This is a genomic window from Bacillus cereus group sp. RP32 (assembly GCF_040459735.1).
In the GTDB taxonomy this organism is placed as follows: domain Bacteria; phylum Bacillota; class Bacilli; order Bacillales; family Bacillaceae_G; genus Bacillus_A; species Bacillus_A wiedmannii.
Window position 1 is genome coordinate 4,150,910 of sequence record NZ_JARVHO010000001.1, and the last position, 230,686, is coordinate 4,381,595.

Genomic DNA, 230,686 nt, shown 5'->3' on the forward strand with positions numbered 1-230,686 from the left:
TATTTACACCGAGTTCTTCTAATAAATCTGCACTTCCTGTTTTACTAGAAACAGCTCGATTACCATGTTTTGCAACCTTTACGCCAGCTCCTGCCAGTACAAATGCCGATGTTGTACTAATATTAAACGTTTGGGCACCGTCACCACCCGTCCCACAATTGTCCATCGCTCCTTGTATATGGTTCGAAAACGGTAATGCCTTTTCACGAAGAGCTCGAACAAGGCCGTATATTTCTTCTGCTGTTTCACCTTTCGCTTTCAGTAATACTAAGAAAGCTGCAATTTCACTCTCCAATATGTTTTCATTTAATAAAAGAAGCCCTGCTCTATACATCTCCTCTTCTGTTAAATGTTGTCCCTCCACTAATTTACGAAGATAGTTATTCATACTCTTTCCTCCTCCTTCACCTCTGTTAAAAAGGCATGTATTAACTTTCCACCTTCTTCTGTCGCGATTGATTCCGGATGAAACTGTAATCCGAATAGCGGATAATAATTGTGACGAACTGCCATAATTTCTCCATCGTCCATCGCTGTCGCTAGTATGTCAAAACACTCTGGCAAACTCGTTTGCGCTGCAACAAGGGAATGGTAGCGCATCGCCGTTAATGGCTGTGTTACATATGAAAAGATTGAAGTTCCATTATGTTTTACACGTGATGTTTTACCGTGTTTAATGCGTCCTGCTCTTACAATGTCTCCTCCAAATGCTGATATAATTGCTTGATGACCAAGGCAAATACCTAATATGGGAACGTTCTTATAAAAATGACGAATCACTTCGATACAAATGCCAGCATCCTCTGGTTTTCCTGGTCCTGGTGATAGCACAATTCCTGTTGGATCCATCCCTTCTAACTGTTCTATCGTTATTTGATCATTTCTTACGACAACAATTTCTTGTTCGCATTCACCTAACAGTTGATACAAGTTATATGTGAATGAATCGTAATTATCAATTAGTACAATCATTTCATTACCTCCAAAAGCGCTCTCGCTTTATTTAACGTTTCTTCATATTCAGCTACTGGGTCTGAATCATAAACAATTCCCGCTCCTGCCTGAACGTATGCTTTTTCATCCTTTACGACCATCGTTCGAATGGCGAGCGCCATATCAAGGTTCCCTGAAAAACTAACGTATCCAACTGCACCCGCGTATACATTTCTTTTTTCATTCTCTAGCTCATTTATAATTTCCATCGCTCTAATTTTCGGAGCTCCTGACACTGTTCCTGCCGGTAGGCAATACGCTAATGCATCAAATCCACTCATTTGTTTTCGCAATGTTCCGTAAACTTCAGATACAATGTGCATAACGTGAGAGTATTTTTCTACTTTCATATATTTATCTATCGTCACGGATCCAATTTCACTTACTCTGCCAATATCATTCCGACCAAGATCTACAAGCATCATATGCTCCGCTCGTTCTTTCTCATTTTCTAACAGTTCTTTTTCAATTTCCGCATCTTGCTCCTTCGTTTTCCCTCTCAGCCTCGTACCCGCAATTGGATTCGTCATCACCTTATCTTCTCTAACTGATAACAAGCTTTCCGGCGAAGAACCGAGTACAACATAATCTTGGAAATCGATATAGAACATATATGGTGACGGATTGGCAATTCGAAGTTTTCGGTATAACGCGAATGGATCCCCAATACATTCACTTTGCAAACGCTGTGACAGTACGACTTGGAATATGTCCCCGGCTCTTATATGTTCTTTCGCCGTTTCTACCATCACGTGAAATTCTTTTTCAGTTATTGAAGAAGTAAATGATAATGTTGATCTTATTTCAGTTACTTCAGATTCTTCTCCCTGTAATACTTCCTCTTTGTATACTCGCAATCTTTCATATACTTCTTCATAAGAAGCTGAATCGTCTTCCCTACATACATATACAAATGATAATTTTTGGCGTAAGTGGTCATACACGATAAACTCACGGTACAGTAAAAGGTGTACTTCCGGAATATTCAATGGATCGTGTAAATCTGCTCCAATGTGTTCATACTGCCGAATGACGTCATAACCAATATAACCAACTGCTCCTCCGCAAAACGGGAATGGACAGTCTACTTGAGCTGACGCGATTTCTTCTTCTAACACTTGTAGTACGTTACCTTGCAGCTTTTCTGCCCTGCCGTAAATCGTTCGTTCCACTTCCGTACCAATGCTTTTCACTTCACCATACGGATTACATCCTAAGTAAGAATAGCGTCCTTTATCTTGATGAAGCTGGGAGCTTTCTAATAAAAACTTTTTCTTTCCCTTCATACGTCTATATAAAGAAATTGGCGTAACGCTATCTCCTTCTTCTTCAGCGATTACTAAAAATGCTCTTCCCTGTTCTTTTTGCTTCATAAATTCCTCTTTTGTCATCATGCCTTTCACCTCAATCTGAAAAATAAAAAAGTCCCCTACATATCGAAAATATGTAGAGGACGATAAATTTACCGTGGTACCACCTCATGTTGGACGCAAAAGCATCCCGCTTTGTTCAGGTACAAAATATATACCTTATCCTTGTAACGGCGGAACCCGGGTTGCCTACTGAAAATAATTGTTCAGCATACCTCTCGTAAGCCCATTCCGTATATGGCACCGCACCGGGCTCCCACCTATCCCCGGCTCTCTGTAACGTCTCCAATATACGTACTCTTCTTACTTCAACGATTTCATTTATTTAATTTTTTGTACACAAAAAGGGAGTACTCATCCTATAGAAAGGACGGGTACTCCCGTGGTGCCACCTTAATTCGTTACGAATGTAACGCACTTTACCGTATCAAAAACAATACGTGTCTCTTGTATCGATGAGATCATGTCGCCAAAGCCTACTTCTTTCGTTTCGGTTTGGAAGCTCCGAAGCCCATTCCACATCAATCCCATACTGATTCGCACCAACCATCAGCTCTCTGACATGTTCATCATGTGTACTCTTCTTCATCAACGCTTGCACTTTTTAAGTTGCACTCATTATAGACCTAACTTTTTTCACAAGTCAATACTTTTTTAAAAAATTTATTTTTCGCTCCTTTCAATATTATATTGACAAAACAACCTCTTTTTATGTAAATATAATAAATACTCTATTAAAAATAAGGTTTTTTGCATGAATATTATATATTAAAAAAGTAAAATGATGTCAAAAAACGCTTACATTTCTGAAAATTCATATTTCTGTATGGATTTTTCAGAATAATCATGATAGATTATAAATATGCATAACGCATCAAAAGACATGACAAAAGAAAGGGGAACTACATGAGTACGCAGATGTTAATTTTAACTTCTATCTCTATTTACATGCTCGGGATGCTAATTATCGGCTATTTCGCTTATAAGCAAACATCCAACTTAACAGATTATATGCTTGGCGGGCGTACACTAGGCCCCGCAGTAACAGCATTAAGTGCTGGAGCAGCTGATATGAGTGGTTGGCTTTTAATGGGCTTACCCGGTGCAATGTTTAGCGTTGGATTAAGTAGTAGTTGGATTGCGATCGGCCTAACATTAGGCGCATACGCAAACTGGATCTACGTCGCTCCTCGCTTACGTACCTACTCTGAAATTGCAAACAACTCTATTACTATCCCAGAATTTTTGGAACACCGTTTCCACGACAAATCCCATATGCTACGCCTAGTATCTGGACTTGTTATTATGATATTTTTCACGTTTTATGTAGCTTCAGGATTTGTCTCTGGCGCTATATTATTCGAAAATTCATTTGGACTCAATTACCATGTTGGTCTTCTTATCGTTGGTGGAGTTGTCGTAGCTTACACGTTATTTGGTGGATTTTTAGCTGTAAGTTGGACAGACTTCGTGCAAGGAATCATTATGGTAGTCGCTCTTATTCTTGTTCCAGTCGTAACAATTATGCACGTAAATGGACTTGGTCCAGCATTTGAAACAATTAAATCTATCGATCCGGCATTATTAGATATTTTTAAAGGTACTTCTGTATTAGGAATTATTTCATTATTCGCATGGGGCCTTGGTTATGTTGGACAACCACATATTATCGTACGCTTTATGGCGATTTCTTCTGTAAAAGAAATTAAAAGTGCACGACGTATTGGTATGAGCTGGATGATTTTCTCTGTTGTCGGAGCTATGTTTACTGGCCTTATCGGTATTGCATACTATTCAAAAGCAGGTTTAAAACTTTCTGATCCAGAAACGATTTTCGTTGAACTTGGCACTATTTTATTCCATCCACTTATTACTGGATTTTTATTAGCAGCTATTTTAGCAGCTATTATGAGTACAATTTCTTCTCAACTTCTCGTTACTTCGAGTGCAGTAACAGAAGACTTATATAGAACATTCTTTAAGCGTGATGCTTCTGATAAAGAACTTGTATTTGTCGGTCGTATGGCTGTTCTTGTTATTGCTTTAATTGGATGTGCATTAGCACTTAAACAAAATGATACGATTTTAGCTCTTGTTGGATATGCTTGGGCTGGGTTCGGTTCTTCATTCGGACCTGCTATTTTATTAAGCTTATATTGGAAACGTATGACGAAATGGGGCGCGCTTGCTGGTATGATTTCTGGCGCCGCTACTGTTATCATATGGACTCAGTTTAAATTCTTAACAAACTTCTTATATGAAATGATTCCTGGTTTTTCTATTAGTTTAATAGCAATCATAATTGTTAGTTTACTAACACAACCTTCAAAAGAAGTTGAAGAGCAATTTGAGAATTTCGAAAAACAACATAGTCATAATCTATAAAGGAAAAGCTCTGCTGTTATCGTATCAGCAGAGCTTTCTTTTTATGAAAGTTCGACAATCTTCTACTCGAATTTAACAATTTCTTTATGTTTCGTTAAATTAAACATAACACTACTCCTTTATAGTAGTACTATCAGCACTTATACAGGAAGGGGACTCCAGCATGTTAGCAGCTTTCCAGCAACAACAAACACGAAAATTTTCACCTATTACAAATACTTCTGCGTCTCGTTTGAACATACAACCTAATCCACCTAAAATTTCAATCGCTCCTTCTGTTATTTCAGTCATTGGTGTTCATATGGAAAAAAATAAGTTGAAAGTAAGAACTGGACAAAGCACTGAGTTATCAGCCTCCGTTTTGCCAGTGCAAGCAACGAATAAAGAACTTATTTGGACAAATATGAATGCTGATGTTATCACAATGTATCCAAAAGGTGATACGGTAACGATTACTGGAAAAAGTGCCGGAAGAGCAGTCGTAATTGTCACAACTACTGAAGGAAAGTTCCGTGACCTATGTATTATTCATGTACAACCTTATATGACAAATCCAAAGTAAAAGAGTGGCTTCCTAGCCACTCTTTTACTTGATTTCAATGTGTGAATTTTTACTTGTAACAAGATTGATGAATTGGTCTTTATCTTTAGGAGAAATAACTTCTGTTTTATGTGCGCCGTAAACAATTTCAAGTCGATCCAATGACAATGCATGAGCAGCTATTGGATTTTTCGTATTTGAAATTTGTTTTATATCTCGTATAAATATGCTTTTTTTAACGAGACCTGATCTAATTGTAATTGTTTCTTCTCCGACGATGTATTTTGTCGAAAACCAACTCACATAAAGAATATTGCTAACGGAATTGTAAAAAATAAAAGAAAATACTCTTTTCCTGCAAATAGAGGCGCAAAACACGCTCCAATGACAACGAAAAAAATCGGATATAACCATATATCTTTTTTTGATGGAAATTCCATTAAACTTCCCTTCCTCCCCTATATTTCTGTAAAACAAAAAGAGAAGTATCACAACTTCTCTTTTCTCCTCTAACATTATAATTCCTGTGTATACGCCGGCTCATTTACTACACTTTTTGCTGTTCGTTTTTGTTGCTGTAGTAAGAAAACAGATACACCAAACAATACGAGCATGCTACCGATAATTTGCATGACATTTAGTCTTTCACCGAGTAAGAAGAACGCTAATATAGATGCTCCAACTGGTTCACCTAAAATACTCATTGAAATTGTTGTTGCATTTACGTAGTTTAATAACCAATTATTAATGACGTGTGACACTGTCGGCACAACCGCAAGTAAAAGAAAAACGGTCCAATCCCACTTCGTATAACCTGTAAAAGGCACTTGCAATACTATATTATAAATCCCCATAAAAATACCTGCGAATGCAAAAACTGTAAAGCTATAAATCCAGTGTGATACTTTCTTTACTGTTGTTTGCCCGATAAATAAATAACCGACAACCGCTATGACACTTAAAAAGGATAATATATCTCCATAAATCGCTTGTTCACTTAACCCTAAATCTCCCCACCCAATACACATTACGCCTAGTATCGCTATTCCCATTGTCGCAATGGCTGAGTATGTTGTTCTTTCTTTAAATAAGAAAAAACCTCCAACTAAAGATACGATTGGTTGAAGCGCTAAAATAATCGTCGAACTGGCAACTGTCGTATGCTTTAAAGATTCAAACCACAAAAGAAAATGAAGCGCTAAAAAGAAACCAGATCCAATTAAAAATCCCCAATCTTTTATTTGAATCTTACTAAACTCTTCCCGTTTTTTCCAAACGATAGGCAGCATAATAAGTACGATAATCCATAATCGATACATACTTAATATTGAAGATGGTGCTGAGGACATCTTTACAAAAACTGCTGCGAATGAAATGGCTATAATGGAAATTGCTAATGGTAGCGCGATTGATCTTTCTTGTTTCAAATTCCGTCTCCCCTCTCACCTGTCAAAAATCCCACTTCATTATATCCGTTTTCTTTCACAACTTAAATACTAATTTTTTAGATTCTTCGTACCATTATGGTAAAATAGAAACGAAAGCACCTATTAGTGAATATTTCTTTCTTTTTCACTACAAGCGTCGCTCTTACAATCATTACAGTAAATTTTTATTTAGGGGGATCTACATGAATCAAACAATAGGGAGAATTGAAGAAATTTCATTTTATAGCGCATCACTTCAAGAAGATGTTACACTTCTCGTTTACTTACCGGTAAATTACACACCACTGCACAAACATACAGTTGTAATTGCACAAGATGGTAGAGATTATTTTCAGCTTGGTAAAGCGCACCGTGTAATTGAGCGCCTTCGTGAAACTGAAGAAATTGACCGTACAATTATTGTCGGTATTCCATATAAAAATGTACACGATCGTAAAGAAAAATATTTCCCAAATGAAGTGAAAAACGCTGCGTATATTCGTTTCCTTGCTCATGAACTGGCACCATATATCGATGAAAATTATCCAACGTACCAAATGGGAAAAGGTCGTGTGTTAATTGGTGATTCTCTTGGTGGGACAGTTTCCTTCATGACTGCACTTATGTATCCGCATACATTCGGTAAAGTCGTTATGCAATCACCATTTGTGGATGAAACAGTGATGAACTTAGCAAAAGACTTTAAAAATCCGGAAGCGCTAGACCTTTATCACGTCATTGGGACAGAAGAAACAGCTGTAAAACGCACTGATGGACAAGTATCCGATTTCGTTGGGCCGAACCGTGAGCTCAATACGATTCTGACAGATAGAAATTTCATCACACATTACGAAGAATTTGAAGGTAACCACACGTGGAAATATTGGCAAACTGACTTACCGAAAGCTTTCTCTCATATTCTATCAATGAAATAATAGAGAGCAGTATTCAGAATAATTTGATATAATAGATTAAGAGAGTTATTTTCTCAAAATCTAACTAGACTTACAAAGGGAGGAATTGGAACATGAAATTAGGCATTGTAATTTTTCCATCTAAAATGATTCAGGATAAAGCGAACGGATTGCGTAAACGTTATGATCCGCACTACGCATTAGTTCCGCCACATATTACATTGAAAACACCCTTTGAGACGCAAGATGAACAATTAGAATCGATTGTAAAAGAGTTACATACAATCGCAAGTAAAACGAACCCTTTCACCCTTCATGTCGGAAAAGTTGGTTCATTCGCACCTGTTAATAATGTTCTTTATTTTAAAGTAGAAAAAACACCTGAACTTACTTTCTTAAATGAGGAAATGCATAGCGAATTCTTTATACAAGAACGCGAGTACGCTTTCGTACCTCATTTGACAATCGGACAAGGCTTATCAGATGCAGAGCATGCTGATGTATTAGGTCGATTACGTATGAAAGATTTCTATTATGAACAACCAATTGATCGCTTCCATCTTCTATATCAATTAGAAAACGGAACGTGGACTGTATACGAAACATTCCACCTTGGAAAGGGGAATAACTAATTTGCACGCACAGATCGTACAAACGGACGAACAACTAAGAGATGCATTCTCTGTACGTAAGCAAGTATTTGTGAATGAGCAACAAGTTTCTGCTGACGAAGAGTATGATGAGTTTGAAGAAACTTCAACACACGTTGTTATATATGATAATGATGTTCCAGTTGGTGCTGGTCGTTTTCGCATACTGGATGGAATAGGAAAAATGGAACGCATTTGCGTACTAGCTTCCCATCGTAAAAAAGGCATTGGAAAAATTGTTATGGATGCACTTGAAGCGTATGCGAATGAAAACTCGCTACCAAAATTAAAGCTGCATGCCCAAACACATGCTGAAGATTTCTATAAGAAGCTTGGATATGTAACGCATTCTGATGTATTCATGGAAGCAAATATTCCTCACATCGTTATGATAAAAGAATTGTAATTTGAAAACAGGAGGTATCCCCTCCTGTTTTTTACATTGCTATTTTCTTTTTCTTCCGCTAAAGTTAAATGTTGATGCTATAGTTTTGAAGGTGAATATATGACACAAGAAAAATTTTCACAAAAATCATTAACGCACGCTGACATTCCGCGTGCAACATATCATATTCCGAAAACATCTACCCATTTAATTATGGAAGAAGATGCAGATGCGGCGTATTTTCGCGCTCTCGAACAACAAAATGTTTTTTTAAATGAAAAACAATTAGAGGCTGTGCGAACGACAGAAGGCCCTGTTCTTACATTAGCTGGTGCCGGAAGCGGGAAAACATCTGTTTTAACAACCCGCGTAGGTTATTTAGTAAATGTAAAACAAGTTCATCCACGAAATATTTTATTGCTTACATTTACACAAAAAGCAGCTGAAGAAATCCGAAACCGTGTAGCAAATTTACCAGGTATGAATCGTGCTGCAAGTAGCTACGTTGTTGCTGGTACATTCCACTCTGTCTTTTTAAAATTGCTTCGTAGTCAAGGATATAATCAGCAAATTTTAGCAAACGAAAAACATAAACAAATTATGATAAAGAAAATCTTGAAAGAATTGCGTCTAAAAGACGATTATGATGCTGAAACAATGCTCGCTATGATTTCACTTGAGAAAAACAAATTGAATCGTCCGAAAGATGTAAAAGCAAAAACACCCGTTGAACAAGAATTTAAAGAAGTATACGAGCGTTTTGAAGAAGTAAAACAACGATATAATTATATTGATTTCGATGACATCTTATTAGAAACATATTATATGTTAGAAAATAACGTTCCTTTGCTTACCCAATTACAACAACGTTTCCACTATATTGAAGTAGATGAGTTCCAAGATACATCGTATGCACAATATGAAATTGTAAAATTGTTAGCCACGCCAAGAAATAATTTATTTATCGCAGGTGATGACGATCAGGCGATATATGGCTGGCGAGGAGCAAGTCACCAAATTATTTTATCTTTTCCAAAAGAATTTGATAACACTACGATTATCGCACTTAATACGAATTATCGATCCAATCCTTTTATCGTCGGACTTGGAAATGAAGTTATCAAACTAAATCAAGAGCGTTTTGATAAAGAGCTATATTCTGTGCGTGAAGAAGGTGTACAACCTTTTTACGCAAGACCTGCTACGACTCTTGATGAAGCAAATCAAATTTTGCAGCTCATTCAAGAAAAAGTAGACAGCGGCGAACGCAACTTTAAAGATTTTTGTTTACTGTATCGCACACATTCTGTAAGCCGTTCGTTACTTGATCAGCTTACAATTCACAAAATCCCGTTTATTAAGCACGGGGCGAGTCAATCATTTTATGAACATTCTTTAATTAAGCCTGTATTAGATCATTTAAGACTGGTGATTGAACCGTTTCGACTAGAATCACTTTCAAATATATTGCCAACTATGTATATCGGGCGTGATGATTGTATTTCATTTATTGAACGCGAACAATGGAAATATGGTGAGGGGCGGTTCCCTTCTCTTCTTCATTTCTTATTATTAAATCCGAGCTTAAAACCTTTTCAAGTAAAAAAGGTAAATGAGCGTATCGATTTTATTAAATTTATAAAAGAATTAGAACCGAAAAAAGCATTAAAAGAAATTATTCATGGTAAAGGAAAGTATTTAGAGTACTTACAAAGTAACGATCGTTCTTCCTTTACGATGCATAAAGATATACAAGAAGAAATGTTAGAAGAATTAATGGAGTCAGCAACTCGTTTCACCGATATTACAGCTTATTTACAATTTATTGACGAAGCAATTCAAGGTCAAAAAGAAATGGAAGCATTAAAAACAATGCCGGAAAAAAATGCTGTTTCGCTTATGTCTATTCATAACGCAAAAGGCCTTGAATTTCCATGCGTCTTTTTACTTGGAGCGAGCGATGGTATTCTTCCCCATACTTCTTCTTTAAAAGATGCAAATGATCGTGTTACAGAGACTTCTGAAGCTTTAGAAGAAGAACGTCGACTACTTTATGTCGCAATTACACGTGCAAAAGAAGAACTTTACATTTCCTCTCCGCAATTTTTTAGAGGAAAAAAATTAGATATATCTCGTTTTTTATATACTGCGCGAAAAGATTTACCTGAAAAGACATCCACTAAATAAGGATGTCTTTTTTTTATATTGCATTATGTACATCCCTACTATATAAATTCCCTGTTTTTATCATGATAATTAACGTAATATCAGCCATATCCGATTCATATTGTAATAGTGTATGTCAGAACTCACGATAAGGAGTGAACATAATGAGCTGCAATTGTAACGAAGACCATCATCACCATGATTTTGATTTCAACTGTGTATCTAATGTTGTTCGTTTTATACATGAACTGCAAGACTGTGCAACGACAACATGTGGATCTGGTTGCGAAGTTCCATTTTTAGGAGCACATAACAATGCATCAGTAGCAAATACACGCCCTTTTATTTTATACACAAAAGCCGGAACACCTTTTGAAGCATTTGCACCATCTGCAAGCCTTACTAGCTGCCGATCTCCAATTTTCCGTGTAGAGAGTATAGATGATGATGACTGTGCTGTACTCCGTGTATTGACTGTAGTTTTAGGTGATGGTACCTCTGTACCACCTACTGACGATCCAATCTGTACGTTTTTAGCTGTACCAAATGCAAGGTTAGTGTCGACATCTACTTGTATTACTGTTGATTTAAGTTGTTTCTGCGCTATTCAATGCTTACGTGATGTTTCTATATAAAACTAAATATTAATTTAAGCATGGATTGGGTGGCAGAGTTTTCTGCCACCCAATCCATGCTTAAAAGGTATTATTATGTATTTTTCATAAAATTGGGAACTTGTCTAGAACATAGAACCTGTCCTTTTCATTAACTGAAAGTAGAAACAGATAAAGGAGTGAAAAACATGTTCTCTTCTGATTGCGAATTTACTAAAATCGATTGCGAGGCGAAACCAGCTAGTACACTACCTGCCTTTGGTTTTGCTTTCAACGCTTCTGCACCTCAGTTCGCTTCACTATTTACACCATTACTATTACCTAGCGTAAGTCCAAACCCAAACATTACTGTTCCTGTAATAAATGATACAGTAAGTGTTGGAGATGGCATTCGAATTCTACGAGCTGGTATTTATCAAATCAGTTATACATTAACAATTAGTCTTGATAACTCACCTGTTGCACCAGAAGCTGGTCGTTTCTTCTTATCATTAAATACACCAGCTAACATTATTCCTGGATCAGGTACAGCAGTTCGTTCTAACGTTATTGGTACTGGTGAAGTAGACGTATCCAGTGGTGTTATTCTTATTAACTTAAATCCTGGCGATTTAATTCAAATTGTACCAGTTGAGTTAATTGGAACCGTAGACATCCGTGCTGCAGCATTAACAGTTGCACAAATTAGCTAGTAAAAAGCGGTATTTCTTCATTAGAAATACCGCTTTTTATATGTATAATAAAAAACACTCACAGTAACATGAGTGTTTCATTCTTCATAGTGTTTTATTGTGTTCTTCTTTTTCCCACAATTACATCCCTTTTTCTTCACAAATCCTTGTTGTTGCAATTGTTCTTGATATGCCTGTTGTTGCAATTGGTGTTGTTGCTGTATATGATACCATTGCTGCAGATCATATGAATTTTGCCTTGGATTATTGCTCACAGCAAACATCTCCTCTACTTTAAAATCTGTCAATTTACTATATGAACAACTTCTTATTTCCGTTCCCTCATTCTTTTAAACTCCGCTTTTTCTCGTATTATGAAAATATATTATTCTCCTATAAAATATCCTGTAATTGTTTCAATTATTGCCGCTGCACCTGCAATGGCTAATAATGCAAGTAACGGCTCTGCAACGATAGGAATCCAATTATATACACCTAATAAAAAAGCACTAACCCATACACCTGTACACCAATAACAGCTTAATAATTCACCAACCCACTTTCTTAATCCTTTACCTTTTACTTTTGTAAAGGTTGATACACTTCCATCAGGCTCCGTAATCTCTAGCTCATCAATAAACGGTCTTCGCAAAAAGGCTGTAATTTTATCATAAACAATTAAACGAGTGAGCCTAAAAGCAGCTAACGCGAAAATAAAAAATAAAAGCCAGCTTGTAAACAGCATGATTCCACCTTCCCTTATCTTCTTTCGCCTATTTAAAAAAAAAGGTCTTGAGATTGTGACCAAATCTCTCCGACTCCAATATCTTATTAATGTAAATACAAACAAGAAGATAAGGAGTGACATTAATGAGTTGTAACGAAAATAAACACCATAGCTCTTCTCATTGTGTAGTTGACGTTGTAAAATTCATCAATGAATTACAAGATTGCTCTACAACAACGTGTGGATCTGGTTGTGAAATTCCATTTTTAGGAGCACACAATACTGCAGCAGTAGCGAATACACGCCCTATTATTATATACACAAAAGTTGGATCACCTTTTGAAGCATTTGCACCATCTGGAAGCCTTACTAGCTGTACTTCTCCGATTTTCCGTGTTGAGAGTGTAGATGATGGTAGCTGTGCTGTGCTACGTGTGTTAACTGTAGTATTAGGTGATGGATCCCCTGTACCACCTAATGATGACCCAATTTGTACGTTTTTAGCTGTACCAAATGCAAGACTAGTATCGACATCTACTTGTATCACTGTAGATTTAAGCTGTTTCTGTGCGATTCAGTGCTTACGCGACGTTTCTATCTAATAAGTTAAGTAAACTAAAAAACTATTGGGGTGGTAGAAGATTTTCTACCACCTTTACATATTTAAAAACCTGCCATACTAATCGATTGGATATCATCTATAGATAACCGAATATCTCTCATACTATTTGGCGGCATAATGGATACAATGCCATTACGATACGATATGATCGATCCAACATATGAGACTGTAGCTGTTTTTATTCTGCACCTTACTTTCGGAATGTAATGAGGGCGGTTTAATAAAAAATGAATTTTCTCTTCATTATTCATATCCTTAAATGATTTATTATACGGGACAGTTCTCACTGGCTCTTGCTGTTCTTTCTGTTCTTGTTGCTCTTGTACTTGTTCCTCTTCTTCTATTGTTTCTTCTACTTGTTGCTCTTCTTGCTCTTCTTGCTGTTCTATTACCTCTTCCACAGCACTACTTACAACATTTTCGTTTCTATTACTTTCCTCTTTTCGATCCTCATTCTCAAAGTTTGTTAAGATAATTCTTTTTATTTTCGGTGCAGCAAGTTCCAAATTTACTTGCGCAATATATAACAACGGTTTTCCAACTGTTGAACTTTTATTTTTATTCTTCACACTCGTCCCTCCCACTTCCATACGTAGCTGAATAAATCGTGTACTATTATAGTTATATTCATAACGTGGTAAGAACTTTCGTTAAAAATCGTTCTTTCTAAGAACAAATAAAAAGGACAATCTCAACATGTAGAGATTGTCCTTTAAAAATTAATATTATATTTATCCTAGGATATGATACCCTGAATCAACGTGAATGTTTTCTCCTGTTACGCCGCGTGCTAAATCACTGAATAAGAATACTGCTGTATCCCCAACTTCTTCTGGAGTTGTTGTACGACGAAGTGGTGCGCGCTCCTCAATTTCTCTTAAAATTGAGTTAAAGTCGCCTACGCCTTTTGCAGATAACGTACGAATTGGTCCTGCAGAAATAGCGTTAACGCGAATGCCATGTTGGCCTAAATCGTTAGCTAAATATTTTACGCTCGCTTCTAATGAAGCTTTCGCAACACCCATAACGTTATAGTTTTTCACAACGCGCTCGCCGCCAAGGTATGTTAACGTTAAAATATTTCCGCCTTCTGTCATTACTTTCTTCGCTTCTCTTGCTACAGCTGTTAAAGAGAATGCACTAATATTTTGTGCAAGTAAAAATCCATCGCGAGAAGTATCTACAAATTCACCTTTTAAATCATCACGATTTGCAAAAGCAATACAGTGTGCAACACCGTGAATTGTACCAACCTCTTGCTTGATTGTTTCAAAGCAAGCTGTAAGTTCTTCATCATTCGTTACATCACAAGGTAATACAAGTGATTCTTGTCCTTCTAATGTGTCCGCTAATTCACGAACGTTTCTCTCTAAACGTTCTCCTGCATATGTGAAGATTAATTTTGCACCTGCATTATGCAAAGAGCGAGCAATTCCCCACGCAATACTTCTTTGGTTCGCAACGCCCATAACAACAAATGTTTTCCCTTGTAATAGTTCCATGATATATCCTCCCAGAAATACTTATACTTGTTATTAGTACCTGATACTATAATTATAGTAACATAAAACCTCTTAAAGGCAAACAAAAAAGTCATTAACTTAAAATTGTTAATGACTCTTTGTTTCTATAAAAAACCGCTCTAATCCTTCTTCCCAAGAAGGCATTTGTGAAAAACCATTTAACCGTAGCATGTTATGTTGAAAAACAGAATATTTCGGTCTCGCTGCTGCCGCCCCAAATTCTTCGGTTGAAACAGGTAATGCATTCACTTTCATATTTGCATACGAAAATATTTTTTGGGCAAATTCAAACCAAGAACATGAGCCTTTATTTGATACATGATACGTACCGTATAAAGAAGTATGAATGAGCTTATTAATCATCACATTTAAATCCGCCACATAAGTAGGAGAACCAATTTGATCCGCTACAACAGATACTTCTGCTCTTTCTTTCCCTAATCGTATCATCGTTTTCACAAAATTGTTTCCATACTTACCATATAACCACGATGTTCGAACGATAAAATATTTATTATGTAACTCTTTGACAAACTGCTCTCCCGCATACTTAGAAGCCCCGTATACATTTATCGGTGATGGATTATGAAACTCATGATAACCATCTGGTCTGTCACCTTGAAATACATAATCGGTACTAATATAAACTAACTTTGCCCCTACTAATTGTGAAGCAACCGCTACATTGCGAGCTCCTATTGCATTTATTACATAAGCAAGGTCTTGTTCTTTCTCAGCATGATCAACCTTCGTATACGCTGCACAATGAATAATTATATGTGGCCTTATCTCTTGTACCACTTGCTGTATTTGGGATATATTTGTTATATCTAGTAACTTTTTATCAAGTGGATATATGTCATATTCTTCAGGATTTAACTCTTCTTGTAGTTGCTTTCCCAATTGACCATTTGCTCCCGTTATGATAATCCGTTCTTTCATTTATATGCCCCTTATTTTTCTTTTAATGGTTTCCACCATTCTATATGATGTTCATACCATTCCACCGTTTCTTTTAGCCCCTGTTCAAACGTATACTGCGGTTCCCACCCGAGCTCATTCTTCATCTTTTGTGCATCAATCGCATAACGACGATCATGCCCTAAACGGTCTGTAACATACGCGATATCTTCTTTCGTTTTTCCTAAGAGAGAAATAATTTGTTCCACAACATCTACATTGGTTTTTTCATTATTTCCACCTATATTATATACTTCTCCTATACGTCCCTTATGCAGAACAACATCAATCGCACTACAATGATCCGTTACATGTAACCAATCTCTTACATTTAATCCATCGCCATATAACGGTAGTTTTTTTCCTTCCAGCGCATTCGTAACCATTAACGGAATTAACTTTTCAGGATATTGATACGGCCCATAGTTATTGGAGCAACGCGTTACTATAACTGGTAATTGATATGTTTTATAATAAGATAAAGCTATCATGTCGGCGCTCGCCTTGCTTGAAGAGTATGGACTATTTGGAGCTAACGAGGTTTCCTCGGTAAATCGCCCTGTTTTCCCTAAAGAGCCGTACACCTCATCTGTTGATACTTGCACGAGTTTAATATGTGGATATTTTTTTACTAATTCTAATAATGTGACTGTCCCAATTACATTTGTATCATAAAAAGGGATCGGATTTTCAATACTACGGTCCACATGTGATTCAGCTGCGAAATTTACAATCACATGGACGTCTCGCCCTTTTATGACATGCTCTAGCAGCTCTCCATTTTGAATTTCCCCTTTTACAAAAGAGTAATTAGGATGCCCTTGAAGAGACTTCACGTTATTTAAATTCCCGCTATATGTTAATGCATCGAAATTAATAATTTTATATGTTTCATATCTTTGTAACATGTAATGAACAAAGTTACTTCCAATAAATCCGGCCCCACCTGTTACTAATATATTCATATAACAACTCTCCTACTCAAAAGCTATCTTCGCATTCCTGAAGTAACGGTAATATTCGATCTTTATCAGACAAAATAGGACTTGTTACCGGCCATGGAATTGCTAATTCTTTATCGCTCCAAAGTAACCCTGAGTCATGCTCGGCGCTATAATATTCATCTACTTTATACATAACAATCGTATGCGGAACAAGTGTACAAAAACCATGTGCAAATCCTTTTGGCACTAATAATTGCCGGTGATTATCTGCACTTAAAATATATCCTCTCCACTGTTGAAACGTTGAGGAATCTTTTCGTAAATCGACGATAACGTCATAGATTGCTCCTTGCATAACTTGAATAAGTTTCGTTTGTGCTTTCGGATTTTTTTGAAAGTGTAATCCCCGAATCGTTCCCGCCTGCGCTGAATAAGATACGTTATCCTGTACAAATGAATAAGTAATCCCTAATGTTTCTAGCACCTTCTTATTATAACTTTCTGTAAAAAAGCCACGCTCATCTCCAAATAACCTCGGTTCTAACAATTTTGCGTCGGTAAAGTTTGTTTCTATAACTTTCATATTCTCACCTATTCTCCGTTAAACTGTTTCCCAAAGTTTATATCCCGCGCTAACGTATTCGCCTTTTGAAGAGAAATATGAGTTCCCGCATCAGTCCACCAACCGCTCATTTCATTATAAGTAAGTACCCCTCGTTTTAAATACCAATTATTAATATCTGTAATTTCAAGTTCCCCCCTTGCGGAAGGTTTTAATTCTTTTATATAAGAAAAGACTTTCGAATCATACAAATAAATTCCTGTAACTGCATAGGAACTTTTCGGCTCTTTCGGTTTTTCTTCAATTTCAATTATTTTTCGGTTTTGAATATGCGCTACACCAAATCTCTCCGGATCATCTACAGATTGCAGCAGTACTTTCGCGCCTTCTTTTTGATTTGCAAACTCTTCAACATACGGACGAATATCATCAGAAAAGATATTATCTCCTAATATAACTACCATACGATCGTTCCCGACGAAACTCTCACAAAGTCCTAATGCTTGCGCAATTCCGCCAGCCTTATCTTGCACACGATACGTAAAGGACACGCCAAACTCTTGACCGCTTCCTAAAAAACTAACAACATCTCCCATATGCTCTTTACCTGTAATAATCATAATATCTGTAATTTCGCATTGTTTTAGCTTATATACCGCATGATATATCATTGGATATCGTCCAACAGGAAGCAAATGTTTATTCGTTACTTTCGTTATTGGATATAATCTCGATCCAGTTCCACCTGCTAAAATAATTCCTTTCACCCTGCATCTCTCCCTTATGATGGAGATAATATATCTTTGTAATGTTCTACAAACACTTTCCGATATTTCTCATATGTATCCGCATCAAACTCATCCCCGTTGTAGTGAATACACCATAAATTCGCTTGATTAGGGATACCAATTAAATAACCCGCCTTTTGAAACTCTAAAGACTGCGACACATCATAAAAGTGAAACCCTTGAAACAAGTCTTCTCGCCACGGAATATCATATTGTGTGGCCATTAATAACCCATCAATTGCCTGAACTGACATAAATGATTGATTCCCATAAAACAGCTGATCTAAATTTAATAATTGATAATTCTGTCTTCTATACTCAATCACTTTCCCTACTAAATTTTTCCCTTCCCACCATATCCCATTGCTCGGTAAAAACTGAGCACCAGCTACTCCAATTAAACCAAGTTTTTCGTTATCTTTAAAAAGAGAAATGAGTGTATAAAACATCTCACGATTAATAAGATAAGTATCTTGATGTATATAAACCTTATACTTCGCGGGATATGAAAGTGCTCGGTTATATGCACTTGCCATACTTTTCGCATCTCGTATCGGAAAAATTTGTACAACATAACCAGGGGGAACAAAAAGGTTTCTTATTTGTCTCTCGCATTGTTCAAATAGCTCTTCATTATTTATACAAACAACGACTAATATTGTATGATCTTTCATTTTGTAGCCCTCTATTCGTCTTGATTTACATCTGACATATAGTGCTCCACAAATATCTTCCTATACTTTTCATAGTTGGTCATATTCACATCAATATGATAGTGAATACACCACGCATCACGCTGCGCAGGAACCCCAACTGTATATCCAGCTTTTCTAAATTCAAATGATTGAGACACATCATAATAGTCAAACCCATCAAACAAGTCTTCACGCCACGGAATATCGTATTGTGTGGCCATTAATAACCCATCAATACATTCTACAGGCATAAATGTTTTTGACTCATGGTACGGCTTTTCTTGACTTGCCATATAAAATAAATCATTCATATAACCAATTACTTTTCCAACAACTCCTCTACCTACATTCCATATTCCATTCGGAGGAACATATTGGGCTCCAACCATACCAATCATTCCAAGATGTTCATGATCCTGAAATAATTGCAGTAACCCGTATAAAAATCCCATATTTACAATGAAAACATCTTGATGTATATACACTTTATATTTCGCCGGATGCGAAATTGCTTGATTATATCCGCTTGTCATACTTTTCGCATTCCGAATCGGCATAAATTGTACAATATATCCTGGAGGCACTGCCAATCTTAATATATGTCTCACGCACTGTGCATACATTTTTCGATCATTTATACATGTAACAAATAATATTGTTTTATCTGCCGCACTCATAATTGTGATTTTTCTGCTTCAATTATATATTGAAATACAACCGTCTCAGCCATGAAGCCACTTCCAAGACGATATTTTTTACAAATCCCATATAACTCCTCAATTAACGGTTCATACATTTTGTGATCAATATATACACGATCTACTTTACTAATTGAATAACCCGCTTTTAGAAACATTCGCAGCATTTCATTAAATGTAAAGAAGCGAATATGCGTTTTATCTAATAAGCCATATTCTGTATACGTCCAATTTCCAGCAAGTAAGGGAGCTAATACTGAAATGTGAGCAACGTTTGGTATACTAGCTAAAATCACACCATTTTCTTTTATATATGGCTTTACTTTTTTTATTACAGACCACGGATCAAATAAATGCTCTAGTACGTCCCCAAATATAATGCAATCAAATTGTCCCTCTTCATAAGGAAGATCTACTTTTTCTATATCCCCTAAAATAACATGATCTAGTCTTTCTTTCGCTTTTTCGGCCGCCTCTGGGAATGCCTCAATTCCTGATACACGTGTACCATTTTCTTTAATTGCCGCTCCCAATGCACCGCTCGAGCAACCAATATCAAGAACTTCTTTCCATTCCTTCTTTATATGCTTTAATAAATTCGGATTCGCTGCATTAAAATAATGCTCGGACTTTTCTTCATATAAAGAACTTTTTTCACGATTCATTTCACACACTCCTTATGCAAATTGAATTTGAAATATAAATCTCATATAAATTCTATAAAGTGGAACTTTCATCAGTGATTGTTTTGTTCCCCCACTGATTATTAACTTTTACCAATCGAACGTTTACGAGCAGCGGAGATCCCTACCTAACTACTTTGCTCCAACCTAATTTTTTGATGGAGTTCTTACTGCTCACAAATAGCAAGCTAAAAGATGTTACCTGTATTGGTTACATGACTGATACTCTAATATATAACCAATCTATGAGAGTTAGAATAACGATAAACCATTTCTAAAAACACGAAATCTATTACTCTTTATATTGTTTATCAAAAACATCCCGAAAATATTTACGGTTATATTCAATTGCAGCATTATTCGGAACATAAGAAGCTGCTAATTCATTGTAATAATAAGCTTTCTCTTGCTCTCCTAACTTGCTATAACAAATGCACATTTGTAAATATGGAAGCCATGTGTAGCTAGCTGGACTGTGAAAAGGACTCTCTGTCGCCATTGGTACTTCCGTTGCAAGTTTAAACCAAAATATTGCTTCATTATATTTTTGGTGTTCCATATATATATATCCTATTCTTGTACAATTCTCTCCTCTAGGAACATCATACCGAAACGATTTCACACAAGATTCAATTGCCTTTTCCCATAATCCAAGCTTCGCATAGCAATCTCCTAACTTACCGCATGCATAAATTTTCTCTTCATACCATCCTTCGTCTTGATCAAGAAATGTTTCATAAAGAAGAACTGCATCATCATATTTTTGGTTATCCATAGATTCATTTGCGTAATAAAATAAATCTCTCGCACTTAATTCTTCTCCTGCAGCTACGGCATTTTGAAAAATTTTCAAATTACGATTTGTTACCTTTTTTTCTTTTTTATGTGTAATAGCAACATTACTATTAAAAGTCTCACCAGAAATAGCTAAATACTCATGAACCTTTCCAAACCATTGAAATTGTTTTTCACGCTTTACAAGTCGATTTCTTTTTGTACAATATAAAGGTTTCCCGTTAGAATCCATTGCAAGATGATAAGGCATCGAAACTGCATCAATTTTAGGATCTAGCTCTCTTTTTAAGGTTTTCAATGCTTCTTGTGCATCTTCTAATAATATGTCATCTGCATCTAGCCATAATATATATTCTTGCGTCGCTTTTGAAAAAGAAAAATTTCTCGCTGCCGCAAAATCATCCATCCATGGAAAGTCATATATGTTAGAGGTATATTGAGCTACAATTTCTTTCGTTCGATCAATGGAACCTGTATCAACTATAATAATTTCATCAACAATTTTTTCTACTGTTTCCAAACAACGGGCTATCGTCTCTTCCTCATCTCGAACAATCATGCATAAACTAATTGTAATTCCTTGCTTGTTCAACATAATCACCCTCTTCCAAATCAATCATATGTTATACACATGCTAAACTTTCCATTTTTTTAAATTATTCAAGCTGTTTAAGATTTCTTTTCAATAATTCAAATGTCCGTGTCATTTTCTTCCGGTTTTGCATCTACTATATAATGAACGCTTTATGGAGGTGAATTTATGTCAAATAATAATTATTCAGATGGATTAAATCCCGATGAATCTTTATCAGCTAGTGCATTTGACCCTAATCTTGTAGGACCAACATTACCACCGATACCACCGTTTACCCTTCCTACCGGACCAACTGGGCCGACTGGACCGACTGGGCCGACTGGGCCAACTGTACCAACTGGACCAACTGGACCAACTGGACCGACTGGACCGACTGGACCGACTGGACCGACTGGACCAACTGGAGACACTGGTGCTACTGGACCGACTGGGCCAACTGGAGACACTGGTGCTACTGGACCGACCGGGCCAACTGGAGATACTGGTGCTACTGGACCAACCGGGCCAACTGGAGACACTGGTGCTACTGGACCGACTGGGCCAACTGGAGATACTGGTGCTACTGGACCAACTGGGCCAACTGGGCCAACTGGTGCTACCGGACTGACTGGACCGACTGGGCCAACTGGGCCATCCGGACTAGGACTTCCAGCAGGATTGTATGCATTTAACTCCGGTGGGATTTCTTTAGATCTAGGAATTAATGATCCATTACCATTTAATACCGTTGGATCTCAATTTGGTACAGCAATTTCTCAATTAGATGACGATACTTTCGTAATTAGTGAAACTGGATTCTATAAAATTACTGTTATCGCTAATACTGCAACAGTAAGTCTATTAGGAGGTCTTACAATTCAAGTGAACGGAATACCTGTACCAGGTACTGGATCAAGTTTAATCTCACTTGGAGCACCTATCGTTATTCAAGCGATTACACAAATTACAACAACTCCATCATTAGTTGAAGTAATTGTTACAGGGCTTGGATTATCATTAGCTCTTGGTACGAGTGCATCCATTATTATTGAAAAAATCGCTTAATTTTTTATTTAGCAGTAAAACTGGTATCAGTTTTACTGCTTTTTCATTGGTAAATTCAATCATTAAATCCTTCTTTTCTACATAGTCATAATGTTGTATGACATTCCGTGGGAGGCACTTATATGGAAAATAAATCGGCTGTCCAGCTTTATCTTGAGTTATTAAAGAAAACAATTTTATTTGAAATATGGTTAGAATACGAACCATACTTACCTGCTTCGTTACATATATCTAAAGAGTTATCATATGAACCAGTTACGGTTCCACTTCCTTTATTTCTTAAGCAGTACGTAGAAAATCACAATTTAAAAATCGTTAATCCTAACATTTCAAACAATGAACGTGAAGGTGGCAAGGATTGGCCAAGAGCTGCACACAGTATGGTTGGCCGAAAACGTATGAATCAATTACAGGAGGCTATGGAAACTGTTGTCCGAGAAAATATAGAAGGGGATTTTATTGAAACCGGTGTATGGCGCGGAGGATCATGCATTTTTATGAATGGTTTTTTACAAGCAAACAACATTAAGGATCGTACTGTGTGGGTTGCCGATTCGTTTGAAGGTCTGCCCGCACCAAACTTAGAACAATATCCGAAAGATTACGGTGATTATTTGCACACATTCGATTACTTACGAGTTTCTTTAGAAACAGTGCAAGAAAACTTTAGAAAATACGATTTATTAAATGACCAGGTGAAATTTTTAAAGGGTTGGTTTAAAGATACATTGCCTTCAGCACCGATAGAAAAAATTGCAATTGCTCGCCTCGATGGTGATATGTATGAATCAACGATGGATAGTCTTGTAAACTTATACGACAAAGTTTCAACAGGTGGCTTTATTATTATTGATGACTACGGATTAGTAACATGTGCAGAAGCTGTAACAGATTTCAGAAATGAAAGAAATTTAAAAGCTCCTATTACTAAAATTGATGATTTCGGTATTTATTGGCGAAAAGAATAGAATACAATTTATTCTTGTGAGGGGTTCTATCACACTACTTATTAATCATGTAAAGTTCCCCTCACTATGAATGATTAACTTATATAGACAATAGAAATCCTCTACTTTACTACAAGGACGGAGTGAATGTATGAACGAAAATGAGAAAAAAATCACATTAATCCCCCCCCCAGAACTCGTTCAATATGTAGGTGGTGACTTTGAAGAAGTTGGAAAAGAATTTATGCAGTATTTTATTGAAATTGGCAACTTAAAATCAAATGAAACAGTGTTAGATGTAGGCTGCGGCATTGGCCGAATGGCGGTTCCATTAATGAACTATTTAAGCGATGAAGGTAATTATTATGGATTTGACTTATTCAATGAGGGAATTACATGGTGCAAAAATAACATTTCAACACGCCGTAACAATTTTCATTTTGAACATGTCGATATATATAATCAATTTTACAATCCTGCAGGAAAAGAAGATGCCTCCCAATACAAATTTCCCTATGAAGATGAATCATTCGATTTTATTTTTTTAACCTCTGTCTTTACCCATCTCCTTCCGAAAGAATTAGAACATTACATACGTGAGATCTCACGAGTTCTGAAAACAGATGGGAGATGTTTTATTACTTTCTTTTTAATTAACCCTGAATCTTCCTATTACTTAAATGCAGGACTAAGTACGTTAGGTTTTTATCATCAAATTGACAATTGTTATGTTCTAAATAAAGATATCCCTAATTTCGCAGTTGCCTATCCTGAGGAAGATATTCGTACCCTATTAAATAAGTATGGGCTAGAAGTACAGACTCCCCCCCATTATGGTTCATGGTGTAGTAGAACTGAACACACAAGTTATCAAGATATTATTCTTACACAAAAAATTTCTGAAAGGTAGTTGTATATGAATAATATAAAAAATCCACCCCTTGTTTCCATCCTTATTCCCACCTATAATCGACCATATTATTTTAAAATCGCTCTAGAAAGTGCACTAGCGCAAACGTATTCAAATATTGAAATTATTGTAGGAGACGATAGCACAAATAATGAAACAGAAAAATTAATATACAGACATTATTTACATAAGCATAAACATATAACGTACATGCGAAATGCCTCTACTCTAGGACAATTTCATAACGCCCTTATGCTCTTAGAAAAATCAAATGGAGAGTACATAAATTTCTTAATGGACGATGATATATTTTATAATAATAAAATCGAAAAAATGATGTCTCATTTCCAACAAGACCTAAATAAAGATCTCGCACTTATCACATCCTATCGCACTTGGATTGATGATAATGGAGATATAATTGAACAACATCCCTCCATGAAAAAATTATATGATGAAGATACTCTACTAAATGGGAAAGATTTTGGAAACCGTATGCTTATGGCAGGACAAAATATTATCGGTGAGCCTACAATCGTACTCTTTAGAAAAAGCCTATTAACGGAACCTTTCGGCACTTTAAATGGCAGAAAATATGGTTGTAGTGTTGATATGGCCTCTTGGATAAGTTTACTTTCAAAAGGTGATGCGATGTATATAACTGAGCCCTTAAGTTCATTCCGTCTTCATACTGGACAGCAAGTACGTCACAAATTCCTTGAGGGCTGTGAAGATTTTTCTCAGCTCGTTTTAACCTCGAAAAAGTATGGTTTCTTACAAGACGCCAAATATTATAAAAAAGGTTTGATAAGAGCTTACGGATGGTATAAAAATGCGGTCAAATTTTACGATTTATTTCCAAACCTCATTCCAGATAAAAATACACATGCACGACTTTCTTATTGTTTAAATATCATTACAAAAGAGCTCCGTGCAATATAGTCCATCACAAGGGAGGAGCTATTCCTTCCTCGTGATGTATGACTTCCCACAAATAGTGGAATAAATGTATGCATAGTCTGCTTGTATATTATTTTTATCATGACATGATCCATATACTTACTAGGCGATAGAAAGGAATACATACATTGAAAGATCCAAATTCTCAATATCAAATAGACTACGTATTACTATTCATCTTATTTGCCATTGGGACTGTTAGTTGCTTTGCAATTGCAAGTGCACAAGCCTCTTTACCACCATTTTTGCAAAGCGTAAATTTTGTATTAAAGCAAATCCAATGGTACTTCATTGGATTTATAGCCATCGGTTTTATTATGATTATCGATTTCGATCGTTATCAAAAAATTGCTTGGTATTTATATAGCTTTGCATTGGTACTACTAATTGGACTAGAACTTCAAGTACCAGGTGCCGTTACAATAAAAGGTGCGACCGCTTGGTACAGGCTTCCAGGCATCGGAAATTTCCAGCCTTCTGAAATTATGAAATTGTTTTTAATTATCGTCACCGGACGAATTATAGCAAATCACAATGAGAAATATTTTTTCCGAACAATACACTGCGATTTTTTATTACTCGGAAAAATATGTGCAACAAGTTTGCCACCCCTACTACTTATTGCAAAGGAACCTGATTTAGGAAACACAATGGTAATTTCAGCTATGCTCGCAGCAATGATACTAGTTTCTGGTATACGTTGGCGATTTATTTTCGGATTAGTTTCCAGTATTTTTGCAGCTGGCGTTACATTAACGTATATTTTTTTCACTCATACAAAATTCTTTAAAGCACACATTTTACAAGAATATCAACTAAATCGTTTCTACGGCTGGTTAGCTCCATACAAATATGATGCGCAAGGCTATCAATTAAGGCAAGCTTTCTTAGCTACTGGATCAGGAGAAATGCAAGGAAAAGGTTGGGAAAATGGACAAGTATACTTTCCAGAACCACATACAGATTTTATTTTCACCAATGTCGCTGAGCAATTCGGCTTTTTAGGTGCAAGTGTCATTATTTCACTTTTTTTCCTACTTATTTTCCGCATGATTCATATCGCTTTAGAAAGTAATGATCCTTTCGGTAGTTACATCTGTGCTGGTACAATCGGAATGTTTACCTTTCAAGTATTTCAAAATATCGGGATGACCATCGGATTACTACCTATTACAGGAATTACATTACCCCTTATGAGCTACGGAGGAAGTTCCTTACTCACATACATGATAGCGATTGGATTTGTTTTAAACGTTCGCTCCAGAACAAAAATCTTTATGTTTAACTGAAACATAGAAACGATATATTTTTATCTCTATCCTTTTTTAGATATACTAATAAAAAATATGATGGAGGTTTAAATATGAAATATGACATTATAGGGGATATTCATGGATGCTTTCAAGAGTTTCAAGATTTAACGACGAAACTCGGATACAACTGGAATAGTGACCTGCCGTTTCACCCTGACCAACGTAAGCTTGCTTTTGTTGGTGATATTACAGATCGCGGCCCTCATTCATTACGTATGATTGAAATTGTATGGGAACTTGTCATAAATAAAAAAGTAGCTTATTACGCTCCGGGAAATCACTGTAATAAACTATACCGATTTTTCCTTGGGCGTAATGTAACAATTTCTCATGGACTCGAAACAACTGTTGCCGAATATGAAGCACTGCCTTCTCATAAACAAAACATTATAAAAGAAAAATTCATCACACTTTATGAGCAATCCCCTTTATATCACGTACTCGATGAGAAAAGGTTAATTGTATGTCACGCTGGAATTCGGCAAGATTACATAGGAAGACAAGATAAAAAAGTACAAACCTTTGTATTATATGGCGATATTACAGGGGAAAAACATGCTGACGGCTCTCCTGTCCGTCGCGACTGGGCGAAGGAGTATAAAGGAACAGCTTGGATTGTATATGGACATACACCCGTAAAAGAACCTCGCTTTGTAAACCATACAGTCAATATTGACACTGGCGCTGTATTTGGTGGCAAACTAACCGGACTACGTTATCCTGAGATGGAGACCGTTTCCGTCCCTTCTTCCCTGTCTTTTGTCCCTGAGAAATTTCGCCCAATTTCATAACTACCCTTATTTAGATACCATTCACAAATTACGAGGATTACCGTATCATTTAGGCGGCTCTCCTATAAAAACTGGGTAAAGTAATTAAAAAAAGATGCAATAAAGTGCATCTTTTTTTAATTACACGGCATATACTGTCGCAGGAGGTGACAGAATGAAGAAAAAATCTTCTAAACAAAAAAGAAAATGCCCGCCTTTTTATCTGCCCATGTACGGAATTAACAACTGGTGCAGCATTCGAGCTGCAGCTTTAGAAGAACCGGACGGACAAGGGGCTCCCCCCAAAAACAAAACTAAACCAAAATATGTCTCTTTAGAAAATGCTGTAATGAGCCGCATAATTGATAATAGAAAAACAAAGATGCAGCAAAAAAATAAACCTCTCTCTACTCACACTGAACAGATTGTGCCTTCTGAGCAAACAGAGAAAAATACAGAAGAAGACATCCCTGTAGCAATAAATAAAAAAGCAGAATCAGAAATTCCAGCTGCTATTATAAATCAAGTGAAAAAAATAAGAGAAGCATTAGCACCATCCAATGATATACAAACAGAAAAAACGATCATAATTCAAACTCCTACACCTGAAAATACAAAAGTAAAAAAAGGGGGACGATATGCACATGCAGAGGGGCTTCACTCTAATGCAGAGGGTACAGCTTCACATGCAGAAGGACTTCTTACACACGCAAAAGCTTCTTTCTCTCATGCGGAAGGATCAAAAACGAAAGCAACTGGACATAGTTCCCATAGTGAAGGAAGTGAAACGACAGCAGGTGGCCCTTATTCTCATGCGGAAGGTAAACATACAATCGCTTTAGGCGAAGCAGCACATGCAGAAGGAACCGCGACTATCGCTAACGGATTCTCTTCTCATGCGGAAGGTAATCATACATCAACAGCTCATTTTGCAGGTAGCCATATTATGGGGCGCTTCGGCACAGCAGAAGAATCTTATTCTTGGTTTATTGCAAACGGCACAAATGAAACCGATCATAATATCGGTGCAAAGTGGCTTGCTCATAATGGGGAAATGTATATTGATGGCGCTTCTTACAATGCAAGTGGAACTGATTTTGCACAAATGTTTGAAACAACAGACAATAATTTTATTGATGTAGGTTATTTCGTTACATTTAGTAGCGAAGAAAAAATTCGGATCGCTACTTCAAACGATTCATTCATTTTAGGAATATCTAGTGCAACCCCCGCCCTTATAGGAAATAGCGGTGCTTTAAGTTGGCAAAAACGCTATAAAACAGATAACTTTGGAAAACGCCAATATGTACGTACGGAATCGCAAGACATACAACCTCTTTTAAATACAGAATGGGATCCAACTTGCAAATATATATCAAGAAAAGATCGTACCGAGTGGCTTCCTGTCGGATTAATTGGACAAATGTTAGTACGCGATGACGGCACTTGCGAAACGCATGGATATTGTCGTCCAAATAACGATGGCATTGCTACAAAATCCGAAAGTGGCTTTTTCGTTATAAAGCGCACGGGTAAAAATCAAATTTTAATATTATTCCGCTAAGAAAAAAGGGAACAAAATTCTTCGTTACATAAGAATTTTGTTCCCTTTTTAAGTATGCCTTAATACCTCTTCCATATCGCTTGGAATCGTTGTAGTGAAAGACATTTCCTTCTCTAAAATAGGATGATAAAACGTCAAAGATGTACTATGAAGTGCTTGACGTTTTATCACATCTCTTCGTCCTCCATATAAATCATCACCAAGTAACGGGTGCCCTATATGAGCCATATGTACACGAATTTGATGCGTTCTTCCGGTCTCAAGCTCAAGTGATACATGCGTCTTATGATTGGCGCTATCCATCACTCTAAAATGAGTAACTGCTCTTTGCCCATTTTCACAAACGGTTCGCTCAATAATGCTATCCGATTTTCGTCCAATCGGTGCATCAATCGTTCCTTCTCGTTCTATCATCTCACCGTGAACAATTGCTTCATATGTTCTTTTCACAGCTTTTTGTTGATGCTGTTTCGATAAAAGATGATGCACGAAACGATTTTTTGCAATAAGCATAAGCCCTGAAGTATCACGATCTAATCTTGTTACGATATGCACCGTACTTGCAAGATGCTGCTTATCATAATGAGATAAGAGCGCATTCGCAACACTACCTGCCGGATGTTCTCTAGACGGAATCGTTGACATGTTCGCCTCTTTGTTTATGACAAGAACCGCATCATCTTCATATACAATACATAAAGGGATATCTTCTTTAATCATCCCTTCACTTCTTTCTTCCACTGGAAAAAAGACACGTAATTCTTCACCAGCTTGCAACTGATGACGAACACTGGCATGTTGATTATTTACTTCAATAGCTCCGCCGCGAAATTTTATATCCGTTAAGGCGGCTTTAGAAATCCCTTTTGTTTTTAAAAATTCTCTAACTAAAGTTCCCTCTTCAGCCAATTCTATATCCCATTTCAATGTAAATCTGTTCAAATATATAAACCCTTTCTATTTATCTGCAACAAACGAGTCACGAACTCGTTTCCAAAACGGGAACGGACGGAAACGAACAAATCGTACTTTCTCGTTTGCAACGCGATACTGGATTGATTTCACATCTTGATGAACCATCGTTAAATGGTCCACCGTAATTTGTAAGTTCATTCCTGCAGCCGGCTTCAACACACATGTATGATGCTTCGGCAATACGAGTGGCGAGCCTACAGTACGAAACACACGGTTATTAATAGATGCCATTTCTGCAATTTGAATCGCTTCAATAGAAGGGTGAATAATAGCTCCGCCAAGCGCCTTATTATACGCAGTACTTCCCGAAGGAGTAGAAATACAAAGGCCATCCCCGCGGAACGTTTCAAAGTACTCTCCGCGTATTTCCACTTCTGTTACTAATGTACCTTCCGCACTTTTAACAGTTGCTTCATTCATCGCCAAATACTGTGACTCTTTACTCCCATTCACATAGCGAATAATCACTTCTAAAAGCGGATATTCCACCACTTGGAATGGTGTTTTAGCAATTGCAATTACTAATTTCTCTACTTCTGTCGGTAACCAATCTGCATAGAAACCTAAATGCCCTGTATGTACACCAACAAATGCTGTTTCATCCAATCGATTATAATAACGATGAAATGCATATAAAAGCGTTCCATCTCCCCCAACAGAAATTACAATATCGGGTTCCTTTTCATCCATTATAAATCCAAAATCTAGCAAGTATTCTTTCATCGTGCTTGCCAGTGTATCTGATGATTGATCTCCCTTTGACATAATTGTAAATTTCATCGCCCAACACCCTTTAGTTTATGATTCGGAATCTTTCGTTTCTTGTTTTCTTGAAAAAGCTTTCTGCGCTTCTTGAATCTCAAGACGAATAGAAGACATTTCTTCATCTAATAAAAACGCCGCTTCCGCTGCGCGTTGCAAGCGTATTTTAATATCTTCAGGAAAACGCCCACTATATTTATAATTTAAAGAATGCTCAATTGTTGCCCAAAAATTCATTGCTAACGTGCGTATTTGGATTTCTACCAATACTTTTTTTTCTCCTTGAATCGTTTGAACGGGGTAACTAATGACAACGTGATAAGAGCGATAGCCGCTATCTTTCTTTTGCGTGACATAATCACGTTCTTCCACGATTTCAAAGTCATTTCGTTTTCGAAGATATTCTACAACAGGCTTAATCTCATCAACAAATTGACACATCATTCGAAGGCCCGCGATGTCTTGCATATCTTCTCTCAGCCGATCTAGCGGTACATTTCTCTTCTCCGCTTTATCAATAATACTAGCAACCGACTTTACCCTTCCTGTTACAAACTCAATTGGAGAATGCTCTGTTAACATTGCAAATTGAGTACGCATTCCTTTTAGTTTCACTTTCAGCTCTGCCACCGCTTGATGGTAAGGTGCTAAAAATTCTTCCCAATTTCGATTCATTTCAACCACCACCAAAATCAATCCATTTGCTTATAGAAATACTTTTTCTACAGCAGTTACTAGTTCTTCTCCGTAATTTGCATTACCTTCAATATTTTCAACTAAATATTCTACTTCTTCTTTTAAATTTTCTAATTCCATTTCAACGTCATTCACACGAACGAACATTACTATATCGTTATTCATCGCTTCATGCATTGCTTCCCAGCATGTGTGCGGAATACTTACATAAATGAAAGATGATTCGTTTTCTAAAATATATAAAAATGATAAATTGTCTGAGTCTACAAGTACGTGATTACGCGCACTTAACTCCTTTACCTCTATTTCATTATTTTCCGCACAAAAAACAAGCGCATTCTCTCTCTTTTCTACGCTCTTAACTTGAATTTTATTTTGCATGCTCTAACTCCTCCATCTCAACTTCCTGTCTTACTTAACAGTATTATTGTATCATAACATGGACGCAAACAAATAAAACATTGAACCAAATTTATGAAAAAGCGATAATGTGTAAAGAATTATTTTTTAAAAGGAGCGCGCATACAATGACACAAGAAATTGAAATTGAATTTAAAAATATTGTTACAGAAGAAGAATTCGATACATTATGTAAATCATTCTCTATTGAGGTATTTACGAAACAGGTGAATCACTACTTTGAAACACCGGGCTTGTCGTTAAAAGAAGCTGGCTCTGCACTTCGTATTCGTCATAAAGGAGAAACTTATACATTAACATTGAAACAACCTGCAGAAATCGGCTTGTTAGAAACGCATCAAGTCGTAACAGAAGACGAAGCAAGAATGATGATGGAAACAAACGTAATCATTCCAGGGGCTGTAATGGATCAACTACACAAATTACAAATTCCTGTTTCCACTTTAACTTATATGGGTAGTTTAACAACTGAAAGAGCCGAAACACTATTTGAAGGCGGAACGCTTGTCTTTGATCATAGTTTCTATTACAATCACGATGATTATGAAATTGAATTTGAAGTGCAAGATGAAGAAACAGGAAAAGCTGCATTTATTCATTTATTAAAACAGCACGACATACCAATCCGTCATACAAATAATAAAGTAAAACGCTTTTTCCTTGCCAAACAAAACAAAGCACGCTAAAGTGAAAATTCCACTAGTGAATACGTTCTACTAGTGGATATATCTCACTTTTTAAAAGGAAAAGATTCTTTTACATTTGAAAAATAAGCAAAGAACGTTATGAAGGCTGTTTATTTGCCCTCTAGAACATTCCATTGCTACAATAGATATACATTTCATGGAAAAAGGAGTTTATAAAGGATGAGCAAGCAACCGATGACACCATTTGAAGCAATTGGCGGTGAACAATGCATTGCAAAATTAGTAGACACGTTTTATTCCTATGTCAGTAAACACCCTGACCTATCTCCCATCTTCCCGGATGATTTAACAGAAACCGCTAGGAAGCAGAAACAATTTTTAACGCAATATTTAGGTGGTCCTAATTTGTACACTGAAGAACATGGTCATCCTATGTTAAGAGCACGCCATCTTCCGTTTGAGATTACTCCAAAACGAGCAGAGGCTTGGCTATCATGTATGGAGCAAGCAATGGATGACACAGGAGTGCACGGTCATATAAGAGAGTTCGTTTTTGAACGTTTAGCGTTAACTGCTCAGCATATGGTTAATACTCCAAACGAAACAGGTGAAGTGTAATGGATAAGCAGGAAGCAACGCATATAAATATGCCATCTCCTTCCGCATGTGAGCGTAAGTCTGTAGAAGCATATTTATTTATTGATCCACTTTGTAAAGATTGCTGGGAAATTGAGCCCTTTATTATTAAACTATGGCTTGAATACGGGAAATATTTCTCTATTCGTCATATCGTAACTGGAAAAGTGGACGGAACGAACGCTTCCTCACACAAATGGAATAAACCTGCTAATATTCGATTTGTGTGGGAAAAGACAACAAGTTTACAAGGTTTTTCATGTGATGGAAAGGTACATATGCAAGAAGCATCGTCAACACCATATTTAGTTTCGATGGCAATTAAGGCTGCGGAGTTACAGGGCCGAAAAGCAGGTTCGAAGTTTTTGCGAAAACTCCAAGAATACATTTTCCTTGAAAATGTATCAAACCCTGACTGCGAATTATTACTTGCATGTGCAAGAGATAGCGATATTGATGTAGAAGAATTTAAAAAAGACCTACATTCCGCTAGCGCAAAAAAAGCTTTCCAATGTGACTTAAAATTTACAAATGAGATGCATATTACAGAAATACCTTCTCTCGTATTCTTTCATGCAAATTCAGATGAAGAAGGTATTAAAATCGCTGGAACTTATTCCTACGACGTATACGTACAATTATTGAAAGAACTTGTAAAATGTGAAATCGAATCAGAACCATTACCACCTTTAGAAGTGTTACTAGAAGCAACGCAATTTATATCTTCAAAAGAAGTAGCATTTATATATGACTGCTCGCAGCAAGAGATCGAGCGTGAACTGAAAAAATTACAACTGAAACGAAAAGTACAAATGATTGACGTAAAATGTGAGCGTTATTGGAAATGGATAGCAAAAGAAAAAGACCTGGTGTAAAACACCAGGTCTTTTTCTTTACGGCTTATAAAAATATTAAAGGGGATGGGAGAAATTTTCACGTTCAAACAAAGGGGTATATGTTTGTATGTGAATTCGTTCACGCTTATTATATTACAAGATTCGACGTCAGATGACAACCCCTTTTGTCGAATTTCACACTTTTGTCACATTCTAAACGTTTTCATTTCTGAATAAGCTATAAAAAAGCTATTTTGGAGGTGTTCTGTATGAAAAAAACGTATATTTTACTTATCTTACTAGCTGTCATCGTTTCTTTTTTCTTGTACATCCTCTCTCTACTACAAGCTTTCCCTAAAATTATTGCCTTCCCTCTTTTATTTGGAGTCATTGTCATCGCTCTCTCTTATTTCAACCATAAAAAACGATTTAAAGGTTTTTAACTACAAAAATCACCTGTAAAACTGCCTTCTAATTTAGAAAAAGAAAGAAATTCACCTTATTTTTTCGACAAATATCGACAAAAATATTTAAAACAAAAAAAGACGAGGTAAATTCCTCGTCTTTACAATTACTTCTCTTCAAATAATAATGCTTCTAATTCATTTAATTTCTCTTCAAATACTTGTAGCGCTTCTTTTACCGGTTCTGGAGATGCCATATCTACTCCAGCTTTTTTCAGCACTTCAATTGGATAATCTGAGCTTCCTGCTTTTAAGAACTCATTAATGTAACGTTCTACTGCTGGTTGCCCCTCTTCTAAAATTTGTTTAGATAAAGCCGTTGCTGCACTAAATCCTGTTGCGTATTGGTATACGTAATAGTTGTAGTAGAAGTGCGGAATACGAGACCACTCTAAACCAATTTCTTCATCGATTACTAAAGCATCACCGAAATATTTCTTATTTAAATCATAGTAGATCTCCGTTAACATGTCTGGCGTAACCGCATGTCCTTCTTGTACTTTCTTATGAATAATATGCTCAAACTCTGCGAACATCGTTTGACGGAATACAGTACCACGGAATCCTTCTAAATAATGATTTAATAAGTATAGACGCTCTTTCTTATCTTCTGTCGTTTTTAATAAATAATCGTTTAGAAGTGCTTCATTACAAGTTGATGCTACTTCCGCAACGAAGATTGAATAATCACCGTATACGTGCGGCTGCGTCTTTCTTGTATAGTAGCTATGCACGGAATGACCGAACTCATGAGCAAGTGTAAATAAATTATTTACATTATCATGCCAGTTCATTAAAATATACGGATTTGTTCCATATGCACCAGATGAATATGCTCCGCTTCGCTTTCCTTTATTCTCATACACATCTACCCAGCGATTTTCATATGCTTCTTTTAAAATGTCAACATACTCATCACCAAGTACGTTTAAAGACTTTAATAACATGCCTTGTGCTTCTTCATACTTCACGTTCATTTTCACTTCTGGTACAAGTGGTGTATATAAATCATACATATGAAGCTCATCAAGTCCTAGTGCACGCTTACGAATATCAATGTAACGATGTAGCAAGTGTAAATTATCATTTACAGATTCAACAAGTTGATCATACACCGCTTCAGGAATATTATTATTACTTAATGCCGCTTGACGTGCAGAATCGTATTTACGAACACGCGCATTGAAATTATTACGTTTCACAGCTCCGCTTAACGTGCTTGCAAATGTGTTCTTATATTTCCCGTACGTTTCATATACAGCTTTGAATGCATCTTCGCGCACACGACGATCATCACTTTCTAAAAACTGAATGTAACGACCATGTGTAATTTCCACTTCTTCTCCATCCTCACCTTTAATAGATGGGAATTTCAAATCCGCATTATTCAACATACCAAATGTATTACTTGACGCACTCATTACTTCAGATGCTTCTGCTAATAGAGCCTCTTCCGCTTCAGATAATACGTGCGGGCGTTGACGTGTAATTTCTTCTAATGCATGTTCATATACACTTAAGTCTCTATTTTCTGTCAAGAATGTTTGCAGTGTATCTTCTGAAATCGATAAAATCTCAGGCACAATATATGCTGTGCTACTAGATACTTGTGAATATAAATTTGTTGCGCGGTCATTTAATGCTTGATACACAGAGTTTGTTGTATCTTGATCGTAACGCATATGTGCATATGTATATAGCTTACCTAATCGCATTGAAATTTCGTCTTCATATTGCAATGCCTCAAGCAAATTATCCGCAGAGTCACCAAGTTTCCCTTTAAATTCAGTTAACTTCGGTAATAGCCCTTTAATAGCTTGGAATTCTTTTTCCCATTCTGCATCTGTTTGGAAAATATCTTCTAATCGCCATGTGTTTGCTTCTTCAATCTCACTGCGATTTGGTAATGTTTTTGTTGTGTTTTGTTCAGACATCCTTTAAGCCCTCCTTTAAATATCTCTACTTACATACAATTCGATTCTTCTTATGTAATTCCTTCACGATCAGTCTTTATTATATCCCCTTTTCCTTCTCTCATGTTGTACTTTGCCTCAAATAAAGATAAGGCATACGCTAAGCAAATTTCATCATATTTTATAACTTCCTCTTCTGTTTTTAACATAACTACTTCTCTTTTTTTCCGGTACTTATAAGTCCCTACTTTCTGCAATACACCTGCATAACATAAAAATGTCATATATTCAGCAACTGCTACTTTCCATATATGCCGTGAAAAGTACGGGAGCATGCGCCTTTTCGTATACGTTTTCACATAACTACATACATATTGAAGGGAAATACAATCCCCTACCGTAAGCTCACCTACACACTTTATATATAGAAAAGCTTGCCATATAAATGGATTTATTTGAAAAGCAAATGAGGACGGGAGTGGCACACCGATTTCAGAAGGAAAATTTGCTGGGGTACATTTACATTGATATAAGAGGCGTAATAGTGACTTATGATTGTAATTCCAAATCGGCAGAGCATTTTGCCGAAAATAGCTCTTTCGCTTTTTCCATTCCTCACCTAATGTTTCTTTTCGGAAAGAGACGGGAGAAAAGAGCATTTCAAAAGTAGTCGTTTCAGTTGGTAAATAGATAATATGTGAGAAAGAGACGCTTGTAGAAAATAAAGTGAGAAACGCGCATTTCATAAATGATTTTTGTTTCGAACAGAAGAAAATAAGAAATGGCTGAGGATAAGATTGTAAGGAGAAAGCCATAAGTGAGGAGAATTTCATCCAATATGCTGATTGCCTTTTCAGTTGATTTCCACCAATGATCCAAATGACCTGTATACCAGCTCGCCAATACGAATAGGTTCGTTTGTACAGCTGCTCTATAGAGAGATTGGCGCATTGGTATTCAATCGCAATTGTTCTCCCTGCTCTCTCTATGAAAATATCTGGTCGTTGCTGAATTTCTGGAAGATAGTGCTCTATATACACAGGAAAGTTTTGACGTTTGAACCACCTATATAACAATTCTTTACCGTGCATATGATACATAGATTCTGCTTCATAAAAGGCAAGACACGCGTCCATTTTCTTATGAGCAAAATGCCAACTTTTTTGTTTCCCTAATTTCATTTGCACTTCCTTCCCGCAAGCTATGCAAAAGAAGCTTTCCATTTTACGCATACGATGTAAAAACTCTTCATCATGATGATAGAGTAGATGAATTTTTTCTCCGTTTTCTCTTTTGGCGATAAACATCGGAATCACACCCTTTCAGCTCCTTATATTCTACAATTTATTACAAATTCCTTTTAAAAAAGAGATGTCCCAATTTCGGACATCTCTTTTTATAATAAAGGTGATAATAATCGATACGTCGATTCAACAATTCGTCTATGAAGACGCCTTTTATGAAAACGATCGACATGAATTTCACTTGATTCTTCTATATCCTCTTTATAATCTTGAACAAGTTTTCGAATGCTGTCTGTATCATATAAAAAGGCATTTACTTCAAAGTTCAAATGAAAACTTCTCATATCCATATTAGCAGTCCCAATTGAAGCTAAATCAGAATCGACAATGACAACTTTACTATGGAGAAAGCCTTTTTCGTATTCATATATCTTTACCCCTGCATCTAAAAGCTCTGGGAAGTACGATCTCGATGCGTAAAAGACGGTGCGCTTATCAGGCTTACTCGGCATTAACAAACGGACATCAATACCAGCAAGTGCAGCTACCTTTAATGCGGATAAAATATCATCATCTGGAATGAAATACGGCGTCGCAATCCAAATTGATTTCCGTGCAGAAGAAATCATGGCAAAATATAAATGTTTAATTGTTTCCCATTTATTATCCGGTCCACCTGCAACGAGCTGTACGCCTCCCCAATGATCACCCTCAACTGCTTTCGCTTGTAAATATTCAGGGGCCAGCACAGCCTCACCAGTCATATAAAACCAATCTTGAAGGAAAATAAGTTGCAAGCTTTGAACAGCTTCACCACGCAAATATAAATGCGTGTCTCGCCAAAAACCGAAATATTTATCCTTCCCTAAATATTCATCACCAATATTTAATCCACCGACAAATCCTTCATTTCCATCAATAATAACGATTTTCCGGTGGTTTCGATAATTAATCTTATCGTTTAAAATCGGAAAGCGCACAGGGAAAAACGGAATCATTTCTACTCCTGCATCATTCAATTCTTCAATATATGAATTCGATAATCTAAAACTTCCAACCGCATCATATAAAAAACGAACGACAACACCTTCTTTTGATTTCTGTATTAAAATATCTTTAATTTCTGTTCCAAGCTTATCATCACGCACAATGTAATATTCCATATGAATGTGGTGTTTCGCTCGTTTTAATCCATCTAAAATAGCCTGAAACGTTTCATCTCCATTTGTTAATGTTCTCGTTTCAGTTTGAAATGAAATATTTAAAGCGCCTAAGCGGTCCGCTAAACGAAATAACAGCTCTTGGTGCTTATGATTGCGCAAAATCCGTTCTTCGTAATCTTCATGCCCTTTATATTGTAAAAATGCTTGTTCATCGAGCAACGCCTTCTTTTGGAACATTCTCTTCCTCCGAAAGTTCTGTCCAAATAATAAATAAGCGAAGAATCCAAATACCGGAAAAATACCTAACACAATGAGCCATGTAAGTGTTTTAGACGGATGACGGTTCTCTAAGAAAATAACGCAGCCAATTAAAAATGCAGATACCGTAAATAAAATACTAATAATACCTAAAATCGAAACATCTTTTATACCAATTACATCCGAATAAAATGCTACATCAATAAACATACGTAATGAAACAAATAACGCGAACAATAGTAAAACAAAGAAAATCAACTTTAACGTATTTTTCATCTCTTACCTCCTTACTAAGAAAGCTTTCCTATTCTTCATATAAAAAGCCGATTTCATACTACAGAAATCGGCCTACGTTTTAGCAGGAAAATTATTGCGAATTGTTTCAAGCGCATGCTCTTTCACAATTTGTTTTCCATACTCACTTACACGATGAATTGTTAAAGTTGATTCTTCTCCGTATTCTAAAACAATACTTAAAATACGATCAATTTCTTCTTCATCATGTAGCACTTCATCGAATTCCACATATACATAATAGCGGTTCTCAAATGAATACAGCTCATCTTTTATATCTTCAAAGATAAGACGGTGGCTTAATGAAATGACATCTTCAAAATCATTAAATTTAATTAAAAATCCAAACGTACCATCTTCGTTAAAGTTTGTTCCTGCTTGTTCCTCTACCTCTTCCACTAATTCTTGCTGGAATAATGATTCAATGCCTTCATCTAGAGGAATGTCTATAATTTTATCTACACCTATTGGTAGTTCTAGCTTTTGTCCATCCTTTGAAAGCTCTGCTTTCGTTACAAGTACTTCAATCCCTTTATCGACTGCTTGCACTTGAATCCATAACGGTCCATCAATAAAGAAATCATCATGATCACGAGCTTCGTCCATCATCTCCCAAAAGAGCTCTTCACTTCGTTCGCGGTCATACCAAATTTCTTCACGATTAAACCCTCTATCCTCTATATCAATGTACGTAATAAAAAATTTCATCGTATGGTCATTAATTCTTTCAATATCCAAAATACAACTCTCCCTTCCTGCTTAGAATTGTTATGAAGGGATTCCCCACTCATATGACAAATCAATAGATTCTTGTACTCTCATTTTATGATAAGATTCTCCAGAATGGAAATAAAATCGATTTATTTTACAAAAATAGTTATATGCCTATCTTTATTCGACCATCTACGCAAATATATCATTATAGCGATTTCTCACTCATGAAAAATTTGGACATACATTTCCACCCTCCCCCGTACACTGTAATAAAGTGAAACTTTTATTAGAGAAGGTGATTTAGTCTCTCTCTTCACCACATACATACAGTTCGCTTATTAAAACATCATAAATGGAGGCAGACGAATGGACTTAGAGTTTTTAACATCTGTACTAATGATTGTCGGTATCGATGTTGTATTAGGTGGTGACAACGCAATCGTCATCGCACTAGCTAGCCGAAATTTACCTGAATCGAAACGAAATAAAGCCATTTTGATTGGTACTCTTTTAGCAATCGTTCTAAGAATTATCCTTACTATACTAGCTGTCTATTTACTCGACATTCCATTTCTACAACTTATCGGGGGCGTTTTACTTACATTAATTGCAGTAAATTTACTAACTGATAATAGCAACGATCTTTCTACTATTCAGGGGAAAACAACTTTATTTCAAGCTGTGCGTACAATTGTATTCGCGGATCTCGTTATGGGGTTTGACAACGTTATTGCCATTGCAGGTGCAGCTCACGGAAGATTTTTACTCGTAATAATCGGCTTACTCATTTCTATCCCGATTATTATTTGGGGCAGCAAACTTATTTTAATACTTATGGAACGCTTTCCATTCCTCATTTATTGCGGAGCAGCGATTCTCGCCTATACAGCAGGAAAAATGGTTACACATGAAGACAGGCTTGCAACGTTCTTTCATAATAATCCAAATTTCACCACAAGCATGCCTTTCTTATTCATTTTCACTGTTCTATGCATCGGTATTATCGTGCAACAAGTTCGATTACGAAATGTGAAACATTAAAAAAAACCTTCTACTATATAATAGGTAGAAGGTTTTTATATTATTATAATTAATTTACAAGACGCTGTGCTTCACGTAATTGAAACGTTCTTACTGTACGTGGTAAGAAACGGCGGATTTCGTCTTCATTGTAACCTACTTGAAGGCGCTTCTCGTCAATCATAATTGGACGACGTAAAATCCCTGGATAGTCACGAATCATCTTATATAAATCTTGAAGTGGTAAAGACTCTAAGTTTACATTTAATTCTTGGAAAACTTTCGAACGAGTAGAAATAATCTCATCCGTTCCGCTTTCTGTCATACGTAAAATCTCTTTAATTTCCTCAATCGTTAATGGATCTGAGAAAATATTACGTTCTGTATAAGGAATATGATTTTCCTCTAGCCATAATTTCGCCTTTCTACAAGACGTACAGCTTGGAGAACTATATAATGTTACCATACAAAGCTCACTCTCCTTAAAGAGTACAAATTCTGTACTAATTACAGTTTAAATTTCTAAATTCAGCAATTTTTTACGATACCTTGTCTTATAACAAAGTGCAAAAAATCTCATTTCATGTAAGCAACAACTTTGAGCAAACAACAATTACTTTTAATAAGTAACTTCTATAATCATTATACAATAGATTTTGCAAGAAATATACAGTAAATTTCCTTCTAATTGAGAAAACTCTTCCGTGTATTCCACTGCTATGTAACATGATCACACTCACTTCAGCTGTAATTTAACAATAACCTTCAACCCTCTTAATACTGGCTTGTCATAGATTTTTCATGTGATATACAGTTATTTCCCCATAATCTTCTCTATGAAAAAGAGAACGTTTTCTTACCTTTTCTTCATAAATCAATTAAGAAATGTAAGACTATACAAGTGAGAATTAAAAGGAACATTTGTTCTCATTTTAACAAACATCCTCATCCATGTCTATACGATTTCTAAAATAAATCAATTATTTTTCTGACATTTCTTTCTTTTTTATCTTTTATCTCATACAATAAACATACAGACAGGCAAAGGGGGAATTTGCAAATGATTGCTTTTTTTATTGATTTTGTCACTGTTGCTGCCCTCATCATCGGAATCACAGCATTGATTGGTGTCATTACAAATAGCATTGGTGAAAAACTCTTTGGCGGAAAAGAAAAGATGAAGTTTGTTAATAAAAGTTTGGATGTACAATCCGGCTGGAACCAAGTTGGCGGGAAAGGTATTTATAAGAAACGTACGTATTAAAAAAAAGCAGGCAATCACCTGCTTTTTTCTTATTTCTCTACTGACGCCCATTTAAAGCTTAAATCACCGCCATATTTATGGTTGTACATATTTTTAATTGATTCTCTTTGTATATATGCTCTACCACGTTGATATACTGGAACAATCGCAGCGTCATCAAGTAACATTTTCTCTGCTTCTAGTAAGTTTTTCCAACGGGCATTTACATCACTTCCATCTTTCTTCGCTTTCATGATAATTTCATCATATTTCGGATTAGAGTATTTCATTTTATTTTGCGATCCGTCCGTCACAAACATATCAAGGTATGTAACTGGATCTGGGAAGTCTGCACTCCATCCAGAGAATGACATGACAAAATCGCCTGCATCTTCTAGTTTTAGTTTTTGCGCAAATGGTTGTTGTTTAATTTTCACTGTTAAACCTGGTAAATTCTTTTCTAACTCACCTTTTAAATATTCACCTGTTTTCTTCGATAATTCAACATCTTCATTTAATAGCTCTAATTCAATTTCATTTTTGCCAAGCTCTTTTTTACCAGCTTCCCAATATTTCTTCGCTTCTTTCACGTTTGGTTTTACAATATCTCCATTTACAGCACGGAAGTCTTTTTTATCCGGCCCTTTAATGAAATTATCAGGAATTAATCCTGTCGCTGGCTTAGAACCGTTATTTAATAATGTATCAACGAACGGTTTACGTTCAAAAGCAAGTGAAATTGCTTTACGAATATTTTTATTTGCTAACGCTGGATCTTTTTGATTTAAACGAAGGAAGAATACAGATGTATCTTCTACTGTTTGGAAATCTGGTTTTCCTTTATATTTATCGATGAACTCCGCTAATAACGTCGCTCGATCGACTGCGTTTGTTTCATATAAATTAATTGGTGTAGACGTATCTTTAACAATATTAAAGTTTACTTCCTCAATCTTCACTTCTTTATTGTCCCAATATGACGCGCTCTTTGTCATTTTAAAGCTACGTTCATGTTGCCAATCACTTAATGTAAATGGTCCGTTATAAAGTGTTGTATTCGCTTCCAAACCAAACTTCGTACCTTGTTCTTTTACAAACTTTTCATTCACAGGATAGAAGATTGGATATACCATTAAATCTACAAGGTATGGAATTGAATTGTCTAATTCCACTTCTAATGTATGATCATCAATCGCTTTTACGCCTAATTGATCTGGGCTCATCTCTTTTTTATTAATTTTCTCTGCATTTTTTATATCATACATAATGTACGCTGATTTCGCAGCTGTATCTGGGTTAATTGCTCTTTGCCATGCGTATACGAAATCTTTCGCCGTCACAGGCTCACCATTTGACCATTTTGCGTCTTCACGTAATGTAAATGTATATTTTTTACCGTCTTCTGACTTTTGGAATTCCTTCGCTACACCAGGAACTAGCTTATCATCTTTTCCTAAACTGTATAAGCCTTCCATCGTATTAGTCATTACTCTTGAAGAAACCGCATCAGCTGATAACGCTGGATCCATCGTTGGAATTTCTTGCGTTTCAATTAGATTAATAACTTGCTTCGCACCGCTTTTCCCGCTATCCCCTTTTGCGTTCGCTTGCGGTTCATCTTTTTGGTAGCTACATGCCCCTAACATCATGCTCATCGCTACTGTTGATACTACAAAAACTGGCATCTTTTTTTTCATATTTCCACCCTCCACAAAATGTTAGCCCTTTCATTTTCAAACAAATAGAAAAATATATATGTTCTAATAATTCATATTATACACACAAATATATTTTTTGTATATTTATATTTCTATTTTATTAAAATTTTCTGTTAAAAAATAAACCTTTGTAAACGTTTCATATTGCTATTTTTCCTTACTAAAGCGTTGAAAATAGTTATTTTTTATATTTTTCTAAATTATCAGAGAAAAACAAAATTTATATCTCATAATACTTTTCGCATAATTACCCTTCTCTTTTTATCATAAAATAGCGCTCCCTTCATAATAAAGATATGTAGGTTAAAATGAGTGCAAAGGATAAGAAAGTATGTTACGATACACTTTGCTAAAAATAGATATCGGTAAAGAGGGGACGGACATGACAGCAATTCAGGCAAAAAACGGGCCTACTGAGAAACTAAGTTTATTCTTATTAACATGGCCTATTTTTCTAGAAGTTTTTCTATTTATGTTAATGGGGATCGCTGATACTTTCATGTTAAGTGCATTATCAGACGATGCTGTATCTGGGGTTGGTGCAGCGAATCAATATCTCCATATCGCTATTTTGGTACTAGAAGTCATCGGGAACGGCGCAGCTATCGTCGTATCTCAATACCTCGGTTCCAAACGTTTTATGGAAGCATCTAAAATATCAGCTTTAGCCGTCACATTAAATTTAGTGGTCGGACTCGTTATAAGCGCTGGTTTTCTTTTATTTTCAAAACATATGATGATGGCAATGAACTTACAAGGCGATGTACTCATGTATGCACAAAGCTATTTATCTATCGTCGGAGGAGCTATTTTCCTTCAAGCTATTATTAATTCATTAGCCGCAATTATCCGCGTACATGGCTTCACAAAGCAAGCGATGTTTATTTCACTTGGAATGAATATAATTCATATCGCTGGAAACTACGTACTCATTTTCGGGAAATTCGGTTTCCCAGAACTCGGTGTACAAGGGGCTGCCATTTCTTCTGCTGTCAGCCGACTTATCGCACTTATCGTTTTCTTCTGGTTACTGTACCGCGTTATGGAATACCGTGTGAAATTACAATATTACTTCACCTTATCAAAGGAATACATCGGAAAAATTTTAAAAATCGGGATTCCATCTGCATTTGAGCAGGTTATGTATCAAGCTTGCCAAATTGTCTTCTTATACTATGCAACATACTTAGGAACAGAATCATTAGCGGCTAGACAATACGCTACTAACATCTCTATGTTTACTTATTTATTCGCTATTGCAATCGGTATGGGAACAGCAATTATTATCGGGCGCCTCGTTGGCGGTGGTGAAAAAGATGAAGCGTATGAACGTGTATGGAAAAGTGTAAAATGGGCAATTGGAGTCACTTTATGTATGGTTGCTCTCGTTATTACATTCCGCACACAATTAATGGGACTATTTACAGATAATCCGCACATTATTACATTAGGTGCGTCAGTTCTTTTACTAAGTGTACTACTTGAAACGGGACGTACGATGAACATCGTTATCATCAATTCACTTCGTGCAGCTGGTGATGCAAAGTACCCAGTTTTAATCGGTGCATTCTCTATGGTGTTAATGAGTTTACCACTCGGTTACTTTTTCGCCTTCCATTTAGATATGGGGCTCATTGGTATTTGGCTAGCGATTGCTATTGACGAATGGACGCGTGCCATTATTATGTTCTTCCGCTGGAAAAGCAGAGCGTGGGAGCGTTATGCACTCGTTACACCTGAAGAAAAAGAAGAGACTGTTTCTGTTCAGGTGCAATAACACTCGTTTAATCAAGATGAATTCATTGGTAAATAACATTTATATTCACTTACCAACAAATGTTAACAATACAACTGTTTATATAGTAGAAAAAGAGCCATCCTTCTGTAACGGAAGAATGGCTCTTTTGATTATTGATAAATCTCTTTATATTTCTTATATTCCGCTTCAGAACATAACACGAAATGTCCTGGGCGAATTTCACGCATTGTCGGTGCTTCACTACCATAATCATGCTGTGACGGATCGTATACAATACGTTTACGATTACGCTCATAATCTGGATCTGGAAGCGGAATTGCTGATAATAGTGATTTCGTATATGGATGAATTGGATTCGCATATAACTCTTCACTTGTTGTTAGCTCAACGATTTGACCACGGTACATTACGCCGATGCGATCACTAATGTATTTTACCATTGATAAATCATGGGCAATGAATAAGTATGTTAAACCTTTTTCCTTTTGTAACTTTTTCAGTAAGTTTACAACTTGCGCCTGGATTGATACGTCAAGTGCTGAGATTGGCTCATCGGCAATGATAAATTCAGGCTCTACAGCAAGTGCGCGAGCGATACCGATACGTTGACGTTGTCCACCTGAGAATTCATGCGGGAAACGGTTTGCGTGCTCTTTATTTAAACCAACTGTGATTAATAATTCATGAACACGGTCCATACGCTCTTTTTTGCCTTTTGCTAGTCCGTGAATATCAATACCTTCTGCAATAATATCCCCTACTGTCATACGAGGGTTTAATGATGCATATGGATCTTGGAAAATCATTTGCATTTTACGGTTGAATTTCTTCAGCTCTGCACGTGATTTTTTACCATGTACATTTTCACCATCGAACAACACTTCACCAGCAGTTGCATCATATAAACGAATAATCGTTCTTCCAGTTGTCGATTTACCACAACCTGATTCTCCTACAAGACCAAATGTTTCTCCGCGGTAAATATCAAATGAAATATCATTAACCGCTTTGACAACACCACCACTCACGTCGAAGTGCTGTTTTACATTTTTTACTTCAATTAATTTCTCACGTTGTTTAGTCATGTTGTTCACCTGCTTTCATTTGAAGAATGCGTTTTTCAACGACTGCCGGTGGTTTTACTTCTGGAGCTTGCTCGTGAAGTAACCAAGTTGCCGCATAGTGTGTATCACTTACTTTAAATAAAGGTGGGTCCATTTCAAAATCAATTTTCAATGCCTGTGGATTACGTGGTGCAAAAGCATCTCCCTTTGGCGGCTTTAATAAATCTGGAGGCGTTCCAGGGATTGCGTATAACTCTTCTTCTGAACCATCTAAACTTGGCATAGATGCGATTAAGCCCCAAGTGTATGGATGTTTTGGATTGTAGAAAATTTCATCAACCGTTCCAATTTCAACAACTTTACCTGCGTACATAACTGCTACGCGGTCCGCAACGTTTGCCACTACACCTAAGTCATGTGTAATGAAAATGATTGCCGCTTCTGTTTTTTGCTGAATGTCCTTCATAAGCTCTAAAATTTGCGCCTGAATTGTAACGTCTAGCGCTGTTGTCGGCTCATCGGCAATTAATAATTTCGGGTTACAAGCTAACGCCATCGCAATAACTACACGCTGTCTCATACCACCTGAGAATTGGTGAGGATATTGTTTTAAACGCGCTTCTGGATTCGGAATACCTACAAGGTCGATTAATTCTAACGCAACTTTACGTGCGTCTGCTTTACTCATCCCTTGGTGTTTAATAAGACCTTCCATAATTTGATTCCCAATTGTCATCGTTGGATTTAATGATGTCATTGGATCTTGGAAAATCATCGCGATATCTTTCCCGCGCACTTGCTGCATTTCTTTTTCTGTCAGTTTCGTTAAGTCACGACCTTCAAATACGATTTCACCGTTTTTAATACGCCCTGGAGGATTCGGAATTAATCCCATTAACGCTTTAGAAGTAACTGATTTACCAGAACCAGATTCTCCTACAATCGCTAATGTTTCTCCTTTTTTTAAATCAAAAGTAACACCGCGTACAGCTTGTACTTCACCTGCATGTGTATCAAAGGAGACTTGCAAATCTTTTACCTCTAGCAATGTTTTCATTTTTACTTCTCCCCTCTTTTACTTACGCATTTTTGGATCTAACGCGTCGCGTAATCCGTCTGCCATTAAGTTGAATGCTAAGATTAACATACTGATGACAACCGCTGGGATGAACATCATATGTGGATACGTTTGAATTGATTTATAACCGTCATTTACAAGAGAACCAAGTGATGCGAATGGTGGCTGAATACCTAAACCGATGAAGCTTAAGAACGCCTCACCAAACACTGCTGTTGGAATTGTAAACATTGTCATTACGATAATTGGTCCCATTACGTTCGGGATTAAGTGTTTTACAATTAATTGTGTATTTGTTGCACCTAATGTACGCGATGCTAATACATATTCTTGATTTTTTAATTTCAGGATTTGTCCACGAACGATACGTGACATCCCTATCCAACCTGTAATCGCCATTGCTAGTGTAATTGACCATATACCAGATCCCATAATGATTACCATTAAAATAACGATGATTAAGTATGGAATACCGTTAATAATCTCCATAACACGTTGCATAATATTATCTACTCTACCGCCATAGAACGCCGAAATACCTCCATAAGCAACCCCAATTACTAAGTCAATCGCCGCTGCTAAAAGAGCGATATATAATGATACACGCGTACCTTCCCATGTTCTTGTCCATAAATCGCGGCCAAGATCATCTGTACCAAACCAGAAATACTCCTTAATATCACGTTTTTCATATTGGTCAACACCATATTGATCCGTACCGTCAAATGGTAGCCAATGAACATTTTCAATAACAGGAATTTTCGGTGGTAATTTCGCACGACCTAAGTCTTGCTCTTTATAAGAATGCTTACTTACCATCGGTCCTAAGATTGCTAGTACTATAATAAACGCTAATAAAACGAAACCGAACATTGCTCCTTTATGTTGGAACAAACGTCTTCTTACATCTTGCCAAAACGTTAAGCTTGGACGGGCAATGACTTCATTATCAACATTATTTTGATTGGCTTGTTGAAATAAATCTGGAGATAATTTTTGTACATCTTTCATCATTTTTTCCCTCCCGCTAAACGAATACGAGGATCAATAATTCCGTATAAAATATCGACAATGAAAATAACTAAGATGAAAATCGCACTATAGAAAATTGTAGTTCCCATAATAACCGTATAGTCATTCACTGTAATAGATTTAACGAACTGTTCCCCTAGTCCTGGTACAGCATAAATTTGCTCAATAACTAATGTCCCTGTAATTAAACCTGCAACCATTGGTCCTAAAATTGTTACTACTGGAATTAACGCGTTACGAAGTGCGTGTTTAATAATGATAACGCCTTGGCTAATTCCTTTCGCTTTCGCTGTTAAAATGTAATCAGCTTGCATAACTTCAATTAACTCTGCACGAGCAAAACGTGCGATTGTTGCGATAACTGCCATCGATAAAGCGATTGTAGGCATTACGGTAAACTCTGGTCCTTTCCAGAATGCTACTGGGAACCACCCAAGTTTTACCCCTACGAAATATTGTAGTAATGCGGCGAATACGAACGATGGTACCGACATCCCGAGTACGGAAATAATTGTCGCCCCATAATCGACCCACGTATTGTTACGAAGTGCCGCAACGATTCCTAAAATTAAACCGATAAATGTTCCTAATATAATCGCTTGTAAACCAAGTTGTGCTGATGGTCCAATGCGATCCACAATCATATCTGTTACTGGACGGTTATCATATTGGAATGATACCCCTAAATCACCTTTTGCTAAGTTACCTAAGTAACGTGCATATTGAACTGGTACTGGATCATTTAAGCCATATTTTTCAAGAATGATTTCTTTTTGTGCCGGTGATAGTTTCTCCTGGTTTTTAAGCGGAGAACCCGGAAGTAATTTCATCAAAAAGAAAGTCAGTGTAGTAATTAAAAATAATGTCAAAGCCATGTACACGAAACGTTTTAATACATAACGTCCCATAGTCAAGCACCTCCCCGTTTTTCTCAAAAGCAATAAGATAGTTTAAAATATTCTTACTTTTATTTTTTTAAAATAAGAGCACATGCCCATCATAGGCATATACCCTTATTCATGATGGAAACCATTTTTAGTTTTTGAGTTCAACCCACTTATAGCTAAATTCCCCGCCATATTTATGTTCTAATAGGCCAGTAATTGAACCTCGTTGTAAATAAGCTTTTCCTGGTTGATATACTGGAGCAATCGCTGCATCTTCAAGCAGTTGTTTTTCTGCTTGTAATAATGCATCCCAGCGAGCTTGTACATCAACTTCTGTTTTCGCTTTTTTAATTAAATCATCATACGCTGCATTTGCGTAATTTACTTTGTTTTGCGCATTACCTGTCGTATACATTTCAAGGAATGACATTGGATCCATATAATCTGGACTCCATCCCGCGTATGACATTGCGTAATCTCCACTTGCTTCAAGTTTTAATTTTTGTGCAAATGGCTGCATTTTTGTTGAAACTGTTAAACCTGGTAAGTTCTTTTCAAATTGGCCTTTTAAATACTCTCCGATTTTTTTAGCATCATCAGTATCAAAGTTTAATAGCTCTAACTCTACTTTGTCTACACCAAGTTCTTTTTTACCAGTTTCCCAGTATTTTTGAGCTTCTTTAATATCCTCTTTTATAAGCTTTCCGTTTTCTTCACGGAAGTCTTTTCCATTCGGACCTTTTGCTAAGCCTTTCGGAACAAAACCATATATCCCCTCTGAACCATCGTTTAAGATAACTTTCCCGATATTTTCACGCTCAAAGGACATTGCAATTGCTTTTCGGATATTTTTATTTGCTAAAAATTTATTCTTTTCATTTAAGCGAATAAATTGTGTAGATGGTCTCTTAATCGTTTTAAAGTCAGCATCTGATTTGTATTTGTCTACAAACTCTGATGTTAAGACTACACGATCAATTGCTTTCGTTTCATATAAATTTATAGCAGTTGAACGATCCTTAACAATATTGAAGTTTATTTCCTCAAGTTTTACTTCTTTATTTTCCCAATACGTTTGATTTTTCTTAAGTTGGAAACTTTGTTCATGCTTCCATTCATTTAATACGAATGGACCATTATAAAGTGTCGTATTGGATTCTAATCCAAATTTTGCTCCTTGTTCTGTTACAAACTTCTCATTCAAAGGATACAATGTTGGATAGACTGTTAAACTTACAAAATAAGGAACAGGGTTATCTAATTCCACTTCAAGTGTATGATCATCAATTGCCTTTACACCAAGTTCTTCAACTGGTAATTCTTTTTTGTTAACTTTCTCCGCATTTTTAACATCAAATAGTATGTAAGCAAACTTGGCACCCGTGTTTGAATCTACAGCTCTTCGCCAAGAATAAACGAAGTCTTTCGCTGTTACAGGTTCACCATTAGACCATTTCGCATCTTCACGTAACTTAAATACATACTTTTTGCCATCTTCTGATTTCTCATAAGATTTAGCGACACCTGGAACAAGCTTATCGTCTTTCCCCAGACGATATAATCCTTCCATTGTGTTATTCATGATGTTAGAAGATGCTGCATCTGTTGATAACGTCGTATCCATAGTTGGGATTTCAGCTGTCTCGGTTAGATTTAACACTTGCTTGTTTGAGGATTTTTCTTTTGCGCCTGCTTTATTATCCTCTTTTTGGTAACTACAAGCTCCTAACATACTGACAGTCAACGTCGATGCAAGTAATAACGGTATCTTTTTCTTCATGTTGTGTTGCCTCCCCTAATTGCACTTCCTGTACCCTCACTTGTAAAAATGTAGAATTGAAAGAATAATCTCCAAGTTTCTACAATTTTCATTATACATATAATATAACAATTGTGAATATAGTTTTTTGTTTTTTTGTTAAAATTTTTAATAAAATGTTTATTTTTTTATTTTTTTGTAAAGGGATACGTTAACATTGCTACCATCATCTTAAAATCAGACCTTTAATTGCGTATAATTTTCAAAAAATTAATTCTAGTACATATTATAGCTTTTATAGTATAATAATTCTAGTAATATTTTGACGGAGGGGAACATTTTGAATAAAGTTTTTTTTCATACTTGTATACTAATTTTCATAGCGATAATCGCTTCTAGTATTGGCGCATTCCTCGTTTCATCGCAATTTTTGTTGAATTTTGTCAATATATCGTTTTATGTCGCACTATTTTTTATTCTTATAGGCGGTTTTTTATTCATATTTCAAAATGGATTTTTTAACGTAACAATTTACGCCTTCCAAAGAGTATTTGGTACGAACAAAAAAATTGAGTCTTTAATTGAAGAAGTAGAGGAACCTGTCGATAAGAAAGAACGTATTTATAAAACATATTCATTCAAATGGACGTATCCAATTTGCATTACCGGTATCGTTCTTGGGTTGTTCTCGACCCTCATTAGTTTTACTATTTTGATGTAGTTTGCAAACACTATCCCATATGATATAATAATCAGCAAAACATTTTGTTATAAAACTTTAGTTCTTTCATATTAAAAGAGCTTAGGTAACAATAAATAAATTTATATGTATGCGATGATAAAGAAGAGTACATATTGAGGCAATTTCAGAGAGCTTGTGGCTGGTGTGAACAAGTAATTGCGTAGTATGGAATGGGCTTTTGAGCACCAAACCGAACCGAAAGTAGTAGGCTTTGGCGTTATATCCAAACGTTATTATGGATTAGAGAGATTTCACAGTAGTGAAATAATTAGGGTGGTACCGCGGTCCATTCGTCCCTATAGTTTTTGGGATGAATGGGCTTTTTTGTTTGCCTTCTCTTCCCCATCACGCATTCAAATTTAGGAGGAATTACTTATGTCAGTTATCTTTTCTGGTATTCAGCCGAGTGGAACGATTACACTTGGAAACTATTTAGGAGCTATGAAGCAATTTACAGAGCTTCAAAATGAACACGACTGTTATTTCTGTATTGTAAACCAACATGCGATTACAGTACCTCAAGATCCCGTACAACTTCGTAAAAACATTCGCAGTCTTGCTGCACTTTATGTAGCATGCGGCATCGATCCTGAAAAAGCTACTTTATTTGTACAATCAGAAGTACCAGCACACGCTCAACTAGGATGGATTATGCAATCAGTTGCTTACGTTGGAGAATTAGAGCGTATGACGCAATATAAAGATAAATCTTCTGGTAGAGATTCAGTTCCAGCTGGATTACTAACGTATCCACCATTAATGGCGGCTGATATTTTACTTTACAACACTGAAATCGTACCTGTTGGTGATGATCAAAAACAACATATGGAATTAACACGCGACCTAGCAGAGCGTTTCAACAAACGCTTCCGTGAAGTGTTCACTGTTCCTGAAATTCGTATTCCAAAAGTAGGAGCTCGCGTTATGTCATTAACAGAACCTACGAAAAAAATGAGTAAATCTGATCCGAATCCAAAAGCAATGATCAGTATGCTTGATGAACCAAAAACAATTGAAAAGAAAATTAAAAGTGCTGTAACTGATTCTGAAGGTATCGTGAAATTTGATAAAGAAAACAAACCTGGAATCTCTAACTTATTAACAATCTACTCTTCATTCTCTGGAAAAACAGTTGAAGAAATAGAAGCAATGTACGAAGGAAACGGATACGGAGACTTCAAAGGCGACCTAGCAGCAGTAGTCGTAGAAGCAATTCGTCCAATCCAAGACAAATATAACGAACTAATCAACTCAACAGAACTAGACGAAATTCTAGACAAAGGTGCAGAAAAAGCAAACCGCGTTGCATTCAAACAACTACGCAAAGTAGAAAACGCAATGGGACTAAGTAGAAAACGTAGGTAATGTATAAAGCGGAGGCAGCTCGTTCAGCTCTGACTGGCTAAGGTTCTTTCGCATAGAAGACGCTTTTTGTCTTCTTATGCGGAAGGTTCTTAGACACGAAGAGCTTGCTGCCGGAGCTAAGTTACAACAAATTAAAAAAACCGCCAATTGACGGTTTTTTTAATTTACCTTTTGCTCGTTTTCCATTTCCCATAACTTTTCAAAAAATGGCTGTCCTTTTACGAGACGCTCGCATAATTGTTCGTGCTTCTCAGACCAGCCTGTTTTCGCTTCATCATACAGTTTAACCCAAATATCTTCAAATTCCATATGTTGAACCATTCCGTATGCTGATGGATCCCACTCTGTGAACCAATAGCGAATTTCTGCTGTGTTTTTCGTTGTATGTAATTGATCTAACGCCATAAATAATAATTGTTTAAGCTGTCTTTCTTTACGAGTTAAGCCATTCATAATGAAAGGTGATGGTGATAAAATATGATGTTCTTTTTCCATTTCTTCTACTTGGAACTCATACTTTTCTGCTTGTACGTTTTCTACCATCTCATATACCATCTGCTCTTGGCGCGGTATAAGTCTGCTTTTTCGAATTGGTACATTGTAACCAATTGTGTCAATCGCAATAATTCCTTTTCCATCTGTAACAACAAAGCAATACTCTTGCTGCAAACGTTCATGATTTTTACGAATATATGCCTTATGATGTACGTCTTCCAACAATTTTTGCGGAAGCTCTAACAATTCGTCCTCGATGTAATGATATAATGTGGCATCTACTTTTAATAATGGCACTTGATCTAATAGCTCAATCGTATCATCTTTCCGCCATTCGTAAAAATGACAAACGTTATACCCATTCTCTTCACCTTCAAACCAATTTACCCATACATCATGTAGATATAACATTCACTACCCCTCACTTCACTACTGTTTGTATCAATCATTATGTTCAATTTTTCTTAACTTTATTCCACCTAAGGAAATATATTCTAATTATTATTTTTTCTTCTATTAATACTAAAAAAAACAGGAAATAGAGCTCCTGTTTTTTATATATGAAATGTATTTGCTTTATTCAATATTTCTTTTGCATCTATAGATAATAAAGAAAGTGTATCTTCTCCTTCCAATGTTACACAATCTTTGACAATATGAAATCCAAGCGCATAGCCCAGCATCTTTGGATAAGAGTGAAATCCATTTAATAAGATGTCGTGCTCCCTTGTTCCTCGTTTTATACTTATTCTTTCATGTACAACATTTTTCCAATAATAAATAGCCTCTTCTTTTGAAAGATACATCGTCCACGGTGCATTGTTTTTTTCTGAATATCTTTCCGTTACCGCTTGCTCAGCTAGCCCTTCCATAATCATCGTATCAAGTAATGTATATTCTGTTTCTTTCGTCTCAATTTGATGTAACCTGCATATGTGATGATATTCATGCGCCAATAACACCTTTAATTCTTCCACCGAATTCCGTCCACATACGAATAAGAAAATAACGTGACGCATAGATAATCCCGCCCTACCGTTATACTCTTCTTGTACAGTTCGATTATAGGAATCTGATAATAAAATAAAGACAGGGACATCTGGACCTTTTAACCAGGTTTTCAGTTTCTCATACTCCGTACGTAACTCTTTCCAAACTTCCTTTTTCTCTAACTCTTTTACTTCTTGTTCTCCTCGTATAACTGGGCGGTACATACCTTTAGAAATTAAAAAGCGATACAACCTTTCTTTTGGCAGCGGGATATACTTCGTAAACTTTTCACACAGCTTTTCTGGCCGTCCATAATATAGATGTAACCACTCAGCAGTTTCAACAATCCCCATCTTTATCCCTCCTTTTTCTTATGTATATGCAAAAGGAGAAAAAGGCGTAAAAATAAATAAGGAGTTTTTTCGCAATATAGTGCGAAAAAACTCCTTATCTCATCTATTATTTATACGATTTAAATACTAATACTGCGTTATGACCACCGAATCCTAGTGAGTTACTTAATACTGCATTTACTTCTTGTTGTCTCGCTTTATTCGGTACGTAATCTAAGTCACATTCTGGATCTGGTGTTTCATAGTTAATTGTTGGAGGGATTACTCCGTCTGTAATTGATTTAATTGAGAAGATCGCTTCAACAGCACCAGCTGCTCCTAATAAGTGACCTGTCATTGATTTCGTTGAGCTAATTGCTACTTTGTACGCATGCTCACCGAACGTTTCTTTAATTGCCATCGTTTCATACTTTTCATTCGCATCCGTACTTGTACCGTGCGCATTAATGTAATCAATATCTTCTGGCTGTAGACCTGCATCTGCTAAAGCTTGACGCATTGCACGCACGCCGCCTTCACCGCCAGGAGCCGGCATTGTAATATGGAATGCATCACCAGTTGCACCGTAACCAGCGATTTCCGCATAAATGTGAGCACCACGAGCTAATGCGTGCTCTAATTCTTCGAGAATTAAAATACCTGAACCTTCACCCATTACGAAACCACTACGGTTTTTATCAAATGGACGGCAAGCTGTTGCTGGATCTTCATTAAATGTTAATGCTTTCGCTGAACTAAATCCTGCAAATGCCATACTTGTTAAAGGCGCTTCTGCTCCGCCTGTTATCATTGCATCAGCATCACCGCGTTGAATTGCTTTAAATGCATCACCAATTGAGTTTGCACCAGATGCACAAGCCGTTACAGAACAAGTGTTAATTCCTTTTGCTCCTGTTGCGATCGATACTTGACCTGCTGCCATATCTGGGATCATCATTGGTACGAAGAATGGGCTCACGCGGCGCGGACCTTTCTCAGTAAAAATCTTAAATTGTTCTTCGTATGTTTCCATACCGCCAATACCAGAACCAATCCATACACCAATTCGAGGTCCGTTTTCTTCTGTAATTTCAAGCTTTGCATCTGCAACTGCCATTTTCGCTGCTGCTACTGCATATTGTGTAAAGCGATCCATACGGCGCGCTTCTTTTTTATCAATATATTTCTCGACTTCAAAGTCGTTAATTTCTGCTGCTACTTTTGCTGGAAACAGTTCCGGATCAATTCTTGTAAGTCGTCCGATTCCAGATACACCCTTTTTAATGTTTTCCCACGCTGTTTCAACATCTGTTCCGATCGGTGTAACAGCTCCTAGTCCTGTAATTACGACCCTCTTTTTCTCCATACAAAATACACTCCTTTTTTTCTCTCAGTCCTTATTTACCCCAACGAAGAGCAACTGCTCCCCATGTTAATCCGCCGCCGAAACCAACAAGTATAATTAAATCACCATCTTGAATACGTCCATTTTGCAATTCCTCTACCATTGCAATTGGAATTGAAGAAGCTGATGTATTACCAAACTTTTCAATTGTCATACTCATTTTTTCTTGTGGTAAATTTAATCTCTCTCTTGCAGATTCCATAATACGAATATTCGCTTGATGTGGTACTAAAAAATCCACATCCTCTTTCGTAAGTCCCGCTTTTTCTAACACGCGAAGACAGGAATCACCAAGTTGGCGAACAGCAAATTTAAAGACTTCTCTGCCGTTCATCATAACATACTCGTCTTGATAAAGATGCTTACCGCCGCTTCCGTCTGCTCCTAATTCGAAAGATAGAACGCCTCTTCCTTCTGAAACAGCCCCCATTACGATAGCACCGGCTCCGTCTCCAAATAGTACTGCTGTATTTCGATCATTCCAGTCTACAATTTTAGATAGTTTATCACTACCAACTACTAATACATTTTTATAAGTTCCCGTTTGAATAAATTGCTGCGCTGTAATCATTCCGTACATAAAACCAGCACACGCTGCACTTAAATCCATTGCGGCTGCGTGTTTTGCGCCAATGGCTTCTTGAATGACACAAGCTACTGCTGGGAATGCTCGATCTGGTGTTACTGTTGCCACTAAAATCAGGTCGATATCCTCTCCGCTAACCCCGGCATCTTCAAGTGCTTTTTTAGAAGCCTCTACCGCCATATATGAAGTATCTATTGTATCATCGGCAATGCGTCTTTCTGCAATTCCCGTTCTCGTACGAATCCATTCATCAGATGTATCTACGATTTTCTCTAAATCGTGATTTGTGACTACTTTTTCTGGCACATATCTTCCGATCCCTAAAATGCCCACGTTCACATCGCAGCCCTCCGTTTTATATCAATTATTATGACTTGGTACTAATTTTAAAACATAAATGTATTTTTGTCTAGAATATATTTCAGCTAAAACATAAATCCAGCATTATTCACTTTATTGTTTATTAAAAGAAACAGAAACATACCTTTCCTGTTTCTTTTGAAATATGAAAAGGCCCGAACCGCTTCTATCCACGGTTCGAGCCTCTCTTCCCTGCCAAAAAAGAAGGTTTTATTCTTTATCTGCTTTCCCAAGCTCATATGCTTCGTTCATAACTTTCATCAATAACTCTAATACTGGTTGTGCTTTCTCCATATCAAGCGCAATTCCATTCGAATCTAAGATGGCCTTTGCTTCTGGTAAATGCTTCATTGCGATTTGTAAAAATTGCATGCTTTTCTCATTCATATTATGTTCTTCCTCTCCATTAAAACTTTCACATACATAGTGTAACACGCTCGCTATCCTTCGTATAACTCTTTATATTTTTTCATATGTGCCAATTGTTTATTTAAACCGTATTCTAACGGGGTATTTCTTTTTATCGAAATAACCTCGACAGCATCATTTCGTTCTTCCTCATTCTTTTTATTCACTTTATCCGCTGCACGTAAAAGGTTCATACCTTTTTTCCATAATGACTTTTTACCACTAAGTAAATTGTATATGCCGAGATGCTCCGCGTTCATTCCATTTTCCCATAAGTATTCACATACATCTTCCACGTACAATAGATCACTTCCATTTTCCTCGCTCGCATAATGGCACTCTTTCTCATCCAGTTCTGATAAAATGAGCTGATGATACATCATAAAAGATGGTTGCCATGGCCCATATAATGTAGGAACTCGAAATACACTATATGGTGCCTCTCCTTTTTTCAATCCTTCTTCCACTTTCAAAAATAAACGTTTATTTTCAGATTCATCTGCGTTTCCTACTTCAATAGAAGAAATTAGATTTAACTTCACTTTCTGCTCTGCACACAGTCTTATAATCCGCTTTAAATACTGTAATATAACTCTTTCATTCCGAAAACCACTTTGTTGATTTGGCTCATACAAGCAAAAGTAAACCGTATCGAACTTCTCTCCTTCTACTGATCTCCATCCATCTTCATCTCTTATCGAATAATACGTAAATAACGCATTTCGTCCAATCAACAATAACTTCTCTTCATTAATTTTTTTCATATTCTCGAATTCATCAAAATCAAGACCGTACACTTCTACTTCTTCTGCAATCATTTTATTCACAAGGTGATAACCTACAAACGTAAGTGCACCTATAATTAGCACGCGCTCCATACCACCAACCCTTTCTCCTTGAAACAAATAGCTCCTCATTTATGTATATGGGAGCTTCACAATTCTTCTTCATATTTTTTAAAGAAATCAGTCGTTTGCCTAACCATTTTATATTTCACATCTTGCAGATGGAATAAGACAGAAGTATCGCATTGATTGAATTGCCTCATTTTCTCATATTTACGTAACAACTGTTTTCTTCCTCTTTTTTCTTGTGTTGATACGAAAACTTTCACAGGTACACAAGACGGAAGAAGCGTAAATGATTTCTTATTTATTTTGGATTCTAATTCTTCTTCTTTGGAATCATACGCCAAACTTAATTCCTTCACTAATCTTTTGTAAAAAAACTTATGCTCTTTTTCAAACTCCACATATTCTGGTAAATCTAAACACGGATTTAACATAATGACAGAGCGTATACATTCAGGGTATTTGTTCATCATTTCAAGTGCTACAAGTGCACCCATACCATCTGCCATAATGTGCATTTTCGCATTTAATGTCTCTTTTCTCAAAACAACGTCATATAAACGTTTTGCTAGACGAACAGATTGGTCGTTTCCCCAATGTCTTCCGTATAAATTAGAGGAAAAGACCGTGTAGCCTTCCTCAATAAGGCCATGTAAAAAATAAGATCTACCTGCATGCTGTGTCCATAAACTTGTACCATTCTCAATAAAGTAGTTATAATCACCGAGAAGCATAACAGAAAATCCATTTGGCTTCTCCGGTAAATAAATGACACATGGTTCTTTTTCTAAATAAAAAAAACGTTCCGTAATACTCATTTTTCCCCCGCCTTATTTTCTAAACGTATAAAAGTACTCTTCTATAATGTATGAACGGAATGCAAATTTGCGTTGAAAAATCTACAAATATTTTTCTATATTCTTTTTTCAATTGTGTTACAATAAGGACAGATTGAACGAATAGAGGTGTAAAATATGCGTTTCATTTGGGCATTAATTTGGTCGTTCGCGCTTGTACATATGATGAGCTACGTAATCGGCTCTATGACTGGCGGTACATACGATTTTAACCAAGCGTCTATTTTCTCAGTTGTTCTTGCGGTATTAGTACTAGCAATTTCAGCTACAATTCCAAACGAGCCAGTAGAACAACACTAAAAAAAGAGTCCGGATTTTATCCGAACTCTTTTTTATTTTACTTTACATGAACGACTAATTCGTTATTTTCTACATCAACAACTACGTGACTGTTATCAGTAATTGTTCCTGCAATTAATTCTCTCGCTAATTTCGTCTCAACTTGACGCTGTACATATCGTTTTAATGGACGAGCTCCGTACATCGGATCAAAGCCAGCTTCTACAACAAATTCTCTCGCTGCGTCTGTTAATTCTACTGTAATATGACGGTCAGCTAAACGACCTTGTAATTCTTTTACAATTTTATCAACAATACCTTTAATTTCATTCGTTGTAAGAGGTTTGAATAAAATAATTTCATCGACACGGTTTAAAAACTCTGGTCGGAAATGTCCTCTTAATTGCCCCATTACAAGTTCTCTTGATTCCTCTTTAATTGAGCCATCTGCTTCTAATCCATCTAACAAATGAGCAGATCCAATATTTGAAGTCATAATAATAACCGTGTTTTTAAAGTCTACTGTACGTCCTTGAGAATCTGTAATGCGTCCATCATCTAACATTTGTAATAAAATGTTGAATACTTCTGGATGTGCTTTTTCGATTTCGTCTAACAAAATAACTGAATACGGTTTACGTCTTACCGCTTCTGTTAATTGACCGCCCTCTTCATATCCAACATATCCAGGAGGCGCACCAATTAAGCGTGACACAGCATGTTTCTCCATATACTCAGACATGTCGATACGAATCATTTGCTCTTCACTATCGAATAAAGACTGTGCTAACGTTTTTGCAAGTTCTGTTTTACCAACACCTGTCGGTCCTAAAAAGATGAAGGAACCAATTGGACGGTTCGGGTCTTTAATACCAGCGCGTGCACGAAGAACTGCGTCTGATACTAAGCTTACCGCTTCCTCTTGTCCGATGACACGCTCTGATAAAATTTGCTCTAAGCGTAGTAATTTCTCGCGTTCACCTTCAACGAGTTTTGCGACAGGAATACCAGTCCAGCGTGAAACAATATCAGCAATCTCTTCTTCACTTACTTCCTCACGTAATAAGCGATTCTCTTGTTTATTATGTGCACCCATTTCTTCCGCTTCTTTTAACTCTTTTTCGATAGCTGGAATTTTCCCGTGACGAAGTTCAGCTGCTTTATTTAAATCGTAATTTCCTTCTGCTTCTTCTAACTCACGGCGCAAGCGCTCTAAATGTTCACGTAAGTCACGCACTTTATGAATGTCTTCTTTTTCTTTCTCCCATTTCGCTCTCATACCACTTGCAACTTCTTTTAAATCCGATAATTCACGTTGCAACGTTTTCAGGCGTTCTTGGCTACCAAAGTCCTTCTCTTTTCCAAGAGCCGCTTCTTCAATTTCCAGCTGCATAATACGACGCGTTACTTCATCTAATTCTGTTGGCATAGAATCAATCTCTGTTCGAATTGTTGCACACGCTTCGTCAACAAGATCGATCGCTTTATCTGGTAAGAAACGATCCGAAATATATCGATCTGATAAAACGGATGCTGCTACAATCGCGCGGTCATGAATATTTACACCATGATAAATTTCAAAGCGCTCTTTTAAACCACGTAAAATGGAAATTGTATCTTCAACAGTTGGTTCTTCTGCTAATACTTGTTGGAAGCGTCTTTCTAGCGCTGGATCTTTCTCAATATATTTACGATACTCATCTAACGTTGTCGCCCCGATACAATGCAGTTCACCACGCGCAAGCATCGGTTTTAACATATTTCCTGCGTCCATCGCACCTTCTGTTTTACCAGCGCCGACGATTGTGTGAAGTTCATCAATGAATAATAAAATGCGACCTTCACTCTTTTTAATTTCATTTAATACAGCTTGCAGACGCTCTTCAAACTCACCACGGAATTTCGCTCCAGCTACAAGCGCACTCATATCTAATGCGAAGATTGTTCTATCTTTTAATCCTTCTGGTACATCCTTCTTCACAATACGCTGTGCTAATCCTTCAACGATTGCTGTTTTACCAACACCGGGTTCACCAATTAAAACCGGGTTGTTTTTCGTTTTACGTGAAAGAATGCGGATTACACGTCGAATTTCACTATCGCGACCGATAACAGGATCAATTTTCCCTGCTCTCACTTCCGCCACTAAATCACGACCATATTTTTCTAACGCTTCATAAGTTGCTTCTGGATTTTGACTAGTCACTCTTTGATTCCCCCGAACTGTCATTAAAGACTGTAATAAGTTATCTTTTGTAATGTGAAATCTTGTAAGTAATTGATTTATATCGCCTTTTTCTTCTGAAAAAGCAAGCAATACATGTTCAACTGAAATGTAGTCATCTTGCAATTTCTCTGCTTCTTTTCCTGCTCTTACAAGTAGTTGTTGCAGAGCACCTGTTATATATAATTTTCCTACTTCTGCACCGCTTCCCGTTACAGAAGGTTTTTTCTTAATTAAACTTTCGGCGCCTTGCTTTAACGCTTCTATATCGACATTCATTTTTTGAAAAATACGCACTGCTAATCCATCTTGCTCTTCTAATAATGTAAACAAGAGATGAACAGTATCTACTTCTTGATGATGATGAGATACCGCTAAAGATTGGGCACTCATAATCGCCTCTTGTGTTTTTGTTGTCATTTGATTTAAGTCCATCTTTACAGTCCTCCAAATGTTTGACTTTCTTTGACCTTTGATTTGATTATACGCCAACTGACTTTTTTATACAATAATTTTGCTTATGTATTTTCAAACTTATTATTGGAAAAAGAAAAAGGGAACATTCATTATACAACTGAAAAAATATACGCAATGCGTAACGACAAAAAAGCCGCAATAATGATTGCGGCTCCTGTTACGGTTTTCTTTTATATGTCCACTGACGGTTATGATTCGCGTTATCTGGAAACTTTTCACCCGCAGTTAATTTCACCATTTGCGGATCTTTTACCATACTTCCTGTTTCACCAATTTCTACGTAAATACCATCGTTTGGCGCTTTTTGTCCAGAACGAAACCTGCGATTTTGTCCCATTTCCATTCTCCTTCCATGACGTCTTTTCCTCATTAGTATATCCATTTTAAAAGAAAGCTTTTCTGTCATGTTTAGGAAACAAGTACTACATTTCGTTCTTGTACATATACATGAATGACACAAGCTTAGGAAGGGATTTCTTTCCTATTTGTAGAAAAAAAGAAACCAACCTACTATAGGCTAGCTTCAAAGGAGAGTCAAACATATACGAGAAGATTACATGTTCATTATAAGCCTCATCATACGAACAATGTAACCCTTTTCACAATTTGTACATAATGAAAGAAACATTGTTTGAACTTTCTAAAAAGACGTTGACTTTTCTTAATTTCCAGCGAGAAATAGTAGACACCGCAGCACTTTGCGACGTAAGATGGATATATAGTGAACTTTCCATCTTTGGTGTTCTCACCCAGTTTAACCTCTTATTTCTGCATATTAAAAACGGAAATACAGATAGAAACAAAAAAATATTATAAGAGGTGAAATTATGAATAAACAGCATTTAATCGCATTAGACTTAGACGGCACTTTATTAACAGACAACAAAATAATTTCCACTCGAACAAAACATACAATTGCAAAAGCAAAGGAGCAAGGACATATTGTCGTTATTTCAACGGGACGTCCATTCCGTGCTAGTTTTGATTACTACAAAGAACTCAGTCTTAATACACCAATCGTAAACTTTAATGGTGCTTACGTACATCATCCTCTTGATTCAAAGTGGGGAACACATCACTCTCCTCTTGAGCTAGCAACAGCCCAAAAAATTGTCCGAGCTTGCTTTGATTTTGGTGTAAAAAATATATACGCTGAAGTAATGGACGATGTGTATGTTCGTGAAATTGATGAAGATAAAAAACATATTTTCGAATTCGGTTCTCCAAAGATTTTTACAGGAGACTTATTAAATATTTTAAACGATCATCCAACCTGCTTATTAATTGACGCACATGACGAGCATTCCAGTGCAATTCGTCAACATTTAACTGATATGCATGCTGAAGTAATCGACCATAGAAAATGGGGCGCACCTTGGCCGATTATTGAAATCGTGAAAAGCGGGTTAAATAAAGCTGTCGGATTACAAAAAATTTCTAGTCATTACAACATTCCACAAGAGCGAATTATCGCTTTCGGTGATGAAGATAACGACTTTGAAATGATTGAATTTGCTGGTCACGGCATCGCAATGGGTAATGCAATTCCTGAATTAAAATCACTCGCAAATCATACGACATTAACGAATGAAGAAGATGGTATTGCGCTATATTTAGAAGAGGTTCTTGGATTATAATCTAAAAATTCCCTGCTTATAGTTTCTCGCCAAACGCTCATACTATTATTAGACGCAAAAGTCAGCGCGTCGATTGTTTTCAGCTAAATAAAGGGGGTTTTTCGAATGGGTAAAAAGAACAAATCAAAACGTTTTATCCAACAAGGAGCCGATGCTGTTATGAAGCATGATGCAAGATTCCCGTACCGTGGTACATTAGCTGAGGCAGAAAAAGCGAGAAGTAACTCTTCTTTTGGAGGGGTTTAAATGGGGAACTTACTATTCCAACAAGCTAGAGATGCCGTTGCAAATGCCGTCACTTGTTCAAGCGGTACTGAGCAACAAGATCTCGTATATAGAGCAAAAAACGCTTTGCACTCTGCTTATGCAAACTCTTCAACAGCTGAAAAAGTTCAGCTACGTGAAATGCAGGAGCAGTTGCAAAATATTACGAATTTACATTAAAAAAGAGGACCATCTTTGGTCCTCTTTAATCTTTTCGAAACAAACCAAACACTCCGACCGTCTGTAATACGTTTGTAAATGCACCTGGGTCCACTTGCCTAATAACCCTTTCTAATTCATATAACTCATAACGCGTAATAACAATCATTAACATTTCCTTATTTTCATTTGTATAAGCGCCTGTTGCTGGTATAGTTGTAATGCCCCTCACTAAGCGTGAATGAATCGCCTTTCGTACATCTGTCCCATTCTTCGTAACAATTAGTGCTGTAATTTTCACATGACGCGTATGAATCGCATCAATAATTCGCGTTGACACATACAAAGTCACCAAAGTATATAATGCTTTTTCCCATCCATACACATAGCCAGCCGCAATAATGATAAGTGCATTAAAGAAGAAAAAATACGTACCGACAGGCTTATCTTTAATCTTTGATAAAATCATGGCGATAATATCTAAACCACCTGTAGAAGCCCCCCACTTCAACGCAATCCCTACCCCAATCGCTGAAATAATCCCACCAAAAATCGCATTTAATATAATATCGTTCGAAACCGCTCTAACCGGGATAATTTCTAGAAACAAAGTCATAAATATCACGCAAAGAAAACTAAAGAAAGTAAAGGCCTTTCCAACCTTTTTCCATGCTAAAATAACGACGGGAATATTAAACAAACTAAACAATACCCCCGTTGATATGTGAATAGATAAAAAGTCCCCTAATATTTGTGATAACAATTGAGACAATCCAGCAAAGCCACTCGCGTACACTTTCGCTGGCGTTAAAAATAAATTCATTCCAATCGCGTTTAACAAACCTGCGACAATTACAACGATTAACTTCTTTATAAGTTCGGTATAATTCAACTTCAAATCCATTTCTAATCCACCTTTATTATTCATGAATGCACTGCTATACATAGTCTTTACGAAAAAGGAAATGATAAACGTACAACGGTTAGAAATGGAGTTGATACATATGCCACATACGAGTGATAACGACAAAAAAGCACGCGATAATAATGCAAAGCGTACACAAAAAAATGAGCAAGAACAAAAAAATATTCAGCAAGGTAAGCGTGCCTATTCTAAAAAGACTGATCACCTTTGATCCCATCGTACATCAACAATATTGTTGATGTACTTTTTTTACATTTTACAGGGAAAAAACATTAAAAATTCACTTCATGTTCACTTCTATATTCTACAATAGCGATAACATATTCGGATGAGGTGTTGGCATGAGAGGGAAACACATTTTCATTATTACTGCACTAATAAGTATATTAATGCTAGCTGCTTGTGGACAAAAAAACAGCTCAGCTACAGTCGCTACAGCAACAGATTCAACCATTAAGAAGAGCGACTTCGAAAAACAGTTGAAAGATCGTTACGGAAAAGACATGCTATACGAAATGATGGCACAAGACGTTATCACGAAAAAATATAAAGTATCTGACGATGATGTAGATAAAGAAGTACAAAAAGCGAAAAATCAATATGGAGATCAATTCACAGCAGTACTCGAAAACAATCGTTTAAAAGATGAAGCTGATTTCAAAAATCAAATTAAGTTCAAACTTGCTATGAATGAAGCAATTAAGAAAAGTGTTACAGAAAAAGACGTGAAAGACCACTATAAACCAGAACTTAAAGCGAGTCATATTTTAGTAAGTGACGAAAATGAAGCGAAAGAAATAAAGAAAAAATTAGATGCTGGCGCTTCATTTGAAGAATTAGCAAAACAAGAATCGCAAGACCTACTATCAAAAGATAAAGGTGGAGACCTTGGATACTTCAATTCAGGCAGAATGGCGCCTGAATTTGAAACAGCTGCCTATAAACTAAAAGTCGGACAAATTAGCAATCCCGTTAAATCACCAAACGGTTATCATATTATTAAATTAACTGATAAAAAAGATTTACAACCTTACGATGAAGTGAAAGACTCCATCCGTAAAAACTTAGAAGCAGAACGTATTGCCGACCCTACATTCAGTCATAAGTTAATACAAAAGGAATTAAAAAAGGCAAATATTAAAATAAATGATAGTGACTTGGAAGATACGTTTACTCTTGCGCATGAGCAAGGGAATTAAAAAAGCACGATCTTATTTAATTAAATAAGATCGTGCTTTTTAATCTTTCATCAATATTTTCAACTTTGTCTTCACGCCTTTATAATTCATCTTCCACATAAAATGCTACATTTTGAAAACTGTTTTTAAATTTGTCTATATTATAGTCATCATCACTTGCAAACATTAAAATTGATGTATCAAAAAAACCAAACTCCATTACTGATCCTGGCAACGTTAAATTGTACTCATCTTTCCAATACTCTCTGTTTTCTAAAATAATTGGAGTGTCTGGAATATTTTCAAGGAGTTTTTCATTTCCTTTCTCCACAGCAATCACCACTCCAAATATAAGTAAAACTTTATACTCTTTCAAAAAGCTATAAAGATCTTCACCTGAAATATAAAATTTTTCTTGCTCAAATATGGTATCCATCACTTCTACTTCGCCTTTATATACATGCGGCACCATATCTGCAAATATCCAATCATACTTGCTCATGTCCTCAAATATAAATGAAAGCATTTCGTTTATATAACCTATATCTTCTGCTAAATAAAATCTCATAGTATCACCATTTCTTTTTTAATGGATACCACGCGCTATGTGGTTTTTTCTTTTTCCAATTCCAATAATGTTTATGAGGCACTACAGGATGTGCTTTAGGATTATCATGATCAGTATAATCTATATCTTTCCATGCTTTTCCTTTATGATCATAATACCGCTTTTGATATAGTTTTCCACCTTTAATATTATACGTTATACTATTTTTTCTTGCGCCTTTTGTCGGTAAACTTCTTTGATCAAATACTACCTTTCTCTTCGGCACCCCAATTTTCCCTTTATATTTCACTGTTTGCTTTACAGCACGCTTAGCCAATTGTTTACCAACAAAACGTCCTACATGCGGAGCAACTATTCTCGCCCCATGTATAGCTACTGGAATAAACCACGCTAAATGCCCATCCGGATCCGTCATCATAACCGGATTATTATCCGCATACGTGTATCCGTTCATCGTAATCGGATCATCCTCATCACCCGGATCAGGATCCACCGATAAGAACACACCATGCTCTGGTTGATAGTATCTTGCAATCAAGTAATACATACCAATCTCTTTATCATACATGTATCCCGCATATCCAAATGGATTATCTGCTGCGATACCTTTTGTGTCGCTCTTTAATACGTTACCCCACGAATCATATTCATACGTCGCTACAACTTCCTTGTCTTGATTCGTCATCGCAACGACATCACCACGAGGGTTGTAGTGGTAATATAACGTTTGTCCTTTTGACTTCATTGCTAGGCGCGTACCATTTGTAGCATATACATATTGGCGCAGTACAGTTCCACTTCCATCTGTTTCATACAATGGGTTAATACTATCTCCATCATAGAAATAACGTGTTACTTGACCATTTACACTCTTTTCAATACGACGATTATCTTCATCATACTTATACGTTGCAAATGCATTACTCTCACCTTGTTTTGTGATAGCTACAATTTGATCGTCTTCATTCCATGTATACTTGTACTTTCCATCAGATGTACGATTTCCATTCGCATCATACGTTAACGTTTCGTTTCCGAATTTTACAAGTTGATTTCCTTCATTGAATGTTGCCGCTATAGACTTTGTTTCTTTGCCATTTTCTACAACTTTCACACTCGTACGGTTTCCAAATCCATCATACGTGTAAGATTTACTTGTTCCGTTTGGTAATGCTTCGTTTAATAATTGGTTAATCGGGTCATATACAAAGTTTGTTTCTGTTACTTTTCCGCCCGCACCTTCATGCTTAATCTTTGTACGATTACCTGCTTGGTCATATTCATATCGTTCAGAAAGAAGAATACTGTTTGATGTACCTACTACTAAATCTTTAATTTTATTCGCATGGTCATAGTTAAACGTCGACCCTGAACCATTTCCAGCTGTATACGTACGAACATTTCCTTGATCATCATAATCAAATCGATACGTTTGAGAACCATCTGTCACACGAATGTTTTGATCTAACGTGTTGTAATCATACGATACTTTATTTGTATATCCACCTTGTGTTACCGTTTGTTCTTTTAATTTTTCTGTCTTACTGTTTGCTTTGTCGTGATATATCCAGTCAATTTTTCCGCCTCGGCTATCTGTTGCAGTTGTGACACGGTCAGCCTTATCGTATGTTTTCGTGCGTTCTACACCGTTGACATGGTCTGTTACTTTCGTAACTTGTCCATTTTGATCACGTTCAAATGTAAATGAATCTTTTCCGTTACGCTTTTCACCAACGACGCGATCTGCTGTATCATATACAGATTCTAAAATAGAGCCGTTTGGCATTGTTGTTTTAATCTTGTTTGCATTTTCATCGTACGTATTTTCAATACGACGGTTTAATGCATCGATATACACTGTATTTTTATTATCTACATCATATTCATATTTGTGTGTTTGCGTTTTCCCACCAAACATGACAGATTTCTCTGTTGTATTTCCATTATGATCATACAGATAATTTACAGAAGTACCATTTTTCAGGGTAACCTTTGTTAATAGATTATCTTTATTGTAATCATATAATTTTGTATTTCCTTTTTCATCTGTTTCGCTCTTTTTATTTCCTGACGCGTCGTATGTGAAGCTGTTCTTCTGTCCTTCTTCATCATACATCGCAACAACATTTCCGTCGTTGTCGTACTCGTTTTTAATAAGAGCGTTACCTTCTAGTAAACGAATATCATCAAACCAAACTTTTCCTTTGTTGTTCTTTCTAAAGAGAAGGTAGATTTCCATTCGTTTAATTGGTTTCGTTGCCGGAATGACAACCGCACTACGATTCCAATCATTTGTACCACTTGGGAATTTCGCTTGATAATTCATGCCACTACCGTCTTGATAATACACATCTGCCCATATAGAGTAATCTCGAGAAAGTTTATCTGGCGCATCATTTTCTACATTTTCAGACTTAGACATCCCTGTTAACGTGATTGGTTCTGCCTTTTTCTGATTTAAACTTACATGTTTACCATATCCTACATCTGAACCGCCATATTGGCTACGTTCTAATACAATAGACGAATCTCCTGTAAAGCTTTGCTCACGGGAAGTATCTTTTGCATCACAACTTGATCCATTGCCTCGAATCCACCCTGGAATACAACCATTCTCCATCATATTCTCTACACTGCTATTCTCAATTGGATTAAAGCTAGAAGAAACGAGTAGATCTCCATCATAATTAAAGGTAAGGGTCTTGTTATCTGGACCGATTACTCTTGCTGCTTTTTTATTATTACCATCATATTGTACGACTAATTCTTTACTTTCGATAAACGGAATTCACCATCATACTCATACGTCGTCGTGTTTCCATATTTATCTTTTGTATACTCAATACGCCCCTGTGCATCCCCAGATTTATAGAAAGTAACAGTTTGATCTTTATCTTTTATTTCATACCCGCCTGATACTTGCTTAATTTCCAAATATACACCGGTAGGGGCTTGGTACGTATTATCTCCTGTTCTAGTAAATGTGATGTTCGCTCCGTCAGCAGAAATTAATAGTAAGTTTCCATTTCCATCGGTCCAAATTCTTTCCTCTAAGCCACTAGACCAACCCGTACCAAATAAACCTACCTTTTTACTTTGGCTATTGTACGTTCTTTCTACTGATACGTCCGGTCCGCGCCCTGATAATGTAATGTCTTTCTCACTCATGATAAAGTTACCATTTGTAGCATTCACTTTACCATTTAATACCGGAACTGATGCCCAGTAATCAAACATCCCCATAAATCCAAAGTCTTGAGAGAATTTAGGTACAAATTCATGAGAAATTTCACTTTCAGCATGCCCCGCTGTACTATACGCTGTTACGCGGAACCAATAGTTTTGCGCACCTGCATAGATTCCACCAGAATTCTTATACACAGGTGATGGATCTACCGCTAATTCTGTTCCTTTTTTATCATGATGAAGTAAATATTGACCTTTTGCGATTTCATCTTTCGTTGGCCAAATTTTTTCATTTTGCGTTGTCCAATTCGTTTTATTTCCTACGTCAAAAGCCTCATAATCTTTTCCGTTATAAATCCAAACTTTATAACCTGATGCCGCCGTGACTGCATCTCACTTTAATGTGACATACCCTGTTTCCTTATCGACCGCATTAATGTAAGCTGAACCATCTGGCTTTTTCACTTGCTCTAATGGAATAAATGGAACGACTCCATCCGAAAGCGGACTTTCACCAAATGGATACTCTGCCACAATACGAATCCAGTAGCTACTTCTGCCACTGTAATCTCCGTACGGACCGCCTGCCTGATAAGCATTTTTATATATTTGTCCTGGGTTCGTAGGTGCTTCTGTTCCTTTTCCATCATCATGTATCCAGTAACGACCTTGTGCAATCTCTTCTGGCGTCGGGAATAGCTTTTTATCTTTCGTTGTCCAGCTTGTCACATTACCAACTGAAATATATTCATAGTCATATCCGTTAAAAATAGCGATTTTATACTCTGTTGCTCCTGGAACTGGATCCCATTGTACATTAAAGTGACCTGAACCACTTCCGCTCCCATTCGAGTAAGCTTGTACTCTCGGTGTATTCGGCTTTGCGTAAGAATACTTTACTTCTAAATATGGTGCATTTGCTCCGTTTTCAGCTGCAATGAATTTCTTCCAATGGCTTTGCCCGTTTCCGTTTGCATGTAGCTTAAAACCGTTGTTTGGTCTCGCGCCCTCTACCCATGCTTTCACCGTATTCGTTACATTGAACTGAGCCCATTTTCCGCGTCCCACATCAGTTTGTGCAATGTTGTTAGAACCTGGCTTGTTATTCCAGTTCACACCGCCAACATTCCAGCCCCCTGTTACTTCATCTAACCAAACACCATTCGGTTGATTTCCATAATAATGCCAAACGGCATAGGCATGGAATGTTGCACTTTCAATCTTGGCACCTTTTAAATTTGAAACATTTGGTTTAACAAATGCAAAGTTTGTTCCAGATGATCCGTCATAATACCCAACTTTTAACGTGTAAGCATTTTGACCTGAATCCCAAAGCTTTCCTCCTGAATAATTGACAGTTGGATAGGCACTTGCAGCGTATGCATTTTCAAAGTTACCTAGTTCAACAGAAGGATCAACATATACTGGATATTTTCGCTCTGGCGCTTGTAACCACTGCGGATCTGCGGTAACAGTTAATGTATATGTTTTTTCATCTTTCTTCTCAATATTGTAACGAACCGCATCTGTCGTTACAGCCTCACCTGCTTGTTGATCCACATTTGAATCGTTCATATACGGTTTCGGTAATGTGAAGACTTTTTCTTTTTTCTCATTTTGGAAGTCGATTGAACCATCTTCCTGTATAGTTGGTGTTAAATCTGTTTCTAATGCAAATGTAAAAATATGATGTCCTGTATATTCACGTAATACAAAATCTTCTTTTACATTTTCATTAAACGTCGTACTCTTTAAATCAATATTTGGGAAAATCCCTTTATACCATACTGTATTATTTTCATGTGTTGCAGTGACCGGTGACGGCTTCACTTCACCTTTTTCACCATTTGCACTCATTAATTTGTACTGAATCGTATGATCTTTCACTTTAAATTGAACATACTTTCCATCTTGCGCTGACTTTTCAAATTCTGGTTCTAATTTTGTGTTTTCCGTCACAATTTTTTCATTTGGTGCTTCTACTAATTTTGTTGAAACCTCTTCTAACTTTCCATCTTTCTCAACATGAATCGGTTCTGTATATACCTTTTTCGTATACGTACCATCATTATTGTCGAAAACTTTTTCTGTTTCCGTTCTTTCTTCTATAATCTCAATCGGATTCTTCTGTACTCTAGTCTTATCCTTCTTTAACTGATCTGGATGTGGATCTGGTAACTCCTTCTCTTCTTTCTTTTCCACTTCCGGACTCTGTTCTGAATTTGGAGATGGTGTAAACGGTGGTGCTGTTTCCGCCAATCCATTCAGTGGTATAGAAGTAACAATTAATGCAACTACCATCAGTTGTATTAAGTACCTATACCATCGTTTTTTTACTTTTTTCTTCCCCATATATTCACCCCTTCAAAAAATAATCCCCTAACATTTTAAATATTAACAATAATAGTTCGAATATTCAATTAATTTGTCATATCTTGCAGAAAATAGAAAAACAAAAAGACCTATTCCCTAACCAACTAGAGAAAATAGGTCTTTTCCATTTATCTTTATTTCTTAAAGTACGTCCAACCTTCTTCTTGGTAAATCTTTTCTTCTTTCATCAACTTACCAAGCGCACGCTTAAACGCAGCTTTACTCATGTTGAAACGTTCTTTAATATCTTCTGGGTGGCTCTTATCCCAAAACGGCATTGCTCCGCCTCGTTCTTCCATATATGCATAAATTACAGTAGCATCATCTTCCATTCCTTCTTCTTTACGAGGAAGAAGTGAAATGTTAATTGTACCGTCATCTTTCACGTCAATAATACGGCCCGTTACACGTTCACCGATGCGGACTTGTTCTTTTCTTTCAGTATGGTGTAAGAAAGCACGGAAATGCTCATCAGTTAGTATGAATGAACCAACTTGAAGTGAACGATACACACGTCCATTTACGTTTTTATTACGCATAGATGGCGTCGCATCTACGATAATTTCTTGCATATCACTGTCTCTTGCCGGAAGAGCGATAAGGCGATCACGATTCGTTAATTTTAACGTACAATATAATTCGTCTCCAACCTCTGGCCATACTGGCATATAAATCGGGAACTCATCAGCTGGGATTAGTATATCTTTTGATACACCAATATTAACAAACACACCTAAACTAGGAATAACTTCTACAACCTTTACCCAGTTCCAATCAAAAGTTGTAATAAGCGGCTCCTTCATTGTTGCTGAAATACGATTTTGGTGATCAAGGTATAAGAATACATCAATCGTATCGCCTTCTGCAATTTCTCCAACTAATTCGTTTTTATGTAAGAAGATTTCTTCTTCTTCATTCCCAACCATATAGCCGATTTCCGTTTCGCGTAAAACAGTTACCTGTTCAATCGATCCTAATTGTAAATACATATTTTTTAATTCCCTTCTATATATATAAAATTAACTTTTTTATATTTTTTATCATTCCAAACAAAAGTTAATTATAACACGATTTTTCCTTTATTTGTCCAACTGCCCAAAATTCACTATAATAAAATGAGGTTACATAAATATAAGTATGAAAACACTTAAGTCTAGGCTCGTTTTCAGCTATACTTTAGTATGTACAGTACATAAAAAGATTAGAAATTTATTTGGAGGTGCTAACTATGGCAAAAGATAGTTCTTTTGACATCGTTTCGAAAGTAGAATTACCTGAAGTAACAAACGCAATTAACATCGCATTAAAAGAAATCCAAAACCGATATGACTTTAAAGGAAGTAAAAGTGATATTAAATTAGAAAAAGAAGTACTTGTTTTAACTTCTGATGATGAGTTCAAATTAGACCAAGTAAAAGACGTTCTAATTTCTAAACTTGTAAAACGTAACGTTCCAATTAAAAACTTGGATTACGGAAAAGTTGAAGCTGCGACTGGTAACACTGTTCGCCAACGCGCAACACTTCAACAAGGTATCGATAAAGATAACGCGAAAAAAATTAACAACATCATTAAAGAAATGAAATTAAAAGTAAAAACACAAGTACAAGATGACCAAGTACGTGTTACAGCGAAAAGCCGTGATGACTTACAAGCAGTTATCGCAGCAGTTCGCAGTGCTGACTTACCGATTGACGTACAATTTATTAACTACCGCTAAAAAGAAAAACATCCTCTATGTAGAGGGTGTTTTTCTTTTTAGCGTGTAGAGAAAATATTACAAAGTCTAAGATTACGAGCAATCGGATAGTTAGAATAAGTATTTAATTATTATGCATAAATGAAGAAAGTCCTTTTAATAATCGGCGCAAAACCTCCCTCCCTACTCAAATGTAACAAATTATGAGTATAAGAATATTTTCCACCCTTTCATGTAATGTAAAATTAGTAAGGAATTTATTTTATGAAAAAATGTTAATTAAACAAGAGTTAGAAGTGGTTATTTGAAGAAATTAATACTATGTTTTTTATTAACTACATTCTGTCTATATATTGCAGGGTGTTCTAATAATATAACTACACCCGAGGATACACCTAAAACTTCAACACCTGCGAAGTGTAAATACATCAACAAAGCTTGGTATAAGAAACCTATAAAATGTAATAATTGATGATATAAGTTATAAAAAAGACACCGTAAGGTGCCTTTTTTTATAGAAATTAATAAGATATTCATCAGAAATTATGAATCATTTTTTATTTTGTTTTTCAAAATATTTTTCTTTAACCATTTTTATTAGATTTTCTTTTTCTGTTAGTTCAAAGATAAATAATGCTTTTTTCATGTTGTCAGCCACATCTTCTTCATTATATTGTTCTAACTTTAGCAAGTTCCAAGATTTCCCATAATATAATTCACCTAATAAATATAAAGTATTTAGATTAATAGCTAATTTAATCCCCATATCATTGTATTTTATTGCCTCTTCATGTTGATTTGCAAGACCTAAAATTTTCGCCAAATTAAAAATGATTTTTAATTTAATCTCTTTATCTCTAGGAAAATCTAACTTATTAAAATTAGTTAAACACCTTCTTAATATAGTAATACTCTTTTCATACTCTTTATTTGCCCAATGAAATATAGCCATCGACTGCATAATATCTATTTCTCTTTCTGATAAAAAATCAACATTCGTTACAGTTAGTTTTAGTGCACTATTTAAAAGATTTAAAGCAGTTTTTATTGATTTATTTACATGAAATATAGCAATGGCTTCATGCCATATTAGAAATTGTTTATCTTCTTTTAACTGGAAATTATTTTCGTTTTTCTCTTGTTTCACTATTTCGTAAAGTTCATTATATTGTTTTTGCTTTGTACAATCTCTCATTACATATTTTACATTTTCTACATATTTTAGTTTTTTATTTTGCGTTAGTGCGAAAATATTATTTGGATCAATACCAAGTCTTTCAGATAACTGATATAACAATATACTAGATGGATAAATCATACCTTTTTCTATTTTGCTAATTTGACTTTGCGAACATATTCCATGACACAATTCAGATTGTGATATATTCTTTTTCATTCTAAGTTCTTTAATGGTAATACCCAAATCGTAAAATTCCATTTTTCCTCCTCAAATATAGCCCTCAATGAGTAACAGAATATTTTTCACCCTTTAATGTAATGTAAAATTAGTATATTTGCAATTATTGTTTTTTCTATCGGTCTTTTCACTTCCTTGCTCAGCTGCATTTTGAGGCGAGAGTCTTACTTCACAGAAAAACAGACTAGGGAGAAAGTTTTCTCCTTAGCCTGTCCCACCGAGATTTCGCATTTATTAAGAGCAACACCATATTGCTTTATCAAATGATTTTTTAGGTATGTATACTTTATCATTTTCGATTTTGTATTTTATATCGTTTCTCTTCAGAACTGCCGTATCAACAGAATGAACACTATCGCCCCACCGAACAAATTCCCCATCATCACGCTTTTCCCAAAAATAAAAACTTACGAATACGATAAAAACACATAAGCATAGAGCGAACCACTTCTTTTTCCGCAAATACCTCACCACCTTAAACTGAAGAACTACTAAAAAAAACGCTACTCATTTCCGTCTCTTTTTAACCGCAATTAAAAAAGCAATAAACAATACGTTCACACCGACGATTAAAGAGATAAATAGCCAATTCACACTTGTTTCCCCGTTAACTTTATATACATTTGATTCCTCACGCTTTAAAACAAGATAAAACTTTCCGTTTTCTTCTCTTATAATTTCATCTTCTAACAATCCTCGTAACTCTTGTTTTTCGCCAATTGCACTTACAGGTAAAGCAACTTTTTGTGTTTCTTTCGTATTATTAATCGCTACTAATGTTACTTCATCTTTATACTTTCGTTTCAGTACACTCATTCCATCTTTATCGTATAAAAGCTCAAACGTTCCATGGCGTAAAGATGGTCTCGCTTGTCTAAGCTCACCGAGTTTCGTTATGTGCTGCACAAATTTTTCATCTGATTTGAAATCCATTAATCGTCTATTATCCGGGGTATCCCCTCCATCTAATGCAATTTCAGTCCCGTAATAAAAATTCGGAATACCTGGTGATGTTAATAAATATGTAAGGGCTAGTTTCAAACGAGATGGTGGATAATTCATATTCTCTTTTGCAATACGGGCAAACCTTTTTGTATCTTGATTATCTAAAAATGTAACGAATTCCCCTTCTTTTTTACTCACATCATATAAAGATTTCACCGATACATCCGCTTTGGAAAACGATTCTACTATTTTTTCATTGTATTCACTATCTTCTTTTGTCATAATACGAAAATCTTTCTTTATCACTTGCATATCTTTTTGCACGTCATCCCAGAAAGAACGCGACTTTTTTTCACTATGTATCACATAACTTCCATCTAAATCGACTTCTTTGATCCACCATTTCATCACGTCGATAACTTGTTGTTCGTTTTCTCCAAGCGGAAATTGTAATATAACTTTCATCCCTTTTGCATGCGCTTCTTGTACAAGTTCTTTCACATCATTTTCTGTTCCGAAATGTTCATTTACCTTTTGAAAATTTTGCACATCTAACCCATCGTACTTTCCACTTTCAAAAAACGGTGAAAGCATAACAGTGGTAAAACCCATTTCTTTTATGTAATCCAGTCTTTTTATAATCCCTCTTATATCTCCACCCTGATATCCTTCTAAATTGCCAACTTCTAACTGTTTGTCATTTTTCGGTTCTCCATTATTGAAGCGATCAATCATAATGAAATATACGACTTCGTCTCGCCACTCTCTTTTTTCATCTGCAAACGTATGTATTGGCACAAACAAAACGACAGCTAAACAAAAACAAATAAATAGTTTCCTAGTCCGTATTTTCCTCACACGCATCCCCCATGTTTTTTAATTGTAAGAATATTATACCAATTTTTAGAACGAATCACATACGTTGATTTCATTCCCTCAAAATATTTCGTGTTAGATTTTCTAACATGAAATATAAAGTTTTCTGAATTTTTAGTTGATTTTTCATTTCATTTCGAATATGATATGAAACATAACAAATGGATGTTATTTTTTCTAACATCATAGGAGGAGAGAGAATGAATACAGGAGATACGGTTTTTATGTTTGTAACGACAGTAATGGTCATGTTAATGACACCAGGATTGGCACTTTTTTATGGGGGCATGGTTCGCAGTAAAAACGTACTCAGTACGACAATGCATAGTTATAGTGCAATGGCTATCGTTTCGATTCAGTGGATTGTGATCGGCTATTCTTTATCATTCGGACCAGATTGGCACGGACTTATCGGTACACTCGATTGGTTCGGTTTAAACGGAGTTACCTACGCACCAAATCCAGACTACTCATCTACTATTCCTCACAATTTATTTATGATGTTCCAACTCATGTTCGCCATTTTAACTCCCGCTTTAATTTCAGGTGCATTCGCCGAAAGAATGCGATTTTCTGCTTTCCTTATTTTCATCCTTCTATGGACAACAATCGTTTACAATCCTGTCGCTCATTGGGTATGGGGCGTTGGCGGATGGCTAAGAGAACTCGGCGCGTTAGACTTCGCTGGCGGTAACGTCGTTCATATTACATCTGGGGTCGCCGGCCTTGTATTAGCTATTTTCCTTGGAAAACGAAAAAACATAAACGGTACTTCTCCTCACCATTTACCATTCACAATGTTAGGCGCAGGCTTACTATGGTTCGGCTGGTTCGGTTTTAACGCCGGAAGTGCATTATCTTTAAACGACGTAGCTTTAACTGCATTTATTAATACAAATATAGCCGCTGCTGCCTCTGCATTAACTTGGATGCTTTCAGAATGGTTCTTCCAATCAAAACCGACTGCGATGGGAGCTGCTTGTGGTGTAGTTTCCGGTCTAGTCGCTATTACACCAGCTTGCGGGTTCGTTACACCTTTCTCCGCCCTTCTTATCGGAGCAATTGGCGGCGTATTATGTTTCGGTGCTGTCTTCTTCTTAAAAACGAAATTTGGGTACGACGATACACTTGATGCATTCGGATGTCACGGCATCGGAGGAACTTGGGGCGGTATTGCAACAGGACTCTTTGCAACTACTACTGTAAATGCTGATGGCGCTAACGGATTATTTTACGGAAACGCTGCTTTACTATTTAAACAACTGGTAGCAATCGGCGCAACATATGCATTCACGATCATCATGACATACGCCATTATTAAAGCGATCAACTACTTCCTCCCTGTTCGGGTAGATGAACACGAAGAACATATGGGACTTGATATTTCGATGCACGGAGAGAAGGCTTATGAGTATACTGAGCGAGTGAATTAAAAAAGAGATGCAATCTATTAGTAGTAGATTGCATCTCTTTTTATTGTAGTTATTGGCGTTACATACCCCACTTGGTATTCTGGCAGATATATCAGCGATTATTCGGATATATCGACGTTTCGACACGACATATCGATTTACCAACAAATTTCGACATAACGAATCTAAAGAATACCCCGGTATAACTTACGAATCACCATACTTACTTTTATTCAAGCTTAATATAATAAGAAACGCAATTGCTATTACAGCCAAAAAACGAACCGGATTAAACGGCGTCCCTACCGTTTCATTAAAACGATGATAAATAAACGGGATCATCTCAAGCACCATTAGCCCCATCGCTATTTTAAACGTCTCAGCCATCGCTTTATTTTTTATAAACGTAGCACGCTCATCGCCTTGTTTCCCAATTGCAATAAACATTTTTATAATCGCAAACACTACAAATAAAAAGACACTTAACGCAATAATAAAAATCAAAACATCCATCAAAATACACCTCGCATATGTAAAACTTATTTGACAAGAGTATAACATCTTTTACCACTCATATAAAACATCTTTTACACACAAAAAAAAAGACGACCGTTTAACAGTCGTCTTTTCCTACTTATTTCGGAGCATTTCCTACATATTGCGTAATATCAACATTTAAAGCTTGCGCTAAACGCATTCCGTAATCGTGATCTGCACGGAAGAAGTTACAAATAGCTAGTAATTTCGTGCGCTCATTTACGTCTTTTAAGTCATTTGTTAAGTTTGCAATTAAGTTGTCTTGCTCTTCTTTAGAGAATGAACGGTAACGCTCACCTGCTTGTTTGAAATCATTTGGTTTGTCAATTTTTTCACGAGATACATAGCCTTCTACTTTCATAGTTGAATCGCGGTAAGTTGAGTCTTCAACTGGATTTTCAGCATGACGACTCGGTTCATAGTTGATTGTAGATGGGTTTTGATTCATTTGCATCGCACCATCACGTTGTTGGTTATGAACAGCTGCGTACGGGCAGTTTACAGGAATTTGTAAGTAATTTGCACCAAGACGATAACGCTGTGTATCTGGGTAAGAGAATAAACGACCTTGTAATAATTTATCTTCAGATGGTTCAATACCATTTACAGTTGCACTTGGAGAGAACGCCACTTGTTCTACTTCAGCGAAGAAGTTTTTCGGGTTACGATTTAACGTCATCGTCCCTACTTCAATTAACGGGAAGCGATCTTCTGGCCATACTTTCGTTGGGTCTAGTGGATCAAAGTCTAAAGAATCCGTTTCATCTAGTTGCATCACTTGCACGTGTAAATCCCACTTCGGATAATTTCCTTTTTCGATTGCATCGAACAAGTCACGAGTTGCATGGTTGAAGTCTTTTCCTTGTACTTCTTGCACCTCTTTTGCACTTAAGTTACGTACACTTTGCTGTGGTTTCCAGTGATATTTAATGTAGACGATTTTACCTTCTGCATTAATCCATTTAAATGAATGGACACCGAAACCTTCCATTTCACGATAGCTTGCTGGTGTACCGTAATCAGAAAATACCCACGTCATCATATGTGTAGATTCCGGACTTAACGTCATGAAATCCCAGTAACGATCTGGTGTTTGAACATTTGTATCAGGTGCTGGTTTTAAAGAATGCACCATATCAGGGAATTTAATTGCATCACGAATGAAGAAGACTGGTAAGTGGTTACCTACGATATCGTAATTTCCTTCTTCTGTATAAAATTTAACAGCGAACCCACGTGGATCACGAGCTGTTTCCGGAGAACCTTGACCATGAATAACCGTTGAGAAACGAACAAATACAGGCGTTTCAGTTCCTTCATTTTGTAAAAATGCTGCTTTCGTATATTGCTTCATGCTGTTTTTCGTTACGAACACACCGTGAGCACCTGCACCACGTGCATGCACAACACGCTCTGGAATACGTTCACGATCAAAGTGCGCAAGTTTTTCTACTAAATGATAGTCTTCTAATAATACCGGTCCACGGCGACCAGCTGTACGAGAATTTTGGTTGTCTCCAACTGGAGCACCTTGGTTTGTTGTTAAGCGATTATTTGGATTCATCTAGGGGGATCCTCCTCTTTCTTTCATGGTAATTATTATTTATTTAAAATTATTATAAACTAATTATTATTCAAAACTAAATTCTTGTCAACTATTTCCTTCATTTTTTTGGAAACAATTTCAGCTAAGCAATCGATAAATACAGATTGTGAATTTGGCATATTTGGTCTAAAATATGCCACGTTTAATTCATCAGTTACAACTTTACATTCGTAATCATTGTCATATAAAACTTCTAAATGCTCTGCTACAAACCCAACCGGACAGTATACGAAAGATTCATAACCATGCTTTTCAAATAAATCTCTCGTTAAATCTTGCACATCCGGACCAATCCATGGGTCAGGCGTATTTCCAGCACTTTGCCAACCCGTTGTATAGTTTCGAATATCGGCAGCCTTCGCAATTAAATCTGCCGTATGCTGCAATTGCTCCACATAAGGGTCCCCTGCTGCAATAATTTTCTCTGGCAAACTATGTGCTGAAAAAATTACGACTGCTTTCTCTTTATCTTCAATCTTTGTAAATGTTTCTTTTAGTTGCTCTGCCCAATACGAAATAAACTTCGGTTCATCGTACCATTGTTCAATCGGTTCAATAACAGGACCACCGATTTCTTTTGAAAGACGAATAGCACGATCATTATACGCTTTAATGCTAAATGTAGAATAGTGCGGTGCTAATACGATACTAATCGCTTGCTCAATTCCATCGCGCTTCATCTCTTCTACTGCATCTTCTATAAATGGAGCAATATGTTTTAAGCCTAAGTAACAAGTAAATTCATACTCTGTAAATATATTATTCATAGAATCTGTTAATTTATGCGTTTGCTCTTTCGTAATTTTTGCAAGTGGTGAAATTCCGCCAATCGCTTTATAGCGTCTGATTAAGTCTTGGAGTGCTTCTTCTGAAGGTTTATGCCCGTGGCGAATATGTGTATAGTACGCTTCTACATCATCTAATGATTCTGGCGTTCCATACGCCATTACGAGTAAACCTATTTTTTTCTTTGTCATCTATATAACACCTCAATTTTATAAATGAGAATCTTTTTCAAGAACATTTGTTTCAAATTATAACAACTAATAATAAGTACGTCAAAATAATTATTCTAAATAAGTATTATTTCTAATATGATTTTGAATTTTATATGACAATTTATTTAATAGAAAAGCGACTTACTTTTATGCAAGTCGCTTTTCTTCTATTCTTTAATATTTACCCCATACTCTTTAAACCAAACATGAATTTGCGCTAAATGAGCTAAAAGCTGCGGACCAGTCATTAATTGACCGAACCAAGGGGATTGAAATGCACTGCCACCTGACTCAATTAATCCACTCAGCTGTTCTTTATCAAATAGTTCGTGCAAAATTGAGCCTTTATCTGTTAATAAATCTTGTAGCCATACTGTTACCGCTTTTGTATAATGCGGATTATGGGTTTTCGGATACGGGCTCTTCTTTCTATATAAGATGTCATTTGGAAGTAATCCTTCTAACACCTTACGCAATAGACCTTTTTCGCGGTTTTTATACATTTTCATTTCCCAAGGAATATTCCACGCATATTCGACAAGTCGGTGATCCGCAAATGGAACACGTACTTCTAAGCTTGCCCCCATACTCATACGGTCTTTTCTGTCTAATAATGTTGTCATAAACCATACCATGTTCAAGTAAAATAGTTGTCGTCTCTTTGCTTCAATTGGGCTTTCTCCCTCTAAAACAGGAACTTCTTGAATGGATTCTTCATAACGCTGCTGTACATATTGTTGTAAGTTTAATTTATTTCTCCATTCTTTCTTTAGCAGTTGTTCACGCGCTTCTGTAGAGCGCATCCACGGAAATGCACTCGATTGTAAATCATCTTCTCTATAAAACCACGGATAACCACCAAATATTTCGTCTGCACATTCCCCAGATAAACCGACGACAAAATCTTGTTTAATTTCGCGGCAAAACCATAATAATGAGGAATCGATATCTGCCATACCAGGCAAATCACGAACGAGTACCGCTTCTGTTAAATACTGTGCTAATTGTTCATTTGAAATGACGCAGCGATGATGGTTTGTTTGAAACGTCTCAGTCATCAAATGAATAAATGGCGCATCTGAATTCGGCTGAAACGCATTCGCTTTAAAGTATTTTTCATTATCTTCATAATCAACAGAGTATGTGTGTAATTGCCCTTTTCCTGACCTTGCGTATTCTTTCGCAGCAATCGCTGTAATGGCGCTCGAATCTACACCACCTGATAGAAAAGTACATAGTGGTACATCAGAAACGAGCTGCCTTGTAATCGCATCTTGTAATAAAAAGCGTGTTTTCTCTACTGTTTCTTCAAAGGAGTCTTCATGTTTTTTGCTTTCTACATTCCAATATCTCCATATACATAAACCGTTCTTTGAAAATGTCATCGCATGCCCTGGACGTAATTCTTTTATACCAGCATAAATGCCATGACCAGGTGTTCTAGACGGTCCAAGACCGAATATTTCGGATAACCCTTCTAACGTTACTTCTGCCTTCACATCTGGATGCGCTAATATCGCTTTTAACTCTGAACCAAATAGTAATCGCCCACTATCATATTTATAAAATAGCGGTTTTACACCTAGTCGATCTCGTGCAATAAATACTTGTTCCTTCTGTTCATCCCATACAGCAAACGCATATATACCGTTTAAATGATCGACACATTCTTCTTTCCATTCAATATACGACGCTAATAGCACCTCTGTATCAGAATGACCTTTGAACGTATATCCTCTTCTTAATAATTCCTTTCGAATATCTTCTGTATTATACAATTCACCGTTATAGCAAATTGCATAATTCGTTTCATCTTTTAAACAAGTCATCGGTTGTTTACCACCCTCAGGATCAACAACGATTAACCGTTTATGCCCAAATGCGACATTGCCTTTAATCCAAACTTTATTATCATCCGGGCCACGCTTTGCTAGCGTCTCAGCCATCTTCGTAACGACGTCCCGTTCTCCTTCTAATGAGCGTTTATAATCCACCCATCCTGTAATCCCGCACATACGAATCATCCTTCCATCTTATTTCTTTTCCTAAACGAGCAGTAATCCACACCTTAGAGGTGCGGATCAAAAAAATGAAAAACTTGAAGATAACGTACTATCCGCATACGGAATAGCATTTTCACTCAGTAAAACGTGTGTTATTGTATGCCCACCTATGTCTAGGTGTGTCTAGTTATAAAGAATGCCCGAACTGTCTATAACAGAAATAACTACTTTTTATAAAGGAGAAATCATATATGATACAACGTAACCATATTTTATATAACCAGCCACGCGCTCATACAGTCGGTAATGTAGAATATATAAACAATGAATGGGTATTCTTTGATGATGAAAATGATGAAGCTTTTTTATTAGAAGATATTGCCGAAGATGGATTTGAGATTTTATATAACAACAACTGGCTACCAGCTCGTTTCTATGAACAAGATGTACTACAAATCGCCAACGAACAGCACCATTTGCAAAACGGAGAAATGATACGAATTCGAAAAAAATTACTTCTTAGCTATACGGAATGGCTTGAGGAATTACCTGACTCTGTCTTTACATTATTAACCGAATCATTGCAATCCCTTCATTACTCTTTATATGATTGCATGTATTGTCATAATTATTTATCTTTCCTACCGAAAGAGGAAGCATGCGAAGGAGTAAATATTCTTTTATTTGATAACGAAGAGATGATTTGTACATTGCAGCACCATTTTGTTCGTCACGCTACGTCAAATAAAAACATGTTTCGTTTTACGAAAGTAAACGGAGAAGAGTTGCATATCGATGCAACATAAAGTAAAAAAAACCACCTTATCTCCCAAGTCTTTGAGATTATAAGGTGGTTTTATTTTTTATTAGAATACTTGCCAGCCAATCGGTAATTTCAGTCCAAGGTAAAATACTGCTACTAATGCAACAATAAATAGTCCCCAAACTGCCCCTGTTGCTTTGTTCTTGCTCATTTTTACAAGAACCATTTCCATTCCACCGATAACTAAAATACCAGCTACCATTTTTAAACCATACCACATGTGCATGTTACTTGTTGCAGTCTTCATAATACCCATGTACAACATGAAACCTGTCACAATAATGATAATGTACATAAGACGAAGCCCCATATGTACACCTTTACCTTTTCTTCCTGCTGAATAAAGTGAATACGCAACGAAGAATAAAATTAAACCTAACGCCCATGCTGTAATATGCATATGTACCATCGTATCCCCTACCTCCTCTTTTCACACTTTTTCACTCTATATGATAACATGTTCATTTATTTTCAGGAAATGTTTCGCTTTTTTACATTTAAATGATATAATATTTAGAGTATTTACAAACTTCTTGTAATAACAAAAGGGGGAACAATCATGATTCAAACTAAGGATATTATCGAACTTACAGACACATACGGAGCAAATAACTATCACCCACTTCCGATCGTTATCTCTAAAGCAGAAGGCGTTTGGGTAGAAGACCCTGAAGGAAATCGCTATATGGACTTATTAAGTGCATATTCTGCAGTAAACCAAGGTCATCGTCACCCAAAAATTATTAACGCTTTAATTGACCAAGCTAATCGTGTTACGTTAACTTCTCGTGCTTTCCATAGCGATCAATTAGGTCCTTGGTACGAAAAAGTTGCGAAACTAACTAATAAAGAAATGGTACTTCCAATGAATACAGGTGCAGAAGCTGTTGAAACTGCAATTAAAACAGCTCGCCGCTGGGCTTATGATGTGAAGAAAGTAGAAGCAAACCGTGCTGAAATTATCGTTTGTGAAGATAACTTCCACGGACGTACAATGGGTGCTGTTTCTATGTCTTCAAACGAAGAGTACAAGCGTGGATTCGGTCCAATGCTTCCTGGCATCGTTGTAATTCCTTACGGTGATTTAGAAGCGTTAAAAGCTGCTATTACACCAAACACAGCTGCATTCATTTTAGAGCCTATCCAAGGTGAGGCAGGAATTAACATCCCACCAGCTGGTTTCTTAAAAGAAGCTCTTGAAGTATGTAAAAAAGAAAACGTTTTATTCGTAGCAGATGAAATCCAAACTGGCTTAGGCCGTACTGGTAAAGTATTTGCTTGTGATTGGGACAATGTAACTCCTGACATGTACATACTTGGTAAAGCACTTGGCGGCGGCGTATTCCCAATCTCTTGTGTAGCAGCAAACCGCGACATTTTAGGCGTATTCGAGCCAGGTTCTCACGGTTCTACATTCGGTGGTAATCCACTTGCATGTGCTGTTTCTATCGCAGCTCTTGAAGTGTTAGAAGAAGAAAAATTAACAGAGCGTTCTCTTCAATTAGGTGAAAAATTAGTTGGGCAATTAAAAGAAATTGATAACCCAATGATTACTGACATTCGTGGTAAAGGCTTATTCATCGGTATCGAATTAAACGAGCCAGCTCGTCCTTACTGTGAACAATTAAAAGCAGCTGGGCTATTATGTAAAGAAACACACGAAAATGTAATTCGTATCGCACCACCTCTAGTAATCTCTGAAGAAGATTTGGAGTGGGCGTTCCAAAAAATTAAAGCGGTATTATCATAATAATAGAGAGGTTGTCCTACATGTTGGGACAACCTCTTTCTTTTTTTAGTAGTTTACTGTAGAGTTAGATTGAATATTCGGTTTATTTTACAGGGGGTAATTGTATGCTTTTGAAATACGGCAAACATATTAACTATTTAGCTACTATTCTCATTTCCATTACATTCATCGGATTCCTATTATCTATAACGTTACTCAGGTACTACTCAACACCTCATACATTCATGCTACTTAAAATCTCATTTTGGGCTGCTGTTTTCCTTACAGCTATCGGTTTTGGCCGCGAAAGAAGTTCTCTTGCCGTTATGCTAATCGGGATTTGTACGTTAATACTCATCGGATTATATATTTTTGCTATTTTAGATTTTTTCAATAACCCATGGCCATAAAAAAGAGCTATCTATTAATAAGATAGCCCTTTTCTTCATTTCACTACATTTCGCAAAGTACCAATTCCTTCTACTGTAATGACCACTTCATCACCAGCATGCAAAAACTTCGGTGGTGTGAAACCTTTTCCGACACCATCTGGCGTTCCTGTTGCGATAATATCGCCTGGCTCTAACGTCATTCCTTTACTTATCGTTGAAATGATTTCTTCTATTGAAAAAATCATTTTATTTGTATTTGAAGTTTGTCTTACTTCCCCATTTACTATTGTTTCAATGTGTAACGCATTTGGCGTTTCAACCATTGATTTATGAATTAGATACGGTCCCATCGGACAAAATGTATCGAAACTTTTTCCAAGAAAAAATTGTTTATGTTTCCTTTGAATGTCGCGAGCAGTTATATCATTTATAATGGTGTAACCAAAAACATGCTCAAGCGCTTTTTCTTTTTTTATTTGTTTCCCTCGCTTACCGATGATGATAGCTAGTTCTCCTTCATAGTCTAGTTCATTCGTTGCGTGGGGATGACTATTAATTTTTTCATCCATTCCAATAACTGTCGTCGGCGCTTTCGTAAAGATCATTATATTTTCTGGAATTGACTCTACTCCGCCCATTTCTATCGCATGCTCACGATAATTTTTCCCAACGCAAAGAATATTCTTCCTTGGCCTTGGAATTGGCGCTAATATTTTCACCTCAGTTAACGGATAATACGCTGCCCCTTCATTTTCCTTCGCCCAATTTACAATATCACATATTTTTTCAAAGCATTCGGTTCCTCTTTCAATACACTCTAACATTGTAATCGGAATCGTAACCTTTTCCCCTTTTTGTCTTTGCGCTTCTCTTACATGCAATACCTTTTCTTCCTCTTCATCCACAATACCTACAAATACCTTTTCATCTTTTTTCGCCGTTACCAAACGCAATATTTCCACTCTCCATCCTAAAACTCATGACCTTTAATTGTATTCGCATCCGTAAGAAAAAAACCTTCTCATGCACGCTAATTTTTACAATATTCTTCTCATATTCTATTCGTTACTCCTTTATATTTGGCATAAAATGTAGAAATTTTACTTTTTTTAGCGAAGGTGTTTCTTTTTTATTGGTTTTTTGTATAATATGTACTACATATATACTAAAAATTTCATTTAGAGATGGAGCCGATTTCAATGTTTGAGCAAGCGATTGAAAAAAAACGTGAAAAAATGATTTATTTTGCTGAACGCTACGGAATGACTTCTCAAAAAACAGTGGATTGTAGCCAAGAACTGGACAGGCTCTTAAATGTAATTTGGCATGTACATACGGATTTTCACCCTAATCAAACACTCAATACACACACGCAATAACGTGTGTGTTTCTTTTATAAAAAAAAAACACATTTTATTGAAAACGCCCATACAATAGTAGAAAAGAAAATTTTAAAAACGAAAGGTGTTTTGTATGCCAGCTATGGTCGGACATATTCGTATCGTCAATATTGGATCAAGTGGTATTTTTCATATTGGAGATGTATTTGCGATTAGGCCTATTAGTTATTCACGCGCTTTTGCTGGGGCCGGCTCTTTTAATGTTGGAGATAACGTTTCTGTCTACAATTATCAAAGCGCAACGACTGTCAATGATTCAGATGTAATTGATCAAGCGATAATTGGTTCAACTTAGAGGAGGCGATTACATTGAATTTTTATGTAAACCAAAGCATCATCATTAATAACATTAAAATTGATAGCATTACAACCTCTTCTGTATTCCAAATTGGTACTGCAGGAAGTATTAAAGCTCTATCTAAATTCTCAAATAGCGGTGGATTTACAGAGCCCCTTCGCCCATTGCAGGCGAAAGGACAAATTATTTCTATCAAACCATCAACTAGTTCTTCTTAAGACATCCTTGTCATAAATATATAGCAGGAATATTTTTACCCTCCCTACTGAAAAGGAGGTTTCACAAAATGAATCAAGATATATATACTTACTTACACCAACTTCAACAAGCTCTTCAAGCACAACAAGCAACCATCCTTAACCTAGAAGATCAAGTTCGCCAACTCCAAGAAGAGCTTAACGAATTAAAAAATCGCCCCTCCTCTTCTGTAGGAAAAGTGGAATACAAATTCGATCAATTAAAAGTAGAAAATTTAAATGGTACTTTAAATATCGGTTTAAATCCGTTTTCAGCAAAAGGACAGCAAATTGAAGATTTCCAAGTGGATACCGAAACATTAAAAGTAAATCCTGAAACAGATACAAACCCAGATTTTTACCAAGGCATCCTTCAGGAAATGCATCGTTACTTAGATGAAGAAGCATATAATCGAATTCTCCATTTTGAACAAGAAGAGAGAACGCCGCTTGATGAAATGTATCGACAAATGATGGTTGATGACATAAAAAAACAGATGGAGCATAGACTTCCTTATTATTTATCACAAACGCAATCCTATGAAGGAATTTCAACAGATCCAGATTATTTACGAGATATCATTATTCAAGCGATGAAACATGATATCGACAAAGCTTTCCTCTCTTTTATTCAACACATACCGGGCAATTTCCGAAAGGAGTAAGTATGTATGAATCTTAACGTTGTAAATCGCGAATTAAAAGTTGGCCAGATTAAAATGAACGGCGTATCGTCGTCCGCACTCTTTTTAATTGGGGATGCAAATTTCCTCATACTATCTTCTATTCTTGATACACCATTTGAAACTGTTACAGAGGGTCCATTTGTACCATTAGTCACAGATGTCCCTCCTACTCCAGGTTAAGGAGACTGAGAAACTATGTTACATCATGTGTCTGTTGTCCAAAATGTTTCTATTATTTCTTTAGGGATTAGTGCCGTATTTCAAGTTGGAGATGCCAATCAAATGGAATTAAAAAGTAGAGCTCTTGCCGTCCATAGGGAAATTCCTTGTTATATAAAAGGCGAAGGTCGCTTAGATGCATTTGAAATCTTTACAGATGAACACATCACAATCCCAAAACGAACGACAGATGTAAAATTAAACATTGTAAATGAATGCCCTTTTATTGAAGTAAACAATGTTGAATTGCGAACACTTTTAAATTCTGGTTGCTTTCAAATTGGAAATGTTGATTATGTTTTTAATAACTCTCGTATTATGCAAATCCGCCAATATATTACGGATGAACCTTCCGCACAATAATTCATATAGTAATTAAAAAGCTTAGAAAAGTAGGTGGATGGTATGCCTTCTGTTGTTGGAAACCTTGTCGTTCAAAACAGTAATGGATCTTTCAATTTAGGAGATTTTTATAACGTATCTCCGAAAGAAAACACGAAAGCGTATAATGGATCTGGAGCTTCCAATGTTGGATTTGTCGTGAACACTTTTAGCGGCGTTAGCGCAACAAATACGTTTGATTCTGATGTGGCCGATCAAGATCAGATCGGAACAGCGTAAAAAAAGTAGGAGATATTCTCCTACTTTTTTCTTTTATCTCATTCAAGATTATCAAAAAACTCCACTGTTTACTGTTTCATTTTATTTAAATGATAATCCGCTCTCCTCCAAAGCCTTTCTAAGCTTCGGCAAAGATGCTGGACCCATACCATGTAGTTTTAAAATCTCTTTTTCACTGTATTTTGAGAGTTCTTCTATAGTGTGAATTCCATGATGTTGTAACGCATTTCGTGCTGGTGATGACAGAAGGGAAAGTAATCCTGTTTTAGGTTTCTTTTCTTTCTCACAATCTGGGCAAGTTGGACAATCGCTACTTTTATAATACTCATGTCCCTGTTCACAAGTTCTTAACGTTTTTTCCATTGCCATTTTCAAGTCCCTCTATTCCTCAACTTTGACAACATGATTGCCATCAAAGAAGTATAAGCATTTCTCTTTCACAGGATGTTGCAAGCTTTTTTCAAGCGCCTTTGCATATAACGAAAGCTGTACTTTATATCGATCTTCTAAAATCGGTTTCGCTTGATCGAATCCGCCTGGGAACTTCCCTTCAATCGTATCCGTTTTGAAGTCGATTAAAGTGATACCATCTTCCTCTTCAATCATGCAGTCGATAACCCCTTGGACAAGAATTGTTTCATCACTCTTACCTTGCCAATCTTGATACGCCTCTTCTGCTGCAAGCATCATCGTAAATGGTACTTCACGCTCAACACTTTTCGCCGCTAATACCCTTTTACCTAGGTCACTGTCAAAGAATGAAATCACTTTTTCAATTGCTATTTCTTCTGCTTGTTCGAATGTTAATAGTTCCTTATTTACCATTCCGGCAATTTGCTCTTGAAGAACTTCAATCGTAATTGGTTTCTTCAAATCTACATGTTGCATAACAGCATGGACTGCTGTCCCACGCTCTGCGTACGTCAACCCTTTTTTCTCCATAAAACGAGGACGCGTTTTAATTGGTGCACGCAGTTTTTTAATAAAGGCATTATCGCTACCTTCTTCTGATTGGTAGTTTCTCTTTATTTCTGTAACAGACTGTTTCGCACGGTGAGATGTTGCTTCCTCATATCCGTACTTCCACATTAATCTGTCGTACACTTCTTCTTTCCGTTCACTTTGTAAGGGAACAGCTTTTTTCTCACGAAGTGCTTCTAACAATTCTTGTTTCTCTTCTTGAACCGGTTCCGGTGCAAGTAACGTTTTGCCGTCAACAACTTCCACTTTCCAGTTCGTGTCATATTCATAAATTTCATCTGGAATGCTTCCTTGTCCTAATTCAAGAAGCATTTCACTATCACGATGTCTATATAATGAAGGTGCAATCCAGTCTAAATAACAAGACGCTCCGGCACGTATATGGTCTGGTAATAACCATTCACTATGCTCCCTTGCATCGAGCCATTTTTCCATTTCTTTATTGGCATCTTTAACCGTTCCAATTAAAATTAACTTCTCTTTCGCACGCGTTAACGCTACGTATAACACGCGCATTTCTTCCGCGATTAATTCCATTTTCATTTTACGCTTAATTGCTAGTTGCGATAATGTCGTATATTTAATTCGTTTACGAGGATCGATAAATTGTGAACCGAAACCGAAGTCTTTATGCAGTAAGAAACGTTTCATTAAATCTTGTGTATTAAAACGACGACCTAGTCCCGCTACAAATACGACTGGGAACTCAAGTCCTTTACTTTTATGAATCGTCATAATACGAACGACATCTTCTTGTTCACCTAAAGCTCTCGCAGTTCCCATATCATCACCGCGTTCTAAAATACGCTCAATAAAGCGTAAGAAGCGGAATAATCCTCTAAACGATGTTGCTTCATATTGTCTTGCACGGTCATAAAGTACACGCAGGTTTGCTTGCCTTTGCTTTCCGGCTGGTAAACCGCCAACAAAGTCGTAATAACCTGTCTCACCGTACACTTTCCAAATTAAATCAGAAAGTGACTGTTGACGCGCGAATTCACGCCATCCTTGAAGTAAGTTATAGAACCACTGTAATTTATCATGTAGTTCTTGCTCTTCTTCAAGTGGTGCCCCTTTTAAGAATGTGCTCATCACTTCATAAAACGAACCTTTCTTCCCGTGAGCACGAAGCGTCGCAAGTTCCTCATCATTTAACCCAACGATTGGTGAACGAAGTACTGCGGCAAGCGGAATATCTTGCATCGGATTATCGATCACGCGGAAGACGTTCATCATAATATTTACTTCTGTCGCTTCAAAGTAACCAGTCGCAAGATCAGCGTATACTGGAATTCCTTGCAGCTTTAACTCTTCCATAATTTGCGGCGCCCATGGCATGGAGCGAAGTAAAATAACGAAGTCGCGGTATTGTACTTGTCGCATTTCATTCGTTTTGCGATCATAGACGGTATATCCTGAATCAACCATAGCCTTTATTCGCTGCGCCATAAGGCGAGCTTCAAGCTGTGCTTTTTCGACTTCTGCACCTTCTTCTCCGTCTATTAACTCTTCTTCCGTTTGCTGAATGCATAGTAGTTCTGCCGCTACATCTTCACCTTCTGGATAGGTAGCACCTAACTTTAATTCAGCGTCAGCATCGTAATCAATTTCTCCGACTTCTTCACCCATAATTTGTTTGAAAATAAAGTTCGTACCTGCTAACACTTCATGACGACTACGGAAGTTTTTCGCTAAATCGATTTTCATTCCGCCGTCTAATCCTTCTTGCGTAAAGCGTTTATACTTTCCTAGGAACAGGCCTGGTTCTGCTAGTCGGAAACGATAGATCGACTGCTTCACGTCACCTACCATGAACAAGTTCCCTTCACTCTCAGAATCTTTCGTTACGAATTTAATAATGGATTCCTGCACAAAGTTCGTATCTTGATATTCATCAACTAGTACTTCAGCAAATTTATTACGATATTGAAGTGCTACTGCTGATGGCTTCATTTCACCACTTTCACTTTGTTCACTTAAAATTTGTAAGCAGAAATGCTCTAAATCTGTGAAATCGACCATTCCTTTATCCCGCTTCATCGCTTGGAAACGCTCTGTAAATACTTTTACAAGCTGTACGAGTTTTTCTAATACAGGATGCATGTCTTGAAAATCTCGTAAGAAACTTTCAGGTCTGCGGCTAAATAACTCTTCTTGTAATTTCTTCACTTCATCTTTCGCTTTATTACGAAGAGAGTCTACTTGTTTTACAACATCCTCGTTGTAATCACTTTTCTTAATGCGCTTTAACGTTTGCCACGATACATTTTGCATCGCTTCATACACACTTGTCCATGACTCACGAGCAGCTGATGACAACGTTCCAAGTAAAACTGCATCAGCTTGCAGTGTTTCAACGCGGGGCGCCGGACCGTCAGGAAGCATTGCGAGTTCAGTCGCTTTACGAATATGTGTCTCTGCTGTTTCAAGCTGGAATTTCACATCTTCTAATAAGTAAGAAGCGTACACTAAATCTTCAATTGTCTTTCCTTCCACGTCGTATGCTTCTACTAATTTATCGAGCCATTTTTCCGGATTTGGATGCGCTCTTGATTCTGTATGAAGCGCTAAAATCATACGCTGTAAGTCATCATCACTACGGTCACTCGTATAACGGTCAACGAGTTCAAAGAAAATACTATTATCTTCGATTCCATACTCTTCTTCTAATATGTCATCTAACACTTCTTCTTTTAATAATTCGTTTTCTGTTTGATTCGCAATGCGGAAACGAGGATCAACATCAAGCATGTAGTAGTATCCTCTAATTACTTGTAAACAAAATGAATGGATCGTTGAAATAGAAGCTTTATTTAATAAGCTAAGCTGCTTTCTTACGTGCTGCGATCCTGGCTCATCAATTAATACCTTTTCTAACGCTTCCCCAATTCTGTTTTTCATCTCTTGCGCCGCTGCATTCGTAAATGTTACAACGAGCAGGCGGTCGACATCGACTGGATTTTCTTCATTTATAATCTTTTTAATAATACGTTCAACTAATACTGCTGTTTTCCCTGATCCAGCTGCTGCCGCGACTAATATATCACGTCCGTTCGCTACAACCGCTTTCCACTGGTCATCCGTCCACTGACTACCTTCTGGTTTTTTAGGCCAATTTTCAATCATTCTCCGCCAACCTCCTCTCTAATTTTCTCCATCGCTTCGCTATCTTTCATATCTTTTAGCGTACGGAACTGGTTATCTTCGAGTGATTCATCGAACTGACAAACAGATTTGAAGTTACAGAACGTACACGCCGCTTTATTCCCCTTCTTATAAGGAGCAATATCAATAACGCCTTCTGTAATGTCTTTTCCAATATTTTCAAACGTATGGTGTACGTATTTTTGAAGTACGTTAAACTCTTGTTCACTTGCAATACTCGAACGCGCACTAAAGCTACCGTCTTTTTTCAAACCAGCAGAAATAATATCAGAGCTTCCTGTTGAAAGTTTGTTATCCATTAAACGAACAACATCAGCATCTCCTAGTACGAGTCCTTTCATTTTAAATTTCTTTAAAATCTCTTTCTCAATTTCTGCTTCAGATGCGTCACCCTTCATCTCAACGATCGGGTTATGAATATGGAAGTACAGTACACCAGCCGGTGATGCAGTACCTCCCTTTTTCATCCACGTATGTGCATTTGAAGTAACAACATCTAAATACGTTAACATTTGAAGTGCTAATCCGTAATACACTTCTGTTAAGTCTAACGCTTTTGAGCTTGATTTATAGTCAATAATACGTAGGAACGTCCCGTTTTCATCTTCTGCCTTATCAACACGGTCAATACGGCCAACTACTTCCATCTTCACGCCATTTGGTAATGAGAATTCCATCGGCGGAAGCGATCCTGTACCGCCCATACCGAATGGCACTTCTAAATCAACTGGTACGAAACCACTTGACTTCGCATGTTCACGAAGAATGATTGATGTACGGAAAATGATTTGTTGTAGTTTTTGTTTTAAATAGAAATGACGATTTGAACTTAATAAAATTTGTCTTTGTAATAACGGTGCAATCTCTTCTATTACTACAGCAGAAAGATACTCACACTCTTTTATTGATAAATCCGCCCAAGTACGGTTTTCACGTAATAGCCTGTCCGCAATTCTCTTCAGCGCTGCATGGAATAGTTCCCCGATATCGGGTGCATCCAGTTTGAAAATGTCACGCTCTCTTAACGATAAACCGTGCTGCGCGAAATGAGCATATGCGCAACGGTTAAATAGTTCCATACGAGATACGCTTCCTTTTATTTTATCTCCATATAAATCTCTACTTACAACTGTACTTAGCTTTTGCGCACGATTTCGGTAGAATAAACTTGATAATACGCGGCTACTTTTTTGTTTCCATTCATCTGAAGTTACGTAGAAGTTATATACATCCCACCAAAAATCTAAATTCCCTTCAAATCCATATCGCTTCCACGTTTGAAGTTGCTGCATAACATATGACAACGTTACTTCTGGCGTTGCTACGTATGAAATTTGTTCCGAACGTGATAAATCATTTACGTCATTTGTAATAAATGTATCTTTCACATCAGGGAACATTCTTTTTATTTTCTTAATAAAGCTAGACGCAAGTAACGTCTTCCCTTCCTCATCTGCAAGCGGGCATGAAATATATAATTTCTCAGTTGCTCTCGTTACCATTTGGTACATAACGAACTGTTCTTCTAATAAGGTTTGTCTCGTCGTTGGTGCTAATTCGATACCTGCAACGCTAAGAACATCTCTTTCCTCATCAGAAAGCATCCCTTCATCCATCGGTGCTGCCGGAATAACTCCTTCATTCACGCCAATGACAAATGTTGCTTTCACATTTGATAATCTTGAACGATCAATATTAGCAATTAACACTTGGTCTAATGATGGCGGAATGTTTGCGAATTGAAGCGCCTCAAGACCTGTCGACATAACATCTGTGAACATAGAAAGTGACATTTTCTCTTCGCCAAGCATCTCAACGAACGTATCAAGAAGACTCATTACTTCTTCCCATACTTGCTCATGATCTGTCGCAAATAAAAAATCTCCGCTCTCTTCTGCACGAATACGTAATGCTTCTAGTTTTTTCGGAACGTCTAGCTCTTCTAAAAATAAATAAACAGCTTCGCACATTTGCATAACTGTTCCCGCTCGCTTCAGCCTTTTTTGCATACGAATAACAGGCGTTCTTACAACGTCGCGCAGTCGATTTATTCTCTCTTCCATTTCACGTTCACTGTCTGTAATCATCTCGTCCGTATCGTCAAGAGAACGATAGCGGCGATACATCCACGGATCCTCAGAAGTCCATCTCTTCCCTTGTACACCGTACGCTAAACAGTAGTTTTCAAACTCATCCATCTCTTCGCGCATCGTTTCTTTTCTTACGTCTAATGGATATAAAAGCTCTGTTTTCACGCAGCGGAACACTGCATCATAACGCCAATTCCCGCTAATAATCTCGAGTGCAGAACGAATGCATTCTACTAGCGGATGATGTGACATCGGGCGTTTTTCATCGATGAAATGCGGGATATTATAATCTGTAAATAGCGTTCGCATCACATCGTAATAACTTTCTCCGTTACGAAGAAGGACTGCAATATCTCGGTAACGATAGTCTTCATCCGCCACAAGTCTACGAATTTCACGCGCAACACCTTCTACTTCAGCTCGTAAATTCGCTGCTGTACTAATCGTTACACTTGCTTCTCCGTGAAACTTTTCATTTGGACGTGCTTCGTAATGCGTTTCTAAATGCGCTAATGCTTGCGAATGAAAACGCGGTTGTTCCATAAGTGGAATCGTTTTTTCAATTTCTATCTTCTCTTCACGCGCCACTTGCTTTATTTTTTCATACGTTAACGTCGTTTCATAAAATAAATCTAGTTCATTTACTGGCTGCGCTAACGTTTTTTCATCTATCGTTAACGTGATCGTAACTCTCGCACCGCAAATCATAAGCTGTCTTAAAATTTCTAGTTCTTGCGGTGAAAATGAATGAAATCCATCTATATAAATTTCAGCCCCATTTACATATTCAGAATGTGGAAGCTTTTCGACTAGCAATTGTAGGTAGTCTTCTGAATCCAAATATTTTCCGATTAAAGCACGTTCAAAATCATCATATAATAGTTGTAAATCATACACTTTATTCGCTAATAGCTTTTGTTCTGCACTGCTACTATGTGCGTCTAATTGTTGCCACATTTCATATACGTTAGATGGCGTCACATTGTAACGTTTAAACTCCGCAATCATACTACCAAGATGTTCAAAGAAACCGTTTTGCTCCGCTGCTTTTTGGAACACCGATAATCCATCTTTACGAGACTCTACAATTTTACGAAGTAACATATGTACGCCCGCTTCATCAATGTGAAGACGACTCGCTCCACCAACTTCTTGCAGTACCTTCCACGCTAATCGTGAAAAACTAAAAACTTGTGCCCGAATAGAACCTCTTACATCCTCACTCCCGATTAACGCCTGCTGCGTTTGGAATGTCATCTGTTCTGGCACAAGATATAATATTGTTTTCCCTCTTGGGCGTTGCTTTAGCTCTTCCTGCACTTCGTGTAAACAAAGTGTACTTTTTCCACTTCCCGCTCTACCAATCACAAATCGAAGTGACATGTAACCCCACCTTTCACTTACATAACGAACGTTAGTTTGCTACTATAATTGTATTATAGGACACGAAAAAAGACAAACATGTATAATGACGATACCCCATCTCAAAACATAAAAATACAACCGCTAAAGTATTTAATTACATAGAAAAAGCTGCTCATATAAGCAGCTTTTTCTATGTAATATTTCTTACTCCACTTTAGACAATATCTTTTTTTGAAAAGCTCTTTCTTCCTCATCTTTATATCCACTTGATATAACTTCTTGAATATCGTCATGGTTAAATAAATAAGTAAAATCAGGACTAATATAGCCCTCTGGGTAAAAACATCCCATATAGTCAAATTTTTTCACTTTATCTGTTTCTACTTGTTGTTTACGCCCATAAATCATGAGTTTCTTGGTTCCTTCTTTTAAGATTACGATAGAGCCTATAGGTAGAAGATGTGAATTCATTTCCTTCTCCTTTCCTTTCTTGTAAGATTAGATTTTTGTTGAACCTGTTTCATTTTTGAATGCCCTGTAATAAGATGTTTTTTAAAATCAAAATAAAAATACACATGGACACTCGCAAACAAGAAAATAACCGAGAAAAATGACAGTAAGATAATTAGCAAAATCGCTAGAGAATCTTGACTTAAAATTCCTATACTAATTTGACCAACAATGTAGCCTACACCTGAAAAAACACCGACTTTTGAAAATTTCACCTTCTGATCATTTATACCCATTAAACGAGCTGTAAAATATTTAATCCACAATTGTCCGGATTTATAAACAACCAAACAGTATACTATAAATGATAGAATAAAAAATAAAGGTGATTCCAATCCTATTAACTCGTAAGCTATTTTTTGAACACCTATAAAACTACAAAATGAAATGCTAGTTCCAACAAATCCAGAATATAGTAAATGTTGTAATTGAGGCTGCTTAGGTTTGTTAATAAAAATCCAAATTCCCCACAAGTTACATACTATAAAAAATGGAAGCGCCAAGTAAAAATACACATTATATATTGGTGGAAATACAAAAATTATAATCAATAACAAAAAATTCATAATAAACCATACAAAGGCTCCGACAATATTTCTTATATCAAATGGTAGTAATATTCGTATGCCATCATCTATATTTTTAAAGTTATATTTATCCATTATGCACCTCATAGAAAATTAAAAGATTTCATCTAAAGCAGAGCCTATTCCAGATTTAATTCGGTCTTTTATAGAGTCTTTTTCACCATCATTATTCCAGTCCCCTTTATCGAACTTAATTCCATCCGTTATTATGCTAGATACTACAGAAGCGGTAAAACCTACACCAGCCCCAATCACAGTTCCAATGGGTCCTCCAATTGCTGTACCGACTGCAGCACCCGCCCAAGTACTAGCAGCAGTAGAACCTACTCCAACCGCTACATCACCAACAATGTCTCCTACAATTTTACTACTGCTTGCATTACTTTCCAAATTTTCTTTCGTATCTTTAAAGACATCTAAACCGGTACTTATATATCCTAATGCGTTATTTTTTAACGATAATGATTCTTTTAATAATGCACCTGGTTTTAACACATAACGTTTTACTTCATCAATTGTTTTAGCTTCCTCTAATGGTAGCTTTGTTCTTCTAATAACGTTATTACCATCTTTTCCTTTAATAAGTGTACGATTTTCAAATCGCACCATAGGTTTTCCTTGATTATTTGTATATGGTGTCGCGCGAAAACCTTGGTTATGCCTTTGAGCAATTTGGTATGCCTCTTGACCATCTTTAAAGGTTCCAAATGCGGTTAATCCGGCTCCCATGGGGTTTTCTTTCCATTCATCAATGCCTCCCCCAAAAGGACTTAATAAGTCAACACTATCTATTTTCCAATCTCCTAATGAAACTTCTTGTTGATCAGTTTTCTCAAAACGATCAGCAATACTTCTTAATGATTTGCTATGTGTTTTTAAATCATTCGTTACGCCCTCTAACATTGAACCTGCATATAAAGCCTGATTCAATACAGCATCCCTTCCAGATACTTGAAAGGGTAAATCCATTAATTGCTGACTCAAACGTTTATGTGTTTCAAATACTTCATGAGCTGCACGCTCTATATTAGAAGCTAACCCCCTTAAAAGGGCAGGAGTAACTTTAATTTCTTTACTCATTTTGATTCACCACCTATTGATTTAAGGTACAGAACCATTTTTTTGATTTCTTCGATAATTGCAAAAATATCTAGACAAATAACATTCGTTTGCTTCTCTCCCCTTTCTAGTATTTTTTGGATAAGCCAATATTGGTTTTGACTATACATATACTGAATACTATCGGTATACCATGCATCCTTTATATAATAATGAGTTTTAACTGTATTTAACTCTTCACGATCACATATAATATTCACTAATTCTTTAACATCATTATCCGAATAATATCCGAATAATTCCGATAAATCCTTTTCTGATTGATTTAAAAAATCTTTTTCATATACGGCGCAAGGAAGTTTAAATGTATGATTCGAATGTGGAAAAGTATTTTTAGACTGCAACGCTTGATATATAAATTGCCATGCTACCTCAGGTATTCCACACTCTCTAAATATACATTGTTTTTCACCGTTAACATCTGTTATTCTGTTATGTATAACTTTTTTATCAGTAAAATAAAAGACGTTCTTTTCTTTAATGTCGTTTTTGTTTATCTGTACTTCAATAACAAAACCTGTAGTTAGACAAATACTAAAATATTCTACAAGTTGTTGTTCACAAAATACTTCGTCTTCTTTTATTATGAGTAATTCTTTTCCCCTCCAGTGGTCATACATTATATCTAATTCTTTATCTATTTCTTCGTCTAACCAATTTTCAAATGGATTCTCAATTCCAATCATTGTTTCATGATCAAATATACCCGTTAATACATATACTTCTTTGCTCGATAACGTAAGAGGCTCAATATTCAAACATCCCCACTCCCTAGCTTAATATACGGTCCCTAAAAATTATAATACAATAAAAAAATAATTGTATCTAGTAATCATTAATTCATAAAAAGTATCTTACTCGCTAATTACAAATTACGATTTTATTGAAATTCATTCCAAAGTAAGTCTACCTTATAGTAAAAAGGTTAACCAACAAATAGTAGAAACGTTCAAAGAAGTACAGATTAAACATGAAAATTTCAGAAGTTATCATTACCAATTATATAACGATATAAAAATTGTTTTTATCCTTGGTCATGATACCAGCTAAACATTCTCATTAGCAATAGATTGAAAAAATATAAAGTAAAAAAAGACAAACATAATTGTTTGTCTTTTTCTATACTTCTACCTATTATATCAACCTTTTGAAAAATTCGTTTGCACCTCTTGAATTGGCCAATATCGTAAATCAACTTTACCGACAACTGTATCAGCTTTTACAAACCCAAAGTGTCTACTATCCCAACTCCCGAGGCGATTATCACCTACTACAAAAATATATCCCGGTGGCACCGATTCTTCTTTCGTTAACTCTTCTAGTTTAAAATCACCTGTTAGTTGTCGTCCATCTATCTCTTTCTTATACGTTTCTAAATAAGGTTCATCCACGAATTGTCCGTTTATATATAGTTTATCATGCTTATATTCAATTTGATCCCCAGGTAAGCCGATAATTCGTTTTACGTAATCCTCTTTTTTATTCGCATGAAACACAACAACATCAAACCTATTCAAGTCCCCCACTTGATAACTCACCTTATTTACAACGAGCATATTGCCATCTTGTAATGTCGGCATCATTGACTTCCCCTCTACAACGTACGTTGAAAAGAAAAACGTTCGAAAAAATACAGCTAATAATACACCAATTAAAATTGTTCGTATCCACTCTATGCCTTCTTTTTTCAAAGTTTTCTTCATCCGCTTCTCCCCTTATCCTTTAATCATGAAGCTTTCCTTTACAAAGAAGACTATTCTTAATGTAGTTCTAACTTTACTTCAATTTTCTTACCGACATACCACAAAATAAAAATACCAATTGCTACAATGACTGATTTCACCGGATTATGAATAAATGACATTAAATCATGACCGATATACGTTAAAATAAAAATCATCACAAGCTTTCCGAATGCAAGCGCGAGGCCAAACTGCTTTACACTTATGCGAGATAAACCAGCGACAACATTTATAAGCGCAGACGGTGTAAACGGAAAACAAAATATGACGAAAATTGGCGCAAACCCTTTCCTTTCAATCCACCCCATTGCCTTTCGTACTCTCTCATGCTTATTTACAAAAGAAAAGAAACGACTTCGACCAAAATGGCGGATAATGAAAAAGACAAGTAAGGCGCCCATTACTGATCCAAGCCAAGAATAAAGAAAACCGAGCCAAAATCCAAATGCAACAGCATTCGCCAGTACAAATACGATGAGTGGCAATGCCGGAATCAACGCTTCTATCATCGGTAAACCAATACCAAGAAGTGGTCCGAACGCTTTATAGCTTTCAACAATATGATCCATATTTTCTGGTGAAAAATACTCTTTGATTGTCTGAAAATCCATTCTACACTTTACCCCTTTACTCTAAGTACTACCTCTACTGTATCATTGCTTATATGAAAGAGGAAATGGTAGATACGACATATGGAGATGTAATTATTAAGTTTCCATATCTTTCATTAGAATTCCTTCATTATTACGCTATGATAATCTATCAATATTCGACAGGACGTTTCGCAGTTTTAGAAGTGACACTTTTGTTTTGTTGACAAATTCCTCAGTAGGTGAAATTATATCGGGGATTTCTCAAATATATCGACTTACCGATAAAAACTGACAAATAAAAAAGATGGGGATTTTTCCCCATCCTCTTAAACTTCCTCTTCTTTCACAAAATATACTTTCTCGTATGCTGGTTTTAATCGAGATTCTTGAGTTTTATCAATCTCTTTAAAACAAGGATTTCCTTGTTTTTTTCTACGATCTTCATATTCAGTACGCAATTTCGCTGTACGATTTAGTTGATTTTCAAAACTGCTTTTTGATATTTCTAATTTCACAGCAAAGCCATTTATAAATCTAACAATAACATTTCCATCTTTTAACTCTTTATTACTTTCAATATAAAAATGAGACAACCAAGCGCACTCTTTTCTAGAGTAAGAATAAGTAGGAAAAAAATAAAGTTGATCTGCTGGACTAATCGCAATCGGTGCTTTATGTGTAATATGAGTTAACTCTTTCGTTCCTTCTTTTCTGCCTAAGAAACTAGAGCCATGCTTGCGGCAACTTCTTTCTATAATATCTAGGGGCTTTTGAAATACGAAAAAAGAATCTTCCATCTCAACAACTCGTGTAACGATTTTCTTTTCACTTAGAATAACAGGAAGTAAGGCCATTGTATTTTTATTTACCACATAGTTTTCGACATAGCGTTCTACTTTACTTTCCATATTCTACTGTCTCCTTTTTTCTATTTATATTAGCAGCTGCATATATAATTTTAGCATCTATGAAAAGGAAATGGCTTACAGATTCCGCTTTTTTACAATACTTTATCATTTATCAAACATCTTTTAAATTATAAAATAACAATATAGTGTTTTTGTAATAAAAACCTATATAAAATGTATTTATACTACCAATAAATATTTACAACTGCTTCCTCATTTCGCATCATTACGACAATTAACTTTGCTATAATTAAAAGGAAAATCCAATATATGGAGGTCCACTATGGAAGAAAAAGAAATGCAACCAACGATTCAAATGAAAAATAGTAGCATTGTGATCGTGAAAAATTCAGCTAGTATTATATTCGGTTTGTTTTTCATTCTACTATTCTTCGCAAAGCCTTTTCGTAAATCGAAATGCTCTGAATGTAAGAAACGTGAGAAGAAAAAGATTGGAAAAGAAGAGTAAAAGGCCTTCCATTTTGGAAAGCCTTTTACTCTTCTTCGTCCTCAAAAAAACCGACTATTTTTTCTTATTCATCTAAAACGGGCGAATGAGATTTCTTCAATCGTATTGTGTAGATCTTCTTTATTCCCACTACGAACATCGAGTATGACTTCATTTGTATACTTTTCCCCCAAATATACTCATTATGCTCGTATATTACAGCAAAAAAAGGATGGCAGCAGCCATCCTCTTTCCATAATGAACTATAAAATTATAGTTTGATTACGTTTTTAGCTTGAGGTCCACGGTTACCATCTTCGATTTCGAAGCTAACTTTTTGACCTTCTTCTAGAGATTTGAAACCTTCAGTTTCGATTGCAGAGAAATGTACGAATACATCGTTTTCGCCTGGAACTTCGATGAAACCGAATCCTTTTTCGTTGTTAAACCATTTTACTTGTCCTGTTACTGCCATAATTATTTCCTCCTAAAGAAAACACAATTTATTTTAGTCTTCCTGTATAAAAAAAGAATCCACACATTATCAAACACGAAACATAAACTAGTTCTCACATACTTTTTCTCGTTCGTTTTTCGGCACTTGATAATATATGGATTGCTTAATTTAACTATTCAACTGACTTCATCATAGCATACTTAAAATGAAATGTACAATCTTTTTTGAAAATAACTGACAAATTAAATTGATTGTACATTCGTAAATAATTGATTTTAGTATGTGCGGATTTCACTATGAAGTGAACACAAACATCATTTGAATACGATTACATCCCTTGTTCTGAAGTGTTACAATATAATCGTACAGTCGTTATATTGGAGGGGATTATATGTCAAACTACACCAACGAAGAAAAGCTTACAGGGGGAAATGTATCAAATGTGTATCGTTCTGAAAATACTGTTCGGCGAGAATTAAAGCCAGGTAGTGCAAAAATTCATACATTATTACAGCACTTAGAAAACAAAGGGTTTCATCATGCTCCAAAGTTTTTAGGTGTAGATGAAAAAGATAGAGAGATTTTATCCTTTATTGAAGGAGACGCTGGGAATTATCCTTTAAAAGAATATATGCGATCTAATGATGTTTTAAAGGAAATAGCAAAGATGCTCCGCCTTTATCATGATGCGGTAAGTGACTTTCCCTTATCAGATGAATGGCAACCGATGGATCTTACTTCAAATAACATTGAGGTTATTTGCCATAACGATTTTGCTATATATAACATTATTTTTCATGATGAGAAACCAGTAGGTATTATTGATTTCGATGTTGCTGCTCCTGGTCCGAGAATTTGGGATATCGCTTATACGCTTTATACTTGTGTACCTTTAAGTAGAGTGTATTATACAGAATCGGGTGAGGCAGTTCATTATGAATCGGCACAACATGCTAGCCGTATGAAAGAAAGAGTGAAATTGTTTGTCCAGTCCTACGGTAAAAGTATGGACGAAGATTACTTAGGAATAGTGTTACTACGATTAGAAGCATTATGTACATATATGAAAAGAAAAGCACAAGAAGGCGACTTAAATTTCCAAAGAATGATTGATGAAGGACATTTAGAGCATTATAAGAAAGATATGAAGTTTATTCGCGATCATAGAGCTGAGTGGATTTGATAATATCGTCTTTTTTGTCGGTAAGTCGATATATTTGAAAAACCGTTGATGTATTTCCATTTACTCTCGAATCGTTCCGAAAATAACAAGGGCACCCTTTAAAAAGGTGCCCCTTCCTTTTATTTCGTAAACTGTGCTTCCTCTGTAGAACCTTTTAACGCTGTCGTTGATGAAGTACCGCCTGTAATAACTTGTGCTACTTCATCAAAGTAACCTGTTCCTACTTCGCGTTGATGACGAGTTGCAGAGTAGCCGTGTTTTTCTGCTGCGAATTCTGCTTGTTGCAGTTCAGAGTACGCTGCCATGCCGCGCTCTTTATAGCCACGTGCTAATTCAAACATGCCGTAGTTTAACGAGTGGAATCCAGCTAGTGTTACGAACTGGAACTTATAACCGTAAGATGCGATTTCTTTTTGGAAGCTTGCAATTGTTTTTTCATCTAATTTTTGTTTCCAGTTAAATGAAGGTGAACAGTTATATGCAAGCAATTTCCCTGGATGCTCTTTATGAATTGCATCCGCAAATCGTTTTGCATCTTCTAAATTTGGTTCAGATGTTTCGCACCAAACGAGATCTGCATAAGGAGCGTATGCTAAACCACGTGCAATTGCTTGATCAAGACCTGCTTTCGTACGGTAAAATCCTTCTGGAGTTCTTTCACCTGTAATAAATGCTTTATCAACTGGATCGATATCGCTCGTAATTAAATCTGCTGCATCCGCGTCTGTTCTTGCAACAATAATTGTCGGCACTCCCATTACGTCTGCTGCAAGGCGTGCCGAGATTAAATTACGCACCGCTGTTTGCGTTGGTAATAATACTTTTCCGCCTAAATGGCCGCATTTTTTCTCTGAAGATAATTGATCTTCAAAGTGCACACCTGATGCACCCGCTTCAATCATACCTTTCATCAGTTCAAATACGTTTAGTTGTCCGCCAAATCCTGCTTCTGCATCTGCTACAATCGGTACGAAATAATCTGTATCATCGCTTCCTTCCATATGCTGAATTTGATCCGCACGTTGAAGTGTTTGATTAATTCGTTTCACTACAGCAGGTACGCTGTTCGCTGGATATAGACTTTGGTCTGGATACATATGTCCAGAAAGGTTCGCATCCGCAGCGACTTGCCATCCACTTAAATAAATTGCTTTTAGCCCAGCTTTCACTTGTTGCATCGCTTGGTTTCCTGTTAATGCGCCAAGTGCGTTAATATAATCTTCCGTATGAAGCGATGACCAAAGCTTTTCAGCACCGCGGCGCGCTAATGTATGTTCAATATCAATTGACCCACGCAAGCGAATTACATCTTCTGCCGAATACGGACGTGTAATCCCTTTCCAACGCTTATCTAGTTCCCAGCTCTCTTGTAATTTCTCAATTCTTTCGTTTTTCATTTGTTCCATCCCCTTTTCACTTTATAAAATTTCATAACCTGGTAATGTTAAAAATGGTACGAATTCATCATTTCGAACGAGATTTGTAAACAACGTTGTCGCCTCTTGGAATCTCCCTTTCTTAAAGGCTTCCTTACCAATCTCTCTTTCTATTTTTGCTAATTCTTCTTCTTTTAGCTCTTCCATCAATTCAAGCGTAATATTACGGCCATCATTTAGTTCTCCACTTTCATGGCGAATCCATTGCCATACTTGTGCCCTAGAAATTTCCGCTGTTGCCGCATCTTCCATTAAGTTATAAATTGGTGCTGCTCCCCGTCCGCTTAACCAAGATGCAATATATTGAATGCCTACGCTAACATTTAGGCGAAGCCCCTCTTCTGTAATCGTTCCCACTGGTACTTCTAATAAATCCTTTTCTGTAACATGTATTTCTTCACGTTTTCTAAAAATTTGATTCGGTGTTTTCATAATGTGATTAAATACTTCCATCGCGACTGGTACAAGTCCCGGGTGGGCAACCCAAGTCCCGTCATGACCGTCTAAAGCTTCGCGCTCCTTATCTGCACGCACTTTTTCAAAAGCTGCTTCATTCGCTTCTGGATTGTTTTTAATCGGAATTTGTGCTGCCATTCCTCCAATAGCTGGTGCATTACGACGATGACACGTTTGAATGACCTTCAAAGAATACGCGCGCATAAATGGCGCCGTCATCGTGACTTGCGCTCTATCTGGAAGCAAAAATTCATTATGATTACGGAAACTCTTTAGAAAGCTGAAAATATAATCCCATCTTCCGCAATTTAACCCAGCAGAATGATCTTTAAGCTCATACAAAATTTCATCCATTTCAAACGAAGCGTGAATCGTTTCCAGTAATACCGTCGCTTTAATCGTTCCGTTTGGAATACCGATATATTTTTGTGCAAATACGAAAACATCATTCCATAACCTTGCTTCTAAATGGCTTTCCATTTTCGGTAAGTAAAAGTATGGACCGCTTCCTTTTGCTAAAAGAGCTTTCGCATTATGGAAAAAATAAAGTCCGAAATCTACTAAGCTACCAGACATATTCTTCCCATCAACTTGCATATGTTTTTCTTCTAAATGCCATCCTCTTGGACGCACAATTAATACTGCTGTTTTACTATTTAAACGATATTCTTTTCCATTTTCATTTTTATGCGAAATCGTTCCCTGCACTGCATCTCGTAAATTTATTTGACCTTCAATCGCATTTTCCCAAGTTGGTGAATTCGAATCTTCGAAATCTGCCATAAAAAGATGCGCTCCTGAATTTAAAGCGTTAATAACCATCTTTCTATCCACTGATCCAGTAATCTCTACGCGGCGATCCTCTAAATCTTTTGGCAATTGAGCAATTGTCCAATCCGCTTCACGTATGCGCTTTGTTTCTTCTAAAAACTTCGGAAACTCTCCTGCATCAATTCTCTTTTGTTTCTCCGCACGCTTTTGTAAAAGTTCTATGCGGCGCTTATTAAAATTTTCATGTAGTTCCTTTAAAAAACTAAGCGCCTCAGGTGTCAATATTTCGTTGTACGCTGGTAACATTTCTCCGGGCAATGTAACCCGTGAAGTTTGCGTCGACATATTAGCATCCCCTTCTTAAACTGTTTTATAACAGATTTGATTTTATGTTTTATATTATATAACAAATCTTCAGAAAAGGAAGTTTTTTTTGAAAATTTAATTGCTTTTTTTACAAAACTGTATTCTTCCACCGGCATTACATATAAAAAAAGAAGCCAGTGTTATACAACACCGGCTCCTTCTTTATTATTTATTTAAACATTGAATTAAATAAGAACTGAGCATATTGTTCACGTGTTACTTTCATGTTCGGAGCGAAGTTACCCTTTCCATCTCCTACTGAAATACCATTTGAACCTACTGCATTAATCGCATTTTCTGCCCAATGTCCCTTTGGTACATCTTTAAATTTTGCTGTTCCTTGTACTTGTAATCCAAATGCTCTTGTAAGAACTTGCGCCATTTCTGCACGTGTTAACGTAGCTTTTGGTCTGAAGTTTCCATTCTCGTCACCTGTAAAAATACCTAATTCTGTTACTGCTAAAACTTCAAAAGGAAACATCGTTGAGTTATCATCAACAATATCATTATATGGGCTTTCTAATACCTCATCTTCACCAAATTCTTCATCAAGATCTAGTGCGCGATAAATTAAAGCGGCTACTTGTTCACGATTTACGTTATGTCCAAAACCGAACACACCATTTCCGTAACCAAGCATAATTTCATGTTCTGCTAAAGTTTGAATTGCTTCATAAGACCAATGTCCTGCTGGTACATCTTTAAAGATAACTGGACTTGCTTGTTGTGGCTTTGCAGCTAATTCAGCTTTTGCTGTAGTCCCCTCAGCACTAAATGCTACTCCACCCATAATTGTTAAAGCTGTTGCTACTTTTAAAATTTTTTTCTTCAAAGTATTCTCTCCCTAAAAACATATTTTTTTCTAATATAAAGAATTAACGAAAGCGTAACAATACAATTCCCATGTGATTTTTGTCTAATTTATGAACTATATTTCATATACTTTTATTTACACTCTATTAATAATAAAGTTACTAAATCGCATATTTAAACAAGAAAAAGTTACTTTATTCAATCTCTTCTTATCCACTAAATGCCAACAAATAAATTATGAACAGAAAATCGATATACTTATAAATAATATAAAACAAGAAAAAAGCGTGGGATTCCCGCGCTTTTTTCTTGTTTAGTATTATATTGATATAATTTAAATGTCCTTATATTTTAACTTTTATTCATAATCTTCATCTTTTACAGGAAAATAAAAAACAGCTCTATTTAAAAACGTTGCATATTGCTCACGTGTTACAACTGTATTCGGTTCAAATTTCCCATTTCCTGTTCCTACTATGACATGATTAGACTGCAGTGCACTAATCGCATTTTTTGCCCAATGATTATTTGGTACATCTTTAAATGTATGGTTTTTCTTTACCTCAAATGTAAATGCCTTTGTAAGAATTTGCGCCATTTCTGCACGTGTCACAGGTGCGGCTGTTCTAAAGTTTCCTTTTTCATCACCTTCAAAAATACCATGCTTTGTTAATACTAAAATTTCATCTAAAAACATTGTTGCCCTCTCAGAAATATCTTTGTATGGATTTTTTAAAGGTCCTTCTTTTTTCAAATTCAATGTACGATAAAGTACTGCAGCTACTTGTTCTCGTGTTACATTATCTCCTACACCAAACTTACCATTTCCATAGCCTAACATTACTTTATTGTATACTACGTCCATTATATCGTCATATGCCCAGTGGTTTACTGGAACATCATCAAAAACAATCATTTCTGGATATTCTTCTGCTTTTACGTTTGGAACATTTGTACTTACAAACAAGCTGCCCATAATAGTTACCGTTGCCATTATACGTAACATGTTCTTCTTCATTGCCCTCTCCCCTTTATCTCCATTTGAAAAAACGGAAAATAATAGACTGAAATCCTTTCCAATATTACATATGTTGCCTTCACACCCATTATGCAATATATTACATTTAAAAAATCTATTATTGTGAAAATCACTACTAAAGGAGAGCCAATTCGCTCTCAATTTCAATTTTTATACCGAATTGTACGCAAATCATTTCCCTTTCCTATGGTTATTTAAAGGTGTTTCTATACATTAAATATTCTACTTTCTAAAAAAGAAATCCTTCACATTTTAAAAGTTCATTTTCTAGACAAAAAACGCAAATATATGTTGTTACTCCTTATATATCGACGTTTCGACAAAGAATATCAACTGGACTACAACATACGAAAATAATAACCTATCTATTAATAAAAGCCCATAATGAGCGAAGGATGTCTCCTCTACAAATTATGAGCTTTCTCTTTATCTATTCCATTTTCCCTGGCGAATTATCAATTGATCGTTGTAAAAACTTCGCAAATTGCCCGCGTGTAACGAGCATTTCAGGCTCGAACTTGCCATTTCCCGTTCCAACCGCTACATTATTAGATTGCAACGCACTAATTGCATCTCTTGCCCAATGGTTTTCTTGTATATCTGTAAATGTATGTGGACTCTTTGTTTTCAACTCATATGCTTTCGTTAAAATTTGTGCTAATTCTGCACGAGTCAGTGTATCTTTCGGACGGAAGTTTCCATTTTCGTCTCCTTTAAAAATACCAATATTCGTTAAATGTAAAATTTCGTAAGGAAACATTGTTGATTTCCCACTAATATCTCCATATGGATTTTCATTAAACACACTTCTTTTTAAATGAAGTGCACGATGTAATACTGCCGCCGCCTGTTCACGTGTTATATTATCTTCTACACCAAACTTACCATTTCCATATCCATACATAATTCGATGATATACTAAATTCGTAATTTCATCATATGCCCAATGACCTGTTGTTACATCATCAAACTCTATCATAATATTAGGACCAGATTTTTGGGGAACATCAGTATTTGCAGACACACCATTTGCACTTACAAATATTCCTCCCATTAAAGTTAACGATGTCGCTATCTTTACTAGCTTTTTCATCTCTCTCATCTACCTTTTCCTTTATTTTCCTACCTTTTATATTGTACAAAAAATAAGGGAATTTGCAATAGAATACACCTAATTATTTACAATTAAGAATACAAACTTTCTTTTACCGCTATTTTTTCGTCCTTTGTTTTTCGAAAAGTAAATGCCATTCCTACAAATATAAGAACAATCCCTACTACTTGCATACTAGTTGGTCTAAATCCGGTAAAGACTGTATCTAATAGGATTGCAACAGCAGGATCTAAAAACACTAATACAGAAATTAATCTCGTCGATAAACCTCTTAAACTGTCAAAAAATAAGTAATATACAAATCCCGTATGTATAAGACCTGTCGCTGTGATCATCATCCAGTTCATCTCTGTTAACCCTTGAAACTTGCCAAAGTCTACGAATGGTAGCAATAAAAATATACCTAAAAATGTTTGTAAAAATGTCATCGCATATGCGCTCGTATGCTGAATTCCTTTTCCTAATAAAGTGGTAAAAGCATAAAATAATGCTGCAAGAAGTGCCCATACCATTCCAGATGACATCAGTTTTTCAAGCGATAGACTTCCATCTACTCCAGCTACTAAAACTGTACCGATAAAACAAATGACAATGGACATAACCGCAAACACTGTAAGTCTCTCTTTAAATACAATACTACCAATCATTAATACGATAATGGGTGCAAGATGATAAACTGAAATCGCAATTGTAATCGACATAACTTCAAACGCTTTAAATAAAAATACCCAGTTAAAAACGAGAAATACACCGCATGCTAATATTTGCATTACTTCTTTTTTATTCCATTTCTCACTTTTATACTGTCCTGTTACGAGCCAACATAATGCTAAAAATATAGTCGCACAAATGCAACGAACGAATACTAATTCAAAAGACGGTAAACCTGTTTGAGTAGAAAAAAATCCAATTGATCCGAAAATAGACATCGAAAGGATCATTTTTATAGCCGGCATTGATTTTTTATTGAACACCCTTTCTCTCCTCCTATAAACTATCTTTTACAAATGAAAAATCTCCAAAACATTACGTATTATTATATATTACAATCGGAAAATTGTAAAAAATTAGAATATATTAAGTGATAACTTCACAAAATTCCCATAAAAAAATCATCCTTTGTTATATAGGATGATTTTTTTTATTTATTGAATGGGATTTTTCTATATTAAAACTTAAATATACTACTACTTTTGAAGAGTAAATTGGGCAACTATTTGTTTTAATCCTCCTGCTGCATTATGCATATGTTCAATTGAAACCGAAATCTCTTGAACAGATTTTTCTTGCTGTTGAATAGACTCTTTTACCCTATCAGTGCGGTCAGATGATCTTTGGGATATTTGAGCCATGTCTTCTGCAGAAGCCGAAATCTCTTCACTACTCGCTGCAATTTCATCTGTAGACATAGATACCGTTTGAATTTGCTCAGATACTTGCTGTACTTTTTCTGTAATTTTTCCAAATACTTTTTCTGTATGCATTACTACTTGTGTACCTGCCTGTACCTCATTATCTACTTTCCCCATCATATGTACCGTATGGTTCGTTGTTCCCATAACTTGAGTAATAAGCTTCTCAATTTGTTTTGCAGAATCACTAGATTGTTCTGCTAATTTTCTTACTTCATCTGCCACAATTGCAAATCCTCTACCACTTTCCCCAGCACGGGCAGCCTCAATTGCGGCGTTTAATGCTAATAAGTTAATTTGAGAGGTAATACCTTGCATAACATCAATGATTTTAACAATTTCTTCTGATTGTTCTTTCATAGTCTCTACTTGTTTCACACCGTTATGTACTGAATTTTGGATTGTATCCATCTGTTGAATCATTTGTTTCATTAATTTGTTACCACTCTCTGCATCTAATGCTGATTGAGCAGACAATTCATTTACAGAGGATGATGTATTCACTATACTCTGCATTCCTTGTGTCAACTCTTCCATCGCACCCGCAGTTTGCTCCATTGCTTGCATTTGACTCTCTGCGCCATTTGCAACTTCTTCAATATCTATAGTGATTTTCTTCGCTGCACCACTAGATACTTCCGATGCAGATACTACTCCGTCTGCATGTTGGAATAAAAGCTGAATATTATTCTCTACTTCTTGCATATTTGTTCTTAGCCCTGCAATCATTTCGTTAAAATCACTTACTAATACACCTAATTCATCCTTAGCATTATACTCACCATGTACAGTTAAATCTCCTTCTTTTGCTCTTTCCATCATACGACTAACCGTTTGTAAAGGAGCAACTATAAGCTTGCTAATAATATAGCTTACTATACATATAATGATTGTAGTAACTACTACAAGAATGATAAAAGTAATAACGGACCGATCTATCATTTTTTGAGAATCTTTAAATACTTGGTCAGCTAAATTTGAAACATACGCTTCTAGATCTACAGCATAACTAGCTAACTCTACTCCCTTCGGTTTTAATTCCTTATGAAATTCGTTTACCATTTGAGATTCATTTGTTCCCTTCGCTTTATCAAACAACTTCTTATATGTCTCCATATAACTTGGCAAAGATTTCTTCATCTTCTGAAACAGTTCATCCTCTTGCTTACTTAAATTGAAGCCATCATCATATTCTTTTAATAAAGAATCATATTTTTCAAGATCCTTTTCAATATTACCAATAATCCCCTCTTTATTTGTCCCCTCATTTGGTGACGCTGTAATTAATTCTAGTAAGTTATACTCTAGTGAATTTTGTGTACGAAGCATTCCTTCTAATAAAACTACAGAATGTTGATAATCATCTACTACAACCTCTGTATCATGCTTAATCTTGTTAATAGAATTAATTGCTACGCAGCTCATAATTACCATGCTCAATACTGCTAATGAAATAAGCGATAATAATTTATATTTCACTTTTAAATTTTTTAAAAAATACATTTTTTCACCTTTATTCCTTTATATATAGATTTTTAGAATTTTATAGCTTATTATTTATAAAATCACAATAAAAAGCAATGATAAATATTTCCAATACCAAACTTATATTTCTATAAAAAAGAAGTAGCATAATCGCTACTTCTTGTTTTTTTGTTTCTCATATTGTTCAAACGTATGAATTCTTTCGAAAATTGGTGGGTGTGTGTATAAGAAAAACTTCACTAACGCAGGCGGATTCACTTGGCTTAAACTCGTCTTTGATAAATATTGAAACGTTTTTACACCAGATTTCCCGTCTTTCGTCATATGTAAAGCGTATTGATCTGCTGCTCGTTCTTCTATACGAGAAACGTAGTTTGTTGCTGGCTGTGATGCAAAAGAGAGTACAGAAGAAATTAAGAAAAATAAAGGTAAAATTGAAAAACATGCTACTTTTGAAATTTGCAGCGTATCTCCCCATTTTCGAATACACATATTGATAATACGACTAATGAGATACATCCCTATAAACGATAGCAACACATAACTCGCAACGCCCCAATATATATGTTTCATAACATAATGCCCTATTTCATGGGCCATTATAAATAAAATCTCTTTATCTTTTAATTGCTTAAGTGTTGTATCCCACATTACAATACGAGCGTTAGGGCCAATTCCTGTTACATATGCATTTAATGCATTCGTTTTTTCCGACATATTTACTTCATATACATGTTTAGCTGGAATATCAGCTTTTTCTGCTATCGCTAAAATTTTCGTTTCTAATTCTTTATTTTTCAGCGTCGAGAAGTCATTATAAAGCGGATCAATAACGACCGGCTGTATAAATGTTAAAAAGATTGTAAATGGAACAGAGAGTGCCCATCCCGCTAGCCACCATCTCTTCGGGAATTTACGGATAAGCCATAACAGAACAGTAACTACGATTAACATAGTCGCATAACTTTCCCAAAAACCGATAACATGATCTTTTATCCAGCTTTGTGTACTTTGCGTTGAAATGCCGTAATCAACGGACACTTTTCGGCTAATCCATTGCATCGGCAGGGCAAGAACTGTTGTGAGTAGTGATAAATAAAAGAAATAAATCGCAACTTGCAGGACACTTATTTTCGTCGTTTCCTTCGACCATTTCTCAAACTTTCTTGAAACACCGAGCACAAGTACAAATAATAAAATAATCCATTCAAGAGGCGTCGCTAAAAAATACAGTAAATTTTTCACGCGCGAATAATCTTGGCTTAGCGTAAGCTCTCTCGCATTCATAAACGTTTCTGGATCTGCACTCGTTCCTTTATACATGTCCGGAATCAGTTCATGATTCCATCCAAATAAATACCAATATATAAGCAACGCAAACCCAACGTACAAAAAAAGCGACCACCCAATAACCTTCCTCACGCTATTCCCTCCTCTATGCTGCCTGTCTATTATTATTGTAAGTTCGTACATGCTAAATTAGAACAAGCTTATTATGCGAATTGCTCGCGAGCCTTTTATTTACATAAAAAAACTCTTCTACAAATAGAAGAGTTTTACCTACCTTTAGACACTTTCTTCGGTTCATACTCTGGGATAAGAAATATACTTACAACCCAACATATGAAACCAGCCCCTTTTATATAGCGTATATATTCATAGTCTTGAAAAAATAACGTCGTTACAATAAGCGTAAAAAATCCAACTAAAACTAGTACGTATCCTATTTGCTTCTTACATAACGTGCCCCCTTAAGGAAGTACATCCATTAATAAACTAAAATCTTGTAAAGAAAAAGAACTATATTTCATAATACCTTGTACAGCTAAAAGTAAAATAAGACCGGTCACACACATATAATTAATGCTTTCTTCACTCTTTTTTTCAGCAACTACTCCGCCACTTATACATAATATCCCTAACAAATGGAGCGCTAAATACATAAAGAAATAAGCTTCCTCCCAGCGAAGAATAACATTGACTGTCGTTATCAGCACAATACTAAGCAAAATCAAATAAAAAAACTTATTTGATGATATTGTTTCATTCATATAATTTTATACATCCCTTTCAATTGCCTTATTCATCTCATTTATCCCGCTATTTGCGGGCAGTAAAACTCCCACATCAAAATTCAGTTGGAGCAAAGAAGTTAGGTCAGAGTCGAGCTGTCCGTAAACGCCAGATTGATGATGGCTAATTATAGTTTCACTTTATCCCCCACTACATCTGAAAAACTCTTTTCTTGCTCTACATATATAGCTGGCATTTCTTTACTCCAATATTTGCGGTTAACAAATAAAAAGATGAGTACTAAGTTTAATCCTGTCATAAAAATAATAAGTCCTGGAAAGAACGTCGTATAATTTGAGAAATCTGCAAGACTTATTATCTCTTCTTTATTTACTAGAAAAGAAACGCCGATTACAAATGCATTGTTTAACATGTGAATAGCAATTGGCATAAGTAAACTATTCGTACGAATATATACGATTGATAGTACAACACTAAATACAACTGCGCCTAGGAAATCAACGTGTAACAACGCAAACAACATCGCTACTACAATGATCGCTATACTCGTTCCCCATTTTGCGGCGAAACGTTGCAGTAAAAATCCGCGAAAAACAAATTCACCAATAATTGGTGCGATGAACACGACCATAATAATTTGATATACATATCCCCCTGTGCTATCAATAACCGGTTCACGTAACGCGTTCATAATAAATTCGGGTGTAATCCATGCAAAACTATACATGTACAAAATAAGATATCCATAACTAAACACGGCTAACATAAGTGCAATGTATAAAACTTGCACCAGGTTAAATGTTTCATTTTTATTAATAAATAATGAAAATGAAACACGGTGTTTTCTATACTCAAAAAAAATCCATGTAATCGGAAGGATATAGAATATAAGAATATTTATAAAAGTAGAATTTTGCATATGAAATGTATTTTCTATCAATTCATTACTGACTCTTGCAACTAAAGTTAATAGTGCAAATACAATTAAAAAATACCTAACTCGCATCGTTTGAAACGGATTCACACTCATCTCCTCCCCTATGTTACTTTTATCATATCATTTGATTCTTAATTTTTTGAGAAAGAAAACCTTAAAATTTCCTTAAAAATTCCATAAGTTACCGAAAGATGATATGATATTCGAGGAAATTAGGAGGGATTTTTATGTATGAAGCAAATATTTTGCTCGTTGATGATGAAACAGCAATTTTACAATTACTAACTACCATTCTTAAAAAAGAAGGTTTTTCTCATATTACAACTGCAACATCGGCTGAAATAGCTTTATCTCTCACGCAGCAAAATGAATACGATTTAATTATTTTAGATGTCATGCTTCCTGGACAATCTGGTTTTGATATTTGTCCAATCATTCGCCAGAAAACAGATTGCCCGATCTTCTTCCTCACAGCTAAAACATCTGATTTAGATAAAATATCTGGATTTTCACACGGTGCAGATGATTATATTACGAAGCCATTTAATCCACTTGAAGTAGTAGCTCGTATGAAAGCACAACTCCGAAGACATATGAAACAAGCAGTACCACACGAACAAAAAGCACAATCCAGTTCCTTTGGTAGATTTGAAATTGATCGATATTCCGCAGAGCTTACAGTAAATGGACATGTTGTCGAATGTTCCGCCCAGCTATTTCAGCTATTACTCTTCTTTTGCGAGAATCCGAATTACGTATTTTCGAAAGAAGAAATATACGAGAAAGTTTGGGGAGCACCTGCCTATAATGGCGATGATAATACCGTCATGGTCCACATTCGAAAACTACGTGAAAAAATTGAACAAGACCCAAGTAAACCAGAATATATAAAAACCGTTCGCGGACTTGGCTATAAGTTCCTTACAAAGTAGGGTGACGATATGAACTTTAATAAACGACTTATTATTCAGTTTATCATGCAACACGTATTCGTTTTAGTTACATTACTGATTGCTGTAGTAGCGGCTTTCACGTATTTAATTTCTCTTGTTACGAGTACTTCATACGAACCGAACATTCCAGATTCTGACAATTTTATGATTGCAAGATATATCTCTTCAGAAGATGGCGAAATTTCGTTAAAGGCTGAAGTAAAAGACTTAATTAAAGAGAAAAATGATTGGATTCAAGTTGTGGAGGAAAACGGCAAAGTTCTCTATCACTTTAATACGCCTAGTGACGTGCCAACATCTTATACGAAATCATCATTATTCTCGTATATACAGAATCATATAGAAAGCCCTTATACATTTACATATTGGGAAATTGAATTAGAAGAAAAGAACGTACTTGTTATTTACGGCGGTATGTTAAAAAGCAATGCAGTACTAAAAACAATCCAGAAAACGCACCCTTCTGTATCTACGGATTCGTTCACATTAACAGAAGAAGAACAGCAGCTACTTTCTAAAGAAAAAGCAACACTTCAAATCTTTAATAGCGTTGGCGAAGAAGTATTCTCCTATCCAAACGGAAAGAAAAAAACATTTTCTGTTATACAAGCCGCTCTTAGTGAAAAAGAACCGTGGAATCATAAAGAAAACACGTCTAGCTTTTACGACACAAATAGCAATCATCTTCTCGTTGTAACTGCCAAAAATGAGCACTACTACCCAGATGATGAAATAGACGATGTATTTGCTAAAAAGTTTCTAATCGGATGCGGATTAATCCTTCTTATCGTATTTGTTTATTTAGTCATTCTTTCTATTTGGTACGGTAATAAATTTGGAAAACCGTTATTACATGCGATGCGCTGGCTTAAAAACATAGCTGGCGGAAAGTACGAAGAGCCCGTTAATAAAAAAGGGAAACCTGTCAGGTTCCGGCGATCTGGTAAAGAAAAATGGTCATTCCGCTTATTTAGTGATGTGACAAATTCACTAGAGCACCTTTCTATTACACTCAAAAAAAATGATGCAATGAGGCAAGTACTGCAGCAAACACGTGAAGAATGGATTACCGGTCTAACGCACGATTTAAAAACGCCACTTAGCTCTATTTATGGCTACGCATTATTACTAGAATCAAAGCAGTACAACTGGACTGATCGTGACATTCAACAATTCGGCAGCGTTATGAAAGAGAAATCGCAATATATGACGACATTAATTGATGACTTAAGCTTAACGTATCAATTAAAAAATAACAGTCTTCCTGCGCAGCACGTAAACATTGAAATGAATCAATTCGTTCAAAAAGTATTATTACAATTTATTAATAACCCGACACTTCAAAATCAAAATATTGAATTCGTACCAAGCTCAAACAAAATTCAATATTTCATTGAAGAAAAATGGTTCCAGCGTATTATCGAAAACTTACTCGTAAACGCTGTAAAACATAATAATGAAACGACAAACGTCATCGTAAAACTTTCACAAAACGCTACTTCATTTACACTATCTATTTCAGATAATGGAAAAGGAATGGATGATAAAACGAAAGAGCTTCTATTTGAGCGATATTACAGAGGAACAAATACAGAAGAAAGCAACATCGGAACTGGACTTGGCCTCGCTATTACGAAACAGCTCGTTCATGCTCATAACGGAACAATTTCTATTGACAGCGAACTCGGAAAAGGAACGACAATTATACTTGTGTTTCCGTTTCGTTCGTAGGAAAGGCGCTATGTGGCGTCTTTTCTTTTTTCATTTCTGGGGGACGTCGGTAAATGAAATTATACCGGCGATTTTCTAGATATATCGATTTGTCGACAAAACCAACAATACTAATCTACTTCTCCTACTATACAAAATAAAAATAAAACTATTAACAAATACATTTCTAAACTGTTATACTATAAATAGAAGTATAAACTAACTAAGTTTTGCATAAAATGAAGTAGACGAGGTGCTTCCAACACCCCGTCACTGCAACTAATTACCGCCAGGTGGAAGGTTGCAACTAAAGCTTATTTGCGTTTAGAAGACTTCCCACGCTTCGCAGGCAGACGGGTGGTCTTCTTTTTGCGCTTTTTTGCCGTTAATTTCTTAAATCCCATAACTATACCTTCTCTAGCTATAGTTTTTGTGATTTCCAACAAAATTTGCAAAAGAAATTCCATATGATTACACCTCCTTTCTTCATTAAATGAAGAAAGGGTATAACCTTCCACCCGCAATATTTAATTGCTACTTTATTTTACCATTTTTAAATGTATTACAAATGAGGCAATACAAATTTAACAATCCACTCATAAAAATAACCTTTCACAACTCACTTTGAAAGGTCATCTCCATATTTTAGCTATTTCCCTACTAACACAAACACATTCTAATTTTTTGAACATCTTCCCATTCCCCTTTATAAAAAAGCGAACCACTCAGTGGCTCGCTTTTCTTTCTATTATTTCTTCTTCACTGGTATCCAAAGTTCAATTTGAGCGAACTCGCTTTTATCTGCATGGGAACGCTCATCGTATAGTTCAAATTCATTAACGCCGCAATGTTCGTATCCTGAATGCGGGAACCATTCTGAGAATACTGCATTCCACGTTTGGTGAATAGACGCTACCATTTCTTCATGAGGAACTTTCGGCGTTGTAAATACAGCATACGTCGCTGCTGGGAAAGTACGCTTCGCAACTTCATTTGGTACATTTTCAAAACCTGTAACTTCCATTCCGATAATATAAGTGAAGTCCCCTGTTTCTAAATTAAAATCAGTACATAATCCAAGCTCTACCCATTGGCTCGTATCTTTACGATTCGGAATCGTTGTTCCAAGATCTTTTTGTAAATATTCTTGCCAAAATGCTGGGATGTCTTGATGGTTTTTCCCTTCTTTACTTGTCGTCTTCAGTTCATAACCTGCCATTAAAAATTCTGGTTTATTTACAATACGATATTCCATTTGTATGCCTCCTAAATACGGATTTAATTTTCTTTGCTTTACATTTACGCTGTAATACATCGGCGTTTCAATTTCTTGTTTTCGATATTCACTCGGTGTCATTTGAAATATTTTTTTAAAGGCTCTCGTGAACGTTTCGTGAGATTGAAAGCCATGCTCAAATGCGATATCAATAACTTTTTCATCCGTATGAGAAAGTTGATAAGCTGCCCGGGCTAACCTCCTCTTTCGAACATACTCCATTACTGTATCACCTACTAACGCCTGAAATACACGATGAAAATGCGACTCCGAAAAACCTGCAATACGTGCTAAATTACGCAGCGTCTGTTTTTCCATGACATCTTCTTCAATATAATCAATTGACCTTTGAATTTGTGTTTCATAGCTTTCCATCTCTGTTCACCCGCCTTATATGTATTATGATAAAAGAGAATCCTATCCAATTCTTGACGTTTTTTACTATAATTTTAAAAACAAATGTAACTTTTTTATATGTATTTCGTTGTTATGTATGAAGGGAGGGAAATGTAGTGAAACGCAAACAATCATTAGAAGAAATTTACTCCGAACATATGCAAGATTTATCCCACTTTAATGGGCAGTAAGACCCCCACCTCAAAATGCAGCGAAAGCAAAGAATTTAGGTGGGGGATCAACTGCCCATAAAAGTCCGATTGGTTCAACTAATAATCAGTGGGGATGAAGAAAACCCCCACTGATTAAAGTTTCACTTTATTTCGCTATCTTCTCTCCCTAACCGGAGATTCCCACTACGCGGAAGATCTCATGCAAGAAACATTTTATCGAATGCTCGTCCATATTGACTATTATAAAGGAGAAGAAATTAGGCCGTGGTTATTTACGATTGCCTACAACGCCTTTATCGATTGGTATCGAAAAGAAAAAAGATATAAAACAACGACAGTTGAAGAATTCCATTTACCGAACGTACCAAGTACAGAGCACTCTTATTTCGTAAAACACGAGATTGCTAGTTGGTTAGACAGTTTATCTTCTCTTCCTCTTGAAAGACGAAATGTCCTGTTACTACGAGATTACTACGGATTCTCGTATAAGGAAATAGCCGAAATGACTGGTCTCTCACTAGCGAAAGTGAAAATTGAATTACACCGAGGACGAAAAGAAACGAAAAGCATAAAGGAGTGATAATAATGGGTTGTACAGAGTTTAAAAAACTGTGGGAGAAATACGAAAACGGAACGCTCACGCATGATGAACAAGAGCAGTTAGAAAGTCATATTGAGACATGTGAAGAGTGTGAAGTTTACTTAGATGCGCTGCTTTCGAAGAGTGAACCGATAAAGAAAAGACTACCACCACAAAATCTGAAAGTCCCGTTTTGGAAAATAAAATGGAAACAGCGTTGGCAAACCGTTAGTTTTGTCCTTGCCGTTTGTATAGCAATCTATTTTGTTGGTCATTTTTCATCTTCTTTTTACTTCTATAATATGAAAAAATTAACTGAATTAGATGAGATTCCAGCACTCGCACTAGAAGCAACAATGCCAAATAGTCGTTCCGCTGGAGGAAGTACGAAGGTTAAACCCTTTTTCCGTACAGAAAATGAACTGAATTTATATAAAACGGTCGGCAAAAAAGAATTTCTAATCGGGACAGTAACAACGCGTAGTTTCTTATCATCTGTAACTGCCAAAAATCCATCTTGGGAAAATAAACCCTATTCAAAAAAACTTTCCTTTGTTCATCCAAAAATCAAGGAAGAAGCTTCTTTGAAAGAATCATCTAAAAAAGTGTGGGATACACTTGGAAAGATACATGAGGGGACCGTTGCAGAAGTAGCGATATCTTTCGATAAAGCTTACACTTTACAAGAAGTCGAATCCATTCTATATAGCGCATTTGAAGCACAAGAAATGCCGCCAACTCCTTTATGGTACGCTTTAGACACAGGACAAGAAAGAATAAATGAAGACGATTTCATCTTGCATAGCGGAGAGGTTATCGGATTTCGAGAACATATAGATCTTCCTGAAGATGAAACAAAAAAACTACACACAAAAGAAGATAAAGTAATTGAAATGATGCGCATTCTTTCTATAAATAAAGAAACTGTAAGTAAAACGACTTGGACTCGTGAAAAAGATCTAAACTTAGATAAGCGCTATCAGTATGTAAAAGATAACGGCGTTAAAGTATACGGCATGGTCATTACTGGCCCGTCGAAAGAGTTATTAAAATTACAAAACTCGCCTCACGTTCGTTATGCGACTCTTGGGGATATTGAGGTTTGGAATTGGTTTGATCAGTAATGAGAAAAAGGAGAGCAAAGTGATGCTCTCCTTTTTTAATCCGAAATCACTTTCACATACATCCCTTTCACCGCTTTTTCATAAGCGATCTCGCTCATCTGTCTTATTTTTTCCGATACGACAGACGATTGAACAACTTCACCTTCACGAAGGAATGGAGGATTAATAAGACGAACTTTATTTTTCTGATACAAATCATAGTCGTTTCTATCTTCTTTTACCTTTACATTCGGATGAACTTTGCTTAATAAAGCACCTACTTCTTGATCTTTACATAGCTGTAATTTCGAAATTAATTCCTCATCTTCAAGAAGAAAGTCATCTGCATGAATAACCTTTTTATGTAGAGCTAACTTTAGCGTTTTCGCTAACATATCATTTCCGTAAATATTCATTGGCTTCATAAAGAAATCGATTACTTCTTTGTAATACGTTTCTGTAAACCATTCAGCCATTTCGATATTTTGAAGAACCATCTTTCCATCAACTGCGATTAAATCATCTAAAAAATCTTGAGCTTCTTCCAAAGAAATATATCCATATGTATACATATCTCTCAATGTATAATCCACTCGATCTGCGCATAATTCCGGCGCTGACCTTTCCAGTAACGTCCACTTCGAATCATCTAACAAAATATCTTCATAGTTATAGCCATACTTCGCAAGGATCGCTGGAATTTCTGAGTTTTTCACGACAGAACTAAATATCTCTTCATGATAACTTTCATTTCTATTATCAAAAACGTAATCAATCACATGAGAAAAAGCAGTATGTGATACGTCGTGCAGTAAACCTGCCATTTGCTCTTCTACTGAACCACCGAGTTTTTTTATTAACAACATAACACCAACTGAATGATCAAAACGTGTTACATTCCATTTCTCATTCATTAAGTAACTTGCTCCTGCTTGATGAATTCCTTTCAGTCTTTGCACAGACTTACTTAAAATTAATTCTTCTAACACTTGATCCACTTCAAATTCTCCGTATAGTACATCTGATATGATCACTTATAATCCCCCTTTATTTCAGCCATGTCTTATAATCGTACCTCTTTTATGAAATTAGCACCAACAGAGATATTTATTGTTATTTGTTTTTATTGAAAAAAATAGAGAGCCATCAGCTCTCTATTTTATAATCCTATTCAAACGTAACTTCCACCTGTACAATCTCAGATCTACTTCCAAGTCTAAGCGGTGGTCCCCAAAATCCGAAACCAGAAGAAACAATAGCGTGGAATGCACCTTTTTGTGCGTATCCCCAGTCTAGTTCGTACATTCTTCTCGTTACAATATGATTCGGCGCCATTTGTCCACGGTGCGTGTGACCGGATAATAGTAAATCTACGCCAGCATCCGCTGCTTGTTTTAATTCAAACGGTTGGTGATCCATTGCGATAACTGGCATGGATTTATCCACTGTACTCATAAGTTTTTCAAAGCTTTGGCGATCTCGCTCAGTTTTATCTCTTCTTCCAACGAGATAAAACTGAGCTTCAATTGTGATCACTTCATCTAACAGAATACGAATATCGATTTTATCCATCTCTTGCAAAAATTCCGGAACCGCTCGTCCGTAATATTCGTGGTTTCCTAACACACCATATACGCCTAATGGAGCTTTCATTTGTTTCATAATATGCCCCATATTTTTTTGAATGAACACACCTGGATGATCATCGATAATATCACCAGGCAGTAAAATAATATCAGGCTCCATTTCATTTACATGACGAACAAGCCTTTTCAAATGCGAAACGCCAGATAATTTACCAAAATGCATATCAGAAGCCATCGCAATGCGTAAGCTTTTACGTCCCTCTACTTTTTTCGGTATATGCACCTCGTATTTTCTTACTACTGGGCTATATGCGTTGAATACTCCATACGCAAAGATAAAGATAAATGCAACTAACACAGCCGTTCCTGTCCAAATAATTGCCGCTTCTTTCTCCACTGAAAACTGTAAAAGAAAGACTGTAATATTTGCTAACGGCAATAACATAAGCGCATATTGTATGACCGCAAACCAAATTGAACCTATCGTTCGTAGAAATGGCAAAAACTTAAACACTTGTACGAGAATGTACGCATATGAAATAAAACCGACTACGAAAGCGTAATATCCCCAAGATTCCCAGCCGAACACCGCATGAAGCCAAACCCATCCGTTCCAGCCAATGTAAAACATGAGTAGTGTGTATACAATTAAAATAGTAAATATATTGAGATACCGAAAATTTTTCACTGATAGCCTCCTTCTTGATTTCTTCTATTATATCTTGTTATGCACGTTTAACGTAAATATTAAGCACAGCAACCTTCACAATAAAAACCTCTAACTGCTAGATGCAAACCTAACAATTAGAGGTGCCATTCAAAACAAAATTACTTTTACAGATTTTCGTTATAGAAACTTGTTAATTTTTCAACTGCAATTTTTACTGGTTCTGGTTGGTCATATAAATCGTAATGACTCGCCCCTTCCACAATAAGTAAATCTTTTTTCTCTGAAGCTGCTTTCTCATACAGCTCATGACCATCTTTATAAGAACCGAATGTGCCTTGCTTGCTGCCGACAATAATTTGCAACGGCTGTGTTAATAATGTATCTGTTAAATGGAACGCATCAAAACCAATTACCGATCCCATGCTCGTAAAGTTTAACTTATTTGGAGAGTTAACACTTTGCCCTCGCGGTGTTGTATAATACTCAACTGCTTCTACAATATCTATATCCGTCATACCTGCTGCCTTTAATTCCTCCTGATTTTTAGGAATCCAGTTCGTAATCATCGCCTCTGCCCCGCGTGCTTCAGCAGTACGTTGTTTACCAATCGCCTCTAGCACCCCAATCGGATCAGCTTCACGGTTTAATCGCCCGATATTTGCACCGACAACTGTGCCGACTGCTTTAATACGGCGCTCTGTCATTGCAGCACTTACCGCATAACCTCCTCCTGCACAAACGCCTAACACACCGATACGTTCTTCATCTACATAAGGAAGGGTAGTTACATAATCTACTGCTGAGCGAATATCTTCAACGCGCGCAGCTGGTTCTTCCATATATCTCGGTGCCCCTTCACTTTCACCTTGATACGATGCATCAAACGCAAGCGTTACATAACCTCGTTCTGCTAACTTCTCCGCATATAATCCTGCTGTTTGATCTTTACAGCTACTACCTGGATGCACACAAACAATCGCTGCATTTTGTTTCTTTTCCTCAGCACCTACAGGAATATTTAAAATGCCTGCAACTCTTAATCCTCTTGCATAAAAATGAACATTTCTCTTCGTAACTGCCATATATAAAACCACCCTTACTTTATTTTTAATTTACACTTGTGAGATTTAATACTCACGTGTATATTTATAATAAAGCGAGCAACTACTTGTTTCAATGACCACATTTACGCATTTGGGTAATAATATACACATAACGAAATATGTGTATAAACAACGGAGGAATACTATATGGAGAAAGTCGATCGAAGAATTATAAAATCACAAAATGCCATTCAATCCGCATTTATCGAAATGTTAATTGAAGATGGCTTTGATGAAATTACAGTAAAAAACATTACAGAAAAAGCAAACATCGGGAGAAAAACTTTTTACTTACACTATCTAGATAAGTACAATTTATTAGATAAAATTGTGGACGATCATTTAGACCAATTAAAAGAAATATGCTACAAGAAGCAAAAAAAAGAGTTTATAGAAGGAACGATCATATGGTTTGAATACTTCAAAGAAAACAAACCATTTTTCGCAGCATTATTTAGAAGCAACAGCACATTATCATTTCAAAAAAAGTTATTAACTTTCATCATGGGCGAACTAGAGAAAAAACTAAATGCAAATACATCAGTAAATAAAAACATTGATACACACATCGTCTTAAAGTTTTTAGGAACAGCTGTCATGGGTATTTTGGAATCTTACGTGTTGGATGAGATTGATAATGATGTTGAGTATGTTGCGATGCAGGTTGGGGAGTTAATGAAGAGGAATATATAACAATGCAAAAAGGAAGATTTGAAGTTCAAATCTTCCTTTTTATTTATACAAAATCTAGTATACGTTTTAATTTATTTCTTCAACTTATCTGTCTTCGCAATAAATTGTGCTGCTTCCGCACGGCTTACCGCTTTATCTGGAGCCCAGCCATTATCTGTTCCAACTGAAATGTTTTCTTGGATTAAAATATTGGCATACTTCGCACCCCAATGATTGTTTAAGTCAGCAAATTCTTTTGGTAGTTTCATATTTTCATTTCTTTCTAATTTATATGCATTTACTAGCATAGAAGCCATTGATGCACGATTAATAATTCCGTTCGGATTAAAGTTACCTTTCTCATCACCTTTTACAATACCTGCTTTTTCAACAGCAGCGATATATGGAGTTGCCCAGTGATTTTGTGCGTCAGGGAATGATGGCTTTGCATCTTTATTAATTTCTAACCGTAAAACAGTTGCTAATATTTTTGCAGCTGAACTACGATCGATATTTTCAGCTGGAGCAAATGTACCGTTTGGCTTACCGTGCACTGCTTCTTTATCTACTAAATATTGAACTGATTCTTGTGCCCACGCTGGTACATCTGAGAATTTAGGCTTCTGTTCAATTGCACTTGCATCGATTTCAAACTGTAGTTGATATTTATGATCGTATTTAATTGCTGGAATTAATATATGCATTTGCATATTATACTTTTTTGAGAACTCCCCAATTTCAAATTGAACAACTTTCGTACCGTTATTCGCTTTATCTTCGGAGATTACTTTTACATCATGGAATGTTCCTGCTTTATTTGGATCTTCTACTCTAAGGTACTGAAAATAGCTACTATCTTGAACTGTTAACGTAACAATTTTCTTATCACCTTGAATGGTTACTTTTGGATTTTTTAAATATGTAGACGCAACTGATGTATCATTCGTTTGATCTTTATAAGTCTTTAAAATAACGTCATACGTGCCTTCCGCTAGTTTGCTATTTGCTTTCATTTCTACTGCCGCTTCTGCTTTCGCAATCGGTGCCATAATACCACTGAATGGAACTGCTAAAGTTGCTGCTATAACGAACGCATTAACATATTTTTTCTTAATCATTATCAATACGACATCTCCTTTTATATGAATATACCCAACATAACTATCATATTGATAATGATTATCAATGTCAAATAAAATTAATAATACTATTTCCTACATAAGTACGCCTTCCGCTCGTTTTTAAAAAGTAAATAATGCGCCGTGTGAACTTTTCTTTCCAAATAATCAATAGAATACGAGCTTGATGGATCCACTAAATCACCTATCGCACCTGAAAGATGATCAATGACTTGCTGCAAAATTTCTAAGTTTTTCTTTTCACTTTCTGCGTTCATTTCATCCATAATGTCACAAATAAGGTATTGAACTCTCCGTAAACGTAATTCCTTTTGCTCCACGTATATCTCCTCCTTATTAGTCATATTACGGTTTAAATATATGGTGCTATAGCTTAACCAATTCTAAAAAATACAAAGGCAACCACCTTCATAAAGATGGTTGCCCCCCCATTTTTAAACTTGCATCGCTTTCTCTTTTAACGCTCTTCTTAACAATTTACCTGTCGTATTCTTTGGTAATTCTGTTAAAAACTCGATACTCTTTGGTACTTTATATTTTGCTAAATGTAATGTGCAATAATGCATAAGTTCCTCTTCTGTTACGTTAGCTTGTTTCAAAACGACGTATGCTCGTACTGCTTCTCCTAAGTTTTCATCAGGAACGCCAATTACGACAACTTCTGCTACAGATTCGTGTGTATACAATACTTCCTCTACTTCACGAGGGTATACGTTATAACCGCCAACTAAGACGATATCTTTTTTACGATCAACGATATAGAAGTAACCTTCTTCATCCATTTTCGCTAAGTCACCTGTATACAGCCAACCATCTTTCAATGTCGCTGCTGTATCTTCTGGCGCGTTATAGTATCCTTTCATAACGTTAGGCCCGCGAACAATTAATTCACCGACTGCACCGACAGGTACTTCTTCCCCAAGTTCGTTCACAATTTTATTTTCTACATGCCAAATATTTGTACCGATTGACCCAGGTTTACGCGGACGATCTAGCGGGTTAAAACAAGTAACTGGTGATGCTTCTGATAAACCGTATCCTTCTGAAACGATTACGTCAAAACGTTTTTCAAAGTTTTGCAGAAGAGCAACTGGCATTGACGCACCACCTGAAATACAAAGACGAAGCGTCTGCACATCTTCTGCGCTTGCTTCTTCGAATAAATATAAATAATTGTACATCGTCGGTACACCAGCAAAAATCGTTGGCTCGTACGTGCGACAAATACGGAATACTTCTTTCGGACTAAATTTCGGTAACATTAAAATAGTTGCTCCGTTCACAATTGGTGCATTGACCGCCACTGTTAAGCAAAATACATGGAACATCGGCAGTGCCGCAACGACGCGATCATCAGCCGTATATTGTAAATATGACGCCACATCGCTCGCATTACTATATAAATTTTTATGTGTTAACATAGCACCTTTCGGTTTTCCAGTTGTGCCTGAAGTGTATAGAATAACCGCTACATCTTCTTCATCTAGCTCTGGGCCTTCATAAGTTAAATCTCCATCCCCTATCATTCTCGTAAACGTTTTCATTTTTTCGGTTTCTGTATGGTTAAAATCTGATGAGGTTTCGCATATGATGATATTTTCAAGTGAAGGAAGTCTTGTTGTAAGAGATTGTATAACAGGTAGAAGGACGTCGAGTACGATGATTGTTTTTACATCTCCATTTTGTAAAATATAATGCATTTCGTCTGCTGTATAAATTGGATTAACTGGAATGACAGTTGCTCCAGCTTTCATTGTTCCGTATAAACCGACCAAAAAATGTGGTGAGTTTCCAACAACTAATGCGACATTGTCCCCTTTTCCAATGCCCATTTCTGCTAAATTGCTAGAAAACCTTGTGACCATTTTGTTTAATTGGTCATACGAGACCGACTGATCCATAAATATATAAGCCGGTTTATCCCCCTTCTTTTTCGCCGTTTCAGCCAAAGATTGAACGAGATTCACACAAACCCCACCTTTATAAAATTTAGAATATTTAAAAATTCTAAATTAATTATATTAAAAGAAAATTAAAGTGGCAAGTGATATTTCATTAACTGCATATACAAGGATCACCTCCTGTTGATTCACTTTAGAAAAATAAGGGAATTCTATGTGCCTACACATTATGAAACTAAGGCTAAAATCATTTCAGGATAATATGCACTCATCTTTTCACTAAGTTTTTCTAATTCCTTTTTATTCAAGCTCGTATGCTCCCCATACAAGTTGATTGCATCCGCTCCGTGTTCATGAAAAAACAATGTAACATACAATGTCGGTAACCCGGTATTGGCCTCATCTATTGACAAGACAAGATCTGGCGTTTTATTCACCGTACTAAAGGCTTCATTTCTTTTCCATTTCTTATTTTGAAACATAGTTTGTATATCATCTATCTTTCGTTTATTATCCGTATGCGTAAAATATATGACATTATCCTTCCCTGGCCTTCCAATCGATAAAAGTGTGCGACTTGAGGAAGTTTCATCGTTACAGGCTGTCATTCCGATGACGAAGCTGAGCAATAATGCAACGTACATTACCCTTCTCATTTCAATTCGCCTCCTTTTGAATATATATATTCCTTTATAAGGGGCAAATGTCCTGTGATTTTATGGTAAATGAAATTATATCGGCGATTTTCCAAATATATCGACTTACCGACAAAACGTGACAATCTACGCAAAAAAGAGGCTGCCCGTTACGGCAGCCTCCCTTATTTTTAGAAGAATAAATGTAAGAAATCTTCTGTTGTAATATTACCGAAGTAGCGTTTAATATCTACGCCTTCTAAAGCTACAGTGAATGCATCTTTATCAAATTGTACACCTGTTAGACGCTCTTCAATGTCATGCACATCTAATGAACCGAAGAAGTCACCGTAAATTTTACATTCTGTTACTGTTCCTTTTTTCACTTCAAGACGAACGTCAACTTGTCCAACTGGGAAGCGGTGTGAATGTTGTAAATTGAACTTCGGAGATTTTCCGTAGTTCCAGTCCCAATTTTGGTAACGTTCTTCAGATAGTTTATGGATTTCTTTCCAATCCTCTTCTGTTAATTCGTACGTCGGGATTTCTGTTTCCCCTTCGAAAATTGTTTCTAGAAGAAGTTGTCTAAACTCTTCTGTCGTCATTTTTTCGTTTAAGAACTCTGTAATGTTCGCAACGCGGCTACGGATTGATTTGATTCCTTTTGATTGGATCTTATCCATTTTTACTTTTAACGCTGATACGACGTGATCGATTTCAGAGTCAAATAGTAACGTACCGTGACTGAACATACGACCTTTCGTTGAGAACTGCGCGTTACCTGAAATTTTTCTGCCTTCAGCTAAAATGTCGTTACGACCACTTAGTTCTGCATTTACACCTAATTTACCAAGCGCTTTCGTTACAGGTTCTGTGAATTTTTTGAAGTTGCTGAAACTGTCTCCATCATCTTTCGTAATAAAGCTGAAGTTTAAGTTTCCTAAATCATGATATACTGCGCCTCCGCCTGATAGACGACGAACGACATGAATTCCTTGTTCTTTTACGTAATCTGCATTAATTTCTTCTACTGTGTTTTGGTTTTTACCAATGATAATGGAAGGTTCGTTAATGTAGAACAGTAAATATGTTTCGTTAATATCTAAATTCTTCACACAATATTCTTCAATTGCTAAGTTTATTCTAGGATCTGTAACCCCTTTATTATCAATAAATAACATCATATCACCTCATGAGTTCCAAATGTAACCACTATGCGCTAGCGTAATATGGCCACTGAAAATTTGTTTTGCTTCTGTTACTAAATCAGATGGGTTGCCTGTATGCGGTAAGTGCGTTAATAAAAGCTCTTTTACGTTCGCATCTTTCGCAATACTTGCCACTTCTGTACTATTCATATGTCCTGCTTTTGCTGCTTCTTGATGTGCATACATATTACACTCACAGATGAAAAGATCAGCATCTTTTGTGAATGGGATAAATTCAGGAATATAACTGGAATCAGCGCTATATACTACAGTTTCACTACCAGCTGTAATACGCATCGCAAAACATGTAACAGGATGAACAGTTTTTAAGAATGAAATCGAGAACGGTCCAACTTGAAGTGTTTCTTCTGGATTGTACGCGATTCCTTTCGTATGTGGTTCATGCGTTAAAGAATGGAATCCATTCTCGTCAAACGTATGACCGTATATTGGTAATTCCGGTAGTTGTCTCTTTGTCGCACTCGTAATTAATCTCGCATATTGCAATACCCCAATGTCTGCAACATGATCGTGATGATAGTGTGACAGTACTACTGCATCTATATCAGATGGTGTTATATATTTTTGAAGCTGTGCTAGTACACCACTACCACAGTCTACAAGTAAACGAAAACCATCGTGTTCAAACAAATACCCCGACGTTGCTTCTCCCGCTTCTGGAAAGCCGCCCCAAAAGCCGACAACAGTCATTTTCATATGTATCCATCCTTTCTAAAACCGAGTAGGAATGCATGTTTCACTTACATTCTACATTGTTAACTATAATCCATTTCCTAAACTTTTTCATTATTTTTCACTTTTGTTATAAAACAGCTGTTGACTTTTGTTTTTTGTACTAATACAATGATAGTAAGAAATGGAAATGGAGGGATTGACATGATCGATCAACCAATGGAGTTTTTCAGAAATTTACCGACAAAAACTTGTGCACATTGCGGGAAAGAAATTGATGAGCAGCACGAAGCATACCATAACAAATGTGACGATTGCGTTCACGAAGAATAGTAGTTTGTGAACATAAAAAAACCTAGCAGACATAGTCTACTAGGCTAATAACATCGTATCCTTCTTCATCGTCGAACCTTTCACCAAGAGCTCCAGTTCAAACTCATACAATTCTTTTTTTCGATAATTTTTCGTATGGATTTTATCCATCATCAGGTCGACAACTTTTCGGGCCATCTCATCGATTGGCTGTTCAATTGTTGTAATACCTGGCTCTGTAATCTGTGATAAAATTTGATTATCAAAACCGATAACAGCGAGATCATCTGGAATGCTCCAGTCATGGCGTTTCGCCTCTGAAATAATTCCAGCTGCTACTTCATCGCCTCCTGCCAAAATCGCGGTAGGATTTTTTTTGTCCTTTAATACTTCATGGAATATTCGTTTTCCATCTTCCCAAGAGAAAGCGTTTTCAAGAAAATCGATCGCTTCTACTTGGCGGCTCTTCTCAGTTATTGCACGTAAAAAGCCCATTTTTCGCTGCTGACTAACCACTTTGGTTTCGTTACCACGACAAAAAATAAGATTACGATATCCTTGTTCTAACACATGCTTCGCAGCTATGTATGCTCCTTGTGCATGGTCAAACTTCACCGTTGGAACATTTGCTTCCTCAATATATTCATTACATAACACGATTGGACCGTGCTGTAAGTATGGTTCTACATCTTCCCATGGATTTTCTAGTGAACATAGAATAATCCCATCTACTTGCTTCGTAGATAATAATTGTAAATACTCCATCTCTTTTTCCGGTAAATATCTTGTTTGACAAATAATCAGTTTATATTTATGTTCAGAAGCAGCAATCTCGATTGCTTCGATAAATCTACTGAAGAAAGGATTTGTAATCCTTGGAACTAGCACCGCAATTGTTTCCGTCTTTTGTTTACGAAGCCTTCTCGCCGCAGAATTAGGAACGAAACCTAAATGCTTCATTGCTAATTGAACCCTTTTTTTCTTCTCATCTGAAACATATGGATGATTATTAATCACCCTAGAAACCGTTGTCCTTGATAACCCCGCTAATTTCGCCACGTCCTCTATAGTCGACACGAAATCCTCCCCCTTTGCATGAAAACGTTTTCTTAAACTGATTATATAGTATATTATTGGAAACTGCAATATGGGTTGATATGATTTTACTATATTAATATTATACATAGGGAAAAGTCTGTTAATGGGAGGAGAATTGATACTGCTTTTAGAAGTTTACAGTAGGCATAAAAAAGATGTACATAACATTACGTATATACATCAGCTTATTAATACGTCCTTTATAAAATCAAATTTTAATCTATATAAAAACCCATCAATACGTCATCTCCATACGATCCATCTTCATATTTAATTTGTTTTCTTTGTCTTCCTTCTTCTACAAATCCCATACGTTTGTACACCTTAATCGCTCTATCATTAACAGAAACTACGCCTAAACAAATTTTCTCTAAACCTTTCTGCTCTTTAGCCCAACTAATAAGAAATTCAATTAGTTTCGTACCAATGCCTTGATTACAGTACGCCTCCCTAATCCCCATTCCCATTGTACCTGCATGTCGTAAGCGTTCTAGTTCATATCGATTGAAAATTAAAAAGCCAACCACTTTTTTATCTACTTCATAAACTATGTAAAGATTACCTTTTTCATTGCTTTTCCGTATCTTTTCTCTTTCTGCATTCATATCATTTGGTAACTTCTTTGGAGATACTATGAAAAACTTTGTAGTAGTTTCCGATAATATAATTTCTTTTCTAATATCTATAATTGATTCTGCATCAACCTCTTTTGCTAACCGTATCATTGAATCACCTCGTACTTTTTCTTTTTAAAAATAATATTACAACTATAAAACGCTCAATATGCAATATTACATATTGAGAATCTTTTTACTCTTGATAAAATATTCATATATCAAAATAAAAGGAATGTATACAATGAATCCAATCTTAACAGCTGCAAAACAACTATTACACAAAGACGAAGTTATTATATCTACTTTAAATTGTTCACTTACTGGCTATATGATTACGCATAAAGTTCCGCATCCAGGCATGCTACTGGCTACTGATAGAAGGCTTCTCTTTTATGGAAAGTCTAAAAATACATTCATTGCCGAATTCGAGTATAAAAAAATTGTATCTATAGAAACGAAGAAAAGAATCTTTGATAAAAAAATAATATTTTACTATGAAGATGAATATATAACGTTGGGATACATTACAAGTTTAAATATTGAAGAGTTCTTAGACTTACTAAAAAAAATGCACAACTAGCTTAAACTCGTAATCAGTGGGGATTTCCCCGCTGATTCATTATTTTAACTCCTCCCACTTCGTCCACACTTCTCTCCCATTTATATGGTACATATTATCCTCTCGATCCATAAACCCGTGCACAATAAACTCACGTCTAATCGTACAGAAATCATTGTGATATTGTTTTATAAATGTATTAATTTCTTTTTCCGTATATTGATTTTCAGCATTTAATTTGCTAATTAAATGCTCCAACAATACTAGTTTTTTCTTCTTTTGACCTGGAATCGATTTTAGGCGGTCCTCTTTATCGAAAAAGTTACGAATGGTTGTATCACGAAATTTCATTTCACTTTCAGTCATTTTGTTGTCCTCCATCGGTTTTTATGCCATGAAACTTTATTATTTGTCCTTACTATTCTTCTTCATTCTTTCACTTACAACATCCATAAGGTAATACCCGCTAATTAGCACATAGTAAACTAAAAGTATTCCTAGTGCATCTTTCATATTTATATATTTTTCTTTATGAAACAAGATAGGTGAAAGGGCGTAAACAAGAAAGATGATTAGCGGATTTACGATAAAATAATAAGTAAGATTTCCTTTCATCATATCAACTCCTATGTACTATACTTCTGTTCAAATGGTTGCAATTCCTGTCCTTTTATTTAGCCCTACATTAAAATAAAAAAAGCACCAAAAAGGTGCTTTTTTCTACGCTTCAACTGATTGATTTTCCGCAATATTTCTAAATTGTCGTTTGTGCATCCAAGTTAAGGATGCAATTGTTCCAAGTGATAATACAACGATGAAAATCATGAGTACTCCTATGTTTTGCCACATGAAGTTAAAGTCTCCACTTGATACGACTGCTTTCAATCCTGATACAGAGTATGTCATCGGTAACCAAGCATTGAATGGCTGTAAAAACGTCGGAATCAATTCTAGTGGGAATGTCCCAGCACTTGTTGTAAGCTGAATGATTAATGTGATGATGGCGATGAAACGCCCTGCATCACCGAATGCTGTTACTAAACATTGAATTAATGCGATAAACGCTAAACTTGTAACGATGCTAAAGAGTATGAAATACGGAATACTTTGTACTTCTACACCTAATCCGAATAGTAATATAATATCTGCTACAATCGCTTGGATAATACCAACTGATAGTAGTACACCAAACTTACTAATAAACCAACTAAATCCAGATTTCGGAACGCCCACTGTATCACGTAATGGATATACGATAGATAATAGTAGCGCCCCAACAAATAAACCGAGTGATAAGAAATACGGTGTAAATCCAGTTCCGTAGTTAGGAACTTCCGCCATTTTCTCCGTCTTCACTTTTACAGGACTTGCAAACATATCATACGTTTTATCGGTTCCTTTTACTTCACCAGTTTTCTCTGCCCCTTCGCCAAGTTTCTCAGCAAGTTCACCGGAACCATCATTTACTTTTACGAGGCCATCCGTTACTTTTCCTGATCCGTCTGCTAGTTTATTTACGCCGTCGATTAGCTGGGTTGAGCCTGTTGACAATGTACTTAATCCTGTTGTCACTTGGCCAGAGCCATTTGCTAATTGCGTTATTCCGCCTGACATTTGACCTGCTCCTGCAGATAATGTATCTAAACCGCCTGTTACTTGGCTTGAACCATCCGCTAATTTCGTTACGCCTACAGATAATTGACCTAAACCGCCTGTTACTTGGCTTGAGCCATCTGCTAATTGATTTACACCACCTGCCATTTGGTTTGCTCCTACAGATAATGTACCTAAGCCTTCTGTTACCTTTCCAGATCCATCAAACAATTGATTTACACCATCAATTAATTGCCCTGATCCGTTTTTTAATCGATCTACACCTACTTTAGCATTACCTAATCCTTCACCTAATCCATGAAACTTACTTACAAATTCGCTTTGTGCATTCGTTAATTTTTTAATACCACTCGTTAAATTTCCTACATCTTCCGGATTCGGCATTTTGCTTTGCATCCCACTTGTCTTTTCACCGATTTCACCTTTTAATTGTTTTACTTCTTCATTTAATTTATTTGTTCCACCTGCTACTCCGGCAGCTTTTTGCTGAACTGTCGTTGTACTTTTTACGGCACTTGTTATGAATGGTTGTAACTGCTCTTGATATTCTTTTGGTAAACTTTCAATTTGCTTTTGTAAATTCGCTACATCTTGCGCTGCAGTTTTTGCATCTCCTGCTGTTGATTGCGTAAATTCATTTAACTGATTTACATTCGCCCCAGCACCATCTATTTTCTCATTTACTGTATTCAATATAGCAGGAACTTTCAACTGCATTTCCCCTAATCCTGCAACAGAGTTTTGTACTTTATTATTTAACTCTTGCAAACCCTTTTGAATCTCTTGAGAACCTTTCTCTAATTGACTTTGCCCTCCCGCAAGTTTTTCCATACCATTTGATAGTTCAGTTGTTCCTGTTTTTAATTCGCCTGTTTTACTTATCAATATGCTCAAACCGTTTGTTACTTTCTCAGATCCATCATGCAATTCACTAATTCCTTTTTTCATTTCATCGGTTTTACTATTTAACGTATTTAAACCGTTTGTTACTTTTCCGGAGCCATCTACTAATTTTCCGATACCGGCATCGCTATTTAATACATGTAAACCATCTGTTACTTTTCCGGAGCCATCTACTAACTTTCCGATACCTGTTTGCATCTCACCTGTTTTGCTATTTAACGTATTTAAACCTGCTGTCACTTTCCCAGATCCATCAAATAGTTTCCCAACTCCATCCTTCATCTCCCCAGACTTCCCTTGAAGTGTATGAAGGCCATCTGTCACTTTACTTGAACCATCGTGCAGCTCACTTGATCCGTCGTGTAGTTTATTTGCTCCTTCCGCCCCATCTGCTAATCCTTTTGAGACGTCTTGAATAGAATCAAACATTTTCTCTGCATATGTTTTCGTTAACGTACTTGATACTTCACCTTTAATTTTTTCAATTGCTGTTCCGCCAATTTGTGAAGATAAGAAGTTTAAGCTTTCGTTTGGAATGTATTCTAAGTTTAATGGTTTTGGATCATCTTTTAATAACGTTGTAGCGTTACTTGAGAAGTCATTTGGAATGCGTACTAGCATGTAATACTTTCTACCTTCCATTCCTTTTTTCGCTTCTTTTTCACTTACAAATTCCCATTTGAAACTTGTATTATCTTTTAAGTTATCAACGAGCCCTTTTCCGACCTCAATTGGTTTCCCATCAAATACTGCACCTTTATCTAAATTGACTACCGCAACTGGTAAATCATCTAACTGTTTATACGGATCCCAAAAGGCCCATAAAAACATACCTGCATATAAAATTGGTACGAATAATACCGCGATAATTGGAATTAATATTTTTTTACTTTTTATAATTTCAGTAAACTCTTTACGAAGCAACTGATTCCATTTCATCATTTCTCCCCCTTTTCTAAATGACCGAATTGTTCATTTGGTCATTTTCTCCCAAATAAAAAGGCTATACTTATTCATACATATGCCTTATCCCCGAATTTATACTATGCAACTTTTACTCAATATGAAATTACTATTTCTATTTTCCCTCCTTAAATTAAATATATGACCATTTTGTTCACTCGGTCACTTTTTATAATAATAAAAGGATTATCTTAGTTTGACAATCCTTTTAATAAATAAAGTTCAAATAATTCTGCGATTTTTTCTTTTTCTAGCGGTTCATGATTTTTTTCCCAATCAAAAATAAGCGATACGTATAAGCGAAGCATAATAAATGCTGTAATTTCTGGATCACATTTGCTAATTTCACCTTTTTCAATCGCAATCTTTAGATACGATTGAATGACAGAAACGATTTCCACATCTACTTGTTGCATCACTTCTTGTACTTCTTTCGTTCCCATATCGCGCTCTTCTTGAATTAACTTAATCATGAGCTGATGTTCTTTTCTGAATTCTAATATGCTATATAATGCTCTATGTACATTTTCAAAAAATGAAACATCTGAACGAATTGCATTCTCTGCAACTTGCTTCATTTCTGTAATTAAATTAGAAATAATTTCGCCAAATAGCTCTTCTTTATTTTTGAAAAAAGTATAAATCGTTCCTTTTCCTACATTCGCTAACTTCGCTACTTGATCCATCGTTGTTGCTTTATAACCGAACGCTGAAAAAGACTTTGTTGCAGCTTCAATAATAGAACGTTTTCGATCTATCGCCACATCGTCACCTCCAAAAATGACCAATTGGATAATATAGTCAATCAGTACATCTTTGATATTACCACACGCTTACATTGTATACAAGTTCTCTTTTTTATTATTTCCAGTATAAAAAAATTCCAGTCAAGTTATATAACACTGTCCATAGTGTATCAAAAAGAATGCTTATATGGAAAGCAAGAATATATTCATAATAATTGCTGGATAGATCACTCTAAAAATCTAATTAAATAGACAGTGTTCTTAAAACCAAAACTTTAAGAACACTGTCTTTTATTTTGACATAGAAAGTAATATTTTCTCCATCTCTTTCTTAGTTAGCTCATCACCGATTATCTCTTCGTATATCTTTGTATCTCTTGTAAAAATATCATTCACTATGACAATTTGATACTCACTATTCTTACCTTGTGCTGGTACAAACATTTTGAGCCCTTTTAACTTACCCTCTCCATGAGAAGATTTATTATAGACCATTCCTTTCCCGTCTAAACTATAACTTTCTAGATTCTCTTCTCCAGGCATCATGTAGTGTAGTGGATCCTTATTACTACCTGCATACATTCTTGACTGATAAATTGTAAAACCATATTTCCCTTTTTTATATTCTGATTTAATAACTAATTCTATATCTCTTCCAAAATATGAATCAGCCCATTCTCTCTTTAACTCATAACCTTCAGGTATATAAGCCGGCTGCTTAATTTGAAATGGCACATGATTTTTCGCTTCTTCTATAGTATATGTTAAAGATTTCTCCAGCTTTTCTCCAAGCGGTTTTAATGTCTTCTCAATAGTAGCTAGTCTTTCCTGATCAGCTTTCTTCAAGCGTTCAGGTTTATATTCCTTTGTATCTCCATCATAATTTTCAGGCACATTTTTCTTAACCATTGCTTTTTTACGAATTTCTTGGGCTTCCTTAAATAATTGAACATACTGCTCAAATTCTTCTTTTGTAAAATTCTTTTCTGCCAAATATAAAAAATCTGTATTCATTTTATATGACTTTATTGACATCCCCCATTCTCTACTTGCATTCTCCGGTGTGCCTAATACTGTTTCTATCGCTTCTTCAAAAGCCGCTTTAGATTGCTTTTTTTCTACAACCTTTTCTTTCTGTCTTTCATCCCCCTCAGTTATCCTTGCATTTAATAAAAATCCGCCTGCTATAGCTGCTATAGCAATAACTCCAAGTAAAGAAAGACGATACGATTTCTTTTGGAACTTTTTAATCATAACGATTCTCCTTTTTAATGTTCGTTTATTTCTACTTAAATTTGCTAGGCTTGGTGCTTGATAGGAATAATGTTCTAAAAGCGCAATAATTGTATGACCGTATGCAATTTGCTCCTCTTTATCTATAAAAGTAAGTGCATATGCATCACAGGCTAATTCTTGATCTTCTCGCATACAGAAATAGGCGTACCAAAGAATCGGATTGAACCAATTTAATAGGAGCAAACTGTACATAATCCAATTTACAGCTACGTCGTTTCTCTTAATATGAGCTAACTCATGGTAAAAGACATACTGTAATTGTTGCTCATTTAATACTTTCATATGTTTTTTTGATAGTAATACTTTCGGACGAAAGAAACTAAAAACAGTTGGACTCGCAATCTTTCCTGCTAAACGTAGTGAAACTGTCTTCTTCATTTTCATAGACTGCTTACAGCGATTAAACACTGTAGCGACCTGTTTATCCGTAATATCCGGTTGTTTTTTTATGTAAGAATATAAACGTCTATTTGTAATAAACGTTATGACTGCTAATATGATCACCCCAGCTAACCAAACATATAGAGCAACTTTGTATAAAGACAATGCAGTCTGTTGTTCCGAACTCACGTTTACTTCAGGTTCACTATTTTTTGTCACAGTTTCAGCATTTTGTTCTAATTCCACTGTATGTTGCATCTCGTCATTCACTGTATTCTCAGGTGAAGGTGTATTTTTCTGAATAACTTCCGACACACTAGAACTATAAGAAAGTAATGAATAAATACTATAAGAACTATCTGGTGACCATGGTAAAAGGAGTCTTATCATTAGTACGATCCACAGCATATATTGCCATCGGGGCGTTAATTTATTTCTAAATAGTACTTTTATACATAAAATAAATCCAACTAATATGCTAGCCATAAGTGACGTTTCTATAAGCCAATCAAAAAAATGAGGAAGGTATACATTTATAAGCATATCTATCATTTTTATCTATCCTTCCTCTTGTTCTCCTCTGTCTTCTCATCTAAAATGCGTTTCAGTTCATTAATATCTTCTGAAGACAATTTTTCCTCTTTTAAAAAATTAACAAGTAATGGCTTAAACGCTGCGCCGCAAAAACGCTTTAGCAAAGATTTCGTTTCAACTTGCAAATAATTATCTTGTGATACTAACGGATAATAAGCATACATGCGCCCTTTATCTTGATGGTAAGAAACAGCTTCCTTTTGTACTAACCGATTAATTAATGTACGGATTGTTTTCGGTTTCCAGTCCATTGCATCTTCTAGTTCTTCTATAATTTCATTCGCTGTTTGTGGAGAGTTTGACCAAAGTACTTTCATAATTTCTAATTCCGCTTCAGATATTTTAGGTAATTGATTTGTCATAGATATTTCACTCCTCAGTATTACGTTTGTAATCTACAATTAAGATTACAAACGTAATACTTAATTGTCAACCATATTTTAGAAAATATAATTTTAGTTAAACCTTACTTAACGACAACGAATTTCCCTTTTTTCAAATAATCAAATAAAAAACCAAGAAAATGTTTACATTTAATAGTAATATAGAAAATAGACAAGTTTATCAAAATAGTGGAGGCTTTTTCAGTCATGATGCGTGCGCTTCGTTTAAATATAAAGCAAGCTTTTTGTAGTCGTATTTCTTTAATTATGATGTTTAGTGGATTCGTTCTTATTTGTATTTATCACTATTACTATGTCATTCGTTATTTAGGAGACGCAGCGAATGGTCCTATATCAACAGATATAAAATGGATTGGATTTCGCGACAATGAAATGGATGTTTATTTATTATTAATGCCAGTTATTGCGAGTATCCCCTTTAGTACAAGTTACAATTCGGATAAGTCAGATGGTTTTAAACCGTTTGTGAGCAAGGGGATTTCTATATTTCCTTATTCAGTAACGAAATATATCGTTACGTTTTTTTGCGGAGGATTTCTTTATACGCTTCCATTTATTTTATCGTTATTATTTTGCAAATTAACCATTCCAGACGGAACACCTACGGCTGGTTCAGGCATCATAAATGATGATGGAATGTTCGCAAACCTATATTTAGATGCGCCTCTCACTTACATTACCGTATATATCGGAATTAATTTTTTATTTGCAGGTTTAATGGCCCTTTTAGGACTTGCTGCATCTGTATGGTCACAAAAGGACTATATGGCAATTCTCTTTCCATTTGCAGTTGCCTCCATTCCGTACGTCCTGCTAAATACAATACTTCCTTCAATAGGCGGAGCACCTATTCATTTATATGATCCGAAACAACCATTACAAGGCATGTCACCGTACATTTTAATGATGCAATGTACTTTCTTCCTTCTCGTTAGCTTATTTATGTATATACAAGGAGTAAAGCGGGATAGAAAAAAATATAGAAGAAGAATACAAAAAAGAGAACGGTGTAGAAAAGCATTTCAAGCAATTTCAAACTAAATCGTTGAACGAATAAGAGCGTAATTCCCTAAGCTAGCTTAGAGAATTACGCTCTTATTCTCAGTTACATCTATCAACCTTCTATTTTCTATACTCATATAATCCTCCCCCCCTTTACGGCGTACCTGCCAATCCCCATAAAATAACGACTACCGCAAAGTACATCGCTTTAATACCTACAACTAAACATAATGAAATAATTGCATATTTACTTAATTCCCTCCTTGCACCTATTAAAGTAAAAATCACTGCCAAACTAAACGTTACATAGGACAAGGCTGTATGTATTAAGTTATACGTAAGGTCTAAATTTTGAGTAAGTCCTGTTACATCAGCTACAAATTGTAGCATGACGATCGTACTAAAAAAAATTGCAAGCTGATTTATTAATTTTCCATTTAACCATGCTTGCATCTTTAACCTCCTTGTTATAAAAAACTGAATTTTTAATTAATTTTAACATGATTTTTACAGAAAAAAAACGCTCAGTATATTTCTAAGCGTTTTTTACAACGATTTAAGAAGCTTTCTTCAAATCAATTTGAGCAAGTACTGGGTCGTGGTCACTTACACGTCCATGTTCTTTCATAATGTTTGAGTTTAAGTGTACTGGATCTACAATTGTGTGTGGTGCGATGTTGTTTGTTACTAAAATATGATCTAACACTTGTGCATTTCCTTCATGAATGTACGTGTAACGGTTCTCTTTTGGCACTGTGTTTAACATATTTTTCAAGATTGTTCCTTCTAGTGTTTTTACTGGTTTAGCGAACTCAAAATCGTTCATATCCCCTAACACAACAACTGGTGCATTCGTGTTCTTTTTCTGAATACCTTGTACGAAATTGTTTACTTCTTGTGCTAATTGAACTCGTTTTTCTTCACTCTTTAATACGAGCGGCTGCACTTTTCCAAATGGCGTTGCATCTCCTATTTTTGAGTTTAAGTGATTTGCAACGACAACAACGTTTTGTCCTTGGAATGTAAATTCTGCCGCAAGTGGTTTACGTGTACTTTCAAATAATGGGTTTCCGTCTCCAATGCGAACGACATTTTTATTAAGCAACTTCGGTACTGCTGCTAATTTCACTCGTGATGGGTTGTAGAAGAAACCGACGCGAATATTAGCTCCTGGTGCCCCCCCGTCTAGATTATTGTTCGGAGCAATTTCTACATACTCATACTTCGGTCCACGAATTTCTAAAACTGCATCAATGATACGTTTCGCGCTTAATGAAGCATCTGTTGTCCCGTCATTAATTGTTCCGTTATTATCTTGCATTTCCTCTACACCGATAATATCTGGCATTTTTAAATTGTATTTAATAGAATACGCTAACGCTTTTACTTTTTCATCTGTTGTTTCTTTTTTATTCGCCGAGAAGTTTTCAATGTTATATGTAGCAACTGTTAACTTATCAAGACGAGGCTGAATATTTGCCCCTACTTGCTTAAATCCACCGTCCACTACAGATGGTAATTCCGTTATTGGCGCAATGCGGAACGAACCGTAATCATATCCTACTACCCCTGTTATATCTCCAGTGAAAGTATCTCCTACTTTTGCTACATAATCGCGAGGTACTTTTACAGAAAGACGCTCTGGGTTTAATTGATTTTCATCTAATAAAGGTGTGCCATATTTCGTTACGACTTTATTTCCGCCATTTTCTACTGTTACATATAAATTTCCGTTTTTCTGAGGTGCAATAATTTTTGGCGTTGGCATCGTAACGCGCATACCTTCTATACTTTCATAAAAATCGATTGCATCTTCATTTGGATCAAATAAACCGAATGCATCATTATCGATAATTTGATCAGGGATTTTCACACCGTTTTCTCCAAGTACAATCGGCGCTGGTAAAGGTTGATCTTTTGCGATTACAGCAACGCGGCTCGCTTTAATTTCCGTCGTCGTTAAATCTGTGTCAAACCTTTCTGCATACCCAGGTCCAACATATTCTTCTACTTCTCCATCAACTTGAATAAGATCTCCTACCGCTACATTCGCATCTTTTTTGTATACGTACATACCTTCTGACGTAGCTGGATCATTATCTGGCTGGTTATCTTCTATATAAAAACCATTTTTATCAAGTGCTGTTACACCGCCTTCCACATTGTATACTTTCTTCCCTTTGTAAGGAGAAATATGTGATTTCCCTTGAATATCATGAATACGAACTGGTTCATTATTTACGATAATAAATGAAAATGTTGAAACCGCTGAAGAAGTAAGCCCTTCTTTCTCTGCGATTGCTTTAATCACACTATTTTCATTCACTACAATTTGTCCGTTATAACGAACGCTCTTGTTTGTAGGGTTAGAGCCATCTAACGTATAGTAGATTGTTGCTCCTTCTGTATTCGTTGTTAATGTTACCGCTGTTCCCTTCGCAACTTCTCCACTACCAGGCGAAGCTACTACATCGCTAACACGGTTTTGTCCTTCCCCTTGAAACTTATGAGCTGTTACCGATTTTAAACCTGGGCTACTAAAATATAATTCAAGCGTCCCTGTTAAACTAACTTTCTTCCCGATATTTTCAGGATGATCTTTCACGTTTACTGCCGCTCTCACATCACCTTTCGGCAACTGAACAGGCATGATTTTGTCTGGATTCGTTTCATTTGGCGAATCGGCAATTGCTACGTTTGTATCATCAAACTTAGCCGGATCTTTCGTGTATTTAGAAGGACTTTGCGTATATCCAACAATATACCCTTCCACTATCCCCTTCGTTTTCCCTTGCTGTTTAAATACTTGAATTGCTTTTTCTACTGACATAGAAGTCGTTTCTTCTGCTTGTACTAAAGCTCCAGTAAATGAAAGCAATAGTATGAATGATAAAAAGACACTTAGCAATTTCTTCACAGTCATTTCCCTCTCCCTATTTCATATTTTCTCAGCATTTCTATCATATCAAATGATTCGTTATATAGAATGATATTTCGACAAGTTTTACAAAAAATTAATCTAATTTACTCGTTTTCAAACTATAATACAAAATAATAATTTTACACCTTCTACGAATGCGAACTATAATAGTAGAGAGAGAAAACAGAAAATATCGAAATTAAATTGGCATGTAAAATGGATTCATTTGAATAGGAGTGATTGGATGGAAGTGCAAACAGAAACATACCGCGCAGCTATGAATGGAACATTAGAACGTCATTTTTCAGATATGATTGCCGTTATACCCACTAGAATTACGATTGAACAGTTAAAACAGCGGCTAGAGACTATCTCTACTAAAGTGGATGAATTAAAAATTATTTACAGTGATGAGACAAGCCTTATTGTTGAGTTACATATGGATGAAACAATCATACCGTATGAACTGCATATTGATGAAACGAGCGATCCAGAAGAATATAAAATGTACAATAGACAAGATTCTACAATCGTAAATCGTAATTTTGAAGATGCTGCTTATGGCACTGAAATTTTCGCTCGTACGCTATTTGTAGGCGATGTGCTGGACTGCTTTTTCCAGCAGTTACAGTTTTTATGGAACCTCGCTCCAGATTTGTTATTTGTAATCGATTCAAGTGCAGCAATGAAAGTAATATCTAGAAGCTATATTGAATATCACGTTGAAAATGAATTATTACCTGACATTCCTGACTTGTATGTTATTCATTCTGTTTATGAAGACGATAAAGAAGGTGAGCCTACGCAATATTGGTTTCATACACATGGCCTTTTAAGAGCAGGCGTAACAGAAATAGAATTAATTATTCCAAATCGCATTTCGTCCTACTACGGCATTGGTGATCTCTTTCAAACATTTGCTAATAATGCCGTTGAGAATGGACAAGTCCCTATGAATGAGCCTATCGTGATCGCGCATAGTCAGCAAGGTTCTATCCATACAGTAGCTGTTCCGTGGGAAAAGGGATTATCTTATATTGGGCATAAAACGAGTATGGATCAATTGTCTTCAATCGAGGATGAAGAAGTGAAACTACAACCAATAGATGCACAAAACGTATTCTTAGGCGGGATGGATGACCGAGATGAATACCATCAATCTCCGTCCGTTCTCTTATTCCAATTTAATACTTCAGAAGAATATATTGAAAGTTTTTTCAAAGAACACGAGGAAGCTACAGGGCTCATGTTCTATAAAACAAATAGTGAAACCGATCGTATGGCTTACAATGCGAAGAATACTTTCGGGTATTTCAGCAATATTTTTCACATTGAACAATCAAATGAAGATTTTCGTTTCCTTGCTAAGTTTGGTGTCTCCTACGAAGAAGGAAAAAGTGAACATATGTGGTTTGAAATGCAAAACATTACGGAAGATTTCATTCAAGGAATACTCATTAATGAACCATATTTTATAGAAAATATGAGTGAGGGAAATAGTTATCAGTTAGAGTTTGAAAACTTAACAGAATGGGTTATTTATGCGGGAGATGCCGTTATAAAGCCAAATAATTTATATATATTTATTGGCGAATAAGTATTTTATATAACAAAAGAAACGCCTTCAATATGATTGAAGGCGTTTCTTATATTTTATTGTGCGAGTAATTCCGTCTCCATTACTTTCTCCAAATGAGATAGTACACGCTTTGCGGCTTTCTCACCTTGATCAATACAGTCCGGAAGACCAGAACCAGCGTAAGAACTACCTGCCAAGTATATACCTGGCAACTCTTTTTCCATAAATGTTGTGAGTTTCTTCATTCGCTCGTTATGGCCTACTGTATATTGGGGCATCGCTTCTTTCCAGCGACTTACGACTGTAAACTCAGGATCCTCTGTAATATCCATCGTCTTTCGTAAGTCTTCTAGTACAAGCTGAACGAGTTCCTCTTCTGTTTGTTCTACAACTGCTTCATCACCAGCACGACCGACGTAACAACGAAGAAGCGTTTTTCCTTCTGGCGTTGTATGTGGCCATTTTTTATGTGTCCACGTACATGCTGTAATTGTGTAGTCGCTATTTCGAGATACGACAAACCCTGTGCCGTCAATATCGCGCTGAATGGCTGATTGCGGGAAAGCCATTGCCACATTTGCAACTGATGTAGACGGAATGTTGCGGAAGAAACGAAACTGCTTGTACTGCGCGAACATAGATGGCAATACTTTATGTGAGCTTGCCACTACGACCGCGTCCGCTTCTATTTCTTTTCCGTTACTAAGAGTAATCGTATAAGCATCACCAAGTTTTGCAATTTTTTCAATGCGTGTTCCCTTTATTATCGTACCTTCATGTATCTTCGCTTCGAGAGATTCTACGATAGATTCTAAACCTGTTTTCACTGTTTGGAAGATTCCTTTTTTCGGTTCAGATGTCTCTTCTTTCGGAGCAAGCGTACGCATGCCCAGTGAAATACTGCGATGTTTCTGCTCAATTTGATACATTTGCGGGAATGTTGACATTAAGCTCATTTCATCAATATCCCCTGCATAAATACCCGATAGTAATGGTTCTATTAAATTTTCAACCACTTCGTTGCCGAGGCGATGTCTGAAAAAATGCCCGAGTGATTGGTCAGATACTGGCTTTGATCTCGGCATTAATAGATCAAAACCAGCTCTTAGTTTACCAATTGGGGAGAACAGCCTGGAAAATAGAAACGGCGTAATTTGCGTTGGAATTCCCATCATCGATCCGCTCGGCATTTTATGTAACCGATTGTTTACGAGGATAAATGATTGACCGGCCTTATTATTTACAAGTTCATCACCAAGACCTAATTCTCGCGCCAGTCTAGAGGCACTTTCTTTTCGTGCTAAGAAAGAATCCGGTCCGCGTTCAATTGTAAATCCATCTTTTCGAACGGTTTGAATTTTCCCGCCAAGTTTACCCGATGCTTCTATAAGTAATGTATCGATCGGCAAGTTCTTGTCATGAATATCTTTTTGCAAGTTATACATTGTTGTTAATCCTGTGATACCACCGCCGATGATTACAACTTTTTTCCTCAAGCATGCTCCCCCTTTCTTTTTACAATACAGATTCTTTTTTCTTTAATACAACATCTGTTAAGCAATCAATGAATGCGTCCGATGCATTTGGCATTTCTGGACGATAATATTTTGCACCAATTTCATCTGTTACAACTTTACACTCAAAGTCATTGTCATATAAAACTTCTAAATGCTCCGCAACAAATCCAACTGGTGCATATACGAATGAAGTATAACTGTACTTTTCATTTAATTCTCTCGTTAAATCTTGTACATCTGGACCAATCCAAGGATCTGGTGTGTTTCCTGCACTTTGCCAACCTACTGCATAGTTTGCTACTTCAGCACCTCTTGCGATATAGTCAGCTGTTTCATTTAATTGGTCTGGATATGGATCGCCAAGTGCGATAATTTTTTCTGGTAAGCTATGTGCAGATACGATTAATACTGCTTTTTCACGCTCTGCTTCTGACATACCGTTATATATACCTTTCACTGCATCAACCCAGTACTGAATGAATTTCGGTTCTTTATACCAGCTATCAATGCCGTGAATCGTTAAGTTTCCAAGTTTCTCTGCTTCTTCTTGTGCTCGTCCTACATACGATTTCACGCTAAATGTAGAATAGTGCGGCGCAAGAACTAGTGCGATTGCATCTTGTATACCGTCGTTATGCATATCTTTCACTGCATCTTCAATGAACGGTTCGATATGTTTTAAGCCAAGATACATATGGTACTCTACTTCATCTTGTACTTCATTTAAACGCTGTTCTAACTTTTTAGCTTGCTCTAATGTAATAGTAGCTAAAGGAGAAATACCACCAATTGCACGGTAACGCTCTGTTAAATCTTCTAGCATTTCAGGACTTGGCTTTCTTCCTCTACGAATATGTGTATAGTAACGTTCAATATCTTCTTCTTTATATGGCGTTCCGTATGCCATTACAAGCAAACCAATTTTCTTTTTCATACAGCAATGCTCCTTTACTTCGCTAACTGCCCTTTAGAGTATTCATGAATAAATGTAGTTAAACGTTTTAATGTATCTGGATTTACTTCTGGGAATACACCGTGTCCTAAGTTAAAGATATAACCAGGCTGTTTCATCCCTTGATCTAAAATACCTTTTACATGTTCTTCAATAACAGACCATGGCGCAAGTAAGAATGAAGGATCCATATTACCTTGTACCGCCTTATGAACGCCGCGTGCGCGCGCCTCTTCGATCGGTAAGCGCCAATCTAAGCCTACTACATCAAGTGGTAAGTCGTTCCATTCATTTACTAAGTGTGCAGCTCCTACGCCGTGCATAATCATCGGTACACCCATCGGGCGAACTTCTGCAAAAATACGCTCCATTGCTGGTTTAATAAATACGCGGTAATCTGCTACATTTACAGTTCCAACCCAAGAATCGAAAATTTGAACCGCTTTTGCTCCTGCGTTAATTTGCGCTTTTAAATATGTAATAACCATATCTGCTAGCTTATCCATTAAAGCGAACCAAGCTTTCGGCTCTGCATACATGAACGCTTTCGTATTATGGTAATTGCGAGATGGACCGCCTTCAATCATATAGCTCGCTAATGTAAATGGAGCCCCTGAAAAACCGATTAACGGTACGTCTAACATTTCTGTCGTTAATAAACGAATCGTATCTAATATGTAAGGTACGTCATCTTCTGGATTGATTTCCCCTAGTTTTTCTACATCTTGTAAAGAACGGATTGGATTATCAATAACTGGGCCAATACCTGATTTAATTTCTACATCCACACCAATTGCAGGTAGTGGTGACATAATATCTTTATACAGAATTGCTGCGTCTACGTTATATTGATCCACTGGTAACTTTGTAACGTAAGCACATAACTCTGGATTGTGTGTAATTTCAAATAAAGAATACTTTTCTTTTATCTTTCTATATTCCGGCTGCGAACGACCTGCTTGACGCATATACCATGCTGGTACATAATCAGTACGTTCCCCCCTACATGCTTTTAAAAATGTCTCATTTATAGTTCTTACCAAGACCCTTGCTCCCTTCCTTGCCAATGCTTTTGCTCTAAATACGTTCTATTCCGATATTTATCTTTTTTTACTATACAGCTTGTAAAAACAAAATGCATAACATTATGTACGTTGTTCATGAAATTGACACAAACATTCGTAAAACCGCTTACTATTTTCACAACATTCTTATTATAGCACAGAGAAAAACTATGGTTTAGCTACTTTTGACTTTTCTCCTTCACGTTTCGTTTGTGTGTTATATGGTACAACGTAAAAACTTGGTTTTGAAAAGATGTTAACGAACTTTTCCTCATATTCTCCGGCACCATTTACAGTGCCTACATGCGTATGAACTCCGTTTTCCACTCTATAAATACGATACATAATCCTTTCATCTGGAAGTGGTGTCCAGCTTAATTTTGCTTTAAATAAACCGAAAGGGCTAAACGCTAATTTCATTTTCACATCTTCAATCTTGCGCAAACGAATCGGAGCACCGATTGTTTCCACACCTTCTGGTTTCATAAACTGCTCTTTCTGTTCTACATTTGCCTTCGTTAAAATTTTCTTAAACAATTTCGTTGCTGACGCACTTTCTCCTTGCAACTGATGCTCTTTATCCGTACGGTCATAACCAATCCAAACAGCACCTACTAAATTTGGTGTATAGCCGACGAACCACATATCTCTAGCTCCATTATCGTCATTTGGCAAGGAAGTTGTACCTGTTTTCCCAGCTAACGCCCCGCTATATACACCGGCTTTCGCTGTCCCTTCCTTTACAACTCCTTCTAGCATTTTCGTCATATACCACGCCGTTTGTTTCGAGAATATTTTCGTTTCTACTTTTGGCGATTCTCCAATAACTGCACCGTGTCTATTTAACACTTTATCAATCACGTGCGGCTCAATAATAGCACCATTTGCTAAAAACGCACGATACATTTTTACAAGATCAAATGGTGAAACACCATTTTTCAATCCGCCAAGCGCTGTACTTAACCCTGCGTCTGCAATATGAACATTTCCTTTCTCTAAATATTGCTTTCCTTCTTCTACCCCTAACTCATTTAATAAAGAAACTGCCGGCACATTTGCTGACTCTAAAATCGCATCGTACATCGTCATTTCTTTCGAATATGAATGGTTATAATTTCGAGGTTCATAGCCTTCAAATGAATTTCTTTCATTCGTCAATAAAGAATACGGATTATACTTTTTCGTTTCGAGTGCTGGTGCATAGACGATAAGTGGTTTTAGCACAGAACCGGGCTGTCTTTTTGCGAAAATACGATTAAAGCCTCTCGGGACGTACTTTCTTCCGCCAATCGCCGCTTTAATTCCGCCCGTACGATTATCCATTAATAAAAAAGCACCTTGCGTCCCCTCTTCTTTCCCAGGGAAATTCCTTGCATCTTGAAACTGGTTATACGCTACCTTTTGAATCTTTTCATCCATCGGTACGACAAACGTATATCCTCCGCGCAGTACTTCTTGATGAGACAATCCGTATAAACGAGCTGCTTCATCTATAACCATATCAATATACGGCATATATGCGAGTTCATTCTCATCTAAGTTTTTATAAAGAGCAATGGTCTTTCCTTGATAACGTACGCTATCTTCGGCAGTCAAATAGCCTTGTTTATGCATAAGTGACAATACGAGATCACGGCGCTCCTTACTCTTCTCTGGAGAGAAATAAGGTGAATATCCATTTGGTGACTTCGGAAGACCTGCAAGCATCGCTCCTTCTTCTACTGTTAAATCTTCTACATTTTTATTAAAATACAACTTTGCTGCTGCTTGAATACCGTAAGCACCATGCCCAAAATAAATATGATTCATATACATTTCAAGAATTTGTTGCTTCGTATATTTTTGCTCTAATTGAAGGGAAATTGCGACTTCCTTCAATTTACGCGTAACGGTTTTTTCACGAGTTAAAAAAACGTTTTTAGCGAGTTGCTGCGTAATCGTACTACCGCCTTCGACCTTCTCTCCAGCTAATGTATCTTTATAAAGAGCACGGAATATAGACGGATAATCAATTCCTTGATGCTCATAAAAACGAGAATCTTCCACCGCAATAAACGCCTGCTGGACATGCTTTGGAATTTGCTCGACTGGTACGAGATCTCTATTTTCTACATATAATTTCGTAATCTCTTTCCCTTTCTGGTCAACGATACGTGATGAAGAGTGGAAAACGAGCTGCTTTTCATCCATCATATAGCCACCAGCTAACACAATAAGTTTATAAAGTACAATCGCTAATACTAGCGTTGCGAATCCACCTAATAAAGTCCACTTTACTTTCTTCATACATCGGCCTTCTTTCCAAATGATGGTACATTTATTATTTGAAAAAGAAGTATCTTTATGTATATAATCTTCGAAGTTTTTTAAGAGAGTTGATATAATAGAAACAAACCATTAAGGGGGCATTAAAATGAAGGCTATTATTTCATACGAAACACCTCTAGAACAAGCACATTTCACTGCAAAAAATAATGAAAAAAATATGTTTTATAAAGAAAATACAGAAGAATCAGTAGAATCAGCGCTTCAATATGACGTACTAGACGCTGTTGGAGAATTTAAAGGACAACCTGGCTATATCGTTTGTAACAACATTTCTGTAACAGATGAAGGTCGCCCAGTATTTGAAAACCGATTTAAAAACCGAGCAGGCCTTATTGAAAACGAACCCGGTTTCCAAGCAATCCGTGTTCTACGCCCATTAAGTAACGATACATATGTCATCTTAACGATGTGGGAAACGGAGCAAAACTTTAAAGACTGGACAGAATCACGTTCATTCGAAAACGCTCATAAAAAACGCCCTGCACAAGTGGAAGGACAAGCTCAGGCTCAGGCGCATCCACATGCAGAGCAGCAGAAAAGTATCTTCTCTCGTCCGTCATTTGTGACTACTTTTGATGTGTTAGTTTAAGGATTTTTGTACTGTGGTTTCTCCAAGGCTGCGGTACATGAAATTATATCAGCGATTTTTCGAATATATCGGCGCAACTCGAAATATATCAGCGATTTTTCAGATATATCAGCGCAACTCAAATTATATCAGCGATTTTTGAAATATATCGACTTATCGACAAATCACGACACAAAAAAGGAAACACCGTTACGCACCGGTGTTTCCTTTTTCTTTATACCAATTATATATGCGAAGTGCGTCTTCTTTTTGCATATGCTTCACTTTATATTTATGTCCCGCTACTGATACGACCGCTGTACATAGCTCATCTTTCTTTTGAAAATACGATTGATTGTATCCTACTGCTTGAACGTGCCTTCTTCGCATGATCCCCGTATATTTCGCAAGACCACGGTATACCATGACTAACTGATTGTCTCGTATCATATATCCGCCACTTGTATACCGAGCGTATGCAAGTAACGTAAATGCGATAAATAGTGGTATTAGCATGAATAGCGCCATATTTTGTTTGAAATATATACTCGTACCGATGATCGGCAGTGCGAGCACAGCACTTGTAATCCAGCCCATTATTACGTAACGACGTAATGCAGCCTTCGGTAAATGAACGATTTCCTCTTCCATTTCATACGGTAACTGCAAATATGTAAGTAACTGCTGGACATCTTTCTTTTTCATAAAAGGATGTAACATAACTTCATTTCCAGCTGCTTCTATACTTTGAATGACTTCCACTTCGACAGAGCAATAACCGAAAGGCTGGCGGAGAATTCCTTCTTTCACAGTAATCGCTTGAATGCGGTGTAGTTTTAAAACAAACTCTTTCTTATCAAATAACCCTTGTACGATGCGAATTTCATTTCCGTTTCGCTCTATTTTAAAGTTCGCATATTTTAACGCATAACCAGCTGTTGAAATGACCCACGAAACTGCCATTAAAATCGCGGCCATAACGATTAATTCATATACACCGTTATCCATCACATACGCTTCTACTTTATTGATGAGCCATTCTGGTAGAAATTGATTAAACTCTGTGTAAATAAGAAGTAATCCTGAAAACACTAATCCGAATCTACCAGACGTAATGGAAGCTGCTAAAATTTCTTTCATCGTTAACTGATAAATCGTCTTACTTTCTTCTGCCATGGGTACTTCTTCACTCGCAGCGCTTCTTTTTTTATTTAATAAAGCAATCAGTTCCTTCGCTTCCTCTTCTTTAATACCAGCTAACATCACTTCTGGCTCACTACCCCCGCCGGCTACTTCTATGTTTAGTTTCGTCAGGCCAAGTACTTGATAAATGATGTTAGAAGACGTACTAATATTTTGCACACGTTCTTTATTTAAGTAACTTTCTTTCTTCACAAAAACGCCGTGTTTAATATGTAAAATATTATTTTCAACCCAATACACTTTGAAATACCATTTTATCGCTGAGAAAATTGCCATAATAAATAATATGGCCAAAAGAACAAGATGAAAGAAATACCAAGGTTCTACTTGACCATCTGATCGAAATAAAACAAGAAAAATAAAAGGCAATAAACCCGCAATTCGAATACCTAATAAAATTGTGATCGGATGTTGCCTCTTATACATCCTCATCACTCACTTTCGCAAGTTCTCCAATTTGTCTTTTCAGCTGCTCTGCTTCTTCCTTCGTTAAGCCTGGAATACTATGAGAAGTTGCCGCTGTTGAAATATGTAATTCTGCTAAATTATACTTTCTCATAATCGGGCCTTGTTCAATCGTTACGTGCTGCACACGAATCATCGGAATAAGTACGCGTTTTACAACGAACATTCCCTTTTGTATCTCAATCTCTTCTTCATTTAATCTGTAACTATAATAACGTTGACGTAAATTTGGAAACACGAAATAATCAAGCGGGATAAATGTAATAGCGCCTGTTACTAGCAAACCAAACAACCAGCCCCACCAGTTAAAATTGATCATAAAAAAGAAATACGCAATTACGACTGCTAGTATAACTGCCGCCCCAATTAAAGCGTGGATTCGCCACACTTTCAGCATATTAGAATGAATCTCCCTTTCTAACGGCTGCATCTCATCACTCCAATTATATGAATGTATTAATTATATATTAGTTGGTATATACATATTTGTAAAATTACCCCACGTTAACGGGCAGTAAAACTCCCAAAAAATTTCAGCTGGAGCAAAGAAGTTAGGTGGGCTATCAACTGCCCGTAAACGTCCGATTGGTGAGGGCTAATAATCAGTGGGGATGAATCTCCCACTGATTAAAGTTTCACTTTATAGTTTTCTACATCGTATCCATTACTTCTTTAAAATTCCCTTCATTAATCGAATACACTTGAAACTGAATGTAATCTATTTCATTCGTATTCGGACGGGCATATGGCAAAATGTTAAATTTAGAAGCAGATCTTCCTAACATATCTACAATCATTAGAGAAACGTCAATATATTCGAAGTCTACACGGAATACTACCACTTCTCCCGTAAATTCATAATCTTTAATCGCATCATAAGACTTATTCGCACTAATTAACATTACTTTTAGTAGTTGGTTCAAATTTTCCGGTTTAAAATTAATCATATACGCAGCTCCTTTTTTTCAATAAAACACTATGAAAACAGTGTAATCTTATACTTTCATAGCTTTACACATCAATTATATAAAAAATAAAGCTAGTTTTTTATATATTTTTTGATATAATTACATACGGGAAACGGGAAGAATTTTGTCTTCCCTTGTGTTTTTATTTGCATCTAGTACTTTTGCTAGATGCTTTTTTTATGCTAAAAAAGGTACCCTCATATACTTTGAGGATACCTTTTTCATCGATTTAGTGCATTTCAATAATCGTACCATCTTCGAATACTTTGAATACGCCAGTAAATCCTGATCCAGCTGCGCCTTCTATTTTATATGTCGTACGCACTCTAATTTTATAATATTTCTTTCCATTTTCTACTTTTGTATCTTCTAGCGTGTAATCATATTCTTCTTTATATTCATTTTTGATATATTCTTTAGCTTTCTCAAAATTAAATGCATTTTGATTCTTTCCTGTCTCAGTTTTTCCGTTCTTTTCTGTTGCTACCTTTTGATTCGTTACTACATTTGTTTTTTGTGCCTTCGCTGCTACTTCACTCTTTGAATTTTTTTCTTCTTCATTAATTTTAGTAACTAATCCTACTGCTTTTTTATTATATTCTTCAAGGTTCTTATTATCTTTTGTTTCTGCAACTAACTTATTTAATATCTCTTTCGCTTGTGCATAATTTTTCTTACTTATTAACTCTTCACTTTTCGCCAATTGCTCACTATACTTCTTTTTTTGTTCTAACACAGCTAGTAATGCTGTTCGTTCTTCCTTTGCCTGCTTTATAAGTGTATTATTCCCATCCTTCATGTTCTCTACTTTTTCAAATGACTTGATTGATTCTTCTACCTTTGTTTCTTCTTTTAACTTCACTGCTTCAATCATTATTTTCGTTTGTTCTACAAGCACCATTACATCTGAATCGTCTTGTTTCTCATCTAGCGCTTTTTCAAATGATGATAAGGCATTTTTATATTCTTTATTCGTTAACGCGGTCTTCCCTGCATCCATTTCTTTTTCAAAATTCCCATTACTACATCCAGCTAACATTAAACATGTAATTCCAATTACCGTTAATAACTTCCTCATTCTTTCTCCCCCTATGTGTTCCTAAAACAATAACAGCATATGTATAAAAGTCTGTGTAGTAATTAGACTGAAAGTAAATATGTACTGTACATTTCATTTACTATCATTACTTAAAACACCTAAATAGTTGGTATTTGTTTTTCTTCTTTTAAGACAGAAAGGAATTTTAATAATGTGCGTAAAGCTCTCACCAGACTCTTTACTACACACACTCTTATACACATAGAAAAACTATTTTTAGGTTGCTATTTTTTTAACTTTACATATTCTCGGTTGATTGGATATGAACTTCAAATCGTAACATATCGAAAAGCAATAGAAAATAACCCGTAACATAAGTTACGTTTTGTAATTGTTTTGTAACACAAATGTAACATATGATTTTTAAACATACAATAGTTTCTTTACATTATTTTCCCCTATCTACATTTTAAGGTGTTAATACAGTGCTAAAACGAGTTTCATCTCCCACCTGCTATTGGACTATCATCCTTTGAATACTTTAGGAAAAAGCCCTCTTTCTTAAAGTACTCAAATTAATTACATAGATAACTCTTTTTTCACCCAAACATTACGAAGGCCTTTAACCTTTTATTTTCACATTAAATATATATAGCTTTTTTTTGATATAACCATATTAAGAAAATAGGACGAACTTTTTCTTCCTTTTTGTTTCTATTTGCATCGAGTTCTTTTGCTAAATGTTTTTTATGCCAAATAAAAAAGGTATCCTCCAATACTTTGAGGATACCTTTTCATTTTTATTATCTCTGCTGTTTTCTACCTAATACGAGCAATCCAAAACTCATCATAATAAGAAGTGCTCCCATATATGGTTCCACAGGCATTTTCTGTCCTGTCTTCGGTAATTCTTTTTCAGGCTTCTCTAGATCCGTTGTTTCTGGTTTTTCTGGATCCGTTGTTTCTGGTTTTTCTGGATCCGTCGTTTCTGGTTTTTCTGGATCCGTCGTTTCTGGTTTTTCTGGATCCGTCGTTTCTGGTTTTTCTGGATCCGTCGTTTCTGGTTTTTCTGGATCCGTCGTTTCTGGTTTTTCTGGATCCGTCGTTTCTGGTTTTTCTGGATCCGTCGTTTCTGGTTTTTCTGGATCCGTCGTTTCTGGTTTTTCTGGATCCGTCGTTTCTGGTTTTTCTGGATCCGTCGTTTCTGGTTTTTCTGGATCCGTCGTTTCTGGTTTCTCTGGGCCTGGTGGTGCTAAAGAAGTCAATTTGTTTAATACTTCTAATTGAACTGGACTTATCATTCCTTTTGTAATTTCAAATGGAATTGGATTAGTTAATTTTTCATAACCCTTTGGTGCTTCTACTTCTACAAGTGTGTAGTGACCTACAGATAAGTCTGAGACTTTCGCTTTTCCTTCTTTATCTGTTGTTACTTTCGTTACTACTTTGCCTTTTTCGTCATGAACTTCAAACACTGCCCCTGATAATACATTCTTACTTTCAGCAGCCATTTTTGTAATTTCTACTGAACCTTTGTCTAACTGTTCATTCTCTACTTTTAGTAATAAAACTTCTGTCATACCTTTTTTGATTTCGAATGATACTGGTTCTGTTAGTTTTTTGTAACCTGGTAAACTCTCCTTTTCTACTAATTTGTATTTTCCTACTGATAGATCTGAAACTTTCGCTTTTCCTTCTTTATCTGTTGTCACTTTCGTTACTACTTTGCCTTTTTCGTCTTGAACTTCAAAGACTACACCTGCTAACGGTGCCTTATTATCTTTATCTATTTTTGTGATTTCTACATTTCCCGTATCTACCATTTCATTTTCTATTTTTAATGATAGAACTTCTGTCATACCTTTTTTGATTTCAAACGATATTGGTTCTGTTAATTGTTTGTAACCTGGTAAGCTTTCTTTCTCTACTAATTTGTATTTTCCTACAGATAAGTCTGAGACTTTCACTTTTCCTTCTTTATCTGTCGTTATTTCGGTTACTACTTTGCCTTGCTCATCTTGTACTTCGAAGACTACGCCTGCTAATGCTTTTTGACTATCTTTATCTACTTTTGTAATTTCTACTGAGCCTTTGTCTAACTGTTCATTCTCTACTTTCAATGATAAGACTTTTGTCATACCTTTTTTAATTTCGAATGATACTGGCTCTGTTAATTTTTTGTAGCCTGGTAAATTCTCTACTTCTACTAGTTTGTAACTTCCTACAGATAGATCTGAAATTTTCGCTTTTCCTTCTTTATCTGTTTTTACTTTCGTTACTACTTTTCCTTTTTCATCTTGCACTTCGAATGTTACGCCTTCTAATAACGCGCCACTTTCTTTGTCTACTTTTATAATTTCTACTGAACCTTTATCTACTAATTCGTTCTCTACTTTTAGTGATAAAATTTCTGTCATACCTTTTTTGATTTCAAACGATACTGGTTTCGCTAGTTTTTTATATCCTGGTAAGCTCTCTACCTCTACTAGCTTATATTTCCCTACTGATAAATCTGAAACGTTTGCTTTTCCTTCTTTATCTGTCGTTACTTTTGTTACTACTTTATCCTTTTCATCTTGCACTTCGAATGTTACGCCCGCTAATACTGCGCCACTTTCTTTATCCACTTTTGTAATCTCTACTGTTCCTTTATCTAACAGTTCGTTCTCTACTTTTAGTGATAAAACTTTCGTCATACCTTTTTTGATTTCAAACGATACTGGTTCTGTTAATTGTTTGTAACCTAGTAAGCTTTCTTTCTCTACTAATTTGTATTTTCCTACAGATAAATCTGCAATTGTTGCTTTTCCTTCTTTATCTGTTGTTACTGTCGTTACTACTTTTCCTTGCTCATCTTGCACTTCGAAGACTACGCCTTCTAATGCTTTTTGACTGTCTTTATCCACTTTTGTAACTTCTACATTACCCTTGTCTAACATTTCATTTTCGACTGTTAAAGCAAGAGATTTTGTCATGCCTTTTTCAATTTGGAAAGTAATCGGATCTACCAATTGCTTATATCCTTTTGGTGCTTTCACTTCTACTAACTTATATGTGCCAACTGATAAATTAGTAACTTGTGCGTGTCCTTTTTTATCTGTCGTTATTTTAGCGACTACTTGTCCTGCTTCATCTTGAATATCAAATACTGCATCAGCTAAAGCATCTTTATTTTCTTTGTCTACTTTTGTAATTTCTACATTTCCTGTATCCACTAATTCATTTTCGACTGTTAGCTTTAACGCTGTTACTCTACCCTTTTCAATTTCGAATAAAATTGGTTTTTCAAGTGGTTTGTATCCTGCTGGTGTTTCTACCTCCACCAACTCATACTTCCCAATAGATAAATCTGAAACGTTTGCTTTTCCTTCTTTATCCGTTGTTACTTTTGCAACTACTTTTCCTTTTGAATCACGTACTTCAAATACAACATTTTTTAATGGTGCTTTACTATCTTTATCTATTTTTGTTATCTCTACATTCCCTGTATCCACCATTTCATTTTCTACTTTTAATGATAGAACTTCGGTCATGCCTTTTTTGATTTCAAATGATACTGGTTTTTCTAGCTTTTTATAACCTGGTAAACTTTCTACCTCTACTAATTCATACTTTCCTACTGATAAATTTGAAACATTTGCTTTTCCTTCTTTATCTGTCGTTACTTTTTTAACTTCGTTACCTTTCTCATCTTGGACAACGAACGTTACTCCCACCAACGGTGCTTTATTATCTTTATCTATCTTTGTTATCTCTATATTTCCCGTATCTACCATTTCATTTTCTATTTTTAATGATAAGACCTCGGTCATGCCTTTTGTAATTTCAAACGATACCGGCTCTATTAATTTCTTATAACCTGGTAAACTTTCTTTTTCTACTAATTTATACTTTCCTACTGATAAATCATCAATTGTTGCTTTTCCATCTTTATCTGTTGTTACTTCTTTTACTACTTTATCTTTTTCATCTCGTACTTCGAAGACTACGCTTTTTAATGCTTTCTGGCTGTCTTTATCTACTTTTGTGATTTCTACTGAACCTTTATCTAACTGTTCATTCTCTACTTTTAATGATAGGACTTTCGTCATACCTTTTGTAATTTCAAATGACACTGGCTCTGTTAGTTTCTTATAACCTGGTAAGCTTTTCGTCTCTACTAATTTGTACTTTCCTACTGAAAGATCTGAAACGGTTGCTTTTCCTTCTTTATCTGTTGTTACCTCTTTGACTACTTTATCTTTTTCATCTCGTACTTCGAAAACTACGCCTTTTAATGCTTTCTGGCTGTCTTTATCTACTTTTGTAATTTCTACTGAACCGTTATCTAACTGTTCATTCTCTACTTTTAATGATAGGACTTTCGTCATACCTTTTGTAATTTCAAACGATACTGGCTCTGTTAGTTTCTTGTAACCTGGTAAGCTTTTCGTCTCTACTAATTTGTACTTTCCTACTGAAAGATCTGAAACGTTTGCCTTTCCTTCTTTATCCGTCGTTACTTTTCTTACTACTTCACCTTTCTCATTTTGGACTTCAAATTCGACATCCGCTAATGCTGAACCGTTTTCTTTGTCCACCTTTGTAATTTCTACATTACCTTTATCTGTCATTGCATTTTCTACTGTTATTGGGAATATGCCGTCCCCTGTTACATTTACTTCGAATTCTGTTTCTTTTAATTGGTATCCTTCAGGCGCTTTCGTTTCTTTTAAAATATATTTTCCTGGCGCTAACGGTTTAGAAATTGCCTTACCATCTTTATCTGTAATAATATGCTCAACTACTACACCGTCTTTTACTATATCAAACTCTGCATTTGCTAATGGTTTTTCACCATTTTCTGAATCAATTTTCTTTAATTCAATTTGACCCTTTTGCAAAGTATTTTTAATTTCAAATGCTTTTGTTTCTCCAGCTTGAAGTGTAACCTCTACTGGAATCGTTAATTTTTGATACCCTTCTGGTGCTACTGTTTCATAAATTTTATACGTCCCAGGAGCTAAAGTTTGAGGTACTGAAAAGCCGTTTTCGTCCGTTATCAGTTTTGCAACAACTTCATTTGCACTATTTCGAACTTCAAATTCGGCACCTTTTAACCCTTTGTTCGGATTCTCAGCATCTATTTTATGAATCGATACTGTACCTTCTTTTGGAGCTTCAGGCGGTGTAACAGTTACTTCTTTCGATGTTAATGTTTTATCATCAAAATGTAATTCTGCCTTATTAGGAATCTTCTTATCTACGTAAGAAGATAAGTCTGCATTAGCTTTAATTTTCGCCTTAATACTAAGGTTAATTACCTGGTCTTCATATGACTTATAGTCAAAATTCTCACCAAACGTAAATGTTACTTCACTTTTTTGTTTATCTATCTTTAGTGTTCCTTTAGAAGTAATATCTTGGCCATTTTGATCATATACTTTTGCCTCTAATACTTCTAAAACATCCTCTAAATCATCACTAATTACCATTGACGTATAATTAGACGGATTTTTCGGTATATGTGTACCAACTTGGTATTGAATAGGTTGATCCATTTGCGCTAACTGCTGATTCTCTACAAGCTTACCATTCTCATCAACTATATTTTTTTCAATACTAGGTGGATTATCGTCGCCTGAACCGGTTCCTCCCCCACCACTTACGAATACTTCTCCTACTTTTTCTTCAGTTTTAATATTTTTGCCTTCTAATTTCACTGTATTTTTATGAGGCTTTGCAGCAGGATTAGTAATCTTTGTTTTATATCTTAAAATATAACCTTTTGAACTGTCTGGAAATTCAATTGTAAATCCAGTCTTCGTTGCATTGATTTTAATTTTAGATAAATCTGCTGGCTTAACATTTGTTGGTGCATAACCATCTTCAAATACAGCCTCTTCTAATACTAAGCTATTTGTAATTAACTCATGCCCAGGTCCTAATGTGTCTGTTAATTTAAGATCTTGCATTTCTGTTCCAGTTGCATTTACATATACAAGCCAATCAGCAATGGACGGATCTTCTTGATTATAAGAACCCCATTTCAATAAATTATCTGTATTGGGATGTGGCTTCGGTCTCTCTGTCGTATTATTTACACTTACTTCTTTATTAACGATTTGACCATCAACGTTAAATTCTAATGGAATTTCTTTGACACCATCATATGCTTCTAGCCCAAAGTAGAATTCTACGAATAAAGAACCTTTAACGTTATTCTTTCCTTCTACGTAATCACCCATAGTACACGTCAATAGACCTTTTTTCATCTCACATGTACCAACTGTTTTTCCTTCAGCATCTTTTAAAGGAAAACTCATATTCATAAGATCTTTTCTAATTTCTTTTGGCATATCAATTGTGAATTGATCTCCACTTTTTATTTTTTCTTTAGCTGACCACTTCACTTCTACTTTCATGCCATCTGAGGCTTGATATGGTTCAGACGTTGTACCATCAGTACGGGATATATTAATCTCGTCCACTGGATTTTTTATCACAGCGGCTTGAATAACTGGAGCCCACACATTTAGCACTGAAAATAATACTAGAAAAACTAATGAAATCATCGAAATATGACTCTTAGTACTTTTCATTTGCATAATTCCCTCCTATTTTTTATATTTATATAACAAAAAAAGACCGTCCGGTTGCATCAAAAATGTGCAACCAGACGATCTTAGTAACCAATATGTATTACCGTAGACTCTAAGCTTTGCGGCCTATCCTTTCGAATAGTGTGCTAAAAATATTTTTTATTCTTTTTTTGTTTCATTTTCCTCTTAAACCAAATATTACTATACCGTCTGGACGGTTATAATTCAATACTCTATAAAATTGTTCTATTTTTCTAATAAAAAAACAATTCACCAGTGCATTAAATAAGCAATGGTGAATTGTTTTATATTATATAGTTCGTATATTCTGTTTATATGAATTACAAATAAGAGCTTGAATCACTTTTTCTCTTAATTCGGGGCTTAGTCTTCCAACCCCTAAATATTCCGAATACCATAATCCATCTGCCGCTAATCTAATAATTGTGGCACAAACTGAATCTATCTCATCATTTTCTATTTTATTTTGCAGTTGCTGAAATGATTGTTTTAACGGTTCAAGTAATTCAGGTTTTAGCATTAATGCTGCCATCATACTACTCCCCAGCTCTTCTACTCTTCTCTCATTACTTAATCTTTCCTCTACAAAAGAACGTACCCATCTTCCTTTCTTCTCTAAGTCCTCCGCTACTTTACTGTGAATGGCTTCTTGATACTCCTCCGTCCCTTTGAGTATCATCCCCTCTATTAAAGCTTCTTTAGTTGAATAGTGATACAACAATCCACCTTTACTTATCCCCGCCTCTTTTGCTACCGCTTCTAAAGTTAACTTAGCAACCCCTTTACATTGCACAATTTGAGAAGCGGCTGCTAAAATTTTTTGCCTTGTTATACTTATACTCATTCCTTTTTAAAACCCCCATTTCTACTAAATTTATATAAATACGTATCTTATTTTTAATATCGCTGAGTAATAATAAATATTTTCTTTATACAACAAAGGCTTCATTACCTTTGAATTGTTCGTTGCTTCTTCTATTAAAAATTTCCATATCATTCAATATGATAACATCAAACACTCACAATTGACTATACATCTATACATTTATATTCATTGAAAATATATCCATAAACATGAAATGCATACAAATTGATTATCCTTATATATTTAATCTATAATTCAAAGAGGTTTATATGTACATAAAAATAAAGTGAACTTTTATAAGGATGATTCCATTGAAAAAATTTTCTATTAGTTATTTAATATGCTTACTGGTTTTTTCTGTCATTGTGAACGTTTTACAGTATACACTAGTTCCAAATTATGCTGACTCCTGGGGACCGATTTGGGTATCTATTATTATGTTTTCAATTCTTGGAAGCATTCCTGTTCTTATCGGTTGTTTATTAGGTGAATTTTGTTATAGAAAAATAAAAGGAAGTCACGAATTAAAAATTGGAATCCCTTTATTTATATTGTTAGGTATTTCTTACAATCATTTACTCTTTATGTGGTTTAACAAAAGAGATTTTCTATCCTTTTATTTAGAAGCTTTTCTGGATACTGGCCTTCCTATTACTATATCATCTTTAATCTTTTATCTTATAAGACGACGTTAATTCTTTCATCATTGCATAAAAAAATGTTATTACTCCTGATAAATTGAGTAATAACATTTTATTTACTAAATTTGCTTCCAACTAGCATCCTTCACATCTTCACTAGTCAGTTTTCTAACTGATCCCACAAAACATTCCTCACAAGCACCAAATGCAATGAGGTTTTTCTGTGCTTGTCTTAACGAGACTTCATTCGCCCCGCCTTCAAAGTCAGGACCGTTAAACTGAACCTCATCATCTTCCCAATAACATATATTACAAATTTCATATGTACCTGGTGGTTCTTCTTCTATTGTTCTATACTCGCAGCACGGACAAGTGTATTTCATTCTGTCACTCCATTATTAACTTGTTTTTTCCGATATATTCCGGCCCACAAAGAATGTAACAGCGCAAATCATAGTTATTCCCATGAAAAAAATATTAGAATCTTCATATGTAGTTGGAATCCCAACCGTTACTGAAACAATACTACAAGCTAAAAGTAAATATAATAATAAAGATATAATATAGCTTAGTTTAAATCGTAAAATGATACCCCTAAACAATAATTCCCCAAGTAGACAGCCACCTAAAATGATAGGTACTCCGAAATACAATGTAAGGACTCCCATTTGCGCAGTAGATTGAATTATCTTTCCAATTATGTTTGGCGAAGTCATCTCATCATTTTTTCCTATCCTATCATATAAATCAAGTGCCGTTACTGAAATAAAGAAACTTAATATAGAAAATGAATACGGAATTAAAAACTTGCTCACTCTCATTCACCTCGCTTTTTTGTTTCACATATATTATTCATTATTTTCACATGAAAAAATAGCCCTCTATCCTAAAACATAGAGGGCAGAATTTTTATATAAAAACCTATACCTTATCCTGAAGTGCTCCCCATAAACAGAACATCTAAACTATCTGTGCCCGATATTCTTTAGGGGATAGGTGGTTATTAGAAAGTAGTGTCTTCTTTTTTATAATATTCTTTTGAAATCTCTTCATAAAATGCAGCTGATGTCGTGTAAAAATAAGGTACTAACCATAAGAAACCGATTCCTAAAGTAAGAATACTTAAAATGAACCAACCTAAGAAACTTAAGCATAGTAAAAAGTAATCCATTTTATGTCCATTCATCATACGACGGCTTTCAGTAATCGCTTGATTCGCTGTATATTCTGGATGATCATTCAAAATAAAATATGTCATAGAATAAGAAAATGATTTAATAATACCTGGAATAATAAGAAGTAATGTCCATAGAACCAAGTACACATTCATTAGTAAATATGTTAAAAACGATTTCATAAACTTACTTCCATCGTTAAACCATCTAAATATATGCCCAATACGAGCATTAGTCCCGCGAATTACATTTAAAACAAAATAAGAAGCACCTACTGTTAACGGCCCGATAATAAACATTGCAATAATAGTTACTGTAAGTGACTCATTTGCTTCTTCCCAACCCCAAAATATCGAGAAAATACCTGTAGTTAAAATTTCAACAGCTCCAATAAGGATTCCGACTAATAAGGTTGCCCCTACCGCTAATCCCCATTTTCCTTTTAATGCATCAAGTGCTTCTCTTTTTAACTGACTTATCATATATAGCCTCCTAATACTTTTTCTATATTAGTATACCATTTATATCAAAAATTCCACATATTTTCCTGAAACAGAAGCATACTACCTTTTTTGATATGTATTGATATATGTGCGCTGTAGCTTTACTAATATATGAATTAAGTCACTCATTTTCCTATAATAAAAAAAGCCTGCCTTTCATAATAGGCAAGCTTTTTCAAGTTAATTCTCACTCATTCTCTTCTTATACCAATCCTGCATTCTCTCCGCATCTTCTACTCTCGTATGCTCTAATTTATAATCCGATGATGCGTTAGAGAATTTGTACGTACATAAATCCGCACGGCGCTGGAAATAGGATTGTGTCTTTTCGATTGATTGGACGTGCCTTCTTCTAACAAGTCCTGTATATTTTCCGACGCTGCGATATACAAGCGTAATTTGCTCTCCGTTTACACTGTAACCATTTGTTTTAAATGTTGCGTATCCAAGTATAAAGATGAGGATCGCGAGCGGAATGAATGCCCACATGATGTAATACTTTTCAAAGTATATACTTATTCCAGTAAGCGGGATTGCTAGCATAGCGAAAAAGATGAAACTATCAATGAGATAGCGGCGCAATGCTGCTTTTGGTAATGAAATAATGTTTGTATTCAGTTCATATGGTAGTTGTAAATGTGCGAGTAACTGTTGTACACGATCTTTTCGAATGATAGGATGCAGTGTAACCTTTTCTTTCTCGTCACCCAGTCCTTTACCTTGAATCACTTCTACTTGTACAGCACAATAACCGAATGGCTGACGTAAAATACTTTCTTTTATCGTAATACCTTGAATGCGGTGTAATTTTAGGACGAGTTCTTTTTTCTCAAGTAATCCTTGCGAAATGCGGACTTCATCATTTCTTCGATTCACTGTGAAATCTCCATGTTTTAGCGCATAACCGATTGTCGATATAATCCATGAAAGGACAATCAAAATAGTTATCATGAAAATCCAGCCATATATATCATGTTCCATTACATACGACTTGACGCCATTCTCTATCCATTTCGGAATGTACTCATCTACTTGGTGATACACGAAAAAGATTAATGAGAATAATAGTCCAAACTGACCAGATGTAACAGACGCTAGCAAAATTTCTTTCCAAGTTAATTTATATTCAGTCGCTTGCTTTTCCTCTGTTACGATTTCTTTTTCTACTACTTCTTCTGCTTTCACTTCTGGAGTTGGATCATTTAGCATGGCAATAAGCTCTGTTGCTTCTTCTACTGTAATACCAGCTAAGCTTACTTCTGCATCGTCGCCTCCGCCAGCTGTTTCGATTTGAATCTTTTTTAAGCCAAGCATTTGATATAGCACGTTAGAACTTGTATTAATCGTTTGAACACGCTCTTTATTTAAGTAGCTCTCCTTCTTCACAAAGAGCCCTTGCTTCACATGTAATACGTTATTTTCGACCCAATATGTTGTGTAATACCATTTTTCAAATGCTGAAAAAACGGTGAGTAAGCCGAATGCAGCGGGAATTAAATACCAAAACGGGAATTTTCCATTTAAGCTAAACATGAAAATAATGAGTGGTATAAAGTCTGTTATTTTTAATTCTAATAACATCGTGATTGGATGCTGTCTCTTATACATCCTCATCACTCACTTTCGCTAATTCTGCGATTTTCGTTTTCAACATTTCTGCTTCATACATCGTTAAGCCTGGGATGCTGTGAGAAGTTGCAGCTGTTGAAATGTGTAATTCTGCTAATCCATATTTCCTCATAATCGGCCCTTGTTCAATCGTCACGTGCTGTACACGAATCATCGGTACTAATACACGCTTTACGACGAAAAGACCGTGCTGAATTTCAAGCTCTTCTTCATTTAATTGATAACTGTAATAACGTTGACGTAGTTTCGGGAATAAAAAGTACGAAAATGGTGCGAACACAACTGTTAGCCCAATCATTACATACAAAATCCACGCCCACCAATCAAACTTTATCATGAGGAAAAGGTAAGCTAACATGACCAGAATACCAATCCCTTCTTCAATTACAGCACGAACTTTCCACACCTTGACCATCTCAGGGTTAATTTCATTTTTCAATGGATCCATGTAACCACTCCAAATCTAGTAATCTAATATACGAATACTCTTAATCTATATTTTACATAACTTTACATAAAATTGAAATTTAATCTTCTTTCTTCTCAGGAATAAAATATCCGAACCAAAGTAGCCAAATGAAGCCAATTAACTTCATCCAACTTCCATCTGCTTGAAAAGATTCAATCATACCTGGTATTTTATAAATCCCGATAAATCCAAGAAAACCGAGCCACCAGTTTTTTTGCATTTTCATTTTTATTCCTCCTTCATTACGTTTTTCACATTTTGAATCCAAATTTCTTTATACTTTAACTGGAATCCCATCAGCATGTAATTACTCATATTATCGATTACGAGCGCTAACGTATGAGCATTTTCTTCCGTTGCCTGTTGTGACACAACGTCAAGTTCTACACCTTTCTTCAATAAATCGTGGAAACCATTTAAGAAATCTTCTTGTATTTCAAATAAGCGTTTCTGATACTTTTCATTTCGCGATGCAGTTACGATAAATTCATTTATAACGCGTAATATTCCTTCTTGCCCTTCATACTCAGAGAGCATATGTAAACCATCAGCAATTAACTTTTCTGCAAAGTTTTCTTTCGTATATTGCTCTTTATTGAAATAACTCACGAAATGATACCCAGAAAAAATTTCTTCAAATAAAAAATCAACTAACGCTTCTTTAGAAGAAAAATGATAATAAATAGCCGGTTTTGAAATACCTACCTCTTTCGCGATCATGGAAAGACTCATTTTCTCAATGCCGTGCTCTGCCATGAGTTTAAATGATGCCTCTACAATGTTTTGCGATGTTTGTAAATTCTTTGTCATACTGTACCTCACTTATTTTTACTTACCGGTCGGTAAATAAATTATAAAATGAAACGAAACGATTTGCAAGTTAGTTAGAGTGACAGAAGGGATTTATTGGTAAATATAGAAAAGTATAAAGTAAAAGCAATATATAACAATAAGGAGGATATTCCTATGGGACTTGGCAGTAAAGGTGGTAACGGCGGCACTGGTGGCGGTGAAGCTGGACAAGCTGGTAAGAGCGGCTTTCCATTCATCGTTGTACTCTTCATCGTATTGATTATTGCCGGAGTTAGCTATATCGGCATTAACTTCTAAAAAAAGCATCCTAAATCATAATTTAGGATGCTTTCTTTTTAATTCCTATTTAACAATCGCATACGATAACAATTCATCGTCACTTCGCCGAGTCTTTGCAGTAATTGATAGTTCGCATATGCGCCGACCGGGGCACCGATTATCGGTACGAGCTGAAGCATTTTGGCTAAATCGATATAGTCTCGGTACTCTGTTTGGAACTTTTCCCAGTCCATATGATTTTCTTCTTCTGTATCCCACGTTTCGATTGCTTTCCATATTTCTTTTCTATGATCATCACTTGAAAAGGCAAGCTGGAAGACGTGAAGGATAAAAAGGCGCTCTTCTTTGTTGCTCGTATCAAATCCGTACAACGTTGCTGCATCGAATAAAAATTTAATTTTAATGCCGAGTAAGAGCGGAAAGTCAGCAAGGCCAAGGAGAATACCGCCAGCTCCTGTTCCAGCCCCTTCTGCCGCTGCTATTTTTTTGTACTCATCCATTTTTTTACGTACTTCGTCGTCTCGTCTTTGCAATGACCAGTTCGTCTCTTTTAATTTCGGCTTTATAAAGTTTGATCCGGCACTAATCGTTTGCACCATCATCCGAATCGTTTCCGTTAATACTTTTTGCACTTTCGCCGGAATAAGCTGTTGTACTTTCGTCTGCACTTTCTTAGAAAACCGTGTCATCATAGAAGAATCTTTCATGAATGTAGCTTTCCACTGCTCCAATTCTTTTATAACCTTCTCTTCGTATGTAATCATAGGTTCATTCCCTTCAATTTAAACGCTCAATACGTTTCGCCCCGTATTGATAAACGAAACCGATACTAAATACTATGCTTACGACTAGTAAAATTCCCGTCATCATGAAATCTTTCGTCGCAAGCGCGAATATAACTGTAAATACAACGCTACCGGTAATAAGGATCGCATTTAATAAGACAAGAAAATCTTTCTTCTTCTCTTCTCCCCCGACTGGATACAAATCAAGCCAAATCTTCATGCGGTGATGCTTCCATAAAGTTAATAGCTGATAACCGATTAAGTATAGGAAAATAAGGCTTACGATAAATCGTCCATATAAAAACGGAATGAAGTAAAGAATAACTCCTCCAAGTGCGAGCAAACGCACATATAAACCAAAATAGTTACCAGATCGTAAAAACGTTCTCGTATATAAGTATAAATATGTACGCTTTTCACCAATCATTGAAAGAATGAAATCAAGCCATTTTCTACGTGCTACTCTTTCTTTTAATGCTGGTACATCAACGAACATGTTCGCGATGCGGTACAACAACATCATCTTCTTACCTTCTTCAGAAATTAAGCACTCCCAGTTTAGCGGCTTTCCCTTCACCATTTGATGCAGTACTACAAGGTATAACACCATGAGAAGGACGATTCCGCCAACAAACATAACGGAAGTACGCTCTACAAGGAAGTACACAAATAAGCCGTTTAAAATAAAACGAATGAACCAATCAGCTCTTTGTATATTTTGATCTGTTAAAAATGACTTTTCCCACGCGACGAATAAGTTCCACGCTTTTACGATGACAAACGCGATTACAATCCATATGTAAGCCGCTCCTGTTTGTTTCATTTGCTGGAAGTATAACGGGGCAAGCGCTGCCGCTACGATTGCGATTATGTATAACTGAATCATAAACGTAAAGAGAAATGCCTTTGTGAAGTAAGGTTTTAACTTTTCTTCAACTGGCAGCAAGTAAACGAGATCTGCTTCTTTTAATAACGTTTGAATAGATCCGGCCGTTAATACGAGACCAAGCAACACTGCCATAACGAGCGCTGTCGGAAATGAAGGTGTTAACGTTTGTAACCATTGCTGGTAATAATACGCTCCTGCGCCAATGATAAATACGAAAATAAATTTCAAATGATCATTAAATACGTATTTACTATATGTACGAACTTCTTTTAGAAAGTGACGAAATCGTTCTTTCCATAATGCTGTGCTATTCATAATCTTCTTCCTTCGTTAATGCAATATAAATATCATCTAACGTTGCACCTGGCATATTAAACTGTGATTGCAGTTCAGATAATGTTCCCTTCGCTCTCACTTCTCCTTGATGCAAAATAATAAACGAATCACAATAACGCTCTGCCGTAGCTAAAATATGTGTACTCATTAAGATTCCTGCACCGCTCTTTTTCATTTGATCCATCATTTGAAGGAGTGATTGAATTGCTAACGGATCAAGCCCAACGAACGGTTCGTCCACAATGTAAAGAGATGGCTCCACTAAAAACGCACTCATAATCATTACCTTTTGTTTCATCCCTTTTGAGAAATGAGACGGAAACCATTTTAAACGATTTTTCATACGAAATTCTTGTAATAGTTGTCCTACACGTTCTTCGTATTGTTTTTCATCGACACCGTACGCCATCGCTGTTAACTTCAAATGTTCTTCTAGCGTTAGCTCATCATATAATACTGGTGTTTCTGGGATGAACGAAAAACTAGAACGGTACGCTGTCATATCGTCACGAATTGTTTTCCCATTAATTGTGACAGTTCCTTTTTTCGGTTCCATTAAACCGATAATATGTTTAATCGTCGTACTTTTACCCGCTCCATTTAAACCGATTAAGCCGACAAGTTCGCCTTTATTAACAGAAAACGAAACATCTTTTAGTACAGGTCGTTTCGTATATCCTCCTGTAACATTTTCTACACGCAATAACTCGCTCATACGACACCACTTTCTTCATTAGTATTCATTCTATATTCATCTTACCAAAAATAGCGCTGTACTACATAGTATCGATGCGTTCAAAAAAAATTTAAATTTGTTCGCATATATTTTTACGAAAGCGGACATCATAATTATTGAAGAAGGAACACATTGAAAAAGCAACCACCTATTGATGAGTACAACAACATAGTGAAGTCATCATGAAATGGGGTGTCCATGTTGGACAAAGAAATTTACACATAACCAGATCATTTGTTTCATTTTAGAAACGGGGTGTCTCCGAAAGAGCATATACTGTTTTAAAAAATAAACAATTTCCTTTTATAAAGATTGCAATTCATTTCACTTGAAAATGGGGTGTCTACGGCAGAAACTTTAGCCGATTTACCGTGCATTTCTTAAATAAATGAGGTGTCTGCGAAACGTAAATTACGATAATGCTTTTTCAATCCCTCTTCAGAAAACAGGAAGCTGAGTCAGCTTCCTGTTTTTCGTGTTTGTTCTCTTATATAATTATGGTAAAATACGGCTAAGGCTACTTGAAAGGATGAGATTAATGAACCATACAGCGGACAATTGTATTTTTTGTAAAATTATTGACGGGCAAATCCCTTGCTCAAAAGTATACGAAGATGAACATGTGCTTGCATTTTTAGATATTAGTCAAGTAACAAAAGGACATACTCTTGTTATTCCAAAAGTTCACAAACAAGACATTTTTGCGTTAACGCCAGAAATCGCATCGCACATTTTTTCTGTCGTTCCGAAAATCGCAAATGCGATTAAAGCAGAGTTTAATCCAGTTGGCTTTAACCTACTTAACAATAACGGTGAAAAAGCTGGACAAACTGTGTTCCACTTCCACCTTCATTTAATTCCACGCTACGGTGAAAACGATGGTTTCGGTGCTGTTTGGAAATCACATCAAAATGAATACACAATGGAAAATTTACAAAACATCGCAAGTACAATTGCAAATAGTGTGGAATAGTGACACTATAATAAGAAGTAATACATAACAAGCCACTTTCCTAAAGTCATTACATATTGCACGGCTTGTTTCTCCATTCAAGATGCCGGGGAATGTGCATTGCACACTTTTCTTTCCCTTGTCTTAAAGATATGCATATTTTTTCACATCATGAATACGAACAAAAAATAAGGAGGTTTCCTTTTATGTCAAAAGCTAAATCCTTTATTACAGGTGTCATTTGCGGCGGAGCAGTTGCTGGATTAGCCGTTCTTTTCTCTACTCCTTCTTCTGGTAAAGCTATGCGCGGTAAGTTGAAAGAAAAAGGAACTGATATTAAAAAGACTTTAGCTGATATTACAGCTGATACAAAATTATTAAAACGTCAAATCGTTGAAACTGCTTCGGAAGGTAAAGAAGTGTTTCAAGAATTAAAAGAAGATATGCAAGACACGTTTTCTAACTGGAAGCAAGATATTTCTCAAAACAAACGACATATTGAGCAAGAAATTTTGGACATTCAAAAATCAATTGAGAAACTACAAGAAGCTGTTCCGGAAAAAGCGTAAACAAATTCCTGCTTAGTTTTTTGCATATAACAAATATTTTTTTATATAAATCGACCTTAACACGGCATATCACACAGATATGCCGTGTTTTTATGCATTTACAATATATGTTATCACTTAACATGTAAGGACAACACATGTATTCACGACTCATAAAACGCTTCCATAGTTATGCATGATTTGTATAGAATGTCATTTTTCCGAAAAATTTTCACAATTCTCACAAAAAGACTTTATTAATTTTTACTTTACTGGCATAATAGATAGTAATGAAAAAGAATGTTAAAGTGGGTGAGTAAATGAAAAGTGGAGAAAAAGATTACTCGGTAAAAGAAGCGATGATTTTCAGCCAACGCATTGCTCAATTATCGAAAGCGTTATGGAAATGTGTAGAGAAAGATTGGCAACAGTGGATTAAGCCTTACGATTTAAACATTAATGAGCATCATATTTTGTCAATCGCTTATCATTTAAAAGGGGCTTCTATTTCTGAGATTGCTAAGTTTGGAGTTATGCACGTATCAACGGCGTTTAACTTCTCGAAAAAGCTGGAAGAACGCGGCTATCTTGTATTCTCGAAAAAAGAAGATGATAAACGAAATACGTACATTGAGATTACAGACAAAGGGGAAGAATTACTACTTCGCTTAATGGAGGAGTATGATCCTGAAAATAACTCTGTATTTAATGGGGCTCTTGCACTTCGTAATTTCTATGGTAAGTTCCCAGAAAATATCGAACTTATCGCTATCTTGCGCAACATTTACGGACAAGACTTCATCGATATTTTTGAGAAATCATTAGAGAATATTGAGGAGAATTTTACGGAATCCGATCAGAAGTTAGTTAAGAAGTAATCTATTTATTGTTTCGCAATCATGCTTAAGAATTCATTCATAAGCGGCTTAAATAAACCTTGTTTTGCTAGCGCTTCCGCAGTTTCGTGTACTTCGAGCTGATGTGGAAGCGCTTTTTCAAATTGATCTAACAGCGCATCGAACAAAAGAAGCCCTTCTGCTTTCTCCACTACATATTGCTCGTTCAATATTTCACAAAGATTTAGTATACGTTCAATATCTTTTTTACGAGCTTTTTTCTTTATGATCAAAGAATAAAATGGACACTTTTCTTCATCAATCATTTTAAATAGTAGGTCTACGTAGTATTCAGCTTGTTCTAATCTTCTAACAACGTCCATTTTCTCCCTCTCTTTCTAACACAAAGTCTTCTATTTCTGAATTTTATAACACGAACAAAATATCGTATGATACAATATATAAAGTATATGTATTTTACCAAAAGGAGGTCTCGCCTCATGACACTTATAACAGTTGTTTTTGTCGCATTCGCACTTCTTGTTATATTTTACACGAATTTCATGACACATACACTGTGTGAACGAAAACAAATAGCTGCGAGCCGCCAACCCGGTGTCTTTCGGGTTATTAATGTATGTATAACAATTTTATTAATTTCTAGTTATATAGAAATTATATTTCATGGAAAGTGAGGAAGGAAGCCCCTTCCTCACTTTTTTCCTCTATAAGCAAATTATACCTACTATAACCAATAAAATAAACAGTACAAGTAATAAAATAAGTTGAGAATTCATCCCCATCCCCTCCTCTTTTCTGTATATGCGGCATGCGCCCAATATGGAACACCTTCAAAATCTGACACGCACTGGTTAAATTTTCTTTATCAATATGAAATCGAGTCGAAATATGATATATTAAATTTTGTACATATTGCTTATACTATGAAATAAATGACACGCATCTTAACTTTATCCTCAGCCTCGGTAAGCCCTGTTAAGCGCGCTTTACCAATAGAAAAAGCAAAAGTATCAGTGAGACTTAATCGGGCTCTTATGAACTAAAATTCATTGGTGTAGGATAAATTAAAAATACATAATAGTAGGAGTGTTTATCGAATGAAGAAAGCTATGCTTGCCTTAGCCGCAACAAGTGTAATCGCATTATCAGCATGTGGAACAGGATCATCATCAGACAAAATCGTTACATCTAAAGCTGGTGACATTACAAAAGATGATTTCTACAATGAAATGAAGCAAAAAGCTGGTAACCAAGTCTTACAAGGTATGGTTATGGAGAAAGTACTTATCAAAAACTACAAAGTAGATGACAAAGAAGTAGACAAGAAGTTCGACGAAACAAAAAAACAAGTTGGTGATCAATTCGATACACTATTAAAACAACAAGGCATGAAAGAAGAAACATTTAAAAATACTATCCGTGCCTCTCTAGCTCAAGAAAAAGCAATTGAAAAAACAATCACTGACAAAGAATTAAAAGATAACTACAAACCTCAAGTTAAGGCAAGCCACATTCTTGTAAAAGATGAAGCGACTGCTAAAAAGGTTAAAGAAGAACTTGGACAAGGTAAATCTTTCGAAGAGTTAGCGAAACAATACTCTGAAGATACTGGTTCAAAAGAAAAAGGTGGCGACTTAGGATTCTTCGAACATGGTAAAATGGTTAAAGAATTCGAAGATGCTGCTTATAAACTGAAAAAAGATGAAGTAAGCGAGCCTGTAAAAACACAATTTGGTTACCATATCATTAAAGTAACAGACATTAAAGAACCAGAAAAATCATTTGAGCAATCAAAAGCTGACCTGAAAAAAGAGTTAGTTGCGAAGAAAGCACAAGACGGCGAATTCATGAACGATCTTATGATGAAAGAAATCAAAAAAGCTGACGTAAAAGTTGACGATAAAGATTTAAAAGATCTTTTCGAAGAGAAAAAAGCTGACGATAAGAAAGACGAAAAGAAATAATGAAAAGCTCGGGATTAGCCCGAGCTTTTTTTGTTTGCCCTCTTCTCGTGATACATTGCGTCTAGATTCGGTACATGAAATTATGTAGTTGATTTTCGTGAATCTAAATTATATCAGCGATTTTTCAATTATATCGACCGCAACTCTAATTATATCGGCGATTTTCGAAATATATCAGCGCAACTCCAATTATATCGGCGATTTTCAAAATATATCGACTTACCGACAAAAACTGACAATGATCGCGATCCCCTCTTCAAGAAACACAAAAAACCTCGATTCCACCGCACGGAACCAAGGTTTATCTTATTATCATTGATTAAATTAAGAAACTATGTTAAATTAGTACAGAAACACGTTTCCGAAAATATATAGAACGTATTTATCCGTATCTTAATTGTACAACAAAACACATCTTCAGTCAACCTCTATTTTTCACTTTTAAAGGAGTGCTTACCGTATGAACAAAAAACTTGATTTAGAGCAAAAACGATTGGATACCGTAATAGAAACGATTACGGAGCAAATTGATAAACTGGAAAACGAAACTGGCAGACGTCGGGCAGAAGTAATCAATATTCGTAAACACTTTTGGGATGACGTGAAAGTGAATACTGATACTTTTGATGATTATCTTGAAACAGTTATCAACTTGAGACAACAAGCTCAGTCACTAGCTGTCACACAAATTACCCATAAGCACACCTTTAATCGACTTGCCGCATTAAGACGTATGCATAAAGCACCTTATTTCGGACGAATTGATTTTAAAGAAGAAGGAGAATCTGCTGCGGAGAAAATTTATATCGGCGTAGCTACACTTACTGATGCAAGCGGAGAAAATTTTCTTATATATGACTGGCGCGCACCTATTTCGAGTGTGTACTACGATTATCCACCAGGACCGGCTGAATACAGTACACCAGGCGGCGTAATCCACGGTAATGTGGAGAAAAAATTACAATACATTATTCAAAATGGCGAGATTGATTCTATGTTCGATACGAGCCTTACAATTGGTGATGAAATCTTGCAACAAGCGCTTGGAAAAGGTACGAATAAACATATGCAAAGCATCGTTGCTACGATTCAGCGCGAGCAAAATGAAATTATTCGTCACGATGAAGGCCGACTCCTTATCGTGCAAGGAGCTGCTGGTAGTGGTAAAACGTCAGCTGCCCTGCAACGAATCGCTTACTTACTATATAAATATCGCGAATGGTTAAAAGCTGATCAAATTATTCTCTTCTCCCCTAACTCTATGTTCAACAGCTACGTATCTAACGTACTACCTGAACTCGGTGAAGAAAATATGCAGCAAGTTACATTCCAAGAATATTTAAACCATAGACTCAGTAAGTCATTTGATGTTGAAGACCCTTATGAGCAATTAGAATATATGTTAACTGAAACGAATAGCCCTACCTATAAAACGAGAAATGCGAGCATTCGCTTTAAAGCATCTACTCAATTTTTCGAAATGATTAGAGCGTACAGACAATCTCTTGAATCTTCAGGTATGCTATTTAGAGGAATGAAATTTAGAGGAAAGTTAATTGTTTCTGCTAAAGAAATTACAGAGCAATTTTACAACACTGACTCCTCCCTCCGCTTCCATAATCGAATTGAAAAGTTAACAGATTGGCTAAATAAACAAATAGATGAGATTGAAAAAACAGAACTGAAAAAACCTTGGGTAGAAGAAGAAATTGAATTACTGAGTAAAGATGAATACCAAAAGGCTTATAAATATTTACAGAAAAAAGGCGAGTTTGAAGACAACTCCTTTCATGATTATGAGAAAGAAACGAAAGTACTTGGACGTATGATTGTCCGTAAAAAATTGAAGCCGCTTCGTAAAGGCGTTCAAACATTGCGCTTCATAAATTTCACAGGCATATATAAACAACTCTTCACAGATGCATCATGGGTTGCTGGGGAAAAACCGAAAGAGTGGGATGACATTTGCTCATTAACAGTAAACATGCTCGATGAAGGAAAGCTATATTATGAGGATGCGACTCCATTTTTACTTTTAAAAGAATTAATCGAAGGCTTCCAAACGAATAGATCGATTAAACACGTACTCGTAGACGAAGCGCAAGATTATTCGCCGTTTCAGTTCGAGTTTTTAAAACGTCTCTTCCCTGCTGCAAGAATGACTGTACTCGGAGACTTTAACCAAGCGATATTTGCCCATGCGAGTGAAGCAGTGAATTTCAATACACTTACTAGCTTATACGGACCAGATGAAACGAACGGCATCAACTTAACTCGTAGCTATCGCTCAACAAAACCGATCATTGAATTTACACGTGCTCTCGTACCAGAAGGAAAGAACATTCACGCCTTTGAACGTGACGGTGAGAAACCTACCGTGACGAAAGTATCGAATGACAGCGAACTGCATGAACATATTACTGCCAAAGTTGCTGAACTACAAAAAGAGCAGCATAATACGATCGCAATTATATGTAAATCTGCAGCTGAAAGCGCCGCTGCCTACGAAGCACTTAGTCATATCGAGAATATTAAACTTGTGAAAAGTAACTCAGCCGAGTATGAGCAAGGCATTGTCGTGATCCCTGCTTACTTAGCGAAAGGTATCGAATTTGATGCTGTTATTATTTACAATGCTTCTAAAGATGTGTACAGTGATGAGAGCGTTCGTAGATTGTTCTACACTGCTTGTACACGCGCGATGCATGAGTTGCAACTTTATAGCGTTGGCGAAGTTAGTCCTTTTATACTTGGGGCTAATTCGGAGAGTTTTGAGCTTATAACGAAAACACCTTGATGATTCAAGGTGTTTCTTTTTTTATGCAGGATTTACACCTTAAAAATAGAATATATCAGTTTAGAAAAAGCTAAGGAGTTACAAGATGAATCATTATTTTATTGCTATTTATGACGGCGTGTTTCCTACCGAAAATTTACATACCATTTTACAATCTAATCCTATCTTTACCACCCTAAACGTCCGCCCTCTCGAAATCTCATCACCAAGACCTTTCACATTATTAGTTGGCGCAGAACACGATGCACTTACAACCGGCCTTACAGATACATACCATTTATTAACGAAAGAGTTACAAAAACTAGAAGAACAAGAAAAGTACTATTACGTATACGATTATAAAATTAGAAAGACTATCGAGAACCCTGGCGAAAAATGCTTTCCACTAGCGACAATCCATATAAGTGTTACAAAATTCCATAAGATGATTCAAAAAGTAAAAGACTTAAAACGACCTGTATTTGCAGGTTATAATATCACTTCTCATGATGCAGGCATACTTACAATTGATGTACTTCTATCTTCACCTTTATTAAATCCTAACACTTCCGAAAAAGATGCGGAAGAATACTCCTATTTACAACAACTAACTGAATCGATATCTCGTTCTGAATTATGTATTTCTATTAAAGAGAGTGCACTTATTTAAACACGAAAAGAGGGTTATTTATGATAACCCTCTTTTACTATCTATTTACGTTTGTACTTGACCATAATAATGCATTCTTTTATATACAACTTATATAAGTATCAATGTGTTTTTCTCATTCTAAACGACATATCCTTACGCCTATATACACTCGGCACGATCCCCATTATAAATGCATGAAACAGAGTTGGTACTAATCCATAACTAATAAAAGGTAATGATATAGAAACACGTGGTAATATCCCGAGGATCATGCCAACGTTACAAATGAAATGGATTGCAAAAAGAGTCACTCCACCAACGAGAAGCAATTTACCATAACCATCATTTATTTTATAAGCTATGTTCATTATTCTCACTGCAAAAAGAGAAAGAATCAAGACGAGAACTAGCGCAAGCACATATCCATAATAGTAAGTCAAACTCGCGAATACAAAATCAGTATGCGCAGCAGGGATAGACTTTATATTTCCATATGTACCGAACCAACCTGCTGAAGACATCGCCTCTTTTAAACGTAAATCCCATTGATCATACGCTGGGTTTAACATTCCTAAAATTCTCGCTATCCGGTATTCTTTTACAACCGACCAGGAAAATAGATCCCTAATAATAAAGGGTAAAATTGGTAACATTGTAATGAGCCATGCCGTTTTCTTTCCTAACTTACTCCACCAAAGCATAACGAATACCATCGTAATATAGATGAAAATTGGTAGAAGAATTGATATAGTCGAAAATAGATATAAAGAAAATACGTACAACATGAGAAGATGCATAAACTTTAACCTACTATTATTGAAAAAAGAAGCCCAAGCTAGAAAGAAGAATGGTATCGTCATTAAACAGTCAATTTTGATGGGGCCAATTTTTATTATTGCTTCCCCAATCACGTAACCAGTCGGAAAACATTTTATAGCTAACAAGATAAGTATTCCAATTGTATAAAACAACCATCCAAGTCTTTCTAGCTTCCGGTAATCAAGCAACATCATCCCAATAGCTGTTGCAATGCCGAGAATTACAAAAATTACTTTGTTCATTAGTAAATCATTCGTATGCCCAAGAGCGATTATTGGTAAAAACCCTAACCCCATAGCAGCCACTAATAAAATAAGTAAGAACCAGTCCACCTTTGGCTTATGTAGTTTGTTAAGTTCTTGTCCTAATTTAATTGGACTTCCCATTTGTTCCACAGCTTTATTTTCAGCAACTTTCTCACTCAAGCCTTTTTCTATCCATGTGTTCTTCGCCTGTTTTAAGTGAAAATCTAGTTCAGTTGCTACAAAGCTTTTTGCTTCTTTTGATTTAATATGATTCGTAACTTCGCTTACAAAACGCTCCCCTTTTTTATTCAATTTCGCCTCACTCCTGTACTAAGCCTTTTAATATAAATTGTACCTTCGTAGCATTTTTCTCTGCCTTTCGCAGCATCTTTCTTCCTTTATCATTTAATTGATAATATTTCGCTCCTTCATGATCCCAACTTGATTGAATAAAACGATTCTGTTCTAGACGATGTAATACGGTATATAAAAAACCTTCATTTCCTTCGAATTTTCGAATCCCTCTCCCTCGTAGCAGCTGTGACAATTCGTATCCTGTTTTTTCATTACTGAGGAGTTGTAAAATGGCTAAAGAGATGTCCTCTTCCTTTTCGTGTGATGCATTGATTTTTTCGCGCACCCGCTTTCGGTGTTGATCAGAAAAACTCAAATGTTTAAACGTTGTATTCTCCATTGATTTTCGCAGGCCTTTTAATCGATCTTCCATTTGATTATTCCTCCAATCCTTTCTTCAAAAGCTCCTTCGCTTTTTTCAGTCTCGTTTTTATCGTGTTTTCCTTCACTTCTATTACAATAGCAATCTCTTTAATTGATAGTTCTTCATAATAAAATAGGTAAATGACTTCTCGATATTTTATCGGTAAATTCATTACTGCAGAAGCCAGCTCACGGTCCTCCGCATTTTGAATGACAGTTTGTTCGACACTATCATTTTGAACCCCAATATAAGCAGATTCATCCTCTGCCACGATCACCTTTTTGTTATACCAACTCTTTATATAGTCCTTACATTGATTAATCGCAATTCTCCATAACCACGTTTTCACATTCGACTTCCCTTTGTATGTATGAAGAGATTTATAACATTTCACAAATATATCTTGCGTTACATCCTCAGCAACCTCTTTATTATTCACATATGAATACACAAGTTGTAAGACTTCTTGTCCATACTTGTTCATGATTTCATCGATAAGGAGTTCCTTATCTTCTATTTCAAACGCTTCTACCGTTAATTCATCCACATCATTTCCTCCTTCCCATATATTAGACGACGTACTGTATGGAAAAGTTTTATAAATTTATAAAAAAATCCGTTTGGCAATAATGTTTTTTATAAATCACTTCCTCAGCAACTTACATATAATAAACCGAATAGTCGTTACAATACATTCACCTAAAGAGCGCCTCTCTCCCAAGGCGCTTTTTAAGTTTGCAATAAGGATTTTGTCTTAGTTTTCTATCGTCAAGATTCCCCTCATCGCTAAATTAAAAAGAGAACCCATTCAATCGAGTCCTCTTCCCTCCTAACACTCACTTAAAGAATCTAATATTTCATGGCCATATAAAGATGGCTTGATAATATCAAAACCAATAAATTCTTCATACTTCTTATCTGCAAAATAAAATACAACATTTTGAAATAACACTTTTTGCAAATAATTATCCTGAGAAACTCTAAATGAGTATATGTATGCATTATCGTTTGAAGTTTTCTTTTTATATATTTTACTCCTATTTGTTAATCCTTTTAATTTATGAGCGTTTTCTCCAAAAAACTCAATCCCCACTATACGATCAAATTGATCTATATCTAAATTTAGTTTTGGATTTTCTTCCAATTCTTCAGTCGATTCAATCTCAATTTCTGAAGTGAATGGAATTAAATAAAGATATGCCATCTGGATTTCAGGGTCATAAGTGATTAGTTTTTTCATGATACACCTCATATCGGTATCTTATTTTTTGTACGAAACTTCTCTCTATAAACTAAATATTAGGTTTTTAGGTTGTAAAATACAAGCATCATATTTAAAATCATACAAAAAAACCACCTAAAGGCTCCCCTTCAGGTGGTTCTCTATTTTACGCTAACGCAGCTGCCTGTTCTTGTTGATCTACAGGAGTTACAGCATCTCTTAACGCTTTTTCTAGTTCAGCTGTGTATTTCATTTGCTCCTCTTTGCTCCAGCCTAGTTTCGCAGCCATGTAGTTGATTACTGCTTCTTTCCACTCGTATACCCAGTGGATGTTGAAGAACACAGCGCCTCTGCGGCGTACGAAGAAGTCAACTGGTTTTGCTGTCATTTCGTAATCCATTGCGTATACAAGTGGGATTAGAACGTCTAGCGGCATGTTGTATTCTTTCGCTTCGTCTTTATGTTTTTTCGCTAAGTCGAACAGTACGTCAACGTTAGAGCCATAGAATTTCGCAAATTCTTCTGCTTGTGCTTTCGTTAAACCAGATTTCGTACCCTCGTCTGCTTTTTTCGCAACGAATGCTGGGAATCCGTGTGAACCACTTACATGCCCACCAGAGATTGGCATATGTTTCGTATCGCTTTTCGGATATGCACTATGACCTTCTTTTTGTAATAGGTTTGTTACGTAGTCTACTACCATTTCAGCCATTTTACGGTATCCTGTTAATTTACCACCAGCGATTGTAATTAAACCAGATTCAGAAGTCCAAATTTCATCTTTACGAGAAATTTCAGATGCATTCTTACCTTCTTCATAAATTAACGGACGTACACCAGCCCAGCTTGACTCCACATCTTTTTCTGTAATTTTCACACTTGGGAACATGTAGTTAATCGCGTTAATGATATATGTGCGATCTTCTGTTGTCATGTGCGGTACAGCTGCGTCTTTATCATAGAACGTATCTGTTGTACCTACGTATGTTTTTCCGCCGCGAGGAATCGCGAACACCATACGTTTATCTGGTGTATCGAAGTAAATAGCTTGCCCTAATGGGAAACGTTTTTGGTCAATTACTAAATGCACACCTTTTGATAACTGAAGTACTTTCCCTTTTTTTGAGTTATCTTTTTCACGAAGTGTATCTACCCAAGGACCAGCTGCGTTTACAATTTTCTTACCATACACTTCATACACTTCGCCATCTAGTAAATCGATTACACGTACACCGCATACTTTTCCATCTTTATATAAGAAACCGTCTACTTTTGCGTAGTTAACAGCCTTCGCACCGTGTTCAATTGCTTCTTTCATTACTTCAATTGTAAGACGCGCATCGTCTGTACGATATTCTACGTAGTAACCGCCGCCCTTTAGTCCTTCTTTTTTTACAAGAGGCTCTTTGTTTAATGTCTCTTCACGGTTAAACATTTTTCTGCGCTCGCTTCGTTTTACGCCTGCTAAGAAGTCATATACACGAAGACCAATTGATGTACTGAATGATCCGAACGTACCGCCTGTATGGAACGGAAGTAACATCCACTCTGGTGTTGTTACATGGGGACCGTTCTCATATACGATTGCACGCTCTTTCCCCACCTCTGCTACCATTTTCACTTCAAGTTGTTTTAAATAACGTAGACCACCGTGTACAAGCTTCGTTGAACGACTTGATGTACCTGCTGCAAAGTCCTGCATTTCAAACACAATTGTTGATAACCCGCGTGTTGCCCCATCTAATGCAATACCAGAACCAGTAATACCTCCACCAATTACGATCACATCTAACTCTTGTTTATTTACTCCGTTTAATACGTCTTTACGTTGTTTACTTGAAAATTTCATGGTAATTCCTCCCTTTGATAACGAAAAAAGAGACCACGAACTCCGCTATAGATTTCGCCTCTATAGCGTGTTGTGGTCTCTCCAAATCTCCTACCGAATTATTAACTTGTCACCATTATAACACTGTTTATGATTATTTGAAAGCTTTTGTTGCTTCAATCGCTTTTTTCCATCCAGCATATAGCTCTTCGCTTGTTTCCGCTTCCATCGTTGGTTCAAAGCGTTTGTCCATATGCCACTGTTCTTTAATTTCATCTTGGTTTTTCCAATATCCAACCGCAAGACCAGCTAAGTACGCTGCACCTAAAGCTGTCGTTTCGTTGATTACTGGACGCTCTACAGGAACGTCTAAAATATCACTTTGGAACTTCATTAAGAAGTTATTTTTAACTGCTCCACCATCAACGCGTAATGTTTTCAGTTCAATACCTGAATCTGCTTCCATTGCACATAATACATCTTTCGTTTGGTATGCTAAAGATTCTAGTGTTGCACGAATGAAATGCTCTTTCGTCGTACCGCGCGTTACACCAAACATAGCGCCGCGTACTTCACTATCCCAATAAGGTGTTCCTAGTCCAACGAATGCTGGTACCACGTATACACCTTCAGTTGATTCAACGCGAGAAGCATACACTTCACTCTCACTTGCATCTTTAAACATGCGCATTCCGTCACGTAACCATTGAATTGCAGAACCTGCTACGAAAATACTTCCTTCTAATGCGTAGTTTACTTTACCATCTATACCCCATGCAATTGTTGTTAATAGGCCGTGCTCAGAAGCTACTGCTTTTTCACCTGTGTTCATTAACATGAAGCAACCAGTTCCGTACGTGTTCTTCGCCATACCTTCACCGAAACAAGCTTGTCCAAATAATGCTGCTTGCTGGTCACCAGCTACGCCTGCAATCGGTATATTTTGACCGAAGAAGTGATAATCAATTGTTTCTCCGTAAATTTCAGATGATGGACGTACTTCTGGAAGCATGCTCTTTGGTACTGTTAACATGTCTAGAAGCTCATCATCCCACTGTAAGTCGTGAATGTTAAACATTAATGTACGTGATGCATTTGAGTAATCCGTTACGTGCGCTTTACCGCCAGACAATTTCCATACAAGCCACGTATCAATTGTTCCGAATAATAGATCGCCGTTTTCTGCTTTTTCTCTTGCACCTTCAACGTTATCTAAAATCCATTTTACTTTCGTACCAGAGAAGTATGCGTCAATTAAAAGACCTGTTTTTTCGCGAACCATTTCGCTATACCCTTTTTCTTTTAACTCATCACAAATTTCAACTGTTTGACGAGATTGCCATACGATTGCGTTGTAAATTGGTTTTCCAGTCGTTTTATCCCAAACAACCGCTGTTTCACGTTGGTTCGTAATACCGATACCAGCGATTTGTTCTGGTTTTACATCTGCTTCGCTTAAGCAAGTTGCGATAACTGCTAAAATAGATCCCCAAATTTCTTGTGCATTATGCTCTACCCAACCTGGCTTTGGAAAATGTTGTGTAAACTCTTTTTGAGCTGAATGAACAATTTCACCTTTTTTATTGAACAGAATTGCGCGTGAGCTAGTTGTTCCTTGGTCTAAAGAAAGAATATATTTTTTCATATCGGTTTCCCCCTATGCTACTTTTCTACTATTTGTATTGCTTTCACTTTTTTTACTTGTCATATAAGAGATTGCTAGTACAATCACAGTTGCAATAATCACATAAATAAGTGCTGCATTTTGTTTTCCTTCAAATACAACTTGATGGAATAATCCTGCAAGTGATCCACCTAGAATTGGACCAACTACTGGAATCCATGCATACTTCCAGTTCGAACCGCCTTTTCCTGCAATCGGAAGGAAGAAGTGTGCGATACGCGGACCTAAATCACGAGCCGGGTTAATCGCGTATCCTGTCGTTCCACCTAATGATAAACCAATACTTACAATTAAGAAACCTACGATAAATGGATTTAAACCATCTGCAAATTTATTTGCTCCAATTGCTAATATACCAAATACTAAAACGAATGTTCCAATCATTTCACTTAAAAGGTTTGCAAATGTGTTCGGAATTGCTGGACCTGTTGCAAATACGCCTAACTTTGTTCCTGGATCTTCTGTTTCTTTCCAGTGTGGTAAGTAATGTAAATATACGATAACTGCCCCGATAATTGCCCCAATCATTTGTGCTGCGATATAACCTGGTACGTCACTCCATGGGAACGCTCCCTTAAATGCTAGTCCTATCGTTAAAGCCGGATTCAAATGTGCCCCACTAATTGATCCAACCGCGTACGCTGCTACCGCTACCGCTAAGCCCCAGCCCATTGTAATGACAATCCATCCAGAATCTTTCGCAAACGATTTCTTTAAACTTACACCAGCACAAACGCCGCCACCAAGTACGATTAACAACGCTGTCCCTATTAATTCCCCTAAAAATGCTGACATAAAATCCCTCCATAATCAATTTAAATGCGTTCAAATGTGATAGAGGTAAAATGAATGGCCATTCGTTTTTTCAAAAGAAAAAGATCCACAGCTTACATGCTTCTATATAAAAATATATAGAAACAATAAAATGTGGATCTCTTCTTTTCTCCGTCACGTTTATTAACTTGTCTATAATGTTAACCTTTCATGAAAGCGGTGTCAACAGAATTTTTTCACATTTTCGTCACTTTTTTTGGTAATGTTTCCATAGTTCTTTTTTTGATGTCGTAATTGCTGTCGCACCAGCACTTAAAGCTCTTTCAACATCTTGCACAGTACGAATGAAACCACCCGCTAAAATCGGGACACCAGTACGCTCTTTCACTTCAGCAATCACATCCGTTAGCGCACCAGGAAGCACCTCTATATAATCCGGCTTCGTCTTTTCTAGCAAATTACAGCTCTTTTCCATCGCGCTAGAATCAATTAAAAAGATGCGTTGAATTGAGACGACACCCTTTTGCTTCGCCTTCATAATCACGCTCGCCTTTGTCGACAGTAACCCGTACGGTTTATATTCTTGGCATAAAAACTCCGTCGCATGCCCATCACTTTGTAATCCATGGATCAAATCAACATGTAAAAACACCTTTTTACTATGCTGCTTCGCAAGTGACACAACACTCTTCAATTGACCAACATGAATATCTAAAATAACAATATACTCATATGAACTATGTAATAGCTTTTCCAAATCTTTAATTTGCCTCACTGCTGGCAAAATCTTCTGTTCATGAAATTCCATTCTAAATATCCCCTTCTTTATGTCATCCTATCCTTTATAGTACACAATTTGAGTAGAAAGAACAGCTAGTGCGGGGAAATTATTTCCTCTATCTATATATTTTCTTCAACTTATCAGAAGCCGTCCCACCTATAACCATTAATATGAGGGGTAAAAAATTCATTACATACGGTGCATCTGCTACAAGTGTAATGCTCACTCCGGCAAACTTATTTAACATCCATACAACGATTTTTGTAATAAATAAAAATACGCCCATCATAAATAAACTATCGAAAAACACCTTCCATTTTGGATATGCTAACTGTTTACTATCTTCAATTACTTTTTGCGTCAAATCTTCATCGCTCCTTAATAACTCATCAATCGTAATACCGAACAAATCACTTAAATGAATAATAATTTCAATGCTCGGATAGTTCTTTCCCGTCTCCCATTTCGAAACAGACTGCCTACTTACATGAATTTTTTCAGCCAAATCATTTTGCGACCAATTTCGTTTTTCTCGTTCTTCTTTTAAACGTTCACTAAAAATCATACTGTGTTTATCACCTCTCTACGTCTAGTATGGACAAATAACGAATGAAGAGTAAAGCGAATTATCGTTGCGTTGGCTGTGCAACTTGTGCGTTACATATTGAAATGGCGCTATTTCATACTTTATATCACGCTGGTTTTATATACTTTTCTTCTATAATAATTTCCCGAACAATAATACAATGAACAGATGCACCACTATTATGGATAGCACCAGAGAAATTAATGAAGAAATACAATTAGAACGAACAAAAACCCTGTAAAATTTATTACAGAGTTTTTTGCTAAGTATTTATTGTTTCGCATAACGAATACGAACATTATCGTCCATATGATAAATTTGTAATGTGTTTCCATCATAGTTTTGTAATTTATACATCATACTATCATTTGTTAACTTTACTTCTTGACCATCTTTAACTGCTTTTGTTACTTTTAAGGATAACTGGAATGACGGAACATCTACCGCATATGTTCCTGTTAAGTAGTTATCTTTATTCGGATAAGAACCATTCGCATAGGACTCAAATGTTTTATCACCTTTTAATACTAACGTAGTTTTTATGCCACTACCGTAATCAATACCCCAATTACCAATAATCTCAGTACCATCTTTGATGTTCTTCTCCATGTTTCCATAATTAATTCCTAACTCTTCACTTGTACCAGCTGTACCTACAAATACCCCCGTTTTAGCTTGGCTTTTGTCTGTTTGAGCCTGACTACCAGTAGTTGGGTTTGTCGATGTAGAATCACTTGTTGTACTAGTTGATTTTTCTGTGGCTGTATCACCTTTTATTTCGGATCTTAACTTATCGAATGTAGGTTTCCAAATACGTTTTGCTTCCTCTAGTTTTGTATTTGCTTTATTTAAGATTTCCGTATCAGTCTCTAAGCTGAAACCTTTATCATTGAATAACTTCTCTATTTCACTGAATGTTTCTCTTAGTTTACCTGTCGCTCTTTCAATCTCTTTTTGGTCTTCTTTATGTTTTGACGGTGCGTAAATCTTCTCTATCTTATCAAATACTTTATAGATGTCTTTAATACTATCTAATACCTCATCTTTTGATTTACTTCCATTTCTCAAATCTTTTACAGAAGCATCATAGTAATCAAATCTTCTTAACATATCCTGTTCAATGTCTAATAAATATTGTGCATAATCTTCATCTAAAACTCGAACCTTTTGAACATCTTTACTTTCTTCTTTCGAATTAGTTGATTTTTCTTTCGTTTCAGCAGCCTTAGATTTACTTGTTTCTTCTGTCTTTTCCTCTTTATTTGCCGAATCTTTTACTGTAACACAACCACTTAATAATATGGCAACTGGAACTGCAGCAGCTATTAGTTTTTTTACTTTCATACCTCATACCCCTTTAAGTCATTTATTCTTAGTTGGTTTTACTACCGATACTCTTCGCTGCTTCTTCAAACAGTTTTGAGCCTTCTTGTGCTTTACTTAATGATTGATGCATTTTACTCTCATCTTCTTGGTCTAATGCATCAAAGAGAAGTTGGAAACAATCCGCATATAGTTCCATTGATTGCTTTATCTTCGCTTGTTCTCCCTGTAATTCAGGAGGCGCTTGTAGATTCTTCAGTTTCTTCGTTGTTGCCTTTGCTCCACCTAAACTCAGTTGTACTTCACTTTTCTTTTGTTTGTATGATTTTACGTCTGAATCTGCTATTCCTTCAATTAATTTCATCGTATCTTCAATTTGAGTAGCACTGTTTATAATATCTGCCTTGTACCTTTCAACATCTGAACCCGTTACCTTACCAGTTGAAGAATTAGAAGCAGTTGAATTATTACCTTGTTGACTACTTGACGAACTACTATTTGTACCTTCACCTTTTGCTACAGATAAGCTATCCTCTTTCTTGCTATCAGTTGACTTACTCTCATTTTCAGTAGCCTTACTCTCTTTCTCTACCTTTTTCGTTTCCTCTTTCTTTGGTTCAGCTTTCTTACCATCCGTTTCAATTGTAATACAACCACTCAATAACATAACTGGTAACGCTAAACTTACTAATTTCTTTGCTTTCATAATTACTAATACCCCTTTATTTGTAAAATGTAGTGCAAACAAGTTAATATACTTAACTAATAAATTTCTCCCGAATAATTTATTAGAAGCTAACATCCACAGATTCCCTGTATATTCATAATCTTTCCATATATATCATTTTACAGAGAATTACATATTTGGTCAAAGAGATTTATGTAGTTTTTAAAGAGACATTTCTACGCGAAAAAAGAAGCTAACAATAAATTGTTAACTTCTCAGCTGAAAGTAAAATATTATCTTTCTTTATCTTCTAATATCTAGGTTGTGATTGAATATTTGTAAGGTGAACATCATACATATCAATGATTTCAAGAAATCTATCAGCTTCACGGAAAACATGGTCTGCTAATAATGGATGAATGATACTCTTTATTTTACATTGTTCAATTAAATCACGTGCTGTTTTCTTAAAATCCCGAAGAGATGCAACCGACACACGATTTTGATCTAAAAATTGATCTAAAAGAGGGACTGTTTGGGATTGTGGTTTCATAGATTCTAAGTCAATTGCTTGATACATCAATTCATCAAAATCATTGCTAAAATTCCGTGCTGTGTCTACAAGCTTTCTTTCCGATGGATCAAGAAGATGACCAATAAATTTAGCATGGTCTGCCATAATCCGTAAAAAGAAAACATTTTCTTTAATAATAGCATCAGGAAGAGCATCTAATTTACCTTCATTTAATTGTATTAAACGTTTTCTAAAATAATCAGCTTCCCTACTCGTATGGTCAACTAACAGTGGAAAGTTATTTTGTCCTGGCAATTTACATGTGAGAATCAATCCTAAAATTTTTCGTTTAAATCCCCAAATATTCGTTGCGGCTTGTTGTACTTCTGAATTAAATCTTTTTATTTGCTCAGGATCTGTTTCATTTGTATAGGAATGCGCTATTTGTTCAATGTGTTCAAACAATCGATAAAATTGATTAGCCTCTTCAATTAGTTGCGTATCCTCGCATCTAAACCCAAGGCGAAGAAAAAAAGAATGCTCCTTCATGATTCTAGACCAAAAACGAATTTCATTTAATGAACGCTCAACAAACATTACAGACGTAACACCTGTATCAGGATGTAATGATGTTTCATCCCTATGCATTGTTAATCCCCCCCTGTAAAATACCCACTAGTTCCATTCTTATGAGGAAAAATATATATAAATGCCATCAATAGAAGTTCATGATGAATTTCGTATACATGCTCTTCAAAAAGAAAAAAGCTATCACCTAGATGTAAAGTTTTACTAGATGATAGCCTTTCAACATTTCTATTAAAGTAATACAGAATCTTTATCACTATCCTGATTACGTTTCTCTCGTTCCTCTGCTAAGCGCTTCATATACACTTCGCCTTCTTTTTCGATAAACTCATTATCCATCTCTTGCTCTTTTTTCGAAGTATATAAAACCATGTAGCCACTTAATACGATCCCAACGATTACAAGATACACCCACCATGGTAAAGTTTCCACTGTACTTCATTCCTTTCCTTAGACAAGCCTTATTAGTTTCACTGTATGAGGAAAGAAGTGGATTTATGCTTAAATTTTATTGCGGATTCTTCGCGAAGAACGCTTGTACATATTCCATAAATTCGACTGGTTCCTGGCGAAACGGTGCGTGGTATCCTTTTTCAATGATATGGAACGTACTATTCGCAAATAGCTCATGATACAGTTCACCATTTTTCCAAGGAACGCTCTTATCGTGTCGTCCCCATATAATCAAAGTCGGAACCTTAATTTTATCGGCTTCCATCGCGATGCGGCGCTCTCTCATTTTCGTCAGCTGATCATAATGCTCTTTATCGTCGCGACTATTTTTTACCGCATTTTTATTATAATCCGTAATCTCTGTTACAGTTTGTAAGTCCGTTGATAATGGTGGCACTTCATAACTTTCTTTTTGCTGGAAAGACTCTATCCCTGTAGAATCCGCTAAAATGAGATGCGTGACTGCATCCGGATATAAATACGCTAAATTCAGAGACATCTCTCCGCCCATCGAATGACCAAGTACTGCGAATTGATCATATCCGAGCTTCTTCATTAACTTATAATATAAATTCACTTGCGCAGGAAATGAATACTGAAAATCAACCGGCTTAGAAGAACGCCCAAACCCTAAAATATCAACTGCGATAATCGTATGGTTCTTTACAAGTTCCGGATAAATATCACTAAATCCATCAGATGAACCACCAAACCCGTGAAGCATAAGTAAAGGCGGCTTCCCCTCGCCAATTTGCTTAAAATAAATCGTCTGCCCATCAATTTGCGCCATACTCTCTTTCGTATGCAGCTTCATCATAACAGTATCTTTCACTTCTCCAACCTTCGCAATCGGCTTATCAACGAAGTTACATACGATAAGCAAAACGAGCACAATACCGCTGACCAAATAAAACTTAAACCGTTTCAACATTCCCGTCTCCTTTCTCTTGTTGCTATTTAAAGTTTTTACATTTTTTGGTTGTTTTATGATTAATTTTAATTGTAACTATAATAGTTACAATTATACTAAAAAAATATTACTCATTGCCACTAGTGATGGTTACTTTGTAACTATTATAGTTACACATTTAAAGTAAGTCAATTCTTTTTACGACCAAAAAGAAAAGGGACCTCGTTATGAGGTCCCTTCACTTTATTATTTAATTTAAAAATGGTCAGCGTGTGAGTCTTGCTTGCTAATACCGCCACCGTCACCTTTATTGAAGTTGGCTGGTGCTCCTCCATCGCCTCTATTATCTGCTGGTGCTCCACCTGTATCTCCAATGTTAACGTAGTCTGGTCTTGCTGGTGCTCCTCCGTCACCTTTATTATCTGCTGGTGCTCCGCCTGTGTCGCCAATGTTAACGTAGTCTGGTCTTGCTGGTGCTGGAACATCACCGTGCTCCGCTTGTTGTACAAAAGAACTATTTAAACCGACAGATACAATACCAACTAACACTATACCAGTTACAGCCATACCTATTTTTTTAAACATTATTTTAATGCTCCTCTCTCTATCTTCTTCTCTTTTGCCTGTAATGCTTTGTAAAAATAATCACTTGCTTTCATGTAATTAGCATCCTCACGAAACTTTATTGCAAGTTTTTCCACATATTCCTGAGTGTAACTATATAAAGATTCTTTATCAAAATAAGTAATTCCTTTAAGGATAATCTGCTCTAATTCTTTAATAGGAACATTACCATTTACTGCTTTTAAAATACTAAAATGATGTATATACTCTTCATTTTCTAACTCCATACAAATATTTAATCCTCTATCAATTAATTCTTCAGCAATGTTTGTTTCTCCCAGTTTAAAATGTTCCCTAGCTTGTAGGAAAATCGCTTTGAAATGTGCTGGGAATTTCTCTGTTACTTCCGAAAGATGTCGAATAGCTAGTGCAGAAAGGTTTTGACTTGCGTATAGCCATCCTAAATTATGACGTACCCTTAAAAGCAATATAGCGTTATCCTGTTTTTGTAGAATATCTATCGCTGAATTTAGACACTCTTCTGCTTGTTCATATTGCTTTATTTGTATGGCAGTTAGTCCTAAAAGATTTTGAGATAAAGCAATATTCATATCTTGTCCTGATTGTTTTGAAAAAATTTCTTTAGCTTTATTTACATATTTTATTGTATTCATTGGTTGCCTTGTATTGTAGAAAAATGCAGAAAGACGATAACAGAATTCCCCATATTCTAATTCATCAGGAATATATTTTATTAGTGTTTTGGCCTTCTCATAACATCTACTTGCATCATTGTAATTTGATATTAGAGTTGCATGCATTGCCTTAAAAAAATAATAGTAATATGACAAACGATTTTCAGACGTTTTATAAATTTCATCAATTTTATCAAAACTATTTTTAGTAATTTGTAAGCCATCCGCCAGCACTTTATATCTAAAATCTAATAAAGAGTAATATAGCTATAAATCCCCATTCTCTTTTACATTAGAAAATTCACTCTTAATATCTTCCTTCATTTCCCTAGCTTTCTCTATATCTTGCTGCAACATTACACAATACCAATCATCTAAAGAATGTTTCATTTGCTCCCTTGTTACTACATCTGCTCCCATACACTCGCATCCCCTTTTCTTAAACTTACAAAATTAGGATATTTATACAATTATATAGATTGTATATTATCACCTCTTTTCTATATATTGAAAAACAATTGTCAGAAAATTTATAATTTAAATGGATTATACCAAATATTTCTATTTAAAAAACTTGAGAAACATTTTTCAGAAAATTTTATAGACCAAATAAAAAAGCAAGCAGTTCCAGCGATTCGCTAGAACTACCTGCTCTCCTACTTATTATTTTTTACTCTTTAATAAATTCCTTCGTACTTCTTACTGTATCAATTGGACGAACTAATTTTTCAATTTCTTCACGCTTTGGCTCTAGGAATGGAGGTAAAGATAATTTTTCGCCAAGTGTTTCGTATGGCTCATCCCCCATAAATCCTGGGCCGTCTGTTGCAAATTCAAATAAGATTTGTGGTGCGACTCTTGCGTATAATGACTCGAAGAAGTGACGATTTACATATCCAGATGACGGAAGACCAACGCTACCTATTCTCTCAATCCATTCTTCTAGTACAGCACGATCTTCTACGCGGAATGCGGCATGGTGCACTGTACCAAAACCTTGTTGTGCTTCTGGAAGAACCGTATTATGTTCTACAATGACAGAAGCACCGTTTCCGCCTTCGTTTACTTCAAATAAATAGAATTCTCCTTCTTGCGCAATCTCTTTAAATAATAGAACTTTTTCTAACACTTCTTTAAAGAAACTAAAGTTTGCAATACGGATAAATACAGGACCTAAACCAGTAATCGCATATTCTAATGGAATTGGACCGTTTTGCCACGGTGTACCTGATTCTATTCCATTATCTAATTCATCTGAGATTAATTGATATTGTTGATCGTCAAAGTCAACGAACGAAAGAGTTTTCTTACCAAATTGCTCTTTAATGCCTGTATGTTCTACTTCAAGACGGTCAAAACGTTTCACCCAATACTCTAGTGCTGCGTCAGTTGGAACGCGGAATGAAGTTTTTGAAATTTCATTTGTACCGTGTACCCCTTTTGGAACACCCGGGAAGTCAAAGAATGTCATATCTGTTCCTGCACTACCTTTATCATCTGCGAAGAATAAATGGTACGTTTGAATATCATCTTGGTTTACTGTTTTTTTAACTAAACGCATTCCTAAAACGTGAGTGAAAAACTCATAGTTCTTTTCTGCACTACTTGTAATTGCTGTAACGTGGTGAATTCCTTTTAATTGGTTCATTTTATATTCCTCCAATGGTTTTAAATTGTATATTTTCTCTTCTATTATTTCTCTTCAATAGGTGCTAATTTCGCTTCAATTTCTGCCCGCTTTTCTTCTAAGAACGGCGGTAAATCAAGTTTTTCTCCTAAATGTTCTACATCGCCATCAACTGTAAATCCTGGTCCATCTGTCGCAATTTCAAATAGGATTCCGTTTGATTCGCGGAAGTATAAGCTTTTAAAATAGAAACGGTCGATAATGCCTGAAGAATGGAAACCTTTTTGTATTACCTGTTCTTCCCAATAAGCAAGCTCTGCATCGTTCTTTACACGAATTGCTAAATGGTGAATGCTACCGCGGCCCGGCTTTTCAGTAGGACCATCCAAATATTTCACAACGATTTCTCCGAAGGCTTCTCCTTTAATAGACTGGAAAACCGCTTCTTCATCGCTTCGGCTAACTTCTGTATAACCAAATATATCTGTTAATGTACTCGCCAATTTATCAAGTCTACGCACTGTCATTTCCACAGAACCCATTCCTTGAATTTGATGCTTTGCAGGAACTTCTGATTTCTCCCAAGTTTCCCAGTGCTCCACTTTTTCTCCGTTTGAAACGAGTAGGACGAGACGAAGACCTTCAGCATCCTCAAATTGCAAAGCAGGACGATTTGCATATGTTGTCATTTCACTATGTTTCACATCAAATTTCTCAAATCGTTCTTTCCAGTAATGTAAACTTTCCTCTGACGGAACGAGTAATCCAATTCGAGTAATTGCATTCGTACCACGGTACGTTTTTCCTACTAAAGGCATTTCAAAAAATGATAATTCCGTGCCTGGACTTCCTGTTTTATCTCCGTAAAATAAATGATACATGGATGGATCATCTTGGTTTACCGTCATTTTCACACGGCGTAAACCAAGCACGTTTTTATAAAAATGGTTATTCTCACTTCCGTTTTTTGTAACCATTGAAATGTGATGATGCCCTTTAATTTCATACATTGATAATTCCTCCGTTTCATTTTACTAGTCAAGTGATACCTAAAAAATAATATGCTTCTTAGCTTTTCAATTTATTCTCATTATATTTTTGTAAATTCATCTTAGTTTTTACTGAATAAATTACTTTGTTTTTTTAATCGAAAGCAAGTGAGTATATGTTTTTCATATGACTCAATCGCTTTCGTTACTATCACTTTACAACTCAAGTGATTAAAAAGCAAGTATTTTATCTCAAATTCGAGATATTTTTTATTGCATAAAATTTCAGACTAAAAACACAAGAAATTCTTGGTTTGGAGACATTATAAAATTCATAAGTTGATGGATGTGGGATATCGCCAGTATTAAAAAAACACACTAAGAAGTATGCAAGGTTTTATACAGTTTTTCAGCTAATTCAGTAACAAATAGAAATCTTAAAATCCCTTTCAGGATAGGAATGTATAAAAAAATGTATAGATCCATAGAACGTAAAAAGGGGGTTCCCTTGGTTCCTCCTTGTCCTTGCTACCGATAATGTTACGTTATATTAACTGAATGCGAATACCATATACATCCAAAAATCATAACAAATCGATTCTCCGAAATGGTACAATTAGGAAAAGGGGGAAAGGATATGTACGATTACAAATTCGTGAAAGTCGAAGTTAATAACTGGAAAGGGAAACCTAAAGAAGATTATAAGCGTATTATTGCCGAACATGCTGAAGACGGTTGGAAATTTGTTCAAATCTTTGCACCATCAATCGCAGGATACGCGCAATATTTTGAGATTATCTTCGAACGAATTAAATAACCCCTTTCGAGAACGAGAGGGATTTGCTTTAAATAACATACAAAAAGAACTGAAATATTTTGGAATCTAATTGTTCTCAATTTAACTTATAAGACAAATAAGCTAATATTAATCAACTTCCACTAACGAGAATTATGTAACTAAGCTGCCCATATGGACAGCTTAGTGTATTTTTTCTGAAATGCTGGCGGTACTCAACTAAAAAGTTGATATACTCCCATTCTAGTGACGAGATATGTTTTACTCACTCTTCTTTAAACCCATGCGTACTTCTTAACTATTTCATTTAATTTTTAATAAATAAAACAGCCTCACTAAGCTTTTAACACTTAATGAGGCCACTTTATTTATCATTTTAATTATGGAACGTCGGTTTATAGAACGAACGATTATCAAGTGCAAAGACACGCTCAGTGTATTCGCCTGGTTTTGTGCGTCCTAATGCGCGGTCCATCATGTTCATTTTTGCATCTAAGTTATCGATGTAGTGCAGAATTTCTGCTTCTTTTACTAATGGTGGTTTTGGGCTACCCCATTCTGCTTTTCCGTGGTGAGAAAGGACGATGTGCTGAAGGATTAATACTTCTTCTGCATCGATTTGCAGCTCGTCTGCTGCTTTCCCAATTTCGTTCACCATAATAGAAATGTGGCCAAGTAAATTTCCTTCTAACGTGTATGTTGTGGAAATTGGACCAGATAATTCGATTACTTTACCAAGGTCATGTAAAATAACGCCTGCATATAGTAAGTCTTTATCTAACGATGGGTATAAAGCCGCAATAGCTTTCGCTAAATCAAGCATCGATACGACGTGATAAGCTAGTCCAGATACGAACTCGTGATGGTTCTTTGTCGCTGCTGGATATTCTAAAAATTCGTTTTGATGCTTATTTAACAAATGTCTTGTTAGACGCTGAATGTTCGGGTTTCTCATTTCAAATATGTATTGCGTAATTTTTTCAACCATATCTTCTTTTTTCACTGGTGCTTTTTCTACGAAATCTGAGATGTCCGTTACTTCATTTTCATTCGCAACTCGGATTTGTTTCACGCGTAATTGAATACGTCCTTTGTAGTTTAAAATATCACCAGCTACTTTAACGATTGTTTCCGCTACATATTGTTTCTCAACTTCTGGTGATACGTCCCATAGCTTCGCTTCAATATCTCCACTTGGATCTTGTAAGATTACTGTTAAAAATGGTTTCCCATTGCTTGCTAGACCTTTTGTCGCTGTTTTAATTAACAAGAAAACATCGACTTGTTCACCAACTTCATATTCTGCAATTTTCTTTTTCATTCGAATTCCTCCACCATATCAATTACTTTTAGTATAGCACACTACAACTCATTTTCTTTACGCTTATGCGTTAATTTTATAATCTGTTTTTCTGTAAAATACGTTAGTAAATGTGCATGACATGTAAAGAAGATGACTTGTCTATCTTTCGCAATTTCCTTTATTAGTTCAATCGTACGATTCGTCCTTACCGCATCAAAATGTACGAAACTATCATCAATAATAAATGGATAATCATGCTCAAACGTTTTCGCTAACGCAAATCGTAACGATAAATATAACTGCTCTGCTGTCGCTTGGCTTAGTTCATGACTGTAAAAACGCATACCGTCGTTACGCTCAACGATGAACGGTTCTGCCTCTGACGGTGAAAAGATTTTACTATATCGTCCGCCTGTTAAATAGACGAAATACTCTTCTGATTTTTGTAAAATACGCGGAAGATGTACTTCATGATAATATTGCTTCGTTTTCGTTAATACTGTCTTTGCGGCCGCATAAGCAGCCCACTTCTTCACTTGTTCACGCACTTGCGCTTTTTTCATTTCCCATTCGTGCAGTAAATCACCGTACGTACTACCTTCTTCTAAATTCGCGATTTCCATACGATGTTTCGCAATACGCTCTGTCAGTTCTTTCTCTTTCATAAGACAATTTTGCGCAGCTGTCATTTCTTGCTTTAATTTTTCATCATAACCGTCAGCCTCATAATGTTCAGCTAATGATAAACTCGTTAAACGCTGTTCTAACAGATCAATTTGCGGTAATAAACGCCCGACTTGCTGCTCAGCATCTTCACGTTTTTCTGCCAGTTTACCTGCTTCTAAAAACATCTCTTCATCTGTAGAATGTGCGATATGCCATAAACTATCTCGTTCTACTAACAGTTGTTTCAATTGCTCTTGCATGAACTCATATTCTTCTTGCCATTCAGCTAATTTCTCTTTTCGCTGCTTACAAGTTTGTCGCTTCTCTTTCTCATTTTGCATACGGCTTTGTACCTCGTGCAGTTTACTATACTCCGCACTACCGATAACAGTTTCTAGTTTATGTTCAAAATGCGAAATCATTTCATACAATGAAGATTTGCGCTCACTTTGTTTCTCTAACTCGCGATATAATTGCTGCATTTTTTCCATACGCTCAAACGCCGGCAATATGTGTGCATACGTATAAAATTCAGGGAACATATAGCGCACTTTATACACATTTACTTGTTCGCTAATGCGGAACGTTTCTCTCTCCCATTCCTCATACGATGAAACGACTTTATCATACGATCGCTCCATTTGCTGTAACTTATACGACTCACGCTCAAATAATTTACGTATCTCTTCATCTTTTTCTAATTGATAACGAACAGACATCGCTTCTTCACTTTGTCTCCCGCCAGCACTTTGCTGAAGAGTAAGAAGCTCTTCTTGTAATCCACTTGACGGATCTTTATATAAAACGAGGGCCAGAACGATCCCTACAAAAATAATGACACTAATAAATAAGAGTAGGCGGTTGTCCATAAATAAGCTTGTGAATAAAACGACTGTGTTAATAAGAAGTAACAGAAGACAAACTCTTTGCCACTGTTTTTTCTTTTGCACTGCCGCTCCTGCCTTCTCTTCATACTTGCGCTTCATTCTCTCTGCACCCATACCGATAAACGCCGCATCTTGGAATGACTTTTCTTTCTCAACTAGCGTATTTCGTTCTTCATCCGCTAACATTTGTTGCTTAACCTGTTTTATGTTTTCTTCCTGTTCTTCTAATTGCTCCTGCGCTACTTTGAAACGATCGTCAAGCTGTACTTTTTGAGTTTCTAGTTCGCGCGCCTTTTGCACCGTTTGCGTAATTAACTCTTTCGTTGCCAAACTCATATCAAACGAAAGAACTGTTTCTTTTTCAAAAGTAGCACCGATTTGTTGCTCTAATTCTGTCAGTTCTTCTTTTATATTCGTAATCGTTCCTGTTATATCACGCATTTCTTGGCGTGCATTTTCGTAAGACATATGCTGCATACGAAGTTCTTCTACATAACTTTCTTTTTGTAAAAATTCTTCATCTATTTGAATCGATTCAATTTCCGTTTGCACAGTCTCTATTTTCTTATGGAGTGAATCCACTTGTAATTGGAGCGGCTCCATCTTCGCCTTAATCGCTTCATAGCGCGCCATCCCGTTTACAGGAAATTGTCCGCCCTCGTTTTCTAACACTTTCTCATGCGCACGCTTTTCAATAACGAGAGGCTCAAGCACAGCTAATATTTCATAATCCTGCTTTCGCTTTTCTGCTTTCGCTTTTTCCACGCGAACAAAAGCTAGCTTCTCTTCACTTTCTTTTAGCTGCTCCACTTGCTTTTCATACGTGCCAATTTTCCCTTGCCACTCTTTCATCTTCTCTTCAAGCTTCTTCATCTCTTGCAGTGATACGTTAATTTCTGGTTTACGTCCGCTCGGCTTAAAGCGCTGATCCATTTCTTTTTCTAGCTTTTTATCTAGCTGTAATAACGCATCGCTTCCGACTGCGCTTGCTGAAAATAAATAATTTCCAATATCCGCTTCGCCTAGCTGATGAATATTTTGAAGACCGTGCATATCAAATGAAAAGACAGATTCAAATAAACTTTCATTCATCCCGCTTAATATATCGTGTAAAATTTCCTCGCCGCCCGTTTTCCCGTCTTCAAAATAAACGGTCACCTCACCAGCTGCCGTCTTTGGCAACCGTTCAATTTTCAAACGGCCGTACTTCTCTGTTTCCACAGTGATTGCTCCGCCATACTTGCCGCCTTCTTTCGGCTCATAACGGCGCTGTCCTCTCGTCGGAAAACCGAATAAAATACTTTTCATAAATGAGCGAATTGTCGATTTCCCCGCTTCATTTTCACCGTATAAAACAGTCAGCATTGACAGATCCATTTCCACATTTTCTAATTTTCCGTACCCATAAATATGGAGTTTTTCAATTCTCATTTCTTATCCCTCTCTTGCTGGAATAATTGTTCTAAAATAATATTTTCCGCTTCCTTTTGAATCTCTTTCTTCTCTTCCTCTGTAAAAGATTCAATACTATTACGCGCTACAGGAGATGTCCAAATCGTGCGCAATACGCCGTCCATATTGGTGAAAGCTTCTAACTCTTTTAGCACACTACCGACGAAATGATTTTCTTCTTTCAAACGCTCGATTTCTGCAAAAGAAACCGTCTCATTTTTCCACTTCATCGCATATACAAAGTCTTTTCGCTCTTCGCCAGCTGCTAAAATATGAAAAATCTCTTCCACCCGTTTTTCATCACGTAAATAAGGAGAAAGTGGTCCCTGCCCTGTAAATACGACAGTTAAAAGCGTTCCTTCCTCTTCTCTTCGGTACTCATTCATCGCACTTGATATAACAGTCATAAGTTCATCAACAGTTTCAAGTCCATCAATATTCACTTCTATCTCATCCCACACAACATCCGCCGTATGGAAAAATGAACATTGCGTTCCTTGTTTCGTAAGTTCAATCACGTACGCACCCTTTTCGCCCGTTTCCTTACGATGACGCCCTTGTATATTACCTGGATAAATAATGCACGGCTCTTCTGATAAAATTTCACGTTTATGTATATGGCCAAGAGCCCAATAATCAAACTGCTTTTCTTTCAACTCACGAATTTGAAACGGTGCATAGCGATTATGCTCTGCATCTCCTTCCACACTTCCGTGAAGCATACCAATATGAAAAGGCGCATCACTCATTTTCGTATACTGCGCTGTCATATTATCCGTTACCGCTTGCTGCAAATAACTAAACCCGTAAATAGAAGCTAATCGCTCACCATTTTTATAAAATGATTTCTCTTCTACATAAGGCTCCGTAAACACATGAACATTTTCCGGAAACTCAATTGCTGCCCAACTTCCTCCTAAATGATCGTGGTTACCGTGAATAATAAAAACAGGGATATCGTACTGCGACAGTCTCTTCATTTGCTCGCGCACAAACACTTGCGCTCTCAAACTTCTCGTCTCCGCATCATACAAATCCCCGGCTAGTAATACGAAATCAACGCGCTCTTGAATCGCTTTATCAATAATACGTTCGAACGATTCAAACGTACTCTGCTTCATTCTTTCCCAAACAGACTGCGGTACATTCATTTCCATCCCTTTAAACGGACTATCCAAATGCAAATCAGCCGCATGTATAAACTTCACTTGTTTCACAAATAACGATCCTTTCTATATTTCAAAAGTTTCATTTTATCCGCATGAACACAAACAATACATGCTCAATTGGTGAAAACTAGTAATAAGCAGGAAATAAAAAACTCCCCACTGATTAAAGTTTCACTTTATTGTAACACGCAATGTCATATATTTCTTTGCATATTCTAGTGATTTATGACAAAATAGTTATAAGATTCTGATTTTTATTATTGGAGGGAATTTTCATGGGAGTATACGTTCTAACAGTCTTTGAAAAAGATGGTTCTAAAGCATTAGACGAATCATTCGAGGCAGCAACTGAAAAAGAAGCGAAAACAAAAGGTGAATCTATTTTACATGAAAAAGGATTGTATGAAAAAACACATCGCTGCACATCTTCTGCAGGTAAGCTCGTTTTATTCCAGCGCTAAAAAAAGAAGCGTCATCCGCTTCTTTTTCACTCTACTATATCTTCGTCACACCACGTAAACGTCACATCTAGAATGCGATTACCGATACGTACGCGCTTATTCCATTTTCCTGTTTGGATCTGATGTTGCAATTCTGCTTTCATCTTTTCCGTCCAGTCGTGAATCGTTTCACTACCGTTGTACGGATATACGCTCGGAAACTCTTCCTGCAGTAGATGCAAGCTCTCTGCATCAAAATGAAAATGGAAGAAGTAGTTTGCTGTAAGCGATGGTTCTTGCAATCGTAAAAAATGATCATCAACTTGCTTTCTATTCCTATAGAAAGTAAAGATATTCACTTTACCGCTCGTAATTTGGTCAATTTGAATTTCGTGCTTCTCTATAATCACGTCTTGCCCACCTCGTTATATACTATCCTTAGTATATATGTCTTTTGCAACAAAGTTAACCATTTTCGCGCGAAATTCATTTCCTTCATTATATTACCTGTACCTCCATATGCAATCAGAACAAATAAAACAAAGTTGAAGGGGAGCGATCACATGTATTTCGGAAGCAAAGGTTGGTATGTAAAAGAACTTAAAAAATTAGGTATTCGTACTTACGAAGGTAAAAAACTAGAATCATATCGTACGCATGTGTTGTCTAGTTTACTTGAGAGAATGAAGAAGGCTTCGGCTTAATAGATGTAGGAAGCAACTACGGTTGCTTCCTTTTTATTTAGCGTGGAAAAAGAAATAATCCTATCTTAACATTCTACCTTTACCGTTACACTCTCTTGATAAAAACCACCCATTATCAACCGAATCTCTATTACCAAACCCCTCTCCAGATAATCATTCGTATATATTTTAAATACTCCATACTTATTAACCCGTCCACTTCCAACAAACGTATCGCCACTTGTTATGACAATTGTTGAATGAGGTGCTGCACGGCCCAACACACAATTATCACCATATTCCACAGAATCTATCGTTATTTTTTGATGTATATTATTAATTGAACCTATACATTTCTCTTTACACAAATTAACATTGCTTTCTTCTACCCTCGAAAACGCCCGATTCCTGTTAATCTTTTCTGAAGAGAAAGCAACATTCCCCAGCCAAATAAACCTATCAAATGTAGTAATAGGTAGAAACATCTAAGCTAACTCCCCCATTCTTCCTTCCCGTTTTTATCGGCTACAATCTTTTGATGAACTTACAGCGATATTTTCTATATTAAGATAAAAAAATATCCTTTTTTCCATTCAATTTCGCACTGTTAATTTGTACAGAATACATAGAATACTGTTTTTTACCCCAGATGCAATGACAACGCTACACAAAATAATCCACGATCCATTAAATGTAAATCCACCTTCAAATGTGTTAGTAATAATTATGTTGCCGATTATTAAAAGAATACATGAAATGGAATACTGTTTTCCATTTGTAATATATAAAATTCCATTCTCATAACAGACTGTAATTCCTCCACCTTGCCAAACACCAATAGCGAAAGAAAAAAGCGTAACTGCCAATAACTCTGCTTGTAAATCTCTAGTCATTGGTTGCGGCGCCGTATAAGTAATAATCCCTATCATCATGAAAAAAGTAATAGTATGTATCCAGTTTAATTTTGTTTGTTTGCTTTGCAGCCAAATAAAGAAAATTACTAAAGAAATTAAAAACAAAGTTGCCATTTAATTATTCTTCTTCCTTTCCCACATTAAAAATGTCTGTATAATGCAATTAGAGCGTTCTTAAATCTCTCATACTTTCTAAAGCATAACATGAGAAAATAATAAAAAAATCGTACAAAAGGGCAAGCCTATAATGTACGATTGGGCATATATAATGTTTTAAAAATGAATTAACTTCCTTTCAATAGATACAGCTACTGCTTCTGACCTTGAATTAACACCTAATTTATTGTATATATTTGTTAAATATGCTTTTACTGTTCGCTCAGCTATTCCCATATCGAATGCAATTTCTTTATTCTTATAACCGCGTGCAATAGCTTTCAACACAAACAATTCTTTTTCTGTTAAGTTATTTTCTTCAACCTTATCAGCATATACTTCTTTCCTTTTATAATTCACTATCTTTTCCATAATATTTGGTTGCAGTAATATTTCCCCTCGAATAGCCGCTTCCAATGTTCGAAACAAATTCTCACGATCCGTATCTTTTAGCAAATATCCTTTTGCTCCTAGCTCAATTCCCTTTAACATTAATTCATCTTCGTTATAAGTAGTTAATATAATAATCGGCGTATGATTTTGTTTTTTATTCAAAGCCTCAATTGTTTCTAAACCACTCATTTTAGGCATATTTAAATCCATTAAAATAACATCAGGTTTCTTTTTTTCTATGAAAGAAAGGGCTTCTTCTCCGTTTGCAGCCTCACCTATAATTTGAAATGAATCACTCGTTTCTATTATTAATTTCAGACCCTCTCTTACAACGAAATGATCATCCACAATTAATACGTTATACTTCATGGCTATCTCCTTCATTATTGATAGGTACTTGAATACACACTTTCGTACCCTTCATCTTTTCACTCAATATATGTATTTCTCCATTAATCAATCTAACTCGCTCATTTAAGCCAATTAAGCCGTAATGTCCAGGATTCTTACCGATATATACGGTGTCAAAACCAATTCCATTATCTTCAACTTCAATAGTAAGTTTTTCAAGATTATCGCTATATTCAACTTTCAAATTTACATCTGTTGCCTGCGAATGTTTTGCGATATTCGTTAAACATTCACTAATTACATATAAACAATGTTCCTTTACTAAACTTGAAATATGCGGGGGGCTTTGAATAGTAAATCTCACATGTATAGACGTAGCCTCAGAAAAACGTTGAACTTCTTCCTCTACAGCTTTATTAAATGAATTAGTAGTATGACGTAAATCATCAATAACCAGCCTTGCATCATGTAAAGTTTGTCTCGCTCTTATCATAGTTTGTTTCATAATCTCTTGAGATCGTCCTGTATTCCCTTTTTGCATATGGGCATCTATTGCTTCCAATTGCATAATTAAGCTCGCTACACCTTGCGCTAACGTATCATGTAAATCTCTTGCCATTCGCTGTCTTTCATTAGCTAATGTCAATTCTTCTACTCTCATATATGCAGACTCTAACTCTTGAATGTAACTCTGTATACGATTACGTGCATCATATTGCTGCTTATTAATATAAGAAAAAGGAATAATAATTGCTAATACTAAAAGGAACATAGAGATAAGAATAGCTACTTTGTTCACACCATAATTGATACTAATTGCAGTACAAAATATGGCATACATAAGAGTAAATACTGCCATTACTTTAAATATATTGTGATAAACATATAGACTTTGGGCAATTAAAATAGGGGTTAATCCAACAAAAATAGCTATTGAACCATTTGGTACAATAAATGCAGCAAGAAACACAATGAAGAGTTGTACAAAAAAGAAGTACAACAATTGCCTATTCTTTAATGAACTCGCATACCAATGAAAAATAGTATGAATAACAATAATTATTGTGAAGAAAAAACTATCCATTGAGAGAATATTATTACGAAATTCTAAAAGCATTGAAGCTATATATACGAGTGTAATCCATAAAACAATAAACCTTCTTGGAATAAATACCGCTTCCAATACATTTGTATCCACATCTATATTTGAATTAATTTTTTTCATATTCGACCTCCACCATTATATTATACAAGATGCAGCTTACATTTTGATAAAATGAAACTATAATCAGGGTGGGTTTTGTTCCCCACTGATTATTAGCTCCCACCTAGCATGTTGAGGTAGAAGTCTTACTGTCTGCAAACGGCGAGATAATTTATCGATTCTTCATCATATTCATTATCCAATAATAATATGAAATATTGCATATCAAAATGCATTGATATATTTGTAAGCGCTTACTATAATAGGAATATAAATATTTATTACATCTTATTATTAACAAAAAGGAGGCAATCATATGGAAATCGCAATGGCAGTTTTAAAATTTGTAGGTGGAGTAATTCCATTAGTTCAAGAACTTTTAAAAGCATTCATGTAAGGTCATTATTCAGCAATTATCTATAATAATTATCATACAAATGATCTGTATATCAAAAACAAATTGATACACAGATCATTTGTGTGAGAAAACTTTATACGAGAACTATGTAACCTAGTAGAACAATAATGATACATCTATCTCAAGTTAGAAAAAGACGCTCACAAGAGCGTTTTTTCTTATATTATTATGTGTTCAGGAGAAATCTATTTTATCAAATGGATAAACGACGAATTTCCATTCCCCTTTATTTTCTGATAACGAAATAATCACTCCAACCAAAAATGCTATAATTAACCCTATCAAACTAAGGGGGAACATTTATCTTGCACGGAAAACACATTCAATTTCATGAGTTTGGTAACCCAAAAGAGGTATTACAAGTTGAATCTAAAAATATAGAACCATTAAAAGATAATGAAGTTTTGGTCCGTATGTTAGTTAGACCGATTAATCCATCTGACTTAATTCCCGTAACCGGAGCGTACGCTCATAGAATTCCGTTACCTAACATACCTGGTTATGAAGGTGTTGGTACTGTAGTAGATGTTGGTTCTTTCGTTTCTAGAGACCTTATCGGTAAACGTGTTTTACCGATACGCGGAGAAGGTACTTGGCAAGAGTATGTGAAGACGTCAGCTGATTTTGTAGTCCCTATTCCTGATTCCATTGATGATTTTACAGCGGCACAAATGTATATTAATCCTCTTACGGCGTGGGTTACTTGTACAGAAACGTTAAACTTACAACGTAATGACGTTTTATTAGTGAATGCTTGTGGATCCGCTATTGGACATCTATTTGCGCAGTTATCACAAATTTTAAACTTCCGATTAATTGCTGTTACAAGAAATAATAAACATACAGAAGAATTACTGCGCCTTGGTGCTGCATATGTAATTGATACTTCCACTACCCCGCTTTATGAAACCGTTATGGAATTAACAAACGGGCTCGGTGCAGATGCTGCGATCGATTCTATCGGAGGACCAGATGGAAATGAATTAGCTTTTTCCTTACGTCCAAACGGGCACTTTTTAACGATTGGCCTTCTATCAGGAATACAAGTAAACTGGGCAGAGATTGTCACGAAAGCAAAAGTACACGCGAACATATTTCATTTACGACATTGGAATAAAGAAGTGTCACCATATAAATGGCAAGAAACGTTTCGTCACTTAATTCGCTTAGTGGAAAATAAGCAATTACGTTTTATGAAAGTACATTCTACATATGACTTAGCCGATGTGAAAAGTGCGGTTGATGTTGTGCAGTCTGCTAAGAAAACGAAAGGGAAAGTGTTTTTGACGAGTTATTAAATGCAATTGAAGGCTCTATTTTGAGTGCTCTTTTAAATTGACTACATGAATACGGAGATAAATGCATTCAATATAAGAGCATATATCCTCTTGTTTTTTTATATCTTAGCATAGACTTATTTGAAAGCAGCTTACATGATGTATATAAGGAGTAGCACCTATACTCCGAAAAAATACGATAGGCAAGATAAAATAAAAGAGCTAAGTTTATCCTATTAAGAATAAACTTAGCTCTTTTTTATTAATACACGCACGTATTTCACCTGAAAAATTTATCTGTTCTATGCCCTCATATTTCAATAATTCCACTATACGTCTATTCATATAATATCTTTTATTGTAAATCTTCGAACTCCAACAAAAGTAAATATAATAACAAATACGCAACTTAACGCATAAAAACTACTAAATTGGAAGAAAGTCTGCAAACCTTTTAAATGAATAGGATCCATGGCTAATCCCGGTTGCGCAAATGGCCATATATATCCGATATTTAAATAATGAAATATCATTCCTACGCAGGTAAAACCAAAACTCATTCCAACTGGAATTGCAAAACTTTTTATAGAAGATGAAAGAAATAATTGTAGTGCAGCAATTGAAAACGTGCCAATCCATCCATTTAATGACCAATTTAATAATGAAACCCAAGGTATAGGACTTGTAATACCTAATAGTTTACCAATTACGATATAAGCAATTAAAAAAAATACTTGTGTCAATAAGGTTAACATAAAAATGACTAATAACTTTGCCGTGTAAACATATCGAAATGGGATTGGTAAAGATAATATTTTTTTCCAATTACCTTCACTATGTTCAAAGCGGCATACAAACGCACAATACATACTTACTACGACAGGAAATAAAAATAAGCCATATATTAAGCCAACTTGTGTCCAAGCTTTCTCCCACTCATTTTTTGAGACTTTCATTAAGACATCGTGGTTTACTTGAAAATTTATGAGTCCAAGCGCAATACAAATAAGCGGAATGAACGTCATTACGATCCATATTTTAGAATTTTTTAATTTTAATAATTCACATCGAAATGAACTTAATAACATATGTGCACCCTCCTAATGAATATCTTTTTGCGAAAAATGAGCAGTGCTGAGAATAATAAATAATAAACCGACTCCTAAACTTAAAAAAAGATTCATCATGACTCCTTGGTTCGGAAAAAATACTATTTTCCCATTGGAAAATGCCCAAGAAATTGGATTTGTAAGAGATGAATATGTCCAAATTATCCATGTTTTCCAAGGAAGCATTGGGCCAAAATAACCTAAAAATGAGCCAATTACACCTGTCGTTAAAGCAAATACTTGATTTTTCACTACCAATGATATCCAGAGTTGCAAAATAACCATCGGAATACACCCTATAATGGTAAAACAACCGTATTTCAGTAATAATATTACTGGAATTTCACCTTCAAAATTAAAAATTTTTCCTATTAATATAATTACAGAAATAGAAATTACACTTGCGTATACAAGAAAAAAGAGACTAAAGATAATTTTGGTTATGTATACTAGCTTCCTAGATATAGGAATTGCACACAATAGCTTCCACATGTTTCCCTTATTTTCAAAATCAATTATCCGAGATGCAATTGTTGCAATCATTATAGGTAAAAATAATGCATTTATCATACTTATCCTTGAAAGAAGCGACTCCCAATTTAGAAATTCCTTTTTTTCTTGTGAAACAATAGCAAATAACCAGAATAATGCTAAAGCCTGTATCAAAAAGACTACTAAAAACAATTTCTTTTTTTTTAATTTCAATAGTTCACTTCTTAAGGCAGCAAACATTATAAAACACCGCCTTTTTCTGTCAAACTTAGAAATATTTCTTCCAACGTATGTTTCTCTTCTTCAATTCGATACACTGATAAATTTTGCTGTACTAATAAATGATTTATGTGAGAAATAAGGTGGTCTTCTTGTTGCTGCGTAACTAGGCAATTGCCTTCAATATTAAGATGAATATGATGCTGCTCTAATATTTGATGAGCTTTTACTACATCATTTACGCGTATTTTCATTGATGCCTGACTTTTTTTACGTAAAACTTCAATTTTATCTTGAAAAATAAGCTGTCCACTATTAATAATGCCCACTTGCGTTGCAATTTGATCCATCTCATTTAACAAATGACTAGAAATGATAACTGTCATATTATATTGCTTTGGCAATTGTTTGATGAGCTCACGAATTTCTTGAATTCCAGCAGGGTCTAATCCGTTTGTAGGTTCATCTAAAATTAATAGTTTCGGATTGCCAAGTAGCGCCATTGCTATACCAAGGCGTTGCTTCATTCCAAGTGAGTATTGTTTAACTAATTTATTTTTTTGTTTCTCTAATCGAACAATACGCAGTACCTCATCAATAGCCATTTTTGGTACTTGCAACATTTGCCGAATTACTTCTAGGTTTTCATAACCTGTTAAATGTCCATAATAAGATGGTGATTCAACAAGAGAGCCAACCTCTCTTAAAATATCTATTCGATTTGTTTTTAAATCTCGATTGAATACCTTAATATTACCTGTCGTCGGTTTTATTAATCCAAGTAACATTCTAATTGTCGTCGTTTTCCCAGCTCCATTTGGGCCTAGGAATCCATAAATTTCACCTTCACCAACTTGCATCTTTAATTGATTTACACTATTTACAGCTCCATATGTCTTTGTCAGATCCTCTGTTTCAACGATATATGTTCCCATTATTGGTACCTCTTTTCTTAATTAAGCTATCATTTATTATGAAAGTTCATGCTTAATTTTGAATTGAGTTGACCTTAAGTTTAGCTTAATTTTTCACCGGAATTTGTAATATAATTTTAGTACCGTTTCCTTTGTTGCTTTCTACTACAATTTCTCCACCGTGAGCTACGATGATTTCCTTTACAATTGCCATTCCTAAACCTGAACCACTTTTTGGATCTGTATTTGTACCACGGAAGTATCGATCAAAAATATGTGGTAAATCACTTTTATTTATCCCTTTACCATTGTCCTCAATCGTAACTATGGCGTATCCAAATGTTTGTTTTATACGAACTTGTATTAATGTTTTAACATCAGTATGGATGAGCGCATTATTCACTAGATTTACTATGGCACGCTGAATTAATCCCTGATCTGCTTGTATAACTAATTCTTCCTGAGGGCATTCAAATTCAATTAAGCGATTCTCATAATGAGGCATATTCATAAATTCAATAATTATTTCTCGAGTGAGATTTACAATATCTACCGTAGTTTTATGGATAGGTAATAACGCATTCTTCAATTGATATGTAAGTTTTAAATCATCAATCAATTTTTCTATATAAATTGATTTACTCTGAATTACTTCTGCATATTGATACATTTCTTGTGCAGTAATTTTATAATCCCGATTTCCTATAACTTCACTATACCCTTTAATAGAAGAAAGTGGTGTCTTTAAATCATGTGAGATATTTACAATCCATTCTGCTCGCATCGTATCTAGTCTTTTTCTCTGAATGCTAATATCCTCTAGTTGATGTGATAACTGATTTAGATTTGTATACACCTCTGCATATATTCCCTTTTCCTCCTGGACTTGTTTATATTGTCCTTGTTTTAATTTATTTATATGTTCAATGATCATGACAACAGGTTTGGACATATACCTTGCCACAATGTAAGCAAATAATAAAATACAAACCACCGTCACTCCTACTAACATTAAAATCCCATATGGATAGAAGCTAGATAAATTATTGAAGTTCAAATAGACCGACTTCCGTAATGCTTGATTTGACGGGAAAGCAACAATGTAGCTATCTACCTGTGCATTTTTATCTAACTTACCTACAAACGTTGTATAATCACCAACATCGTACTTATAGCGTAAAATTAAGTCACTAGGAGTATAGTGGTTTGGTGTATTTTTAGGCTTATACATTTGAAAAATTTCATCACTATTATGATTTAATACTTGTAACCATGCTCCATGTTCTTGTAAAAATTTCTCTCCTTTATTTGTTATAGAAACACTTCCATTTTCTACTTTGATTTCTTTTTGAAAAGCTAATACTAAGCTCTCTGGATCATCCATCCCCTCACGATTATATGTAAATACTAAATAACTAAAAGCAAAAAATTGAACGATCAGGATAAATATAATTAATCCTATTAATGAGGTAATATATAGTCTCGTGACCTTCCACTTCATTTTGCATCACCTTTTGTATTAAGTTTATATCCAAGTCCCCTTACCGTTACAAGATAATAAGGTTTTGAAGGGTTATCCTCTATTTTTTCTCTTAAATGTCGAATATGTACCATCATAATATTGTCATTCCCTAGATATGTTTCACCCCAGACAGCTTCATATAATCGAGCCTTGCTAAAAATTTGATTTGGATTTTTTATTAAAAATAGTAATATATTAAATTCTTTTGCTGTTAAGGTTAGTAATGTACCAGCCCTTAACACTGTCCCTTGTGCTTCATCTAGCGTAATGTCTCCAAATTGATATATATTCCGAGCCTTTTCTTCATATTGATTGCGTCGAAAAAATGCTTTTATTTTATATGCTACTTCTTTTGGACTAAAAGGTTTTGTAATGTAATCATCGCCCCCTATACTTAATCCAAGTATTTTATCTAAGTCTTCATTTTTTGCCGATAAGAAGAAGATTGGAACGAATGTAAACTGTCGAATTTGCTCACAAACACTATATCCATCTAAATCTGGAAGCATAATATCTAATATGATAAGATCTGGCTGCACTTGCCTACACATGTGTATTCCATCTTTTCCGGTTGTGCATGTATAAATATGCTGAAACCCTTCTTTCTTTAAAACTGCTTCCAACAAATTTAAAATCTCTTTTTCATCGTCTACTATAAGGATTTTTTTTGTATAAACATCTGGAATATTATGTATCATCTATTGCACCTCAATATCTTTCTAAATAATTTTAATTTAAATAGTGAACCGCATTATCTTAATTATTACTGTATCATTTTTATTCCACAGTAGAATAATGATTTGAAATTTTACCCAATTATTTTATGTGGAGATTATCATTTTTTCAATAACAACTATAAATCTATAAGTTTAACGCAATACTATTTAGAGGAAAGGCGACAACATTATTATTCCTCAATTATCTACCTACACAAAATTGTAATTATTTGGTATGATTATTTTAAAAGATGACAGGAGATTCAAACATGTGGCTACTCACGGCAATCGCGCCTGTTGTAATAGTCGGGGGAATTGTAGTATTTGTAATAAAAAGATTGGAACATAAATATAAGCACGGCAAATTAGGTAAGAAAAAATCAAATGAGGCTCAAATTTTATTAGACAGTTTAATACCTATAGGAATGCTTATTGGCTGTATAATCGGTTTGATTTTCGGTATGTTTTTTCCAAATTTCTCACTGCTTTCCATTAGTTTAGGGTCTGGAATAGGCTATTTATTTGGTTATTTCGCCTATGAAATTTATAGCAAGACAGGAAACCACTTTTCCTAATCCAAAAAGAATAAGCGGGACAGTACATAGTCGTCATATAAAATATGTACTGTCCTTTATTTTTGCATCAACGTTATCACCTTACCTTCCACATCCTATACACCTTTTTTATTGATTTTCCTCTCCTCCCTCTTTTGTATATCCACTTTTTTATTTTCATTGGATCTATACCCATAATAAAGTAGAGCGCATGTAATAACTGAACCTACAATATATCCTAAAAAACATCCTAACCAAAACATAATATAACCGCCTCCATTCATTATAAATTTTATGTAATACAACTCTTTACATGCTCAATCGTTTATTTCTATAAACTATACACCCTCTAAAGTTATTCATACCATTATTTCTCCTCTTACCTCAAATAACAATTTTATTATTTATCATAAAGTTAACACTCTCGTTAAACATATATAAAGATTGTTGTATTTCTTACTTTTCTCCTTGAAAACAATATATACTACAGTTGAAATAAGCAGGTACGTCTGCTTATTATCTAAATTCCCGTGCAATACCCCCTCAACTCTTCTTCATTTTAACTGTAGTCATGAAACAAAAAAATCCCCTCAAAGCATGAACTTCAAGGGGGAGCCTGTTTTTTATTTACTTATATACGTACAGCTGTACCACTTACAGCAACCATTAACATTCCATCACGAACAACTTCGTAATCTACGTCAATACCAACGATAGCGTTCGCACCTTTTTGTTTTGCAAGTTCTTTCATTTCATCCATTGCGATATCACGAGCTTCTTTTAGCTTGCTTTCGTAAGAACCAGCACGACCACCGACAACATCACGAACGGAAGCGAATAAGTCGCGGACAATATTTGCACCCATAATAGCTTCACCATTTACAATATCGATATACTCAATAATTTCTTTACCTTGAATTCCAGACGTTGTTGTTACAATCATGACTGACACGCTCCTAATAAGTTGTAGTTTGAATAAGCTTTCTTATGTCTTTATTATGACATGGAAAAAGTAATGAATCTATTGAATTACCTTACAGGAGTGTGACAATTTTGTAAGAATAAAACGCCTATTATGTTTAATAAACCGCTTTTACATTCGGATACATAAACGATTCCCTATTTTCTTTCCAATCCTTTTCTACTTCTTCAAAGGTTGGTCGCCCTAATTCTTCCTTGTTTTCCTGTTTACTAAACCATTTCTTCACATACTGCTCTCCATTTTTATTTTGAACCGTACAAAGGAAACTATTACTACTATCCTTCAATATTTTTACAATCACGAAAAGACACCCCTTCTCTCTTAAACTTGATCTTTTACTATAAGCCCTTCCTCTCTTATAGTCATACGACTCCTCGGCCGTGCCAAAGTTGTAAGATCAAAAACGATATTCATTATGTTTAAATATGTGATGTACATATTATTTAAAGAAATCAGAGTTATACGCATTATGCTTATCAAATATTTTATAGATTTCTAACTTATCATCTAATTTTGCATCTACTAAAATTAATATATTTCCATCGTAAATGTATTCTTCATATTTCTTAGCATGTTCTTCAGGAATTCCTAATCCAATAAATGCTCCTATTAAACTTCCAGCTCCTCCGCCAATACCGGCTCCTCCAATAGCTGCTGCGATAGGTCCCGCTGCTACGATTGGACCCATTCCAGAAACGGCAAGTATACCAAGACCTGTTAATAAACCACCGAGTCCGCCTGCTACTCCTCCTGCCACAAGCCCTGTCGCTGAAAAGATATCCGCTTTATGTGCAGTTTCATGATTCACTTTTTCACCCGATTTTTCTTCCAGATGTTCAATTTCCTTTTGATCCTTCGCAATAGCTGAAATATTATCCGCCGAGTATCCTTTATCATTTAATTCATTAATAACGAACGCCGCATCATCAATTGTTCTAAAAACACCTACTATTTTTCTATTTACATCCATAACTATTAACCTCCTAAAGTTTTATATAATGTATCTTTATCTTTCTTCATTTCTGTATACACTAATCTTCTTATTAACATAACCATTTACGAAAAAAGCGAATAATAAAAGGATTACAAGCGAACTACTTAACAAGTAAATTAAATCAAATGTAATATTAATCATCATTTCATTCATGTATACCAGACTCCTTTTTATTTAAAGTAAAAGTATATTTTTATAGACTAGAACTCTTATAATTCATCTTCAGTCAATCTCTTTCTAGTATATGTATACCCTTCGTAACCCTTTCTAAACGTAAAAATACTATAATTATATTTTTTCCTATTTATATGTTTAACATTTTTTAAAACGGGTATGTTTATATTGTTATGCTTATTATATGGAAAGGAATATTTCGATGAATGCAATCCAATCTACTACTATTCTTTATAATGAAACACCTACAATAACGCAGATTCATCATTTTTATGCTTTAATGACAACATTTCAAACGAATTTATTTATAAGTAAACATGGAACACTTACTTCTATTAAAAACTTAAGCACATTAGTATCCTTTTTCCTTACTGTAAAAAAGAGAGAGCTTGTATTATTTATCTTTGAAGGAATAGATGCAAAAAAAGCTTTAAGAACACTCTTTCCTTCTTAAAAGTTTTATTATCCCCCTATTCCCTCGATTGTTACTTTTCACATATAGTTTTATATTTCAAAATGATTTCCTCTATTCAAAACGAGACCCCCTTATACAAAAGGGGGATTTCTAGTTTGCCCTTATGAAAACTGATATAATATATATTACGTTTTCATTCTTTACGATTGAAAACTTTTAATAATCTTGAAGGTAGGAATTTTTAATGAAATCGAAAGCAAAATTTAGTATTCGTTACAAAATTATGGCTGGTTATTTAGTTATCATTTTGTTCTTGCTTATTTCTTTCATTATGTTAAACAATGGGATTTCCAGTTTACAAAAATCCCGTAATTTTATTATTGATCACGATTTTAAAGTTCTTAATTTAACGAATCAAGTGGAGAAAGATTTACTAACAATTGAAAATAAAGCGAAAGGATTTATCACTTCTAATGATGCAAATTACGTTCAATCCCTTAACGCTGCAGAAAAGGATTACGAAAAACATTATCAAGATCTTTTAGCTCTATTAGAGGATAACCCTTCTCAGCAAGAAAAATTAAAACAGATTAATGAAAACATTACTAGTTGGATTAATAAAGAGATTCACCCATTCATTACAAATCACAATAATAATAACGTACAAGCGATCGACACGACTCAAATTCAATCATTACAATCGCAGCTAACTAACTTCCGTAGTGTAGAGGAACAACTAACGAAAAAAAGAGCTGCACAATTAGATACCGAAAATAATAAATTAGAGATTTGGTTATACAGTTTATTGTTCTTACTTTCTTGTATTTCCATTATCATTTCACTCTATATTTCGAATTCCATTACAAAAACGATTAAAAATGTAATTCAAGCTATTAGATCCATTTCTTCTAAAGAAAAAATTACGGAAAGAATTCATGTGAACAGCCATGATGAAATAAAAGATCTAGCTCACACAACGAACCACTTACTAGACGAAATATCGAAAAGAGAGTGGCTGCAAACCGAGCTTGCAGAATTAATTTTAATGTATCAAGGTGTACCTTCTATTGAGATATTAGGTAAAAAAATTCTTAGTGGAGTTATACAAAAAACGCAAACTTCTTGCGGTGCATTTTATGTACGTGAAGAAATTGAAGAAACTGTCTACTATGTGAAGAAAGCTTCTTTCGCCGATCAAGGTTCTGATGTTGGAAAACAATCCATTAAAATGGGTGAAGGTTTCATTGGACAGTCTGCTTTAGAAAAGAAAAGTTTTATTCTTCGAGACATACCTGAAGAATTTCGTTACGTTACTACTGGATTATTAGAAATACGCCCTAAAAACCTACTAGTCGTCCCTATCTTATTTGAGGATGAAGTGATCGCAGTAATGGAGTTAGTAAGTGTAACTGAGATTTCAGACTTACATCAAGATTTAATTCAACAAACTGTTGATAATCTAGGTTTAACAATCCATAGTATTATGGGACGTATGCGAATTCAAACTCTTTTACATGAATCACAAGCAATGACAGAAGAGTTGCAAGTTCAATCAGAAGAATTACAAACGCAAGCTGAAGAACTACAAATGCAAGCCGAAGAATTAAGAACAACGAATGAACAACTAGAGTCTAGAACGGAAGAGGCCGAGCAAAAGACAGCTGACTTACAAATTACTAAATCAGAATTAGAAGAAAAAGCAAGTGAGTTATTACGTAGCTCAAAATACAAATCAGAATTTCTAGCAAATATGTCACATGAATTACGCACACCATTAAATAGTATTTTACTATTATCTGAAATGTTAAAAGAAAATCATGATAATCATTTATCTGACGATGAAATTGAATTAGCAACCGTTATTCATTCATCAGGGAAAGATTTACTTACTTTAATTAATGACATACTAGATTTGTCTAAAGTAGAAGCCGGAAAACTAGATGTGATTTTTGAAGCAACGAACATAAGTGACATGGCAGCAAATATGCAGCAAAACTTTTTACATATAGCTGCACAAAAAAATGTCGAATTTACTATTGAAGACAGTGATACGATTCCTGATCTGTTTTATACAGATGCAAAACGGATTGAGCAAATTATTAAAAACTTATTATCCAATGCATTTAAATTCACAGAAAAAGGATCCGTTTCTTTACATTTCGATTCGATAGAAACAACCAATTTGAGTCATGATATGCAGTCTATAAGTAATGATTGGATTACAATTTCGGTAAAAGATACTGGTATTGGTATCGCTAAAGAACAGCATCAACTTATTTTCGAAGCCTTTCAACAGGCAGATGGCGCAACGATTCGGAAATATGGTGGTACAGGCTTAGGATTATCTATTTGTAAAGAATTTGCTAGATTGTTAGGTGGTTGGATTACGTTGGAGAGTCATGTAGGAAAAGGCAGTACTTTCACTGTATATATTCCTAACCTTCCAAATGGATTAACTGATATACAAGTATCCAATTTAGAAGTTGCAGCAACGATAGAAGATGTTATTCCTGCTGAAGTTGTGGAGGAAACTATCGTGACACCAGAAACAAATAATGTCTTCCAAGAGAAAACCATTTTAATTGTCGATGATGATCACCGAAATATATTTGCATTACAAAATGCATTAAAAAAACAACATGCCAACATTATTACCGCACAAAACGGCATAGAGTGTTTAGACATACTAAAAAACAATACAAATATTGACCTTATTTTAATGGATATTATGATGCCGAATATGGATGGTTATGAAACGATGGAACATATTCGAATGAACTTAGGGTTACATGAAATACCTATTATCGCATTAACTGCGAAAGCAATGCCAAATGATAAAGAGAAATGTTTATCTGCTGGCGCTTCAGATTATATAAGTAAACCATTAAATTTACATCAACTCTATTCGGTAATGAGTGTATGGTTAATAAAATAAGTGAGGTTTAATTTAAGTGGAAAATAAGTATTATAATTTTGATCCATCCGTCGATATGGATAAGCGCACGAACTTAGAAATTGAATTACTATTGGAAGCGGTATTTAAACTATCTGGCTTCGATTTTCGCCAATATGCACGCACATCTATTTATAGAAGAATTTGTAATAGAATGCAGATCTCTAATATCCCAACCATTTCAAAGTTAATTGAAAAAGTAATTCATGAGGAAGGGTTTTTAGAACAGGTATTAAATGATTTCTCCATTAATGTAACTGAAATGTTCCGTAACCCTAACTTTTTTAAAGCGTTAAGAGAGCATGTCATTCCTGAATTAAAAAAGTATCCTGAAATTAGAATTTGGCACGCTGGGTGCGCAACCGGTGAAGAAGTATTATCCATGTCTATCTTACTTCACGAAGAAGGATTAAGTGAAAAAGCTGTTATTTACGCAACAGATATGAATACAAATGTGTTAGAAAAAGCAAAACAAGCTATCCTTCCGTTAAATAAAATGCAAACTTATACGAAAAACTATTTACAAGCTGGCGGTACACAAGCATTTTCTAACTACTATTCAACAGATAATCGTTTTGCTTATTTTAATCCATCTCTTTTACAAAACATTATCTTTGCGCAACATAATTTAGTAACTGATCAATCTTTTAACGAATTTCATATTATACTTTGCCGTAACGTTTTAATTTACTTTACAGGTAAACTTCAAAACCAAGTACAGCAACTATTTTATGAAAGTTTAGGCCACAATGGATTCCTATGTTTAGGAAATAAAGAAACTCTTCGTTTTTCAAATATAATGCCGCATTATATCCAGTTTAATCCGAACGAACAAATCTATCAAAAAATACAATAAAAGCGTATGAAATCCTCTGTTTGGATTTCATACGCTTTTTATTTCGCATTCGTTTGTATCATAATTAGGCACATATCATCTGATTGTGTTTTCTTCTGTTCTTCCTTATAAAACCCTTCTATCTCTTCTTCTAAATCTCCCCATTTTCTTTCTGTAAAAGCACGTAATTTCTCTTCAGACTCAAATTCATCATTTGCAATTGCTTCAAGCACACCATCTGTAAATAATAATATTTGAGCGTTCTTCTCAAAAGGTATAACTGTCTTTTCAACTTTTATTTCATCAAAAAATCCTACCGCACAACTCCCGCGATTTAGTTCCACTACATTCGCTTCATCGACTAAAACGTATCCAGAAGGATGTCCTGCATTTACATATTCAATTGTTCTCTTTTCTGTATCAACTACTAAGTATATCGCTGTAAAATAATATGGAATATTGTCATTCTCATTATGTAAAAGAGTCATATATTTATTTAAGTCTTTAATGACAAGTTCTGGATCGATTAAAGATTTAATCGTTTCACGTAATACAGACGAAATAAACATACAAACTAATGAAGCAGATATACCATGTCCCATCACATCTAATAATATAATACCGTAGCGGTTTTCATCAATTTTATACCAATAATACATATCTCCAGCTAGTTTGAATGAGGGTAAATAGCTTGCTTCAATTTTTATATGATCTTCTCTTAATGGGCTACTTAATAAGTTTCTTTGTACTTGTGTAGCTAAATCCAATTCATTACGAAGGTTTTCTTCTTGTTCTTTATGCCAATTTAATTCCGATTTCAAGCGTAATGCTACACGCATACGCGCTAACAATTCAACTTTATTTATCGGTTTCGTAATATAATCCATTGCGCCTATATCAAGCGCTTCAGCTAATTTATTCGCATCTTCTAAAGCTGTTACAAAAATAATAGGAATATCTTTACACTTCTCCTCATTTTGTAATCGCCTACAAACTTCAAGTCCATCAATTTCAGGCATCATAATATCTAATAGTATTAAATCAATTTCATTATGCCTGGAAGAATCTTTTCCAAATTGAATGTATTCGAAAAGCTCTTGTGCAGAATTAAGCGATACAAGATCCTGATATCCGGCTTGTTTTAAAATTTTTTCAATTACAAAGATGTTAACCGGATTATCATCGACAATTAAAATGGACACAAGTTATTTCCCCTTTTCTTATATAAAATGTAAATCTATGATCATTTTCTATTTTTCTAGTATTACATACTCAGTTACAAAATGAAAATTTCCTACTCAAACATATTTTTTATACAGCAAAAGAACAAACCCCCTAGAAATGAGAGTTTGTTCTTTCACTCTATAAAGTGAAACTTTAATCAGTGGGGGTTTTCTTCATCCCCCACTGATTATTAGTTGAACCAATCGGACTTTTAATTTAACACCATTGCTTTATCACTTAAAAGACGATCTAACTCTTCCATATGGTTTGTTTCATCTGCGATCATATCTTCTAACTTTACAACTAACTCTGTCATATTTAATTTCGCTGCCTGTTCTTTTCTCGTTTCATAACGCTTAATTGTTTCATATTCTGACTTCCTAGCTTCTTCTAACATTCCTCTAACATCTTCTACTTGTTTCACTGGTAAAGGGATCGTAGTAGGTGTACCACCTAACGTCTTAATTTTCTCCGCTAAATATAGGGCATGTCCTTGTTCATCACTAATTTCAGATTCAAAGAAAGGTTTTAACACTTGTCTATATATACCAGAAACTGTAGCTGCATTATGGTTATACATTATAATTGCCGAGTATTCTCCTGCTAAATCTTCATTCAATCCTTCGATTAGTTCTTTCACATCGTGTGACATTTTTATATCTCCTCCTATACTTAATAACTACCCCTTTTCTCATGTTTTAAACATAATTCTTTAAAATTTTTTATGTATCTAAAAACGCCGCTTGCTTCAATTTACTTATCGCTTGCCTTTTAATACGAGAAACGTGCATTTGTGAAATACCTAATCGTTCCCCTGTATCCTTTTGATTTAAATTTTCACCAAATATATAATGAATAACACTCTTTTCCGTATCATTTAATACGTTAAAAATATCCTTTAAAACGAGACGTCTTTCTGTCTCTTCATATCCTTGCTCTACTTCACCTACAGATTCAATTCTCGCTACCGAACTTCCATCAGATGAATTTTCAACTACATCATCTAAGGAAGATACTCGATAATTATTTTTCGCATCCATAATTTCTAGCACTTCCTCTTCGGATAGTCCTAAATGATCTGCAATCTCTATAATCTTCGGTGAACGTTGCAGTTGATCTGTTAGCTCCTCTATCGCAAGTTTAATCTTCCCGCCTAAATCTTTCATTCGCCTTGGAACATGAATACCCCAAGTTTTATCACGTAAATACTTCTTTATTTCCCCTACTATCGTAGGTATTGCAAATGGCTCAAAAGCGTTCCCTATTGAATAATCATACCTTCTTATTGCGCCTAAAAGCCCTAACATTCCTACTTGTATAATATCCTCATGCATCGGCCCACCTTTTGAATAACGATATGCAATGGAATGTACGAGGTTTTTATAGTGATTAACTAATCTTTCCTGTGCTTCATCACATTGGTTTTGTTGGAAGTCTATAATTAGTTTAATAACGTCTTCTTTAGCAAGATTTGTAGGTTGAGATTGGGTTTCCATCATTCTCCACCTGCTCTCTTTGTATATATTTTGTCATTAAAACTGTCATGCCCTCATCATGCATAATTTGTATATCATCCATTAACGTATTGATTAAATATAAACCTAAACCATTTTCTGGCAAGTGTTCTACTGGTTTACTAATATCATACGGACCAACTTTCTCTTTTAAGGTGCTAAAATCAAAGCTAACCCCATTATCAGCAACCATAATTTCTAATCGATCTTCATATAGGCCAAAGACAATTGCAATTTCTCCAACGTCTTCTTTGTATGCATGTTGTACAATATTTGTACATGCTTCACTAATAGCAATTTTCATATCTTCTATATCGTCATAAGCAAAGCCCATTCGATTCGCAACACCAGCCATTGTTAAACGAATAATAGCCACATATTCTGCCTTTGCAGGAATTTTCATTTCTATCTTTTCAAATCTCTCCATCATCCCTAGTCACCTTCTTTCTACTTTTTCAAAATCGGAATTCAAATTTAATATTTCTGTTAGTCCTGTAATATCGAATAATCTTTTTAGTCTTTTAGATACACCAATAAACTCTAGCTTTCCATCATTTTTCTTAATTGCTTTTAATAGAGCTATAAACACGCCTAAACCTGTACTATCCATATAATCTACGTTATGAAAATCTACTACAATATGAACCTCTTTTTCACTTGCAATAGGCATGATCTTATTTTTTAAATCTGATGCCGTATATGCATCAATTTCACCATTAAGTTGTACCGTATAACCTACATCATTTTGCAAAATATTTATTGCCAAATTCATCATTTCCGCCCCCTTATCTCAAACTCTTACTATTTAATTACCCATAAAAATTAATTTTAAACATATTTTTTTATTTTCATTATAAATAAATTTTCTACACCTTTCTCAGCTTAACACTAAAAAAATACTACCAAATGTTTAAACTTTATAAATTTGTGTATGTATAATGTATAAAAATTATTTTTAGGGGGATCTATCTATGGAAGAGCACAACTTAAAAAAGGGAGATTTCGTTCAATTTTCTTATCGACACGATCATGCTACAAAATTAATTGGTTCCATTATTAACATACTAATGAATACAATTGTAGTGGATATCGGTAATAGCAAAGACTTATCTCATATAGAACCAAGGCAGGTCGTAAAAATAAAGAATTGTGAAAAAGTAACGATGGTTTAATACATAATAGAAAGTGTAATTTTAATGAGTGGGGGTTCTTCATCCTCCACTCTTTCCTATGCAGATTACATAAAAAAAGCATCCAAATTAGTTTAATTGGATGCTTTTTTTATGTATATTTATCAGTTTGTTAACTTTATAGCTATATATAACAAACTTAAGATTACTATTCATTATCATACTTACGCTTTCCGCAGCATTCTAGAAAAGAATGTAACGATTAAAATAAAGACGATTGCACCTAGTAACGCTGGAAGAATAAAGATGCCTCCCCATTCAGGACCCCAATGACCAAATAACGCACTACCTACCCAAGATCCGATTAATCCGGCAATAATATTACCAACTATACCTAAAGGGAAGTCCTTTCCTGTAATCATTCCAGCTAACGCACCAATAAGTCCACCTACAATACACGTAATAATAAGTCCCACAATTAGACCTCCTATATTATTTTTATAATGGATTTATCAAGCTTTGGTATGTAACCAAAGCTTGATAAACATGTATTATTCTTTATGATCCAATCCATCATTTATCTTTTGTTTCACTTTTCCGACTTTTTCTTTTATAGTTCCTTTTGTCTTCTCCCACTTCCCTTCATTTTTCAACTCTCTATCTTCTGTAACTTTACCAATTCCTTCTTTTACTTGTCCTTTTTTCTTTTCAACCTTACCCGTAATTTGTTCTTTTAGCCCGCTCTCACTCATATTTATAATCTCCTTTTCGTAATAGATTTATAGATTTACAGGATACAAATTTAAATAGAATACATGCATCTTCTTTCTTGTAACCATTCACCGACTCTTTCTAAATCCTTAACGAATAACAAGATTTTTCCTTCATCCAGTTTTTCTTCATAAAAGTTAGCTTCTTCCTCATTAAGTCCTAACTCTTGCATCTTATTTCTTAACTGATCTCCCGTTTTTTGAAAGACGTTAATAATACTTGTCCCAAGTCCCTCCTCTTTTATTCCAATTGTATTCACGTCTGCATTGTCTGCGATTCTATCTGTCCTATCTTTCTCATGTGTTAATACGTAAATATCTTTTTGGTCTATTCCTTTCTTCACTAGATCATTCGCCGCATTCATGACCTCTTTCTCCGTAATAAATTCATATACAAAAGGTTTACTATACTTCGTTTCCATCTTTAACTTCCTCCTCTAAAATGAATTATTTGTTATATTATATGTAATACACCCATTTTTGAAATGTTAAACATAAAATATGAAAAAAGTTATATGAATTTTTTCTATCCTAAAACTAGCAGAATAAATCTACTTACAATAACTACCTGAAATAACAGAAAATTTTTATAATTAATCATAAGGAGGGATACTATGAAAAAAATCATATCTATATGCGCTCTAACCGCTCTATCTTTCACTTTAATAGGCTGTGCAAGTACCTCAGCTACAGACAAAGCTCCACAAGCTAAGCAAGAACATACACAAAATACCTTTCAATTAAACTCCGCAAATATTACAGACATTGAAATACTTAGCACAATAAATAACAACGTTTCAAAATCTCAAACAGACAACGAAGAAATGATACACTCTATCGTTTCAGCAGTTCAAAGCGGAACTCCTAAAGCAATTACACTAGATCGAAAAAAGCGAGAGTCTGCGCATTCTACTATAACCGTTACATATAAAGATGACGCAAAAGAAGAGTTTCTTGTGTGGGTTGATAATAAAGAGCAAATTACGATTGCTAAAGATGAGAAGAAAGATAAAGTTGAAGGTGTGGTAGTGAACATTAAAGACGCGAAAATGATGAAGGATTTCTTTTAAAATTCTAATATAATTGATGTTAAAAAAGAGTAGGATTACATCCTACTCTTTTTTAATCTTGTCCAATAAATAAACTTTTATAAAATCTATTTAAGATTTAATTTTGCTAAATCATGTTGTAAAACATTATTTCCTTCTTGTGGATTAAATACTATTGCACTAAGACCAAAAACATTCGTAACAACATCTCTATCTTTCGAACGAATGATTCTTACTTCATAGGCAAAAAGACCTGGAGGAAGAGCTACTGAACGAAAAGTAACATATCGATTAGGTGCCAATGTTTGTGTTGAAGGGTCTACTAATGGTAACAATACCGGATAACCTGATGACCAATCAAACATTTCAACAGTTACTGTATGAGTATCATCTGGATCAACATTCATAGCTTCCACAGTAAGAAACAACGTAGCGGAATGTCTACGTAATACACCCGTTGACAAAGTTTCATTGTGATGTTTATGACATTTTTCAGGAGGATGACCATAGCCATAACTCATATCAATTCCCCCCTTTCATTTACAATTAAGGACAAGTATTCCTTATAATATATAATGCTAGTATTATTTTAATGAAAGGTATAAAAGCGGATTTCCATCTGTATTTTTGGATATTTTATTTTTCACTTATTCCCTCTTAATGAATAATATAGATTCTCCTATTCTGCCCTTGAACTCCTTCTAAGAATAAATAAATCTATTTTGGAAAGGACCTGCTCCATTCATTTGTAAAAGCATAAAGTAAATTGAATCCGTTAAAACACATGAGTGAACTCTTGGTTTTCCTCTCCTATTAAAAGGAGGAACTATTATGGGCTTTGGTGGTAGTTGTGGCGGCTGTGGCTTCGCTGGAGGATTTGCTTTATTAGTTGTATTGTTTATTTTATTAATCATCGTTGGAGCTGCTTGCTTCTGCTAAAAAACTATCGGAAAGACACTCATGTGAGTGTCTTTTCTTCATATGTAAAAAAAGCCCGCCTATTTCCGTAGGCGGGCCTTATCTTTATTACACAATATCAAAGTATACTCTCTTTTCCCTTGATTTTTTATGTAATTATACATATTCATGAAAATAGAAGAAGTAACATATAAATTATGGGGATGCTCCATGCCCATCAAGCTAAAATTTTAAAATATCAAAAAAACGAGCTAACTCCTCCTAAATAGCTATATAGAGATAAAGTTGTCACTACAACATATTTTCCACTTTCAACCTAGTTATCAGTAAAATGTTTCTCTATAAAATCAAGAATTCTAGCATTGACTTCGTTAGAGA

The 230,686-nt window shown here is 35.7% G+C and carries 233 protein-coding genes, 7 pseudogenes, 1 riboswitch and 3 other annotated features (2 of these 244 cut by a window edge); of the genes and pseudogenes, 76 read left to right on the plus strand and 164 right to left on the minus strand.

What is annotated here, in order from left to right:
- The 3 genes in view from trpD to trpE are tightly spaced (each overlapping or abutting the next) and all read right to left on the minus strand, a layout consistent with a single transcriptional unit that may run on beyond the window.
- Positions 1-388, minus strand: the beginning of a protein-coding gene (trpD, locus tag QCI46_RS21415; protein WP_046957046.1) for an anthranilate phosphoribosyltransferase. Its footprint begins 638 nt before the window's first position; the window shows 388 of its 1,026 coding nt (coding positions 1-388); it begins with the start codon at positions 386-388; its stop codon lies off the left edge, out of view.
- The gene (locus tag QCI46_RS21420) at positions 385-972 is read right to left on the minus strand and encodes an anthranilate synthase component II (protein ID WP_353841329.1); all 588 of its coding nucleotides are present in this window, start codon (positions 970-972) and stop codon (positions 385-387) included. The genes trpD and QCI46_RS21420 overlap by 4 nt, the downstream gene beginning before the upstream one ends.
- Positions 969-2,387, minus strand: coding sequence for an anthranilate synthase component I (gene trpE, locus QCI46_RS21425; RefSeq protein WP_353841330.1), 1,419 nt, complete (start codon positions 2,385-2,387; stop codon positions 969-971). Before trpE ends, QCI46_RS21420 begins: the two co-directional genes overlap by 4 nt.
- 52 nt (positions 2,388-2,439) lie before the next feature.
- Positions 2,440-2,684: a binding site (T-box leader), on the minus strand.
- Positions 2,685-2,726: 42 nt separating this feature from the next.
- Positions 2,727-2,964 (minus strand) — a binding site (T-box leader).
- Between the two features lie 305 nt (positions 2,965-3,269).
- Between trpE and putP the strand changes: the two genes are divergently transcribed.
- Positions 3,270-4,748: a sodium/proline symporter PutP gene (putP, locus tag QCI46_RS21430; protein ID WP_327958003.1), complete on the plus strand. Its 1,479-nt coding sequence runs from the start codon at positions 3,270-3,272 to the stop codon at positions 4,746-4,748.
- Between the two features lie 163 nt (positions 4,749-4,911).
- Complete coding sequence (locus tag QCI46_RS21435; protein ID WP_046958298.1) at positions 4,912-5,310, plus strand: Ig-like domain-containing protein; 399 nt, start codon at positions 4,912-4,914, stop codon at positions 5,308-5,310.
- 24 nt (positions 5,311-5,334) lie between these two features.
- Here QCI46_RS21435 and QCI46_RS21440 read toward each other — a convergent pair.
- Both QCI46_RS21440 and QCI46_RS21445 read right to left on the minus strand, forming a co-directional pair.
- Positions 5,335-5,729 (minus strand): annotated as a pseudogene (locus tag QCI46_RS21440) (PH domain-containing protein).
- A gap of 75 nt (positions 5,730-5,804) precedes the next feature.
- The gene (locus QCI46_RS21445; RefSeq protein ID WP_353841331.1) at positions 5,805-6,716 is read right to left on the minus strand and encodes a DMT family transporter; all 912 of its coding nucleotides are present in this window, start codon (positions 6,714-6,716) and stop codon (positions 5,805-5,807) included.
- 203 nt (positions 6,717-6,919) lie between these two features.
- Here QCI46_RS21445 and QCI46_RS21450 point away from each other — a divergent pair, with 203 nt between their 5' ends.
- The 6 genes from QCI46_RS21450 (at position 6,920) to exsF (ending at position 12,137) form a co-directional block, all read left to right on the plus strand.
- Positions 6,920-7,651: an alpha/beta hydrolase gene (locus tag QCI46_RS21450; RefSeq protein ID WP_353841332.1), complete on the plus strand. Its 732-nt coding sequence runs from the start codon at positions 6,920-6,922 to the stop codon at positions 7,649-7,651.
- Between the two features lie 92 nt (positions 7,652-7,743).
- On the plus strand, positions 7,744-8,262 hold the full coding sequence (locus QCI46_RS21455; protein ID WP_000765870.1) for a YjcG family protein: 519 nt from the start codon (positions 7,744-7,746) through the stop codon (positions 8,260-8,262).
- A 1-nt stretch (position 8,263) separates the two neighbouring features.
- Complete coding sequence (locus QCI46_RS21460) at positions 8,264-8,686, plus strand: GNAT family N-acetyltransferase (protein WP_046957039.1); 423 nt, start codon at positions 8,264-8,266, stop codon at positions 8,684-8,686.
- Positions 8,687-8,785: 99 nt separating this feature from the next.
- Positions 8,786-10,852: an ATP-dependent helicase gene (locus QCI46_RS21465; RefSeq protein WP_075308461.1), complete on the plus strand. Its 2,067-nt coding sequence runs from the start codon at positions 8,786-8,788 to the stop codon at positions 10,850-10,852.
- Positions 10,853-10,995: 143 nt separating this feature from the next.
- Entirely contained in the window at positions 10,996-11,466 is a 471-nt protein-coding gene (gene cotY, locus QCI46_RS21470; RefSeq protein WP_172552869.1) for a spore coat protein CotY, read from the plus strand.
- Positions 11,467-11,633: 167 nt separating this feature from the next.
- Complete coding sequence (exsF, locus tag QCI46_RS21475; RefSeq protein WP_044795500.1) at positions 11,634-12,137, plus strand: exosporium protein ExsF; 504 nt, start codon at positions 11,634-11,636, stop codon at positions 12,135-12,137.
- A gap of 77 nt (positions 12,138-12,214) precedes the next feature.
- Here exsF and QCI46_RS21480 read toward each other — a convergent pair whose 3' ends face one another.
- On the minus strand, positions 12,215-12,400 hold the full coding sequence (locus QCI46_RS21480) for a hypothetical protein (RefSeq protein WP_063224588.1): 186 nt from the start codon (positions 12,398-12,400) through the stop codon (positions 12,215-12,217).
- A gap of 101 nt (positions 12,401-12,501) precedes the next feature.
- Complete coding sequence (locus QCI46_RS21485) at positions 12,502-12,861, minus strand: DUF1360 domain-containing protein (protein WP_075308459.1); 360 nt, start codon at positions 12,859-12,861, stop codon at positions 12,502-12,504.
- Between the two features lie 125 nt (positions 12,862-12,986).
- Here QCI46_RS21485 and QCI46_RS21490 point away from each other — a divergent pair, with 125 nt between their 5' ends.
- A complete protein-coding gene (locus QCI46_RS21490) occupies positions 12,987-13,445 on the plus strand; it encodes a CotY/CotZ family spore coat protein (protein ID WP_075308457.1) in 459 nt (152 codons plus the stop codon).
- Between the two features lie 61 nt (positions 13,446-13,506).
- Here QCI46_RS21490 and QCI46_RS21495 read toward each other — a convergent pair whose 3' ends face one another.
- From QCI46_RS21495 to QCI46_RS21540, 10 genes are all read right to left on the minus strand, one after another.
- Entirely contained in the window at positions 13,507-14,055 is a 549-nt protein-coding gene (locus QCI46_RS21495) for a spore coat CotO family protein (protein ID WP_353841333.1), read from the minus strand.
- A gap of 141 nt (positions 14,056-14,196) precedes the next feature.
- Positions 14,197-14,967: an enoyl-ACP reductase FabI gene (gene fabI / locus QCI46_RS21500; protein WP_000421885.1), complete on the minus strand. Its 771-nt coding sequence runs from the start codon at positions 14,965-14,967 to the stop codon at positions 14,197-14,199.
- 108 nt (positions 14,968-15,075) lie between these two features.
- The gene (rfbD, locus tag QCI46_RS21505; protein ID WP_353841334.1) at positions 15,076-15,930 is read right to left on the minus strand and encodes a dTDP-4-dehydrorhamnose reductase; all 855 of its coding nucleotides are present in this window, start codon (positions 15,928-15,930) and stop codon (positions 15,076-15,078) included.
- Positions 15,931-15,941: 11 nt separating this feature from the next.
- Positions 15,942-16,913: a dTDP-glucose 4,6-dehydratase gene (gene rfbB, locus QCI46_RS21510; RefSeq protein WP_353841335.1), complete on the minus strand. Its 972-nt coding sequence runs from the start codon at positions 16,911-16,913 to the stop codon at positions 15,942-15,944.
- 16 nt (positions 16,914-16,929) lie between these two features.
- On the minus strand, positions 16,930-17,475 hold the full coding sequence (rfbC, locus tag QCI46_RS21515) for a dTDP-4-dehydrorhamnose 3,5-epimerase (RefSeq protein ID WP_353841336.1): 546 nt from the start codon (positions 17,473-17,475) through the stop codon (positions 16,930-16,932).
- Positions 17,476-17,483: 8 nt separating this feature from the next.
- Positions 17,484-18,221, minus strand: coding sequence for a sugar phosphate nucleotidyltransferase (locus QCI46_RS21520; protein ID WP_353841337.1), 738 nt, complete (start codon positions 18,219-18,221; stop codon positions 17,484-17,486).
- A gap of 14 nt (positions 18,222-18,235) precedes the next feature.
- Complete coding sequence (locus QCI46_RS21525; RefSeq protein ID WP_353841338.1) at positions 18,236-18,916, minus strand: glycosyltransferase family protein; 681 nt, start codon at positions 18,914-18,916, stop codon at positions 18,236-18,238.
- Positions 18,917-18,927: 11 nt separating this feature from the next.
- The gene (locus QCI46_RS21530) at positions 18,928-19,614 is read right to left on the minus strand and encodes a glycosyltransferase family protein (protein WP_098095544.1); all 687 of its coding nucleotides are present in this window, start codon (positions 19,612-19,614) and stop codon (positions 18,928-18,930) included.
- Positions 19,611-20,300 (minus strand): class I SAM-dependent methyltransferase, encoded by a 690-nt coding sequence (locus QCI46_RS21535; RefSeq protein ID WP_048526716.1) that lies wholly within the window; start codon positions 20,298-20,300, stop codon positions 19,611-19,613. The genes QCI46_RS21530 and QCI46_RS21535 overlap by 4 nt, the downstream gene beginning before the upstream one ends.
- Before the next feature lie 310 nt (positions 20,301-20,610).
- On the minus strand, positions 20,611-21,708 hold the full coding sequence (locus QCI46_RS21540; protein ID WP_098129973.1) for a glycosyltransferase: 1,098 nt from the start codon (positions 21,706-21,708) through the stop codon (positions 20,611-20,613).
- Positions 21,709-21,873: 165 nt separating this feature from the next.
- Here QCI46_RS21540 and QCI46_RS21545 point away from each other — a divergent pair, with 165 nt between their 5' ends.
- From QCI46_RS21545 to QCI46_RS21575, 7 genes are all read left to right on the plus strand, one after another.
- Positions 21,874-22,752, plus strand: coding sequence for a BclA C-terminal domain-containing protein (locus QCI46_RS21545; RefSeq protein WP_353841339.1), 879 nt, complete (start codon positions 21,874-21,876; stop codon positions 22,750-22,752).
- A 122-nt stretch (positions 22,753-22,874) separates the two neighbouring features.
- Positions 22,875-23,720 (plus strand): TylF/MycF family methyltransferase, encoded by an 846-nt coding sequence (locus tag QCI46_RS21550; RefSeq protein ID WP_353841340.1) that lies wholly within the window; start codon positions 22,875-22,877, stop codon positions 23,718-23,720.
- Positions 23,721-23,850: 130 nt separating this feature from the next.
- Positions 23,851-24,609: a class I SAM-dependent methyltransferase gene (locus QCI46_RS21555; protein ID WP_353841341.1), complete on the plus strand. Its 759-nt coding sequence runs from the start codon at positions 23,851-23,853 to the stop codon at positions 24,607-24,609.
- 6 nt (positions 24,610-24,615) lie between these two features.
- Positions 24,616-25,551, plus strand: a complete 936-nt coding sequence (locus QCI46_RS21560; RefSeq protein ID WP_353841342.1) for a glycosyltransferase family 2 protein — start codon at positions 24,616-24,618, stop codon at positions 25,549-25,551.
- Positions 25,552-25,697: 146 nt separating this feature from the next.
- Positions 25,698-26,858, plus strand: coding sequence for an FtsW/RodA/SpoVE family cell cycle protein (locus QCI46_RS21565; protein ID WP_327957988.1), 1,161 nt, complete (start codon positions 25,698-25,700; stop codon positions 26,856-26,858).
- 74 nt (positions 26,859-26,932) lie between these two features.
- Positions 26,933-27,673 (plus strand): bis(5'-nucleosyl)-tetraphosphatase PrpE, encoded by a 741-nt coding sequence (gene prpE, locus QCI46_RS21570; protein ID WP_353841343.1) that lies wholly within the window; start codon positions 26,933-26,935, stop codon positions 27,671-27,673.
- Between the two features lie 154 nt (positions 27,674-27,827).
- Complete coding sequence (locus QCI46_RS21575) at positions 27,828-29,216, plus strand: peptidase G2 autoproteolytic cleavage domain-containing protein (RefSeq protein ID WP_353841344.1); 1,389 nt, start codon at positions 27,828-27,830, stop codon at positions 29,214-29,216.
- A 48-nt stretch (positions 29,217-29,264) separates the two neighbouring features.
- Here the strand turns inward: QCI46_RS21575 and QCI46_RS21580 are convergent, their stop codons facing one another.
- Genes QCI46_RS21580 through QCI46_RS21595 form a run of 4 tightly spaced genes read right to left on the minus strand, consistent with a single transcriptional unit; the run spans position 29,265 to position 32,030 of the window.
- Complete coding sequence (locus QCI46_RS21580; RefSeq protein ID WP_353841345.1) at positions 29,265-30,158, minus strand: RluA family pseudouridine synthase; 894 nt, start codon at positions 30,156-30,158, stop codon at positions 29,265-29,267.
- Positions 30,159-30,173: 15 nt separating this feature from the next.
- Positions 30,174-30,971, minus strand: coding sequence for an NAD kinase (locus QCI46_RS21585; RefSeq protein WP_000673190.1), 798 nt, complete (start codon positions 30,969-30,971; stop codon positions 30,174-30,176).
- Positions 30,972-30,989: 18 nt separating this feature from the next.
- Positions 30,990-31,628: a GTP diphosphokinase gene (gene yjbM, locus QCI46_RS21590; protein WP_001081480.1), complete on the minus strand. Its 639-nt coding sequence runs from the start codon at positions 31,626-31,628 to the stop codon at positions 30,990-30,992.
- A gap of 30 nt (positions 31,629-31,658) precedes the next feature.
- A complete protein-coding gene (locus QCI46_RS21595) occupies positions 31,659-32,030 on the minus strand; it encodes a UPF0738 family protein (protein ID WP_353841346.1) in 372 nt (123 codons plus the stop codon).
- A gap of 146 nt (positions 32,031-32,176) precedes the next feature.
- Here QCI46_RS21595 and QCI46_RS21600 point away from each other — a divergent pair, with 146 nt between their 5' ends.
- The 4 genes from QCI46_RS21600 to QCI46_RS21615 all read left to right on the plus strand — a co-directional run bounded on the left by QCI46_RS21600 (position 32,177) and on the right by QCI46_RS21615 (position 34,631).
- Positions 32,177-32,755 carry a CYTH domain-containing protein gene (locus QCI46_RS21600; protein WP_353841347.1) on the plus strand — a complete coding sequence of 193 codons (579 nt, stop codon included), beginning with the start codon at positions 32,177-32,179 and terminating at the stop codon, positions 32,753-32,755.
- Between the two features lie 180 nt (positions 32,756-32,935).
- A complete protein-coding gene (locus QCI46_RS21605) occupies positions 32,936-33,334 on the plus strand; it encodes a globin domain-containing protein (RefSeq protein WP_327957982.1) in 399 nt (132 codons plus the stop codon).
- The gene (locus tag QCI46_RS21610; RefSeq protein ID WP_353841348.1) at positions 33,334-34,227 is read left to right on the plus strand and encodes a ClpXP adapter SpxH family protein; all 894 of its coding nucleotides are present in this window, start codon (positions 33,334-33,336) and stop codon (positions 34,225-34,227) included. The genes QCI46_RS21605 and QCI46_RS21610 overlap by 1 nt, the downstream gene beginning before the upstream one ends.
- 230 nt (positions 34,228-34,457) lie before the next feature.
- Positions 34,458-34,631 (plus strand): hypothetical protein, encoded by a 174-nt coding sequence (locus QCI46_RS21615; RefSeq protein ID WP_046957017.1) that lies wholly within the window; start codon positions 34,458-34,460, stop codon positions 34,629-34,631.
- A 128-nt stretch (positions 34,632-34,759) separates the two neighbouring features.
- Here the strand turns inward: QCI46_RS21615 and pepF are convergent, their stop codons facing one another.
- The 4 genes from pepF to mecA form a co-directional block, all read right to left on the minus strand.
- Positions 34,760-36,586 (minus strand): oligoendopeptidase F, encoded by a 1,827-nt coding sequence (pepF, locus tag QCI46_RS21620; protein WP_353841349.1) that lies wholly within the window; start codon positions 36,584-36,586, stop codon positions 34,760-34,762.
- A gap of 50 nt (positions 36,587-36,636) precedes the next feature.
- Positions 36,637-37,881: a competence protein CoiA gene (locus QCI46_RS21625; RefSeq protein ID WP_353841350.1), complete on the minus strand. Its 1,245-nt coding sequence runs from the start codon at positions 37,879-37,881 to the stop codon at positions 36,637-36,639.
- A gap of 80 nt (positions 37,882-37,961) precedes the next feature.
- Positions 37,962-39,506 (minus strand): cardiolipin synthase, encoded by a 1,545-nt coding sequence (locus QCI46_RS21630; protein ID WP_000799209.1) that lies wholly within the window; start codon positions 39,504-39,506, stop codon positions 37,962-37,964.
- A gap of 72 nt (positions 39,507-39,578) precedes the next feature.
- A complete protein-coding gene (gene mecA, locus QCI46_RS21635) occupies positions 39,579-40,262 on the minus strand; it encodes an adaptor protein MecA (protein WP_000350711.1) in 684 nt (227 codons plus the stop codon).
- A gap of 342 nt (positions 40,263-40,604) precedes the next feature.
- Here mecA and QCI46_RS21640 point away from each other — a divergent pair, with 342 nt between their 5' ends.
- Entirely contained in the window at positions 40,605-41,279 is a 675-nt protein-coding gene (locus QCI46_RS21640) for a TerC family protein (RefSeq protein WP_098088899.1), read from the plus strand.
- A gap of 49 nt (positions 41,280-41,328) precedes the next feature.
- Here the strand turns inward: QCI46_RS21640 and spx are convergent, their stop codons facing one another.
- Complete coding sequence (spx, locus tag QCI46_RS21645; protein WP_000258267.1) at positions 41,329-41,724, minus strand: transcriptional regulator Spx; 396 nt, start codon at positions 41,722-41,724, stop codon at positions 41,329-41,331.
- A gap of 594 nt (positions 41,725-42,318) precedes the next feature.
- Between spx and QCI46_RS21650 the strand changes: the two genes are divergently transcribed.
- The gene (locus QCI46_RS21650) at positions 42,319-42,522 is read left to right on the plus strand and encodes a hypothetical protein (RefSeq protein ID WP_000559978.1); all 204 of its coding nucleotides are present in this window, start codon (positions 42,319-42,321) and stop codon (positions 42,520-42,522) included.
- A 29-nt stretch (positions 42,523-42,551) separates the two neighbouring features.
- Here the strand turns inward: QCI46_RS21650 and QCI46_RS21655 are convergent, their stop codons facing one another.
- A complete protein-coding gene (locus QCI46_RS21655) occupies positions 42,552-44,198 on the minus strand; it encodes a peptide ABC transporter substrate-binding protein (RefSeq protein WP_353841351.1) in 1,647 nt (548 codons plus the stop codon).
- A 352-nt stretch (positions 44,199-44,550) separates the two neighbouring features.
- On the opposite strand from QCI46_RS21655, the gene QCI46_RS21660 reads away from it, so the two are divergent.
- Entirely contained in the window at positions 44,551-45,996 is a 1,446-nt protein-coding gene (locus tag QCI46_RS21660) for an MATE family efflux transporter (RefSeq protein ID WP_242250969.1), read from the plus strand.
- Between the two features lie 131 nt (positions 45,997-46,127).
- Here QCI46_RS21660 and QCI46_RS21665 read toward each other — a convergent pair whose 3' ends face one another.
- The 5 genes from QCI46_RS21665 to QCI46_RS21685 form a co-directional block, all read right to left on the minus strand.
- Positions 46,128-47,063: an ABC transporter ATP-binding protein gene (locus QCI46_RS21665; protein ID WP_131935379.1), complete on the minus strand. Its 936-nt coding sequence runs from the start codon at positions 47,061-47,063 to the stop codon at positions 46,128-46,130.
- Positions 47,056-48,099, minus strand: a complete 1,044-nt coding sequence (locus QCI46_RS21670; protein WP_000854346.1) for an ABC transporter ATP-binding protein — start codon at positions 48,097-48,099, stop codon at positions 47,056-47,058. Before QCI46_RS21670 ends, QCI46_RS21665 begins: the two co-directional genes overlap by 8 nt.
- Positions 48,100-48,117: 18 nt before the next feature.
- Positions 48,118-49,134: an oligopeptide ABC transporter permease gene (opp3C, locus tag QCI46_RS21675; protein ID WP_327957970.1), complete on the minus strand. Its 1,017-nt coding sequence runs from the start codon at positions 49,132-49,134 to the stop codon at positions 48,118-48,120.
- A complete protein-coding gene (opp3b, locus tag QCI46_RS21680; RefSeq protein WP_000534165.1) occupies positions 49,131-50,060 on the minus strand; it encodes an oligopeptide ABC transporter permease in 930 nt (309 codons plus the stop codon). The genes opp3C and opp3b overlap by 4 nt, the downstream gene beginning before the upstream one ends.
- Positions 50,061-50,187: 127 nt before the next feature.
- Positions 50,188-51,819, minus strand: coding sequence for a peptide ABC transporter substrate-binding protein (locus tag QCI46_RS21685; protein ID WP_353841352.1), 1,632 nt, complete (start codon positions 51,817-51,819; stop codon positions 50,188-50,190).
- A gap of 319 nt (positions 51,820-52,138) precedes the next feature.
- Between QCI46_RS21685 and QCI46_RS21690 the strand changes: the two genes are divergently transcribed.
- Together QCI46_RS21690 and trpS are read left to right on the plus strand one after the other, a co-directional pair.
- Positions 52,139-52,519: a DUF3899 domain-containing protein gene (locus QCI46_RS21690; RefSeq protein WP_001044992.1), complete on the plus strand. Its 381-nt coding sequence runs from the start codon at positions 52,139-52,141 to the stop codon at positions 52,517-52,519.
- Between the two features lie 105 nt (positions 52,520-52,624).
- Positions 52,625-52,841 (plus strand) — a binding site (T-box leader).
- Between the two features lie 74 nt (positions 52,842-52,915).
- Positions 52,916-53,905 carry a tryptophan--tRNA ligase gene (gene trpS, locus QCI46_RS21695; RefSeq protein WP_353841353.1) on the plus strand — a complete coding sequence of 330 codons (990 nt, stop codon included), beginning with the start codon at positions 52,916-52,918 and terminating at the stop codon, positions 53,903-53,905.
- A gap of 159 nt (positions 53,906-54,064) precedes the next feature.
- On the opposite strand, the gene QCI46_RS21700 is transcribed toward trpS, so the two are convergent.
- The 7 genes from QCI46_RS21700 to QCI46_RS21730 form a co-directional block, all read right to left on the minus strand.
- Positions 54,065-54,811: a YjbA family protein gene (locus QCI46_RS21700; protein WP_353841354.1), complete on the minus strand. Its 747-nt coding sequence runs from the start codon at positions 54,809-54,811 to the stop codon at positions 54,065-54,067.
- A gap of 143 nt (positions 54,812-54,954) precedes the next feature.
- On the minus strand, positions 54,955-55,743 hold the full coding sequence (locus QCI46_RS21705; protein WP_149213205.1) for a DUF2268 domain-containing putative Zn-dependent protease: 789 nt from the start codon (positions 55,741-55,743) through the stop codon (positions 54,955-54,957).
- Between the two features lie 106 nt (positions 55,744-55,849).
- Positions 55,850-57,088: a beta-ketoacyl-ACP synthase II gene (gene fabF, locus QCI46_RS21710; RefSeq protein WP_000412643.1), complete on the minus strand. Its 1,239-nt coding sequence runs from the start codon at positions 57,086-57,088 to the stop codon at positions 55,850-55,852.
- A 31-nt stretch (positions 57,089-57,119) separates the two neighbouring features.
- Positions 57,120-58,052 (minus strand): beta-ketoacyl-ACP synthase III, encoded by a 933-nt coding sequence (fabH, locus tag QCI46_RS21715; protein WP_353841355.1) that lies wholly within the window; start codon positions 58,050-58,052, stop codon positions 57,120-57,122.
- Positions 58,053-58,283: 231 nt separating this feature from the next.
- Positions 58,284-58,460, minus strand: coding sequence for a ComZ family protein (locus QCI46_RS21720; RefSeq protein WP_001003337.1), 177 nt, complete (start codon positions 58,458-58,460; stop codon positions 58,284-58,286).
- A 53-nt stretch (positions 58,461-58,513) separates the two neighbouring features.
- Complete coding sequence (locus QCI46_RS21725; protein WP_353841356.1) at positions 58,514-59,386, minus strand: NAD-dependent epimerase/dehydratase family protein; 873 nt, start codon at positions 59,384-59,386, stop codon at positions 58,514-58,516.
- A gap of 29 nt (positions 59,387-59,415) precedes the next feature.
- On the minus strand, positions 59,416-60,150 hold the full coding sequence (locus QCI46_RS21730; RefSeq protein WP_048545174.1) for a lipase family protein: 735 nt from the start codon (positions 60,148-60,150) through the stop codon (positions 59,416-59,418).
- 156 nt (positions 60,151-60,306) lie between these two features.
- On the opposite strand from QCI46_RS21730, the gene QCI46_RS21735 reads away from it, so the two are divergent.
- Positions 60,307-60,489 carry a YjzD family protein gene (locus QCI46_RS21735; RefSeq protein ID WP_001211113.1) on the plus strand — a complete coding sequence of 61 codons (183 nt, stop codon included), beginning with the start codon at positions 60,307-60,309 and terminating at the stop codon, positions 60,487-60,489.
- A gap of 37 nt (positions 60,490-60,526) precedes the next feature.
- On the opposite strand, the gene clpB is transcribed toward QCI46_RS21735, so the two are convergent.
- Positions 60,527-63,127 (minus strand): ATP-dependent chaperone ClpB, encoded by a 2,601-nt coding sequence (gene clpB, locus QCI46_RS21740; RefSeq protein ID WP_048545176.1) that lies wholly within the window; start codon positions 63,125-63,127, stop codon positions 60,527-60,529.
- A gap of 199 nt (positions 63,128-63,326) precedes the next feature.
- Positions 63,327-63,506: a YjzC family protein gene (locus QCI46_RS21745; protein WP_000531420.1), complete on the minus strand. Its 180-nt coding sequence runs from the start codon at positions 63,504-63,506 to the stop codon at positions 63,327-63,329.
- A 490-nt stretch (positions 63,507-63,996) separates the two neighbouring features.
- On the opposite strand from QCI46_RS21745, the gene QCI46_RS21750 reads away from it, so the two are divergent.
- From QCI46_RS21750 to QCI46_RS21760, 3 genes are all read left to right on the plus strand, one after another.
- On the plus strand, positions 63,997-64,806 hold the full coding sequence (locus QCI46_RS21750; RefSeq protein ID WP_353841357.1) for a Cof-type HAD-IIB family hydrolase: 810 nt from the start codon (positions 63,997-63,999) through the stop codon (positions 64,804-64,806).
- A 105-nt stretch (positions 64,807-64,911) separates the two neighbouring features.
- Entirely contained in the window at positions 64,912-65,052 is a 141-nt protein-coding gene (locus tag QCI46_RS21755; protein ID WP_000516816.1) for a hypothetical protein, read from the plus strand.
- Positions 65,053-65,250, plus strand: coding sequence for a DUF3813 domain-containing protein (locus QCI46_RS21760; RefSeq protein ID WP_046957006.1), 198 nt, complete (start codon positions 65,053-65,055; stop codon positions 65,248-65,250). It abuts the gene before it with no gap.
- Between the two features lie 25 nt (positions 65,251-65,275).
- On the opposite strand, the gene QCI46_RS21765 is transcribed toward QCI46_RS21760, so the two are convergent.
- On the minus strand, positions 65,276-66,133 hold the full coding sequence (locus QCI46_RS21765) for a YitT family protein (RefSeq protein ID WP_060489317.1): 858 nt from the start codon (positions 66,131-66,133) through the stop codon (positions 65,276-65,278).
- A 100-nt stretch (positions 66,134-66,233) separates the two neighbouring features.
- Between QCI46_RS21765 and QCI46_RS21770 the strand changes: the two genes are divergently transcribed.
- Positions 66,234-66,365 (plus strand): DUF3941 domain-containing protein, encoded by a 132-nt coding sequence (locus QCI46_RS21770; RefSeq protein WP_001120851.1) that lies wholly within the window; start codon positions 66,234-66,236, stop codon positions 66,363-66,365.
- Between the two features lie 130 nt (positions 66,366-66,495).
- A complete protein-coding gene (gene prsA / locus QCI46_RS21775) occupies positions 66,496-67,353 on the plus strand; it encodes a peptidylprolyl isomerase PrsA (protein ID WP_353841358.1) in 858 nt (285 codons plus the stop codon).
- A gap of 79 nt (positions 67,354-67,432) precedes the next feature.
- Here prsA (QCI46_RS21775) and QCI46_RS21780 read toward each other — a convergent pair whose 3' ends face one another.
- The 3 genes and pseudogenes from QCI46_RS21780 to QCI46_RS21790 form a co-directional block, all read right to left on the minus strand.
- Positions 67,433-67,900 carry a hypothetical protein gene (locus QCI46_RS21780; RefSeq protein ID WP_353841359.1) on the minus strand — a complete coding sequence of 156 codons (468 nt, stop codon included), beginning with the start codon at positions 67,898-67,900 and terminating at the stop codon, positions 67,433-67,435.
- Between the two features lie 385 nt (positions 67,901-68,285).
- A pseudogene (locus tag QCI46_RS21785) lies at positions 68,286-73,438 on the minus strand (DNRLRE domain-containing protein); the annotation flags it as partial.
- Between the two features lie 155 nt (positions 73,439-73,593).
- The gene (locus tag QCI46_RS21790; protein ID WP_064056836.1) at positions 73,594-74,448 is read right to left on the minus strand and encodes a CvfB family protein; all 855 of its coding nucleotides are present in this window, start codon (positions 74,446-74,448) and stop codon (positions 73,594-73,596) included.
- Between the two features lie 239 nt (positions 74,449-74,687).
- Here QCI46_RS21790 and QCI46_RS21795 point away from each other — a divergent pair, with 239 nt between their 5' ends.
- Positions 74,688-75,179 carry a YajQ family cyclic di-GMP-binding protein gene (locus QCI46_RS21795; RefSeq protein WP_001040146.1) on the plus strand — a complete coding sequence of 164 codons (492 nt, stop codon included), beginning with the start codon at positions 74,688-74,690 and terminating at the stop codon, positions 75,177-75,179.
- Positions 75,180-75,708: 529 nt separating this feature from the next.
- Here QCI46_RS21795 and QCI46_RS21800 read toward each other — a convergent pair.
- The 3 genes from QCI46_RS21800 to QCI46_RS21810 all read right to left on the minus strand — a co-directional run bounded on the left by QCI46_RS21800 (position 75,709) and on the right by QCI46_RS21810 (position 78,384).
- Positions 75,709-76,596, minus strand: a complete 888-nt coding sequence (locus QCI46_RS21800; protein WP_353841360.1) for a helix-turn-helix domain-containing protein — start codon at positions 76,594-76,596, stop codon at positions 75,709-75,711.
- Positions 76,597-76,809: 213 nt separating this feature from the next.
- Positions 76,810-77,037: a hypothetical protein gene (locus QCI46_RS21805; protein WP_098115493.1), complete on the minus strand. Its 228-nt coding sequence runs from the start codon at positions 77,035-77,037 to the stop codon at positions 76,810-76,812.
- Between the two features lie 45 nt (positions 77,038-77,082).
- On the minus strand, positions 77,083-78,384 hold the full coding sequence (locus QCI46_RS21810) for an alpha-amylase family glycosyl hydrolase (RefSeq protein ID WP_353841361.1): 1,302 nt from the start codon (positions 78,382-78,384) through the stop codon (positions 77,083-77,085).
- A gap of 212 nt (positions 78,385-78,596) precedes the next feature.
- Between QCI46_RS21810 and QCI46_RS21815 the strand changes: the two genes are divergently transcribed.
- Positions 78,597-79,829 carry an ammonium transporter gene (locus QCI46_RS21815; RefSeq protein WP_353841362.1) on the plus strand — a complete coding sequence of 411 codons (1,233 nt, stop codon included), beginning with the start codon at positions 78,597-78,599 and terminating at the stop codon, positions 79,827-79,829.
- A gap of 186 nt (positions 79,830-80,015) precedes the next feature.
- On the opposite strand, the gene QCI46_RS21820 is transcribed toward QCI46_RS21815, so the two are convergent.
- The 4 genes from QCI46_RS21820 to asnB all read right to left on the minus strand — a co-directional run bounded on the left by QCI46_RS21820 (position 80,016) and on the right by asnB (position 84,964).
- Entirely contained in the window at positions 80,016-80,321 is a 306-nt protein-coding gene (locus QCI46_RS21820) for a hypothetical protein (protein WP_000382767.1), read from the minus strand.
- Positions 80,322-80,442: 121 nt separating this feature from the next.
- Entirely contained in the window at positions 80,443-81,909 is a 1,467-nt protein-coding gene (gene katB, locus QCI46_RS21825; RefSeq protein ID WP_353841363.1) for a catalase KatB, read from the minus strand.
- A 59-nt stretch (positions 81,910-81,968) separates the two neighbouring features.
- Positions 81,969-82,928 (minus strand): ferrochelatase, encoded by a 960-nt coding sequence (hemH, locus tag QCI46_RS21830; protein ID WP_046957001.1) that lies wholly within the window; start codon positions 82,926-82,928, stop codon positions 81,969-81,971.
- 188 nt (positions 82,929-83,116) lie between these two features.
- The gene (asnB, locus tag QCI46_RS21835) at positions 83,117-84,964 is read right to left on the minus strand and encodes an asparagine synthase (glutamine-hydrolyzing) (RefSeq protein WP_353841364.1); all 1,848 of its coding nucleotides are present in this window, start codon (positions 84,962-84,964) and stop codon (positions 83,117-83,119) included.
- 239 nt (positions 84,965-85,203) lie between these two features.
- Here asnB and QCI46_RS21840 point away from each other — a divergent pair, with 239 nt between their 5' ends.
- Complete coding sequence (locus tag QCI46_RS21840) at positions 85,204-85,758, plus strand: DUF2777 domain-containing protein (protein ID WP_048559584.1); 555 nt, start codon at positions 85,204-85,206, stop codon at positions 85,756-85,758.
- A gap of 60 nt (positions 85,759-85,818) precedes the next feature.
- Here QCI46_RS21840 and QCI46_RS21845 read toward each other — a convergent pair whose 3' ends face one another.
- Positions 85,819-86,184, minus strand: coding sequence for a YisL family protein (locus QCI46_RS21845; protein WP_000233492.1), 366 nt, complete (start codon positions 86,182-86,184; stop codon positions 85,819-85,821).
- Positions 86,185-86,334: 150 nt separating this feature from the next.
- Here QCI46_RS21845 and rocD point away from each other — a divergent pair, with 150 nt between their 5' ends.
- A complete protein-coding gene (rocD, locus tag QCI46_RS21850) occupies positions 86,335-87,525 on the plus strand; it encodes an ornithine aminotransferase (protein WP_000616656.1) in 1,191 nt (396 codons plus the stop codon).
- Positions 87,526-87,629: 104 nt separating this feature from the next.
- Complete coding sequence (locus QCI46_RS21855; RefSeq protein WP_046958323.1) at positions 87,630-87,914, plus strand: hypothetical protein; 285 nt, start codon at positions 87,630-87,632, stop codon at positions 87,912-87,914.
- Positions 87,915-87,949: 35 nt separating this feature from the next.
- Here the strand turns inward: QCI46_RS21855 and QCI46_RS21860 are convergent, their stop codons facing one another.
- Positions 87,950-88,849 (minus strand): fumarylacetoacetate hydrolase family protein, encoded by a 900-nt coding sequence (locus tag QCI46_RS21860; RefSeq protein WP_353841365.1) that lies wholly within the window; start codon positions 88,847-88,849, stop codon positions 87,950-87,952.
- A gap of 246 nt (positions 88,850-89,095) precedes the next feature.
- Between QCI46_RS21860 and QCI46_RS21865 the strand changes: the two genes are divergently transcribed.
- The 7 genes from QCI46_RS21865 (at position 89,096) to gerPF (ending at position 91,356) form a co-directional block, all read left to right on the plus strand.
- Complete coding sequence (locus QCI46_RS21865; protein WP_000462847.1) at positions 89,096-89,275, plus strand: aspartyl-phosphate phosphatase Spo0E family protein; 180 nt, start codon at positions 89,096-89,098, stop codon at positions 89,273-89,275.
- Between the two features lie 94 nt (positions 89,276-89,369).
- A complete protein-coding gene (gene gerPA, locus QCI46_RS21870; RefSeq protein ID WP_001111187.1) occupies positions 89,370-89,591 on the plus strand; it encodes a spore germination protein GerPA in 222 nt (73 codons plus the stop codon).
- A gap of 14 nt (positions 89,592-89,605) precedes the next feature.
- The gene (gene gerPB / locus QCI46_RS21875) at positions 89,606-89,812 is read left to right on the plus strand and encodes a spore germination protein GerPB (RefSeq protein WP_353841366.1); all 207 of its coding nucleotides are present in this window, start codon (positions 89,606-89,608) and stop codon (positions 89,810-89,812) included.
- Positions 89,813-89,880: 68 nt separating this feature from the next.
- The gene (gerPC, locus tag QCI46_RS21880) at positions 89,881-90,495 is read left to right on the plus strand and encodes a spore germination protein GerPC (protein ID WP_001070746.1); all 615 of its coding nucleotides are present in this window, start codon (positions 89,881-89,883) and stop codon (positions 90,493-90,495) included.
- A 6-nt stretch (positions 90,496-90,501) separates the two neighbouring features.
- Complete coding sequence (gene gerPD, locus QCI46_RS21885) at positions 90,502-90,696, plus strand: spore germination protein GerPD (protein ID WP_001052804.1); 195 nt, start codon at positions 90,502-90,504, stop codon at positions 90,694-90,696.
- Positions 90,697-90,711: 15 nt separating this feature from the next.
- Positions 90,712-91,098: a spore germination protein GerPE gene (locus tag QCI46_RS21890; protein ID WP_046958325.1), complete on the plus strand. Its 387-nt coding sequence runs from the start codon at positions 90,712-90,714 to the stop codon at positions 91,096-91,098.
- 42 nt (positions 91,099-91,140) lie between these two features.
- Positions 91,141-91,356, plus strand: a complete 216-nt coding sequence (gerPF, locus tag QCI46_RS21895) for a spore germination protein GerPF (protein WP_001141570.1) — start codon at positions 91,141-91,143, stop codon at positions 91,354-91,356.
- Between the two features lie 81 nt (positions 91,357-91,437).
- Here the strand turns inward: gerPF and QCI46_RS21900 are convergent, their stop codons facing one another.
- The 10 genes from QCI46_RS21900 to QCI46_RS21945 all read right to left on the minus strand — a co-directional run bounded on the left by QCI46_RS21900 (position 91,438) and on the right by QCI46_RS21945 (position 104,416).
- On the minus strand, positions 91,438-91,725 hold the full coding sequence (locus tag QCI46_RS21900) for an RNA polymerase alpha subunit C-terminal domain-containing protein (protein WP_353841367.1): 288 nt from the start codon (positions 91,723-91,725) through the stop codon (positions 91,438-91,440).
- 12 nt (positions 91,726-91,737) lie between these two features.
- The gene (addA, locus tag QCI46_RS21905) at positions 91,738-95,463 is read right to left on the minus strand and encodes a helicase-exonuclease AddAB subunit AddA (protein ID WP_353841368.1); all 3,726 of its coding nucleotides are present in this window, start codon (positions 95,461-95,463) and stop codon (positions 91,738-91,740) included.
- Positions 95,460-98,975 carry a helicase-exonuclease AddAB subunit AddB gene (gene addB, locus QCI46_RS21910; RefSeq protein WP_353841369.1) on the minus strand — a complete coding sequence of 1,172 codons (3,516 nt, stop codon included), beginning with the start codon at positions 98,973-98,975 and terminating at the stop codon, positions 95,460-95,462. The genes addA and addB overlap by 4 nt, the downstream gene beginning before the upstream one ends.
- A gap of 186 nt (positions 98,976-99,161) precedes the next feature.
- Positions 99,162-99,428, minus strand: coding sequence for a DUF4176 domain-containing protein (locus tag QCI46_RS21915; protein WP_353841370.1), 267 nt, complete (start codon positions 99,426-99,428; stop codon positions 99,162-99,164).
- Positions 99,425-100,129, minus strand: a complete 705-nt coding sequence (locus QCI46_RS21920) for a hypothetical protein (RefSeq protein ID WP_353841371.1) — start codon at positions 100,127-100,129, stop codon at positions 99,425-99,427. Before QCI46_RS21920 ends, QCI46_RS21915 begins: the two co-directional genes overlap by 4 nt.
- 18 nt (positions 100,130-100,147) lie before the next feature.
- Positions 100,148-101,134 carry a WXG100 family type VII secretion target gene (locus tag QCI46_RS21925; protein WP_097890483.1) on the minus strand — a complete coding sequence of 329 codons (987 nt, stop codon included), beginning with the start codon at positions 101,132-101,134 and terminating at the stop codon, positions 100,148-100,150.
- The gene (locus QCI46_RS21930; protein ID WP_353841372.1) at positions 101,131-101,931 is read right to left on the minus strand and encodes a hypothetical protein; all 801 of its coding nucleotides are present in this window, start codon (positions 101,929-101,931) and stop codon (positions 101,131-101,133) included. Before QCI46_RS21930 ends, QCI46_RS21925 begins: the two co-directional genes overlap by 4 nt.
- A 381-nt stretch (positions 101,932-102,312) precedes the next feature.
- Positions 102,313-102,876, minus strand: coding sequence for a signal peptidase I (gene lepB / locus QCI46_RS21935; protein WP_353841373.1), 564 nt, complete (start codon positions 102,874-102,876; stop codon positions 102,313-102,315).
- A gap of 56 nt (positions 102,877-102,932) precedes the next feature.
- Positions 102,933-103,526: a TVP38/TMEM64 family protein gene (locus QCI46_RS21940; protein ID WP_000347517.1), complete on the minus strand. Its 594-nt coding sequence runs from the start codon at positions 103,524-103,526 to the stop codon at positions 102,933-102,935.
- A 308-nt stretch (positions 103,527-103,834) separates the two neighbouring features.
- A complete protein-coding gene (locus QCI46_RS21945; protein WP_353841374.1) occupies positions 103,835-104,416 on the minus strand; it encodes a competence protein ComK in 582 nt (193 codons plus the stop codon).
- A 283-nt stretch (positions 104,417-104,699) separates the two neighbouring features.
- Between QCI46_RS21945 and QCI46_RS21950 the strand changes: the two genes are divergently transcribed.
- Positions 104,700-104,885, plus strand: coding sequence for a hypothetical protein (locus tag QCI46_RS21950; RefSeq protein ID WP_000391438.1), 186 nt, complete (start codon positions 104,700-104,702; stop codon positions 104,883-104,885).
- A gap of 250 nt (positions 104,886-105,135) precedes the next feature.
- Here the strand turns inward: QCI46_RS21950 and cspA are convergent, their stop codons facing one another.
- Positions 105,136-105,339 (minus strand): RNA chaperone/antiterminator CspA, encoded by a 204-nt coding sequence (gene cspA / locus QCI46_RS21955; RefSeq protein WP_000301521.1) that lies wholly within the window; start codon positions 105,337-105,339, stop codon positions 105,136-105,138.
- A gap of 373 nt (positions 105,340-105,712) precedes the next feature.
- Here cspA and QCI46_RS21960 point away from each other — a divergent pair, with 373 nt between their 5' ends.
- Positions 105,713-106,504 carry a phosphotransferase gene (locus QCI46_RS21960; protein WP_353841375.1) on the plus strand — a complete coding sequence of 264 codons (792 nt, stop codon included), beginning with the start codon at positions 105,713-105,715 and terminating at the stop codon, positions 106,502-106,504.
- 119 nt (positions 106,505-106,623) lie between these two features.
- Here QCI46_RS21960 and aceA read toward each other — a convergent pair whose 3' ends face one another.
- From aceA to QCI46_RS22010, 11 genes and pseudogenes are all read right to left on the minus strand, one after another.
- Positions 106,624-107,901 (minus strand): isocitrate lyase, encoded by a 1,278-nt coding sequence (aceA, locus tag QCI46_RS21965; protein ID WP_097907353.1) that lies wholly within the window; start codon positions 107,899-107,901, stop codon positions 106,624-106,626.
- A gap of 21 nt (positions 107,902-107,922) precedes the next feature.
- Positions 107,923-109,512, minus strand: a complete 1,590-nt coding sequence (gene aceB / locus QCI46_RS21970) for a malate synthase A (RefSeq protein WP_353841376.1) — start codon at positions 109,510-109,512, stop codon at positions 107,923-107,925.
- Positions 109,513-109,702: 190 nt separating this feature from the next.
- Positions 109,703-110,365, minus strand: a complete 663-nt coding sequence (locus tag QCI46_RS21975) for an S-layer homology domain-containing protein (RefSeq protein WP_137052176.1) — start codon at positions 110,363-110,365, stop codon at positions 109,703-109,705.
- 339 nt (positions 110,366-110,704) lie between these two features.
- A complete protein-coding gene (locus tag QCI46_RS21980) occupies positions 110,705-111,364 on the minus strand; it encodes an S-layer homology domain-containing protein (RefSeq protein WP_353841377.1) in 660 nt (219 codons plus the stop codon).
- 451 nt (positions 111,365-111,815) lie between these two features.
- Entirely contained in the window at positions 111,816-112,487 is a 672-nt protein-coding gene (locus QCI46_RS21985) for an S-layer homology domain-containing protein (RefSeq protein WP_353841378.1), read from the minus strand.
- 83 nt (positions 112,488-112,570) lie between these two features.
- Positions 112,571-113,473 carry a DMT family transporter gene (locus tag QCI46_RS21990; RefSeq protein WP_137011512.1) on the minus strand — a complete coding sequence of 301 codons (903 nt, stop codon included), beginning with the start codon at positions 113,471-113,473 and terminating at the stop codon, positions 112,571-112,573.
- A 213-nt stretch (positions 113,474-113,686) separates the two neighbouring features.
- Complete coding sequence (locus tag QCI46_RS29915; RefSeq protein WP_442752377.1) at positions 113,687-114,640, minus strand: methyl-accepting chemotaxis protein; 954 nt, start codon at positions 114,638-114,640, stop codon at positions 113,687-113,689.
- Positions 114,635-115,414 (minus strand): annotated as a pseudogene (locus tag QCI46_RS29920) (MCP four helix bundle domain-containing protein); the annotation flags it as partial. The gene QCI46_RS29915 and the pseudogene QCI46_RS29920, both read right to left, overlap by 6 nt.
- Before the next feature lie 135 nt (positions 115,415-115,549).
- Entirely contained in the window at positions 115,550-116,818 is a 1,269-nt protein-coding gene (locus tag QCI46_RS22000) for a M48 family metallopeptidase (RefSeq protein WP_353841380.1), read from the minus strand.
- Positions 116,819-117,147: 329 nt separating this feature from the next.
- Positions 117,148-117,447 carry a hypothetical protein gene (locus QCI46_RS22005; RefSeq protein WP_060489277.1) on the minus strand — a complete coding sequence of 100 codons (300 nt, stop codon included), beginning with the start codon at positions 117,445-117,447 and terminating at the stop codon, positions 117,148-117,150.
- A 149-nt stretch (positions 117,448-117,596) separates the two neighbouring features.
- On the minus strand, positions 117,597-118,460 hold the full coding sequence (locus QCI46_RS22010; RefSeq protein WP_353841381.1) for a CPBP family intramembrane glutamic endopeptidase: 864 nt from the start codon (positions 118,458-118,460) through the stop codon (positions 117,597-117,599).
- 134 nt (positions 118,461-118,594) lie between these two features.
- On the opposite strand from QCI46_RS22010, the gene QCI46_RS22015 reads away from it, so the two are divergent.
- Entirely contained in the window at positions 118,595-119,299 is a 705-nt protein-coding gene (locus tag QCI46_RS22015; protein ID WP_353841382.1) for a response regulator transcription factor, read from the plus strand.
- A gap of 9 nt (positions 119,300-119,308) precedes the next feature.
- Positions 119,309-121,051 carry a sensor histidine kinase gene (locus tag QCI46_RS22020; RefSeq protein WP_353841383.1) on the plus strand — a complete coding sequence of 581 codons (1,743 nt, stop codon included), beginning with the start codon at positions 119,309-119,311 and terminating at the stop codon, positions 121,049-121,051.
- Between the two features lie 293 nt (positions 121,052-121,344).
- On the opposite strand, the gene QCI46_RS22025 is transcribed toward QCI46_RS22020, so the two are convergent.
- Both QCI46_RS22025 and QCI46_RS22030 read right to left on the minus strand, forming a co-directional pair.
- Positions 121,345-121,497 carry a hypothetical protein gene (locus QCI46_RS22025; RefSeq protein WP_000394950.1) on the minus strand — a complete coding sequence of 51 codons (153 nt, stop codon included), beginning with the start codon at positions 121,495-121,497 and terminating at the stop codon, positions 121,345-121,347.
- Positions 121,498-121,778: 281 nt separating this feature from the next.
- Positions 121,779-122,681 carry an AraC family transcriptional regulator gene (locus QCI46_RS22030; RefSeq protein WP_144613426.1) on the minus strand — a complete coding sequence of 301 codons (903 nt, stop codon included), beginning with the start codon at positions 122,679-122,681 and terminating at the stop codon, positions 121,779-121,781.
- 339 nt (positions 122,682-123,020) lie between these two features.
- Between QCI46_RS22030 and QCI46_RS22035 the strand changes: the two are divergent.
- Both QCI46_RS22035 and QCI46_RS22040 read left to right on the plus strand, forming a co-directional pair.
- Positions 123,021-123,455, plus strand: a pseudogene (locus QCI46_RS22035) (RNA polymerase sigma factor); the annotation flags it as partial.
- Between the two features lie 5 nt (positions 123,456-123,460).
- Positions 123,461-124,579 (plus strand): anti-sigma factor, encoded by a 1,119-nt coding sequence (locus QCI46_RS22040; RefSeq protein WP_353841384.1) that lies wholly within the window; start codon positions 123,461-123,463, stop codon positions 124,577-124,579.
- Between the two features lie 35 nt (positions 124,580-124,614).
- On the opposite strand, the gene QCI46_RS22045 is transcribed toward QCI46_RS22040, so the two are convergent.
- From QCI46_RS22045 to QCI46_RS22055, 3 genes are all read right to left on the minus strand, one after another.
- Positions 124,615-125,592, minus strand: coding sequence for an HD domain-containing protein (locus QCI46_RS22045; protein ID WP_353841385.1), 978 nt, complete (start codon positions 125,590-125,592; stop codon positions 124,615-124,617).
- A gap of 133 nt (positions 125,593-125,725) precedes the next feature.
- Positions 125,726-126,832: a metallophosphoesterase gene (locus tag QCI46_RS22050; RefSeq protein ID WP_353841386.1), complete on the minus strand. Its 1,107-nt coding sequence runs from the start codon at positions 126,830-126,832 to the stop codon at positions 125,726-125,728.
- Positions 126,833-126,978: 146 nt separating this feature from the next.
- On the minus strand, positions 126,979-127,896 hold the full coding sequence (locus QCI46_RS22055) for an alpha/beta hydrolase (protein WP_353841387.1): 918 nt from the start codon (positions 127,894-127,896) through the stop codon (positions 126,979-126,981).
- A gap of 168 nt (positions 127,897-128,064) precedes the next feature.
- Here QCI46_RS22055 and QCI46_RS22060 point away from each other — a divergent pair, with 168 nt between their 5' ends.
- Complete coding sequence (locus QCI46_RS22060) at positions 128,065-128,610, plus strand: TetR/AcrR family transcriptional regulator (RefSeq protein ID WP_353841388.1); 546 nt, start codon at positions 128,065-128,067, stop codon at positions 128,608-128,610.
- 71 nt (positions 128,611-128,681) lie between these two features.
- Here the strand turns inward: QCI46_RS22060 and QCI46_RS22065 are convergent, their stop codons facing one another.
- From QCI46_RS22065 to QCI46_RS22090, 6 genes are all read right to left on the minus strand, one after another.
- A complete protein-coding gene (locus QCI46_RS22065) occupies positions 128,682-129,707 on the minus strand; it encodes an S-layer homology domain-containing protein (protein ID WP_353841389.1) in 1,026 nt (341 codons plus the stop codon).
- Between the two features lie 89 nt (positions 129,708-129,796).
- A complete protein-coding gene (locus tag QCI46_RS22070) occupies positions 129,797-130,048 on the minus strand; it encodes a hypothetical protein (RefSeq protein WP_000435468.1) in 252 nt (83 codons plus the stop codon).
- A 114-nt stretch (positions 130,049-130,162) separates the two neighbouring features.
- The gene (locus tag QCI46_RS22075) at positions 130,163-131,695 is read right to left on the minus strand and encodes a fatty acid--CoA ligase family protein (protein WP_353841390.1); all 1,533 of its coding nucleotides are present in this window, start codon (positions 131,693-131,695) and stop codon (positions 130,163-130,165) included.
- A gap of 161 nt (positions 131,696-131,856) precedes the next feature.
- On the minus strand, positions 131,857-132,285 hold the full coding sequence (locus QCI46_RS22080; protein ID WP_098115920.1) for a hypothetical protein: 429 nt from the start codon (positions 132,283-132,285) through the stop codon (positions 131,857-131,859).
- Positions 132,286-132,455: 170 nt separating this feature from the next.
- Positions 132,456-133,445: a lipoate--protein ligase gene (gene lplA, locus QCI46_RS22085; RefSeq protein WP_353841916.1), complete on the minus strand. Its 990-nt coding sequence runs from the start codon at positions 133,443-133,445 to the stop codon at positions 132,456-132,458.
- A 9-nt stretch (positions 133,446-133,454) separates the two neighbouring features.
- On the minus strand, positions 133,455-134,189 hold the full coding sequence (locus QCI46_RS22090; RefSeq protein WP_353841391.1) for an MBL fold metallo-hydrolase: 735 nt from the start codon (positions 134,187-134,189) through the stop codon (positions 133,455-133,457).
- 180 nt (positions 134,190-134,369) lie between these two features.
- Here QCI46_RS22090 and yhfH point away from each other — a divergent pair, with 180 nt between their 5' ends.
- The gene (yhfH, locus tag QCI46_RS22095) at positions 134,370-134,498 is read left to right on the plus strand and encodes a protein YhfH (protein ID WP_000567010.1); all 129 of its coding nucleotides are present in this window, start codon (positions 134,370-134,372) and stop codon (positions 134,496-134,498) included.
- A 39-nt stretch (positions 134,499-134,537) separates the two neighbouring features.
- Here yhfH and QCI46_RS22100 read toward each other — a convergent pair whose 3' ends face one another.
- A complete protein-coding gene (locus tag QCI46_RS22100) occupies positions 134,538-135,554 on the minus strand; it encodes a LacI family DNA-binding transcriptional regulator (protein ID WP_087984685.1) in 1,017 nt (338 codons plus the stop codon).
- 236 nt (positions 135,555-135,790) lie between these two features.
- The gene (locus QCI46_RS22105; protein ID WP_064476871.1) at positions 135,791-136,300 is read right to left on the minus strand and encodes a GNAT family N-acetyltransferase; all 510 of its coding nucleotides are present in this window, start codon (positions 136,298-136,300) and stop codon (positions 135,791-135,793) included.
- 124 nt (positions 136,301-136,424) lie between these two features.
- On the opposite strand from QCI46_RS22105, the gene QCI46_RS22110 reads away from it, so the two are divergent.
- Positions 136,425-136,772 (plus strand): PH domain-containing protein, encoded by a 348-nt coding sequence (locus QCI46_RS22110; protein ID WP_353841392.1) that lies wholly within the window; start codon positions 136,425-136,427, stop codon positions 136,770-136,772.
- 39 nt (positions 136,773-136,811) lie between these two features.
- Here the strand turns inward: QCI46_RS22110 and QCI46_RS22115 are convergent, their stop codons facing one another.
- The 6 genes from QCI46_RS22115 to QCI46_RS22140 all read right to left on the minus strand — a co-directional run bounded on the left by QCI46_RS22115 (position 136,812) and on the right by QCI46_RS22140 (position 143,610).
- Complete coding sequence (locus QCI46_RS22115; RefSeq protein WP_353841393.1) at positions 136,812-137,117, minus strand: DUF2087 domain-containing protein; 306 nt, start codon at positions 137,115-137,117, stop codon at positions 136,812-136,814.
- 39 nt (positions 137,118-137,156) lie between these two features.
- The gene (locus QCI46_RS22120) at positions 137,157-137,369 is read right to left on the minus strand and encodes a hypothetical protein (protein WP_353841394.1); all 213 of its coding nucleotides are present in this window, start codon (positions 137,367-137,369) and stop codon (positions 137,157-137,159) included.
- 102 nt (positions 137,370-137,471) lie between these two features.
- The gene (locus QCI46_RS22125; RefSeq protein ID WP_353841917.1) at positions 137,472-140,207 is read right to left on the minus strand and encodes a YhgE/Pip family protein; all 2,736 of its coding nucleotides are present in this window, start codon (positions 140,205-140,207) and stop codon (positions 137,472-137,474) included.
- A gap of 215 nt (positions 140,208-140,422) precedes the next feature.
- On the minus strand, positions 140,423-140,995 hold the full coding sequence (locus tag QCI46_RS22130; RefSeq protein ID WP_000963378.1) for a TetR/AcrR family transcriptional regulator: 573 nt from the start codon (positions 140,993-140,995) through the stop codon (positions 140,423-140,425).
- 273 nt (positions 140,996-141,268) lie between these two features.
- Positions 141,269-143,206 (minus strand): M56 family metallopeptidase, encoded by a 1,938-nt coding sequence (locus QCI46_RS22135; protein WP_353841395.1) that lies wholly within the window; start codon positions 143,204-143,206, stop codon positions 141,269-141,271.
- 2 nt (positions 143,207-143,208) lie between these two features.
- A complete protein-coding gene (locus QCI46_RS22140) occupies positions 143,209-143,610 on the minus strand; it encodes a BlaI/MecI/CopY family transcriptional regulator (protein WP_000184503.1) in 402 nt (133 codons plus the stop codon).
- 228 nt (positions 143,611-143,838) lie between these two features.
- Here QCI46_RS22140 and QCI46_RS22145 point away from each other — a divergent pair, with 228 nt between their 5' ends.
- Complete coding sequence (locus QCI46_RS22145; RefSeq protein ID WP_353841396.1) at positions 143,839-144,693, plus strand: hypothetical protein; 855 nt, start codon at positions 143,839-143,841, stop codon at positions 144,691-144,693.
- A gap of 114 nt (positions 144,694-144,807) precedes the next feature.
- On the opposite strand, the gene QCI46_RS22150 is transcribed toward QCI46_RS22145, so the two are convergent.
- A complete protein-coding gene (locus tag QCI46_RS22150; RefSeq protein WP_353841397.1) occupies positions 144,808-145,107 on the minus strand; it encodes a hypothetical protein in 300 nt (99 codons plus the stop codon).
- Positions 145,108-145,210: 103 nt separating this feature from the next.
- The gene (locus QCI46_RS22155; protein ID WP_353841398.1) at positions 145,211-147,577 is read right to left on the minus strand and encodes a DUF6359 domain-containing protein; all 2,367 of its coding nucleotides are present in this window, start codon (positions 147,575-147,577) and stop codon (positions 145,211-145,213) included.
- A gap of 241 nt (positions 147,578-147,818) precedes the next feature.
- Here QCI46_RS22155 and QCI46_RS22160 point away from each other — a divergent pair, with 241 nt between their 5' ends.
- Entirely contained in the window at positions 147,819-149,171 is a 1,353-nt protein-coding gene (locus QCI46_RS22160; RefSeq protein ID WP_353841399.1) for a DUF4026 domain-containing protein, read from the plus strand.
- 56 nt (positions 149,172-149,227) lie between these two features.
- Here the strand turns inward: QCI46_RS22160 and hemY are convergent, their stop codons facing one another.
- From hemY to QCI46_RS22180, 4 genes are all read right to left on the minus strand, one after another.
- Positions 149,228-150,649 carry a protoporphyrinogen oxidase gene (gene hemY, locus QCI46_RS22165; RefSeq protein WP_353841400.1) on the minus strand — a complete coding sequence of 474 codons (1,422 nt, stop codon included), beginning with the start codon at positions 150,647-150,649 and terminating at the stop codon, positions 149,228-149,230.
- Between the two features lie 19 nt (positions 150,650-150,668).
- On the minus strand, positions 150,669-151,604 hold the full coding sequence (gene hemH / locus QCI46_RS22170) for a ferrochelatase (protein WP_048545324.1): 936 nt from the start codon (positions 151,602-151,604) through the stop codon (positions 150,669-150,671).
- 14 nt (positions 151,605-151,618) lie between these two features.
- On the minus strand, positions 151,619-152,665 hold the full coding sequence (gene hemE / locus QCI46_RS22175) for a uroporphyrinogen decarboxylase (RefSeq protein ID WP_353841401.1): 1,047 nt from the start codon (positions 152,663-152,665) through the stop codon (positions 151,619-151,621).
- Positions 152,666-152,854: 189 nt separating this feature from the next.
- Positions 152,855-154,972, minus strand: a complete 2,118-nt coding sequence (locus QCI46_RS22180) for a transglycosylase domain-containing protein (RefSeq protein WP_098087986.1) — start codon at positions 154,970-154,972, stop codon at positions 152,855-152,857.
- 127 nt (positions 154,973-155,099) lie between these two features.
- Between QCI46_RS22180 and hmoB the strand changes: the two genes are divergently transcribed.
- A complete protein-coding gene (gene hmoB, locus QCI46_RS22185) occupies positions 155,100-155,603 on the plus strand; it encodes a heme-degrading monooxygenase HmoB (RefSeq protein ID WP_353841402.1) in 504 nt (167 codons plus the stop codon).
- Between the two features lie 189 nt (positions 155,604-155,792).
- On the opposite strand, the gene QCI46_RS22190 is transcribed toward hmoB, so the two are convergent.
- The 6 genes from QCI46_RS22190 to QCI46_RS22215 all read right to left on the minus strand — a co-directional run bounded on the left by QCI46_RS22190 (position 155,793) and on the right by QCI46_RS22215 (position 166,703).
- The gene (locus QCI46_RS22190; RefSeq protein WP_353841403.1) at positions 155,793-157,211 is read right to left on the minus strand and encodes a PH domain-containing protein; all 1,419 of its coding nucleotides are present in this window, start codon (positions 157,209-157,211) and stop codon (positions 155,793-155,795) included.
- On the minus strand, positions 157,204-157,680 hold the full coding sequence (locus QCI46_RS22195) for a PH domain-containing protein (RefSeq protein WP_001182711.1): 477 nt from the start codon (positions 157,678-157,680) through the stop codon (positions 157,204-157,206). Before QCI46_RS22195 ends, QCI46_RS22190 begins: the two co-directional genes overlap by 8 nt.
- A 220-nt stretch (positions 157,681-157,900) precedes the next feature.
- Positions 157,901-158,197, minus strand: coding sequence for a protoporphyrinogen oxidase (locus QCI46_RS22200; RefSeq protein ID WP_088062367.1), 297 nt, complete (start codon positions 158,195-158,197; stop codon positions 157,901-157,903).
- Between the two features lie 250 nt (positions 158,198-158,447).
- Positions 158,448-159,296, minus strand: coding sequence for a hypothetical protein (locus QCI46_RS22205; RefSeq protein WP_353841404.1), 849 nt, complete (start codon positions 159,294-159,296; stop codon positions 158,448-158,450).
- 764 nt (positions 159,297-160,060) lie between these two features.
- The gene (locus tag QCI46_RS22210) at positions 160,061-165,844 is read right to left on the minus strand and encodes a SpaA isopeptide-forming pilin-related protein (RefSeq protein ID WP_353841405.1); all 5,784 of its coding nucleotides are present in this window, start codon (positions 165,842-165,844) and stop codon (positions 160,061-160,063) included.
- A 59-nt stretch (positions 165,845-165,903) separates the two neighbouring features.
- A riboswitch (cyclic di-GMP riboswitch) is annotated at positions 165,904-165,996 on the minus strand.
- A 152-nt stretch (positions 165,997-166,148) separates the two neighbouring features.
- Complete coding sequence (locus QCI46_RS22215; protein WP_353841406.1) at positions 166,149-166,703, minus strand: TetR/AcrR family transcriptional regulator; 555 nt, start codon at positions 166,701-166,703, stop codon at positions 166,149-166,151.
- Positions 166,704-167,035: 332 nt separating this feature from the next.
- On the opposite strand from QCI46_RS22215, the gene QCI46_RS22220 reads away from it, so the two are divergent.
- The gene (locus QCI46_RS22220; RefSeq protein WP_353841407.1) at positions 167,036-167,419 is read left to right on the plus strand and encodes a hypothetical protein; all 384 of its coding nucleotides are present in this window, start codon (positions 167,036-167,038) and stop codon (positions 167,417-167,419) included.
- A 65-nt stretch (positions 167,420-167,484) separates the two neighbouring features.
- On the opposite strand, the gene QCI46_RS22225 is transcribed toward QCI46_RS22220, so the two are convergent.
- From QCI46_RS22225 to QCI46_RS22255, 7 genes and pseudogenes are all read right to left on the minus strand, one after another.
- A complete protein-coding gene (locus QCI46_RS22225) occupies positions 167,485-167,748 on the minus strand; it encodes a CPCC family cysteine-rich protein (RefSeq protein WP_353841408.1) in 264 nt (87 codons plus the stop codon).
- Positions 167,745-168,186 (minus strand): annotated as a pseudogene (locus tag QCI46_RS22230) (hypothetical protein). Before QCI46_RS22230 ends, QCI46_RS22225 begins: the two are co-directional and overlap by 4 nt.
- A gap of 182 nt (positions 168,187-168,368) precedes the next feature.
- A complete protein-coding gene (locus QCI46_RS22235) occupies positions 168,369-169,022 on the minus strand; it encodes a DUF975 family protein (protein ID WP_131933761.1) in 654 nt (217 codons plus the stop codon).
- A gap of 201 nt (positions 169,023-169,223) precedes the next feature.
- Entirely contained in the window at positions 169,224-170,651 is a 1,428-nt protein-coding gene (locus tag QCI46_RS22240; protein WP_353841409.1) for a PH domain-containing protein, read from the minus strand.
- On the minus strand, positions 170,644-171,120 hold the full coding sequence (locus QCI46_RS22245) for a PH domain-containing protein (protein ID WP_353841410.1): 477 nt from the start codon (positions 171,118-171,120) through the stop codon (positions 170,644-170,646). Before QCI46_RS22245 ends, QCI46_RS22240 begins: the two co-directional genes overlap by 8 nt.
- Positions 171,121-171,199: 79 nt before the next feature.
- A complete protein-coding gene (locus QCI46_RS22250) occupies positions 171,200-171,367 on the minus strand; it encodes a hypothetical protein (protein WP_353841411.1) in 168 nt (55 codons plus the stop codon).
- A 2-nt stretch (positions 171,368-171,369) separates the two neighbouring features.
- Positions 171,370-171,951, minus strand: a complete 582-nt coding sequence (locus QCI46_RS22255; protein ID WP_353841412.1) for a TetR/AcrR family transcriptional regulator — start codon at positions 171,949-171,951, stop codon at positions 171,370-171,372.
- 156 nt (positions 171,952-172,107) lie between these two features.
- Here QCI46_RS22255 and QCI46_RS22260 point away from each other — a divergent pair, with 156 nt between their 5' ends.
- Entirely contained in the window at positions 172,108-172,251 is a 144-nt protein-coding gene (locus tag QCI46_RS22260; RefSeq protein ID WP_353841413.1) for a YjcZ family sporulation protein, read from the plus strand.
- Between the two features lie 38 nt (positions 172,252-172,289).
- Here the strand turns inward: QCI46_RS22260 and ecsC are convergent, their stop codons facing one another.
- The 3 genes from ecsC to ecsA are packed head-to-tail and all read right to left on the minus strand — an operon-like array spanning position 172,290 to position 174,958.
- Complete coding sequence (gene ecsC, locus QCI46_RS22265) at positions 172,290-172,997, minus strand: ecs operon protein EcsC (protein ID WP_000634133.1); 708 nt, start codon at positions 172,995-172,997, stop codon at positions 172,290-172,292.
- A gap of 13 nt (positions 172,998-173,010) precedes the next feature.
- Entirely contained in the window at positions 173,011-174,222 is a 1,212-nt protein-coding gene (gene ecsB / locus QCI46_RS22270; RefSeq protein ID WP_353841414.1) for an ABC transporter permease EcsB, read from the minus strand.
- A complete protein-coding gene (ecsA, locus tag QCI46_RS22275) occupies positions 174,215-174,958 on the minus strand; it encodes an ABC transporter ATP-binding protein EcsA (RefSeq protein WP_001292603.1) in 744 nt (247 codons plus the stop codon). Before ecsA ends, ecsB begins: the two co-directional genes overlap by 8 nt.
- 559 nt (positions 174,959-175,517) lie before the next feature.
- Here ecsA and QCI46_RS22280 point away from each other — a divergent pair.
- From QCI46_RS22280 to QCI46_RS22290, 3 genes are all read left to right on the plus strand, one after another.
- Complete coding sequence (locus QCI46_RS22280; RefSeq protein ID WP_001016839.1) at positions 175,518-175,952, plus strand: HIT family protein; 435 nt, start codon at positions 175,518-175,520, stop codon at positions 175,950-175,952.
- 185 nt (positions 175,953-176,137) lie between these two features.
- Positions 176,138-176,500, plus strand: coding sequence for a YtxH domain-containing protein (locus QCI46_RS22285; RefSeq protein ID WP_353841415.1), 363 nt, complete (start codon positions 176,138-176,140; stop codon positions 176,498-176,500).
- A gap of 299 nt (positions 176,501-176,799) precedes the next feature.
- Positions 176,800-177,357: an HTH-type transcriptional regulator Hpr gene (locus QCI46_RS22290; protein WP_000834920.1), complete on the plus strand. Its 558-nt coding sequence runs from the start codon at positions 176,800-176,802 to the stop codon at positions 177,355-177,357.
- Between the two features lie 5 nt (positions 177,358-177,362).
- On the opposite strand, the gene QCI46_RS22295 is transcribed toward QCI46_RS22290, so the two are convergent.
- A complete protein-coding gene (locus QCI46_RS22295) occupies positions 177,363-177,698 on the minus strand; it encodes a DUF1878 family protein (RefSeq protein WP_000383652.1) in 336 nt (111 codons plus the stop codon).
- A gap of 117 nt (positions 177,699-177,815) precedes the next feature.
- Here QCI46_RS22295 and QCI46_RS22300 point away from each other — a divergent pair, with 117 nt between their 5' ends.
- Positions 177,816-178,010 (plus strand): hypothetical protein, encoded by a 195-nt coding sequence (locus QCI46_RS22300; RefSeq protein ID WP_000172690.1) that lies wholly within the window; start codon positions 177,816-177,818, stop codon positions 178,008-178,010.
- Between the two features lie 30 nt (positions 178,011-178,040).
- On the opposite strand, the gene QCI46_RS22305 is transcribed toward QCI46_RS22300, so the two are convergent.
- Positions 178,041-178,154, minus strand: a complete 114-nt coding sequence (locus QCI46_RS22305; RefSeq protein WP_002007073.1) for a hypothetical protein — start codon at positions 178,152-178,154, stop codon at positions 178,041-178,043.
- 279 nt (positions 178,155-178,433) lie between these two features.
- Between QCI46_RS22305 and prsA (QCI46_RS22310) the strand changes: the two genes are divergently transcribed.
- The 3 genes from prsA (QCI46_RS22310) (at position 178,434) to QCI46_RS22320 (ending at position 182,746) form a co-directional block, all read left to right on the plus strand.
- On the plus strand, positions 178,434-179,300 hold the full coding sequence (prsA, locus tag QCI46_RS22310) for a peptidylprolyl isomerase PrsA (protein ID WP_353841416.1): 867 nt from the start codon (positions 178,434-178,436) through the stop codon (positions 179,298-179,300).
- 460 nt (positions 179,301-179,760) lie between these two features.
- Positions 179,761-182,097, plus strand: coding sequence for an RNA polymerase recycling motor HelD (gene helD, locus QCI46_RS22315; RefSeq protein ID WP_353841417.1), 2,337 nt, complete (start codon positions 179,761-179,763; stop codon positions 182,095-182,097).
- Between the two features lie 85 nt (positions 182,098-182,182).
- Positions 182,183-182,746: a hypothetical protein gene (locus tag QCI46_RS22320; protein WP_353841418.1), complete on the plus strand. Its 564-nt coding sequence runs from the start codon at positions 182,183-182,185 to the stop codon at positions 182,744-182,746.
- 101 nt (positions 182,747-182,847) lie between these two features.
- Here the strand turns inward: QCI46_RS22320 and QCI46_RS22325 are convergent, their stop codons facing one another.
- From QCI46_RS22325 to QCI46_RS22410, 18 genes and pseudogenes are all read right to left on the minus strand, one after another.
- Positions 182,848-184,104: an FtsW/RodA/SpoVE family cell cycle protein gene (locus QCI46_RS22325; protein WP_353841419.1), complete on the minus strand. Its 1,257-nt coding sequence runs from the start codon at positions 184,102-184,104 to the stop codon at positions 182,848-182,850.
- A gap of 7 nt (positions 184,105-184,111) precedes the next feature.
- On the minus strand, positions 184,112-184,519 hold the full coding sequence (locus tag QCI46_RS22330; protein ID WP_046957111.1) for a PadR family transcriptional regulator: 408 nt from the start codon (positions 184,517-184,519) through the stop codon (positions 184,112-184,114).
- 4 nt (positions 184,520-184,523) lie between these two features.
- Entirely contained in the window at positions 184,524-185,057 is a 534-nt protein-coding gene (locus QCI46_RS22335; RefSeq protein ID WP_353841420.1) for a sigma-70 family RNA polymerase sigma factor, read from the minus strand.
- A gap of 282 nt (positions 185,058-185,339) precedes the next feature.
- Positions 185,340-185,750, minus strand: a complete 411-nt coding sequence (locus tag QCI46_RS22340; protein WP_353841421.1) for a DUF2283 domain-containing protein — start codon at positions 185,748-185,750, stop codon at positions 185,340-185,342.
- A gap of 148 nt (positions 185,751-185,898) precedes the next feature.
- Positions 185,899-187,581, minus strand: a complete 1,683-nt coding sequence (gene glpD, locus QCI46_RS22345) for an aerobic glycerol-3-phosphate dehydrogenase (RefSeq protein ID WP_353841422.1) — start codon at positions 187,579-187,581, stop codon at positions 185,899-185,901.
- 133 nt (positions 187,582-187,714) lie between these two features.
- A complete protein-coding gene (gene glpK, locus QCI46_RS22350) occupies positions 187,715-189,205 on the minus strand; it encodes a glycerol kinase GlpK (protein ID WP_353841423.1) in 1,491 nt (496 codons plus the stop codon).
- Positions 189,206-189,217: 12 nt separating this feature from the next.
- Positions 189,218-190,039: a glycerol uptake facilitator protein GlpF gene (glpF, locus tag QCI46_RS22355; RefSeq protein ID WP_048545386.1), complete on the minus strand. Its 822-nt coding sequence runs from the start codon at positions 190,037-190,039 to the stop codon at positions 189,218-189,220.
- Between the two features lie 226 nt (positions 190,040-190,265).
- A complete protein-coding gene (glpP, locus tag QCI46_RS22360) occupies positions 190,266-190,826 on the minus strand; it encodes a glycerol uptake operon antiterminator GlpP (RefSeq protein WP_000394296.1) in 561 nt (186 codons plus the stop codon).
- An 88-nt stretch (positions 190,827-190,914) separates the two neighbouring features.
- Positions 190,915-191,364: a helix-turn-helix domain-containing protein gene (locus QCI46_RS22365; protein WP_353841424.1), complete on the minus strand. Its 450-nt coding sequence runs from the start codon at positions 191,362-191,364 to the stop codon at positions 190,915-190,917.
- Between the two features lie 291 nt (positions 191,365-191,655).
- On the minus strand, positions 191,656-192,729 hold the full coding sequence (locus QCI46_RS22370; protein ID WP_353841425.1) for a DUF3994 domain-containing protein: 1,074 nt from the start codon (positions 192,727-192,729) through the stop codon (positions 191,656-191,658).
- A gap of 28 nt (positions 192,730-192,757) precedes the next feature.
- Positions 192,758-193,414, minus strand: coding sequence for a DUF7018 domain-containing (lipo)protein (locus QCI46_RS22375; RefSeq protein ID WP_353841426.1), 657 nt, complete (start codon positions 193,412-193,414; stop codon positions 192,758-192,760).
- A 271-nt stretch (positions 193,415-193,685) separates the two neighbouring features.
- Positions 193,686-194,537 (minus strand): DUF2935 domain-containing protein, encoded by an 852-nt coding sequence (locus QCI46_RS22380; RefSeq protein WP_046953966.1) that lies wholly within the window; start codon positions 194,535-194,537, stop codon positions 193,686-193,688.
- Positions 194,538-194,708: 171 nt separating this feature from the next.
- Positions 194,709-194,909, minus strand: a complete 201-nt coding sequence (locus tag QCI46_RS22385; RefSeq protein WP_000449227.1) for a sporulation YhaL family protein — start codon at positions 194,907-194,909, stop codon at positions 194,709-194,711.
- Between the two features lie 76 nt (positions 194,910-194,985).
- Complete coding sequence (locus tag QCI46_RS22390; RefSeq protein ID WP_353841918.1) at positions 194,986-195,858, minus strand: alpha/beta fold hydrolase; 873 nt, start codon at positions 195,856-195,858, stop codon at positions 194,986-194,988.
- Between the two features lie 237 nt (positions 195,859-196,095).
- On the minus strand, positions 196,096-196,425 hold the full coding sequence (locus QCI46_RS22395) for a Phr family secreted Rap phosphatase inhibitor (protein WP_353841427.1): 330 nt from the start codon (positions 196,423-196,425) through the stop codon (positions 196,096-196,098).
- Positions 196,425-197,519, minus strand: a pseudogene (locus QCI46_RS22400) (response regulator aspartate phosphatase). Before QCI46_RS22400 ends, QCI46_RS22395 begins: the two are co-directional and overlap by 1 nt.
- 250 nt (positions 197,520-197,769) lie before the next feature.
- On the minus strand, positions 197,770-198,747 hold the full coding sequence (locus QCI46_RS22405) for a ring-cleaving dioxygenase (protein ID WP_353841428.1): 978 nt from the start codon (positions 198,745-198,747) through the stop codon (positions 197,770-197,772).
- A 44-nt stretch (positions 198,748-198,791) separates the two neighbouring features.
- The gene (locus tag QCI46_RS22410; protein WP_353841429.1) at positions 198,792-199,736 is read right to left on the minus strand and encodes a ring-cleaving dioxygenase; all 945 of its coding nucleotides are present in this window, start codon (positions 199,734-199,736) and stop codon (positions 198,792-198,794) included.
- A gap of 616 nt (positions 199,737-200,352) precedes the next feature.
- Here QCI46_RS22410 and QCI46_RS22415 point away from each other — a divergent pair.
- Entirely contained in the window at positions 200,353-200,532 is a 180-nt protein-coding gene (locus QCI46_RS22415; protein WP_353841430.1) for a DUF4177 domain-containing protein, read from the plus strand.
- Positions 200,533-200,887: 355 nt separating this feature from the next.
- Here QCI46_RS22415 and yhaM read toward each other — a convergent pair whose 3' ends face one another.
- From yhaM to QCI46_RS22430, 3 genes are read right to left on the minus strand one after another with little or no spacing between them, the layout of a single operon-like run.
- Positions 200,888-201,832, minus strand: a complete 945-nt coding sequence (yhaM, locus tag QCI46_RS22420; RefSeq protein WP_000726645.1) for a 3'-5' exoribonuclease YhaM — start codon at positions 201,830-201,832, stop codon at positions 200,888-200,890.
- A gap of 41 nt (positions 201,833-201,873) precedes the next feature.
- A complete protein-coding gene (locus QCI46_RS22425; RefSeq protein ID WP_353841431.1) occupies positions 201,874-204,798 on the minus strand; it encodes an ATP-binding protein in 2,925 nt (974 codons plus the stop codon).
- A complete protein-coding gene (locus tag QCI46_RS22430; RefSeq protein ID WP_353841432.1) occupies positions 204,795-206,036 on the minus strand; it encodes a metallophosphoesterase family protein in 1,242 nt (413 codons plus the stop codon). The genes QCI46_RS22425 and QCI46_RS22430 overlap by 4 nt, the downstream gene beginning before the upstream one ends.
- 227 nt (positions 206,037-206,263) lie before the next feature.
- Here QCI46_RS22430 and QCI46_RS22435 point away from each other — a divergent pair, with 227 nt between their 5' ends.
- Positions 206,264-206,449, plus strand: coding sequence for a YhzD family protein (locus QCI46_RS22435; protein WP_353841433.1), 186 nt, complete (start codon positions 206,264-206,266; stop codon positions 206,447-206,449).
- Between the two features lie 26 nt (positions 206,450-206,475).
- On the opposite strand, the gene QCI46_RS22440 is transcribed toward QCI46_RS22435, so the two are convergent.
- Complete coding sequence (locus QCI46_RS22440) at positions 206,476-206,838, minus strand: hypothetical protein (RefSeq protein WP_098082720.1); 363 nt, start codon at positions 206,836-206,838, stop codon at positions 206,476-206,478.
- A 153-nt stretch (positions 206,839-206,991) separates the two neighbouring features.
- On the opposite strand from QCI46_RS22440, the gene QCI46_RS22445 reads away from it, so the two are divergent.
- Positions 206,992-207,132, plus strand: coding sequence for a YflJ family protein (locus tag QCI46_RS22445; RefSeq protein WP_000273536.1), 141 nt, complete (start codon positions 206,992-206,994; stop codon positions 207,130-207,132).
- A 65-nt stretch (positions 207,133-207,197) separates the two neighbouring features.
- On the opposite strand, the gene QCI46_RS22450 is transcribed toward QCI46_RS22445, so the two are convergent.
- The 4 genes from QCI46_RS22450 to QCI46_RS22465 all read right to left on the minus strand — a co-directional run bounded on the left by QCI46_RS22450 (position 207,198) and on the right by QCI46_RS22465 (position 210,150).
- A complete protein-coding gene (locus QCI46_RS22450) occupies positions 207,198-207,596 on the minus strand; it encodes a hypothetical protein (protein WP_075310449.1) in 399 nt (132 codons plus the stop codon).
- Between the two features lie 108 nt (positions 207,597-207,704).
- Positions 207,705-208,139, minus strand: a complete 435-nt coding sequence (locus QCI46_RS22455) for a hypothetical protein (protein ID WP_353841434.1) — start codon at positions 208,137-208,139, stop codon at positions 207,705-207,707.
- A 159-nt stretch (positions 208,140-208,298) separates the two neighbouring features.
- Positions 208,299-208,943 carry a response regulator gene (locus tag QCI46_RS22460; protein ID WP_098085174.1) on the minus strand — a complete coding sequence of 215 codons (645 nt, stop codon included), beginning with the start codon at positions 208,941-208,943 and terminating at the stop codon, positions 208,299-208,301.
- The gene (locus QCI46_RS22465) at positions 208,933-210,150 is read right to left on the minus strand and encodes a sensor histidine kinase (RefSeq protein ID WP_353841435.1); all 1,218 of its coding nucleotides are present in this window, start codon (positions 210,148-210,150) and stop codon (positions 208,933-208,935) included. Before QCI46_RS22465 ends, QCI46_RS22460 begins: the two co-directional genes overlap by 11 nt.
- 189 nt (positions 210,151-210,339) lie before the next feature.
- On the opposite strand from QCI46_RS22465, the pseudogene QCI46_RS22470 reads away from it, so the two are divergent.
- Positions 210,340-210,526 (plus strand): annotated as a pseudogene (locus tag QCI46_RS22470) (hypothetical protein).
- A 323-nt stretch (positions 210,527-210,849) separates the two neighbouring features.
- Positions 210,850-211,845: a zinc-dependent alcohol dehydrogenase family protein gene (locus QCI46_RS22475; protein ID WP_353841919.1), complete on the plus strand. Its 996-nt coding sequence runs from the start codon at positions 210,850-210,852 to the stop codon at positions 211,843-211,845.
- A gap of 320 nt (positions 211,846-212,165) precedes the next feature.
- Here QCI46_RS22475 and QCI46_RS22480 read toward each other — a convergent pair whose 3' ends face one another.
- The 5 genes from QCI46_RS22480 to QCI46_RS22500 form a co-directional block, all read right to left on the minus strand.
- Complete coding sequence (locus tag QCI46_RS22480) at positions 212,166-212,912, minus strand: ABC transporter permease (protein WP_353841436.1); 747 nt, start codon at positions 212,910-212,912, stop codon at positions 212,166-212,168.
- Positions 212,913-212,924: 12 nt separating this feature from the next.
- Positions 212,925-213,665, minus strand: a complete 741-nt coding sequence (locus tag QCI46_RS22485; protein ID WP_353841437.1) for an ABC transporter permease — start codon at positions 213,663-213,665, stop codon at positions 212,925-212,927.
- Positions 213,665-214,579: an ABC transporter ATP-binding protein gene (locus QCI46_RS22490; RefSeq protein ID WP_098815161.1), complete on the minus strand. Its 915-nt coding sequence runs from the start codon at positions 214,577-214,579 to the stop codon at positions 213,665-213,667. Before QCI46_RS22490 ends, QCI46_RS22485 begins: the two co-directional genes overlap by 1 nt.
- Positions 214,580-214,664: 85 nt before the next feature.
- Complete coding sequence (locus tag QCI46_RS22495) at positions 214,665-216,059, minus strand: sensor histidine kinase (RefSeq protein WP_353841438.1); 1,395 nt, start codon at positions 216,057-216,059, stop codon at positions 214,665-214,667.
- Complete coding sequence (locus QCI46_RS22500; protein WP_353841439.1) at positions 216,056-216,778, minus strand: response regulator transcription factor; 723 nt, start codon at positions 216,776-216,778, stop codon at positions 216,056-216,058. The genes QCI46_RS22495 and QCI46_RS22500 overlap by 4 nt, the downstream gene beginning before the upstream one ends.
- A 287-nt stretch (positions 216,779-217,065) precedes the next feature.
- On the opposite strand from QCI46_RS22500, the gene QCI46_RS22505 reads away from it, so the two are divergent.
- Positions 217,066-217,371: a hypothetical protein gene (locus tag QCI46_RS22505; protein WP_353841440.1), complete on the plus strand. Its 306-nt coding sequence runs from the start codon at positions 217,066-217,068 to the stop codon at positions 217,369-217,371.
- Positions 217,372-217,981: 610 nt separating this feature from the next.
- Here QCI46_RS22505 and QCI46_RS22510 read toward each other — a convergent pair.
- The 4 genes from QCI46_RS22510 to QCI46_RS22525 form a co-directional block, all read right to left on the minus strand.
- Positions 217,982-218,293 (minus strand): YbjQ family protein, encoded by a 312-nt coding sequence (locus QCI46_RS22510; protein ID WP_000637510.1) that lies wholly within the window; start codon positions 218,291-218,293, stop codon positions 217,982-217,984.
- Between the two features lie 136 nt (positions 218,294-218,429).
- Positions 218,430-218,633 (minus strand): DUF4028 family protein, encoded by a 204-nt coding sequence (locus QCI46_RS22515; RefSeq protein ID WP_353841441.1) that lies wholly within the window; start codon positions 218,631-218,633, stop codon positions 218,430-218,432.
- A gap of 138 nt (positions 218,634-218,771) precedes the next feature.
- Positions 218,772-219,302: a general stress protein gene (locus QCI46_RS22520; protein ID WP_353841442.1), complete on the minus strand. Its 531-nt coding sequence runs from the start codon at positions 219,300-219,302 to the stop codon at positions 218,772-218,774.
- Positions 219,303-219,338: 36 nt separating this feature from the next.
- Positions 219,339-219,479 carry a hypothetical protein gene (locus tag QCI46_RS22525; RefSeq protein ID WP_080377776.1) on the minus strand — a complete coding sequence of 47 codons (141 nt, stop codon included), beginning with the start codon at positions 219,477-219,479 and terminating at the stop codon, positions 219,339-219,341.
- A 223-nt stretch (positions 219,480-219,702) separates the two neighbouring features.
- Between QCI46_RS22525 and QCI46_RS22530 the strand changes: the two genes are divergently transcribed.
- From QCI46_RS22530 to QCI46_RS22540, 3 genes are all read left to right on the plus strand, one after another.
- Positions 219,703-219,954 carry a hypothetical protein gene (locus QCI46_RS22530; RefSeq protein WP_116443159.1) on the plus strand — a complete coding sequence of 84 codons (252 nt, stop codon included), beginning with the start codon at positions 219,703-219,705 and terminating at the stop codon, positions 219,952-219,954.
- A 205-nt stretch (positions 219,955-220,159) separates the two neighbouring features.
- Positions 220,160-222,850 carry an ATP-binding protein gene (locus QCI46_RS22535; RefSeq protein ID WP_353841443.1) on the plus strand — a complete coding sequence of 897 codons (2,691 nt, stop codon included), beginning with the start codon at positions 220,160-220,162 and terminating at the stop codon, positions 222,848-222,850.
- Between the two features lie 16 nt (positions 222,851-222,866).
- On the plus strand, positions 222,867-223,724 hold the full coding sequence (locus tag QCI46_RS22540) for a CheR family methyltransferase (protein WP_157349499.1): 858 nt from the start codon (positions 222,867-222,869) through the stop codon (positions 223,722-223,724).
- A gap of 38 nt (positions 223,725-223,762) precedes the next feature.
- Here the strand turns inward: QCI46_RS22540 and QCI46_RS22545 are convergent, their stop codons facing one another.
- The 5 genes from QCI46_RS22545 to rsbV form a co-directional block, all read right to left on the minus strand.
- On the minus strand, positions 223,763-224,905 hold the full coding sequence (locus tag QCI46_RS22545) for a fused response regulator/phosphatase (RefSeq protein ID WP_098080711.1): 1,143 nt from the start codon (positions 224,903-224,905) through the stop codon (positions 223,763-223,765).
- Between the two features lie 233 nt (positions 224,906-225,138).
- Complete coding sequence (locus QCI46_RS22550; RefSeq protein WP_353841444.1) at positions 225,139-225,579, minus strand: ferritin-like domain-containing protein; 441 nt, start codon at positions 225,577-225,579, stop codon at positions 225,139-225,141.
- 70 nt (positions 225,580-225,649) lie between these two features.
- On the minus strand, positions 225,650-226,426 hold the full coding sequence (gene sigB, locus QCI46_RS22555) for an RNA polymerase sigma factor SigB (protein ID WP_353841445.1): 777 nt from the start codon (positions 226,424-226,426) through the stop codon (positions 225,650-225,652).
- Entirely contained in the window at positions 226,389-226,871 is a 483-nt protein-coding gene (gene rsbW, locus QCI46_RS22560; protein ID WP_060489146.1) for an anti-sigma B factor RsbW, read from the minus strand. Before rsbW ends, sigB begins: the two co-directional genes overlap by 38 nt.
- A gap of 6 nt (positions 226,872-226,877) precedes the next feature.
- The gene (gene rsbV / locus QCI46_RS22565) at positions 226,878-227,216 is read right to left on the minus strand and encodes an anti sigma b factor antagonist RsbV (protein WP_002108734.1); all 339 of its coding nucleotides are present in this window, start codon (positions 227,214-227,216) and stop codon (positions 226,878-226,880) included.
- A 196-nt stretch (positions 227,217-227,412) separates the two neighbouring features.
- Here rsbV and QCI46_RS22570 point away from each other — a divergent pair, with 196 nt between their 5' ends.
- A complete protein-coding gene (locus QCI46_RS22570; protein ID WP_353841446.1) occupies positions 227,413-227,613 on the plus strand; it encodes a methyltransferase in 201 nt (66 codons plus the stop codon).
- 182 nt (positions 227,614-227,795) lie between these two features.
- Here QCI46_RS22570 and QCI46_RS22575 read toward each other — a convergent pair whose 3' ends face one another.
- The 3 genes from QCI46_RS22575 to QCI46_RS22585 form a co-directional block, all read right to left on the minus strand.
- A complete protein-coding gene (locus tag QCI46_RS22575) occupies positions 227,796-228,047 on the minus strand; it encodes a GlsB/YeaQ/YmgE family stress response membrane protein (protein WP_000522901.1) in 252 nt (83 codons plus the stop codon).
- A gap of 75 nt (positions 228,048-228,122) precedes the next feature.
- Complete coding sequence (locus QCI46_RS22580) at positions 228,123-228,323, minus strand: CsbD family protein (protein ID WP_353841447.1); 201 nt, start codon at positions 228,321-228,323, stop codon at positions 228,123-228,125.
- Between the two features lie 50 nt (positions 228,324-228,373).
- Complete coding sequence (locus tag QCI46_RS22585; RefSeq protein ID WP_000448802.1) at positions 228,374-228,763, minus strand: YflT domain-containing protein; 390 nt, start codon at positions 228,761-228,763, stop codon at positions 228,374-228,376.
- A gap of 192 nt (positions 228,764-228,955) precedes the next feature.
- On the opposite strand from QCI46_RS22585, the gene QCI46_RS22590 reads away from it, so the two are divergent.
- Positions 228,956-229,411: a lipoprotein gene (locus QCI46_RS22590; RefSeq protein WP_353841448.1), complete on the plus strand. Its 456-nt coding sequence runs from the start codon at positions 228,956-228,958 to the stop codon at positions 229,409-229,411.
- 86 nt (positions 229,412-229,497) lie between these two features.
- Here QCI46_RS22590 and QCI46_RS22595 read toward each other — a convergent pair whose 3' ends face one another.
- Positions 229,498-229,911, minus strand: a complete 414-nt coding sequence (locus QCI46_RS22595; protein ID WP_353841449.1) for a hypothetical protein — start codon at positions 229,909-229,911, stop codon at positions 229,498-229,500.
- 310 nt (positions 229,912-230,221) lie between these two features.
- Here QCI46_RS22595 and QCI46_RS22600 point away from each other — a divergent pair, with 310 nt between their 5' ends.
- Positions 230,222-230,329 carry a YjcZ family sporulation protein gene (locus QCI46_RS22600; RefSeq protein ID WP_000505670.1) on the plus strand — a complete coding sequence of 36 codons (108 nt, stop codon included), beginning with the start codon at positions 230,222-230,224 and terminating at the stop codon, positions 230,327-230,329.
- A 295-nt stretch (positions 230,330-230,624) separates the two neighbouring features.
- Here the strand turns inward: QCI46_RS22600 and QCI46_RS22605 are convergent, their stop codons facing one another.
- Positions 230,625-230,686, minus strand: the final stretch of a protein-coding gene (locus QCI46_RS22605; protein WP_353841450.1) for an alpha/beta fold hydrolase. It continues 847 nt past the right edge of the window; 62 of the gene's 909 nt are visible here — the last part of the coding sequence; the start codon falls outside the window, past its right edge — the gene reads right to left on this strand; the stop codon is at positions 230,625-230,627.

Bases quoted from the DNA above. Each gene is read 5' to 3' on its own strand.
- QCI46_RS21420 (WP_353841329.1), bottom strand. From the start codon at position 972: ATGATTGTACTAATTGATAATTACGATTCATTCACATATAACTTGTAT.
- trpE (WP_353841330.1), bottom strand. From the start codon at position 2,387: ATGATGACAAAAGAGGAATTTATGAAGCAAAAAGAACAGGGAAGAGCA.
- putP (WP_327958003.1), top strand. From the start codon at position 3,270: ATGAGTACGCAGATGTTAATTTTAACTTCTATCTCTATTTACATGCTC.
- QCI46_RS21435 (WP_046958298.1), top strand. From the start codon at position 4,912: ATGTTAGCAGCTTTCCAGCAACAACAAACACGAAAATTTTCACCTATT.
- QCI46_RS21450 (WP_353841332.1), top strand. From the start codon at position 6,920: ATGAATCAAACAATAGGGAGAATTGAAGAAATTTCATTTTATAGCGCA.
- QCI46_RS21455 (WP_000765870.1), top strand. From the start codon at position 7,744: ATGAAATTAGGCATTGTAATTTTTCCATCTAAAATGATTCAGGATAAA.
- QCI46_RS21465 (WP_075308461.1), top strand. From the start codon at position 8,786: ATGACACAAGAAAAATTTTCACAAAAATCATTAACGCACGCTGACATT.
- cotY (WP_172552869.1), top strand. From the start codon at position 10,996: ATGAGCTGCAATTGTAACGAAGACCATCATCACCATGATTTTGATTTC.
- exsF (WP_044795500.1), top strand. From the start codon at position 11,634: ATGTTCTCTTCTGATTGCGAATTTACTAAAATCGATTGCGAGGCGAAA.
- QCI46_RS21480 (WP_063224588.1), bottom strand. From the start codon at position 12,400: ATGTTTGCTGTGAGCAATAATCCAAGGCAAAATTCATATGATCTGCAG.
- QCI46_RS21485 (WP_075308459.1), bottom strand. From the start codon at position 12,861: ATGCTGTTTACAAGCTGGCTTTTATTTTTTATTTTCGCGTTAGCTGCT.
- QCI46_RS21490 (WP_075308457.1), top strand. From the start codon at position 12,987: ATGAGTTGTAACGAAAATAAACACCATAGCTCTTCTCATTGTGTAGTT.
- QCI46_RS21495 (WP_353841333.1), bottom strand. From the start codon at position 14,055: ATGGAAGTGGGAGGGACGAGTGTGAAGAATAAAAATAAAAGTTCAACA.
- fabI (WP_000421885.1), bottom strand. From the start codon at position 14,967: ATGGAACTATTACAAGGGAAAACATTTGTTGTTATGGGCGTTGCGAAC.
- rfbD (WP_353841334.1), bottom strand. From the start codon at position 15,930: ATGAAAGAACGGATTATCATAACGGGAGCAAATGGTCAATTGGGAAAG.
- rfbB (WP_353841335.1), bottom strand. From the start codon at position 16,913: ATGAATATATTAGTAACAGGTGGGGCCGGATTTATTGGAAGTAACTTT.
- rfbC (WP_353841336.1), bottom strand. From the start codon at position 17,475: ATGAAAGTTATAGAAACAAACTTTACCGACGCAAAATTGTTAGAACCG.
- QCI46_RS21525 (WP_353841338.1), bottom strand. From the start codon at position 18,916: ATGAAAGATCATACAATATTAGTCGTTGTTTGTATAAATAATGAAGAG.
- QCI46_RS21530 (WP_098095544.1), bottom strand. From the start codon at position 19,614: ATGAGTGCGGCAGATAAAACAATATTATTTGTTACATGTATAAATGAT.
- QCI46_RS21535 (WP_048526716.1), bottom strand. From the start codon at position 20,300: ATGAATCGTGAAAAAAGTTCTTTATATGAAGAAAAGTCCGAGCATTAT.
- QCI46_RS21540 (WP_098129973.1), bottom strand. From the start codon at position 21,708: ATGTTGAACAAGCAAGGAATTACAATTAGTTTATGCATGATTGTTCGA.
- QCI46_RS21545 (WP_353841339.1), top strand. From the start codon at position 21,874: ATGTCAAATAATAATTATTCAGATGGATTAAATCCCGATGAATCTTTA.
- QCI46_RS21550 (WP_353841340.1), top strand. From the start codon at position 22,875: ATGGAAAATAAATCGGCTGTCCAGCTTTATCTTGAGTTATTAAAGAAA.
- QCI46_RS21555 (WP_353841341.1), top strand. From the start codon at position 23,851: ATGAACGAAAATGAGAAAAAAATCACATTAATCCCCCCCCCAGAACTC.
- QCI46_RS21560 (WP_353841342.1), top strand. From the start codon at position 24,616: ATGAATAATATAAAAAATCCACCCCTTGTTTCCATCCTTATTCCCACC.
- prpE (WP_353841343.1), top strand. From the start codon at position 26,933: ATGAAATATGACATTATAGGGGATATTCATGGATGCTTTCAAGAGTTT.
- QCI46_RS21575 (WP_353841344.1), top strand. From the start codon at position 27,828: ATGAAGAAAAAATCTTCTAAACAAAAAAGAAAATGCCCGCCTTTTTAT.
- QCI46_RS21585 (WP_000673190.1), bottom strand. From the start codon at position 30,971: ATGAAATTTACAATTATGTCAAAGGGAGATCAATCATCAGATACACTG.
- yjbM (WP_001081480.1), bottom strand. From the start codon at position 31,628: ATGAATCGAAATTGGGAAGAATTTTTAGCACCTTACCATCAAGCGGTG.
- QCI46_RS21595 (WP_353841346.1), bottom strand. From the start codon at position 32,030: ATGCAAAATAAAATTCAAGTTAAGAGCGTAGAAAAGAGAGAGAATGCG.
- QCI46_RS21600 (WP_353841347.1), top strand. From the start codon at position 32,177: ATGACACAAGAAATTGAAATTGAATTTAAAAATATTGTTACAGAAGAA.
- QCI46_RS21605 (WP_327957982.1), top strand. From the start codon at position 32,936: ATGAGCAAGCAACCGATGACACCATTTGAAGCAATTGGCGGTGAACAA.
- QCI46_RS21610 (WP_353841348.1), top strand. From the start codon at position 33,334: ATGGATAAGCAGGAAGCAACGCATATAAATATGCCATCTCCTTCCGCA.
- QCI46_RS21615 (WP_046957017.1), top strand. From the start codon at position 34,458: ATGAAAAAAACGTATATTTTACTTATCTTACTAGCTGTCATCGTTTCT.
- pepF (WP_353841349.1), bottom strand. From the start codon at position 36,586: ATGTCTGAACAAAACACAACAAAAACATTACCAAATCGCAGTGAGATT.
- QCI46_RS21630 (WP_000799209.1), bottom strand. From the start codon at position 39,506: ATGAAAAATACGTTAAAGTTGATTTTCTTTGTTTTACTATTGTTCGCG.
- QCI46_RS21640 (WP_098088899.1), top strand. From the start codon at position 40,605: ATGGACTTAGAGTTTTTAACATCTGTACTAATGATTGTCGGTATCGAT.
- spx (WP_000258267.1), bottom strand. From the start codon at position 41,724: ATGGTAACATTATATAGTTCTCCAAGCTGTACGTCTTGTAGAAAGGCG.
- QCI46_RS21650 (WP_000559978.1), top strand. From the start codon at position 42,319: ATGATTGCTTTTTTTATTGATTTTGTCACTGTTGCTGCCCTCATCATC.
- QCI46_RS21655 (WP_353841351.1), bottom strand. From the start codon at position 44,198: ATGAAAAAAAAGATGCCAGTTTTTGTAGTATCAACAGTAGCGATGAGC.
- QCI46_RS21660 (WP_242250969.1), top strand. From the start codon at position 44,551: ATGTTACGATACACTTTGCTAAAAATAGATATCGGTAAAGAGGGGACG.
- QCI46_RS21665 (WP_131935379.1), bottom strand. From the start codon at position 47,063: ATGACTAAACAACGTGAGAAATTAATTGAAGTAAAAAATGTAAAACAG.
- QCI46_RS21670 (WP_000854346.1), bottom strand. From the start codon at position 48,099: ATGAAAACATTGCTAGAGGTAAAAGATTTGCAAGTCTCCTTTGATACA.
- opp3C (WP_327957970.1), bottom strand. From the start codon at position 49,134: ATGATGAAAGATGTACAAAAATTATCTCCAGATTTATTTCAACAAGCC.
- opp3b (WP_000534165.1), bottom strand. From the start codon at position 50,060: ATGGGACGTTATGTATTAAAACGTTTCGTGTACATGGCTTTGACATTA.
- QCI46_RS21685 (WP_353841352.1), bottom strand. From the start codon at position 51,819: ATGAAGAAAAAGATACCGTTATTACTTGCATCGACGTTGACTGTCAGT.
- trpS (WP_353841353.1), top strand. From the start codon at position 52,916: ATGTCAGTTATCTTTTCTGGTATTCAGCCGAGTGGAACGATTACACTT.
- QCI46_RS21700 (WP_353841354.1), bottom strand. From the start codon at position 54,811: ATGTTATATCTACATGATGTATGGGTAAATTGGTTTGAAGGTGAAGAG.
- QCI46_RS21705 (WP_149213205.1), bottom strand. From the start codon at position 55,743: ATGGGGATTGTTGAAACTGCTGAGTGGTTACATCTATATTATGGACGG.
- fabF (WP_000412643.1), bottom strand. From the start codon at position 57,088: ATGGAGAAAAAGAGGGTCGTAATTACAGGACTAGGAGCTGTTACACCG.
- QCI46_RS21720 (WP_001003337.1), bottom strand. From the start codon at position 58,460: ATGAATGAGAAAAGCATGCAATTTTTACAAATCGCAATGAAGCATTTA.
- QCI46_RS21730 (WP_048545174.1), bottom strand. From the start codon at position 60,150: ATGAGTATTACGGAACGTTTTTTTTATTTAGAAAAAGAACCATGTGTC.
- QCI46_RS21735 (WP_001211113.1), top strand. From the start codon at position 60,307: ATGCGTTTCATTTGGGCATTAATTTGGTCGTTCGCGCTTGTACATATG.
- clpB (WP_048545176.1), bottom strand. From the start codon at position 63,127: ATGGACTTAAATCAAATGACAACAAAAACACAAGAGGCGATTATGAGT.
- QCI46_RS21745 (WP_000531420.1), bottom strand. From the start codon at position 63,506: ATGGGACAAAATCGCAGGTTTCGTTCTGGACAAAAAGCGCCAAACGAT.
- QCI46_RS21750 (WP_353841357.1), top strand. From the start codon at position 63,997: ATGAATAAACAGCATTTAATCGCATTAGACTTAGACGGCACTTTATTA.
- QCI46_RS21755 (WP_000516816.1), top strand. From the start codon at position 64,912: ATGGGTAAAAAGAACAAATCAAAACGTTTTATCCAACAAGGAGCCGAT.
- QCI46_RS21760 (WP_046957006.1), top strand. From the start codon at position 65,053: ATGGGGAACTTACTATTCCAACAAGCTAGAGATGCCGTTGCAAATGCC.
- QCI46_RS21765 (WP_060489317.1), bottom strand. From the start codon at position 66,133: ATGGATTTGAAGTTGAATTATACCGAACTTATAAAGAAGTTAATCGTT.
- QCI46_RS21770 (WP_001120851.1), top strand. From the start codon at position 66,234: ATGCCACATACGAGTGATAACGACAAAAAAGCACGCGATAATAATGCA.
- prsA (WP_353841358.1), top strand. From the start codon at position 66,496: ATGAGAGGGAAACACATTTTCATTATTACTGCACTAATAAGTATATTA.
- QCI46_RS21780 (WP_353841359.1), bottom strand. From the start codon at position 67,900: ATGAGATTTTATTTAGCAGAAGATATAGGTTATATAAACGAAATGCTT.
- QCI46_RS21790 (WP_064056836.1), bottom strand. From the start codon at position 74,448: ATGTATTTACAATTAGGATCGATTGAACAGGTAACTGTTTTACGCGAA.
- QCI46_RS21795 (WP_001040146.1), top strand. From the start codon at position 74,688: ATGGCAAAAGATAGTTCTTTTGACATCGTTTCGAAAGTAGAATTACCT.
- QCI46_RS21800 (WP_353841360.1), bottom strand. From the start codon at position 76,596: ATGGAATTTTACGATTTGGGTATTACCATTAAAGAACTTAGAATGAAA.
- QCI46_RS21810 (WP_353841361.1), bottom strand. From the start codon at position 78,384: ATGCGTGTGAGGAAAATACGGACTAGGAAACTATTTATTTGTTTTTGT.
- QCI46_RS21815 (WP_353841362.1), top strand. From the start codon at position 78,597: ATGAATACAGGAGATACGGTTTTTATGTTTGTAACGACAGTAATGGTC.
- QCI46_RS21820 (WP_000382767.1), bottom strand. From the start codon at position 80,321: ATGGATGTTTTGATTTTTATTATTGCGTTAAGTGTCTTTTTATTTGTA.
- katB (WP_353841363.1), bottom strand. From the start codon at position 81,909: ATGAATCCAAATAATCGCTTAACAACAAACCAAGGTGCTCCAGTTGGA.
- hemH (WP_046957001.1), bottom strand. From the start codon at position 82,928: ATGACAAAGAAAAAAATAGGTTTACTCGTAATGGCGTATGGAACGCCA.
- asnB (WP_353841364.1), bottom strand. From the start codon at position 84,964: ATGTGCGGGATTACAGGATGGGTGGATTATAAACGCTCATTAGAAGGA.
- QCI46_RS21840 (WP_048559584.1), top strand. From the start codon at position 85,204: ATGATACAACGTAACCATATTTTATATAACCAGCCACGCGCTCATACA.
- QCI46_RS21845 (WP_000233492.1), bottom strand. From the start codon at position 86,184: ATGGTACATATGCATATTACAGCATGGGCGTTAGGTTTAATTTTATTC.
- rocD (WP_000616656.1), top strand. From the start codon at position 86,335: ATGATTCAAACTAAGGATATTATCGAACTTACAGACACATACGGAGCA.
- QCI46_RS21855 (WP_046958323.1), top strand. From the start codon at position 87,630: ATGCTTTTGAAATACGGCAAACATATTAACTATTTAGCTACTATTCTC.
- QCI46_RS21865 (WP_000462847.1), top strand. From the start codon at position 89,096: ATGTTTGAGCAAGCGATTGAAAAAAAACGTGAAAAAATGATTTATTTT.
- gerPA (WP_001111187.1), top strand. From the start codon at position 89,370: ATGCCAGCTATGGTCGGACATATTCGTATCGTCAATATTGGATCAAGT.
- gerPC (WP_001070746.1), top strand. From the start codon at position 89,881: ATGAATCAAGATATATATACTTACTTACACCAACTTCAACAAGCTCTT.
- gerPD (WP_001052804.1), top strand. From the start codon at position 90,502: ATGAATCTTAACGTTGTAAATCGCGAATTAAAAGTTGGCCAGATTAAA.
- QCI46_RS21890 (WP_046958325.1), top strand. From the start codon at position 90,712: ATGTTACATCATGTGTCTGTTGTCCAAAATGTTTCTATTATTTCTTTA.
- gerPF (WP_001141570.1), top strand. From the start codon at position 91,141: ATGCCTTCTGTTGTTGGAAACCTTGTCGTTCAAAACAGTAATGGATCT.
- QCI46_RS21900 (WP_353841367.1), bottom strand. From the start codon at position 91,725: ATGGCAATGGAAAAAACGTTAAGAACTTGTGAACAGGGACATGAGTAT.
- addA (WP_353841368.1), bottom strand. From the start codon at position 95,463: ATGATTGAAAATTGGCCTAAAAAACCAGAAGGTAGTCAGTGGACGGAT.
- addB (WP_353841369.1), bottom strand. From the start codon at position 98,975: ATGTCACTTCGATTTGTGATTGGTAGAGCGGGAAGTGGAAAAAGTACA.
- QCI46_RS21915 (WP_353841370.1), bottom strand. From the start codon at position 99,428: ATGAATTCACATCTTCTACCTATAGGCTCTATCGTAATCTTAAAAGAA.
- QCI46_RS21920 (WP_353841371.1), bottom strand. From the start codon at position 100,129: ATGGATAAATATAACTTTAAAAATATAGATGATGGCATACGAATATTA.
- QCI46_RS21925 (WP_097890483.1), bottom strand. From the start codon at position 101,134: ATGAGTAAAGAAATTAAAGTTACTCCTGCCCTTTTAAGGGGGTTAGCT.
- lepB (WP_353841373.1), bottom strand. From the start codon at position 102,876: ATGAAGAAAACTTTGAAAAAAGAAGGCATAGAGTGGATACGAACAATT.
- QCI46_RS21940 (WP_000347517.1), bottom strand. From the start codon at position 103,526: ATGGATTTTCAGACAATCAAAGAGTATTTTTCACCAGAAAATATGGAT.
- QCI46_RS21945 (WP_353841374.1), bottom strand. From the start codon at position 104,416: ATGGAAAGTAAAGTAGAACGCTATGTCGAAAACTATGTGGTAAATAAA.
- QCI46_RS21950 (WP_000391438.1), top strand. From the start codon at position 104,700: ATGGAAGAAAAAGAAATGCAACCAACGATTCAAATGAAAAATAGTAGC.
- cspA (WP_000301521.1), bottom strand. From the start codon at position 105,339: ATGGCAGTAACAGGACAAGTAAAATGGTTTAACAACGAAAAAGGATTC.
- QCI46_RS21960 (WP_353841375.1), top strand. From the start codon at position 105,713: ATGTCAAACTACACCAACGAAGAAAAGCTTACAGGGGGAAATGTATCA.
- aceA (WP_097907353.1), bottom strand. From the start codon at position 107,901: ATGAAAAACGAAAGAATTGAGAAATTACAAGAGAGCTGGGAACTAGAT.
- aceB (WP_353841376.1), bottom strand. From the start codon at position 109,512: ATGTCGACGCAAACTTCACGGGTTACATTGCCCGGAGAAATGTTACCA.
- QCI46_RS21980 (WP_353841377.1), bottom strand. From the start codon at position 111,364: ATGAAGAAGAACATGTTACGTATAATGGCAACGGTAACTATTATGGGC.
- QCI46_RS21985 (WP_353841378.1), bottom strand. From the start codon at position 112,487: ATGAGAGAGATGAAAAAGCTAGTAAAGATAGCGACATCGTTAACTTTA.
- QCI46_RS29915 (WP_442752377.1), bottom strand. From the start codon at position 114,640: ATGATTGCAGGGCTAAGAACAAATATGCAAGAAGTAGAGAATAATATT.
- QCI46_RS22005 (WP_060489277.1), bottom strand. From the start codon at position 117,447: ATGAATGAAACAATATCATCAAATAAGTTTTTTTATTTGATTTTGCTT.
- QCI46_RS22010 (WP_353841381.1), bottom strand. From the start codon at position 118,460: ATGAGTGTGAATCCGTTTCAAACGATGCGAGTTAGGTATTTTTTAATT.
- QCI46_RS22015 (WP_353841382.1), top strand. From the start codon at position 118,595: ATGTATGAAGCAAATATTTTGCTCGTTGATGATGAAACAGCAATTTTA.
- QCI46_RS22020 (WP_353841383.1), top strand. From the start codon at position 119,309: ATGAACTTTAATAAACGACTTATTATTCAGTTTATCATGCAACACGTA.
- QCI46_RS22025 (WP_000394950.1), bottom strand. From the start codon at position 121,497: ATGGAATTTCTTTTGCAAATTTTGTTGGAAATCACAAAAACTATAGCT.
- QCI46_RS22030 (WP_144613426.1), bottom strand. From the start codon at position 122,681: ATGGAAAGCTATGAAACACAAATTCAAAGGTCAATTGATTATATTGAA.
- QCI46_RS22040 (WP_353841384.1), top strand. From the start codon at position 123,461: ATGGGTTGTACAGAGTTTAAAAAACTGTGGGAGAAATACGAAAACGGA.
- QCI46_RS22055 (WP_353841387.1), bottom strand. From the start codon at position 127,896: ATGGCAGTTACGAAGAGAAATGTTCATTTTTATGCAAGAGGATTAAGA.
- QCI46_RS22060 (WP_353841388.1), top strand. From the start codon at position 128,065: ATGGAGAAAGTCGATCGAAGAATTATAAAATCACAAAATGCCATTCAA.
- QCI46_RS22065 (WP_353841389.1), bottom strand. From the start codon at position 129,707: ATGATTAAGAAAAAATATGTTAATGCGTTCGTTATAGCAGCAACTTTA.
- QCI46_RS22080 (WP_098115920.1), bottom strand. From the start codon at position 132,285: ATGAGAAGGGTAATGTACGTTGCATTATTGCTCAGCTTCGTCATCGGA.
- lplA (WP_353841916.1), bottom strand. From the start codon at position 133,445: ATGTTATTTATTGATAATAAAGGGGTTACAGATCCTAGAATAAACTTA.
- QCI46_RS22090 (WP_353841391.1), bottom strand. From the start codon at position 134,189: ATGAAAATGACTGTTGTCGGCTTTTGGGGCGGCTTTCCAGAAGCGGGA.
- yhfH (WP_000567010.1), top strand. From the start codon at position 134,370: ATGATCGATCAACCAATGGAGTTTTTCAGAAATTTACCGACAAAAACT.
- QCI46_RS22105 (WP_064476871.1), bottom strand. From the start codon at position 136,300: ATGATACGGTTAGCAAAAGAGGTTGATGCAGAATCAATTATAGATATT.
- QCI46_RS22110 (WP_353841392.1), top strand. From the start codon at position 136,425: ATGTATACAATGAATCCAATCTTAACAGCTGCAAAACAACTATTACAC.
- QCI46_RS22115 (WP_353841393.1), bottom strand. From the start codon at position 137,117: ATGACTGAAAGTGAAATGAAATTTCGTGATACAACCATTCGTAACTTT.
- QCI46_RS22120 (WP_353841394.1), bottom strand. From the start codon at position 137,369: ATGATGAAAGGAAATCTTACTTATTATTTTATCGTAAATCCGCTAATC.
- QCI46_RS22125 (WP_353841917.1), bottom strand. From the start codon at position 140,207: ATGAAATGGAATCAGTTGCTTCGTAAAGAGTTTACTGAAATTATAAAA.
- QCI46_RS22135 (WP_353841395.1), bottom strand. From the start codon at position 143,206: ATGATAGATATGCTTATAAATGTATACCTTCCTCATTTTTTTGATTGG.
- QCI46_RS22140 (WP_000184503.1), bottom strand. From the start codon at position 143,610: ATGACAAATCAATTACCTAAAATATCTGAAGCGGAATTAGAAATTATG.
- QCI46_RS22145 (WP_353841396.1), top strand. From the start codon at position 143,839: ATGATGCGTGCGCTTCGTTTAAATATAAAGCAAGCTTTTTGTAGTCGT.
- QCI46_RS22150 (WP_353841397.1), bottom strand. From the start codon at position 145,107: ATGCAAGCATGGTTAAATGGAAAATTAATAAATCAGCTTGCAATTTTT.
- QCI46_RS22155 (WP_353841398.1), bottom strand. From the start codon at position 147,577: ATGACTGTGAAGAAATTGCTAAGTGTCTTTTTATCATTCATACTATTG.
- QCI46_RS22160 (WP_353841399.1), top strand. From the start codon at position 147,819: ATGGAAGTGCAAACAGAAACATACCGCGCAGCTATGAATGGAACATTA.
- hemH (WP_048545324.1), bottom strand. From the start codon at position 151,604: ATGAAAAAGAAAATTGGTTTGCTTGTAATGGCATACGGAACGCCATAT.
- QCI46_RS22180 (WP_098087986.1), bottom strand. From the start codon at position 154,972: ATGAAGAAAGTAAAGTGGACTTTATTAGGTGGATTCGCAACGCTAGTA.
- hmoB (WP_353841402.1), top strand. From the start codon at position 155,100: ATGAAGGCTATTATTTCATACGAAACACCTCTAGAACAAGCACATTTC.
- QCI46_RS22190 (WP_353841403.1), bottom strand. From the start codon at position 157,211: ATGTATAAGAGGCAACATCCGATCACAATTTTATTAGGTATTCGAATT.
- QCI46_RS22195 (WP_001182711.1), bottom strand. From the start codon at position 157,680: ATGCAGCCGTTAGAAAGGGAGATTCATTCTAATATGCTGAAAGTGTGG.
- QCI46_RS22200 (WP_088062367.1), bottom strand. From the start codon at position 158,197: ATGATTAATTTTAAACCGGAAAATTTGAACCAACTACTAAAAGTAATG.
- QCI46_RS22205 (WP_353841404.1), bottom strand. From the start codon at position 159,296: ATGAGGAAGTTATTAACGGTAATTGGAATTACATGTTTAATGTTAGCT.
- QCI46_RS22210 (WP_353841405.1), bottom strand. From the start codon at position 165,844: ATGCAAATGAAAAGTACTAAGAGTCATATTTCGATGATTTCATTAGTT.
- QCI46_RS22215 (WP_353841406.1), bottom strand. From the start codon at position 166,703: ATGAGTATAAGTATAACAAGGCAAAAAATTTTAGCAGCCGCTTCTCAA.
- QCI46_RS22225 (WP_353841408.1), bottom strand. From the start codon at position 167,748: ATGAAATACACTTGTCCGTGCTGCGAGTATAGAACAATAGAAGAAGAA.
- QCI46_RS22235 (WP_131933761.1), bottom strand. From the start codon at position 169,022: ATGATAAGTCAGTTAAAAAGAGAAGCACTTGATGCATTAAAAGGAAAA.
- QCI46_RS22240 (WP_353841409.1), bottom strand. From the start codon at position 170,651: ATGTATAAGAGACAGCATCCAATCACGATGTTATTAGAATTAAAAATA.
- QCI46_RS22245 (WP_353841410.1), bottom strand. From the start codon at position 171,120: ATGGATCCATTGAAAAATGAAATTAACCCTGAGATGGTCAAGGTGTGG.
- QCI46_RS22250 (WP_353841411.1), bottom strand. From the start codon at position 171,367: ATGAAAATGCAAAAAAACTGGTGGCTCGGTTTTCTTGGATTTATCGGG.
- QCI46_RS22255 (WP_353841412.1), bottom strand. From the start codon at position 171,951: ATGACAAAGAATTTACAAACATCGCAAAACATTGTAGAGGCATCATTT.
- QCI46_RS22260 (WP_353841413.1), top strand. From the start codon at position 172,108: ATGGGACTTGGCAGTAAAGGTGGTAACGGCGGCACTGGTGGCGGTGAA.
- ecsC (WP_000634133.1), bottom strand. From the start codon at position 172,997: ATGATTACATACGAAGAGAAGGTTATAAAAGAATTGGAGCAGTGGAAA.
- ecsB (WP_353841414.1), bottom strand. From the start codon at position 174,222: ATGAATAGCACAGCATTATGGAAAGAACGATTTCGTCACTTTCTAAAA.
- ecsA (WP_001292603.1), bottom strand. From the start codon at position 174,958: ATGAGCGAGTTATTGCGTGTAGAAAATGTTACAGGAGGATATACGAAA.
- QCI46_RS22280 (WP_001016839.1), top strand. From the start codon at position 175,518: ATGAACCATACAGCGGACAATTGTATTTTTTGTAAAATTATTGACGGG.
- QCI46_RS22285 (WP_353841415.1), top strand. From the start codon at position 176,138: ATGTCAAAAGCTAAATCCTTTATTACAGGTGTCATTTGCGGCGGAGCA.
- QCI46_RS22290 (WP_000834920.1), top strand. From the start codon at position 176,800: ATGAAAAGTGGAGAAAAAGATTACTCGGTAAAAGAAGCGATGATTTTC.
- QCI46_RS22295 (WP_000383652.1), bottom strand. From the start codon at position 177,698: ATGGACGTTGTTAGAAGATTAGAACAAGCTGAATACTACGTAGACCTA.
- QCI46_RS22300 (WP_000172690.1), top strand. From the start codon at position 177,816: ATGACACTTATAACAGTTGTTTTTGTCGCATTCGCACTTCTTGTTATA.
- prsA (WP_353841416.1), top strand. From the start codon at position 178,434: ATGAAGAAAGCTATGCTTGCCTTAGCCGCAACAAGTGTAATCGCATTA.
- helD (WP_353841417.1), top strand. From the start codon at position 179,761: ATGAACAAAAAACTTGATTTAGAGCAAAAACGATTGGATACCGTAATA.
- QCI46_RS22320 (WP_353841418.1), top strand. From the start codon at position 182,183: ATGAATCATTATTTTATTGCTATTTATGACGGCGTGTTTCCTACCGAA.
- QCI46_RS22330 (WP_046957111.1), bottom strand. From the start codon at position 184,519: ATGGAAGATCGATTAAAAGGCCTGCGAAAATCAATGGAGAATACAACG.
- QCI46_RS22340 (WP_353841421.1), bottom strand. From the start codon at position 185,750: ATGAAAAAACTAATCACTTATGACCCTGAAATCCAGATGGCATATCTT.
- glpD (WP_353841422.1), bottom strand. From the start codon at position 187,581: ATGAAATTTTCAAGTAAACAACGTAAAGACGTATTAAACGGAGTAAAT.
- glpK (WP_353841423.1), bottom strand. From the start codon at position 189,205: ATGAAAAAATATATTCTTTCTTTAGACCAAGGAACAACTAGCTCACGC.
- glpF (WP_048545386.1), bottom strand. From the start codon at position 190,039: ATGTCAGCATTTTTAGGGGAATTAATAGGGACAGCGTTGTTAATCGTA.
- glpP (WP_000394296.1), bottom strand. From the start codon at position 190,826: ATGGAATTTCATGAACAGAAGATTTTGCCAGCAGTGAGGCAAATTAAA.
- QCI46_RS22365 (WP_353841424.1), bottom strand. From the start codon at position 191,364: ATGATTTTTAGTGAACGTTTAAAAGAAGAACGAGAAAAACGAAATTGG.
- QCI46_RS22370 (WP_353841425.1), bottom strand. From the start codon at position 192,729: ATGAAAGTAAAAAAACTAATAGCTGCTGCAGTTCCAGTTGCCATATTA.
- QCI46_RS22375 (WP_353841426.1), bottom strand. From the start codon at position 193,414: ATGAAAGCAAAGAAATTAGTAAGTTTAGCGTTACCAGTTATGTTATTG.
- QCI46_RS22380 (WP_046953966.1), bottom strand. From the start codon at position 194,537: ATGCATAGGGATGAAACATCATTACATCCTGATACAGGTGTTACGTCT.
- QCI46_RS22395 (WP_353841427.1), bottom strand. From the start codon at position 196,425: ATGTTTAAAAAAATAGGTATGGCTGTAACTGGTATAGTGTTAGTTGGT.
- QCI46_RS22405 (WP_353841428.1), bottom strand. From the start codon at position 198,747: ATGAACCAATTAAAAGGAATTCACCACGTTACAGCAATTACAAGTAGT.
- QCI46_RS22410 (WP_353841429.1), bottom strand. From the start codon at position 199,736: ATGTATGAAATTAAAGGGCATCATCACATTTCAATGGTTACAAAAAAC.
- QCI46_RS22415 (WP_353841430.1), top strand. From the start codon at position 200,353: ATGTACGATTACAAATTCGTGAAAGTCGAAGTTAATAACTGGAAAGGG.
- yhaM (WP_000726645.1), bottom strand. From the start codon at position 201,832: ATGAAAAAGAAAATTGCAGAATATGAAGTTGGTGAACAAGTCGATGTT.
- QCI46_RS22425 (WP_353841431.1), bottom strand. From the start codon at position 204,798: ATGAGAATTGAAAAACTCCATATTTATGGGTACGGAAAATTAGAAAAT.
- QCI46_RS22435 (WP_353841433.1), top strand. From the start codon at position 206,264: ATGGGAGTATACGTTCTAACAGTCTTTGAAAAAGATGGTTCTAAAGCA.
- QCI46_RS22445 (WP_000273536.1), top strand. From the start codon at position 206,992: ATGTATTTCGGAAGCAAAGGTTGGTATGTAAAAGAACTTAAAAAATTA.
- QCI46_RS22450 (WP_075310449.1), bottom strand. From the start codon at position 207,596: ATGTTTCTACCTATTACTACATTTGATAGGTTTATTTGGCTGGGGAAT.
- QCI46_RS22455 (WP_353841434.1), bottom strand. From the start codon at position 208,139: ATGGCAACTTTGTTTTTAATTTCTTTAGTAATTTTCTTTATTTGGCTG.
- QCI46_RS22460 (WP_098085174.1), bottom strand. From the start codon at position 208,943: ATGAAGTATAACGTATTAATTGTGGATGATCATTTCGTTGTAAGAGAG.
- QCI46_RS22465 (WP_353841435.1), bottom strand. From the start codon at position 210,150: ATGAAAAAAATTAATTCAAATATAGATGTGGATACAAATGTATTGGAA.
- QCI46_RS22480 (WP_353841436.1), bottom strand. From the start codon at position 212,912: ATGTTATTAAGTTCATTTCGATGTGAATTATTAAAATTAAAAAATTCT.
- QCI46_RS22485 (WP_353841437.1), bottom strand. From the start codon at position 213,665: ATGTTTGCTGCCTTAAGAAGTGAACTATTGAAATTAAAAAAAAAGAAA.
- QCI46_RS22490 (WP_098815161.1), bottom strand. From the start codon at position 214,579: ATGGGAACATATATCGTTGAAACAGAGGATCTGACAAAGACATATGGA.
- QCI46_RS22495 (WP_353841438.1), bottom strand. From the start codon at position 216,059: ATGAAGTGGAAGGTCACGAGACTATATATTACCTCATTAATAGGATTA.
- QCI46_RS22500 (WP_353841439.1), bottom strand. From the start codon at position 216,778: ATGATACATAATATTCCAGATGTTTATACAAAAAAAATCCTTATAGTA.
- QCI46_RS22505 (WP_353841440.1), top strand. From the start codon at position 217,066: ATGTGGCTACTCACGGCAATCGCGCCTGTTGTAATAGTCGGGGGAATT.
- QCI46_RS22510 (WP_000637510.1), bottom strand. From the start codon at position 218,293: ATGATTGTAACAACAACGTCTGGAATTCAAGGTAAAGAAATTATTGAG.
- QCI46_RS22520 (WP_353841442.1), bottom strand. From the start codon at position 219,302: ATGGATGTAAATAGAAAAATAGTAGGTGTTTTTAGAACAATTGATGAT.
- QCI46_RS22525 (WP_080377776.1), bottom strand. From the start codon at position 219,479: ATGAATGAAATGATGATTAATATTACATTTGATTTAATTTACTTGTTA.
- QCI46_RS22530 (WP_116443159.1), top strand. From the start codon at position 219,703: ATGAATGCAATCCAATCTACTACTATTCTTTATAATGAAACACCTACA.
- QCI46_RS22535 (WP_353841443.1), top strand. From the start codon at position 220,160: ATGAAATCGAAAGCAAAATTTAGTATTCGTTACAAAATTATGGCTGGT.
- QCI46_RS22550 (WP_353841444.1), bottom strand. From the start codon at position 225,579: ATGTCACACGATGTGAAAGAACTAATCGAAGGATTGAATGAAGATTTA.
- sigB (WP_353841445.1), bottom strand. From the start codon at position 226,426: ATGATGGAAACCCAATCTCAACCTACAAATCTTGCTAAAGAAGACGTT.
- rsbW (WP_060489146.1), bottom strand. From the start codon at position 226,871: ATGATGGAGAGATTTGAAAAGATAGAAATGAAAATTCCTGCAAAGGCA.
- rsbV (WP_002108734.1), bottom strand. From the start codon at position 227,216: ATGATGAATTTGGCAATAAATATTTTGCAAAATGATGTAGGTTATACG.
- QCI46_RS22570 (WP_353841446.1), top strand. From the start codon at position 227,413: ATGGAAGAGCACAACTTAAAAAAGGGAGATTTCGTTCAATTTTCTTAT.
- QCI46_RS22580 (WP_353841447.1), bottom strand. From the start codon at position 228,323: ATGAGTGAGAGCGGGCTAAAAGAACAAATTACGGGTAAGGTTGAAAAG.
- QCI46_RS22585 (WP_000448802.1), bottom strand. From the start codon at position 228,763: ATGGAAACGAAGTATAGTAAACCTTTTGTATATGAATTTATTACGGAG.
- QCI46_RS22590 (WP_353841448.1), top strand. From the start codon at position 228,956: ATGAAAAAAATCATATCTATATGCGCTCTAACCGCTCTATCTTTCACT.
- QCI46_RS22595 (WP_353841449.1), bottom strand. From the start codon at position 229,911: ATGAGTTATGGCTATGGTCATCCTCCTGAAAAATGTCATAAACATCAC.
- QCI46_RS22600 (WP_000505670.1), top strand. From the start codon at position 230,222: ATGGGCTTTGGTGGTAGTTGTGGCGGCTGTGGCTTCGCTGGAGGATTT.